At 59.8% G+C, this 225,323-nt stretch carries 223 protein-coding genes and 1 tRNA gene (2 of these 224 cut by a window edge); 120 read left to right on the top strand and 104 right to left on the bottom strand.

Annotated elements, in window-relative coordinates:
* From JZY08_RS11080 to JZY08_RS11070, 3 genes are all read left to right on the top strand, one after another.
* Positions 1–594: the 3' portion of an ABC transporter ATP-binding protein gene (locus JZY08_RS11080; protein WP_003491772.1), read on the top strand. The gene continues 135 nt to the left of window position 1, outside the view; the window shows 594 of its 729 coding nt (coding positions 136–729); its start codon lies beyond the left edge, outside the window; it ends in the stop codon at positions 592–594.
* Between the two features lie 168 nt (positions 595–762).
* Positions 763–1,116: a DUF6867 family protein gene (locus JZY08_RS11075; RefSeq protein ID WP_003491771.1), complete on the top strand. Its 354-nt coding sequence runs from the start codon at positions 763–765 to the stop codon at positions 1,114–1,116.
* Between the two features lie 119 nt (positions 1,117–1,235).
* Positions 1,236–2,354: a branched-chain amino acid ABC transporter substrate-binding protein gene (locus tag JZY08_RS11070; protein WP_003491769.1), complete on the top strand. Its 1,119-nt coding sequence runs from the start codon at positions 1,236–1,238 to the stop codon at positions 2,352–2,354.
* Positions 2,355–2,553: 199 nt separating this feature from the next.
* On the opposite strand, the gene JZY08_RS11065 is transcribed toward JZY08_RS11070, so the two are convergent.
* The 5 genes from JZY08_RS11065 to JZY08_RS11045 form a co-directional block, all read right to left on the bottom strand.
* A complete protein-coding gene (locus tag JZY08_RS11065) occupies positions 2,554–3,090 on the bottom strand; it encodes an AAA family ATPase (protein ID WP_216330153.1) in 537 nt (178 codons plus the stop codon).
* A 279-nt stretch (positions 3,091–3,369) separates the two neighbouring features.
* On the bottom strand, positions 3,370–4,299 hold the full coding sequence (locus JZY08_RS11060) for a response regulator (RefSeq protein ID WP_216330152.1): 930 nt from the start codon (positions 4,297–4,299) through the stop codon (positions 3,370–3,372).
* Complete coding sequence (locus JZY08_RS11055; RefSeq protein WP_216330151.1) at positions 4,296–7,691, bottom strand: ATP-binding protein; 3,396 nt, start codon at positions 7,689–7,691, stop codon at positions 4,296–4,298. Before JZY08_RS11055 ends, JZY08_RS11060 begins: the two co-directional genes overlap by 4 nt.
* A 31-nt stretch (positions 7,692–7,722) precedes the next feature.
* Positions 7,723–8,493, bottom strand: coding sequence for an SDR family oxidoreductase (locus JZY08_RS11050; protein WP_216330150.1), 771 nt, complete (start codon positions 8,491–8,493; stop codon positions 7,723–7,725).
* 217 nt (positions 8,494–8,710) lie between these two features.
* A complete protein-coding gene (locus tag JZY08_RS11045; protein WP_035260390.1) occupies positions 8,711–9,745 on the bottom strand; it encodes a glutamine synthetase beta-grasp domain-containing protein in 1,035 nt (344 codons plus the stop codon).
* Positions 9,746–10,226: 481 nt separating this feature from the next.
* On the opposite strand from JZY08_RS11045, the gene JZY08_RS11040 reads away from it, so the two are divergent.
* The 21 genes from JZY08_RS11040 to JZY08_RS10940 all read left to right on the top strand — a co-directional run bounded on the left by JZY08_RS11040 (position 10,227) and on the right by JZY08_RS10940 (position 27,845).
* On the top strand, positions 10,227–10,433 hold the full coding sequence (locus JZY08_RS11040; RefSeq protein ID WP_003520619.1) for a DUF2735 domain-containing protein: 207 nt from the start codon (positions 10,227–10,229) through the stop codon (positions 10,431–10,433).
* 367 nt (positions 10,434–10,800) lie between these two features.
* On the top strand, positions 10,801–12,090 hold the full coding sequence (gene urtA, locus JZY08_RS11035; RefSeq protein ID WP_003520618.1) for an urea ABC transporter substrate-binding protein: 1,290 nt from the start codon (positions 10,801–10,803) through the stop codon (positions 12,088–12,090).
* 286 nt (positions 12,091–12,376) lie between these two features.
* The gene (gene urtB / locus JZY08_RS11030; protein ID WP_216330149.1) at positions 12,377–13,990 is read left to right on the top strand and encodes an urea ABC transporter permease subunit UrtB; all 1,614 of its coding nucleotides are present in this window, start codon (positions 12,377–12,379) and stop codon (positions 13,988–13,990) included.
* A complete protein-coding gene (gene urtC, locus JZY08_RS11025; RefSeq protein WP_216330148.1) occupies positions 13,987–15,159 on the top strand; it encodes an urea ABC transporter permease subunit UrtC in 1,173 nt (390 codons plus the stop codon). The genes urtB and urtC overlap by 4 nt, the downstream gene beginning before the upstream one ends.
* Before the next feature lie 4 nt (positions 15,160–15,163).
* Positions 15,164–15,925: an urea ABC transporter ATP-binding protein UrtD gene (urtD, locus tag JZY08_RS11020; RefSeq protein ID WP_216330147.1), complete on the top strand. Its 762-nt coding sequence runs from the start codon at positions 15,164–15,166 to the stop codon at positions 15,923–15,925.
* A gap of 208 nt (positions 15,926–16,133) precedes the next feature.
* A complete protein-coding gene (urtE, locus tag JZY08_RS11015; protein WP_216330146.1) occupies positions 16,134–16,829 on the top strand; it encodes an urea ABC transporter ATP-binding subunit UrtE in 696 nt (231 codons plus the stop codon).
* Between the two features lie 254 nt (positions 16,830–17,083).
* Positions 17,084–18,337, top strand: a complete 1,254-nt coding sequence (locus JZY08_RS11010; protein WP_216330145.1) for a PHB depolymerase family esterase — start codon at positions 17,084–17,086, stop codon at positions 18,335–18,337.
* Positions 18,244–19,095 (top strand): urease accessory protein UreD, encoded by an 852-nt coding sequence (locus JZY08_RS11005; protein ID WP_216330144.1) that lies wholly within the window; start codon positions 18,244–18,246, stop codon positions 19,093–19,095. The genes JZY08_RS11010 and JZY08_RS11005 overlap by 94 nt, the downstream gene beginning before the upstream one ends.
* 112 nt (positions 19,096–19,207) lie before the next feature.
* Positions 19,208–19,510 (top strand): urease subunit gamma, encoded by a 303-nt coding sequence (locus JZY08_RS11000; protein WP_003491738.1) that lies wholly within the window; start codon positions 19,208–19,210, stop codon positions 19,508–19,510.
* Between the two features lie 10 nt (positions 19,511–19,520).
* Positions 19,521–19,778 (top strand): DUF1272 domain-containing protein, encoded by a 258-nt coding sequence (locus tag JZY08_RS10995; protein ID WP_216330143.1) that lies wholly within the window; start codon positions 19,521–19,523, stop codon positions 19,776–19,778.
* Between the two features lie 20 nt (positions 19,779–19,798).
* Positions 19,799–20,104 carry an urease subunit beta gene (locus JZY08_RS10990; RefSeq protein ID WP_003491734.1) on the top strand — a complete coding sequence of 102 codons (306 nt, stop codon included), beginning with the start codon at positions 19,799–19,801 and terminating at the stop codon, positions 20,102–20,104.
* A gap of 1 nt (position 20,105) precedes the next feature.
* Entirely contained in the window at positions 20,106–20,462 is a 357-nt protein-coding gene (locus JZY08_RS10985) for a GFA family protein (protein WP_216330142.1), read from the top strand.
* Between the two features lie 3 nt (positions 20,463–20,465).
* Positions 20,466–20,882: a lysozyme inhibitor LprI family protein gene (locus tag JZY08_RS10980; RefSeq protein ID WP_216331552.1), complete on the top strand. Its 417-nt coding sequence runs from the start codon at positions 20,466–20,468 to the stop codon at positions 20,880–20,882.
* 5 nt (positions 20,883–20,887) lie between these two features.
* Positions 20,888–21,532, top strand: a complete 645-nt coding sequence (locus JZY08_RS10975) for a Urease operon accessory protein (protein ID WP_216330141.1) — start codon at positions 20,888–20,890, stop codon at positions 21,530–21,532.
* A 4-nt stretch (positions 21,533–21,536) separates the two neighbouring features.
* Complete coding sequence (gene ureC, locus JZY08_RS10970) at positions 21,537–23,246, top strand: urease subunit alpha (protein WP_003491727.1); 1,710 nt, start codon at positions 21,537–21,539, stop codon at positions 23,244–23,246.
* A gap of 9 nt (positions 23,247–23,255) precedes the next feature.
* Positions 23,256–23,924 (top strand): TIGR02117 family protein, encoded by a 669-nt coding sequence (locus tag JZY08_RS10965; RefSeq protein ID WP_216330140.1) that lies wholly within the window; start codon positions 23,256–23,258, stop codon positions 23,922–23,924.
* 168 nt (positions 23,925–24,092) lie between these two features.
* A complete protein-coding gene (locus JZY08_RS10960) occupies positions 24,093–24,629 on the top strand; it encodes a peroxiredoxin (protein WP_216330139.1) in 537 nt (178 codons plus the stop codon).
* A gap of 354 nt (positions 24,630–24,983) precedes the next feature.
* Positions 24,984–25,475 (top strand): urease accessory protein UreE, encoded by a 492-nt coding sequence (gene ureE / locus JZY08_RS10955; RefSeq protein ID WP_216330138.1) that lies wholly within the window; start codon positions 24,984–24,986, stop codon positions 25,473–25,475.
* A 3-nt stretch (positions 25,476–25,478) separates the two neighbouring features.
* Entirely contained in the window at positions 25,479–26,150 is a 672-nt protein-coding gene (locus JZY08_RS10950; protein WP_216330137.1) for an urease accessory protein UreF, read from the top strand.
* A gap of 255 nt (positions 26,151–26,405) precedes the next feature.
* Positions 26,406–27,017, top strand: a complete 612-nt coding sequence (gene ureG / locus JZY08_RS10945) for an urease accessory protein UreG (protein ID WP_082182812.1) — start codon at positions 26,406–26,408, stop codon at positions 27,015–27,017.
* 3 nt (positions 27,018–27,020) lie between these two features.
* Entirely contained in the window at positions 27,021–27,845 is an 825-nt protein-coding gene (locus JZY08_RS10940) for an MBL fold metallo-hydrolase (protein ID WP_216330136.1), read from the top strand.
* A 72-nt stretch (positions 27,846–27,917) separates the two neighbouring features.
* On the opposite strand, the gene JZY08_RS10935 is transcribed toward JZY08_RS10940, so the two are convergent.
* The 11 genes from JZY08_RS10935 to JZY08_RS10885 all read right to left on the bottom strand — a co-directional run bounded on the left by JZY08_RS10935 (position 27,918) and on the right by JZY08_RS10885 (position 41,187).
* Entirely contained in the window at positions 27,918–28,607 is a 690-nt protein-coding gene (locus JZY08_RS10935) for a Crp/Fnr family transcriptional regulator (RefSeq protein ID WP_035240981.1), read from the bottom strand.
* A gap of 420 nt (positions 28,608–29,027) precedes the next feature.
* On the bottom strand, positions 29,028–32,348 hold the full coding sequence (locus JZY08_RS10930; protein WP_216330135.1) for an efflux RND transporter permease subunit: 3,321 nt from the start codon (positions 32,346–32,348) through the stop codon (positions 29,028–29,030).
* A gap of 13 nt (positions 32,349–32,361) precedes the next feature.
* The gene (locus tag JZY08_RS10925; protein ID WP_216330134.1) at positions 32,362–33,555 is read right to left on the bottom strand and encodes an efflux RND transporter periplasmic adaptor subunit; all 1,194 of its coding nucleotides are present in this window, start codon (positions 33,553–33,555) and stop codon (positions 32,362–32,364) included.
* A 362-nt stretch (positions 33,556–33,917) separates the two neighbouring features.
* Positions 33,918–34,910, bottom strand: a complete 993-nt coding sequence (locus JZY08_RS10920; protein ID WP_137038112.1) for an ABC transporter substrate-binding protein — start codon at positions 34,908–34,910, stop codon at positions 33,918–33,920.
* Between the two features lie 21 nt (positions 34,911–34,931).
* A complete protein-coding gene (locus JZY08_RS10915) occupies positions 34,932–35,804 on the bottom strand; it encodes an ABC transporter permease (RefSeq protein ID WP_216330133.1) in 873 nt (290 codons plus the stop codon).
* Positions 35,801–36,676 (bottom strand): ABC transporter permease, encoded by an 876-nt coding sequence (locus JZY08_RS10910; RefSeq protein ID WP_216330132.1) that lies wholly within the window; start codon positions 36,674–36,676, stop codon positions 35,801–35,803. Before JZY08_RS10910 ends, JZY08_RS10915 begins: the two co-directional genes overlap by 4 nt.
* Positions 36,677–36,898: 222 nt before the next feature.
* Positions 36,899–37,693 carry an ABC transporter ATP-binding protein gene (locus JZY08_RS10905; RefSeq protein WP_003491711.1) on the bottom strand — a complete coding sequence of 265 codons (795 nt, stop codon included), beginning with the start codon at positions 37,691–37,693 and terminating at the stop codon, positions 36,899–36,901.
* Positions 37,690–38,133: an NUDIX domain-containing protein gene (locus JZY08_RS10900; protein WP_003491709.1), complete on the bottom strand. Its 444-nt coding sequence runs from the start codon at positions 38,131–38,133 to the stop codon at positions 37,690–37,692. Before JZY08_RS10900 ends, JZY08_RS10905 begins: the two co-directional genes overlap by 4 nt.
* Complete coding sequence (gene hydA / locus JZY08_RS10895; RefSeq protein ID WP_003491707.1) at positions 38,130–39,584, bottom strand: dihydropyrimidinase; 1,455 nt, start codon at positions 39,582–39,584, stop codon at positions 38,130–38,132. The genes JZY08_RS10900 and hydA overlap by 4 nt, the downstream gene beginning before the upstream one ends.
* A gap of 20 nt (positions 39,585–39,604) precedes the next feature.
* Positions 39,605–39,943, bottom strand: coding sequence for a hypothetical protein (locus JZY08_RS10890; RefSeq protein ID WP_082182804.1), 339 nt, complete (start codon positions 39,941–39,943; stop codon positions 39,605–39,607).
* Positions 39,940–41,187 (bottom strand): Zn-dependent hydrolase, encoded by a 1,248-nt coding sequence (locus tag JZY08_RS10885; RefSeq protein ID WP_003491705.1) that lies wholly within the window; start codon positions 41,185–41,187, stop codon positions 39,940–39,942. Before JZY08_RS10885 ends, JZY08_RS10890 begins: the two co-directional genes overlap by 4 nt.
* 260 nt (positions 41,188–41,447) lie before the next feature.
* On the opposite strand from JZY08_RS10885, the gene rutR reads away from it, so the two are divergent.
* The 3 genes from rutR to JZY08_RS10870 all read left to right on the top strand — a co-directional run bounded on the left by rutR (position 41,448) and on the right by JZY08_RS10870 (position 42,935).
* Positions 41,448–42,089, top strand: coding sequence for an HTH-type transcriptional regulator RutR (rutR, locus tag JZY08_RS10880; RefSeq protein WP_216330131.1), 642 nt, complete (start codon positions 41,448–41,450; stop codon positions 42,087–42,089).
* A 152-nt stretch (positions 42,090–42,241) separates the two neighbouring features.
* Complete coding sequence (locus tag JZY08_RS10875) at positions 42,242–42,667, top strand: DUF2325 domain-containing protein (protein ID WP_003491702.1); 426 nt, start codon at positions 42,242–42,244, stop codon at positions 42,665–42,667.
* The gene (locus tag JZY08_RS10870) at positions 42,648–42,935 is read left to right on the top strand and encodes a hypothetical protein (protein WP_035240976.1); all 288 of its coding nucleotides are present in this window, start codon (positions 42,648–42,650) and stop codon (positions 42,933–42,935) included. Before JZY08_RS10875 ends, JZY08_RS10870 begins: the two co-directional genes overlap by 20 nt.
* Before the next feature lie 76 nt (positions 42,936–43,011).
* On the opposite strand, the gene JZY08_RS10865 is transcribed toward JZY08_RS10870, so the two are convergent.
* The 5 genes from JZY08_RS10865 to uppO form a co-directional block, all read right to left on the bottom strand.
* Positions 43,012–43,377: a DUF423 domain-containing protein gene (locus JZY08_RS10865; protein WP_003491691.1), complete on the bottom strand. Its 366-nt coding sequence runs from the start codon at positions 43,375–43,377 to the stop codon at positions 43,012–43,014.
* The gene (locus tag JZY08_RS10860) at positions 43,374–43,775 is read right to left on the bottom strand and encodes a group II truncated hemoglobin (protein ID WP_216330130.1); all 402 of its coding nucleotides are present in this window, start codon (positions 43,773–43,775) and stop codon (positions 43,374–43,376) included. Before JZY08_RS10860 ends, JZY08_RS10865 begins: the two co-directional genes overlap by 4 nt.
* A gap of 101 nt (positions 43,776–43,876) precedes the next feature.
* The gene (locus tag JZY08_RS10855; RefSeq protein ID WP_216330129.1) at positions 43,877–44,230 is read right to left on the bottom strand and encodes a HepT-like ribonuclease domain-containing protein; all 354 of its coding nucleotides are present in this window, start codon (positions 44,228–44,230) and stop codon (positions 43,877–43,879) included.
* Positions 44,230–44,526 (bottom strand): nucleotidyltransferase, encoded by a 297-nt coding sequence (locus tag JZY08_RS10850; RefSeq protein WP_035240971.1) that lies wholly within the window; start codon positions 44,524–44,526, stop codon positions 44,230–44,232. Before JZY08_RS10850 ends, JZY08_RS10855 begins: the two co-directional genes overlap by 1 nt.
* Positions 44,527–44,562: 36 nt before the next feature.
* Positions 44,563–45,978 carry a polysaccharide biosynthesis phosphomannomutase UppO gene (gene uppO / locus JZY08_RS10845; RefSeq protein WP_216330128.1) on the bottom strand — a complete coding sequence of 472 codons (1,416 nt, stop codon included), beginning with the start codon at positions 45,976–45,978 and terminating at the stop codon, positions 44,563–44,565.
* Positions 45,979–46,235: 257 nt separating this feature from the next.
* Here uppO and uppM point away from each other — a divergent pair, with 257 nt between their 5' ends.
* Positions 46,236–47,858, top strand: coding sequence for a polysaccharide biosynthesis protein UppM (gene uppM, locus JZY08_RS10840; protein WP_145980558.1), 1,623 nt, complete (start codon positions 46,236–46,238; stop codon positions 47,856–47,858).
* Between the two features lie 25 nt (positions 47,859–47,883).
* On the opposite strand, the gene JZY08_RS10835 is transcribed toward uppM, so the two are convergent.
* Positions 47,884–48,093, bottom strand: a complete 210-nt coding sequence (locus JZY08_RS10835) for a hypothetical protein (protein ID WP_003491679.1) — start codon at positions 48,091–48,093, stop codon at positions 47,884–47,886.
* A 258-nt stretch (positions 48,094–48,351) separates the two neighbouring features.
* On the opposite strand from JZY08_RS10835, the gene uppL reads away from it, so the two are divergent.
* Together uppL and JZY08_RS10825 are read left to right on the top strand one after the other, a co-directional pair.
* The gene (gene uppL, locus JZY08_RS10830; protein ID WP_216331551.1) at positions 48,352–49,152 is read left to right on the top strand and encodes a polysaccharide biosynthesis UDP-hexose transferase UppL; all 801 of its coding nucleotides are present in this window, start codon (positions 48,352–48,354) and stop codon (positions 49,150–49,152) included.
* Positions 49,153–49,328: 176 nt separating this feature from the next.
* Entirely contained in the window at positions 49,329–49,577 is a 249-nt protein-coding gene (locus JZY08_RS10825) for a hypothetical protein (protein ID WP_082182801.1), read from the top strand.
* Between the two features lie 34 nt (positions 49,578–49,611).
* Here JZY08_RS10825 and uppJ read toward each other — a convergent pair whose 3' ends face one another.
* Positions 49,612–50,556 (bottom strand): polysaccharide biosynthesis UDP-hexose transferase UppJ, encoded by a 945-nt coding sequence (gene uppJ, locus JZY08_RS10820; protein ID WP_003491674.1) that lies wholly within the window; start codon positions 50,554–50,556, stop codon positions 49,612–49,614.
* 8 nt (positions 50,557–50,564) lie between these two features.
* Complete coding sequence (uppH, locus tag JZY08_RS10815; protein ID WP_246231005.1) at positions 50,565–51,476, bottom strand: polysaccharide biosynthesis endo-1,4-beta-xylanase UppH; 912 nt, start codon at positions 51,474–51,476, stop codon at positions 50,565–50,567.
* 279 nt (positions 51,477–51,755) lie between these two features.
* On the opposite strand from uppH, the gene uppI reads away from it, so the two are divergent.
* Together uppI and uppG are read left to right on the top strand one after the other, a co-directional pair.
* Positions 51,756–52,823, top strand: coding sequence for a polysaccharide biosynthesis UDP-hexose transferase UppI (gene uppI / locus JZY08_RS10810; protein WP_216330127.1), 1,068 nt, complete (start codon positions 51,756–51,758; stop codon positions 52,821–52,823).
* A gap of 2 nt (positions 52,824–52,825) precedes the next feature.
* The gene (gene uppG / locus JZY08_RS10805) at positions 52,826–53,905 is read left to right on the top strand and encodes a polysaccharide biosynthesis glycosyltransferase UppG (protein ID WP_003491667.1); all 1,080 of its coding nucleotides are present in this window, start codon (positions 52,826–52,828) and stop codon (positions 53,903–53,905) included.
* Positions 53,906–54,175: 270 nt separating this feature from the next.
* Here the strand turns inward: uppG and JZY08_RS10800 are convergent, their stop codons facing one another.
* A complete protein-coding gene (locus JZY08_RS10800) occupies positions 54,176–55,246 on the bottom strand; it encodes a GNAT family N-acetyltransferase (RefSeq protein ID WP_216331550.1) in 1,071 nt (356 codons plus the stop codon).
* A gap of 527 nt (positions 55,247–55,773) precedes the next feature.
* Between JZY08_RS10800 and uppW the strand changes: the two genes are divergently transcribed.
* Positions 55,774–57,144: a Wzy-type polysaccharide biosynthesis protein UppW gene (gene uppW / locus JZY08_RS10795; RefSeq protein ID WP_216330126.1), complete on the top strand. Its 1,371-nt coding sequence runs from the start codon at positions 55,774–55,776 to the stop codon at positions 57,142–57,144.
* Between the two features lie 560 nt (positions 57,145–57,704).
* A complete protein-coding gene (locus JZY08_RS10790; RefSeq protein WP_082182797.1) occupies positions 57,705–59,654 on the top strand; it encodes a methyl-accepting chemotaxis protein in 1,950 nt (649 codons plus the stop codon).
* Between the two features lie 206 nt (positions 59,655–59,860).
* On the opposite strand, the gene JZY08_RS10785 is transcribed toward JZY08_RS10790, so the two are convergent.
* From JZY08_RS10785 to JZY08_RS10775, 3 genes are all read right to left on the bottom strand, one after another.
* Positions 59,861–60,163, bottom strand: a complete 303-nt coding sequence (locus tag JZY08_RS10785; protein ID WP_082182796.1) for a hypothetical protein — start codon at positions 60,161–60,163, stop codon at positions 59,861–59,863.
* 156 nt (positions 60,164–60,319) lie between these two features.
* Positions 60,320–60,943 (bottom strand): stage II sporulation protein M, encoded by a 624-nt coding sequence (locus JZY08_RS10780; protein ID WP_216330125.1) that lies wholly within the window; start codon positions 60,941–60,943, stop codon positions 60,320–60,322.
* 345 nt (positions 60,944–61,288) lie between these two features.
* Positions 61,289–61,846 (bottom strand): TetR/AcrR family transcriptional regulator, encoded by a 558-nt coding sequence (locus JZY08_RS10775; protein WP_216330124.1) that lies wholly within the window; start codon positions 61,844–61,846, stop codon positions 61,289–61,291.
* Positions 61,847–62,521: 675 nt separating this feature from the next.
* Between JZY08_RS10775 and JZY08_RS10770 the strand changes: the two genes are divergently transcribed.
* A complete protein-coding gene (locus tag JZY08_RS10770) occupies positions 62,522–63,448 on the top strand; it encodes an alpha/beta hydrolase-fold protein (RefSeq protein WP_216330123.1) in 927 nt (308 codons plus the stop codon).
* A gap of 425 nt (positions 63,449–63,873) precedes the next feature.
* Here the strand turns inward: JZY08_RS10770 and JZY08_RS10765 are convergent.
* A tRNA-Arg gene (locus tag JZY08_RS10765) sits at positions 63,874–63,950 on the bottom strand.
* A 521-nt stretch (positions 63,951–64,471) separates the two neighbouring features.
* Here JZY08_RS10765 and JZY08_RS10760 point away from each other — a divergent pair.
* Both JZY08_RS10760 and JZY08_RS10755 read left to right on the top strand, forming a co-directional pair.
* Positions 64,472–64,978 (top strand): MarR family winged helix-turn-helix transcriptional regulator, encoded by a 507-nt coding sequence (locus JZY08_RS10760; protein ID WP_003491655.1) that lies wholly within the window; start codon positions 64,472–64,474, stop codon positions 64,976–64,978.
* Between the two features lie 230 nt (positions 64,979–65,208).
* Complete coding sequence (locus JZY08_RS10755) at positions 65,209–65,484, top strand: hypothetical protein (RefSeq protein WP_082182793.1); 276 nt, start codon at positions 65,209–65,211, stop codon at positions 65,482–65,484.
* A gap of 51 nt (positions 65,485–65,535) precedes the next feature.
* On the opposite strand, the gene JZY08_RS10750 is transcribed toward JZY08_RS10755, so the two are convergent.
* Together JZY08_RS10750 and JZY08_RS10745 are read right to left on the bottom strand one after the other, a co-directional pair.
* Entirely contained in the window at positions 65,536–66,015 is a 480-nt protein-coding gene (locus tag JZY08_RS10750; protein ID WP_216330122.1) for a hypothetical protein, read from the bottom strand.
* Between the two features lie 72 nt (positions 66,016–66,087).
* A complete protein-coding gene (locus tag JZY08_RS10745) occupies positions 66,088–67,092 on the bottom strand; it encodes a LysR family transcriptional regulator (RefSeq protein WP_035240946.1) in 1,005 nt (334 codons plus the stop codon).
* Between the two features lie 254 nt (positions 67,093–67,346).
* Here JZY08_RS10745 and chvE point away from each other — a divergent pair, with 254 nt between their 5' ends.
* From chvE to araD1, 4 genes are all read left to right on the top strand, one after another.
* On the top strand, positions 67,347–68,411 hold the full coding sequence (chvE, locus tag JZY08_RS10740; protein ID WP_003491647.1) for a sugar ABC transporter substrate-binding protein ChvE: 1,065 nt from the start codon (positions 67,347–67,349) through the stop codon (positions 68,409–68,411).
* 91 nt (positions 68,412–68,502) lie between these two features.
* Positions 68,503–70,041, top strand: a complete 1,539-nt coding sequence (gguA, locus tag JZY08_RS10735; RefSeq protein WP_035240943.1) for a sugar ABC transporter ATP-binding protein GguA — start codon at positions 68,503–68,505, stop codon at positions 70,039–70,041.
* The gene (gguB, locus tag JZY08_RS10730; protein ID WP_003491643.1) at positions 70,038–71,234 is read left to right on the top strand and encodes a sugar ABC transporter permease GguB; all 1,197 of its coding nucleotides are present in this window, start codon (positions 70,038–70,040) and stop codon (positions 71,232–71,234) included. The genes gguA and gguB overlap by 4 nt, the downstream gene beginning before the upstream one ends.
* Before the next feature lie 114 nt (positions 71,235–71,348).
* The gene (araD1, locus tag JZY08_RS10725) at positions 71,349–72,344 is read left to right on the top strand and encodes a 2-keto-3-deoxy-L-arabinonate dehydratase AraD1 (RefSeq protein ID WP_216330121.1); all 996 of its coding nucleotides are present in this window, start codon (positions 71,349–71,351) and stop codon (positions 72,342–72,344) included.
* Positions 72,345–72,528: 184 nt separating this feature from the next.
* Here araD1 and JZY08_RS10720 read toward each other — a convergent pair whose 3' ends face one another.
* The 6 genes from JZY08_RS10720 to JZY08_RS10695 all read right to left on the bottom strand — a co-directional run bounded on the left by JZY08_RS10720 (position 72,529) and on the right by JZY08_RS10695 (position 77,367).
* Positions 72,529–72,936: a VOC family protein gene (locus tag JZY08_RS10720; RefSeq protein WP_216330120.1), complete on the bottom strand. Its 408-nt coding sequence runs from the start codon at positions 72,934–72,936 to the stop codon at positions 72,529–72,531.
* Between the two features lie 47 nt (positions 72,937–72,983).
* On the bottom strand, positions 72,984–73,448 hold the full coding sequence (locus tag JZY08_RS10715) for a GNAT family N-acetyltransferase (protein ID WP_216330119.1): 465 nt from the start codon (positions 73,446–73,448) through the stop codon (positions 72,984–72,986).
* 120 nt (positions 73,449–73,568) lie between these two features.
* Positions 73,569–74,165: a bifunctional 2-polyprenyl-6-hydroxyphenol methylase/3-demethylubiquinol 3-O-methyltransferase UbiG gene (locus JZY08_RS10710; protein ID WP_216330118.1), complete on the bottom strand. Its 597-nt coding sequence runs from the start codon at positions 74,163–74,165 to the stop codon at positions 73,569–73,571.
* Between the two features lie 4 nt (positions 74,166–74,169).
* On the bottom strand, positions 74,170–74,991 hold the full coding sequence (locus tag JZY08_RS10705) for a transglutaminase family protein (RefSeq protein ID WP_003491633.1): 822 nt from the start codon (positions 74,989–74,991) through the stop codon (positions 74,170–74,172).
* A 21-nt stretch (positions 74,992–75,012) separates the two neighbouring features.
* Positions 75,013–75,954, bottom strand: coding sequence for an alpha-E domain-containing protein (locus JZY08_RS10700; protein ID WP_003491631.1), 942 nt, complete (start codon positions 75,952–75,954; stop codon positions 75,013–75,015).
* 3 nt (positions 75,955–75,957) lie between these two features.
* Complete coding sequence (locus tag JZY08_RS10695) at positions 75,958–77,367, bottom strand: circularly permuted type 2 ATP-grasp protein (RefSeq protein ID WP_216330117.1); 1,410 nt, start codon at positions 77,365–77,367, stop codon at positions 75,958–75,960.
* A gap of 478 nt (positions 77,368–77,845) precedes the next feature.
* On the opposite strand from JZY08_RS10695, the gene JZY08_RS10690 reads away from it, so the two are divergent.
* From JZY08_RS10690 to JZY08_RS10675, 4 genes are all read left to right on the top strand, one after another.
* Positions 77,846–78,742, top strand: coding sequence for a DMT family transporter (locus JZY08_RS10690; RefSeq protein WP_216330116.1), 897 nt, complete (start codon positions 77,846–77,848; stop codon positions 78,740–78,742).
* 78 nt (positions 78,743–78,820) lie between these two features.
* Positions 78,821–79,438, top strand: coding sequence for a L,D-transpeptidase (locus JZY08_RS10685; protein WP_003491624.1), 618 nt, complete (start codon positions 78,821–78,823; stop codon positions 79,436–79,438).
* A 241-nt stretch (positions 79,439–79,679) separates the two neighbouring features.
* A complete protein-coding gene (locus tag JZY08_RS10680) occupies positions 79,680–80,069 on the top strand; it encodes a DoxX family protein (RefSeq protein WP_035220073.1) in 390 nt (129 codons plus the stop codon).
* 167 nt (positions 80,070–80,236) lie between these two features.
* Positions 80,237–81,145 (top strand): EamA family transporter, encoded by a 909-nt coding sequence (locus JZY08_RS10675; RefSeq protein WP_003491620.1) that lies wholly within the window; start codon positions 80,237–80,239, stop codon positions 81,143–81,145.
* Positions 81,146–81,529: 384 nt separating this feature from the next.
* On the opposite strand, the gene JZY08_RS10670 is transcribed toward JZY08_RS10675, so the two are convergent.
* The gene (locus JZY08_RS10670) at positions 81,530–83,005 is read right to left on the bottom strand and encodes a DEAD/DEAH box helicase (RefSeq protein ID WP_003491617.1); all 1,476 of its coding nucleotides are present in this window, start codon (positions 83,003–83,005) and stop codon (positions 81,530–81,532) included.
* A 462-nt stretch (positions 83,006–83,467) separates the two neighbouring features.
* On the opposite strand from JZY08_RS10670, the gene JZY08_RS10665 reads away from it, so the two are divergent.
* Entirely contained in the window at positions 83,468–87,166 is a 3,699-nt protein-coding gene (locus tag JZY08_RS10665; protein ID WP_216330115.1) for a response regulator, read from the top strand.
* Positions 87,167–87,193: 27 nt separating this feature from the next.
* On the opposite strand, the gene mnmD is transcribed toward JZY08_RS10665, so the two are convergent.
* The gene (gene mnmD / locus JZY08_RS10660) at positions 87,194–87,949 is read right to left on the bottom strand and encodes a tRNA (5-methylaminomethyl-2-thiouridine)(34)-methyltransferase MnmD (RefSeq protein ID WP_082182784.1); all 756 of its coding nucleotides are present in this window, start codon (positions 87,947–87,949) and stop codon (positions 87,194–87,196) included.
* On the opposite strand from mnmD, the gene JZY08_RS10655 reads away from it, so the two are divergent.
* The 11 genes from JZY08_RS10655 to JZY08_RS10605 all read left to right on the top strand — a co-directional run bounded on the left by JZY08_RS10655 (position 87,948) and on the right by JZY08_RS10605 (position 94,544).
* The gene (locus JZY08_RS10655; protein ID WP_216330114.1) at positions 87,948–89,156 is read left to right on the top strand and encodes an FAD-binding oxidoreductase; all 1,209 of its coding nucleotides are present in this window, start codon (positions 87,948–87,950) and stop codon (positions 89,154–89,156) included. The two genes, mnmD and JZY08_RS10655, sit on opposite strands and share 2 nt — an antisense overlap.
* Before the next feature lie 96 nt (positions 89,157–89,252).
* Positions 89,253–89,960 carry a DUF1045 domain-containing protein gene (locus JZY08_RS10650; RefSeq protein ID WP_003491610.1) on the top strand — a complete coding sequence of 236 codons (708 nt, stop codon included), beginning with the start codon at positions 89,253–89,255 and terminating at the stop codon, positions 89,958–89,960.
* 202 nt (positions 89,961–90,162) lie between these two features.
* Positions 90,163–91,086 carry an allantoinase PuuE gene (gene puuE / locus JZY08_RS10645; protein WP_216330113.1) on the top strand — a complete coding sequence of 308 codons (924 nt, stop codon included), beginning with the start codon at positions 90,163–90,165 and terminating at the stop codon, positions 91,084–91,086.
* Positions 91,086–91,583, top strand: a complete 498-nt coding sequence (gene uraD / locus JZY08_RS10640; protein WP_216330112.1) for a 2-oxo-4-hydroxy-4-carboxy-5-ureidoimidazoline decarboxylase — start codon at positions 91,086–91,088, stop codon at positions 91,581–91,583. Before puuE ends, uraD begins: the two co-directional genes overlap by 1 nt.
* A gap of 53 nt (positions 91,584–91,636) precedes the next feature.
* The gene (locus JZY08_RS10635) at positions 91,637–91,927 is read left to right on the top strand and encodes a nucleotidyltransferase family protein (RefSeq protein ID WP_216330111.1); all 291 of its coding nucleotides are present in this window, start codon (positions 91,637–91,639) and stop codon (positions 91,925–91,927) included.
* Positions 91,924–92,286 (top strand): DUF86 domain-containing protein, encoded by a 363-nt coding sequence (locus JZY08_RS10630; RefSeq protein ID WP_216330110.1) that lies wholly within the window; start codon positions 91,924–91,926, stop codon positions 92,284–92,286. Before JZY08_RS10635 ends, JZY08_RS10630 begins: the two co-directional genes overlap by 4 nt.
* A gap of 2 nt (positions 92,287–92,288) precedes the next feature.
* A complete protein-coding gene (locus JZY08_RS10625; RefSeq protein WP_035241797.1) occupies positions 92,289–92,789 on the top strand; it encodes an ureidoglycolate lyase in 501 nt (166 codons plus the stop codon).
* Positions 92,786–93,142, top strand: a complete 357-nt coding sequence (gene uraH, locus JZY08_RS10620; protein ID WP_082182777.1) for a hydroxyisourate hydrolase — start codon at positions 92,786–92,788, stop codon at positions 93,140–93,142. The genes JZY08_RS10625 and uraH overlap by 4 nt, the downstream gene beginning before the upstream one ends.
* 5 nt (positions 93,143–93,147) lie before the next feature.
* Positions 93,148–93,897: a metallophosphoesterase family protein gene (locus tag JZY08_RS10615; protein WP_216330109.1), complete on the top strand. Its 750-nt coding sequence runs from the start codon at positions 93,148–93,150 to the stop codon at positions 93,895–93,897.
* Between the two features lie 53 nt (positions 93,898–93,950).
* Positions 93,951–94,202, top strand: a complete 252-nt coding sequence (locus JZY08_RS10610; RefSeq protein WP_216330108.1) for a type II toxin-antitoxin system Phd/YefM family antitoxin — start codon at positions 93,951–93,953, stop codon at positions 94,200–94,202.
* A gap of 57 nt (positions 94,203–94,259) precedes the next feature.
* Positions 94,260–94,544 (top strand): Txe/YoeB family addiction module toxin, encoded by a 285-nt coding sequence (locus JZY08_RS10605; RefSeq protein WP_301183731.1) that lies wholly within the window; start codon positions 94,260–94,262, stop codon positions 94,542–94,544.
* Positions 94,545–94,547: 3 nt separating this feature from the next.
* On the opposite strand, the gene JZY08_RS10600 is transcribed toward JZY08_RS10605, so the two are convergent.
* Positions 94,548–95,819, bottom strand: a complete 1,272-nt coding sequence (locus JZY08_RS10600; protein WP_216331548.1) for a D-alanyl-D-alanine carboxypeptidase — start codon at positions 95,817–95,819, stop codon at positions 94,548–94,550.
* 202 nt (positions 95,820–96,021) lie between these two features.
* Here JZY08_RS10600 and JZY08_RS10595 point away from each other — a divergent pair, with 202 nt between their 5' ends.
* Both JZY08_RS10595 and JZY08_RS10590 read left to right on the top strand, forming a co-directional pair.
* On the top strand, positions 96,022–96,594 hold the full coding sequence (locus tag JZY08_RS10595; protein WP_216330107.1) for a TetR/AcrR family transcriptional regulator: 573 nt from the start codon (positions 96,022–96,024) through the stop codon (positions 96,592–96,594).
* Positions 96,591–96,935 (top strand): multidrug efflux SMR transporter, encoded by a 345-nt coding sequence (locus tag JZY08_RS10590; RefSeq protein WP_216330106.1) that lies wholly within the window; start codon positions 96,591–96,593, stop codon positions 96,933–96,935. The genes JZY08_RS10595 and JZY08_RS10590 overlap by 4 nt, the downstream gene beginning before the upstream one ends.
* A 212-nt stretch (positions 96,936–97,147) precedes the next feature.
* Here JZY08_RS10590 and JZY08_RS10585 read toward each other — a convergent pair whose 3' ends face one another.
* The 5 genes from JZY08_RS10585 to JZY08_RS10565 form a co-directional block, all read right to left on the bottom strand.
* Positions 97,148–98,281, bottom strand: a complete 1,134-nt coding sequence (locus JZY08_RS10585; protein ID WP_216330105.1) for an alpha-hydroxy acid oxidase — start codon at positions 98,279–98,281, stop codon at positions 97,148–97,150.
* Between the two features lie 77 nt (positions 98,282–98,358).
* Entirely contained in the window at positions 98,359–99,081 is a 723-nt protein-coding gene (locus JZY08_RS10580; RefSeq protein ID WP_216331547.1) for a sulfite exporter TauE/SafE family protein, read from the bottom strand.
* A gap of 283 nt (positions 99,082–99,364) precedes the next feature.
* Positions 99,365–100,675 carry a guanine deaminase gene (gene guaD, locus JZY08_RS10575; protein ID WP_216330104.1) on the bottom strand — a complete coding sequence of 437 codons (1,311 nt, stop codon included), beginning with the start codon at positions 100,673–100,675 and terminating at the stop codon, positions 99,365–99,367.
* Positions 100,672–101,934, bottom strand: coding sequence for a urate hydroxylase PuuD (gene puuD / locus JZY08_RS10570; protein WP_078051737.1), 1,263 nt, complete (start codon positions 101,932–101,934; stop codon positions 100,672–100,674). The genes guaD and puuD overlap by 4 nt, the downstream gene beginning before the upstream one ends.
* A gap of 314 nt (positions 101,935–102,248) precedes the next feature.
* On the bottom strand, positions 102,249–102,494 hold the full coding sequence (locus JZY08_RS10565) for a hypothetical protein (protein ID WP_216330103.1): 246 nt from the start codon (positions 102,492–102,494) through the stop codon (positions 102,249–102,251).
* Between the two features lie 4 nt (positions 102,495–102,498).
* On the opposite strand from JZY08_RS10565, the gene JZY08_RS10560 reads away from it, so the two are divergent.
* Positions 102,499–102,837: a hypothetical protein gene (locus JZY08_RS10560; RefSeq protein WP_216330102.1), complete on the top strand. Its 339-nt coding sequence runs from the start codon at positions 102,499–102,501 to the stop codon at positions 102,835–102,837.
* On the opposite strand, the gene JZY08_RS10555 is transcribed toward JZY08_RS10560, so the two are convergent.
* The 5 genes from JZY08_RS10555 to JZY08_RS10535 form a co-directional block, all read right to left on the bottom strand.
* Positions 102,813–103,739 carry a LysR substrate-binding domain-containing protein gene (locus JZY08_RS10555; RefSeq protein ID WP_216330101.1) on the bottom strand — a complete coding sequence of 309 codons (927 nt, stop codon included), beginning with the start codon at positions 103,737–103,739 and terminating at the stop codon, positions 102,813–102,815. The two genes, JZY08_RS10560 and JZY08_RS10555, sit on opposite strands and share 25 nt — an antisense overlap.
* 238 nt (positions 103,740–103,977) lie before the next feature.
* A complete protein-coding gene (gene xdhC, locus JZY08_RS10550) occupies positions 103,978–104,826 on the bottom strand; it encodes a xanthine dehydrogenase accessory protein XdhC (protein ID WP_216330100.1) in 849 nt (282 codons plus the stop codon).
* Positions 104,827–104,837: 11 nt separating this feature from the next.
* A complete protein-coding gene (gene xdhB, locus JZY08_RS10545) occupies positions 104,838–107,177 on the bottom strand; it encodes a xanthine dehydrogenase molybdopterin binding subunit (protein WP_216330099.1) in 2,340 nt (779 codons plus the stop codon).
* A 200-nt stretch (positions 107,178–107,377) separates the two neighbouring features.
* Positions 107,378–108,847 (bottom strand): xanthine dehydrogenase small subunit, encoded by a 1,470-nt coding sequence (gene xdhA / locus JZY08_RS10540; RefSeq protein ID WP_137038075.1) that lies wholly within the window; start codon positions 108,845–108,847, stop codon positions 107,378–107,380.
* 137 nt (positions 108,848–108,984) lie between these two features.
* Complete coding sequence (locus JZY08_RS10535) at positions 108,985–109,761, bottom strand: 3-hydroxybutyrate dehydrogenase (protein ID WP_082182771.1); 777 nt, start codon at positions 109,759–109,761, stop codon at positions 108,985–108,987.
* 28 nt (positions 109,762–109,789) lie between these two features.
* Between JZY08_RS10535 and JZY08_RS10530 the strand changes: the two genes are divergently transcribed.
* The 5 genes from JZY08_RS10530 (at position 109,790) to sbmA (ending at position 114,830) form a co-directional block, all read left to right on the top strand.
* Complete coding sequence (locus JZY08_RS10530; RefSeq protein ID WP_253204012.1) at positions 109,790–109,945, top strand: hypothetical protein; 156 nt, start codon at positions 109,790–109,792, stop codon at positions 109,943–109,945.
* 48 nt (positions 109,946–109,993) lie between these two features.
* On the top strand, positions 109,994–111,055 hold the full coding sequence (locus tag JZY08_RS10525; RefSeq protein WP_003494462.1) for an LLM class flavin-dependent oxidoreductase: 1,062 nt from the start codon (positions 109,994–109,996) through the stop codon (positions 111,053–111,055).
* 54 nt (positions 111,056–111,109) lie between these two features.
* Positions 111,110–111,862, top strand: a complete 753-nt coding sequence (map, locus tag JZY08_RS10520) for a type I methionyl aminopeptidase (protein WP_003494464.1) — start codon at positions 111,110–111,112, stop codon at positions 111,860–111,862.
* A 323-nt stretch (positions 111,863–112,185) separates the two neighbouring features.
* Positions 112,186–113,376: an MFS transporter gene (locus JZY08_RS10515; RefSeq protein ID WP_216330098.1), complete on the top strand. Its 1,191-nt coding sequence runs from the start codon at positions 112,186–112,188 to the stop codon at positions 113,374–113,376.
* Positions 113,377–113,552: 176 nt separating this feature from the next.
* Positions 113,553–114,830 (top strand): peptide antibiotic transporter SbmA, encoded by a 1,278-nt coding sequence (gene sbmA, locus JZY08_RS10510; protein ID WP_003494470.1) that lies wholly within the window; start codon positions 113,553–113,555, stop codon positions 114,828–114,830.
* A 208-nt stretch (positions 114,831–115,038) separates the two neighbouring features.
* Here the strand turns inward: sbmA and JZY08_RS10505 are convergent, their stop codons facing one another.
* Positions 115,039–116,022 (bottom strand): polysaccharide deacetylase family protein, encoded by a 984-nt coding sequence (locus tag JZY08_RS10505; RefSeq protein WP_137038072.1) that lies wholly within the window; start codon positions 116,020–116,022, stop codon positions 115,039–115,041.
* Between the two features lie 149 nt (positions 116,023–116,171).
* Between JZY08_RS10505 and JZY08_RS10500 the strand changes: the two genes are divergently transcribed.
* From JZY08_RS10500 to JZY08_RS10480, 5 genes are all read left to right on the top strand, one after another.
* Positions 116,172–116,756 (top strand): NnrU family protein, encoded by a 585-nt coding sequence (locus JZY08_RS10500; RefSeq protein ID WP_137038071.1) that lies wholly within the window; start codon positions 116,172–116,174, stop codon positions 116,754–116,756.
* A 155-nt stretch (positions 116,757–116,911) separates the two neighbouring features.
* Positions 116,912–117,583 carry a tetratricopeptide repeat protein gene (locus JZY08_RS10495; RefSeq protein ID WP_216330097.1) on the top strand — a complete coding sequence of 224 codons (672 nt, stop codon included), beginning with the start codon at positions 116,912–116,914 and terminating at the stop codon, positions 117,581–117,583.
* 133 nt (positions 117,584–117,716) lie between these two features.
* Positions 117,717–119,147, top strand: coding sequence for a ribosome biogenesis GTPase Der (gene der / locus JZY08_RS10490; RefSeq protein ID WP_003494480.1), 1,431 nt, complete (start codon positions 117,717–117,719; stop codon positions 119,145–119,147).
* Positions 119,148–119,343: 196 nt separating this feature from the next.
* Positions 119,344–119,952, top strand: a complete 609-nt coding sequence (locus JZY08_RS10485; protein ID WP_216330096.1) for a DUF2026 family protein — start codon at positions 119,344–119,346, stop codon at positions 119,950–119,952.
* Between the two features lie 121 nt (positions 119,953–120,073).
* Entirely contained in the window at positions 120,074–120,685 is a 612-nt protein-coding gene (locus tag JZY08_RS10480; RefSeq protein ID WP_164056479.1) for a hypothetical protein, read from the top strand.
* 202 nt (positions 120,686–120,887) lie between these two features.
* Here JZY08_RS10480 and JZY08_RS10475 read toward each other — a convergent pair whose 3' ends face one another.
* Both JZY08_RS10475 and JZY08_RS10470 read right to left on the bottom strand, forming a co-directional pair.
* On the bottom strand, positions 120,888–121,937 hold the full coding sequence (locus tag JZY08_RS10475) for a bifunctional monoglucosyl/glucuronosyl diacylglycerol synthase (RefSeq protein ID WP_216330095.1): 1,050 nt from the start codon (positions 121,935–121,937) through the stop codon (positions 120,888–120,890).
* Between the two features lie 386 nt (positions 121,938–122,323).
* The gene (locus JZY08_RS10470) at positions 122,324–123,244 is read right to left on the bottom strand and encodes a sugar kinase (RefSeq protein WP_216331546.1); all 921 of its coding nucleotides are present in this window, start codon (positions 123,242–123,244) and stop codon (positions 122,324–122,326) included.
* Between the two features lie 155 nt (positions 123,245–123,399).
* Between JZY08_RS10470 and JZY08_RS10465 the strand changes: the two genes are divergently transcribed.
* The gene (locus tag JZY08_RS10465; RefSeq protein WP_216330094.1) at positions 123,400–125,064 is read left to right on the top strand and encodes an alpha-glucosidase family protein; all 1,665 of its coding nucleotides are present in this window, start codon (positions 123,400–123,402) and stop codon (positions 125,062–125,064) included.
* Entirely contained in the window at positions 125,061–125,519 is a 459-nt protein-coding gene (gene aac(6') / locus JZY08_RS10460; protein ID WP_216330093.1) for an aminoglycoside 6'-N-acetyltransferase, read from the top strand. The genes JZY08_RS10465 and aac(6') overlap by 4 nt, the downstream gene beginning before the upstream one ends.
* 308 nt (positions 125,520–125,827) lie before the next feature.
* Here aac(6') and ade read toward each other — a convergent pair whose 3' ends face one another.
* The gene (gene ade / locus JZY08_RS10455) at positions 125,828–127,522 is read right to left on the bottom strand and encodes an adenine deaminase (RefSeq protein WP_216330092.1); all 1,695 of its coding nucleotides are present in this window, start codon (positions 127,520–127,522) and stop codon (positions 125,828–125,830) included.
* Positions 127,523–127,799: 277 nt separating this feature from the next.
* Between ade and JZY08_RS10450 the strand changes: the two genes are divergently transcribed.
* On the top strand, positions 127,800–128,747 hold the full coding sequence (locus tag JZY08_RS10450; protein ID WP_003494502.1) for an HD-GYP domain-containing protein: 948 nt from the start codon (positions 127,800–127,802) through the stop codon (positions 128,745–128,747).
* Here the strand turns inward: JZY08_RS10450 and JZY08_RS10445 are convergent.
* Positions 128,744–129,253: a GNAT family N-acetyltransferase gene (locus JZY08_RS10445; protein ID WP_216331545.1), complete on the bottom strand. Its 510-nt coding sequence runs from the start codon at positions 129,251–129,253 to the stop codon at positions 128,744–128,746. The genes JZY08_RS10450 and JZY08_RS10445 overlap by 4 nt on opposite strands.
* Positions 129,253–131,442 carry an anthranilate synthase gene (locus tag JZY08_RS10440; protein WP_216330091.1) on the bottom strand — a complete coding sequence of 730 codons (2,190 nt, stop codon included), beginning with the start codon at positions 131,440–131,442 and terminating at the stop codon, positions 129,253–129,255. The genes JZY08_RS10445 and JZY08_RS10440 overlap by 1 nt, the downstream gene beginning before the upstream one ends.
* Before the next feature lie 282 nt (positions 131,443–131,724).
* Between JZY08_RS10440 and JZY08_RS10435 the strand changes: the two genes are divergently transcribed.
* Positions 131,725–132,645 carry an extensin family protein gene (locus JZY08_RS10435; RefSeq protein WP_216330090.1) on the top strand — a complete coding sequence of 307 codons (921 nt, stop codon included), beginning with the start codon at positions 131,725–131,727 and terminating at the stop codon, positions 132,643–132,645.
* A gap of 54 nt (positions 132,646–132,699) precedes the next feature.
* Here JZY08_RS10435 and JZY08_RS10430 read toward each other — a convergent pair whose 3' ends face one another.
* On the bottom strand, positions 132,700–134,916 hold the full coding sequence (locus tag JZY08_RS10430; RefSeq protein WP_216330089.1) for a TonB-dependent hemoglobin/transferrin/lactoferrin family receptor: 2,217 nt from the start codon (positions 134,914–134,916) through the stop codon (positions 132,700–132,702).
* A 404-nt stretch (positions 134,917–135,320) separates the two neighbouring features.
* Between JZY08_RS10430 and JZY08_RS10425 the strand changes: the two genes are divergently transcribed.
* Both JZY08_RS10425 and JZY08_RS10420 read left to right on the top strand, forming a co-directional pair.
* The gene (locus JZY08_RS10425; RefSeq protein ID WP_003494509.1) at positions 135,321–135,842 is read left to right on the top strand and encodes a TIGR00645 family protein; all 522 of its coding nucleotides are present in this window, start codon (positions 135,321–135,323) and stop codon (positions 135,840–135,842) included.
* 100 nt (positions 135,843–135,942) lie between these two features.
* Complete coding sequence (locus JZY08_RS10420) at positions 135,943–136,659, top strand: LuxR family transcriptional regulator (protein WP_216330088.1); 717 nt, start codon at positions 135,943–135,945, stop codon at positions 136,657–136,659.
* Positions 136,660–136,685: 26 nt separating this feature from the next.
* Here the strand turns inward: JZY08_RS10420 and JZY08_RS10415 are convergent, their stop codons facing one another.
* From JZY08_RS10415 to JZY08_RS10405, 3 genes are all read right to left on the bottom strand, one after another.
* Positions 136,686–137,843: a DUF2333 family protein gene (locus JZY08_RS10415; protein ID WP_082182751.1), complete on the bottom strand. Its 1,158-nt coding sequence runs from the start codon at positions 137,841–137,843 to the stop codon at positions 136,686–136,688.
* Positions 137,844–138,079: 236 nt separating this feature from the next.
* Positions 138,080–138,532: a pseudoazurin gene (locus tag JZY08_RS10410; RefSeq protein WP_216330087.1), complete on the bottom strand. Its 453-nt coding sequence runs from the start codon at positions 138,530–138,532 to the stop codon at positions 138,080–138,082.
* 155 nt (positions 138,533–138,687) lie between these two features.
* The gene (locus tag JZY08_RS10405) at positions 138,688–139,269 is read right to left on the bottom strand and encodes a thymidine kinase (protein ID WP_216330086.1); all 582 of its coding nucleotides are present in this window, start codon (positions 139,267–139,269) and stop codon (positions 138,688–138,690) included.
* A 335-nt stretch (positions 139,270–139,604) separates the two neighbouring features.
* On the opposite strand from JZY08_RS10405, the gene JZY08_RS10400 reads away from it, so the two are divergent.
* The 4 genes from JZY08_RS10400 to JZY08_RS10385 all read left to right on the top strand — a co-directional run bounded on the left by JZY08_RS10400 (position 139,605) and on the right by JZY08_RS10385 (position 143,507).
* Positions 139,605–140,558, top strand: a complete 954-nt coding sequence (locus tag JZY08_RS10400; RefSeq protein ID WP_035242111.1) for a choline ABC transporter substrate-binding protein — start codon at positions 139,605–139,607, stop codon at positions 140,556–140,558.
* A 189-nt stretch (positions 140,559–140,747) separates the two neighbouring features.
* Positions 140,748–141,599 (top strand): choline ABC transporter permease subunit, encoded by an 852-nt coding sequence (gene choW / locus JZY08_RS10395; protein ID WP_216330085.1) that lies wholly within the window; start codon positions 140,748–140,750, stop codon positions 141,597–141,599.
* Positions 141,596–142,642: a choline ABC transporter ATP-binding protein gene (choV, locus tag JZY08_RS10390; protein ID WP_003494526.1), complete on the top strand. Its 1,047-nt coding sequence runs from the start codon at positions 141,596–141,598 to the stop codon at positions 142,640–142,642. The genes choW and choV overlap by 4 nt, the downstream gene beginning before the upstream one ends.
* Before the next feature lie 544 nt (positions 142,643–143,186).
* On the top strand, positions 143,187–143,507 hold the full coding sequence (locus JZY08_RS10385) for a helix-turn-helix transcriptional regulator (protein WP_003524068.1): 321 nt from the start codon (positions 143,187–143,189) through the stop codon (positions 143,505–143,507).
* A 154-nt stretch (positions 143,508–143,661) separates the two neighbouring features.
* Here JZY08_RS10385 and JZY08_RS10380 read toward each other — a convergent pair whose 3' ends face one another.
* The gene (locus JZY08_RS10380; protein WP_216330084.1) at positions 143,662–144,837 is read right to left on the bottom strand and encodes a DUF3095 domain-containing protein; all 1,176 of its coding nucleotides are present in this window, start codon (positions 144,835–144,837) and stop codon (positions 143,662–143,664) included.
* 285 nt (positions 144,838–145,122) lie between these two features.
* Here JZY08_RS10380 and JZY08_RS10375 point away from each other — a divergent pair, with 285 nt between their 5' ends.
* The 4 genes from JZY08_RS10375 to queF all read left to right on the top strand — a co-directional run bounded on the left by JZY08_RS10375 (position 145,123) and on the right by queF (position 148,266).
* A complete protein-coding gene (locus tag JZY08_RS10375; RefSeq protein WP_003494532.1) occupies positions 145,123–146,229 on the top strand; it encodes a branched-chain amino acid ABC transporter substrate-binding protein in 1,107 nt (368 codons plus the stop codon).
* Between the two features lie 68 nt (positions 146,230–146,297).
* Positions 146,298–146,726, top strand: coding sequence for a glyoxalase superfamily protein (locus tag JZY08_RS10370; RefSeq protein ID WP_216330083.1), 429 nt, complete (start codon positions 146,298–146,300; stop codon positions 146,724–146,726).
* Between the two features lie 155 nt (positions 146,727–146,881).
* Positions 146,882–147,784 (top strand): cation diffusion facilitator family transporter, encoded by a 903-nt coding sequence (locus JZY08_RS10365; protein WP_216330082.1) that lies wholly within the window; start codon positions 146,882–146,884, stop codon positions 147,782–147,784.
* Between the two features lie 17 nt (positions 147,785–147,801).
* Positions 147,802–148,266 (top strand): preQ(1) synthase, encoded by a 465-nt coding sequence (gene queF / locus JZY08_RS10360; RefSeq protein ID WP_065655680.1) that lies wholly within the window; start codon positions 147,802–147,804, stop codon positions 148,264–148,266.
* A gap of 25 nt (positions 148,267–148,291) precedes the next feature.
* Here queF and JZY08_RS10355 read toward each other — a convergent pair whose 3' ends face one another.
* Both JZY08_RS10355 and JZY08_RS10350 read right to left on the bottom strand, forming a co-directional pair.
* Complete coding sequence (locus JZY08_RS10355) at positions 148,292–149,041, bottom strand: DUF2076 domain-containing protein (RefSeq protein WP_137038058.1); 750 nt, start codon at positions 149,039–149,041, stop codon at positions 148,292–148,294.
* A gap of 100 nt (positions 149,042–149,141) precedes the next feature.
* Positions 149,142–149,732, bottom strand: a complete 591-nt coding sequence (locus tag JZY08_RS10350; protein WP_082182743.1) for a HupE/UreJ family protein — start codon at positions 149,730–149,732, stop codon at positions 149,142–149,144.
* 235 nt (positions 149,733–149,967) lie between these two features.
* On the opposite strand from JZY08_RS10350, the gene JZY08_RS10345 reads away from it, so the two are divergent.
* The gene (locus JZY08_RS10345) at positions 149,968–150,549 is read left to right on the top strand and encodes an ATP-dependent Clp protease proteolytic subunit (RefSeq protein ID WP_035242113.1); all 582 of its coding nucleotides are present in this window, start codon (positions 149,968–149,970) and stop codon (positions 150,547–150,549) included.
* Positions 150,550–150,648: 99 nt separating this feature from the next.
* Here JZY08_RS10345 and JZY08_RS10340 read toward each other — a convergent pair whose 3' ends face one another.
* Positions 150,649–150,906, bottom strand: a complete 258-nt coding sequence (locus JZY08_RS10340) for a pentapeptide MXKDX repeat protein (protein ID WP_003494546.1) — start codon at positions 150,904–150,906, stop codon at positions 150,649–150,651.
* 218 nt (positions 150,907–151,124) lie between these two features.
* Between JZY08_RS10340 and JZY08_RS10335 the strand changes: the two genes are divergently transcribed.
* The gene (locus JZY08_RS10335) at positions 151,125–151,640 is read left to right on the top strand and encodes a sigma-70 family RNA polymerase sigma factor (protein ID WP_035242750.1); all 516 of its coding nucleotides are present in this window, start codon (positions 151,125–151,127) and stop codon (positions 151,638–151,640) included.
* The gene (locus tag JZY08_RS10330; protein ID WP_137038056.1) at positions 151,637–152,281 is read left to right on the top strand and encodes an NrsF family protein; all 645 of its coding nucleotides are present in this window, start codon (positions 151,637–151,639) and stop codon (positions 152,279–152,281) included. The genes JZY08_RS10335 and JZY08_RS10330 overlap by 4 nt, the downstream gene beginning before the upstream one ends.
* A gap of 83 nt (positions 152,282–152,364) precedes the next feature.
* Here the strand turns inward: JZY08_RS10330 and JZY08_RS10325 are convergent, their stop codons facing one another.
* Both JZY08_RS10325 and JZY08_RS10320 read right to left on the bottom strand, forming a co-directional pair.
* On the bottom strand, positions 152,365–153,447 hold the full coding sequence (locus JZY08_RS10325; protein ID WP_216330081.1) for an esterase-like activity of phytase family protein: 1,083 nt from the start codon (positions 153,445–153,447) through the stop codon (positions 152,365–152,367).
* Between the two features lie 66 nt (positions 153,448–153,513).
* Complete coding sequence (locus tag JZY08_RS10320; protein WP_164055984.1) at positions 153,514–153,768, bottom strand: hypothetical protein; 255 nt, start codon at positions 153,766–153,768, stop codon at positions 153,514–153,516.
* Here JZY08_RS10320 and JZY08_RS10315 point away from each other — a divergent pair.
* The 4 genes from JZY08_RS10315 (at position 153,734) to leuA (ending at position 157,467) form a co-directional block, all read left to right on the top strand.
* Positions 153,734–154,912, top strand: a complete 1,179-nt coding sequence (locus tag JZY08_RS10315; protein WP_216330080.1) for a benzoate/H(+) symporter BenE family transporter — start codon at positions 153,734–153,736, stop codon at positions 154,910–154,912. The genes JZY08_RS10320 and JZY08_RS10315 overlap by 35 nt on opposite strands.
* Before the next feature lie 34 nt (positions 154,913–154,946).
* On the top strand, positions 154,947–155,216 hold the full coding sequence (locus JZY08_RS10310; RefSeq protein ID WP_003494557.1) for a BrnT family toxin: 270 nt from the start codon (positions 154,947–154,949) through the stop codon (positions 155,214–155,216).
* Positions 155,197–155,439, top strand: a complete 243-nt coding sequence (locus JZY08_RS10305) for a CopG family antitoxin (protein WP_216330079.1) — start codon at positions 155,197–155,199, stop codon at positions 155,437–155,439. Before JZY08_RS10310 ends, JZY08_RS10305 begins: the two co-directional genes overlap by 20 nt.
* A 318-nt stretch (positions 155,440–155,757) precedes the next feature.
* Positions 155,758–157,467 carry a 2-isopropylmalate synthase gene (leuA, locus tag JZY08_RS10300; RefSeq protein WP_216330078.1) on the top strand — a complete coding sequence of 570 codons (1,710 nt, stop codon included), beginning with the start codon at positions 155,758–155,760 and terminating at the stop codon, positions 157,465–157,467.
* Between the two features lie 212 nt (positions 157,468–157,679).
* Here the strand turns inward: leuA and JZY08_RS10295 are convergent, their stop codons facing one another.
* Positions 157,680–158,630: a metallophosphoesterase gene (locus tag JZY08_RS10295; RefSeq protein ID WP_003494563.1), complete on the bottom strand. Its 951-nt coding sequence runs from the start codon at positions 158,628–158,630 to the stop codon at positions 157,680–157,682.
* 66 nt (positions 158,631–158,696) lie between these two features.
* Between JZY08_RS10295 and JZY08_RS10290 the strand changes: the two genes are divergently transcribed.
* A complete protein-coding gene (locus tag JZY08_RS10290) occupies positions 158,697–159,188 on the top strand; it encodes an NUDIX domain-containing protein (protein ID WP_137038052.1) in 492 nt (163 codons plus the stop codon).
* Positions 159,189–159,203: 15 nt separating this feature from the next.
* Here JZY08_RS10290 and JZY08_RS10285 read toward each other — a convergent pair whose 3' ends face one another.
* Positions 159,204–160,196, bottom strand: a complete 993-nt coding sequence (locus tag JZY08_RS10285; protein WP_137038051.1) for a glutathione S-transferase family protein — start codon at positions 160,194–160,196, stop codon at positions 159,204–159,206.
* Between the two features lie 299 nt (positions 160,197–160,495).
* Between JZY08_RS10285 and JZY08_RS10280 the strand changes: the two genes are divergently transcribed.
* On the top strand, positions 160,496–161,065 hold the full coding sequence (locus JZY08_RS10280) for a GNAT family N-acetyltransferase (RefSeq protein ID WP_035242115.1): 570 nt from the start codon (positions 160,496–160,498) through the stop codon (positions 161,063–161,065).
* Positions 161,066–161,399: 334 nt separating this feature from the next.
* Positions 161,400–162,713: an MFS transporter gene (locus tag JZY08_RS10275; protein WP_216330077.1), complete on the top strand. Its 1,314-nt coding sequence runs from the start codon at positions 161,400–161,402 to the stop codon at positions 162,711–162,713.
* Positions 162,714–162,772: 59 nt separating this feature from the next.
* On the opposite strand, the gene JZY08_RS10270 is transcribed toward JZY08_RS10275, so the two are convergent.
* Complete coding sequence (locus JZY08_RS10270; protein WP_216330076.1) at positions 162,773–163,738, bottom strand: MBL fold metallo-hydrolase; 966 nt, start codon at positions 163,736–163,738, stop codon at positions 162,773–162,775.
* 87 nt (positions 163,739–163,825) lie between these two features.
* Between JZY08_RS10270 and JZY08_RS10265 the strand changes: the two genes are divergently transcribed.
* Positions 163,826–164,779 carry a LysR substrate-binding domain-containing protein gene (locus JZY08_RS10265; protein ID WP_216330075.1) on the top strand — a complete coding sequence of 318 codons (954 nt, stop codon included), beginning with the start codon at positions 163,826–163,828 and terminating at the stop codon, positions 164,777–164,779.
* Here the strand turns inward: JZY08_RS10265 and JZY08_RS10260 are convergent.
* The 5 genes from JZY08_RS10260 to JZY08_RS10240 form a co-directional block, all read right to left on the bottom strand.
* Positions 164,776–165,189 (bottom strand): GNAT family N-acetyltransferase, encoded by a 414-nt coding sequence (locus JZY08_RS10260; protein ID WP_082184486.1) that lies wholly within the window; start codon positions 165,187–165,189, stop codon positions 164,776–164,778. The genes JZY08_RS10265 and JZY08_RS10260 overlap by 4 nt on opposite strands.
* 87 nt (positions 165,190–165,276) lie before the next feature.
* Complete coding sequence (locus JZY08_RS10255; protein ID WP_216330074.1) at positions 165,277–167,361, bottom strand: hypothetical protein; 2,085 nt, start codon at positions 167,359–167,361, stop codon at positions 165,277–165,279.
* A gap of 1 nt (position 167,362) precedes the next feature.
* The gene (locus JZY08_RS10250) at positions 167,363–170,173 is read right to left on the bottom strand and encodes a DUF4159 domain-containing protein (protein WP_216330073.1); all 2,811 of its coding nucleotides are present in this window, start codon (positions 170,171–170,173) and stop codon (positions 167,363–167,365) included.
* On the bottom strand, positions 170,170–171,084 hold the full coding sequence (locus JZY08_RS10245) for a DUF58 domain-containing protein (protein WP_035242117.1): 915 nt from the start codon (positions 171,082–171,084) through the stop codon (positions 170,170–170,172). The genes JZY08_RS10250 and JZY08_RS10245 overlap by 4 nt, the downstream gene beginning before the upstream one ends.
* Positions 171,085–171,176: 92 nt before the next feature.
* Complete coding sequence (locus JZY08_RS10240) at positions 171,177–172,187, bottom strand: MoxR family ATPase (protein WP_082182728.1); 1,011 nt, start codon at positions 172,185–172,187, stop codon at positions 171,177–171,179.
* Positions 172,188–172,362: 175 nt separating this feature from the next.
* Between JZY08_RS10240 and JZY08_RS10235 the strand changes: the two genes are divergently transcribed.
* From JZY08_RS10235 to JZY08_RS10225, 3 genes are read left to right on the top strand one after another with little or no spacing between them, the layout of a single operon-like run.
* Positions 172,363–172,992, top strand: coding sequence for a DUF1285 domain-containing protein (locus JZY08_RS10235; RefSeq protein ID WP_216330072.1), 630 nt, complete (start codon positions 172,363–172,365; stop codon positions 172,990–172,992).
* On the top strand, positions 172,989–173,627 hold the full coding sequence (locus JZY08_RS10230; RefSeq protein WP_216330071.1) for a CoA pyrophosphatase: 639 nt from the start codon (positions 172,989–172,991) through the stop codon (positions 173,625–173,627). Before JZY08_RS10235 ends, JZY08_RS10230 begins: the two co-directional genes overlap by 4 nt.
* A complete protein-coding gene (locus tag JZY08_RS10225; RefSeq protein WP_216330070.1) occupies positions 173,624–174,880 on the top strand; it encodes a CCA tRNA nucleotidyltransferase in 1,257 nt (418 codons plus the stop codon). The genes JZY08_RS10230 and JZY08_RS10225 overlap by 4 nt, the downstream gene beginning before the upstream one ends.
* Positions 174,881–174,906: 26 nt before the next feature.
* Here the strand turns inward: JZY08_RS10225 and JZY08_RS10220 are convergent, their stop codons facing one another.
* The 3 genes from JZY08_RS10220 to hemF all read right to left on the bottom strand — a co-directional run bounded on the left by JZY08_RS10220 (position 174,907) and on the right by hemF (position 176,513).
* Entirely contained in the window at positions 174,907–175,092 is a 186-nt protein-coding gene (locus tag JZY08_RS10220) for a DUF1059 domain-containing protein (protein WP_003523091.1), read from the bottom strand.
* Positions 175,093–175,212: 120 nt separating this feature from the next.
* Positions 175,213–175,479, bottom strand: a complete 267-nt coding sequence (locus tag JZY08_RS10215) for a hypothetical protein (RefSeq protein ID WP_082182725.1) — start codon at positions 175,477–175,479, stop codon at positions 175,213–175,215.
* 122 nt (positions 175,480–175,601) lie between these two features.
* Entirely contained in the window at positions 175,602–176,513 is a 912-nt protein-coding gene (gene hemF, locus JZY08_RS10210; protein ID WP_216330069.1) for an oxygen-dependent coproporphyrinogen oxidase, read from the bottom strand.
* A gap of 129 nt (positions 176,514–176,642) precedes the next feature.
* Here hemF and JZY08_RS10205 point away from each other — a divergent pair, with 129 nt between their 5' ends.
* Positions 176,643–176,918, top strand: coding sequence for a hypothetical protein (locus tag JZY08_RS10205; RefSeq protein ID WP_035242123.1), 276 nt, complete (start codon positions 176,643–176,645; stop codon positions 176,916–176,918).
* Positions 176,919–177,019: 101 nt separating this feature from the next.
* On the opposite strand, the gene JZY08_RS10200 is transcribed toward JZY08_RS10205, so the two are convergent.
* From JZY08_RS10200 to JZY08_RS10190, 3 genes are all read right to left on the bottom strand, one after another.
* A complete protein-coding gene (locus JZY08_RS10200; RefSeq protein ID WP_216330068.1) occupies positions 177,020–178,672 on the bottom strand; it encodes a Na/Pi cotransporter family protein in 1,653 nt (550 codons plus the stop codon).
* A 172-nt stretch (positions 178,673–178,844) separates the two neighbouring features.
* The gene (locus tag JZY08_RS10195) at positions 178,845–179,318 is read right to left on the bottom strand and encodes a tRNA (cytidine(34)-2'-O)-methyltransferase (RefSeq protein WP_216330067.1); all 474 of its coding nucleotides are present in this window, start codon (positions 179,316–179,318) and stop codon (positions 178,845–178,847) included.
* A gap of 36 nt (positions 179,319–179,354) precedes the next feature.
* Entirely contained in the window at positions 179,355–179,579 is a 225-nt protein-coding gene (locus tag JZY08_RS10190) for a hypothetical protein (RefSeq protein WP_139009065.1), read from the bottom strand.
* On the opposite strand from JZY08_RS10190, the gene JZY08_RS10185 reads away from it, so the two are divergent.
* From JZY08_RS10185 to JZY08_RS10175, 3 genes are all read left to right on the top strand, one after another.
* Positions 179,553–180,428 carry a phosphodiesterase gene (locus JZY08_RS10185; RefSeq protein WP_035242753.1) on the top strand — a complete coding sequence of 292 codons (876 nt, stop codon included), beginning with the start codon at positions 179,553–179,555 and terminating at the stop codon, positions 180,426–180,428. The genes JZY08_RS10190 and JZY08_RS10185 overlap by 27 nt on opposite strands.
* Positions 180,429–180,811: 383 nt before the next feature.
* The gene (locus tag JZY08_RS10180; RefSeq protein WP_216330066.1) at positions 180,812–182,662 is read left to right on the top strand and encodes an ABC transporter ATP-binding protein; all 1,851 of its coding nucleotides are present in this window, start codon (positions 180,812–180,814) and stop codon (positions 182,660–182,662) included.
* Between the two features lie 311 nt (positions 182,663–182,973).
* The gene (locus tag JZY08_RS10175; RefSeq protein WP_216331544.1) at positions 182,974–184,842 is read left to right on the top strand and encodes an ABC transporter ATP-binding protein; all 1,869 of its coding nucleotides are present in this window, start codon (positions 182,974–182,976) and stop codon (positions 184,840–184,842) included.
* 9 nt (positions 184,843–184,851) lie between these two features.
* Here JZY08_RS10175 and JZY08_RS10170 read toward each other — a convergent pair whose 3' ends face one another.
* Complete coding sequence (locus JZY08_RS10170) at positions 184,852–185,784, bottom strand: endonuclease/exonuclease/phosphatase family protein (protein WP_216330065.1); 933 nt, start codon at positions 185,782–185,784, stop codon at positions 184,852–184,854.
* Between the two features lie 308 nt (positions 185,785–186,092).
* Between JZY08_RS10170 and petA the strand changes: the two genes are divergently transcribed.
* The 4 genes from petA to JZY08_RS10150 all read left to right on the top strand — a co-directional run bounded on the left by petA (position 186,093) and on the right by JZY08_RS10150 (position 189,679).
* On the top strand, positions 186,093–186,671 hold the full coding sequence (gene petA, locus JZY08_RS10165; protein ID WP_216330064.1) for a ubiquinol-cytochrome c reductase iron-sulfur subunit: 579 nt from the start codon (positions 186,093–186,095) through the stop codon (positions 186,669–186,671).
* A gap of 14 nt (positions 186,672–186,685) precedes the next feature.
* Positions 186,686–188,011, top strand: coding sequence for a cytochrome b N-terminal domain-containing protein (locus JZY08_RS10160; RefSeq protein WP_216330063.1), 1,326 nt, complete (start codon positions 186,686–186,688; stop codon positions 188,009–188,011).
* 22 nt (positions 188,012–188,033) lie between these two features.
* Positions 188,034–188,918: a cytochrome c1 gene (locus JZY08_RS10155; protein ID WP_035220199.1), complete on the top strand. Its 885-nt coding sequence runs from the start codon at positions 188,034–188,036 to the stop codon at positions 188,916–188,918.
* A 218-nt stretch (positions 188,919–189,136) separates the two neighbouring features.
* Positions 189,137–189,679 (top strand): adenine phosphoribosyltransferase, encoded by a 543-nt coding sequence (locus JZY08_RS10150; RefSeq protein WP_003494623.1) that lies wholly within the window; start codon positions 189,137–189,139, stop codon positions 189,677–189,679.
* Between the two features lie 276 nt (positions 189,680–189,955).
* Here the strand turns inward: JZY08_RS10150 and JZY08_RS10145 are convergent, their stop codons facing one another.
* From JZY08_RS10145 to ychF, 3 genes are all read right to left on the bottom strand, one after another.
* Positions 189,956–190,423 (bottom strand): MaoC family dehydratase, encoded by a 468-nt coding sequence (locus tag JZY08_RS10145; protein ID WP_216330062.1) that lies wholly within the window; start codon positions 190,421–190,423, stop codon positions 189,956–189,958.
* Positions 190,420–190,893, bottom strand: a complete 474-nt coding sequence (locus JZY08_RS10140) for a MaoC family dehydratase (RefSeq protein ID WP_216330061.1) — start codon at positions 190,891–190,893, stop codon at positions 190,420–190,422. Before JZY08_RS10140 ends, JZY08_RS10145 begins: the two co-directional genes overlap by 4 nt.
* 351 nt (positions 190,894–191,244) lie before the next feature.
* On the bottom strand, positions 191,245–192,348 hold the full coding sequence (gene ychF, locus JZY08_RS10135) for a redox-regulated ATPase YchF (protein WP_137038030.1): 1,104 nt from the start codon (positions 192,346–192,348) through the stop codon (positions 191,245–191,247).
* A gap of 252 nt (positions 192,349–192,600) precedes the next feature.
* On the opposite strand from ychF, the gene clpS reads away from it, so the two are divergent.
* Positions 192,601–192,912 (top strand): ATP-dependent Clp protease adapter ClpS, encoded by a 312-nt coding sequence (gene clpS / locus JZY08_RS10130; RefSeq protein WP_035242132.1) that lies wholly within the window; start codon positions 192,601–192,603, stop codon positions 192,910–192,912.
* Between the two features lie 3 nt (positions 192,913–192,915).
* On the opposite strand, the gene JZY08_RS10125 is transcribed toward clpS, so the two are convergent.
* The 5 genes from JZY08_RS10125 to JZY08_RS10105 all read right to left on the bottom strand — a co-directional run bounded on the left by JZY08_RS10125 (position 192,916) and on the right by JZY08_RS10105 (position 198,158).
* Positions 192,916–193,368 (bottom strand): GNAT family N-acetyltransferase, encoded by a 453-nt coding sequence (locus tag JZY08_RS10125; RefSeq protein ID WP_216330060.1) that lies wholly within the window; start codon positions 193,366–193,368, stop codon positions 192,916–192,918.
* Positions 193,369–193,375: 7 nt separating this feature from the next.
* A complete protein-coding gene (gene pth, locus JZY08_RS10120) occupies positions 193,376–194,092 on the bottom strand; it encodes an aminoacyl-tRNA hydrolase (protein WP_216330059.1) in 717 nt (238 codons plus the stop codon).
* A gap of 99 nt (positions 194,093–194,191) precedes the next feature.
* Positions 194,192–194,905 carry an ABC transporter substrate-binding protein gene (locus tag JZY08_RS10115; RefSeq protein ID WP_216331543.1) on the bottom strand — a complete coding sequence of 238 codons (714 nt, stop codon included), beginning with the start codon at positions 194,903–194,905 and terminating at the stop codon, positions 194,192–194,194.
* A gap of 16 nt (positions 194,906–194,921) precedes the next feature.
* Complete coding sequence (locus tag JZY08_RS10110) at positions 194,922–197,309, bottom strand: bifunctional diguanylate cyclase/phosphodiesterase (RefSeq protein WP_216330058.1); 2,388 nt, start codon at positions 197,307–197,309, stop codon at positions 194,922–194,924.
* A 240-nt stretch (positions 197,310–197,549) separates the two neighbouring features.
* Positions 197,550–198,158, bottom strand: a complete 609-nt coding sequence (locus tag JZY08_RS10105) for a 50S ribosomal protein L25/general stress protein Ctc (RefSeq protein ID WP_004430287.1) — start codon at positions 198,156–198,158, stop codon at positions 197,550–197,552.
* 305 nt (positions 198,159–198,463) lie between these two features.
* On the opposite strand from JZY08_RS10105, the gene JZY08_RS10100 reads away from it, so the two are divergent.
* The 3 genes from JZY08_RS10100 (at position 198,464) to adh (ending at position 203,357) form a co-directional block, all read left to right on the top strand.
* The gene (locus JZY08_RS10100) at positions 198,464–200,545 is read left to right on the top strand and encodes a bifunctional diguanylate cyclase/phosphodiesterase (protein WP_216331542.1); all 2,082 of its coding nucleotides are present in this window, start codon (positions 198,464–198,466) and stop codon (positions 200,543–200,545) included.
* 108 nt (positions 200,546–200,653) lie between these two features.
* Complete coding sequence (locus tag JZY08_RS10095) at positions 200,654–201,613, top strand: helix-turn-helix domain-containing protein (protein WP_216331541.1); 960 nt, start codon at positions 200,654–200,656, stop codon at positions 201,611–201,613.
* 226 nt (positions 201,614–201,839) lie between these two features.
* A complete protein-coding gene (adh, locus tag JZY08_RS10090) occupies positions 201,840–203,357 on the top strand; it encodes an aldehyde dehydrogenase (RefSeq protein WP_216330057.1) in 1,518 nt (505 codons plus the stop codon).
* 185 nt (positions 203,358–203,542) lie between these two features.
* On the opposite strand, the gene JZY08_RS10085 is transcribed toward adh, so the two are convergent.
* Entirely contained in the window at positions 203,543–205,804 is a 2,262-nt protein-coding gene (locus JZY08_RS10085; protein ID WP_216330056.1) for a methyl-accepting chemotaxis protein, read from the bottom strand.
* A 190-nt stretch (positions 205,805–205,994) separates the two neighbouring features.
* Here JZY08_RS10085 and JZY08_RS10080 point away from each other — a divergent pair, with 190 nt between their 5' ends.
* The 4 genes from JZY08_RS10080 to JZY08_RS10065 are packed head-to-tail and all read left to right on the top strand — an operon-like array spanning position 205,995 to position 209,463.
* Positions 205,995–206,834 (top strand): glycosyltransferase family 2 protein, encoded by an 840-nt coding sequence (locus JZY08_RS10080; RefSeq protein WP_216331540.1) that lies wholly within the window; start codon positions 205,995–205,997, stop codon positions 206,832–206,834.
* A 20-nt stretch (positions 206,835–206,854) separates the two neighbouring features.
* The gene (locus JZY08_RS10075; protein WP_003494659.1) at positions 206,855–207,142 is read left to right on the top strand and encodes a lipid-A-disaccharide synthase N-terminal domain-containing protein; all 288 of its coding nucleotides are present in this window, start codon (positions 206,855–206,857) and stop codon (positions 207,140–207,142) included.
* Complete coding sequence (locus JZY08_RS10070; protein ID WP_216330055.1) at positions 207,117–208,625, top strand: glycosyltransferase family 39 protein; 1,509 nt, start codon at positions 207,117–207,119, stop codon at positions 208,623–208,625. The genes JZY08_RS10075 and JZY08_RS10070 overlap by 26 nt, the downstream gene beginning before the upstream one ends.
* The gene (locus tag JZY08_RS10065; protein ID WP_003494663.1) at positions 208,615–209,463 is read left to right on the top strand and encodes a phosphatase PAP2 family protein; all 849 of its coding nucleotides are present in this window, start codon (positions 208,615–208,617) and stop codon (positions 209,461–209,463) included. Before JZY08_RS10070 ends, JZY08_RS10065 begins: the two co-directional genes overlap by 11 nt.
* Positions 209,464–209,691: 228 nt before the next feature.
* Here JZY08_RS10065 and JZY08_RS10060 read toward each other — a convergent pair whose 3' ends face one another.
* From JZY08_RS10060 to lgt, 6 genes are all read right to left on the bottom strand, one after another.
* The gene (locus JZY08_RS10060; protein WP_035220711.1) at positions 209,692–210,624 is read right to left on the bottom strand and encodes a ribose-phosphate pyrophosphokinase; all 933 of its coding nucleotides are present in this window, start codon (positions 210,622–210,624) and stop codon (positions 209,692–209,694) included.
* A 220-nt stretch (positions 210,625–210,844) separates the two neighbouring features.
* Positions 210,845–211,594, bottom strand: coding sequence for a hypothetical protein (locus JZY08_RS10055; RefSeq protein WP_082182710.1), 750 nt, complete (start codon positions 211,592–211,594; stop codon positions 210,845–210,847).
* 90 nt (positions 211,595–211,684) lie between these two features.
* Positions 211,685–212,836, bottom strand: a complete 1,152-nt coding sequence (locus JZY08_RS10050) for a Xaa-Pro peptidase family protein (RefSeq protein WP_216330054.1) — start codon at positions 212,834–212,836, stop codon at positions 211,685–211,687.
* Positions 212,837–213,631, bottom strand: coding sequence for a peptidoglycan editing factor PgeF (pgeF, locus tag JZY08_RS10045; RefSeq protein WP_216330053.1), 795 nt, complete (start codon positions 213,629–213,631; stop codon positions 212,837–212,839).
* Positions 213,632–213,781: 150 nt separating this feature from the next.
* Positions 213,782–214,882, bottom strand: a complete 1,101-nt coding sequence (locus JZY08_RS10040) for a class I SAM-dependent methyltransferase (RefSeq protein ID WP_216330052.1) — start codon at positions 214,880–214,882, stop codon at positions 213,782–213,784.
* Between the two features lie 15 nt (positions 214,883–214,897).
* The gene (gene lgt, locus JZY08_RS10035) at positions 214,898–215,710 is read right to left on the bottom strand and encodes a prolipoprotein diacylglyceryl transferase (protein ID WP_216331539.1); all 813 of its coding nucleotides are present in this window, start codon (positions 215,708–215,710) and stop codon (positions 214,898–214,900) included.
* Between the two features lie 130 nt (positions 215,711–215,840).
* Between lgt and JZY08_RS10030 the strand changes: the two genes are divergently transcribed.
* The 5 genes from JZY08_RS10030 (at position 215,841) to JZY08_RS10010 (ending at position 218,391) form a co-directional block, all read left to right on the top strand.
* Complete coding sequence (locus JZY08_RS10030; RefSeq protein ID WP_003494678.1) at positions 215,841–215,999, top strand: hypothetical protein; 159 nt, start codon at positions 215,841–215,843, stop codon at positions 215,997–215,999.
* Positions 216,000–216,019: 20 nt separating this feature from the next.
* Positions 216,020–216,283: an accessory factor UbiK family protein gene (locus JZY08_RS10025; protein WP_216330051.1), complete on the top strand. Its 264-nt coding sequence runs from the start codon at positions 216,020–216,022 to the stop codon at positions 216,281–216,283.
* A 433-nt stretch (positions 216,284–216,716) separates the two neighbouring features.
* Complete coding sequence (locus JZY08_RS10020; protein WP_003494682.1) at positions 216,717–217,217, top strand: YbjN domain-containing protein; 501 nt, start codon at positions 216,717–216,719, stop codon at positions 217,215–217,217.
* Positions 217,218–217,219: 2 nt separating this feature from the next.
* A complete protein-coding gene (gene proC / locus JZY08_RS10015; protein ID WP_137038017.1) occupies positions 217,220–218,038 on the top strand; it encodes a pyrroline-5-carboxylate reductase in 819 nt (272 codons plus the stop codon).
* Positions 218,039–218,049: 11 nt separating this feature from the next.
* Positions 218,050–218,391, top strand: coding sequence for a tRNA-binding protein (locus JZY08_RS10010; protein ID WP_035242149.1), 342 nt, complete (start codon positions 218,050–218,052; stop codon positions 218,389–218,391).
* Positions 218,392–218,518: 127 nt separating this feature from the next.
* On the opposite strand, the gene JZY08_RS10005 is transcribed toward JZY08_RS10010, so the two are convergent.
* The 4 genes from JZY08_RS10005 to JZY08_RS09990 form a co-directional block, all read right to left on the bottom strand.
* Positions 218,519–219,898 (bottom strand): ATP-binding protein, encoded by a 1,380-nt coding sequence (locus JZY08_RS10005; protein WP_216330050.1) that lies wholly within the window; start codon positions 219,896–219,898, stop codon positions 218,519–218,521.
* Positions 219,899–219,928: 30 nt separating this feature from the next.
* The gene (locus tag JZY08_RS10000; RefSeq protein ID WP_003494691.1) at positions 219,929–220,642 is read right to left on the bottom strand and encodes a response regulator; all 714 of its coding nucleotides are present in this window, start codon (positions 220,640–220,642) and stop codon (positions 219,929–219,931) included.
* 2 nt (positions 220,643–220,644) lie between these two features.
* Entirely contained in the window at positions 220,645–221,172 is a 528-nt protein-coding gene (locus tag JZY08_RS09995; protein ID WP_035242756.1) for a MarR family winged helix-turn-helix transcriptional regulator, read from the bottom strand.
* Between the two features lie 213 nt (positions 221,173–221,385).
* Positions 221,386–221,991 (bottom strand): DUF1236 domain-containing protein, encoded by a 606-nt coding sequence (locus JZY08_RS09990; RefSeq protein ID WP_003494694.1) that lies wholly within the window; start codon positions 221,989–221,991, stop codon positions 221,386–221,388.
* Between the two features lie 233 nt (positions 221,992–222,224).
* On the opposite strand from JZY08_RS09990, the gene JZY08_RS09985 reads away from it, so the two are divergent.
* Positions 222,225–222,869: an MBL fold metallo-hydrolase gene (locus JZY08_RS09985; RefSeq protein WP_035242151.1), complete on the top strand. Its 645-nt coding sequence runs from the start codon at positions 222,225–222,227 to the stop codon at positions 222,867–222,869.
* Between the two features lie 95 nt (positions 222,870–222,964).
* Here JZY08_RS09985 and JZY08_RS09980 read toward each other — a convergent pair whose 3' ends face one another.
* From JZY08_RS09980 to JZY08_RS09965, 4 genes are all read right to left on the bottom strand, one after another.
* A complete protein-coding gene (locus tag JZY08_RS09980; RefSeq protein WP_003494703.1) occupies positions 222,965–223,180 on the bottom strand; it encodes a cold-shock protein in 216 nt (71 codons plus the stop codon).
* Positions 223,181–223,624: 444 nt separating this feature from the next.
* The gene (locus JZY08_RS09975) at positions 223,625–224,527 is read right to left on the bottom strand and encodes a DMT family transporter (RefSeq protein WP_082182702.1); all 903 of its coding nucleotides are present in this window, start codon (positions 224,525–224,527) and stop codon (positions 223,625–223,627) included.
* 183 nt (positions 224,528–224,710) lie between these two features.
* Positions 224,711–225,022 carry a hypothetical protein gene (locus JZY08_RS09970; protein ID WP_253204010.1) on the bottom strand — a complete coding sequence of 104 codons (312 nt, stop codon included), beginning with the start codon at positions 225,020–225,022 and terminating at the stop codon, positions 224,711–224,713.
* Positions 225,023–225,168: 146 nt separating this feature from the next.
* On the bottom strand, positions 225,169–225,323 hold the 3' portion of the coding sequence (locus JZY08_RS09965) for an EAL domain-containing protein (protein ID WP_216330049.1). The gene runs 772 nt beyond the window's last position; only the last 155 of its 927 coding nucleotides appear in the window; its start codon lies beyond the right edge, outside the window; the stop codon is at positions 225,169–225,171.

Genomic DNA, 225,323 nt, shown 5'->3' with positions numbered 1-225,323 from the left:
TCGACGCTGATGATGACCATCTGCGGCAGCCCGCAGGCGCGTGTCGGCCAGGTGACTTTCGACGGCGAGGATATTACCCGTCTGCCGACCCATCTGATCGCCCGCAAACGCATTGCCCAGTCGCCTGAAGGCCGCCGGATTTTCCCGCGCATGACAGTGCTGGAAAACCTGCAGATGGGCGCCAATCTCGACAACCTCAAATATTTCAAAGAGGACGTCGAGAAAATCTTCGTGATGTTCCCGCGGCTGAAAGAGCGCCAGAGCCAGCGCGGCGGCACGCTTTCCGGCGGCGAGCAGCAGATGCTCTCCATCGGCCGCGCGCTGATGGCAAGGCCGAAGCTTCTGCTTCTCGACGAACCGTCGCTGGGTCTCGCACCGCTGATCGTGAAGGGCATCTTCGAAGCGATCAAAAAACTCAACCAGGAGGAGGGGCTGACGGTCTTCCTCGTGGAGCAGAACGCCTTTGCCGCGCTCAAGCTTTCCGACCGCGCCTATGTGATGGTCAACGGCAAGGTGACGATGAGCGGTTCCGGCAGGGAGCTGCTGGCCGATCCGCAGGTACGCGCCGCCTATCTGGAAGGCGGCCGGCACTGAAAGATTTTACTTGCGCCGAAAATTTTGCGGCGCAAGATTGCAAACAGCATCCCGCCGGGCCTTCGGGCAAACGGCGGGATGTAAACAATAAAATGCCCTCCGGGAAAACGGCGGGACGACAGACAAGGCAGGGCTGGCGCATCGCGCCCGGCACTGATGGGGAAAGAGATGCAGGGCCTTTTTTTCGAGACCGATAGCGGCGTGCGTTATATTCTGCGCGCATTGGTTGTTCTTCTGGGTTTCTGGACCGCCTGGCGCGCGGGAAAATCCGTCGCCGATGGCTGGGGTGGTTACCCGCGTGTGGTCATCTACACGCTGGCATTGGGGCTCGTCATGCGGTTTCTGCATCACGCGCTCTTCAACGGACCGTTCATAAACGGTTTTTACTATGTGTTTGACGTCGTTCTTCTTCTGGTCTTTTCCAGCATCGGTTTCCGCATGCGCCGGACGAACCAGATGGTCAATAACTACTATTGGCTTTACGATCGCACGTCGGCATTCTCCTATAAGAAGAAGGATTGACAGTCGGATTCGTCCGGCTGCACAATGCTCGTCAGAGTGGAACAGTTTCCTGTTCAGTGAAGGTGGGTACTGAACAGGCCCTAGTAACCAACCCATCCAAAGGAACTGGGAGTAAAGTAATGAAGAAGTCTCTTCTTTCCGCCGTTGCGCTGACCGCCATGGTCGCCTTCAGCGGTTCGGCCTGGGCCGATGTCCTGATCGCTGTCGGCGGCCCGCTGACCGGCCCGAACGCTGCTTTCGGTGCTCAGCTTCAGAAGGGTGCCGAGCAGGCTGCGAAAGACATCAACGCTGCCGGCGGTATCAACGGCGAACAGATCAAGATCGTGCTGGGCGATGACGTTTCCGACCCCAAGCAGGGTATCTCGGTTGCCAACAAATTCGTTGCTGATGGCGTGAAATTCGTCGTCGGTCACTTCAACTCCGGCGTTTCCATTCCGGCCTCCGAAGTTTATGCCGAAAACGGCATTCTCGAAGTAACGCCTGCCGCGACCAACCCTGTCTTCACCGAGCGCGGCCTGTGGAACACCTTCCGCACCTGCGGTCGTGATGACCAGCAGGGCGGCATCGCCGGCAAGTATCTGGCCGACCACTACAAGGACGCCAAGATCGCCATCATTCACGACAAGACCCCCTATGGTCAGGGCCTTGCCGATGAAACCAAGAAGGCAGCCAATGCGGCCGGCCTGACGGAAGCCATGTATGAAGGCGTCAATGTCGGCGACAAGGACTTCTCCGCGCTGATCTCCAAGATGAAGGAAGCCGGCGTCACGGTTATCTACTGGGGCGGCCTGCACACGGAAGCTGGTCTCATCATCCGCCAGGCGGCGGATCAGGGCCTGAAGGCGAAGCTCATCTCGGGTGACGGCATCGTCTCGAACGAACTTGCCTCCATCGCCGGCGACGCTGTCGAAGGCACGCTCAACACCTTCGGTCCCGATCCGACGCTGCGTCCTGAAAACAAGGAACTGGTAGAGAAGTTCAAGGCTGCCGGCTTCAACCCGGAAGCTTACACCCTCTACTCCTACGCCGCCCTGCAGGCGATTGCCGGTGCTGCCAAGGCTGCCGGTTCGGTTGAGCCGGAAAAGGTTGCCGAAGCTCTGAAGAAGGGCACCTTCCCGACCGCGCTCGGCGATATCTCCTTCGACGAGAAGGGCGACCCGAAGCTTCCCGGCTACGTCATGTACGAGTGGAAGAAGGGCCCGGACGGCAAGTTCAGCTACTTCCAGCAGGGGACGTGAGTCTTACTGGATAATTGCCTATCGAAGCCCGGCAGTGATGCCGGGCTTTTTTATGGTGAGCGGCTGAACTCTTCTGGTGTCATCCTCGGGCTTGACCCGAGGATCTATCGCTGCGCGAGGAATGGATCCTCGGGTCACGCCCGAGGATGACGTCGAGTGTGGGTTGTGTTGGCAGGCAAAATACACTCGGGATGCGCCTTCAGCCCGCTTTCGCCGCCAGCCTCGCCAGCACGATATCGGCGCGCTCCGAAACCGGGGCTTTCGGCAGGATGACCGTTTCATAATCCAGCCGGGCGTAATCACGCAGCAGGCGTTCATATTCCTCCACCGCCGCATCCAACCCGTGCTTGCGCTCGCTGTCTCCCCGGTAAATCTCCGGCCAGGGTGGGGTGAGGAAAACGAGCCGGTTATAGCGGTGCGTGTTTTGCAGCGTATCGATGAAGGCGTCACTGCTGACATGGCGAAGTGCCGAGGCGGCGTCGATCAGGCCGCGGTCGAAAAAGACGAGGCCTTCTCGTGGTGCCATTTGCCGGTCTTCGAGCGCCATGGCGATTGCCCGGCGGGCGAAGGCTTCGATGTCGACCCAGGGTAGGGCAGTGCCGTTATTTCTCGTTTCCTCAATGACGATGCGCCTTCCCGGTTCCTCGACGGTTGCGAAACCGCGCCGGGCAAGCTCGGCAAGAAGAGTGGACTTGCCGCCGCCGGAACAGCCGGAAAGGATGATGAAACGGTTCATGGAAAGCTCCGTTGTTTGGTTTGGGCTGTATAAGGTGATCTTGGGAGTTACGGCATCGCCGCTTGTTTCTTCTCCCCGCCGGGGAGAAGGTCGCGGCAGCGGGATGAGGGGGCGAGGGTCGAGATATGCGGAGAGCTAGCCCCCTCATCCGACCCTTCGGGCCACCTTCTCCCCGGCGGGAAGAAGAAACCTGCGGCCACCGCTCCGCGAAGAAGCCAATGCTTTGCGTTCAAGCGGAAAATATATGTTTTCTGAACCTTGCCACACTAAATGTGCTCGTCACCCCTGATGCAGAATATGCGCGGCCTTGACGGCCGCCGAAGCGCGGTTTTCCACCCCGAGCTTCACATAAATCTGTTCCAGATGCTTGTTCACGGTTCTGGCGGAAAGGCCGAGAATATCGCCAATATCGCGGTTGGATTTGCCCTTGGCGATCCACAGCAACACTTCCGATTCCCGTGTCGTGAGGGAAAAATGGCTTTTCAGCAGGTGGTCGTCCGATTTCTCGTTGGCGGCGGTCAGGCGGAAGAGATATTCGTCCGGTCCCATGGCGCCGAGGAAGGAGAGCTGCAGAGCGGGCCGCCCGGCCTCGGTGATCGTCAGCGGCGCATCACGGGCGGCATCCACCGTCGCCCTGTCCGAAAGCCAGCCGGAAATATGGGCAACGACGATCTCCAGCCCATCATCACGGCCGGTGGCGGCATTGACCAGCCGTGTCGCCTGCGGGGTGGACCAGTGGATGGCGCCATTGGCGCGCACGGCGAGCAGGTGGCGGCCGGCGGCATCGAGCGCGACGCGGGCGCTTTGCGCCGAGCGGGCATTGGAAAGGTGTACGCGGATGCGGGCGCGCAGCTCGTCGATGTTGATCGGCTTGGTCAGATAGTCGACACCGCCGGATTCGAGCGCCCGCACTACATGTTCTGTTTCCGTCAGTCCGGTCATGAAGATGACGGGCACCTGCGCCACCGCCGCATTGGCCTTCAGGCGGCGGCAGGTCTCGAAACCGTCCATGGCCGGCATGACGGCGTCGAGCAGGATGATATCGGGCGTGATGCGTTCGGCAATGTTGAGCGCGGCCTGGCCGGAGGTGGCGATGAGGGCGGAAAAGCCGGATTGTTCCAGCGCGTCGGTGAGGAACCCCAGTGCTTCCGGGCTGTCATCCACCAGCAATACGATGTCTCTCGGGGCTGCTGCCGCCTGACCGCTCATGCCTTGCCGTCTCCCGTGTCACTATCCGCAAACCGTTTGAGAAAATGCGCGTAACCGGCCAGATCGAAGGCCTGCACATAGGTGCCGAGCTCCTGCGTGAAGGGCAGGTTTTCCGTGTTGCGGGCAAGATCGGCGAGTTTCGCCTCGATGCCGCGTATGTAGCCTATTTCGCCGAGCCGCTGCAAATCCTGAATGTGAATTGCACCGGGATGGACGACTTGCGCCACGGGCGGCGGCGATGGCGGGGGCGGCATATCCGCCTCGTAGATCCATTTCAGGCCGAGATGCACGGCAAGCCTGTCGCAAAGCTGGCGGATATCGACAGGCTTGGCGATGGCGTCATTGTGGTTGTCTTCTCCAGCACCCGCCACTGTCCCGTCGCCGATATTGGCCGAGAGCATGATGAGCGGAGCGGTCTGGCCGGCTTCACGCAGTTTCGTCACAAGCTGCCAGCCGGTCATGCCGGGCATGGAAATATCGATGAGGAAGAGATCGGGCTTCACGCCTTCGATGAGCGTCAGGCATTCCGGCCCGCTTTGCGCCGTCAGCACCACGAAATCCAGCGGCGAGAGCACCTGCCGCATCAGCTCGCGGTGATCCTCATTGTCATCGACCACGACGATGGTGCGGCGCGGGCCGGAATAGGAACGGATGGTCTTTTCCGCCGCCGGCGCCGTGCTTGGCCGGTGCACGGCAGAGAGCATGAGGCGCACGCGGAAGGTGGAGCCTTCATCCTTTGCGCTGGAAACGGAAATTTCGCCGCCGAGCGTATTAGTGAGGAGCCTTGTGATGGTCAGGCCGAGGCCGAGGCCCGGCATGGGGCGCACGCTGTCTGCCTCGCCGCGCTGGAAGGGCTCGTAGATGCGGGCGAGGTCTTTTTCGGCAATGCCGCGGCCGGTATCGGAAACGGTGAAACTCGCCACCTGGCTGCGATAACCGACATCGAAGGTGACGGCACCCTCATCGGTGAATTTGATGGCGTTGGAGATGAGGTTGACGAGAATCTGTCGCAGCCGCTTTTCATCGGTGCGGACATATTGCGGCAGGGCCCGCGACCGGTCGTGGCGGAACTCCAGCCCCTTGGCCTGCGCCTGCGGGCGGAACATATCGACGATCTGGTCGAGGAAATCCTGAATATTGATTTCGTTGGAATAGACCTGCAGGCGGCCGGCCTCGATCTTGGAAATATCGAGAAGCCCGTCGATCAGGCCCGACAGGTGATCGGCCGAGCGGCGAATGACCTTGATCGCCGATTGCCGGGGCGGAGGGATGGTATCGTCGCGTTCAAGAATCTGGGCATAACCCAGAACGGCATTGAGCGGCGTGCGCAATTCATGGCTGAGGCCGACGACATAACGGCTCTTGGCGCGGTTGGCGGCCTCGGCCGTTTCCTTGGCGTCCTGAAGCGCGGCGTCGGTCTTCTTGTGGGCGGCGATTTCCTTCAGCAGCAATGTGTTCTGGCGGGAGGATTCCTCTTCCGCGACCACCCGGCTGTCATGGGCAAGCACGAGGAACCAGCAGACGATGCCGGCGATGACGGCGAAGACGAAAAACACGATGAGGATGGTGCGGTTCACCACATCGGCCGTTTCCGGCGAGGCGGTACCGACCTGATGGGCGATCATCGCCAATATGCCGCCGATGGCGGTGACGGCAATCGCCGCCGCCATGCCGTAGCGTCCGAGCCGGGTGGCAAGCTTCGCCACCAGCTGATCCGGCAGGAAGGATTTCGCGACGGTGGCGACCTGATAGTTCAGCTTGGCTTTCGGCTTGCACATGTCGTGGCAGCGGCTGTCCAGCGAGCAGCAGAGCGAACAGATCGGTGCGGCATAGGCCGGACACCAGGCCATGTCCTCCGGCTCGAAAGGGTGTTCGCAGATGGAACAGGTGATGCTGCTCTCTTCGCGCCATTTCTGACGCGGCTTGCGGGCGAGATAAAATTTGCCCTTCGTGCCCCAGGCAATCAGCGGCGAAGCGATGAAAGCGACGATCAGCGTCAGATAGGGCGCGAGCGATGCGGCGAGCGGCCCGAAGGCGCCGAAATGCGCCATCAGCGCAATGGTGGCCGAAAGCGCCATGGAGCCGACGCCGACGGGATTGATGTCGTAGAGATGGGCGCGCTTGAATTCGATGCCGGGCGGGGCAAGGCCGAGCGGCTTGTTGATGAAGAGATCGGCGGAAATGGTGCAGAGCCACGCCATGGCGATGATGGAGAAGATGCCGAGCGTTTCTTCCAGCAACCGGTAAATGCCGAGTTCCATCAGAAGCAGCGCGATCGCCACGTTGAAAACCAGCCAGACGACGCGGCCGGGGTGGCTGTGGGTGAGGCGCGAGAAGAAGTTCGACCAGGCGAGCGAACCCGCATAGGCATTCATGACGTTGATCTTCAGCTGCGAGACGACCACGAAGGCGACCATCAACAGCATGGCGGCGGTTTCGTTGGGGATCATGTAACCGAAGGCGGTGAGATACATCTGCGCCGGATCGGCGGCGCGGTCCACCGAGACGCCGGAGCTGAAGGTGAGCACCACGAGGAAGGAGCCGGCGAGCAGCTTCGGCACGCCGACGACGACCCAGCCCGAGCCCGCCAGGAACACCGCAATGCGGTGGCGCAGGCGGCTTTGCCCCTCGGCCGGCAGGAAGCGCAGGAAGTCCACCTGCTCGCCGATCTGCGACATCAGCGCCAGAATGACGGCGGAGGCCGCGCCGAATTCCACGAGATTGAAATCCGCGACCGTTCCCGGCGGGCCGGAGGCGTGGTGAATACCGGCAAAGGCCCGCCAGAGATCGTATTTTTCCCAGTCCGACAAAGCGATGAACACGAAAGGCAGGACGTTTAGGATGATCCAGAAGGGCTGGGTGATGATCTGGAAACGGCTGATGAGCCGCACGCCATGGGTGACCAGCGGAATGACCATGACGGCCGAGATGATGTAGCCGATCCACAAGGGTATGCCGAGCGCCAGTTCCAGCGCGCCGGACATGATCGACGCTTCAATGGCGAAGAGCATGAAGGTGAAGGCGGCATAGATCAGCGAGGTGATGGTGGAGCCGATGTAACCGAAGCTTGCGCCGCGCGTCAAAAGATCGATATCGACACCGTGACGGATGGCATAACGGCTGATCGGCAGGCCGACGGCGAGCATGGCGATGGCGGCGACGAGGATGGCGTAAAAGGCGTTGGTGGTGCCGTAGGAGAGCGTGATGGCGCCGCCGATGGCTTCCAGCGCCAGAAAGGAAATCGCGCCGATGGCGGTGTGGGAAATGCGGTTGGAGGAAAATTGCCGGGCGCTCTTGGCGGTGAAGCGCAGCGCATAATCTTCCAGCGTCTGGTTGGCGACCCAGCGGTTATATTCGCGCCTGACAGGGATGATGCGTTGCCGTGCGGCCATGCCTATCTAGCGCCTTTCCGCAACGGGCCTCTCACAGCCGCACCGACATGCCGCCATCCACCGTCAGCACATGGCCGTTGACGAAGGAGGCCGCGTCGCTGGCCAGAAACAGGGCAGCGCCGGCGATTTCATCCGGCCGGCCCCAGCGCTCCAGCGGCACCCGCAGCCTGGCGAAGGCCACCATCTCAGGATTTTCGGCAAGGGCGGCATTGGTTTCGGTGGCGAACATGCCAGGTGCGATGGCGTTGCTGGTGATGCCGCGCGCGCCATATTCCACGGCGATCGCCCGCATCAGCCCGGTCAGCCCCTGTTTGGCAACGGGATAGATCGCATCCCCCGGCCGAACGATATGGCCGAGAATGGAGGTGATGGTGATGATGCGGCCGTAACCATTGGCGTTCATGGCCTCCGCTGCATCCCGTGACAGCGAGATGGAGGAGGTGAGGTCGGTGCGGATCAGCTCCAGCACGTCCTCGTCGCTGAATTTCGCAAGCGGGCGGCGGTCGCGCGCGCCGACATTGTTGACGAGGATATCGAGGTGGCCGAACTCGTCCATGATACGGCGAACAAGGGCGCTGCCGGCGGCCGTATCGGCAATATCGAAGGCGGCGTAGTCGGCCTTGCCGCCAGCCTTGCGCAACGTGTCGACCGCCTGTTCCAGCGTTTCGGCATTGCGGCCGGTCAGCCACACATGCGCGCCCGCTTCGGCAAAGGCGCTGGCGATTTCAAAACCGAGGCCGCGGCCGCTGCCGGTGATGATGGCCGTGCGGTTTTCGAGAGAGAATTTCTGGAGAATGCCCATCGCTCACCTTCTTGCTTTAGAGCGTCGGACCGAAAACGACGGTGCGGTTTTCGGAAAATCCGAGGCTGTTGGTCAAAGCCACGCCGCTTGTTTGAGCTTGCGTATGGGAAGACTATGCCGTGTGCGGCGCTCGGCGAAAGGTCGCTGACCGGCCCGGCCGTTCGGTGGACAGAAAAATGGCGTCGCCCGGTTGCGGGCGACGCCATGTCTTGGCTTATCAGGCAGCAGCCGACTTTGCGAGCGGCACTTCTGCGATCGTCTTCAGAACGACGGAAGCGATCTGGTAAGGGCAGCCCTGCGAGTTCGGACGACGGTCTTCAAGGTAACCCTTGTAACCGTTGTTGACGAAGGAATGCGGAACGCGGATCGAGGCGCCACGGTCGGCAACGCCGTAGGAGAACTTGTTCCACGGAGCGGTTTCGTGCTTGCCGGTCAGGCGCAGGTGGTTGTCCGGACCGTAAACGTCGATGTGCTCTTTCCAGTTCTTGGCGAAAGCGGCCATCAGGGCTTCGAAATATTCCTTGCCGCCAACTTCGCGCATGAACTTGGTGGAGAAGTTGCAATGCATGCCCGAACCGTTCCAGTCGGTATCGCCGAGCGGCTTGCAATGGAATTCGACGTCGATGCCGTACTGTTCGCAGAGCCGCAGCAGCAGGTAACGGGCGATCCAGATCTGGTCGGCGGCGCGCTTGGAGCCCTTGCCGAATACCTGGAATTCCCACTGGCCCTTGGCCACTTCGGCGTTGATGCCTTCGTGGTTGATGCCGGCTTCGAGGCAGAGGTCGAGGTGTTCTTCAACGATTTCGCGGGCGACCGAACCGACATTCTTGAAGCCGACGCCGGTGTAATAAGGACCCTGCGGAGCCGGGTAACCCTGTTCCGGGAAGCCGAGCGGGCGGCCGTCCTGGTAGAAGAAATATTCCTGCTCGAAACCGAACCATGCGTCCTCGTCGTCGAGGATGGTCGCGCGGCTGTTCGAAGCATGCGGGGTGACGCCATCGGGCATCATGACTTCGCACATGACGAGCGCGCCGTTGGAGCGGGCCGGATCGGGATAGATCGCGACGGGCTTCAGCACGCAATCCGACGAGTGGCCTTCGGCCTGCTGGGTGGACGAGCCATCAAAGCCCCAAAGCGGCAGCTGCTCGAGTGTGGGGAATTCGTCGAATTCCTTGATCTGGGTCTTGCCGCGCAGGTTGGGGACCGGCTTGTATCCGTCCAGCCAGATGTACTCGAGTTTGAACTTAGTCATTACGAACCTCTCATAGGTAACAATGCGAAGCCTTGAGGCCTCCCGTGGCTTTCGCCACCGAAAGCGCATTCGCGTTCAAGGGCTGCCCCCTTAGATGCATGCCGCGTGCCAGATTGAGGGAGTTTCGCGACTTTTTCGAAAAATCTTTCAGGGGCCCTGTCACGCAGGGGCTGCGATATTGCCCCGGCTGGCTTCTGCTGCACTGCGGCAGGCAAATTCACCCCTCATGTTTCATCATTGAATCCTGATAGATAGCCAGCGTCTCCCGGTGGAATGCCCTGCTGCGGTGCAATGATTTCGGTTGCGCGCGAGGGATTTGCATTTGCCCCAAAAACCGGCGCTTTCGGAATGGTTTTTCTTGTAGACGAGACGATTAATGCCTATATTTTTCGCAAGGTGATTTTTTTTTAATCAAACGGAGCGAATCTGGCCTTTGCGGGTTAGCTCCAGACACAAAGTGCTTCGATGCAAACAAAGTGAGATGATCGAAATGGCAACTGGCATTCATCGCGAGACGGCAACGATCTATCAATTCCCGGTCGGCGGGCGCGCGGGTCTTTCCAAGTTCCGCAACAGCAGCCTCAGCGACCTCGAGCGTCAGGCGCAGGAGCCGCATATCGATTTCGGTTCGTGGTATCACGACGATGCGATCCGCGACGAAGAGCGGAACGATAAGCCGCATTCCTGATGTGGGATTTGTAAACTGCGGCCGATTGCCAGATAATCGGTCTATCTATCTGCGTGTCTCCAACACCAACTGCCCACTCTGCGTCATCCTCGGGCTTGACCCGAGGATCCACTATCTGGAGGGGCCATGGATCCTCGCCTCAAGGGCGAGGATGACGTCGAATAGGTGGTGACGGTCCGGCGTGGAACCGCTTTGTGTTTCAACAACTACCTTCCCTCCCCAAACACCCCCTGCATCTTTCGCCACCCCGCCTACGTCAATTGACGTATACGGTTTCGCTCTCACGAGATCGATAGTCCCTCCCAGCAGCGGCCGCAGATGCCGCTGAGCCTCCACGAGAGGCCAAACAAGGAGAGGGGTTCTTCCGATGATATTCCGCAAGACGCTTAGTGCCGCGCTGCTTGGCGCGATCCTGTCCACCACCGCCTTCCACGGCGCTTTTGCCGCTGACGACACCATCAAGGTCGGCGTGCTGCATTCGCTGTCCGGCACCATGGCCATTTCAGAAACGACGCTGAAGGACGCCATGCTGATGCTCATCGATGAGCAGAACAAGAAGGGCGGCGTGCTCGGCAAGAAACTCGAAGCCGTGGTGGTCGACCCGGCCTCCGACTGGCCGCTTTTCGCCGAAAAGGCCCGCCAGCTTATTTCGCAGGACAAGGTCGCCGCCGTTTTCGGCTGCTGGACGTCTTCCTCGCGCAAATCCGTTCTGCCGGTCTTCGAGGAACTGAATTCGATCCTGTTCTATCCGGTTCAGTATGAGGGTGAAGAATCCTCGCGCAACATTTTCTATACGGGTGCGGCGCCGAACCAGCAGGCCATTCCGGCCGTAGACTACCTCGCCAGCACCGAAGGTGTGGAGCGCTGGGTTCTGGCCGGCACGGACTATGTCTATCCGCAGACCACCAACAAGATCCTGAAGGCCTACCTGATGTCGAAGGGCGTCAAGGAAGAGGACATCATGATCAACTACACGCCGTTCGGTCATTCCGACTGGCAGACGATCGTGTCCGATATCAAGAAATTCGGCTCTGCCGGCAAGAAGACCGCCGTGGTCTCCACCATCAACGGCGACGCCAACGTGCCTTTCTACAAGGAACTGGCGAACCAGGGCATCAAGGCTGAAGACATTCCCGTCGTCGCCTTCTCGGTTGGTGAAGAAGAGCTTGCTGGTCTCGATACCGCACCGCTGGTCGGCCACCTTGCCGCCTGGAACTACTTCCAGTCCGTCGATGCGCCGGTCAATGCGGAATTCATCAAGACCTGGCATGCCTTTACCAAGAACGACAAGCGCGTGACCAACGACCCGATGGAAGCCGCCTATATCGGCTTCAACGCCTGGGTAAAGGCCGTCGAATCCGCCGGCACGACGGATACGGACAAGGTTCTCGACTCGATTATCGGCGTTTCCGTGCCGAACCTTTCGGGCGGTTACTCCACCGTCATGCCGAACCACCACATCACCAAGCCGGTGTTGATCGGTGAAATCCAGGCTGACGGCCAGTTCGAGATCGTGCAGCAGACGCCGCAGGTCGTGGGGGATGAATGGTCGGATTATCTGCCGGATTCGAAGGATCTGATCTCTGACTGGAGGAAGCCGATGTCCTGCGGCAACTTCAATGTGGCCAGTGGGAAGTGCGGCGGCAAGGGTAGCTGATAGGGAAGCGGTTGCCGCCCCCGTTGTTGGGGGCGGTTTTCTCATTGGAAACTGAACAAGAATTACCCCCCCTCTGCCCTGCCGGGCATCTCCCCCTCAAGGGGGGAGATCGGCAAGGTGCTTTCTCGCCGCTTCATTCTCAAACATCGAGATGGGCGAGACCTCGCCACAGGTCGATCTCCCCCCTTGAGGGGGAGATGCCCGGCAGGGCAGAGGGGGGTGGAGCCGCATATTCAGGTCGCGCCAAATTCAAACGCCCCGTCGCAAACCGCCCAAGGAACCCGACATGACGATCCGATCTTTTCTCGGAGCCATCTTCCTCTGGCTCACCCTGGGGATCGCAGCCCAATCCTTCGCGCAAAGCGAGCCGAAGGCGCTGATCGATGCGCTCGGCACGGCGGATTTCAAGCAGGCCGAAGTGCTGATCGGGCAGATCGCGGCCACGGGCGATGCGCGTGTCGTGCCGGCGCTCGAGGCTTTTGCGGCGGGCGATCTTTATGTGCGCAAGGCCGACAATCTGGTTTTCATGACGAAACCGGCAGGTTCCAATTTTACGCTGATCGACCCGCTGACGGGCGAAAGTGCGGGTGAAGCGCCGAAGGCGGCCGTTTCCAAGATCAGGGTCAACAATAATCTCCGCCGCGTCATCCGCGCCGCGATGGGCGGGCTGACGCTGCTCAGCCCGGAAAAATCCGTGCGGCTTTCGGCGGCGGATGCCGTCTTGAAAGCGCCGAGCGCGGAAAATCTCGAATTGCTGGAAGCCGCCATTGCCAAGGAAAGCGACAGTGAGGTGCGGACCCGGATGGAGGAGGCGCGGGCTGTCTCGCTGCTCTCCTCCGACCGGTCGCTCGCTGAGAAGAAGGACGCGATCGCGACCATCAAGAAGCTGGGCGGGCGCGACGCCATCGGCATTCTGATGGCGGCCTCATCGTCGGTGGATCAGAGCCTGAAACCGGATATCGACAGCGCCATATCGAGCATCGAAAGCGCGCTTGCCTTCTGGGACTACGCGCAGAATGTCTGGTACGGCCTGTCGCTGGGTTCCGTGCTTCTGCTCGCGGCCATCGGTCTTGCCATCACCTTCGGCGTCATGGGCATCATCAACATGGCCCATGGCGAGATGGTGATGATCGGCGCTTACTCCACCTTCATGGTGCAGGAGGTGATCCGTTCCAACTTCCCCGGCCTGTTCGACTGGTCGCTTGCAATTGCCCTGCCTGTCGCCTTTTTGGTCACGGCCTTCGTCGGCCTTGTCATGGAGCGCGGTGTTATCCGCTTTCTCTACGGGCGGCCGCTGGAAACGTTGCTCGCCACCTGGGGCATTTCGCTCATCCTGCAACAGGGGGTGCGCTCCATCTTCGGCCCGACCAACCGGGAAGTCGGCAGCCCCGGCTGGATGTCCGGCTCCTTCAGCGTCGGTTATCTCAATTTCACCTGGAACCGGGTGTGGATCGTCTGTTTCTCGCTGTCGGTATTCTTCGCGCTGCTGGTGCTTTTGAAGCGCTCTTCCTTCGGCCTGCAGATGCGCGCCGTGACCCAGAACCGCCGCATGGCCTCTTCCATGGGCATCCGCACGCCCTGGGTGGATGCCTTTACCTTCGCGCTCGGTTCCGGCGTTGCCGGTCTCGCCGGCGTGGCGCTGTCGCAGATCGACAATGTCTCGCCCAATCTCGGCCAGAGCTACATCATCGACAGTTTCATGGTGGTGGTGTTCGGCGGTGTCGGCAATCTCTGGGGAACGCTGGTTGGCGCGCTGTCGCTCGGCGTGCTCAACAAGTTCCTCGAGCCGACGGTGGGCGCCGTTCTCGGCAAGATCCTCGTGCTTGTCCTCATCATCCTGTTCATCCAGAAGCGGCCGCGCGGTCTCTTCGCACTCAAGGGAAGGGCGATCGAAGCATGATTACCGGCTTCCTCCTGCGCGCGCTCGATCGCCGCATCTCCATCGCCATCGGCATCATTCTGGCCATCGCCGTTCTGGTGCCCGCCTCCAACCTGCTCTTGCCGGCCGACAGCGCATTCCGCATCCCGACCTATATCATGTCGATGCTCGGCAAATATCTGGCCTATGCGCTGCTTGCACTGGCGCTCGATCTCGTCTGGGGTTATTGCGGAATTCTCTCGCTTGGCCACGCCGCCTTCTTTGCGCTCGGTGGTTATGCCATGGGCATGTATCTGATGCGGCAGATCGGCACGCGCGGCGTTTACGGCCATCCGGTGCTGCCCGATTTCATGGTGTTCCTCAACTGGAAGGAACTGCCGTGGTTCTGGCACGGCTTCGACATGTTCTGGTTTGCGGCGCTGATGGTACTGGTGGTGCCGGGGCTGCTCGCCTTCGTGTTCGGCTGGTTCGCCTTCCGCTCGCGCGTAAACGGCGTTTATCTCTCGATCATCACGCAGGCCATGACCTACGCCCTGCTGCTTGCCTTCTTCCGCAACGACATGGGTTTCGGCGGCAATAATGGGCTGACCGATTTCAAGGACATCCTCGGCTTTTCCGTGCAGGCGGATGGCACCCGCGCCGTGCTGTTTGCCGTAACCGCCGTGATGCTGGCGATCTCGCTGCTGATCGCATCCGGCATCGTCAATTCCAAATTTGGCAAGGTGCTGGTGGGCGTGCGCGATGCCGAAAGCCGGGTGCGTTTCCTCGGCTTCAGGGTGGAAAACATCAAGCTCTTCACCTTCGTCGTTTCGGCCATGATGGCGGGCATTGCCGGTGCTCTGTTCGTGCCGCAGGTGGGCATCATCAATCCCGGCGAATTCTCTCCCGCCAACTCCATCGAAGTGGTGGTGTGGACGGCGGTGGGCGGGCGCGGCACGCTGATCGGGCCGATCATCGGTGCGCTCTTGGTCAATGGCGGCAAGAGCTATTTCACCGGCGCTTTTCCGGAATTCTGGCTGTTTGCGCTGGGTGGCCTGTTCATCGCGGTGACGCTGTTCTTCCCGAAGGGCATCGTCGGCACCGTGCAGCATTATCTCGTCGGGCGTCGCGAAAAGCGGGGCGCGCGGGCGGCAGGCGCTGCCCAGCAACCCGGCAACGACAGCGCGGTTGCGCAACAGGCGGCGGAGTAAGCCCATGAACACGGTTTCCGAAAACAGAACCAAGAGCCTGCTTTATCTGGATGGTGTCTCCGTTTCCTTCGATGGTTTCAAGGCGCTCAATTCGCTCTCCTTCGTGGTCGAGCCGGGCGAGCTTCGCGCCATCATCGGCCCGAATGGCGCCGGCAAGACGACGATGATGGATATCATCACCGGCAAGACGCGGCCGGATACGGGCACGGTGCTGTTCGAAGACAGCATCGATCTCACGAAAAAGGACGAGGCCGATATCGCCCAGCTCGGCATCGGGCGGAAATTCCAGAAGCCGACCGTGTTTGAAAGCCATACGGTCTGGGACAATCTGGAACTGGCGCTGAACCGCAAACGCGGCGTCTTTGCCACGCTGTTCTACCGGCTGACGGAGGGGGACAAGGCGCGCATCGAGGAAATCCTCGCCACCGTGCGCCTCGGCCACCGCCGCGGCGATCTCGCCGCCAACCTCTCGCACGGCCAGAAACAATGGCTGGAAATCGGCATGCTGCTCGCGCAGGAGCCGAAGCTGCTGCTGGTGGATGAGCCGGTGGCCGGCATGACGGACGCGGAAACCGCCGAAACCGCCGTGCTTTTGAAGGAAATCGCCAAGACCCGGTCGGTGGTGGTGGTGGAGCACGATATGGGCTTCATCCGCGAGCTGGGGGTGAAGGTGACGTGTCTTGCCGAAGGCTCGGTGCTGGCGGAGGGATCGATCGATTTTGTGTCCAGCGATCCGAAGGTGATCGAGAATTATCTGGGGCGGTGATTGTGGTGTGTGCGGTTTTACCCCCCTCTGCCCTGCCGGGCATCTCCCCCTCAAGGGGGGAGATCGGCAAGCGGCCGACACCCTGTCCCACAACCCGCAGGCAATGGAACGAGTGCGTGCGACATCTGATCTCCCCCCTTGAGGGGGAGATGCCCGGCAGGGCAGAGGGGGGTAACGCCTCCCGCCAATGCGCCAATGGAGTTTCACCATGCTGAACGTCGACAACATCAACCTCCATTACGGCGCGGCGCAGGCCCTGCGCGGCGTGTCGCTGAAAGCGGAGATGGGCAAGATCACCTGCGTTCTCGGCCGCAACGGGGTGGGCAAAAGCTCGCTGCTGCGCGCGGTCACCGGCCAGCACGCCATCAGCGGCGGGACGATCAGTTTTGAAGGGGCGGCGCTGGATGGGCTGGCGCCTTACCACCGGGCCAAGCGCGGTGTCGGCTATGTGCCGCAGGGGCGGGAAATCTTTCCGCTGCTCAGCGTGCAGGAGAACCTTGAAAGCGGTTATGCGCCGCTCGCCCGCAGGGAGCGTTTCATTCCGGATGATATTTTCAGCCTGTTTCCGGTGCTGCAAACCATGCTGGGACGGCGTGGCGGCGATCTTTCCGGCGGACAGCAGCAGCAGCTCGCAATCGGCCGGGCGCTTGTGACGCGGCCGAAAATCCTGGTCCTTGATGAGCCGACCGAGGGTATCCAGCCGTCGATCATCAAGGATATCGGCCGGGCAATCAAATACCTGCGCGATTCGACCGGCATGGCGATCCTGCTGGTGGAGCAATATCTGGATTTCTGCCGCGAGCTTGCCGACCATGTCTACATCATGGACCGGGGCGAGATCGTGCATGAAGGGTTGGCCGAAACGCTGGATACGCCGGAAGCGCGGCGTCATCTGACAGTATAGATCGAGACTAAAAACGCCGCGCGCCGATCACGGCGTGCAAACGGTCGATTAATATTTTGAAAGCCTATGCGCCTGTGCATGGCTTTCATGCGCAATTTTAGCATTTCATTGAATAAAAGCCTGTGATATTGGCAGCGCAAATGCTGCATGCGAGACACAGGAAAAGTCTATCGCACGCCGCGACAGTTGATCCCTTACATTCCACGCGCGTCCGACGTATCGTCGGGGAAACCGTGCCCAATAAAGGCGTGTCAATGCATCAAGACTTTGCCCCTGGCCGGGCTGCCCGGCTGTTCCGCTCCGCCCGCACCCTTTTCCTGGGTCTTGCGATGTGCGCGAGCGCCGGTGTCGCAGCGTCGGCATCGACCTGCGGTCAGCTTCAGGGCGCCGGCATGGAGCCGGGCCGGCATGATTTTTCCATTCTCTCCAGTGGTGAGAAACGCGACGGCGTCTATTTTGTTCCATCAGCCTATGACGGAAAAAAGCCGCTGCCGGTGGTGTTCGATTTCCACGGCTCCAACAGCAATCCGCATGGCCAGCTGAACCGCAGCGGCTGGGACAAGCTTGCCGAGCGCGACGGCCTGATGGTTGTGGCGCTGGCGGGCAGCCTCAATGGCGAAATGCCCGGCACCCATGCCTGGAATGTTCCGGGTGTTACCACACGTCCCGGCGGGCTGGATGAGGTGAGCTTCATTCGCGATGCGATCGCCATGGTGAAGGGCAAGTTCTGCGTGGATGAAGAGCGCTTTTACGGCTCCGGTTATTCCGGCGGCGGGCGCATGCTGTCGCAATTCATCTGCAACGGCAGCGCGGATTTCACCGCTGCCGGCTTCGTCGCATCGCTGCGTGCCGGTTATCCGCTGGAGACCGAAGGCAAATGGGGGCCGGATGCGGCAAGCTGCAAGCCGGCGCGGCCGATGTCGATCATCGCCTTTGCGGGGCTGAAGGATCCGGCCAATCCCTATCAGGGCGGCGGCAAGTCCTACTGGCAATATGGCGGCGAAACGGCGCTGAAGCGCTGGGCCGAGATGGATGGCTGCAAGGGCGGCGCGAAAACCAAGCCGGGCGAGAGCTTCACCGTCAATTCCTACGACGTTTGCAAGGGCGGCGCACGCATCCAGTCCTATGTCATCGACAATTGGGACCATGCCTGGCCGCGCGCCACCATGAAGGCCGAAGTGCTGGCAGCGGCCGCGGTCGTCACCCGCAAGCCGGGCGGCGAGCAGACGCCGAAGGCGGAACCCGCCGTGGAGCGCAAGATGCCCACAGGCGAAGTGACGCGCACGGTTGATGCGGCGGAAAGAATGTGGGATTTCTTCCGCAACACGGAAGGACAGATGGTCGTTGACGCCGTCGTCAAAAAGGATTGCGGTGCCAAGGCCGGGTCCGCTTCCGCAACAGCTTCGGAGACCGCGTGCAGCCAGAACAGCAAGTCATCCGCCCTTCCGGTTGCGAAGACGGTCAACCTGCCCGGCAGCAGCGCGCCCGTGGCAGAGGACGCATTGTAACCAAGGCAGTTGAAGGGCGCAGCCGGCTGGAGCAACTGTTTCAGGAAGGCTGCGCCAAGATCCGCCTGCCGGATACTTTTTCCAATGAGATCGAGGCCATTCTCATCAATTCCTCCGGCGGTTTGACCGGCGGAGACGAGATGGAATGGCAGGCGGTTGCGGGTGCCGGCACCTCGCTGGTGGTGACGACGCAGGCCTGCGAAAAGGTCTACAAGGCGTCGTCCGGAACTGCCACTGTGACCGCCCGCGTTTCCGCCGGGCCGGGTGCGCGGCTGCACTGGCTGCCACAGGAAACCATTCTTTTCGACCGGGCGTCGCTGACCCGCAGGCTGGAAGCCGATCTCGACGCAACCTCGGAATTCATCGCCGTCGAGGCCGTGCTGCTCGGGCGTCAGGCCATGGGCGAGTCGATGGTGCAGGGCCTGTTCCGGGATCGCTGGCGCATTCGCCATGGCGGCAAGCTGGTGCATGCCGAAGAGCTGCTGCTTGCGGGCGAAGTGGCTGAACTGACCGCCAAACCGGCGGTGCTTGCCGGCCAGGTAGCCTTCGCCACCCTTATTTACATAGGGCCTCTGGCCGAGGCGCTTTTGCCTAAAATCCGGGCTATTGCCGGAGAAAGCGGCGGCGCCAGCGAATGGCAGGGCAAGCTGGTCGTGCGCGTTTCCGCAGCCGACGGTTTCTCCTTGAGAAAAATACTTTTTCCGGTGATTTCGCTCTTGCGAAATGGTGCATCAGTGCCGAAAGTCTGGAATCTGTAAATCTCCGGATCGCCCGCGACAGGCGACCTTCCGGGGTCTGTCAAACAAGTCGGATCTGGCTCCGTAAACGCTTTGATTTGCGGGGCTAAGGTGCGAAAGCTGCGGGACGACGATGAACCTTAGCCCAAGAGAAAAAGACAAGCTGCTGATTTCCATGGCCGCCATGGTGGCGCGCCGCCGGCTGGAGCGTGGCGTGAAGCTGAATTACCCGGAAGCGATTGCGCTGATTACCGATTTCGTGGTCGAGGGTGCGCGCGATGGCCGCGCCGTGGCCGACCTGATGGAAGCGGGAGCGCATGTCATTTCCCGCGATCAGGTGATGGAAGGCATCGCCGAAATGATCCATGATGTGCAGGTGGAAGCGACGTTTCCTGATGGCACCAAGCTGGTGACCGTTCACGAACCGATACGGTGAGGGAGCCAACATGGCGCTGGAACTTCGGCCCAATTGCGAATGCTGCGACCGCGATCTTGCCCCCGACAGCCGGGATGCGATGATCTGCTCGTTCGAATGCACCTTCTGCGTCGATTGTGCGACGGATGTGCTTCGCGGCGCCTGCCCGAATTGCGGCGGCGAGCTGGTTCGCAGGCCCATCCGCCCGGCGGCCAGGCTCGTCAACAACCCGGCATCAACGGCGCGGGTGCTAAAGGCCGAAGGCTGCGCGACAGTTACGGCCGCTTGAGAGAGATAAAGGGGAGCACCATGAAACCGGGCGAAATCATTGCCGCTGAGGGCACCATCGAGCTCAATGCCGGCCAGCCGACTGTGACGATCGAAGTTGCCAATACCGGTGACCGGCCGGTGCAGGTGGGCAGCCATTACCATTTCTTCGAGACCAATGCGGGTCTTGTTTTCGACCGCGACAAGGTGCGCGGCATGCGTCTCGACATTCCGGCCGGAACAGCGGTTCGTTTCGAACCCGGCCAGAAGCGGGAGGTGACGCTCGTGCCGCTTTCCGGCAAACGCGAGGTTTATGGTTTTCGTCAACAGATCATGGGGAGGTTGTGAAATGACGACGGAACATTATCACGGAAGTTGCCAGTGCGGCGACGTCAGCTTCGAGGTGGATGCCGATCTCGACCACACCGTCATCTGCAATTGCTCGCGCTGCAAGCGCCTCGGCTCGACCCTTGCCTTTGCGCCGCGAGACAAGTTCACGCTGCTTTCCGGCAAGGACAAGCTGACGGAATATCTGTTCAACAAGCACCACATTCATCATCTTTTCTGCTCCACCTGCGGCATTGAAAGTTTTGCCTATGCCGACGGACCGGACGGGACGCCGATGGTGGCGGTGAATGCCAATTGTCTGGATGGTGTCGATCCACGCGCGCTGAAGTCGCAGGCTTTCGATGGCGCGGCGGCCTGAATGATGGCGGTGACCCTGCAAAAACTCCGCTTCGCGGCGGCTGCACTGCTGTCTCTTACAGCTTTTCCCGCGCTGGCCCAGGACACGCCCGACTGCAAGGAACCGCAGACGCAGGCGGATATGACGATCTGTGCCGGACAGGATTATGAGAAGGCCGACAAGCAGCTGAACGCCGAGTATCAGAAGGTTCGCAAGCAGCTTGCGGAACGCGACAAGACGGCGGATGAGAGCGGCAAGGGCGCCTCCGAGGCACTGATTGCCGCCCAGCGCGCCTGGGTGGCGTTTCGCGATGCCAATTGCGATGCCTTCGGTTTTCAGGCACGCGGCGGCACGATGGAGCCGATGCTGGTTTCCTCCTGCCTTGCCGATATGAGCCGCAAGCGCGCCGACGAATTGCGTCAGCTTTCCGAGGGTTTCTGACCGGCATGGGGCGACGGATCATGATTGTCGGAAATGGGGAGTTGCCGCAGGGCATTGCGGACTTCATCGACCTCTCCGACACCGTCATCCGTTTTAACGATTGCCGTTCGCTGGGTTCGGGCGGCAGCCGCACCGATGTGGTGGCCGTCTGCAACACCGGACGGCCCGGCCGCGAGATGGCGGAAGAGACCGGGTGGCGCAATAGTGACGGCGTGCGGCGGGCCTCCGCCATCTGGTCGGTGCGCGATCCCGCGAAATTTTCCGAAATGGAGCCGGATATTCGCGCGCGCTGGCCGGAACTCACCGACTTCTGCGCCGATTATACTGCGGGTTTCGCCGCGATTGCCGAGCAGACCGGCAAGAGCCATACCGTTATTCCACGCGGCGTGCATGAGCGGCTGGATTGTGCCCTGCAGGCTTATTCGCCTGCGCCCTATGTGTGCCCGAGTACCGGTCTCTTCGCCATTGCCCATGTTCTCGAAAGCTTGAACGGCGATGATGACGAGGTGGCGATTACCGGTTTCGGCCATCAAGGCTGGAACGGGCATCCGTTTGCCGCCGAAAAACAACTGGTCGAAGCCCTGACACATCAGGGCCGACTGACACGAATTTCTCCCACATCGATTTTCTCCGCGTCCGAAGGAGCCTGAACCCATGCCTTACAAGATTTCCCGCGCCGCCTATGCCGGCATGTTCGGCCCGACCGTGGGCGACAAGGTTCGTCTTGCCGACACCGAACTCTTCATCGAGATCGAGAAGGACTACACGACCTATGGCGAGGAAGTGAAATTCGGCGGCGGCAAGGTCATTCGCGACGGCATGGGCCAGAGCCAGGCGACGCGGGCCGAGGGCGCTGTCGATACCGTCATTACCAATGTGGTGATCGTCGACCATAGCGGTATCTACAAGGCGGATGTTGGCCTGAAGAACGGGCGCATCCACGCCATCGGCAAGGCGGGCAATCCCGACACACAGCCCGGCGTGACGATCATCGTCGGCCCTTCGACGGAGGCGATTGCCGGCGAGGGCAGGATACTGACAGCCGGCGGCATGGATGCGCATATTCACTTCATCTGCCCGCAGCAGATCGAAGAAGCGCTGATGAGCGGCGTCACCTGCATGCTGGGCGGCGGCTCCGGCCCTGCGCATGGTACGCTCGCGACCACCTGCACCGGCGCATGGCACATCGAGCGCATGATCGAGAGTTTCGACGCCTTCCCGATGAATCTGGCGCTCGCCGGCAAGGGCAACGCCTCGCTGCCGGCGCCGCTGGAAGAGATGATCCTTGCCGGCGCTTCCTCGCTGAAGTTGCACGAGGACTGGGGCACGACACCGGCCGCCATCGACAATTGCCTGACGGTGGCCGATGAATATGACGTGCAGGTGATGATCCACACCGATACGCTGAACGAAAGCGGTTTTGTGGAAGACACGGTTGCCGCCATCAAGGGCCGCACCATCCATGCCTTCCACACCGAAGGGGCGGGCGGCGGCCATGCGCCAGATATCATCAAGGTCTGCGGCAATCCGAACGTCATTCCGTCTTCCACCAACCCGACGCGGCCCTATACCGTCAATACGCTGGCCGAACATCTGGATATGCTGATGGTGTGCCACCACCTGTCGCCGTCCATTCCCGAAGATATCGCCTTTGCCGAAAGCCGTATCCGCAAGGAAACCATTGCGGCGGAGGATATTCTCCACGATATCGGCGCGTTTTCGATCATTTCCTCCGACAGCCAGGCCATGGGCCGTGTCGGCGAGGTGGCGATCCGCACCTGGCAGACGGCCGACAAGATGAAGCGCCAGCGCGGCCGTCTGAAGGAAGAGGTGGGCGAGAACGACAATTTCCGCGTCCGCCGTTACATCGCCAAATATACCATCAACCCGGCCATCGCCCAGGGCGTCAGCCATGAGATCGGCTCCATCGAAGTCGGCAAGCGCGCCGATCTGGTGTTGTGGAACCCGGCCTTTTTCGGTGTGAAGCCCGAAATGGTGCTGCTCGGCGGCTCGATTGCGGCTGCGCCGATGGGCGATCCGAATGCCTCCATTCCCACGCCGCAGCCGATGCATTATCGGCCGATGTTCGCCGCCTATGGCAAGCTGCGCACCAATTCCTCGGTGACCTTCGTGTCTCAGGCGTCGCTCGATGCCGGCCTTGCAGGGCGTCTCGGCGTTGCCAAGAAGCTGATGGCGGTAAAGAACGTACGCGGCGGTATTTCCAAGGCCTCGATGATCCACAATTCGCTGACCCCGCATATCGAGGTCGATCCCGAAACCTACGAAGTGCGCGCCGATGGCGAGCTTCTGACCTGCGAACCGGCGACGGTGCTGCCGATGGCGCAGCGCTATTTCCTGTTTTAACGGCGTTTCGTGTTGAGATTTATCACAAGGTCGATCGGCGGTGGCCTGCTGCTGATCATCCTGCTTCTTGTGCTCGGTACCGTCGTGCCGCGCCCCTTTTTCGCTGACGATACGGCTGGCGTGAAGGATCGCGAAATTCTGCTGCTGTCCAATCCGATCCACACCGATATCGCCCTGCCGGTCGATGAGGATCTGCGGCGGGTCTTTTCCGAGTTGCAGGAGGACGGTATTGCGGTCAATCATCCGGCCGCTGTCTATCTAGTATTCGGCTGGGGCGGCCGGTCGTTTTATACTGAGACGCCCACCTGGGCGGATCTCAAACCCATGCCGGTCCTGCGCTCGCTGACGCTGGATCACTCGGTGATGCATGTGGATGTGACGGGAGACTTTCCCGCCGATCTCTCCGGGGTGAAACGACTTCGCATTTCTGAAGCGGGGTATCAGCGCCTTCTCGCCGGTGTCAGGGCGAGTTTTGTCCGGAAAGATGGCAAGGTTCAGCTTGTCCCCGGTGTCGCCTATGGTCTCAACGACGCGTTTTTCGAGGCGAATGGCTGGTTCAATGCGTTGGCCGGCTGCAACACATGGTCTGCCGCCATGTTGCGCGAGGCCGGCATTCGCACAGGCTGGTGGACACCATTGCCGCCACTGCTGCGCTGGTCGGTGGCGCTGCACAATTGATCTTCGGCCGGTGCGACGTTTCGTTCATTTGACGTCTGGTAATCCGATTTTTATGCTGCACCGCAATGCATCTTGCGCTATGGAACCCGCAAAAGAATTCCGCGCGGGGCGATCCCAGGCGATCCGCGCAAAACGCCAGAAAATTGAAGACAGATCAGGAGAAAAGACATGCTCGGCAAAAAAGTGCCCGCCGTTACCTTCCGCACGCGCGTTCGCGACGAGGCCGTTGGTGGCCCGAACCCTTTCCGTTGGCAGGACATGACCTCCGAAGATTATTTTGGGGGCAGACGAGTCGTTCTGTTTTCGCTGCCCGGCGCCTTCACGCCGACATGCTCGACCTACCAGCTTCCCGATTTCGAAAAGCTGGCTGGCGAATTCCGCGCGCTCGGCGTCGATGAAATCTATTGCCTGTCGGTCAATGACGCCTTCGTCATGAATGCCTGGGCAAAGGGCCAGAACCTCGAAAACGTCAAGGTTATTCCGGATGGTTCGGGCGAGTTCACCCGCAAGATGGGCATGCTGGTCGCCAAGGACAATCTCGGCTTCGGCATGCGCTCCTGGCGTTACGCCGCCGTCATCAACGACGGTCTGGTGGAGCAGTGGTTCGAGGAAGAGGGTTATTCGGACAATTGCGATACCGACCCTTACGGCGTTTCCTCGCCGCAGAACATTCTGGAAAACCTGAAGGCGCGCGCTGCGGCCTGATTTTGGTTTCAAGATTATTGCGAAGGCCCGGCGGCAATGCCGGGCTTTTTTCGTTTTCTGGGACGTGATTGTCGTTCGCGGTGCCGCCTCATCCGCACATCGTCACCCCGGACTAGATCCGGGGTCCAGCGCGATCAAGGACTTGATCGCGAAAGACTCCTCTCACGGCGCAGACGCGCCGTGGCTGGATGCCGGATCCAGTCCCGCATGACGGAGGAGAAGTTGCCGGACGCCTCAAGTCTTTACGCCTGCAATGCCGACCTTTTTCATGCCCTGCATTCATTCACCTTGAAATCACCCCGCCTATCCGGCAAAAATCAGACCCCCAAGACTGTTTCTGAAACGGATCATCCCATGCTGCGCGTCACTTCCTATTATCCCGCCGGAACCACAGCCGACGAACCTTCCGGTTATGTCACTCTGGCGCATGACCAGCGGCATCTGCGGCGCAAGCTGCTGCATCTGCAAAATGACGAGATGGTGATGCTGGACCTGAAGGAAGCCGTGCTGTTTGCCCATGGCGATCTTCTGGTGGTGGAGAACGGCGATCTCGTAGAGGTTCGCGCAGCGGCTGAAAAACTGTTCGAAATCAAGGCGAAGGACCGCCTTCACCTGATCGAGCTTGCCTGGCATCTGGGCAACCGCCACCTTTCGGCTCAGATCGAGGAGGAGCGTATTCTCATCCTGCGCGACCATGTCATTCGCGCCATGCTGGAAGGTCTGGGCGCCACCGTGCGCGAGGTGGAAGAGCCGTTTCAGCCGGCGCGCGGCGCCTATCACGCCCATGGCGGCCATTCCCATGGCCACGGGCATGATCACGGCCATCACCATCACGATCACGGTTGAGCCGTGAGCGAAGATCGCGGCGTCGCCGCGCTGCTGCGGCTCATGGCCTGGCTGTCGCCGGCCTTTCCCGTCGGTGGTTTTTCCTATTCCGGCGGGCTTGAAAAGGCGGTGGAGGACGGGCGCGTTCGCGATGCCGCCGGTCTTCTCGGCTGGGTGGAGGTGCTTCTGTGCCACGGCAGTCTCTGGAACGACGCGATATTTCTGGCGGAAGCCTGGCGCAACGGTGAGGACGCCGCTGTCTTAAACGAAACGGCCGATCTGGCGCGGGCGCTGGCCGGTTCGGCGGAGCGCTATCGCGAGACGGTGCTCCTGGGCGATGCCTTCGTTGCCGCCGCCGGGGCCTGGCCGCACGCGGTTCTCGAGTTGTTGCCGAAGGATGTTCCCTATCCCATCGCCGTCGGTGCGGTGGCTGCCGGCCATGCGGTGCCGCTCAGGGAAACGATTGCCGCCTTTTTGCATGCCGGCGTCTCACAGCTCGTCTCGGCGGGCATCCGCCTCGGGGTTGCGGGACAGAAGGATGGCGTCGCCATTCTGGCCGCAAGCGAGGCGGTGATTGCGGAGGTAGCGGCGCGGGCAGCGCGATCCACGCTCGACGATCTCGGCAGCGCGACGATCATCGCCGACACGGCAGCCATGCGCCACGAAACGCAGGGCACGCGGCTTTTCCGCTCCTGATCGCGCTGCATGACGATCGTATTGAACGAGCGTATGCCGCTTGTTTCTTCTCCCCGCCGGGGAGAAGGTCGCGGCAGCGGGATGAGAGGGCAAGGGTAGCAGTACTCGGAGAGGGTGCCCCCTCATCCGACCCTTCGGGCCACCTTCTCCCCGGCGAGGAGAAGAAACGCGCGGCACGATCCTTGCATATCTTGAAGCGTCCCGCTGAGGGACTATGGTGAAACAAGACCGAAGCATATCGAAGGGAACAGCGTGATGAAATCGGGTAATGGGCCGCTGCGCGTCGGCATTGGCGGGCCGGTCGGTTCTGGCAAGACGGCGTTGACGGAAAAGCTCTGCAAGGCGATGAGCGCCGATTATTCGGTCGCGGTCGTCACCAATGATATCTACACCAAGGAAGATGCCGAGGCGCTGGTGCGCATGCAGGCGCTGCCGTCCGACCGTATCGTCGGGGTCGAGACGGGCGGATGTCCACATACGGCCATTCGTGAGGATGCGACGATCAATCTGCAGGCGATTGCCGGGCTCAATGCGCGGTTTCCCGATCTCGATGTGGTCTTCATCGAATCGGGCGGCGACAATCTCGCCGCGACCTTTTCGCCCGATCTGGCCGATATCACCATCTATGTCATTTCCGTCTGCCAGGGCGAGGAAATTCCCCGCAAGGGCGGGCCGGGCATCACCCGCTCCGATCTGCTGGTCATCAACAAGAAGGATCTGGCTCCTTATGTCGGCGCTGATCTGACGGTGATGGACAGTGATGCGACCCGCATGCGCAACGCCATGCCCTTCGTCTTCACCGACATGAAACGCGGCGACGGTGTCGATCGCATCGTCGGTTTCCTGAAAGAGCAGGGCGGTCTCTGAGACATGGCGACATCTCTCCGTTTCGGTCCGTATGAGGTTTCCCGCTTCGTCGACGGTATCTACAAGGCGCCGGTTGGCCATCTCATCCACCGGCAGGGCGAGGCCGCCCTGGCAGCGGCTCTTGCGCGGCACGAGGGTGAAACGGTGGACATGGACGTCAACTGTTTTGCGCTCTCCGGACCTGACGGGATGACGCTGATCGATGCCGGCTGCGGCACGGCCTGGGGCGCTGCCTATGGCCATGCCCGCGCCGCGATGATTGCTGCCGGAATTCAGCCGGCGGCCGTCAGCCGCGTCATCCTCACCCATATTCACGGCGACCATGCGCTTGGCCTCATCGATGGCGACCGGCCTTATTTTCCCAATGCGGAGATATGGGTTCCCGAGGCCGATCTCGGCTTCTTCACCAGCGAGGCGGCGCGAAAGACCCTGCCGCCCGCCCGGCAGGGCGGTTTCGATCTTGCCGCGCGGCTGCTCGACATTTGCGGCGCCATGCTGCGGCCGATCCCGACGGGAAAGATAGCGGATGATGTGGAGGCCATCGCCATGCCGGGCCATACGCCGGGCCATACCGGCTATCTCATCGGCCATGGCGATCACCGGCTGTTATTGTGGGGCGATGCGCTGCATGTGAGTGCGTTGCAGGCCGACGATCCGGGCATTGGTTTCGTCTATGATATCGATCCCGAAACTGCCTATTCGACACGTTTGAAAGCGCTGGCCGAGGTTGCCGAGCAGGGCTGGCTGGTTTCCGGCGGTCATCTCGGCGGGTTTTTCCGTGTCGAGCGGGAGGGAGATAGCTTCCGCTTCGTGCCGCAGCCGGTCTAATATCGGGTGTACCAAAATTCGAGGACGGAATACCCGCAGGTGTCCCGTCCTCTTCCTCTCCCCGGTAATGTTTCAGATCTGCTTCAGTGCGGCGACATCATTGACCTGCACGATGCGTCCGCGCACGGTAACGCCTGCCTTTTTCAGCGCCGAGAAAGCGCGCGACAGGGCTTCCGGCGCAAGGCCGAGCTTGCCGGCAAGCAGGCTTTTCTGGAAGGGCAAGCGAAGTGAAAAGGATGTCGCGTCGCGCGGGCCCTGATTGATGAGATAATGGGCGACGCGCTGCGGCGCGGTCTGCAGCCGGTCGTTGGCGATGCAATCCATGGTGCCGAGCAGGCTATTGGAGAGGCAGCGCATGACAGCCTTGGCGATTGCCGGTTCCTGATCGATCAGGCTTCGGATTCTTGTGAGTTCGAAACGCGCCACGGTGCAGTTTTCCGCCGCCTGCGCGCTGTAACGATAGCTGTCGCTGCCGAAAATCAGGCATTCGTTGAAGGTTTCGCCCGGGCCGCTGACGCGCACATCCGCCTCGCGCCCGTGCCGGTCCAGCCTGTAGAGCCTGACATAACCCGACAGAACGCAGTAGAAATATTGCGCCGTCTCGCCTTCCTTGAAGAGTACGTGGCGGGCGTTCACATTGATGACGCTGGCCGCCTCCATCAGCTTCAATGCAGCCGCGTCATCCGCTATCCCGATCAGGGGTGCGCGCAGCAGAATGTTCCTGTCCCTGTTGCTCAGCTTCACGGTCTTGTTCACGTCCATCCGGCTCCCGCTCAAACCTTTTGCCGGGTTTTCCGAAGCGATACGAAACCGGGGATGTTCCTTTTCCCTCACGCCTATCTGAAAAGAGCTCATCGCATTATCCTTCGACCGGCAATTCCCGATGCGAGGGAGATTAGCAGTTCACCTGAAAAGCGAATTGATTTCGATCAAATGGGGTCTGGCCTTGTTAGGTCGGGCGAGAGATGCGGCCGGGTGGCAGTTGTGCCCCAGCTTCAGTCGTGGAAAATTTCCACTTGCTCAACGTCATCCTCGGGCTTGACCCGAGGATCTATCCCTCGATCGTAAACTGGCGGCGTCATGGATCCTCGGGTCAAGCCCGAGGATGACGGCAGCGGGATTTTGCCACAAAAAGAAACGCCGGGCACAGGACCCGGCATTTCAATCTCTAAGCCGCAGCTCTCACTCCGCAGCGAGCGGCGGCAGCCGCAATATATTGCTGCCCTTGTCGCCGGATTTTTCGCCGGTGCCCTTTTCCATGCCGGCGACCCGTGCCTCCAGCGAGGAGAGCGCGAGGCTGTTTTCGCGGGCGATCTCCGAGAGTTTCTCGTTGGAGAGAGCCTCTTCCTCCTCTTCCTTCTTGCCGACGAAGCGGCCGAAGAGGTGGGCGAGCAGGCGCGACACGTCGTCCATGATGAGGAAGAACGCCGGAACCACGATCAGGGACAATACCGTCGAGACGATGATGCCGCCGATCACCGCGATTGCCATTGGTGCACGGAAGGAGCCGCCTTCGCCGACGCCGAGTGCGGAGGGCAGCATGCCCGCCGACATGGCGATGGAGGTCATGATGATCGGGCGGGCGCGCTTGCGGCCGGCCTCGACCATGGCATGGACCCGTTCCATGCCATGACGGCGCATTTCGATGGCGAAGTCCACCAGCAGGATGGCGTTTTTCGTCACGATACCCATCAGCATCAGGATGCCGATGAGAACGGGCATGGACAGCGCGTTCTGCGTGATGATGAGCGCGACAGCCACGCCGCCAATGGCGAGCGGCAGCGAGAACAGGATGGTGAAGGGCTGGATGACATCCTTGAACAGGAGGATGAGCACCACCAGCACCAGCATCAGGCCGAGCAGCATGGCGTTGACGAAGCCCTGCTGCATTTCGCCCTGCACCTTGGCATCGCCGCTTTCGGCAAGGCGAACGCTTGCCGGCAGGTCGGTTTCCGCCACGATGCGCTTGAACTCCGCCGTCGAGGTGTCGAGCGCCGTGCCGAAGGGAACGTCGGAGCCGATGGAGACGACGCGGTTGCGGTCGTTGCGCTTGATCGAGCTTGGACCTTCCGAATAGTCGATATCGGCGACGCTATAGAGCGGCACCAGCGACCCGGAAGCGGTCTTGATCTTCAGCGCGCGGATGGTGGCGAGGTCGCGGCGGGTATCGAGCGATGCCTGCACGCGGATCGGGATCTGCCGGTCATCCAGCGAAATCTTCGTCAGCTGCGCGTCGATATCGCCGATGGTCGCGACACGCACCGTCTGCGAAATCTGCTGCGGGGTGATACCGAGGCGGGCGATTTCGTCCTTGCGCGGGCGGATCTGCAGTTCCGGCCGGGGCAGGGCGCCTTCCGAGCTGACATTGGCAAGGATGGGCGAAGCGCGCAGGCGGCTTTCAAGAACACCGACGGCGTCGTTCAGATCCTTTTCGTTTGACGAGAGGAAGTTGAAGCTCAGTTCGCGTTCCGCACGGTCGTTCAGCTTGATGATGCGCACATCCGGGATGGTGCGGACCTTGGCGAAAATATCCCGCTCCACATCCCATTGCGGACGTGTGCGGCCCTTTTCCTCCACCTTCGGCAGATACTCGCCGATAAGCGGAAGGGAGCCGAGACCCTTGTTGACCAGGGTTTTCAGCAGCGAGTGATCAATATGCTCGAGGATGACATTGACCGTGGCGCGGCGAAGCTCCAGATCGCCCTTGGGCGAAGCGCCGCCGAGGATGAAGACGCTTTCCACACCGTCGATATCGCGGATGGCGTGGTTGATCGCGGTCGTTGTCCGGTCGGTTTCGTCCAGCGTCGCATTGGGCGGCAGTTCCACCGAAAGCGTCACGCGCGAGGCGTCATCCGGCGGCAGGAAGCTGCCCGGCACCTGGCTCAGAAGATAGACGGATGCGACCAGAAAGCCGATGGCGCCGAGCAGCGTCAGGTAACGCGCCCACCACTTGCGGGTGGTGGCGGAAACCATGCGCGTATAGGATTTCATCAGCCAGCCGTCATTGTCGGCATGGTCGTCCATCGCGTCTTCGGCGCGCATCAGATAGGCCGCCATCAACGGTGTGATGAGGCGGGCCACCGCCAGCGAGAAGAACACCGAGAAGGCGACCGTCAGGCCGAACTGGATGAAGTACTGGCCGGGAATGCCGGGCATGAACGACACCGGCACGAAGACGGCGATGATGGTGAAGCTGGTGGCGATGACGGCGAGGCCGATTTCGTCCGCCGCTTCCAGTGCCGCACGATAGGGTGTCTTGCCCATCTTGATGTGGCGGGCAATGTTCTCGATTTCCACGATGGCGTCGTCCACGAGGATACCCGTGGCGAGCGTCAGGGCGAGGAAGCTGACGAGATTGAGCGAGAAGCCCATCAGGTCCATGATCCAGAAGGTCGGGATCGCGGAAAGCGGCAGGGCGACGGCGGCAATCAGGGTTGCGCGCCAGTTCCTGAGGAAGAGCAGGACCACGATGACGGCGAGGATCGCGCCTTCGATCAGCGTATCGAGCGCGGCCTTGTAGTTGCCATAGGTGAAATAAACGGCGTCGTCGACCATCTGGATCGAGACGTCGGGATGATCCTTGCGGACCTGGTCGAGGCTTTCCGCCACGGTTTCAGCAACCGAAACCTCGCTGGCGCCCTTGGAGCGGAACACGGCGAAGGTGACGGCGGGGTTGCCATTGAACCGCGAGAAGGATTTCTGCTCCTCATAGGTGTCACTGACCGTGCCGAGCTCGGAAAGCTTCACGAAGCGGCCGTTGGAGAGTGCGATGGTGGTATTGGCGAGCTGTGTGACGTCGCGTGTATCGCCGAGCGTGCGGATCGTCTGCTCGTTGCCGCCCACCTGGCCGCGGCCGGAGCCGAGATCGATGTTGGTGCCGCGCAGCTGGCTGTTCACCTCGGTGGCGGTGATACCGTAGGCGTCGAGCTTTTCGGGGCTGAGCGAAACGCGCACCTCGCGGTCCGCACCGCCGTAACGGTCGACCTTACCGATTCCGGACTTGCCCTGCAGCGCGCGCTTGATGGTGTCATCCACGAACCAGGACAGCTCTTCCAGCGTCATGTTCGGCGAAGAGACGGCGAAGGTCTGGATCGCCTGGCCTTCGACGTCGATCTTGCTGACAACAGGCACTTCGATATCGGCCGGCAGATCGCTGCGGATCTTGTCGATGGCGTCCTTGGTGTCCTGAACCGCCTCTTCCGTCGGCTTTTCGATGCGGAAGACGACGGTTGTCGTCGACTGGCCGTCAACGACGGTGGACTGGATTTCGTCGACGCCGCTGATGGCGGCGACGGCGTCTTCGATTTCCTTCGTCACCTGCATTTCGAGCTCGGAGGGCGAAGCGCCGCTCTGGGTCACGGTGACGGCGACGACGGGAACGTCGATATTCGGAAAACGGGTGATCGGCAGCGCATAAAACGCCTGTATGCCGAGGAACATCAAAAGCGCGAAGCCGAGCAGCGGCGCAATGGGGTTCCGGATTGACCATGCGGAGAAGTTCATTTCATTCCCTCAGTCAGTTGGACACAGCCGCAGGGGCTTCCACCGGTCTTATCCGGTCACCATCACGCACGAATGCTCCAGCTTTCTCGACAACCTTGTCTCCAGCGGCAAGGCCGCTGACAATCTCGATGAAACCGCTGTCTTCTATGCCGGTCTCGATCTTCACCTGCTTGACGACGTCGTCTTCCACCTTGCGGGTGGTCGAGCCTTCACGCCCGGAGGTGACGGCCGAAAGCGGCAGGGCAAGCGCGTTCGTTTCTTCAACGATGATCTCGGCGCTGGCATACATGCCGGACCGTGCCGGGCTGCCGACAGGCAGCACCACATGCACGGAACCGAGGCGCGTCGCCGGATCGACGGTGGGCGAAACGAGGCGCACCTTGCCCTCTATCTTCTTGGCTCCGCCGGCGACCGTCAAATAGGCTTTCTGGCCGACCTTGACCTTCAATATGTCGGTTTCCGAGAGATCGGCGACAAGTTCGATCGCGCCGTCCTTGATGACGGTGAAAAGCGGGTTGCCGGCGCCGCTGGCAATGGCCCCGACCTTGGCATTCTTGGCCGATACGATGCCGGCGACAGGGGTTTTCACACCTGTGCGCGTCAGCTTCAGATTGACATCGTCTATCTGCGCGTCGACGACCTTGCTGTCTGCCTCTCCGGCGGAAACGGCCTGTTTGGCCGCGTCGAGACGGGCCTGCGCAACCTGGGCGGCGGCCTCCGTCTTTTCCGTTTCGGAAACCGAACCCGAGCCGCTCTGGCCGAGCTTTGCGGCGCGGTCGCGCTGGCGAAGGGCGTCGGCCAGATTGGCCTGGGCTTCCAGCACCTGCGCCTTCGACTGGGTGACAGAGGCCTCGGCCTTGGCCTTGTTGGCCTCAAGCTGGCTCTTTTGCAGAAGAAGACTGTCGGAAGACAGCACGGCGAGAACCGCATTGGCCTCGACCCTGTCACCAATATCGACGTTCAGCTCATCGATCGACAGCCCATCGACCAGCGGCTGGACGTATATTTCGTCCACGGGGCGGATGGTGCCCGTGGCGATGATACGGTCGACGAGATCGCGTGTCTTGGCATGTGCGACGATGATGGAGGGGAGGTTCTGCTGTTTGACCGGTGCCTGTGCTTCGCCTTCGGCGGCTGCCGAAAGGGGCAGGGCCGTTGCGGAAAGAAGAAGGAAAACAAAGCGGTTAAACGTAAATCTATGCTGCATGTGTCTTGGCTCGCGCAATATTCGATCGCATGTCCTGCAGCCTTGCGGCGTATATTAGAAGGTCATGCTGAAACGAATGTGAAACAAGGGATCACAATACTTCCTTTTCGATCCTCCCGATTCGAACGCCCCTCAACGCGAATCTTCAGCACTTTGCCCTGTGCTTTTCTTACAAGATCAAATCTGGCAGTCTTGTGGGCGGGAGTCTAATTGTTGTTGTCGTACAAATCAATCCGCATAGCCGCGATGCTTGATATACATTTTTGTATAGGTTGGGATATTGTAATTCGTCAAATACGTCACCAGCGAAAAAAGAAACGCGCGGACGGGCCGCGCGTTCCATGCGTTCGGGTTCGATTTTACTATTTCAGCGCCGCATCGGTGATTTCGGTGGTGAAAGCGCCGGAGGGTTCCTTGGTGATGACCGGATCGGAACCGCCGCCCAGCAGGGTTTTCACCGTCCGTTCGTAGTCCGCCTTGTCGAGTGCGCCCTTCGAGCCGGCTGTCAGTTTTGCCACTTCGCCCATCATGCGCTTCTGGTGTTTTTCGGTCTGTGCGCCGGAGGCGTCGTTTTCCAGCACGATGTCGGCCGCATCGTCCGGGTTTTCTTCCGCCCATTTCCAGCCCTTCATGGAAGCGCGGACGAATTTGACCATGTCTTCCTTGAACTTGGCGTCCTTCAGCTTGTCTTCCAGAACGTAGAGACCGTCTTCCAGCGTCGCCACGCCTTCATCCTCATATTTGAAGGTGACGAGTTCCTCCGGCTTGATGCCGGCATCAATGACCTGCCAATATTCATTATAGGTCATGGTGGAAATGCAGGCGGCCTGCTTTTGCAGCAGCGGATCGACGTTGAAGCCCTGCTTCAAAACCGTGACACCATCCGCGCCGCCGGTGGTCGGGATTTTCAGATGCGCCATCCACGAGAGGAACGGATACTCATTGCCGAAGAACCAGACGCCGAGTGTCTTGCCCTTAAAGTCATCGGGCTTGGTGACGCCGGTTTCCTTGAGGCAGGTCAGCATCATGCCAGAGGTCTTGAAAGGCTGGGCGATGTTGACGAGCGGAACACCCTTTTCCCGGGTGGCGAGTGCCGAGGGCATCCAGTCGACGATGACATCCGCGCCGCCGCCGGCCAGAACCTGTGCAGGCGCGATATCCGGGCCGCCGGGCTTTATGTCGACGTCGAGGCCTTCCGCCTCGTAGAAGCCTTTATCCTTGGCGACGTAATAACCGGCGAACTGCGCCTGCGTCACCCATTTCAGCTGCAGGGTGATCTTGTCGGCGGCCTCGGCGCTCACCGCCGTCAGGATTGACGCGCCGGCAAGAAGCATGGATGCAAGTTTCATTTTCATCGCTGTTCCCTTTTTCGTTATTTACGTTCGTCCCCCACGGACGGACGGATGCCAGAAGGTGACGGTCCGCTCTGCGAGCGCCACCAGACCGTAAAAGCCTGAGCCCGCGAGCGCGGCGACCGCGATTTCGGCCCAGACCATATCGACATTGCTGCGGCCCATTTCCGCCGAGATGCGGAAACCCATGCCGACGATGGGCGTGCCGAAGAATTCGGCGACGATGGCGCCGATCAGCGCGAGCGTTGAGTTGATCTTCAGTGCATTGAAGATGAAGGGCCAGGCGGCGGGCAGACGCAGTTTTATCAGCGTCGGCCACCAGCCGGCGGCATAGGTGCGCATGAGATCGCGCTCCATGTGGCTGGAGGCGGCAAGCCCCTGAACCGTGTTCACCAGCATCGGGAAAAAGGTCATGATGACGACGACGGCCACTTTTGACTGCCAGTCGAAGCCGAACCACATGACCATGATCGGCGCGATGCCGACGACAGGCAGAGCGGAGACGAAATTGCCGATGGGCAGCAGTCCGCGCTGCAGGAAGGGCGAACGGTCGATGAGGATGGCGACGACAAAGCCAAGACCGCAGCCGAGCACATAACCCGTCAGCACCGATTTGAGGAAGGTCTGGCGGAAATCCGCCCAGAGGATCGGCAGGGACGTGAGAAGGCGTGCAAGGATGGCGCTCGGTGCCGGCAGCAGGATGGACGGCACGGAAAAACCGCGCACCACGCCTTCCCAGAGCGCGAGAATGGCCAGCCCGAAGAGGAGCGGCACGGCCATGCGGCTGATGCGCTTTATCGCTGGCGAGAAGAATTTGCGACGTACCAGCCATTCGTTGAAGGCCCAGGCGGCAAGCCAGAACAGGATCGCGCCGAAAAACCAGCCGGGATGGGTCATGGCCGGGCTCCCATTCTCTTGAGGACGGCCGCGTGGGCAATGCCGATGATCGACACCAGAATGGCGGCGACACCGGCGGCCATGAACAGCGCCGCCCATATCTGCACCGTCTGGCCGTAATAGGAACCGGAGAGCAGGCGCGCCCCGAGACCGGCGACGGCGCCTGTCGGCAATTCGCCGACGATGGCGCCGACCAGCGCAATGGCGATGGCGATCTTCAGCGAGGTGAAGAGATAGGGCAGGGCCGAGGGCCAGCGCAGCTTCCAGAAGATCTGGCTAGGTGAGGCATTATAGGTGTGCATCAGGTCCAGCTGGAGGGTTTCCGGGCTTCTGAGGCCCTTCACCATGCCGACGACGATGGGGAAGAAGGAGAGATAGGTGGAGATCAGCGCCTTCGGCAGCAGCCCGGAGATGCCGATGGAGTTCAGCACAACGATGATCATCGGCGCGACGGCAAGGATCGGGATCGTCTGGCTGGCGATGATCCACGGCATGACCGAACGATCCATGGCGCGGTTGTGGATGATGGCAACGGCCAAGAGGATGCCGAGTACCGCGCCGATGGCGAAACCGAGCAGCGTGGCCGAGAGCGTGACGCCGGCGTGATAGATGAGGCTGCGCTTCGAGGTGATCGCCTTGTTGGCGGTGGTGTCCCACAGTTCCGTGACGATCTGGTGCGGGGCGGGGAGGACAGGGCGTTCCTGGGCGAAGGTTTGCGGCAGGAGTTCGAAGAAGCCCGGCGTTTGACCGGCGCGGGTGGCCTGGTCGCGGGCGAATGGCATGTTGAGGTAGACGACCGCGAGGTGCCAGAGGATGAGGATGGCGAGGAGGACGGTGAGGATGGGGAGGATGCGGTGGCGGAGGAGGGTCATTGTGGCGCCCTCGGTGGGTGGGGCGTACGCTTACTCCGAGGGTGAGGTTTACCCCCCTCTGTCCTGCCGGACATCTCCCCCACAAGGGGGGAGATCGACTCGTGGTTGGGTTTCGCCCATCTCAACGTTTGCGAATGGAGCGGTGGTAGGGCTTCCTGCCGATCTCCCCCCTTGTGGGGGAGATGCCCGGCAGGGCAGAGGGGGGTAATGCTGGCGATGACCTCACCCCTCATAGCTATGCCCCGCCTTCAGCCCCTCACGCACGCGATGCGCAATCGCCAGAAACTCCGGCGTCTCCCTGATCTCAAGCGGCCTTTCCCGTGGCAGCGTGGACGTGATCACGTCCGTCACCCGGCCGGGGCGCGGCGACATGACGACGATCTTGGTCGAGAGATAAACCGCTTCCGGAATGGAATGGGTGACGAAGCAGATGGTCTTGCCGGTCGTATCCCAGAGTTTCAGCAGCTGCTCGTTGAGATGGTCGCGGACGATCTCGTCCAGCGCGCCGAAAGGTTCGTCCATCAGCAGCAGGTCGGCATCGAAGGCGAGCGCGCGGGCGATGGAGGCGCGCTGCTGCATGCCGCCGGAAAGCTGCCAGGGGTATTTCTTGCTGAAACCGCTGAGATTGACGAGATCGAGCGTGCGTTCGATGCGCTCCTTCTGTTCGGCCTTCGTGTAACCCATGATTTCGAGCGGCAGGGCGATGTTCTTTTCGATGCTGCGCCAGGGATAAAGGGCGGCGGCCTGAAAGACGTAACCGTAGGAGCGATCCCTACGGGCGTTTTCCGGCGTGGTGCCGTTGACGGTGATATCGCCGGATGTGTGTTTTTCCAGATCGGCGATGACCCGCAGAAAGGTGGTCTTGCCGCAGCCGGAAGGGCCGATGAAGGAGACGAAATCGCCCTTGCCGACCTCCAGGTCGACATTGGAGAGTGCATGCACCGGGCCATCGCCCGTTTCGAAGGTGAGGCCGAGATTTCTGGCGGAAACGACGGAATAGGACGAGGCCTGGTTCATCTTGGCTTGTTTCCACTTTCCGTCAGGGCCGCGCGCGCCAGCGGCAGCATGCGGGTTTCCGTGAGTTTGGCGATCGGCAGATCGGAGGCCGCATCGACATCGAGCCAGCGCACCTCCTCTATCTCCGCCTGCGGGACGACATCGGTATCCAGCTGGGCGACGAAGGCATGGGCGACGACGTCCGCGCCCGTTTCATTGGCGGCCTCCTCGCGAAAGACACCCTCATATCGCGCGGCATTTTCAGGAAGCGCCAGGCCGATTTCCTCGGCAAGTTCGCGGTGGAGCGCCTCCTCAGGCGTTTCGCCCGGATCGATCTTGCCGCCCGGCTGCATGAATTGTGTGGTGCCGCGTTTGCGCACCACCAGCATTTGTCGTCGTTCGTTCAGGAGAACGGCCGCGGCGATGACGATTTCGCGTTTTGGATCAGTGCTCACGGTCATACACCCGATGCCGGAATGCCTGTGCGCTCCACCTTGCGGGGTGCGACAAGTTCCTTCCATGTGGAAAGCGCCCGGCTTACCGCGGGGTTGGGCGCGCGGGCGACGAACCGGCCGTGGCCTTCCTGTGTTTCGATGGTGGCCTCCTCGATGCTGACGAGACCGCGCGACAGGGTGAAGCGCGGCAGGCCTTTGACCTTCTGCCCTTCGAACACGTTGTAATCGATGGCCGATTGCTGGCTCGTTGCGCTGATTGTCTTCGTCAGTTGCGGGTCCCAGACGACGATATCGGCATCGCTGCCAACGAGGATCGCGCCCTTTTTGGGATAGATGTTCAGGATCTTCGCAATATTGGTGGAGGTCACGGCGACGAATTCGTTCATCGTCAGGCGGCCGGTCGCCACGCCATGGGTCCAGAGCAGTGGCATGCGATCTTCCAGCCCACCGGTGCCATTGGGGATCTTGCGGAAATCACCGAGGCCGAAGCGTTTCTGCTCGGTGGTGAAGGCGCAATGGTCGGTCGCCACGCATTGCAGCGAGCCGGAGGCGAGACCTGCCCAGAGGCTGTCCTGATGCTGCCGGTTGCGGAAGGGTGGCGACATGACCCGACGGGCAGCATGATCCCAGTCGGCATTGGCATATTCGCTCTCGTCTAGGATCAGGTGCTGGATCAGCGGTTCGCCATAAACGCGCATGCCGTTCTGACGCGCGCGGCGGATCGCTTCATGCGCCTGTTCACACGACGTATGGACGACATAAAGCGGCGCACCCGCCATATCGGCGATGATGATGGCGCGGTTGGTGGCCTCGCCTTCGACGGAGGGGGGCCGGGAATAGGCATGCGCCTCGGGGCCGGCATTGCCTTCCGCCATCAGCTTTTCCTGCATCTGCGCGACAATATCGCCGTTTTCCGCATGCACGAAGGGGATAGCGCCAAGTTCGGCGCAGCGCGAGAAGGAGGCGAACATCTCGTCGTCATTCACCATCAGCGCGCCCTTATAGGCCATGAAGTGCTTGAACGAGTTGATGCCCTTTTCCTGAACGACCGTCTTCATCTCGTTGAAGACCTGCTCACCCCACCAGGTAACGGCCATATGGAAGGAATAATCGCAATTGGCGCGCGTCGCCTTGTTGTCCCATCTTTGCAGGGCATCGAGCAGTGACTGGCCGGGCTCGGGCAGGCAGAAATCCACCACCATGGTCGTGCCGCCAGCAAGGGCCGCCCGCGTGCCGCTTTCGAAATCATCGGCGGAATAGGTGCCCATGAAGGGCATTTCCAGATGCACATGCGGATCGATGCCGCCGGGCATGACGTAACATCCCGTCGCATCGAGCACGGTGCCGCCGGTCAGGTCGGGTCCGATCTCGGTGATCCTGCCGCCTTCGATCTTTACGTCGGCCTTGTAGGTGAGGTCAGCGGTGACGATGGTGCCGTTCTTGATGATGGTGGTCATAATTGACGTTCCATTTAGAGTTAAACCTTTGAACGACGCATCTTCACTGCGTATTGGTTGGCCTGTAGGCGGTCACGAGCTTTGTTAATTTCTTCGGGTAAAAACAGATCCAGCCATCTGACGTCCTCGACCACCAACGCCTCGACGGTCAAATCAAGACGCTTCGCGAGCATCAACGCGGTGTATCCTTGCGATTGCTGCTCAGCGTTGATGAGTGTTTTGGCTGTCGCTACGCCTCCACGATTGAGGAGCATGTTGTAGAAGATCGTCGCGTTATATTTTGCTTCAGATTTTGCGCGATGATAAATCTCAAACATCGCCATCTCGAATTTCTGCTCCAAGGGCGAGATTTTTTTCATTCCACGATCTCCGCAGTCTCAAGCACCGCATGCAGCAGCACGTCGCAGCCCGCGGCGGCCCATTCCGGCGAAATTTCCTCCGCTTCGTTGTGGGAAAGCCCGTCCACGCAGGGGCAGAAGATCATGGTGGAGGGGGCGACCCTTGCGGTCCAGCAGGCATCATGACCGGCGCCGGAGATGATGTCCATGTGGCTGTAGCCGAGTTTTTCCGCGGCAGAGCGCACGCGGCCGACCAGCACCGGATCGAAGGTGACGGGATCGAAATGGCCGATGGCCTCGATCGTGCAGCCGACGCCGAGTTCTTCGGCGATCTGCGGCACCTCGCGTTCGAAGATGGCGCGCATGCTGTCGAGTTTCGCCTGTGAGGGAGTTCTGAGGTCGATGGTGAAGACCACCTTGCCGGGCAGCACGTTGCGGGAATTGGGCGTGAAGATCATCTGGCCGACGCCGGCGACCGCGCCCGGTTGGTGGGCCATCGCCACTTCCTGCACCTTTTCGAGGATGCGGGCAGCAGCCAGGCCGGCATTGACGCGCATCGCCATCGGGGTGGAGCCGGTATGGGCTTCCTTACCGGTCAGCGTCACTTCCAGCCACCACAGGCCCTGGCAATGGGTGACGACGCCGATCTGTTTGCCTTCTGCCTCGAGGATCGGTCCCTGCTCGATGTGGTATTCGAAATAGGCGTGCATTTTGCGCGCGCCCACCTCTTCCTCGCCCAGCCAGCCAATGCGCTTCAGCTCCTCGCCATAGGTCTTGCCGTCCGTATCGGTGCGGCCATAGGCGTAATCGAGATCGTGAACGCCGGCGAAGACGCCGGAGGCCAGCATGGCAGGGGCAAAGCGTGCGCCTTCCTCGTTCGCCCAATTGGTGACGACGATCGGGTGTTTTGTCTTGATGTTCAGGTCGTTCAGGCTGCGCACCACTTCCAGCCCGGCCAGCACGCCGAGCACGCCGTCGAACTTGCCGCCGGTCGGCTGGGTGTCGAGGTGGCTGCCGATATAAACGGGAAGCGCGTCCGGATCCTCGCCGGGGCGGGTGGCGAACATGGTGCCCATGCGGTCGACGCCAAGCGTCAGGCCTGCCGCTTCACACCAGCGCTGGAAGAGACTGCGGCCCTGCGCGTCCTCATCCGTCAGGGTGCGGCGATTATTGCCGCCGGCGATGCCGGGGCCGATTTTCGCCATGTCCATCAGACTGTCCCACAGACGGTCGCCATTGACCGTCAAGTTCTTACCCGCCGCCATGAAGTGTCGTCCTCACCTGTTTTGTTTTTATCGAAGCAAAGCTTGTGCCGTTCCCTTTTTTGCCGGTTAAGATAACAGCCATTGCCTTGTGATGGCGATGGGGGATAAATTGACCGGCTGGTAAACATTGCAAATTCGCCATGATGTCAGCAAGGGATTTTCGTGACGAAACGCACTAATTTTGCCTAAACTGTACGCGGCGATTATTTTTTAAGCATACTGTAACGGCAATTGCATCGAAAAGAAACAGAGAGCTGAGAATGGCCATACCGCGAGCAGCGAAAACACAGAAGCGGACGCGTATTCAGGAAGAAAAGCAGGAAGCTATCCTTGAGGCGGCGCTCAGTGTGTTCTCCATCAACGGCTTTCGCGGTTCCACCATCGACCAGATTGCCGAGGCGGCCGGCATGTCGAAACCCAACGTACTTTATTATTTCCGCACCAAGGAGGCGATGCATCGCGCGCTGATCGAGCGGGTGCTGGACACATGGCTTGATCCGCTCAGGGCTTTCGATGCTGAGGGTAACCCCGAAAGCGAAATCCGCTCCTATATTCGCCGCAAGCTGGAGATGTCGCGGGACTTTCCGCGTGAGAGCCGCCTGTTCGCCAATGAAATCCTGCAGGGCGCGCCGCATATCGAGGACGAACTGAAGGGGCCGCTGAAGCAACTGGTGGATGAAAAAGCCGAGGTGATCCGCGCCTGGGTGAAGGCCGGGCGGATGGCCAAATGTGATCCCTACCACCTGATTTTCTCGATCTGGTCGACCACCCAGCACTATGCGGATTTCGATGTGCAGGTGCGTGCGGTGCTGGGCGACAAGAACGGTGGCGAGGGGCGTTTCGAGGATGCGGCCCGGCATCTGGAGCAGCTTTTCATGGGCGGATTGCGGATTAGCGGCTGAGCCGTGAGGTTCTCGCGATTATGTGATCGGTTCTTTGTGATAAAACATGAGGAAAATCATCACCTTTATACTTTACTCCAAAACTCATCTTTACTATGGTGCCGACATCCCGAACGTCCGGGGCATTGAAAAATCAACCGGCAGGTGAGGGAATGGCACGCAAGGAAAAGAAGAAGGCGGGACGCGGCGAAAAGCAGGGCAAGGGCGCGCAACAGACCGAAAGGGATGTGGCCGAACAGCAGCTTTCCGGCCCGAAGAGCTTTCTTTATGTCGGCGGCCGTGACTGTCAGGTTGCGCATCTTCGCCAGATTGCCAGCAATTTCGGTGCCGAGCTCATCCATCACGATGGCGGGTTGCGTGAGGCGGTCTCGCGCATCGATACCGTCCTTCCCTCCGTCGACTGCGTTTTCTGCCCGATCGACTGTATCAGCCACGATGCGTGTCTGCGGGTGAAGTCCGGTTGCAAGAAATTCGGCAAGACGTTCATTCCGCTGCGCAATGGCAGCAAATCCAGTCTGGAGCGGGCGCTGCAGACGATGAATGAACGGACCTCCAACGATGAGCGACGAGCACAATAATTTTAAGGATGCAGAGCCCGCGGCGGCTGAAGCCTGCCGCGTGGAACTGCACAAGATCGCCGAACAGGCTGCCGATCCGGCCCTGACGGACATATATGAAATCCTTGGCGAACGCGAGCGGCGCAACCGCGCCGCGGCCGGTGGCGGCAATGTGGTGAACTTTCCCCATCTGCGCACCCGCCAGCCCGGAGAAACGCCATCCTTCGATATCGGGGAGGCGGCTGAGAAGGGCCGCAACATCCTGTCGTTTCGCTGGACGCGGGGCTAGGGTTTAATCCTCTCGCCGAGTGTGAGGGAAGCTCCGCGCGCAATATGCGTCACGACGCAGATGCTCTAAAACACGATCAGCCCTTCGGCTTTAAAAACGCGCCGGCGCAGAGCACCAGCCATCCGGCAATCATGCCGAGGCCACCGAGAGGCGCTGCGTAGGGAAACAGGCTGTGGCCGGAAAAATGCCGCGTGACGAGATCGCCGACGAAGACCGCCGTGCCGAGGCCGAGGATCAGTCCAGCCGGAATGGCGGTTCTGATGCGATCCGCGCCGATATGCAGCGCCACCAGCACCGGCGCATGCGCGAGCGCCATAGCCGAGGCATTGCCCAGCATATAGGTTTCGCCGGTATGGGTGGCGGCGGCGGCCAGCATGACGCCGGCAGCACCCATAAGGCCGCCCAGCAACAGAATGAAAGCGCGCAGTCTTTCGTGGGTCATGATTTATCCGCTTCCTGATTCTGCATGTGAAAGGCCAGTCGCTCCACCGGTGCCCAGATGATGTCCCGGAGCTTCGGGTTTTCGATGGTCTCTTCCATCGCGCGGCGGAAGCAGAGCAGCCATTCATCCCGTTCGGCGGGCCCGATGGGCGCCACGAAGTGACGCCGGCGCAGCATCGGATGGCCGTGTTTTTCGACATAGACCGGCGGTCCGCCAAGATATCCGGTCAGATAATCGTAGAACTTGCTTTCGCTGCCGGAGAGATCGGCGGGATGGATGGCGCGGCAATGCGTCGCCTCGGGCAACGTGTCCATCAATTCATAGAAGCGCCGCGTCAAGGCTTTGACCGTCGCATCGCCGCCGATCGCTTCATAAAGGGTAATGGTCTCGCCGCTCACATCCCGCCTCCTTGAACCCTGCGGCCCTTATCGCTTTCCGGGGCGGGAAGAGCAACAGGTAAAGGCGGGATGCGACAATTGCGACAGTACGGTGGCAAATTTCACCTTTCGGATTCGATAGACCGTTGAATAGTCTGAACAGCGATTTTGAGCGGAGCTAAATGCTCGGTTACGACCGCCCAAACCACATCGTCGGCGATCTTATGATATTCGTGACGAAGAATATTTCCGATACCGCGAATCTGCTTCCACGGTACATCTGGTGCGAGGTTTAGCAATTCTTCCGGTATATGGCGGGATGCCTCCGAAACGATTTCCAATGCGCGCTGCACGGCAAGTTTCAGCAGCCAATTTTGCTGGAAATCAGCAAGTGACAGACCTGCGGTGTGGGTCTCTATGCCGTCTATGGCTTCCAGAATTTCTGTGAGAACGGGCCTGACTTTGCGCCGGATCATCAGAATATCCGCACTGCAGATTGCTCGATGTCAGTTCGAAGCATCGGGTGAAGACTGTTGCGTGTCGTCACGTCCACTTCCACTTCCAGTTCTTCTTCCAGAAACTGCTTGATACCGACGAGATCAATCAAGGAGAAACGGCGACCCGGATCATAGTCGATGAAGATGTCCAAGTCGCTTGAGGCCATGGCTTCATTGCGGGCGGTCGATCCAAAGAGATACAGCGAAGTCGCGCCCATGCTTTTCACTGCTTGGGCGTGCTGTTTGAGCTTTCTGATCGCGTCCGTTCTCTTCATGCGTTCAACTTACATCATCCCGCATGCGCCATCCACTCATCCGAAATTGCGGATGAGATCGAGCCCCTTGTTGAGAAGCGTTTCGGCTTCATCCTGATTGGCGGCCTCGACATAGCAGCGCATTTCGGGAGCGTTGCCGGAAGGGCGGAAATGGATGGTGCTGCCGTTCGTGAGTGACACGCGCAGGCCGTCAATGTCGCTCAGCGCCTTGACCTTGCCGACCGGCGCAAGGAAGGTTTCGAGATTATCCTTCGAGGCGCGCAGATGTGCCATGAGCGCGGCGCTCTTTTCCTGCGCGAAATTCTCCAGACGGTCAGCGGCGGCAACCGGCAGCCTGTAGGCGGCGGCAATCTGCGAAAGCGGTTTTTTCTGTTCGGCGGACAGGAGCAGTACGGCGAGGACGGGCAGGAAGCTGTCGCGCGTCGGCAACGGCGAAAGCGGCCTGCCGTTCAAGGTGAAGGCGGAGGCGGTCAGCAGGCCGCCATTGGCCTCGAAGCCCATGACGCCGTTCTTTCCCTCGGCAAGCGCCTGCGCCATGCCGGCGATCACGAAAGGTGAGCCGACCCTGGTGCGGACGACCTCGAACGAACCGCTCGCTTCAATGCCGGAATTGGAGGTGACGGGGGTGACAACCACGCCGGCGTCGAGAAAATTGGCGGTAATAAGCCCGATCAGGTCGCCGCGCAGAGGCACGCCGTTTTCATCGGCGAGCAGGGGGCGGTCGCCGTCGCCATCGGCGGAAACGATGGCGTCGAGACCGTGTTGCGGCGCCCACTCCTTAAGAAGTTCCAGCGTTTCCGGCGAAACTGCCTCGGTATCGACCGGAATGAAGGTCTCGGAACGGCCGAGCGGCACGACCTCTGCGCCATAATGGGCGAGAACGTCGACGAAGAGATCGCGCGCCACCGTGCTGTGCTGGTAGACGCCGATCTTCAGGCCCGACAGCGCCTTTTCCGGCAGCAGCGCGATATTGCGCTCGTAGAAAAGTTCGGCTGCGATTGCGGAATGATCCTCTGCCGTTGCCGCCTCGTCGCTGATGTCTTCAGCCTCGACCTCGGCTGCGATTGCGGCAATCGCCGTTTCGTCCCGCTTGTCGATTTCGCCGTCGGGACGATAGAACTTGATGCCGTTGCGGTCGGCTGGAATATGCGAGCCGGTGATCATCAGCGCTCCGGCCTTCAGGGAAAGTCCGTAAAGTGCGAGCGCCGGCGTCGGCACCGTGCCGCAATCAAGCGGCGTCAGGCCGGCCTTTTTCAGCGCGGCGATGCAGGTTGCGGAAACATCCGGGCTCGAATCGCGAAAATCACGGGCCACGAGAATGGGGTCTCCCGCCTTTGCCTGGCCCGATGCGAGAAGGTGCCTTGCAAATGCCGTGGCGTAGACGGCGGAGGCTTTTCCTTTCAGATCGACAGAGAGGCCGCGAAGGCCGCTCGTTCCAAATTTCAGGCTCATGCCAAACTCCGTTTCGATAAAATCTTTGAGGTTCAAATGGATAATACAAAAATATAACGCCTGAAAGAACCGTATCGATCCATCCAAGTCAATCGTCTCTTTCATGGCGGCCGGGAATAGGCAATGATGGCGGGAATGACGCAGGTAACCTAAAATTCACCCGTCATATTTAAACTTGCCCGCTAATGGCGGCCTTGGCGACGGTGAAAACCATCTGTTGCCGGCCTTTTTGTGGTTCGTTCGAGTTGGATTGGCTGATGTACAGGCTTCAAAAGGCGGGACATAAGCAGGCACGTCCGCTGGATGAAAAAGCGGCGCCCGCCGCCAGACCCCACGGTTCCCTGCTGGACGATCTGGTGGATGAGGACGAGGTTTTTGAGCGCACGGTGCTGAAGGAGCATCTTGAGCCGAAGCCGGCGGCCGCCGTTGCCGAGCCAGCCCCGACTGATAAACCTGTCAGGGCGGCATCGCCGACCGGGAGCCTCGCGAATGCGCTGCCGGGCCTGAAATATATCGACAGGATCGGCCTGGATGATGTGCTCACCTGGCTGCGCAACGGCATTGTCTGGATCGTGCTTGCGATCATTCTCTGCATCGCCGCCGCACTCTCCTATGCCTATGTGACACCGCCGCGTTACACCGCCTATACGGATATCGTCGTCAACCCCTCCAACCTCAACGTTGTCAGTGACGGGGTGTTTTCGCCGAACCAGCAGCGTGACACCCAGATTCTCGAGGTGGAGAGCAAGCTGCGCACCATCACGTCGCGCAATGTGCTGGCGCGGGTGGTGGACGAGCTGAAGCTCGATCAGGACCAGGAATTCATAACGCCGCCGCCGCTTGCGCGGCTGAAGGCGATTTTTTCATCGAAGCCGGAAGATGGCGATAACAAGGTCGGGGCGCTTCGTTCGCTTGGAGACCGGGTGGCCGCCGAGCGCGATCCGCGTTCCTTCGTGGTGACGCTTTCTGTCTGGACCAATGACGCCGAAAAATCCGTGCTGGTCTCCAAGGCCATCGTCAAGGCTTTCGAAAGCGAGCTGTTTCAGACGACCTCCGACAGCAGCCAGCGCATCGTCGACGATTTGAGGACGCGGCTTGAGGAAATGCGCGAGAACGTGACGGAGGCCGAAAAGCGCGTTGCGGATTTTCGCCGTGAAAACGGCCTGCAGGAGAATAACGGCCAGCTTGTCAGCAATCTTGCGTCCGGCGAGCTGAATGCGCAGGTTCTTGCGGCGCAGCAGCGGGTCATTCAGGAGGAATCGCGCCTCAAGCAGATGGAGGCGGCGATCGCCCAGAACCGCACGCAGAGCGACGCCATCTTCGACAGCCAGACCATGAACACCATCCGCGCGCAATACAGCACCCTGCAGCAGCAGATCGGTGCGATGACGCTGACCTACGGTGCGCGCCATCCGCGCCTCGCAACGGCGGGGGCGGAACGCGCCATGCTGGAACGCGGCATCGCGGACGAGGCGCAGCGCATTCTGCAGGCGGCCAAGACCAATGTCGCCGAAGCCCGCTCCTCGCTCGATGCCCTGAGGCTGAAGGCCGTGGCGGAGCGCGCCAACGTCTTCACCGATAACGAGTCGCAGGTGCGCCTGCGCGATCTGGAGCGCGACGCCAACTCGGCCGCGGCGATCTACGAGACCTATCTCAACCGTTCGCGCCAGATCGCCGAGCAGCAGACAATCGATGCCACCAATGTGCGGGTGATTTCGCAGCCGGTGGCGCCCAATTCCAGAAGCTGGCCGCCGGGCAAGCTGATCTTCCTGATCGCCGGCGGCGCGGGCGGACTGTTCCTTGGCCTTGGCATCGCCATAGCGCTTGGGCTTCTGTCTTATCTGCGCCGCAACGATCACGAGGAAATCGCGGCGCGCTAGCCCAAGAACGATGGCCGGGGTCCGCTTATTCCTCGGAAATCAGGCCGTCATAAACCTCAAGCAGGGCGGCGGCGATGGCGGCACCCAGCGCATTGCCTGCGTCGCGAATACCGGCCTCGTCGCCGTCGCGAACGGAGACGGCAAGATCGGACGCTTCGTTCGCGACGATTTCCTTCGCCCGCTCTATCGCCCAAAGGCCGAAGTCGCCGCGGTTGTCGATCGATATGGTTTCCATGGTCGGGACCTTCTGCGTGGTTTGGTTTCGTCGTCCCTTAACCCATCGGTAGCAAAACCGGAATAGGACGGAGAGGGCATGTGTGAGCGTGCACTCAACCTTCAGGCGTATAAATTGCTTGCCTCAAGCTACGGATTTATAAAAATATTAATGATAGTTCTTCGTAGTGTTTGAAGCCTTATGGCCTAGCATATGCGTGAATATAACAATGAAACGATGCCTATCTTGGACACCGGACAGAATATGACAGGGAGAGATATCCCGGATTTGGAAGGACCTGGCGCAGTCTGGCCGGTTATTCCGCTTGCGGCTTTACCCATCACTGACGCGACGATCGACGAGACGGCACAGGATTTCATTCTGCGCGCGGAAGGCGAGCGCGTGGCCGGCACGAGGCCGTTTTATTCGACATCGGCGAATGGCCAGGTCATCGCTCTCTGCCATCAGGACAAAGAATTCGACGCCATGCTGCGGCAGGCGGACCAGATTCACGCCGACGGCATGTCACTGGTGATCTTTTCCCGCAAGTTCTGCAGCAAGGCGCTCAGGGAACGCGTCGCGACCACGGATCTCGTTCATGCGGTGGCCCGCAGGGCCGAAGAGACGGGTGCGCGTTTTTATTTCCTCGGCGGCTCCGAAGAGGTGAACCGAGCTGCGGTTGAGGAAATGCAGAGGCTCTATCCGCGCCTGATCTTCTCGGGCAGGCGCAACGGCTATTTCAAACGGGATGAAGAGGACGCGATTCTTTCCGATATCGTCGCCTCACAGACCGATATTCTCTGGGTCGGCTTTGGCATACCGCTGGAGCAACGGTTCGTTTCGCGCAATCTCGACAGGCTTTCCGGCATTGCGGTCATTAAGACGTGCGGCGGGCTGTTCGATTTTCTCGCCGGCAAGAACAGCAGAGCACCGCAATGGATGCAGGATATGGGGCTCGAATGGCTCTACAGGGCCATGCTTGAACCGAAACGTCTCGGCAAGCGCTATCTGCTGACCAATCCGATCGCCATCTATTCGCTGCTGAAACATCGCTACATGGCTTCCGGTCAGAACCGGTAAGTCTTGCCACGGCAAGGTCCGGTATCCGCAGTCCGCTCCCCGCACATTACATAAGGCCATTCTAACGTATTGGATGAATGCGTCCCCGTGCCGAAATTCGTTGCAACTGCGCGCAACGGCGCTACATTAGGCGGATATTAGAAATTTATTCGAATCAGAGATATTTGAGGACAGCGATGGTTATTACGTCCGTTTCTCTTTTCATATATGGAATTGGTACCGTTACCTCTCTTGCCATGACCTATATCGAAGGCGCCCGCCGCGACAGGGACTGGGACCTTTATCGGGTGACAGGTATCATCCTTTGCTTTTTCTGGCCGGTTCTGGTGCCGCTTCTCATTCTCGCGGCTGTGTTTTCGTCATTCGGTTTCCAGAAACGACGCATGAGCCCGTATTCTCTGCGCAGGGAAAAAAGCCTGAGCTGAGAAGCCGGGACCTGCGGCTGGAACGGCTCTTTGTTCAGGCCTTTTTCGCCGGCGCCTTGTAAGGTGTGAGGGTGATGCCGAGGCTTGCCATGACGCGGCCGATGGACATCAGCGGCGGATGGGTGGCGGGCAGCAGCGATCCAGTTTTAAAGAATGCGGAGACGGCGCGGACCAGCGACAGGCAGAGGCTGACGGCGTTTTTGGCGGCAAGCGTCAGCCCGCCTTTCAGGCCGGGGCGACGGGCGCGGTCGATGCTGTAATTGATGATGCCGGTTCTGAGCGAGCGCTCCATGATCCAGCGCGGCGCCATGCGGTTTTCCGGCACATATTCGATGATGAGGGCTTGAGCGTTCCAGGCGAATTTGAAACCGGCCTTGCGGCAGCGGGTGAAGAAATCCATGTCGCCGCCGCCGAGGAAATTGAACTGCACGTCGAATTCCGGTTTTGCCAGCGTTTCGAAAACACGCCTTGAGATCAGGCAGTTACCCGATCCGTGAATTTGATCGACCGGGCCGGTCGGCGCCTCGATGGAGCCGAACAGCGGATGCGACAGCACCGCCTTCGATGCGGGCGCGTCGAATTCGCGGTTGACCGGACCGCCGACGATATCGGCGCCGAAGGACCGTGCAGCCGAGACCATCTCGGCAAGCCAGACGGGGGAGGCCGCCTCGTCGTCATCGATCATCAGGAACCACTCAGCGGAAGGGTAGCTCTGCCGCGCTGTGCGAAACGCCGTGTTGATGGCGTAACAATTGCCCTGCGTCGGCTCCACAAGCGCCTGGCCTGTCACTTCATTTTCGGCAAAGAAGGAGCGCGCAACGGCAAGGCCTGCCTGACCTGCGCCATCATTATCGACCACGACGATGGCGAAGGGAAAATCGACCTTCTGGGCCAAGAGCGATGCCAATGTCTTGCGCAGGCCTTCCGGCCTGCGAAAACTTGGAATGCACACCACCGCTTCCGGCATGATCTCGGACATGGAAACTCCTAAATACCGGCAAGCGCTGCGGCAGAAAAAACGACGGCGCGCAGGCTTTGGCGCGGGCGGTTGAGGAAAGTATCGGCAAGTGCCGAAACGGCCTCGCGATAGCGGCGGGCGCGAAAGGCCTGCGCCACCGTATAGGCGTTCATGTGATTTTCGGACCTGTGACGGAGCCGCCTCAGCTCCTGCGGTGCAATGGCGGCGACGATGGCGGGGTCCGAAAACACCGCCTCGATCGCCGGTTCACAATCCCGGAACGTCAAAAGCCGGTTCATCATCACGCTTGTCCTGTGCACCCGGTAATCCAGAATATGCTGGCCCGGCAGATAGACGAAGCGGCCGGCGGCGGCCAGTCTGCACCAGCCGTACCAGTCTTCCGCATAACGCAATGTTTCGTCAAAACCGCCGAAATCCTGAAAGATGCGGGTGCGGACCAGCATGATGCCGCCATTGACGATGAAGTTCCCACCCAGAAGCGGCTGCAGAATGAAACCACCGGGCTTTTCCCGCCGGCGGATGAGATTGCGCCGGCCAATCTTGGCGCCGTTCTCGTCAATGCGTTCGTAGTCGCCGTAGACGGCAACGACATCCGGCGCGGAGGCGCCGGCGCAAAGGGCCGCGATCGCGCCCGGTTTCAGGCGGTCGTCCGCATCGAGAAACATTGTCCATTCGCCGCGCGCCTGCGAAAGGCCGAAATTGCGCACGGCGGAAACGCCCTGCCGGCCCTGCGGCCGCGCAAGCAGTTTCACGCGTGGATCGGCAAAACTTTGCACCTTCTGCGCCGTGGCGTCGGTGGAGCCGTCATCGACGACCAGCACTTCGCAGACGGTTTCGCCCTGAAACAACACGCTTTCGATCGCTTCCACGATGTAACGCTCACCGTTGCGAACGGGAATGACAATCGAGACGGAAACCAAGACTTTAAACTCCATAAGGCGTGGGCCAAGAATTCGCACAGTGAAGTTACTACCCGATTAAGCGAGCTTGCGCCAATTGTGACGTGGTATAGCGTCAGTTAACCTTGCAAATCTTTAATATCCTTTTGGCATGATTGAGATGTTATGTTTTGAGAATTAGAGCGCCCTTCGTCCTTTCGGATGTATCAGGACGCTCTGAAACTTTTGATCTGCGTATCGTTCCTGTCGAGAATCCATTCCGATTTTCGACCGATGCGCCGGGGTTGCGGAGGCGGGTAAATGCGGATCGGGCGACGGAATTTTCTGGGTGGTGCGGCAAGTGCCGGCCTGTTGCATGGCATGGCCGGCCAGGGATTTGCCGCGCAGAAGAAAGCGCCGGTGAAGGTGGCTCCCTATGGCGCGGCCGTCTATCTGCCGGATATGACCGCCGACAACCGCCTTGGCGAGGCGGTCGTCAAATATTGCTCGCGCATCACGCCCGTGACCGAAATGAAATGGGAGGTCATGCGGCCTTCCGAAGATGTTTTCGATTTTGCCGCTGCCGATGCGCTCGCCAACTTTGCGCGCCAGCACAATCTCTCCATGCACGGCCACCCGCTCATCTGGTACGCCTCCAATGCGCCTTGGCTGTCCGGTATCCGTGGCGCGAAGGTTGAGAAGCTGATGGAAACCCACATCGTCAAGGTGATGGAGCGCTACAAGGATGTGGTCCATAGCTGGGATGTGGTCAATGAACCGATCCCCGACGTGCCCGGCAATGTCCGTTCGCGGCGCGATGCGTGGTATTACGGCGCGGGCCCGGACGCGATCAAAAAGGCATTCGAGATCGCGCATTCCGTCGATCCCAAGGCGCAGCTGGTTCTCAACGAATATGACGTGGAATTTTCGGTCGAAAAATCGCCGGCCAAGCGCGCGGCCTTCCGCAACCTCATTCTCGAACTGCTCGAAAAGGGCGCGCCGATCAATGCCGTCGGCCTGCAGGGGCATCTGCGCGGCGGCTGGCCCATCGCCAAGGACGAGCTTGCCGCCTTCACCAAGGAAATGCGCAGCTACGGTCTTGCCGTTCTGGTGACGGAACTGGATGTGATGGACCAGACGCTGCCCGCGCCGGAAGCCGAACGTGACATGCTGATAAACCGACAGGTCCGCGATTTTCTCGAAGCAGCCTGCGAAGGCGGTCCGCTTTCCTCCATCACTACATGGGGGATTTCAGACCAATATACCTGGATCCGCTGGGCCTATCCGCGCAGGGACGGCACCGTAAACCGGCCGCTGCCGCTGGACTGGAGCTTCAACGAAAAACCGATGATGGCGATCATCAACGAATTCCGGAGCCGTGGTGCGTGACTATGAGTGCTGAAATGCCGCTTCCTCCTGTACAAAAGGCGCTGCAAATCAATCTGCATCCTTTCGATGCGCCGCACGCGGCCCTGACGCTTCCGCATCAGCTGCGGGTCTGGGGCGGGCAGGTGGACCGCATTCTCCTGACCGTGGATACCGGGCAGGTCGGGGCAGGCCGCTACAAGGGCAACGGTTTTGAGGCGGCAAGCAAACGTCTTTTCGACATGCTGGAGGAAATGCAGGCCAACTATCCGCATCTCTATGTGGATGTGGTCGACTACAGCGATGCGGCGCGCCGCGCCGTGACGGAGACGTTCTTTTCACGCTCACCGACCCCCTATCCCGCCAAAGCCTTCGATGGCGGGCCCTTCCATGTCTATTTTCACGGGCTGAAACGCGCCAATGCCCGTTATGTGATGCATATGGACAGCGATATGATGTTCGGCGGCGGCAGCCAGAGCTGGTTCGGCGAAGCCATCGCGCTGCAGAAGGCCAACCCGGACGCGCTCTGCATCACACCCTTTTCCGGGCCGCCGACCGTGCGCGGCGATCTCGATGTTTCCCGCCATGTCGGCATGCCGGGAGTGCGGAACATCCCCGAGCCGCGCAAGCTGCCGTCGCGCATTCCCACATGGCGCTTCGCCACCGTTTCCACGCGCCTTTTCATGATCGACATGGATCGTTTCGCGAAACGTATCGGCTCGCTCGAATTGCTGAGGCCGGATGTCAAACGGCGCATCCGCTCCTATGCCTATAACCAGCAGCCGGTCTCGATGCCCGCTGAGGAGGTGCTGAGCAACAACATGATGCGGATCGGCGTTCACCGGCTGGATTTTCTCGGCACGGGCAAGGGCATGTATTCGCTGCATCCGCCCTATCGCTCGCCCGAATTTTACGCCGCGCTCGGCTCCATCGTCGAGCGTATTGAAAAGGGCGATATTCCCGAAGGCCAGCTTGGGGATTTCGACATCAACGGATCGATGGTGGACTGGACGAGCGCGCTTGCCGCCAAGACACGCTCAAAACGTTATGCGAAGGCGCTTCGCCACCTGTTCTCGGCGAATGTGCAGCGCTTTACCAAGGCTTAGAGGGGCTTGGTTTCCATTTTGAGCGTAACGCGATCTTTCACCTTAACGGTACGCTAGACAAATTTTCCAGGTGTCAGCCGGCCGCCCCCCTCATTCCTGTGCTTGTCACAGGAATCCAGCCGACGCGCGTCTGCGCGGCGAAAACGAGTCTTTTCAGCCCAAGGAATTGGGCTGGCAGGATCCCTGTGACAAGCACAGGGATGAGGGGAGAACGGCCAAAACCGGGGCCATTTTGAGGAGACATTCTTCAGCCGACGCGCCGATGCGGCCTCAATAGTCGGTGATGAGCTTGCTCCAGCTCTCCGAGCTCAGCCCGCCAATATAGATATCGCCGGCAAGCGCCCGGTCCCTCAGAGCTTCATCCCGGGTGGCCATGCAGAAATAACCGCGATGACGGAAGGTCATGTGGTTCTGGCGGTAAAGCGCGTTCATGAGAAAGGGCTGCGACATGCCCGTGACATGGGCATAGTTCTGATCATCGAAATGGCGGAACAGGGCGTTGAGCGCATCGTTTTCTCGGCCGGCGTCACAGACGAGATTCAGCACATAGGCAGTTCGTCCCGCCTGGCCAAAAAACAAGGCGGCGCCGATGACCTTGCCATCGTCATTTTCAATCGCGACGCTGCTCAATTCGCCGAGAGTGTCATTGGTTTTGCTCATTTCGATCAGCCAGTGGAATTCCTCGTGGGACCATTCCGGCCGAATGGAAAAGCGCTCGATCATCGCAAGCGCCGTGCAGCGGAATGTCTCGAAATCCACCGGTCTCACCTTGGTGCCGGCGACCTCGTGCGGCCTGATGCCTTTTTTCCAGGAGCGCAGGATACGGTCGGCAAAGCCGAGCACCATGAGGGCGGGCGTGGATTTGGCCAGCTGTGAACGGCGCGGCATGCCGAGGGCAATCGCGCAGAAGGGCTTGAGCGCCTTGTGCCATTGCAGGCTCTCCATCGGCAGCATGTTGCCGCCGATCGCAATCCAATGATCGGCGCTGACAGGGGAGGCCGTGTCCGAAAACAGCATATCGTGTTTCGTTGCGCGCATGCCGCGGGACAGGCGGGCTGCTCCAAGAGCGCCGAGTTTGCCTTTCGATGCGAAAGCGCACAGCAACCTTGCGGTTATGGTTTTCCCATTCGCGACAAATCGCATGGGCACGGCCAGAATAACGCTGGTGACCCCGTTCTCGCCGGCGTCGTAGACGACGCTGCCGTGATCGGGATGGAAAACGGGGCTGCCGAAAAACAATGTCTCGATGTAGGAGCGGAAGTTGAAGCTTCCCTCGCGACCGGTCTTCCTGAACGCGCTATCGAGCACAATCTCGACAGCCGGGACGTCCTCCCGGAGCATGGGGCGAACGCCCGTTGCACCCGATTGAACCGGGCGTTGTGTTGACTGATCGTTATTGCTATCGTCCATATTGGTGTGTATCGGAACGTCCACCTTAGGTTTCCAGCCTTTTTGCGTTTATGAGATCAACAAGCCAAAGATATATCCTGAGTTGTTAATATACGTTAAACAGAGTTTCGGATTATTACTTTAGTATATTCGCAATACATTGAAATGCCGCTGCGTGTACGCAGATGCAGGCGACCCTTTATATAGGCGCATTATTACCAAATAATAGAGAAATCAGCAACTTAAATTTGGAAAAAGAAGATCGGCCGCTTCGGAAATTCTATGTATTTCCATGCGTTTACCTTGAAGTATTTTCTTCGGCTTTTTTCCTTCATGATCGATACGGATTGCGGAAATACTATTCTTCCGTGTATTATGCATAACTAAAAAATAGGGATTTCGCGGGATATTCACATTATCGAAATGACGCATCGGAGACGATGCGGACGGGCATGGAAAAAGGAAGAGAAAAACCCCTTATGGATGCAGCGCACGAACAGCAGGGGCGTGGCTACTGGCGGGACGTCCTGTTTTATGTGACGTTCCTTTATTTCACGGTCGGTTTTTTGCCCTATGTCTCGCTCTCGTCGACCTATATGGGGTCCGCGATGGCGGCCGGATCCAACCTGCTCAACCAGCTCACTGCGATCATTCTGCTGTTCAGCTTTGCGGCGTTCATGGCGAAGGAACGTTCGTTCTCCATCATCTTCACGCCGCGTCTGCTGATGGCGGCGATTTTCGGCTGGTATGTCTTTACCTCGCTGGTGGGCGAAGCGCCGATGTTTTCGCTGCGGCGGCTTTTCATGTGCGCCATCATCTGCGTGCTTGCCGGCTGTTTTCTGCAATTGCCGCGCACGGAACGGCATTTCACCACGCTGCTTGCCGTCTGCACGATGATCATACTGTTCCTGTGTTATTTCGGCGTCATCGTTCTGCCGTCCCGATCCATTCATCAGGCGAGCGATGCGCTGGAACCGCTTCTGGCGGGCGACTGGCGCGGGGTTTTCCGCCACAAGAACGAGGCCGCCTCGGTCATGACGGTGTTGATCATCGTCGCGATTTATCTTTGCAAGCGCTGGTCCTTTGTCGGCGGTCTGGCGATGCTGCTGCTGTCGCTGGTCTTCCTTGTCAAGTCAGGCGGGAAAACGGCGCTCGGCCTGTTGCCGATCATTATCGCGACGGGATGGTTCATCCTGCGCTGGCCCCGATGGCGTTACGTGGTTGTGACCTCGCTTCTCGCCGTCTTCGCCGTGGTGACTGTCGGCACCACCGTCGATCCGGTTTTTTCGCAGATGCTGACCAAAATGAAGATCGATGCAACCTTTACCGGCAGAACCGATATCTGGACCGTGGCCATCGATTATATCCGGCAAAGCCCGTTGGTCGGTTACGGCTATCAGGCCTTCTGGCGAAGTGACGCCCTGATGACGAGCTTCACCGAGAACAATACCTGGGCGACGACGGCGCCGGATTCGCACAATGGTTATTTCGACCTTCTGCTTGCGGGCGGTGTGCCGGGTCTGGTGCTGGTGCTGCTGTGGCTTTATCTGCTGCCACTTGTCTATCTCGGCAAAATGGATGACGCCACGCGCAACAGCCCGTTGACGAGGCTTTATGTCAGCGTCTGGCTTTATGTGCTGCTCTTCGGCTTCCTTGAAACGATTTTCTTTCTCAGTACCGGCTTCGTCTGGTTTTTCCTTGCCGTTGCGGTGATGGGGCTACGTTTGCAGGCCAATGCAAGCCTTGTCGAGGATGAGGCGGAGCTTCAGCCCCCCCAAACTGACGGACATGCGGATATGTTGCCGAAAAATATTCAGCGACAGCCCTCCGAGGTCATTCACCCCGGGTGATATTCTGACGGGCGTGGATGCGTCCAAGCCACCGGCTCTCATTTTCTATAGTGGTATCTGGGCGGCCTGCGCACCCGGGGCAGCTTCGCCCGGCCTTTGCGCAACTCCATGCCGCAGAGATCCGCTATGCCCTCGGCTATGTCCGTCTCCCATGAAGGCAAGGTGCATGCGGCGGCGGCCGCGCCTTTCACTTTGCCGGATCATATTTTTTCAGCTCGCCCGGACATGAAGGAATTATAAAGTTTTTAATCATAATGATTTTGCAGGGAAATGAATTGAAGACATGAATGACGATTCATTGCAGCACTCTTTCTCTCACAAAACTCGGCTCGGCGTTTCCGCTTGCTGGCGGTGCCGCCGCACTGATGGGGAACTGTGACCCGCCATTATTTGAAGGGTGGGGGACGTTGTCTTCGGCGCATGTTTGATGCAGCCGCGACCAAGCCGATGAGCGGCTCACCGAAGCCTTGATGATCGAGGTGTTCCGACGTGCAATGTCAGTTTCGCCGAACACCTCCGGCACGGGGAAGGAGCGGTTTTTCATTGACGTGAGGTTTTCCGTGTCTTTTCTTCAAAACGCCAGCATCCGCACCAAAATCCTGTCGCTCATTCTGCCGCTTTGCATTGTCGGTCTGGGCGCTACCGCATTCATGTCCAGCCGTTTCAAGGAAGCGGACACGGCCTATTCGTTCTTCATCGCCAATGACAACGCCGCTCTGGTGGAACTTTCGCGCGCAAACCGAAACCTTGCAGCGGTGGGGTATGGCGCCTATCAGGTCGCGGCCTATGATGCGAACGGTTCGGATATCAAAACCGCCCGCGAATTTTACACCGAGAGCAAGAGGCTGCTGGTGATGCGCCTCAACAATGTAAAGGCGGCGTTTCCGGAGGAAGCGCAGACCATTGATGGTTTCCTGGCGAAATCCCAGGAGATCGTCGCAATCACCGACAAGGCCGTTGAATTCGGCCTTGCCGATCGCAACGCGGAAGCGGCAGCGGAGATGCTGAAGGCCGACGCCTCCATTCGCCCGACAGCCAATGACATGGCGGCCTTTCTGGACAAGCTGACCAAGGGTGTGGTCAAGGGAAGTGACGATCTGACGGACAAGACCAATTCGACGATCCTGACATCGCTGGCGATAATCGGTGTTGTCTTCTCAATCGGCATCATCCTTGCGCTGTTCGTCGCATCACGCGGCATCACGACGCCGATCGCCCGCCTGCGCGCGCGCATGGTGTCGCTCGCCAGTGGCGAGACGTCAGCGGAAATCGACGGCACCAGCCGCAAGGACGAGGTTGGCCAGATGGCAAATGCGGTTCAGGTGTTCCGCGAAAGCGCCATCGAGCGCATTCGTCTTGAACAGGAAACCGAAGCCAATCGCAGCCTGTCCGAGAAAGAGCGCATCGAGCGCGAGCAGCAAAAGGCAAGGGAATCGGCCGACGTCAAATTCGCCGTCGACAATCTGGCCGCCGGTCTCTCGAAGCTTTCGGAAGGCGATGTTTCCTATCGTATCGGCCAGCCGTTCACGGCGACACTCGATGCCGTTCGCAACGATTTCAACATGTCCGCTGAAAAGCTGCAGGCCGCATTGACGAAGGTTGCACAGAATGCCGGTGGCATTGGTGCCGGCGCAAATGAGATCAAGTCGGCCGCCGACGATCTTGCCAAGCGCACGGAACAGCAGGCCGCGGCCGTTGAGGAAACCGCTGCCGCTCTGGAGGAAATCACCACGACGGTCAGGGATTCCACCAAGCGCGCGCAGGAGGCCGGCCAGATCGTGAGCCGCGCCAAGGCCGGCGCAGAACAATCCGGCGAGGTGGTGCGCCGCGCCGTGGTGGCCATGGAGCAGATCTCCAAATCCGCCAACGAAATCAGCAACATCATCGGCGTGATCGACGAGATCGCCTTCCAGACCAACCTTCTCGCCCTGAATGCGGGTGTTGAAGCCGCCCGTGCCGGTGAGGCCGGCAAGGGTTTTGCCGTTGTCGCACAGGAAGTGCGCGAGCTTGCCCAGCGCTCCGCCAGTGCGGCGAAGGAAATCAAGGCGCTGATCAACACCTCGAACGACCAGGTGCAGCAGGGCGTCCAGCTGGTGGGCGACACCGGCAAGGCGCTGGCAACGATCGTGCTCGAAGTGCAGGAAATCAACCGCCACGTCGTCTCGATCGTGGAATCCGCACAGGAGCAATCCTCCGGCCTCCAGCAGATCAATACCGCCGTCAACCAGATGGATCAGGACACGCAGAAAAATGCGGCCATGGTGGAAGAAACCAATGCTGCAAGCCACAACCTTGCCAAGGAGGTTGCCTCGCTCAACCAGCTGCTCTCGCAGTTCAGGCTTGCCGACACCGCCTATCAGCAGAGGAGCCAGCCGGCCCCCGTTCGCAATGCCGGAAGCAACGACAAATATGTGGCATCGCCTGTGCGCGCACTCGGCCGCAAGATCGCCTCGGCATTCTCGGGCAATGCCGCGGTCGATACCTCAAAGGACGACTGGCAGGAATTCTAAGTCCGCCTGCCAGGGCCATGGGACCCCGGCGGGCCTGATATCCGGCCGATAACCGATAACATGCCGCGCAAGACCTGATTTCTTGCGCGGCATGTTGGCTTATTCAGGCCTTCCGGCTGAAGGATGAGGGTCGCTTACCTTGAAACACGGATATTGGCGGCCTATCGCTGCATGCAATTGCCTGTCGGCATGGCAGTCTTCTCAGGTCACCTCTTACCCTCCCGCAGCCTTCGCATCACTTCGAGGTTGTTGAGTGAGGTCTCCGACGTGGCGCGCATGGTTTCAACGGCGAGCAACTGTTCCTGGTCCCGGCGCTGCTGCTGCTGGAGCATGCATTGGGTATAAGACTGCGAACCATAATGCGAACCGAAATTGGCGCATGTGTTTCCATCCTGGTACAGATTTGCCCGGCGCTGCTCTTCAGGCGACATGCATCCGGTGAGCGTGAGGGTGAGGGCGAGCAGGCCGAGTGCCGTCCGGGAGAGCGTCTTCATTTCAAGATTGGCCATTTGGGTTTTGATCCTTGGTTGTGATTGTTGCTGAGGCCCCGCCACAGGTCGACGGCGGTGCGGAAGGCGCAGGTGATCGGCAGCGCACTGCGTGTGCGACTTCATTTTTCACCCGGTGGGATGGATGTGGATGTTGTGGCTGCGACGGCCGCCCGCTCAGATGATGCGGGGAATGATGTATATTGCTTCCAGTACCTCGTAGATCGCAGCTACGGCGAGGGCGAAGATGACAAGGCAATATATATTGGCGAGGGGCACAAGCCCGGCTTTCCAGGCCTCCCAGCGGGTACTTACCCGATATTCGCTTATCCGCAGAAATGTGCGTCCATGCACATAGGCGCCGAATGCGGCCAGCACGTAGGCTTGCCCCTCGATCAGGAGAGTTATGGAATGCGGCACGAGCATCGCTTTGTGAGCCCCGAGGGGTGCGAACATGATGCCCCACAGGATTCCCCGATGGAGTGTCGCCAATATGCCGATGAAGGGAATGATCAGTGACGGCAAAGTCGTCATGACAAAGGCAACCAGCAGGTTGATGATGAAGGTCATGCCCATGGCCTTGGGAAGGTTCTGGGAGCCATAGGCATCGGCGACCGTCTTCAAGACCCCTGGCCGCAGGTAAGCCTCATCAATACCGGTTTTTAAATAGGCCTGTATCTCGGGAAGCAGCATCGTGATCGCCATCGAGACGGCGAACAGGCCGTAAAAAGCCACGTTGAGAGTGAGAAAAGCTTTCCTGTGCTTTCGGATTACGGCGAAGGGGCCATGTAAGACGTCCATTGGAGGTTCCATTGACTTTCGAGCGAGAGACCGGATGGCCATTAGGCCGTATGATATGGTCCATTACAGACCGTCTTGATCTGTAATGGACCATATTGGTCTAGCGTGGTTTTTTGGAGCCGTCAAGCATGACGCGCGAACGCTTTTTCGCGGGATGGAAGTCGCAAATTTTCAATTACGTAGATATTTGTGGGAGGTCTTTTCCGTTGAGAAGCAGCGCCATTTCCTCCGCATAGGCGGTGTTGAACAGGCGCATGAGGCCGGCCGTGCAGGGCAGGGCTGCGCGGTTACGGGAGCGGGCAATATTACCGCAAAATCAGTTTTGTCAGGGGGGTACGCTTGGGCTTATGTGGCGCTGTGGCCCAATGCATCCATTGCCGCGGTGACGATCAGCCCGCGCCATTCTTGCGTCAGCTTTGTCCGGGTCGCCAAGCCGGCGCAGACGCCCAGGCCGGAAAACGCGCTGGTCACCCGGATCAACCGTTCCATATCGAGGTTGCCCATGTCGATGCCCAGCGCTTCGTACATCATGAAGCCGATTTCGTTCATCTCCGCATCTTCCGGGTTGGGATCCAGCGCTATGCGGTTGGAAAGTGCAGAGACTCCCGGTTGGCGAAAGGAAAAATCGACAGCCTCTTCCACGACTGCGAGGTCACGTGCCCGGCCGACCGGTAGAGATTTGACGTTGTCGCGAACTTCCCGGGCGTGTTCCCTGAGCGCTTTGACGACAGCGTCATATATCGCCTGTTTGCTTGGAAAATGATGCAACAGCCCGGTTTTCGAATAACCGACCGTATCCGCGATTTGTTGAACCGAGGTATGCGAAAAACCGTGCTTCGCAAACAGTCCGGCGGCACAGTCGATGATCTCGGCTTCAATCTGGGATTTTGTCGGTCGGAGCATGTCTTGAACGTTTTATTCGATGATTGAGTATGTGACGGATATACCTGTCCACAGGCCACCATACGAGAGAGGGCGGTGTTTGTCTTTCGATTATTCATCGACGGCAAACGACTGATCGCGCCACGATACGTTTATCTGATGAGGGATAGTCGGCTCATGTGGTGAAGAGCTGAAGTGGCGCACCGCGCCGGGTGATGATGAGAACTACGTCTACGCTATAGCCCTCCTTTAGGCCAGCTTGCATCACCTGCGACCCGCAAAGTCAGCCGCCTATCCTGAGGGCACAAGGAGATCCGGAAAGATATTACTTCTGAACGATTGCGCCACGACCAATGTCTGAAATTGGGCCGGTTGCAGACCGTCCGGTCTTGGTAGCGGGGTGACATAGCTGCTATAGAGCGCGGGCGACCTCTATGACTGCTTCCGACCCCATTGCGGGAGACGAAGACAGCTAAAGCGGACCGTATAAGTCCCTGTCATATTGCTGCAGGTTTCAGGATTTTTGCGACAAATTACGGACAGCCTTGCAGCTTGGCTGGCTGATAGCCGAAACCACCAATCTCAGCCGTCACGTTTTGTTAAGTACGAATCCATTCGATAAAATCTTAGTCTTAATGCCGCGCGTGTACGCCATTAGTGGTTGACACCATAGTAATCCAAGCGCGGAGACTTCACATGCGACGATGTTTTCTGAATACCTTACTGATAGCTGTCATCGCCGGCTTCAGCGTCCCGAGTGGTCCGACGCACACGTACGCTCAGTCGACTCCAAAAGCCCAGTTGGGAGAGGGGCGCGCATACGAGGTCATCGATAGCGAAGTCTGGGATGTGCCCGATCCGGTTTCCGGTCGCATTTACCAAGTCTTCGTCGCCTTACCACCGTCCTATGCGAAGGAACCTCAGCGGCGTTACCCCGTGCTTTACGTCACCGATGCTGATTACGCTTTCCCGATCATCCGGCAGATCGGCCGCCGTCTGAACGTCGAAGGGCCCCGGATCGAGGAGTTCATTCTTGTCGGTTTGTCTTATGGAAAGGGTGAGGATGGCAAGGTCAGCCGTCAGCGCGACTACACCCCCACGTCGAACGGTCCAAGGAGCGCACCTGCTGGTGCGATCCATGGGCAGGGACGGGCCTATCAGCGATATTTGGGTGATCAGGTGAAACCATCTATCGCCGCCCGCTATCGTACCGATCCCGCCAGATCGCTCTTCCTTGGCCACTCCTACGGTGCTTTGCTTGGCGCACAGATCCTGTTCACCGAACCTGGCTTGTTTAGCGGCTATATCCTCGGTAGCCCCTCTCTCTGGTACGACAAGCGCCACACCTTGAAGCTCGAAACGGATTACGCCACGCGGAACAAGGACCTGCCGGCGAAGGTCTATCTTTATGTCGGCGCCTTTGAGGCGCAGCGCAAAGGCGACCGGCGCTACAACCAGACGGTGGATATGGTCGCCGACAACCGGGCTTTAGAAGTAGCGTTGCAGAGCCGAAAGTATCCGAGCCTGCAATTGAAGTCGGCGGTCTTGGATGACGAGGATCACCTCACCGTCGCGCCGCGTGGCTTCACGCGGGGCTTAGAGTACCTTCTGAGTGTGCGCTGACAAATCGCATCGAAAACTGGAACGAAGCCGTCGCATGATTCCCACGTTTTGCGAGCATACCAGCCGCGCTGAATTTTCAGTGGAATATCCGTCACAAAGGTCAGGTGCAAAAGTCGGTCCTACGCGACCGACCTTTGCGATGCCGAATGGCCGCTTCATCCTCCTCAACTGGGCCATTCAGCCCAAACAGGCCGAGCGGTTGCTTTGGAGAAGTTTGCGGCCCGCGTGAAGGCCGGAGTGGAGGCGCATAGCTGCCATTCCAAGCCACATAGGCGACATTTCCGTAGAGCAATCAATCGACCGCAAACGATTCGAACTTTTCCACCGCCGCTTCTACGCTTTTTCTGCGTACCGGGCGCATTTACCAGATGCGAAAGCGTATGTTCGGCGGCTACAGCGTACTGTGGAGGGCAATCGGCGGTATTTGGCGCACCCGACAGGATTCGAACCTGTGACCTTTGGAATCGGAATCCAACACTCTATCCAGCTGAGCTACGGGTGCAGCGGTCACGCTTGAATCGCGTGCAGCGGTTGGTTCATACCCCAGCTTTCTTTCCGCATCAATGTGTAAAAATCAAAGATTTGCGAAACCTTGCCGGTTTTCCTGTCGTGGCAAGGGCGGGGCTTGTTGCGGGGTGTTGGCATCCGCTGTCGGGCAAAAGGGGCGGTGCGTCGTTTGACGTATTGTGTTTTTTGTGGAAAACGGTTTTCCCTTTTAAGTAGTATATTATTGCCCGATCCGGCGGCGATTTCGCCGCTGCCGTACACAGGTGGCTGGATTGGCGCAACGCCTTTGAAACAAGGAGCGGAAAGGGGATCGGGCCCCTCAAAATCGGCGGGTAATTAGTCGTACTTTTCTTGTCGCCAAGATGTTGATCTGGCTGTAAAGTTCGGCTATTCGGTTATTAACTGTCAAATTATTATACAATATTAGTATCATCTACATTTATTTGGGATACAGTTTCGGAACGTTGTCGGTTATGATTTCGGCAGGGTAAGGGAACGAATCAGGCGGGGGATCGGATGGCTTTGCGATTGGCACATAGCAACGGGCCGCGGGCGGAAAAAGCCGAAAGCGGCAGCATGGAGACGGCGCATCCTGCGACAATCGACTATGGGTTGCTGACGACGGCAATCGGTTATCATTTGCGGCACTCTCAACTTGCCGTGGCAAACGGGTTCTCCGATGTGCTGGCGGAACTGGGATTGCGGCCGGCCGATTTTTCCGTTCTCGTGATCGTCGGTGGCAATCCGGGCCTCAAGCAGAGCGATGTCGCCGAAGCGCTTGGCATTCAGCGCGCCAATTTCGTTGCGATCGTCGACAGCATGGAAGACAAGGGATTGCTTGTCCGCCGCAGATCGGAAGAGGACAGGCGCGTTCATTTTCTCGATATGACCGATGAAGGCAGCAGCCTTCTCGACCGTCTATCCGATGCATGGCGGGACCGTGAGGAAAAGCTGATCGACAGGATCGGCGGCAAAAAGGCCCGCGACCAGTTGCTGGCCCTGCTTGGACGTCTGCGGGACTGAAACATCGACAAGGCAGACGGGCGTGCGGCGCTGCGGGTTGTCCTTGCACGGCGCCGCCCTCAGTCCATTGAGGGCATGGCGACATTAAACCTTTCACGAGAGCCTGATCGGCCGCGGATCGATTTGCATTGCAATTTTCCTGTGAAACGGCCAAGACGCGTGAACGTGTTTGCGCCTTGGCGCGCCGCGATCGCAATCTGATGTAATGGAAAGGCCCGGACGGGGACGCCATGCTGAATATCGATACGAGCCATCCGCTTTATCGCCCGCTATGGGTCAGATTGCTTATCGTCGGTTTTTGCGCCGCATGGGCCGTTATCGAATTCGTCAATCGCGAGTTTTTCTGGGGAACCATCGTCGGTGGCATCGCGGCTTATGCGGCTTATGAGTTGCTGGTGAAGTTCAAACCTGCGAACAGCAGCGGCGTCAGCACAAATGATGCAGGCAAGGCCGCATCGAATGATGCCGCCGAAAGCGCGCCGGCCGACAAGAACGACGCCGGCTGAGACGCTCCTATCTCTGTTTTGCACATTTTCAGAGTATAAAACGCGGCATTTTTACCGGAAGTGCGCGCGGGTTCGCAGCATCCGGATCGCCTGGTCGATCAGGAGATTTGCTGCCGTCATGCGCAGTGTCGCATTGTGCCGGAACTCCGGCTTAACCCCATCGGGGTGATTGAGCCGGGCGAAGGCGCGACGTTTCTCCGCCAATGTTGTTGCCGTGTCGGTTTCATCGATTGCCAGTTCCGCCGAAACATCGGCGAGCGAGGTTTTTTCGAGATATGCCGGCATCGGCTCGGGCTGGGGGGGCGGCTCGGGCTCGGGGGGAGGAGCGGGATCCGGCAGAAAAGCGAGATAGGCGTCGAGGTGGCCGTTTGCCGGTGGCGGCGCTTCAGGATGTGTGCCAACGACGAAACCCGAACTGAAACCGGCGATGCGGTGACCGGCGGGCGGCGGCTGTTCTTCCGCGCTTTCCTCTTCTTTTTCCTGTTTCAGTCTTTCGACCACCGACTGGAAGACGGATTGTCCGAAGAGCATGCGGCTTTTCCCTGCATCAGCCTGAATAGATCCGGCCTTATATAGAATGAAGGTGGCGTCTGGCTTGCCGCGTCAGATGCCGGCGAGCTTGCGGCTTTCATCCAGAACCAGGTCGTAGAGCAGCCGGGCGCTGGGCGGCAAAACGCGGCCTTTGGTGGTGATGATGCTGTAGGGCTTCACCACGAGCTCGAAATCCGTCGGCAGGATGCGCGTGCGGCCGATATCGGCCTCCTGGCCCGTCACGAACTCGGCCATGTCCTGGGCGATCGGCGCAATCGCATCGGTGTTGCAGATCAGGGCGAGCGTCAGGAGCATGGAGGGTGTGTTAATGATGTTGCGCGGCATGGCGACGCCATGGGTGAGGAACACATCTTCCATAGTTCTGCGCAAAAGCGCGCCGGGCGGCTGGAACACCCAGTCATAGGCGGAAAGGTCATCAAGGGTCACGGGCTCGCCGCCCAGCAGTGGATGGCCTTCGCGCACCACAAGACAGGCACGCTCGATGCCGATTTCATGGATGGAGAAGAGGCCCGGATCAAAATCATCCGGGATGCGGCCGATGATGAAGTCATGCCGCGCGGCCAGCAGTTCGCGGGCCAGCACGTTGCTGCTTTCCACCTGCACGTTGATTTCGATGCCGGGATAGGTGTCCATCGCCCGTTTTATGGCGGGAACGACGAGGCTGACGGCAGGCGCAGTGACGGCGCCGATATAGACCGATCCGCCGCTGCCGGATTTCATCTGGTTCAGTTCGCGGCTTGCCTCGCGCAGTTCCAGCAATATGGTGCGGGCCCGGCGGGCCAGCGCCTCGCCGAATTTCGTCAGCACCACGCCGCGCGAGGCCCTTTGACAGAGCGGGCTTTTGACGATTGCTTCCATTTCCGAGAGCATGCGCGAGGCCGCCGGCTGCGTCATGTTCATGGTGGCGGCCGCCGCGCTGACCTGTCCGTGCTCCTCGATCATGACCAGCATGCGCAGATGGCTCATCTTCAGTCCGGCGCGCAGAAGCGGGTTGTCCTCAAAGACGAAAAGCGCATCTGTTGTTTGCGTCTGCTCATACACTTTCTGGTTGCTCATGCGCCGCCCCATACCCCTCAATGGTTATTGTATCGATTTAATATATCATAATTGATATATGTTGGGCGACATATTCTATTTGACAGTTATATGGATTCAGAACAGTTTGCGGAATGCCGGGGAGGAGCGGCATCTGTTTCATTTCGCACCTGCGAGATCGAAACGGGCTAAATGCGGCTTCTTCCTCTGACGGCATGAATTTCATGGTGCGCCGCAGCAAGCGGCACCAGAGAAGGGTTCAAGGGAGAGAGTTAATGAAGTCCATTATTTCGCTGATGGCGGCTTGTGCCATCGGTGCTGCTTCCTTCGCAGCGCCGGCTTTCGCGCAGGACAAGGGTTCCGTTGGCATTGCCATGCCGACAAAATCTTCCGCGCGCTGGATCGATGACGGCAACAACATCGTCAAGCAGCTCGAGGAAGCCGGTTACAAGACCGACCTGCAATATGCCGATGATGATATTCCGAACCAGCTTTCCCAGATCGAAAACATGGTCACCAAGGGCGTCAAGGTCCTCGTGATCGCATCGATCGACGGCACGACGCTGTCGGACGTTCTGAAGCAGGCCGGCGAGCAGGGCATCAAGGTCATCGCTTATGACCGTCTTATCCGCAACAGCGGCGATGTCAGCTACTACGCAACCTTCGACAACTTCCAGGTTGGCGTTCTGCAGGCAACTTCGATCACCGACAAGCTTGGCCTGAAGGACGGCAAGGGTCCGTTCAACATCGAGCTGTTCGGCGGTTCTCCTGATGATAACAACGCCTTCTTCTTCTATGACGGCGCTATGTCGGTTCTCCAGCCTTACATCGACAGCGGCAAGCTGGTCGTAAAGTCCGGCCAGACCGGCATGGACAAGGTCGGTACGCTGCGCTGGGACCCGGCAACGGCCCAGGCCCGTATGGATAACCTGCTGTCGGCCTACTACACCGACGCCAAGGTTGACGCCGTTCTGTCGCCTTACGACGGTCTGTCCATCGGCATCATCTCCTCGCTGAAGGGCGTCGGTTACGGCTCGAAGGATCAGCCGCTGCCGGTCGTTTCGGGTCAGGATGCCGAAGTTCCCTCCGTCAAGTCGATCATTGCCGGCGAACAGTACTCCACCATCTTCAAGGACACTCGCGAACTTGCGAAGGTGACCGTCAACATGGTGAACGCCGTTCTGCAGGGCAAGGAGCCTGAGGTAAACGACACCAAGACCTATGAAAATGGCGTCAAGGTCGTTCCGTCCTACCTCCTGAAGCCGGTTGCCGTGACCAAGGAGAACTACAAGCAGGTTCTCGTTGACGGCGGTTATTACAAAGAAGACCAGCTGAAATAAGCTTCACGACACATGCGGGGATGACTTGGCGTCATCCCCGTTTTTCCATAAAAATAAAAACGCCGAAATTAATCGGGCGCTGGATTGCGATATGGCCAATACCATTCTCGAAATGCGGAACATCACCAAGACGTTTCCGGGCGTGAAAGCGCTTGAGAACGTCAACCTCAAGGTTAAAGAGGGTGAGATCCACGCACTCGTCGGTGAGAACGGCGCGGGGAAGTCGACCTTGATGAAGGTCCTTTCCGGTGTTTATCCCGCCGGCACCTATGAGGGCGAAATCCATTATGAAGGCGCAGTGCGGAATTTTCGCGCCATCAACGACAGTGAAGATATTGGTATCATCATCATTCACCAGGAGCTTGCGCTTGTGCCGCTCCTGTCGATTGCGGAAAACATCTTCCTTGGCAACGAGGTCGCCTCGAACGGCGTCATCAGCTGGCAGCAGACCTTCAACCGCACCCGCGAACTTTTAAAGAAGGTGGGCCTGAAGGAATCGCCGGAGACGCTGATAACCGATATCGGCGTTGGCAAGCAGCAGCTGGTCGAAATCGCCAAGGCGCTGTCGAAGAGCGTGAAGCTGCTCATTCTCGATGAGCCGACCGCCTCGCTTAACGAAAGCGATTCCGAGGCGCTGCTCAACCTGTTGATGGAATTCCGCAAGCAGGGCATGACGTCGATCATCATCACCCACAAGCTCAACGAAGTGCGCAAGGTGGCCGACCAGATCACCGTGCTGCGCGACGGCATGACGGTGAAGACGCTCGACTGTCATCAGGAAGAAATCAGCGAGGATGTCATCATCCGCAACATGGTGGGACGCGATCTGGAAGATCGTTATCCGCCGCGCGATGTGCCGATCGGCGAGACCATTCTCGAAGTGAAAAACTGGAACGCCTATCACCAGCAGCACCGCGACAGGCAGGTCCTGCACGACATCAATGTCACGGTACGCAAGGGCGAAGTCGTCGGCATTGCCGGGCTGATGGGGGCAGGGCGCACCGAATTCGCGATGAGCGTCTTCGGCAAGTCCTATGGCCACAAGATCAGCGGTGAAGTGCGGATCCATGGCAAGCCGGTGGATGTCAGCACCGTGCGCAAGGCGATCGACGCCGGTCTTGCCTATGTGACCGAGGACCGCAAGCATCTCGGTCTCGTGCTCAACGACAACATTCTGCACAACACCACGCTTGCCAATCTGGCCGGCGTGTCGAAGGCCAGCGTCATCGACGACATCAAGGAAATGAAGGTGGCGAGCGATTTCCGCACACGCCTTCGCATCCGCTCTTCCGGCATCTTTCAGGAAACGGTCAATCTTTCGGGTGGCAACCAGCAGAAGGTTGTGCTCTCCAAGTGGCTGTTCTCAGATCCCGACGTGCTGATCCTCGACGAGCCGACACGCGGTATCGACGTCGGCGCGAAATATGAAATCTACACCATCATCAACCAGCTCGCTGCCGACGGCAAAGGCGTTCTGATGATATCATCGGAAATGCCCGAACTGCTCGGCAATTGCGACCGCATCTACGTCATGAACGAAGGCCGCATCGTCGCTGAACTGCCGAAGGGAGAGGCGAGCCAGGAAAGCATCATGCGCGCTATCATGCGCTCAGGGGAGAAGAACTCATGAGTTCGGCAAACACAACAAGCGAAGAAAGTAACGTCATCTCGGTCACCTCCTATATTCGCTCCAACATTCGCGAATATGGCATGCTGATCGCGCTCGTCGCCATCATGGTTTTCTTCCAGTTCTACACCGGCGGCATCCTGTTCCGTCCGGTCAACCTGACCAACCTCATCCTGCAGAACTCGTTCATCGTCATCATGGCGCTTGGCATGCTGCTCGTGATCGTTGCCGGGCATATCGACCTTTCGGTCGGCTCCATCGTCGCTTTCGTGGGCGCGATCGCGGCCATCCTGACCGTGCAATGGGGCATGAACCCGTTTCTGGCGGCACTGATTTGTCTCGTCATCGGCGGCATCATCGGTGCGGCCCAGGGTTACTGGATCGCTTACCACCGCATCCCGTCCTTCATCGTGACGCTGGCGGGCATGCTGGTGTTCCGCGGGCTCACCCTCTTCGTGCTCGGCGGCAAGAACATCGGCCCGTTCCCGACCGATTTCCAGATCATCAGCACCGGCTTCCTGCCTGACATCGGTGGTATCGAAGGTCTGAACACCACGTCGATGATCCTGACGCTGCTGATTACGGTCGTGCTGTTCTATCTGGCATGGCGCCGTCGCGTGGTGAACGTGAAGCACGGCATCGATGTCGAGCCGTTCGGTTTCTTCATTGTGCAGAATCTGCTGATCTCTGGTGCTATCCTCTTCCTGGGTTACCAGCTGTCCACCTATCGCGGTCTGCCGAACGTTCTGATCGTGATGTTGGTTCTGATTGCGCTCTACAGCTTCGTGACGCGCCGTACGACCATCGGCCGCCGCGTTTACGCCATGGGCGGCAACGAGAAGGCGACCAAGCTTTCCGGTATCAATACCGAACGCCTGAGCTTCCTCACCTTCGTCAACATGGGCGTGCTGGCCGGTCTTGCCGGCATGATCATCGCGACCCGCCTCAATTCGGCGACGCCGAAGGCTGGTGTGGGCTTCGAGCTTGACGTCATCGCGGCCTGCTTCATCGGCGGTGCTTCGGCGTCCGGCGGCGTGGGCAAGATCACCGGTGCGGTCATCGGCGCCTTCATCATGGGCGTCATGAACAACGGCATGTCGATCGTCGGCCTCGGCATCGACTTCCAGCAGATGGTCAAGGGTCTCGTGCTTCTCGCCGCCGTGTTCTTCGACGTCTACAACAAAAACAAGGGCTGATCGGCCCGCCCAAATCGCAAGTCAAAAAAGTGGCCGGTTTCCGGCCACTTTCATAAGATGCAGGCGCATGCGCCGATGAAGATAAGGCGCGTTGCGCCGGAGGAAGGAAATCCCGTGCTCATTTCACAGATCAAAGATGCCAGCGGCAAAATCACCGTAGCCGTTCGCGAGGAAGGCGGGCAAGCACGCGCCGTCAACAATGCAGAGTCGGTTTATGCGCTGGCCATGGAAGCCGCCAATGGCGGCAAGAGCCTTGCCGATGTCATTGCCGCCCATGGTCTGGGCGATGCCGTCGATCTCGAAAAGGCTTATGCCGAAGGTCGTTTCCTGCCGCCGATCACCCATCCCGATCCGGCGCATCTGCATCTGACCGGCACGGGCCTCACCCATCTGGGCTCCGCCGCGACCCGCGACAGCATGCATAAGAAGACCACGGAAGCCGCCGAAGAAAGCCTGACAGACTCCATGAAGATGTTCCGCATGGGTCTCGAAAACGGCAAGCCGAAGGCTGGCGAAAAGGGCGTTCAGCCCGAATGGTTCTACAAGGGCAACGGCCACGTGGCGGCAGCGCCCGGTGCCGCGCTCACCTCTCCGTCCTTTGCGCTCGATGGCGGCGAAGAGCCGGAAATGGCCGGCATCTACGTGATCTCCGACAAGGGTGAAGCGGTGCGTATCGGCTTTGCCGTCTCAAACGAATTTTCCGATCACGTCACCGAGCGGATCAACTATCTCTACCTCGCCCATTCCAAGCTGCGCCCCGCAAGCTTCGGCCCGGAAATCCGCGTCGGCGCACCGCCGTCCGATATTCGCGGCACCTCGCGCATCCGTCGCGGCGACAAGGTGATTTTCGAAAAGCCGTTCGTCTCGGGTGAGGACAACATGTCCCACACCTTCGCGAATCTCGAATATCACCATTTCAAATACGGCCTGTTCCGCGCACCTGGCGATGTTCATGTGCACATGTTCGGCACGGCGACGCTCTCCTTCGCAGACGGCATCAAGCCGGAAGCGGGCGATGTGTTCGAGATCGAAGCCGCCGGTTTCGGCCTGCCGCTGAGGAACCCGCTTGCGGTGCAGGCGGAAGAAGAGATTGCCGTTCGGCAGATCTGATCTGCGGACTGTGTGTGAAGAATGGTCGGGGGTGGGTCATCCCTCCCTCGACGTCATCCTCGGGCTTGTCCCGAGGATCCACAACCCGGGGTGACCATGGATCCTCGGGTCAAGCCCGAGGATGACGGAGGAGGGGTTTTCAAGCTCCTCCATAGTCCCGTTGCCGCCTGATGGCACGTAGGGATCAGACCCCCCACAGCTTTCCTTCGCCCACCTCCACCGAATTCCCCGCCGGGTCGCGGATGTAGACGGAATAGCTGTCATTCGGCCAGCGGTGATAATGTTCGATGGCAATGCCAAGCTCTTCGAAGCGTGCCCTCCAGCCGTCCACTTCCGCCTTGTCCTTCGCATAAAAACAGAAATGGCCCTGCCCGACGGCACCATGGCGCGGAATCGGGTTGTCCGGCGTGACCTTGCGTGATTGTTGCGGATCGAAGACCAGCAGCATCTGTTGGCCGCATTTGAAGAAGATGAATTGGCCGGGCAGCTTGCGGACGATCTCCAGCCCGAAAACGTCGCGGTAAAAAGCCTCGGCGTCGTCGAGATCATCGGCGTAGATCGCGATTTCCATAATGGCGGCTGGCGGGCGCATGGTTTCCTCCGGTAGTTCATGGGCAGTCCGGTGCGGGCCCGGACGCTTCAAGTTTTCGTGCTGTGGGTCAACACAGTGAGATCGTGTTTGCCGACATTGCGTTCCAGAACGGTCCAGCCGCAATTGATATAATAGGTTTCCAGATTTTGCTCACAGCACAGGTAGGTGGTGTGGTGACCGAGTTCGGCCGCCCTTTTCGTCGCGGCTTGCATCAGCGCCCTGGCGACGCCCGCCCCCCGGCGGTCTTCCTCCACCCACAGGGCGGCGACCCAGGGCAGATATTGCGGACGTTCTTCCAGATCGCAATGGATGAGGAAGGCTGAACCGACATAAACGTCGCCGTCATGGGCGACGAAGCCGGTTGGCAGGGCATGGGGATTGGTCATGTCCTTCAGATGTTCCGCAACATCGCCGACATGCAGGCCGCTGTCCTGCCACCATGCCGTCCAGACCCGTTCAGCGATGATGGGGCCATGGGACTGGCAGTCCCGATAGTCGGAAATCCTGTACAAAAGTCGTCTCCTCGCGGACTTCTTTGCCCGCAGGCTGAAGCCGGACCATGCCATGTCAATCGATGCCGCGATTTAAACGGTCGGGACGCGCTTTCGCAACCTGCAGGTTGCTGAAAAGGGTCAGGACTTCGTTGCCGTCACATGCAGCCAGTCGGTCGGCAGCTTGTCATATCCGCTGCCCATCCGGGCTTCTATCTCGAGGCTTGTCCAGCCAAGCTGGCCGTACAGGTCTTCCAGCCAGGCTTTCGAAGGATAGTTGTAATAACGGCCGAAGGTGTCGCGGCCTTCCGCCTCTCCCGCCTTGAAGCTGGCGTAGAAAACGCCGCCCCGCTTCAGCGCTGCATGGATGCGGCCGATGATGCCGGGAAGGGCGGGGCGGGGCACATGCAGCAGGCAGGCATTGGCCCAGACGCCGTCATAACGATCGCTGTCGCCGATATCCTCGAACAGCAATGTCTTGACGGGAATGCCAAGCCGGGCTTCCGCAGCCTTGGCGATGTCGGGCGTTCCATCGGTGGGGTGAACGTCGAAACCCGCAGCCAGCATGAATTCGCTGTCCTGCCCACCGCCGCATCCCAGCTCGAGGATACTTGCGCCAACCGGCAGGCGCGACAGAAACTGATCCAGATGAGGCCGGTCCGGCGCCTGTCTCCTTGATGTATAGGCTCCGGCGTTGTCGGTATAAAAGCCGATGGTGTCGTCGTCTCTGGCGGTCATTGTCTCAACTCTGCGACTGGCTCTGGCTTTGTGTTTCCTGCACCGTCACGGAGACACTTAGCGTTTCGCCGGCCGGGCCGATCCGCATGCCGGAGATCGGCGCACAATCACGGTAGCAGAGGCCGGAGGCGATGCGGACATAATGGTCATCCGGGCAGATGTTGTTGGCGGCGTCGAAACCGACCCAGCCAAGCCCCTGAAGATGCACCTCGGCCCAGGCATGGGTGGCCGTCTGCTGCGCCACTTCGTCCATCATCAGATAACCGGAGACATAACGGGCGGGCAGGCCGATCAGCCGTGCGGCCGAAATCAGGATATGGGCGTGGTCCTGGCAGACGCCCTTGCCGGCCTCCAGTGCCGTTTCCGCCGTGGTTTCAGTGTCGGTCGAGCCCGGCACATATTGAACCTTGCGGTGAATATTCTCCATGAGGTCATGCAGGCGGGCAAGCTCGCTGTCACCGTTGCTGGTCTTTGCCAGTTCACGCACCAGTTTTCCCGGCTTGGTCAGCGGAGTCTCGCGCATGAAGAGCCACAGCGGCGCATTGCCGGTATGGGTACCGAACACACCGGCCTTGTCCTCGGTGATGACGAGGCCGCTTGCCAGAACCTTGACCTTCCGTTGCGGGCCTTCCGTCTCCACCAGGGCAACCCGGTTGCCGAAATGGTCGTCATAGGTCACTTCGACGGTGGCGCCGTCGACCGATACATCCCAGTCTTCGACCGTCTGGCATGGGCCGGTCTGCGGTGTCAGGCGCAGCCGCTGCAATGCATAGGGCATCGGCTCGTCATAGACATATTCCGTCGTATGGGTGATTTTCAGACGCATAAGATGTCCCCGTCCACGCGCTTACTGATAAAAGCGGTAGCCTTCCACGATTTCCTGGCCCAGCTGACCGTTGCGGTTGACAAATCTCTCCAGAAATTCGTGCAGACCTTCATCCATGACACGGCCGATGGTCGTTTTGCGCAGACTGTCGCGAATGCTTTCGGCCGTCTCATGCGCCTTGTGCCTTTCACCGTAATCCTCGGCTATGTAATTGAGGTTGCTGGCGATCTTTTCGTAACAATAGGCGAGCGAGCGCGGCATGCGGCCGTTGAGAATGAGGAAGTCGGCAATATTGGCCGGCTTGTACTCCGCATCGTAGACCCAGCCATAGGAGCGGTGGGCCGAGACCGACCGCAGGATGGATTCCCACTGCGCATTGTCGAGCGAGGAGCCGACATGGGCGACGGCCGGCAGCAGCACGTAATATTTCACGTCCAGAATGCGGGCGGTATTGTCGGCACGCTCGATGAAGGTGCCGATGCGGGAGAAATTATAGAGATCGTTGCGCAGCATCGAACCATGGAAGGCGCCGCGCACCAGACCGGCGCGATGCTTGATGACATCGATGGTCTGCGGCAGCTCGGCATGGCTGAGCTTTCGGCCGAGGATATTCTTCAGCTCGATCCAGAATTCGTTGGTGGCTTCCCATGTCTCGCGCGTCAGCGCCGTGCGCACCATGCGGGCATTGTTGCGGCCCGCCTCGATGCAGGACATGACGCTGGAAGGGTTCGCCTTGTCCCGCAGCAGATAGTCGATCGCATTGGCCGCCGTCACCTTCTCGCGCGTTTCGAGAAAGGCTTCGTGCACGCCCGCACTTTGCAATACGCCATCCCAGTCCTCATCACCGCTGCCGCTGCGCGTCAGTGAAACGCGCAGGCCCGCATCGATCAGCCGGGCGATGTTTTCAGCGCGCTCGATATACCGGAACATCCAGTAGAGCCCGTTTGCCGTTCTGCCCAGCATGGCTTAGTCCTCCAGTACCCATGTATCCTTGGTGCCGCCGCCCTGGCTGGAATTGACCACCAGCGAGCCCTGCTTGAGGGCAACGCGGGTCAGTCCGCCGGGAATGATCTTCACCTTGTCTGAAACCAGCACATAAGGACGCAGATCGACATGGCGCGGCGCGATGCCGTTCTTCACCATGATCGGCACGGTGGAAAGCGACAGCGTCGGCTGCGCAATGTAATTGGAGGGGCGGGCTTTCAGCTTTTCGGCAAAAAGCGCCCGTTCCTTTTTCGACGCGGTGGGGCCGACCAGCATGCCGTAACCGCCCGAACCGTGGACTTCCTTGACGACCAGTTCGGCAAGGTTGTCGAGAACGTATCTTAGGCTGTCCGGCTCCGAACAGCGCCATGTCGGCACGTTTTCCAGCAGCGGCTTGCGGCCGGTATAGAATTCGACGATCTCAGGCATGTAGGAATAGATCGCCTTGTCATCGGAAATGCCGGTGCCGGGGGCATTGGCGATGGTGATGTTGCCGGCGCGATAGACATCCATGATGCCGGGCACGCCGAGCGCCGAATCCGGCCGGAATGTCAACGGATCAAGGAAATCGTCGTCGACGCGGCGGTAGAGCACGTCGATGGCTTCATAGCCCCGTGTGGTGCGCATCTTGACCTTGCCGTCCATGACGCGCAGGTCGGAGCCTTCCACCAGTTCCACGCCCATCATGTCGGCGAGGAAGGAATGTTCGTAATAGGCGGAATTATAGATGCCCGGGGTCAGCACCGCGACACGCGGCTTGCCGGTGCAGCCGGGAGGGGCGAGCGAGGCGAGGGACTGGCGCAGGAGGTAGGGATAGTCCTCCACCCGCCGGACCTTGTTTTCATGGAAGAGTTCCGGGAACATCTGCATCATCGTTTCACGGTTTTCCAGCATGTAGCTGACACCGGACGGTGTGCGGGCATTGTCTTCCAGAACATAGAACTGGTCTTCGCCGGTGCGGACGATATCCGTGCCGACAATATGGGTATAAACGCCGCCGGGCGGAGTGAAGCCGATCATTTCCGGCAGGAAGGCTTCGTTTTTTTCGATGATTTCGCGGGGAATGCGCCCGGCGCGGATGATTTCCTGTTTGTGGTAGATATCGTCGAGGAAAGCGTTGAGAGCGAGAACCCGCTGTTCGATACCCTGGGCCAGTTTGCGCCACTCACGGCCTGAAATGATGCGCGGGATGATATCGAAGGGGATCAGTTTTTCTGAACTGTCGGCGTGGCCATAGACTGCGAAAGTAATACCGGTTTTTCGAAAGATGTTTTCCGCGTCTTTTGACTTCTGGATCAGGTGCGCCCTGTCCTGCCGGCTGTACCACTCGTTATAGTTTTCATATGGGCTTCGCGGCGTTTCGTCCGCATTTATCATTTCGTCAAATGCCAACTTCGATGTCCCCTTTTTTACCATATGAATACAACGACAAATGCAATGCAAGAACTATGCGGGCGTCCCCGCGAAGATTTTTCAGCGCCCTAGAGTTTTAAAAAAGAAGCGTTTTTTCGGTTTCAGCCTATAAATGCGGCATCGGCAAAATGGTTGCGCGGCGAGGCAGGGCTGATGAGGGTGGTGGTGCTGTGTGCGCCTTGGGCGAATGCATAAATTTTGTTCGTTCGCTTTCGGTTGATGGCTTGCGCCGCCTGCATCAGAAAATCTGAAAGATGGCATCACGAAAAGGCTTTTGACCTTTTAAGGGGATGGCGATACCGCCTTGCCGAAACGGCTCCGGTTTTGCCGCGTATATTGGCCGTCATCCGGCCTGGTCATTCGCCGGTTGCCTGAAGCTGCAGAAATATCAATTCGCCGCATGCATTGATGTTGCCCATCTCCGGTGACAGCGCCTTGCGGCACAGGGGATGTTCCCATGTCGCTCGACCGTCTGGCTCCGGCCATCTTCGTCTTTCTGTGGTCGACCGGCTGGGTCACCGCCAAATATGCCGTTTATTATACGGGGCCGCTGACCTTCCTGTGTCTGCGGTACATATTGGCGGGTGCGCTGTTGTGGGGCATCTGCCGGCTCTCCTCCATTCCGTGGCCGGAGCGGCGCGCCGACGTCTTCCGGGCGATCCTGTCCGGCGTTTTCCTGCATGGTCTTTATCTCGGCATGATCTGGTGGGCGATAGGGCAGGGCGTGCCGGCGGCGATCGGCGGCATCATTGCCGGTTTGCAGCCCCTGATGACGGCGGTGGCGGCCCGCTACATGATCGGCGAAAAAATCTCGCCCTTGCAGAAGGCCGGCCTGCTCATCGGCTTTGTGGGCATCGCCATTGCGGTTCTCCCCAAGGTCATGGCGTCAGGCGCACTTGGCCTGTCCGTGCCGCTTTACGCCGTTGCGGTGAATGTCCTTGGCATGACGTCGGTGACCTATGGCACGCTCTACCAGAAGAAATACGTCCATGGCGGAAACATCATGGCGGTTGCCACGCTGCAATATGTCGGCGCTTTGCTGGTCACCATTCCCTTCGCGCTATTGCTGGAGGACGGGCATGTGGACTGGAGCCTCGGGCTTGCCGCCACGCTTGCCTGGTCTGTCGGGGCAATCTCCATCGGCGCCGTGGCGCTGCTTCTTTATCTGATCCGGCGCGGGCAGGTCTCGCGTGCGGCCTCGCTGATCTATCTCGTGCCGCCGCTTGCCGCCGTGGAAGCCGCCCTGCTTTTCGGGGAAACGCTGACGCCTGCCATGATCGCCGGCACGGTTCTGGCGGTGACGGGGGTTTACCTCGCCAATCGCAAGCCTGCCGCAGCGGTTGCGGTACGTTAATTACCACAACCTCATATTAGGGGTTTGTTAACCATAAAATTATACCTCTCGTTAATCTAGAGATTTGGCGGGGGTTACATGTCTATTTCACGTCGTGGTGTTCTGTTTGGATTGCCGCTGTTTCTGGCCGGCTGCGCCAATACCGGCATCGGCCAGCAGAGGCTTAATTATGCGGCGAAGCCGGAAGAGAAATTCCCGCTTCCCGCCATGCATCTGGACAAGGTCAAGCCGGAGCTTCGCCGGCAGGAAGTCGCCTATGATACCGCGCATCCGGCCGGAACGGTGGTTGTGGATACGCCGGCGCGGCGGCTCTATTATGTGATGGGTGACGGACGGGCGATGCGTTACGGCGTCGGTGTCGGGCGGCAGGGGCTTGCGCTCAAGGGCGACGCCTATATTGGCCGCAAGTCCGAATGGCCTTCCTGGACGCCGACCGCGAATATGATGCGCCGCGATCCGCGCAATCTGAAATTTGCCGGCGGCATGGCGGGCGGCCCGAACAATCCGCTCGGCGCGCGTGCCCTTTATCTTTATCGCGGCGGCAACGACACCATGTTCCGCCTGCACGGCACCAACCAGCCGCAATCCATCGGCCACGCCATGTCCAGCGGCTGCATCCGCATGCTCAACCATGACATTATCGATCTCTATAGCCGCGTGCCTGTCGGCTCCAAGGTCGTCGTGTTGCAGGCCTGACGGAAAGGCGGATTTTTCCGCCTTTGCCGCACGAAAAAATGTCTGAAGCCTTAAGTTGATTTTTCCGGACTAATGTGAGTTTTATACGGTGAAATCAACTATTTGTAGAAAATCGACTTTTGCTTATTTTAGGTAGTCCTGCAATATCGGAAACGTGATTTCCGCTCTTCGGGACGTGTATCCATAAACGTGCCAGCGCGCTTTAACCGGCGCTTCATCACTTCAACGGGGACACATCTACATGGCAGCTTTCGACAATCTCTCCCGCTACCGACCTTACGCCCTTGCGGCGTTGCGCATCATCGCGGCACTGCTTTTCATCGAGCACGGAACACAGAAGCTCTTCGGCTTCCCGGCATCGCAGATGCAGGGTTCGCTGCCGACAATGCTGTTGGTGGCGGCGCTTCTGGAACTCGTCGGCGGCATTCTCGTGCTGATCGGCCTGTTCACGCGTCCGGTCGCCTTCATCCTTTCCGGTCAGATGGCTGTCGCCTATTTCATGGCGCATGCGCCAAGCAGCTTCTTCCCGGCCCTGAACGGCGGTGACGCCGCCATCCTGTTCTGCTTCGTCTTCCTTTATCTGGTCTTTGCCGGTCCGGGCGCTTTCTCGGCGGATGAACGCCGGGCCTGATCTGCGAGACCATTGTTCACCGGTCTCTTTTACCAAAGCCCCGCATGGTGATGGCCATGCGGGGTTTCATGTTTTCAAAGGGTGAAAACTTCGGCCGCCGCCGAAGCATAGATGGTTGTTTTCGGAGTAGGAACGGTTCATCCTGAACGCTGTTGGAAAATCGATCCGTGACCTCTCAAAATCCCATTGCCCGCGAATTGCTGCTGCTCGCCCTCCTGTCCACGCTGTGGGCGGCATCCTATACATTCATCAAGATCGGGGTGGAGACGATACCGCCGATCACCTTCATCGCATCGCGAACGCTTATAGCCGGTCTGCTGCTGCTCGCGGTCATCCGGCTGCGCGGGCTGCGTTTGCCGAGGGATTTTGCGACCTGGCGGCTTTTCTTCATTCAGGCCTGCATCAACAGCGTGTTGCCCTTCACGCTGATCGCCTGGGCGGAGCAGAGCATCGATGCCGGTCTTGCCGTCATTCTCAATGCGACGACGCCGATCTTCACCTTTCTTCTCACGGCACTCGTTATCCGGCATGAACAGGTCAGCGGGCGAAAGCTGTTCGGCACCATTGCGGGCATGACGGGTGTGTGCCTCATCATCGGTCTCGATGCGCTTGGTGGTGCGGGGGAGGCGCTATGGGGCCAGCTTGCGATGCTGATAGCGGCCTTTTCCTATGCCTGCGCCGCCATTTTCAGCAAGAACTTCAGGGGGCTTGATCCGATCATGCCGGCTGCCGGCTCAATGATTTGCGGTGCAGTCCTGCTGTTGCCGCTGAGCCTGATCGTCGACCGGCCATGGACTCTGTCTCCGTCTGCGGCTTCCCTCACGGCGCTTGTGTGCCTGAGCGTATTTTCCACCGCCCTTGCCTTCATGATCTATTTCCGGCTGATGCAGACGCTCGGCTCGGTTGGCACCACGTCGCAGGCCTATCTCAGGGTCCCGATCGGTGTTGCCATCGGCATGGTGTTTCTGGGAGAAGTGCCGACATCAGCCATGTGGGTGGGGCTCGTCTGCGTGATCGCCGGTGTGCTGGCCATGACCTTGCCATCGCGGCGTCGTCCGGTGGCGCAGGGTGGGTGAGGGGAAAGCAAAGCCCCGTTAGCCGTGGTTTGCGGGGATTGATTTGCAAGGGGTGCTGCGTGTCGCCTTCTCCCCGAGGGGGAGAAGGTCGCGGCAGCGGGATGAGGGGGCAAGGGTGGAGATATATAAGGAGAGGGCGCCCCCTCATCCGACCCTTCGGGCCACCTTCCCCCCAGCGGGGAGAAGAAACGCGCGGCAACGCCGAGCCCGGAAGGACTTGTGCCCTTTGTCTTGCAGGGTGGTTTTGAAGGCAAAGAAAAACCCCGCTGGCGGTGGCCTGCGGGGTTCGATTGGTGAGTGAGCGATTGCGTCTTGTCGCCTTCTCCCCCACTGGGACAAGAAACGCTAGGCAATGCCGAGCGTCCTCAACCTATGCAGGGCAAATTAACGGTTGCGGCCGCGATTGCCGTTGCCGGAAGCGCGCTTTTCCTGGCCGTTGCCGCCAGCAGGCGCGTGACGGTTGGCGCCGCTGCCGCCGGGTTTGCGGGCGGGGCGGCGGTGCTTGCGGGGGCCGGCCGGACGACCTGCATCGCCTTCAGCCTGCTTCACGCGCTTGAAGTCTGACGTGACTTCCAGATCGTTGTCCGCATCGCGCGGTGCGTGGTTGCGGGACGGGCGGGATTCGCCGTTGTGACGTCCACCTTCACGCGGGCCGCGCTGCTGGCCGCCATTGTTGTTGTTGCGGCCGCCACGGTTGTTGTTCGGGCGCGTCGGGCTGGCGAGACCGGCCGGACGTTCGCCTGAGGCAACCGGGATATCGATCTTCATCAGCTTTTCGATATCGTGCAGCAGGCGGGTTTCGTCCGGCGCACAAAATGCGATGGCGATACCGTCGCGACCGGCGCGGGCGGTACGGCCGATGCGGTGAACGTAAGCATCAGGCACTTCCGGCAGGTCGTAGTTGAAGACGTGCGTCACGGCCGGAATGTCGATGCCGCGGGCGGCAACGTCGGTTGCGACCAGCACCTTGATGTCACCGTCCTTGAAGCCCTTCAGTGCCCGCTCGCGCTGGCCCTGGCTCTTGTTGCCGTGGATGGAGGCAACCTTGAAGCCGATATGTTCGAGATGCTTGTAAAGCTTTTCCGCGCCGTGCTTGGTGCGCAGGAAAACGATGGCGCGGCCATCCGGGTTCTCGTTCAGCGACTTCTTCAGGAGATCGGTCTTGTCGTTCTTGCCGGCGACGAAATGCACGTACTGCTCGACCTTGTCGGCAGCCTTGCCCGGAGGGGTCACTTCCACCTTGACCGGATCGGTCAGGTAGCTGTGCGAGAGATCGGCGATCGCCTTCGGCATGGTCGCAGAGAACAGAAGCGTCTGGCGCTTGGCCGGGACCATTCTGGAAATCTTGCGCAGGTCGTGGATGAAGCCGAGATCGAGCATCTGGTCAGCTTCGTCCAGCACCAGATAGGTCACCTTGGAGAGCGAGATGGCGTTACGGGCAATGAGGTCCAGCAGACGGCCGGGTGTCGCCACCAGAATGTCCGTGCCCTTTTCCAGCTGAAGCTGCTGCTTGTTGATCGACGCGCCGCCGACAACCTGGTTGATGCGCAGCGGCGTCTTCTTCACGAAGGAGCGCAGGTTGTCGCCAATCTGGTTCACCAGTTCGCGGGTCGGCGCAAGGATGAGGGTGCGGGTGGTGCGGTTTGCCGGACGGTCGGCTTGCTTCATTAGCATTTCGATGATGGGCAGGCCGAAGGCGGCCGTCTTGCCGGTGCCGGTCTGTGCGAGGCCGATCAGGTCACGGCCTTCAAGCAGCAGCGGAATGGCCTTTGCCTGAATGGGGGTAGGGGTGGTGTAGCCAAGTTGGGTAACGCTGGCCACGATCTTTTCGGAGAGGCCGAGTTCGCTAAAACTGGTCAATATCTTGCCTTTCGGGGCGCCAAAACAACCTCAACCGGAACAGGGCTGCTGTCCGGTGGTTTCGGCGTCAAGAACCCCGCGTGAATTGGGAACTTGTGGGTTGGAATAACTTTCTGCGCATCAGTGCGGCAAGTGCCGTCTTCTGTATTCGTTGCGCTTTTCCTTCATGCGGGCCAAGTCATCTTGATCATACGCTGCAGCTCACGCGGCTGCCGAAGGTGAAAGCTTGACCGGCATGTGGGCGTTTTGTGCGTTAAAGTCAAGCGATAGTTTTGTAACGCCCCTGTCCGGCGGCGCATGGCAGCCATGCGCAAGGTCGGTCGTTTAGGGTCGGAATGGTGCGGCCGGGGCGAATAATTATGGTTAAAAAAGGGTAGAGATACCCCGTCCTACATAGCAAAGAGCGATTTTCTCACATAACGTTTTTTGTGACGACGTCCGGAAATATTTGATTCGACAGGGATGGAACTGCACGGTGTGGAGTATCGATTGACCGAAGGCAGCGGGTTGCTGGAAAAAGCTTACAGGGCCGTTGCCGCCCTGGACCTGCCCGCGTGCATCAAGGACAGCGAGCTTCGCTACCTCATGGTCAATGTCGCCTATGCCCGGGTCATGGGGCGCCCGCCCGCGTCATTTCAGGGCCATACCAGCTTTTCCCTTTCCGCCGACATTCGCGATGCCGAGCGCGAGGACAGGGAGCGCCGCTCGCTGGTCTTTGCCACGGACGAGGTGATTGCCTGTCATGGCGCTGCGTCCTCTGCACCGCACACGCTTCGCTGCGAGCGCTTCATCGGCGATGACGGCAATCTGTTCCTGTTCGAGGTGTTCGAGGACATGCCGGCGGCGATCGTGGAAGGTTTTCCGGGCGGCAGCAGCGCGTTCGACCTGCTGTTCGGCAGCGGCGTGATCGACCTCATCGATGCCGGCATCGTGATTTATGACCGCGACAACCGCCTGGTCTATTGCAACACGCGCTTCGCCGAATTCTACAGCGCCTTCGGCGTCGAGCTGAAGCCGGGTGTGCGACTTGAGACGCTGATGGAGGCCGTTTATTTTTCGGGCGGCTACAGCGGCGCGAAAGAAGACGATCCTGCGTTTGAAGGTTGGATGCGGGAGCAGCTGCGGGATTTTTCACTGCCCTATCTGGAAAGGGTGGAGCAGTTCGCCGATGGCCGCTGGGTCCGCATGGTCAACAAGCGGCTGGAAAACGGCATGCTGGTCGGCCTGCGCGTCGATGTGACGGAGTTCAAGGCGCATGAGGCGCTTCTCAGCACGCAGATCCGCGAGACCTGGCTGCTGCGCGCCGCACTTGAGCAGTTGCCGGTGGCGGTCTTCCTGCGCGACGATGAGCGTCGCCTGACTTTTGCCAATACGGCTTACGAACAATTCCTCGGAGGCGATCTCAGCCGCTATATCGGGATGACCGAAAGCGAGATGTTTCCGGAGGACAGCGAGCGGTTCCGGATTGAAAACGAGCGGCTCCTTGCAACCGGCGAGGCGATAGAGAAAGCCGAGACCCTGCCGCTGCCGGATGGCGGTTCGGTTCCGGTGATAACGCGGGTCGGCCGGGTGGCGACACCCGATGACGAATATTATCTGGTCGGTTCCATCACCGATGTCAGCCTCCTGCACGAGCGGGAAAAGGCCCTGATCGCCGCGCAGGCAGAAGCCGAGGCGCTGCATCGCCAGCTGGAGGCGGTTCTTCACGCCCTGCCGGTCGGTGTGCTGCTGCTGAGCCCCGATCTCGTCATCGAATATGTCAATCCGTTCTTCCATGAAGTCTGGGGCGAGATAGGCGGCGAGAAGTCGCTTGTCGGCAAGAGCTATCGCGAATTCATGGAGATGAATTTCGAAAGCGGCCTTTATGATTATGGCGACATGCCCTTCGAGGAACTCTATAACCAGAGGGCGGAGCGGCTTCTCAGCGAAGAGGTTTTCGCACCCCGGGAGGTGCGCAGCAAGAGCGGCAAGGTCACCGTCATCTCGAAAACCCGCCTCGATGGCGGTAAGATTCTCAGCACCTATGCCGATGTGACGGATGTGCGCATGCGCGACGCCGAGATCAGCAAGGCGAAGGCCGAGCTGGAGCGTGTCGGCGAATATATGCAGGGCGCCACGCGCGCCATGGCGCAGGGGCTGGTGCTTGTCGAACAGGGCACGATCATCATGTCCAACGAGGCGATGGCGCGGATGTTCGACGTGCCGCCGCATCTCCTCGAAAAGGGCTGCAACTGGTCGGGTTTCTTTGCCCATTGCGCCGGTCGCGGAGATTTCGGCACCGACGAGGAGGCGGCCGGGACGCTCGCCGCCTGGAGAGAGAATATCGCCGCCAACAGGCCTTTCTCCTGGCTCATCCACGTCGCCGGCAAGACCTGGCTCAATCTGGAAGCCACCAACAGTTCCGGCAATTACTGGCTCATCATCGTTACCGACGTCACCGAGATGAAGATGCGCGAGGAGGAGTTGCAACGGCTGCTTTCGCGCGCGGAAGCGGCGGATCGGGCCAAATCGGAATTCCTGGCCAATATGAGCCATGAAATCCGCACGCCGATGAACGGCGTCCTCGGCATGGCGGAGCTTCTGGCCAAGTCCAAGCTGGATACGCGCCAGAAAACCTTCACCGATATCATCGTCAAATCCGGCAATGCGCTTCTGACGATCATCAACGACATTCTCGATTTCTCCAAGATCGAGGCCGGGCAGATGCGGCTGCGCAGCGTGCCGTTCGATCCAGCGGAGGCTGTGGAGGACGTGGTTTCGCTGCTGTCCTCGGCGGCGCTGGAAAAGGACATTGAGCTGGTCGTCCGGATCGATCCGTCCGCTTTCGGCAAGGTCATGGGTGACGCCGGACGGTTCCGCCAGATCGTCACCAATCTGGTCGGAAACGCCGTCAAGTTCACGGAAACGGGACATGTGCTGATCGAGCTTTCGGCGCAGTCGGCGGAAGCGTCCGAGGCGATCCTGTCGCTGCGTGTCGAAGACAGCGGCATCGGCATTCCGGCCGACAAGCTGGAAACGATTTTCGACAAGTTCAGCCAGGTCGACGGTTCCGCGACGCGCAGGCACGAGGGAACGGGGCTCGGGCTGGCGATCACCGTCGGCCTCATCGGTCTTTTCGACGGTGTGATCAATGTCGTGAGCGAGGTCGGCAAGGGATCGACCTTCGAGGTCAATATTCCGTTTCAGGTGACCGAGAGACGGCGCGACGTTCCGCTGCCGGCCATGGCGATCGACGATATCCGGGTGCTCGTGATTGACGACAACGACGTCAACCGCCGCATATTGACCGAGCAGCTGCGGACATGGGGTATCGACGGCCATGCGGTGGAGGACGGGCCGTCCGGCATTGCCGTGCTGCAGGAGGCAGCGTCTCTCGGCTTTGCCATCGATGCCATCATCCTCGATTATCATATGCCTGTTATGAACGGGCTGGATGTTGTCGAGAGGATAAGGGCGGATAGTCGTTTCGACGATATCGCCATTGTCTTCCTGACCTCGATGGATGTCGTCGGCGACGAGACCCTGTTTACCGATCTCAGCATTCAGGCGCATTTGATGAAACCCGCGCGGGCGCGTCTTTTGCGCTCAACCCTGTTCGATGTGGTGCGGGATGTGCGGTTGAAGCGCGCCCGGCAGCACCCGCCCAAAATGGGGGCGGAGGGTGGCAATGGGCCGGTCCGGACGGAAGGCGGTCCTGCCGAGAAGGCGCAGCGGCCTGCGCCGCCGGCGGCTCCAGACCGGCGCGGGCCCTGCCTTGTCGATGTGCTGGTCGCCGAAGACAACGACGTCAACCAGATCGTCTTCACCCAGATCTTGCAGCAGGCGGGTTTGCGGTTCCTGATCGTCGGCAATGGCAAGAAGGCCGTTCAGGCGTGGGAGGAGCACAATCCCGCGGTCATTCTCATGGACGTCTCCATGCCTGTCATGAACGGGCATCAGGCTACACTAGCGATCCGCGCCGCCGAACAGGCGGCTGCCGACGGCCGGCATGTTCCGATCATCGGCGTAACCGCCCATACGCAGGACGCGGACCGCGAGCAATGCCTGGCAGCCGGCATGGACGACTATCTGTCGAAACCGATCAGTCCTGAAATACTCGAGGACAAGATCGCGCAATGGCTGGGGGACAACCGGTCGCGCCGCGACGTGCCGACCGCCTGACGATGCCCGCCGGCTGTGCAGGATGTCTCAGCGGGCGGGCTTGGTGCCGCAGAGCATTTCGCGTTTTCCGGCAAAACCCTTGCGGCGCTCCAGATCGAAACCTGCGGCGATGAGGTTGCGGCGGACGAAACCGGCGGCGGCATAGGTGGCGAATGTGCCTCCCCGTGCCGTCTTGCCGAACAGCGTCTGCATGATTTCCAGCGACCACATGTCCGGATTGCGGGCAGGGGCGAAGCCATCCAGAAACCAGGCGTCGAAGCTTTCGGTGCGTCCGGCAATGCCCGCGAGCGCTTCGCCGCACACCACCGTCAATCGTGTCTGGTCGTCCAGTTCGATCTCGACTTCGCCTTTAGGCTCTTCCGGCCAGCGGGCGACGAGCGCCTTGCGTTCAGCATCCACTTCCGGCCAGCGGGACAGCGCCCGGTCGATCTCGTCCGCCTTCATCGGGTAAAGTTCGAATGACATGAAATGCAGCTTGGAGCGGCCGTTGCTGACCTGTCTCCGGGCCTCCTTCCATTGACGCCAGGTTTCGCAGAGATTGAGGCCGGTGCCGAAGCCGAGCTCGCCGATGCGGAAGACACCTTCCCGCTCAAGCCAGCGTTGCGGCAGGCCGTTTCCGGACAAAAACACATGGCCGCATTCCAGCCTGCCATCGGTCTGGCAATAAAAATGATCGTCAAAGGCCAGTGAATAGGGCATATCCCCCTCACGCCAGTCGAGCGCGGTGGGCGGGTTGTCGGCTGCCGAACCGACATCTGCGGTGTTTTCCTTGGAATGTGTCATGACCAATGCCGATAATCCCGCTTTTGAACCTGGTCAATCGCCAAGATTGCCGGTTTCCGTGCCTCTCATCATCGTCGGCGGCGGCATCATGGGGCTATGGGCCGCCGTCAAGGCGGAACGGCTCGGCATAAACGCCCTGCTGGTGGAGGCGGACCGGTTTGGCTGCGGGGCGAGCGGCGGGCTGTTGGGCGCGCTGATGCCGCATATGCCGGACCGCTGGTCGGACAAGAAACAGTTCCAGTTCGACGCGCTGGTGGCCCTCGAAAGAGAGATTGCCGAACTGGAGGCAGAGACCGGACTTTCCGCCGGTTACCGGCGGTGCGGCCGGATCATTCCCCTGCCGAAACCGCATCTGCGCACCATTGCCGAACGGCATGAGCGGGATGCCGGCGAAAACTGGGTCTCGGGTGAACGCCGGTTCCATTGGCATGTCGATGACAGCCCTTCCGTTGCCGGATGGGTGGATGATGCGGCGGGGGAGGCGGGCTTCGTGCTCGATACGCTGGCGGCAAGGGTTTCGCCGCGTGCGATGATCGCCCTTCTGTCAGCTTTCCTACAAAAGGCCCGGCATGTGCGGGTGGTGGAGCGGTGCCGCGTGCTTTCGCTTGATCCGAATGGTGGGCGAGCGATGCTGTCGTCGGGAGACGATGTTCACTTCGGCCATGCTGTCGTTGCCAACGGTCACGATTCCTTTCCCCTGATCCGCGATGCGCTCGGTCTCGACGCAGGTGTCGGGCTTGGTCAGGCGGTGAAGGGTCAGGCGGCCCTTCTCGACGCGGCGGCCGATCCGGCCATGCCGGTGGTGTTCCTGAACGGCCTCTATATCGTGCCGCATGAGGACGGCACCGTTGCCATCGGCAGTACCAGCGAAGATTGTTTTTCCGACCCATCCAGCACCGACGAAAAGCTGGAAAAACTGCTTGCCGAAGCCTGTCGGGTCGTGCCGGCGCTTGCCCGCGTGCCAGTACTGGAGCGCTGGGCGGGGCTGCGGCCGAAGGCGGTTGGAAGGGATCCGATGGTGGGGTCTGTCGCCGGCCATCCGAAGCTTGTCGCGCTGTCAGGCGGCTTCAAGGTCAGTTTCGGCCTTGCCCATTTTCTTGCCGATGCAGCCTTGCAAAGCGTGTGCGGTCACACGCCTGTCATCCCCCCTGGTTTTCGTCTTCAAGAACACGTGAGTATTGCCGTTACGGACTTTAGAAAGTTCTGATTGGGTGGCTTACGTCGTTAATCTGTCACGCAAATCACTTATCTGCTGGCCTGCAACGAGGCCGTTTTGGCCGCTTTTGCGTCGAGGTGACAGCGCATGCGATACGCCATTCATTTCACGCCTTCCCCCAATGACCCCCTGACGCTGGCAGCCGCCGCGTGGCTGGGGCGCGATGCCTATTCCGGTCAGGCGGTGGAGCCGCCGGGCATGATCGATCTCGGCATGCAGGAGATTTCATACCACACGGCGCTGCCGCGCCGGTATGGTTTCCACGGCACGATAAAGGCGCCTTTCCGGCTTGCCGAGGGCCATTCCGAAGCCGCGCTTTTGCGCGACCTGATGTATTTTTCCGGCAAGCAGGAGCCCTTCACGTTGCCACAACTGGTGGTAGCGCGTCACGAGAATGTTTTCAGTCTCGTTCCCGAGCGTCCCTGCGAAGTGCTGCATTTTTTTGCGGCCCGCGTCGTGCAGGAATTCGACCGTTACCGTGCGCCGCTCTCCGAAGCGGAAATAGAGCGGGCGGATCCCGACCGTCTCTCGGCTTCGCAGCTGACCAATCTGCATCGCTGGGGCAGCCCGCATGTGATGGATGAGTTCCGGTTCCAGATGTCGCTGACGGGCGGTGTCGAACCCTCCAGCAGCCAGAGGATCGAGCGCGCCGTGCGCAAGGTTTTCGAGCCGCTCCTGACGCGGCCGTTGCCGTTTTCGAGCCTTGCGCTTTTTATCGAGGATGAGCCTGGCGCACCTTTCCGTGTGCACTCGCTTCATCCCATGGGCCGCGTTTCCGCCCGCAAAATCGCCTGAGAAGCGTCGCTCGGGAATCGTACACAAAAATGCATCGGAATGTCGGCAAAAATCATCTCGACATTCCGGATGCGGATGCTACCGTCCGCGCATCGCATGTCTGAAGCGTGTGGAGTTCTCCCGTTCGGGATTGCGCGCTTCAGAGGCTTGTTTGCTTCCCAGGAGCGGTTTCCGTCTTGGGAGAGATGTTTTGGGTGGCTGAATGATTTCCGAAAATTACTCCCGCAATCTGGTGGGCTACGGCCGCAATGTGCCTGATCCGAAATGGCCGGGCGGTGCGCGCATCGCCGTGCAATTTGTCATCAATTACGAAGAGGGCGGCGAAAGCTGCATTCTCGACAATGACAAGGCGTCGGAATCGCTGCTGTCGGAAATCGTCGGCGCGCAGCCCTGGCCCGGGCAGCGTAACCTGAACATGGAATCGATCTACGAATATGGCTCGCGCGCCGGTTTCTGGCGGCTTTGGCGCATGTTCACCGGCCTCGGCGTCACCACCACCGTTTATGGCGTGACCGCCGCCATGGCCCGTAATCCCGAAGCCGTTGCGGCCATGAAGGAAGCGGGCTGGGAAATCGCCAGCCACGGTTATCGCTGGCTGGAATACAAGGATTTCTCCGAGGAGGAAGAGCGCAAGCATATTGCCGAAGCCGTGCGCCTCCATACTGAAGTGACGGGCGAACGTCCCTTTGGCATGTATCAGGGCAAGCCTTCGGACAATACCCTGCGCCTCGTCATGGAAGAGGGCGGGTTCCTTTATTCATCGGATTCCTATGCCGACGATCTGCCCTATTGGGTGAAGGGCGTGGGCGACGATCCGTTCCTCATCATTCCCTATACGCTTGAAACCAACGATATGCGTTTTGCCACGCCGCAGGGTTTCAATTCCGGCGACCAGTTCTTCACCTATCTGAAGGACGCCTTCGACGTTCTTTATCAGGAAGGGCTTGAAGGCGCGCCGAAGATGATGAGTGTCGGTCTGCATTGCCGCCTCGTTGGCCGTCCCGGCCGCGCCGCGGCCCTTCGCCGTTTCATCGAATATGTACTGGGTCACGACAAGGTATGGATCCCGCAGCGGATCGAGATTGCCCGTCACTGGCATGAAAACCATAAGCCGGTGGCTCCGTGATGGTGGCGCGGGACGAATTTGTCACCCGTTTCGGTGGCGTGTTCGAACATTCGCCTTTTATCGCCGAGCGCGCCTATGATGTCGGAGGCGCAGGTCTGGAGTTGACGGCGAAGGCGGTTCATGGCGCATTATGCGCGCAGTTTCGTGCCGCCTCCGAAGCGGAACGGCTTGGCGTTCTGCGGGCACATCCTGATCTTGCCGGCAAGCTCGCAATCGCGGGTGAGTTGACCGCGGATAGCCGCAATGAACAGGCGGGCGCCGGGCTCGACCGGCTGTCGCCGGAGGAGCATGCGCGCTTCACCGAGCTGAATTCCGCCTATACGCAAAAATTCGGCTTTCCCTTCATCATTGCCGTCAAGGGGCTGAACAGGCACGATATTCTTTCCGCCTTCGAGGCGCGTATCGACAATGATGCGGCGACAGAATTTGCGACCGCTACGGCGCAGGTAGAAAAGATTGCCTGGCTGCGCCTTTCCTCGATGCTGCCGGAGGGCTGAATTGGCGAGCGGCCGCCGTTCCGTTATACTCGCGCTGTCTGGAGATTGACCCCATGAGACCTTCCGAGGTGCTGGAAAAGAACAGGGAAGCGATCCGCGAAGCGACAAAGCGCTTCAATGCGGCAAACCCGCGCGTTTTCGGCTCCGTCGCCCGCGGCGAGGACCGGCCGGACAGCGATCTCGATATTCTGGTGGATGCGCTGCCGGGCACGACATTGTTCGATCTTGGCGGATTGCTGGAGGAACTTAAAGCCATACTCGGTGTCGAAGTCGATGTCGTCACCTCAGGCGGTCTGCGTTCGGATATCCGGGCGCGTGTTCTGGAGGAATCCAAAGCGGTATGAGTTCAGATCGGCTCCTGCTCTACCTGACGGAAATGGATATTGCCGCTTCGCGAATATCCGATTTCACTCACGACATGGACGAATCAACTTTTTCTTCCGATACGCGCACCCAGATGGCTGTGATGATGGGCCTTGCCCTGATTGGCGAGGCTGTCGCAAAGCTCGACAAACACTACCCCGCGTTTCTACAACAGCATCCGGAAATCCCTTGGCTGAAGATGAAGGGTATGCGCAATCTGATCGTGCACGACTATTTTCGGGCGGAACTTTCAGTCGTATGGAAAACGATCACTGAGAGTATTCCCGATTTACAGGCGCGCCTCTCTCTTCTCCGAAACTGGCATGCCCAAGGTGAATGACATTGACTGATTTTCTCGAGATCAAGCCGCTGACCAAAGAGGCCTTCGCATCCTTCGGCGATGTGATCGAAATCACCCCATCTTCCATGCGCCACATCAATGGCGGCCAGACCGAGCGACATCATGCGCTTGCCGCACCGGAGGCGGCGGGTGAGGGCGCGCGTATCATTCTCAATATCTTTCGCGGACAGGCGCGGGCGTTTCCGCATGAAATCGAGATGATGGAGCGGCATCCGCTTGGCAGCCAGAGCTTTTCGCCGCTTTCCGGCAGGCCTTTCCTCGTTGTCGTTGCGGAAGATGACGGCGGCCGGCCCGCGCGGCCGCAGGTGTTTCTGGCGCGTGGAGACCAGGGCGTGAATTACCGCCGCAATGTCTGGCACTATCCCCTGATGCCGTTGCAGGCGATTTCAGATTTTCTGGTTGCCGACCGCGAGGGGCCGGGCAACAATCTGGAAGAGTATTTTTTCGATGAACCCTTCATGATCGCGGAGCCCCAGCCATGACCGGTCTGACTACCCATGTTCTCGACGCCGCCCATGGCGTGCCCGCCGAGGGGCTGACGATCGAGCTTTACCGGCTTTCCGGTGATCGCCGCGAGAAGCTGAAGACGGTCAAGACCAATAACGACGGCCGTGTGGATGGCGGGCCGCTGCTTGTCGGCGACAGCTTCAAGGCGGGCGAATATGAGTTGATTTTTCATGCCGGCGATTACCTGCGGAGTAAGGGTGTGGAACTGGCGAAACCCGCCTTTCTCGACATCATACCCATCCGTTTCGGCATTGCCGACGAGAGCGGCCATTACCACGTGCCGCTTCTGCTTTCGCCCTATAGCTATTCCACCTATCGAGGAAGCTGACCGCCATGATCTTTGCCGCCATCGCCGATATTCATGGAAACTGTGCCGCGCTGGAGGCGGTGCTTGAGGATATCGCCCGGCTTGGCATCAAGGACATCGTCAATCTCGGCGATTGCTTCAGCGGCCCCCTGGAAGCGGGTTTTACCGGTGATGTGCTTGTTGGTAACTGGATACCCAGCATTCGCGGCAATCATGACCGGGAACTGATCGAGCGTGCGCCCGAAGAGATGGGTAGCTGGGAAAGGCCCGCTCATGCGCAGATGACCGCCGCACATCTGGATTGGCTGCAGACGCTGCCATTCAGCATGGTTTTCAAGGATGTCGCCTATTGCTGCCACGGTTCGCCACGCAGCGATCTGGAATATTGGCTTGAGACGCTTTCGCCGGAGCGGGTGCTGAAGTTGCGGCCGCTGGCCGAGATCGAGGCGATGGCTGATGGCATCACCCAGCCGCTGATGCTGTGCGGCCATGCGCATATTGCCCGCACCGTGCAGCTTTCCGATGGCCGGCTGATCGTCAATCCCGGCAGCGTCGGCTGCCCCGGCTGGAAGGACGACACGCCTTTCGACCATCACGTCGAGGCCGGGCATCCGCTTGCGAGCTATGCCGTGCTGGAAGAGACGACGCGCGGCTGGCAGGTCTATTTCCGGCAGATACGCTACGACAATCTTGCCATGGCAGAGATGGCGAGGGCCAACGGCATTCCCTATCTGGCCGATGCGCTGGCGAGCGGTTGGCTTCACAAGGATGCTTGAATTATGCGGGGAGTTGTACTATTTATTGTACAACTCCTATTGAGGTTACAATTATGCGCACGGTGATGTTTTCAAAAGCACGCGAATCCCTTGCATCGCTTCTGGATGAGGTGGCGCAGGATCGCGTGACTGTGGAAATCGTGCGGCGCGACAAGCCGTCAGCCGTTCTTATCGATAAGGACGAATACGAAGGCTTGATGGAAACCTTGCATCTCTGCTCGTCGCCGGAGAATTTTGCCAGACTTAGAAAATCGATGTCCGACGTGGACGCTGGGGTTTTCGAAAGCCACGATCTCATCGACTGATTTTTTTTTATAATCCATCGCGCATGAGTGCGAGCTTCCATCAGGAGAAACTCTCTCATGCAGCAAAAGGGTACGATTGCTCTCTGCTGGAGCCACCAAGGCTGGGAAGACTATCTTCACTGGCAGCAATATGATCGCAAGATGCTGGAACGCATCAATGAACTCATAAAGGATTGCCGGCGGCATCCGTTTGAAGGCATCGGAAAACCCGAGCCGCTGCGTTTTCAGTTGAAAGGTCTTTGGTCACGCCGGATTTCGCAGGAGCATCGGCTTGTCTATGAGCTACGCGGTGAAGGGGAAAAGACTGTCCTGATTATTCACCAATGCCGCTTTCACTACTGATCCTCACCCCTCGCTGGTCATCACCACACAGGCATAAGACTGCGCCTTCAGTTCCTTGCAGGCGGAGACCGCCGAAGACTGGTCTTCGAAACCGGTGAAGCGGGCGCGGTAGAGCGTTGCCGAGCCGCTTTGCACCGCTTCGGTATAGGGGGCGATTCCGGCGTAACTGCCCGCGATATTGGAGCGGGCATTGGCGAGCAGCGAGCGGGCCGCAGCTTCGCTGTCGGTGGCGGCGATCTGCACTTCCCAGCGGCTGCGCTGGCCCGTGGGCTGGCTGATGGCGGCAGCGGGTGCGGGTTTCGGAATGGCCGAGACCTGGATCATGTCCGCCATCTGGGTGTTGGCCGTGGCAATCTGCATGGCGACCGGATCCTGGCGGCGTTCGGCAAACATCGGCAAGGGTACCGCTTCAGGCGGCACATCGAAGGTGCGGCTGACATTGGCGCTGGCGACGAGCTGTTCGGTATTGCGGCTTCTCGATGCCTGCGGCACGGCCTTGTCCAGAAGGGCGGCCATCTGCGCATCTCGGCTGCGCGCGGTCTTGCCGCCGAGCACGACACCGACGACGCGGCGGCCATTGTGATTAATGGCGCTGACAAGGTTGAAGCCGGACGCATTGGTGTAGCCGGTCTTGATGCCGTCCATGCCCTGATAACGGTACATCAGATTGTTATGGCCGCGGATGCGCTTGCCCCGGAAGCTGAAGGATTCCATGGCAAAAAGGCCGTATTCCTTGGGAAAGTCGCGCTGCAGCGCAAGGCCGAGCTTCGCCATGTCGCGCGCGGTCGTCACCTGCGATTTGCTGGGCAGGCCGGAGGCGTTGCGGAACACCGTCTTCGTCATGCCGAGCTGGCGTGCCTTGCGGGTCATCATCTCGGCGAACCTTGCTTCAGAGCCGCCAAGGTGATCGCCCATGCCTTCCGCCATGTCGTTGGCGGATTTGACGATCATGCCATAAACGGCCTCACGCACGGTGAAGGTCTGACCCTGGCGCACATAAAGCTTCGAGGGGATGGTGGCTGCGCCGTTCTTAGACATGGTGATCTTCTGGTCCCAGCGGATCCGGCCGGCGTGCAGCGCCTCGAAGGTCATGTAGAGCGTCATCATCTTGGTCAGCGAGGCGGGGTGGTTCAGCACATCGGCATTGCGGGCGGCCAGAACCTTGCCGGTATTGGCATCCATGATGAAGTGGGCGTAACCGGCCCGGGCAGGCGATGCCTGCAATGAGAGGATCGCGCAAAAGAAGGTGAGTGCGAAGACCCATGCACCCGCCATTCCCCGTTTGACCGTTCCCGACATAATCCACCCCTTTTTGTTCGATCGCCGCAATGAGCGAAGTTTTACTGACACTTTCCGGCAACAAAACCGCTAAAACTTTAGAGATCGCTTTCATGCTTAATTAAGAATGAATTTCAACCCGCACGCGGCTTCCACAATTTCCTTGAAAAGAAACCAACCATCCGGTATGTTTTAAAATATGACAAATGCACATGAACGTAAAAAGCAGCCCGAGGTCGTGCGTCGCAATCTTCTGGATTGCGCGGCGAAACTTGCTGCTGATCAGGGTGTTGCCGCACTTTCGGTGCAGGCGGTGGCCAATGCGGCAGGGGTGACGAAGGGCGGGCTGTTCCACCATTTCGCCTCCAAGCAGGTTCTGCTGGAAGCAGTGATGGCGGACCTGATTTCGGCGCTGGATGCGGAAATCGATGCGCTCATCTCACAGGATTGTGAAGCTTACGGATGCTTCACGCGGGCCTATGTGAACGCGGTTTTTGCCGATCGCGGCCGGGATTCGGGCAGGCAATGGGCCGCGCTGTCGGTTTCCATGGTCGGTGAACCGTCGCTTCGGCGCATGTGGACCAGCTGGTTCGAGGGGCGCCTGAGCCGTCATAAAGAAACGGATGACCGGGTGGTACTGGAACTGGTGCGGCTTGCGGCTGACGGCATCTGGTTTGCCGATCTTCTGGCCGACGATGGCAGGGCAGGTGGTGACAGGGCGGCTCTCAAGACGCAGATGATCGCCCAGACGAAAAAGGAAATGGAACGATGAACGCGGCTGTCTTTACCTATGGAGCGCTGGTAGCGGCCATTGTCTGCGAGGTTATCGCGACCTCTTTCCTGCAGCAGTCGCAGCAATTTACCAAGCTCTTGCCGACGGTGCTGATGGCGCTGTTTTACGGTGCGGCCTTTTATCTGCTGTCGTTCACGCTGCGGGCGCTGCCGGTCGGCGTTGCCTATGCGATCTGGAGCGGGCTCGGCATCGTGCTGATTTCCGCCATCGGCTATTTCGTGTTCCGGCAGACGCTGGATATTGCTGCGGTGGTTGGTCTCGGTTTCATCATCACCGGCGTCGTGATCGTCAACGTGTTTTCGAAGACGGTGGGGCATTGAGACTGGCAGCTGAGGTCCTTCGCGAGGATAACATCCGCACACCGTCAACCCGGACCTGATCCGGGGTCCAGTGCGATCAAGGACTTGATCGCATAATTCGCTCTTCACGGCGCAGACGCGCCGTGGCTGGATGCCGGATCAAGTCCGGCATGACGGCAGAGAATGGAGCGGCCTCCGACGTATCTCTGGAGCGCCTTCTGTCTTGTCCAACATCACGCCAGAATGCTGCGGTCCACATCCGTAATCAGCCTTTTGCCACAAAGCGCCATGCTGACATCCATCTCCTTGCGGATGATCTCCAGCGCCGTGGTCACGCCCTGCTTGCCATCGGCACCGAGGCCATAAAGGAAGGGCCGGCCGATATAGGTGCCCCTGGCGCCGAGCGCCACGGCCTTCAGCACGTCCTGACCGGAGCGGATGCCGCCATCCATATGCACCTCGACTTTATCGCCGACGGCATCGACGATCTTCGGCAGCATGGCGATGGAGGAATGCGCACCGTCGAGCTGGCGGCCGCCATGGTTGGAGACGATGATGGCGTCCGCGCCGGTATCGAGCGAGGCGCGTGCATCTTCTTCGTCAAGGATGCCCTTGAGGATAAGCTTGCCGCCCCAGCGCTCCTTGATCCATTCGACATCTTTCCAGGACAGGCGCGGATCGAACTGCTCCGCCGTCCAGGAGGAGAGCGAAGAGAGGTCGGAGACATTTTTCGCGTGGCCGACGATGTTGCCGAAGCTGCGGCGCTTGGTGCGAGCCATGTCGAGGCACCATTTCGGGCGTGTCGCCATCTGCCAGATGTGTTTCGGGGTGAATTTCGGCGGCGCGGAGAGGCCGTTGCGCAAATCCTTGTGGCGCTGGCCGAGGATTTGCAGGTCGAGCGTCAGCACCAGCGCCGAGCATCCGGCGGCCTTCGCCCGGTCGATCAGGTTGTTGACGAAATCCCGGTCCTTCATCACGTAAAGCTGGAACCAGAAGGGTTTCGAGGTGACGGAAGCGACATCCTCGATGGAGCAGATGCTCATGGTGGAGAGCGTGAAGGGCACGCCGAATTCTTCGGCCGCTTTGGCGGCCAGCATTTCGCCATCGGCATGCTGCATGCCCGTCAGTCCGGTGGGGGAGAGGGCTACCGGCATGGATACCTTCTCGCCGACCATTTCGGTGGCCAGCGACCGGTCGGTCATATCCACCAGCACGCGCTGGCGCAGCTTTATCTTTGCAAAATCATCCTCATTGGCGCGGTAGGTGCCTTCCGTCCATGCGCCGCTATCGGCGTAGTCGAAAAACATTTTTGGCACACGGCGTCGTGCCTGATTTTTCAGGTCCGCTATGGTCAGGATTTTGCCCATGGATAAAGCCTTCACATTTGAATGATGGCTTCACATAACACGAATGTGGCGGCTGCGACATCAAAATCGACGGGGTATCAGCCCCAGAAAGCCCGCAAAAACAGCTCGGCTCCCAATAAAAGCAGGCAGATGAGGAACCAGCGCCGGAATGTGGCCGGGCTGACGATGTTACGGATCTTCTGGCCGAGCCACATGCCGAGAAGCGCGGGCAGCACGGCGAGTGCGGAAAGCGACAGGTGCTCGACGCGGAAGGCACCTTGCGAGGCTAGGCCCGCGGCAAGCGCAATGGTCGAAACGGTGAAGGAAAGGCCGAGCGCCTGCACGAGATCGTCGCGGTTGAAGCCGAGCGACTGGATATAGGGCACGGCGGGTACGACGAAAATTCCGGTGCCGCCGGTCAGCAGGCCGGTTGTCAGCCCGATGGCCGGCGAGAGGCTGGATTCCAGCCGTGCCGGAACGGAGAGGGGTTTGGCGAAGAGGCTGTAGGCCGCATAAGCCGCAAGGCACAGGCCGAGCGCTGAGGTGGTCCAGATGCCGGTGCCTGCCGTCATCAGCCGGATGCCGATGAGGGTGCCGACGGCGATGGCGATCATCATCGGCCATAGCCGCGCGACGATGGCCCTGAAATCCGGCCCGGCCAGCAATTGCCAGATATTGGTGACGAAGGAGGGCAGGATCAGCAGCCCGGCGGCAAGGACGGGCGGCATGAACAGGCCGAGCACGCCCATGGCGACGGTGGGCAGTCCCATGCCGGTCACGCCCTTGACGATGCCTGCGATGATGAAGGTCGCGAGAACCATGAGCAGGGTGGTTGTGTCTAGATTCGGCACGGGGCACTCCAAGGGTCATTCGCATTTCGGCCGACCGGCGGCGGCAATCGCATGAAGCTCGGCGTTGCGCCGGGTGGGGGAGAAGGTGGCCCGAAGGGTCGGATGAGGGGGCACGTCGCCGTAACTCCCCTTGCCCCCTCATCCCGCTGCCGCGGACTTCTCCCCGGCGGGGAGAAGAAACAAGTGGCATCCGCTCGCTCCATAGATATTGGTTTAAGCGAGATCGTGACCGGATGTTTCGGCCTCAGCCGAACTATGCAAGCGTGCTTTTCATCGCCTTGCCGGCCACGTAGGTTTCGACGACGGTGCGGTCGTCGCCCATGGTGAGCATCAGGAACAGTTCTTCGGTCAGGCTTTTCACCACTTCCATCTTCAGCGCCATGGCGGGGGTGGAGGAGGGGTTGAGCACGGTGATGTCGGCATCCGTGCCGGCATCGAGCGTGCCGATGCGGTCGACCATGGAAAGCGCTTCGGCATTGCCGCGCGTCATCAGATACCAGCTTTCCAGCGGGTTGAGGCGCTCGCCCAGCAATTGCTGGATCTTGTAGGCCTCATCCATGGTGCGCAGCATGGAATAGCTCGATCCGCCGCCGATATCGGTCGCAACCGCGATACGAACAGGCTTTTCGCGCCGTTGCAGTTTTTTCATCGGGAACAGGCCGGAGCCGATGAACAGGTTTGAGGTGGGGCAATGCACCGCCACCGCGCCGGTTTCCGACAGCACATCCGCTTCGCGCTCGGAGAGGTGGATGGCGTGGCCGAGCAGGGTCTTGTTGCCCATCAGGCCGTAGCGCACATAGATGTCGGTATAGTCGGTCGCTTCCGGGTAGAGCTCGCAGGTATATTTGATCTCGTCGAGATTTTCCGAGAGATGCGTCTGGATGAAGAGATCGGGAAATTCCTGCGCCAGCGCCTGCGCGGCTTCCATCTGCTTCGGCGTGGAGGTGATGGCGAAGCGGGGGGTGATGGCGACGTGGTTGCGGCCCTTGCCGTGCCAGTCGGCGATGACCTGACGCGTCTCGTCATGCGAGGTTTCCGGCGTATCCAGCAGGCCCTGCGGGGCGTTGCGGTCCATCATCACCTTGCCGCCGATCATCAGCATGTCGCGCTTCAGGGCTTCCGCGAAAAAGGCGTCGGCGGAGGTCTTGTGCACGGAGCAATAGGCGGCAGCCGTGGTGGTGCCGTGGCGCAGAAGCTCATCGTAAAAATGCGTGGCGATGCGCTGCGCGTGCGCGGTCTCAACGAAACGGCATTCTTCCGGAAAGGTATAGGTGTTCAGCCATTCAAGAAGATTGGCGGCATAGGAGCCGATGACCTGCATCTGCGGAAAATGCAGGTGCATGTCGATGAAGCCCGGCATGATGAGATGCGGCCGGTGATCCTTTTCCTCGATATCTTCGGGGGCCTGCTTGCGGATATCGGCGTAGTCGCCGATGGCAGCGATCTTGCCGTCTTCTATCAGCAGGCCACCGTCTTCGATGTAGAGATAGCTTTGCGTATCGTCGATTGCGAGCGGCGCGCGGCGGAAGCTCAGCAGGCGGCCACGCAGCAGAACCATGCTCATTCAGTCTTTCCTTCGGCTTTTCCGGCCCCGGAAACCGCGCTTTCATACCAGGCGGTCAGCAGCTTGCGCTCATCCGGGGTGATGGCGGTGATGTTGCCGGGAGGCATGGCATGGCTGCGGCCGGCTTGCAAATAGATTTCGCGCGCATGGGCGGCGATCTGTTCGTCGGTTTCGAGCTTCACCGATTTCGGTGTGAAGGGCACGCCTTCCCACACCGGCTCGGCCGCATGACACATGGAACAGCGGCCCTGAACCACATCGCGGGCCTTGGCGAAATGGGCGTCGGCGACGAATTGCTGCTGCATCGGCGAGAGTGTCGCGGCCTTCTGTTCTTCTTCGCCGGTCAGCACCTTCGGCACGGTGGAAAGCCACATGATGACGATGAAGATGAGGGCGGTCAGCAGCCAGGTCCAAGTCGGCTTGCCCTTGCGGGCATGGGTGGTGTTGAACCAGTGGCGGATGGTGACACCCATCAGGAAGACGAGTGCCGCGATGATCCAGTTAAACTGTGTGGCAAAGGCCAGCGGATAATGGTTCGACAGCATGAAGAAGATGACGGGCAGCGTCAGGTAGTTGTTGTGCAACGAGCGCTGCTTGGCGATGCGACCATATTTCGGGTCCGGCGTGCGCCCGGCGATGAGGTCTGCGACGACGATCTTCTGGTTCGGAATGATGATGAAGAACACATTCGCCGACATGATGGTGGCGGTAAATGCACCGAGATGCAGGAAGGCGGCGCGGCCGGTGAAGACCTGCGTATAACCCCATGCCATCGCCACCAGCGCGACGTAAAGCACGATCATCAGGCCCCAGGTATTGTTGCCGAGCGGCGATTTGCAAAGGAAATCGTAAAACAGCCAGCCGATGGCAAGCGAGGCGAGCGACAGACAGATGGCCTGGAACTGCGTAAGCGCCAGCACCGAATGGTCGATGAGGAAGAGATCCGCGCCGCCGTAATAAACGATGCAAAGCATGGCAAAGCCGGAAAGCCAGGTGACATAGCTTTCCCATTTGAACCAAGTCAGGTGCTCGGGCATCTGGGCAGGCGCGACCAGATATTTCTGGATGTGATAAAAGCCGCCGCCATGCACCTGCCATTCCTCGCCATAGGCTCCCGGCGGCAGATGCGGCCGTTTGACCAGCCCGAGATCGAGCGCGATGAAATAAAAGGATGAGCCGATCCAGGCGATGGCGGTGATGACGTGGAGCCAGCGGACGGCAAAGGCCATCCATTCCCACGCAATGGCATATTCGTACATGCGGTTCCCCTGATCCTTGTGCAGCGCACCTTGCGAGAAATTTGGCCTTTAGGAAAGGGAAAAGCAGAGGGCGGGAGGTGATTGTTCACAATCCGGTTCGCTTGTGTCCACAACATCAGCCGAAGTGGCTCGCCTCTGGTGGCAGGCCCGGTAAAGTTGCAGCGGAGGTTTGCTGTCGCATAGTTTGTGCTTAGCTGGCTAACGCGACTCAGCTATTATCCTTTGTGCAGCCTGCCAATGTGCTAAAATAAAAGGCTGCGGAGCTTTGGAGCGCCCTGCGTCCGAAAGGACGCGACAAAGGACGCTCTAACTTTTTAAGTGGCGCATCGTTCCTGTCGAAAATCGGTCTCGATTTTCAAGCCGATGCGCAGGGCTCCCATGACATGTTTCGCTGGCGGTTCATGCCGAAAGCGGGCGCTGCGAACCCCGGGGTGGGGCAGATCAGGGGCGGGCGTAGCAGTTCCCGGTGCCGTTGCGTCCGGGTCGCGTTGATGTTTTGATTTCGAATAAATGGACGCAATGACCTTCCGGCTGCCGCCGTTGTTTTCAACGGAGACCATGCCGATGCGCCTTGTTCTGACGGTCTTTTTCCTGCTCCTGGCGGTGAGCGCCACGGCGCTTGCCCATGAATCCCACAAGGGGTTCAAATATGAAAGCTACTGCTGCAACGGTGACGCCCAGACGGGAGATTGCCAGATGATCCCCACGCGAAGCGTTCGTGTCACGCCGGATGGTTATGAGGTCTCGCTGGCCCCCGGCGATCATCGCATGGTCACGCGGCGGCATGTCTTCAACTGGTCGCAGCGCGAGGCAAGACGGTCTGAAGATGGCGAATATCACCTCTGTCTCTTTCCGGATGAAGACACGCCGCGCTGTTTTTATGCGCCGGACATGGGATATTGAGATGTTTGCGGCCGGTTTTCCTCGATCCGCTGCAATATCCAGTCGCGAAACAGCCTTATCTTGCGAATGTTCCTGCGGTTTTCCGGATAGACCAGCCAATAGTTCTGTCCTTCGCTGCTAAGATGCTCGAAGGGTTGATACAGCCGGCCGAGTGCAATTTCGTCCGCATAGAGTTCAGGGGTGAGCATGGCCACGCCCTGGCTGGCGATGGCCGCCGCGGCTTCGAATGCCTGGACGTTAAGGCGGCTGCGCGGATAACGGTCGAGGCCCGGATTTTCGACACCTACTTCCTGAAACCATTGGCTCCACCAGATGTCGCCGGGATCGATGATGCGCAGGCGCAGAAGATCCTCCGGCTTTTTCAATCCACCGATGGTTTCGGCAAGGTCGGGATGCAGCATCGGCGTATAAACGCCCCTGACAAGCCGGTGATAAATCAACCCCTTGCCATCGTCGTTGCTCCAGCGGATGGCGACATCGCAATCGGACTGCGCAAAATCGATCAAGGCGTTGGAGGTTTCCAGCCTGACGGCGATCGAAGGATGTTCAAGCTGGAAAGCCCCCAGATGTCGTGAAAGCCAGCGTGATGCGAAAGTGGCGGTGGAATGAATGGTCAGCGTCGTGTCTGACGTGTCACGCACATTGTCGACGGCTTCCCGCAGGCTGTTAAAGGCCTCGGCCACTCTCGGCGCCAGCTTCTGCCCGGCCTCGGTCAACTGAACCTGTCTCGCCTTTCTGATGAAGAGCGGCTCGCCGATATTCTCCTCCAGCAGCTTCACCTGATAGCTGACCGCCGTCTGCGTCATGCCCAGTTCCTCGCCGGCCCTGGTGAAACTCAGATGCCTGGCGGCGGCTTCAAACACGCGCAGGGCATTCAGGGGGAACTGGCGAGACATTTTCATGGATAAGTTCTCTTTATGTCAAAGGCCAAAGGTTTCATTGGTTTTTATCCAGAAAACAGAGCATTTTTAGTCCAACTCATCAACTGAGCTTCTGACATTTTTTGAATGGAGACGAACATGCGCACAGCACTCTTGCGCGCGTGGTCCCGCCTGCGCGCGGGTCTGCGGAGAGCGGAACGGTTTACCCTTGAAAGCCTTGCACCGGATAATCTGGCGGATGAAAGCCTGCCCGACGGGCTCAGGCGTGATCTTGGCCTTGAGGATGGCCGCGTTGATTTTCGTTGCGACGGGTTTCGGCAGCGGAAAATGCTTGCAGCAACTCGGCTGCCACAAGGGCCGCTATGATGGCGGGACGCTTGTCCCTGACGCTGTTGCCGCCGATGGGCAAAGTGAGTTTCGCAAGGCGGGAAGGGGGCTCTCCCTCCCGTTCCAGCCAATGGGCGAAGGTGGCGCGTTTGGTCTTCGAGCCGATCATGCCGACATAAGCAAGATCGTCGCGGGCAAGCGCTTCCCTGGCAATCAGGAAATCAAGTGCGTGGTCGTGGGTGACGATGATCGCAGCGCCGTTTGCGGGAATTTTCGCGACGACTGCCTCCGGCATGGGTGTCAACACGGATGCCACACCCGCAGAAAGATCGCGCAACTCGTTTTCACGGGTTTCCACCACGGTCAGTGTCAGAGGCAGAAGCGACAGGGCATCGGTCAGTGCCTTGCCGACATGGCCCGCCCCGAAAATGAAGACGGCGGGCTGTTGCTCTGTTTCAACCTTAAGCCTTGCCTCGAGTGCTGCCGCGATGTCCGCCGTTACCAGCCGGAACCGCAGAAGGGTGCGCCCGCCGCAGCATTGGCCGATTTCCGGACCGAGCGGAATATCCATCCCGTCTTCGGTCGCACCGTTCCTCAACATGGCGCGGGCATGGTCTATCGCCATATATTCGAACTGCCCGCCGCCGATGGTTTCCCATAGCGCTTCTTGCGAGATCAGCATGAAGGTTCCCGCCTCGCGCGGGGACGAGCCTTTTACGGATTCGATTTCCACGAGGATCGCAGCGGGGTATTGCGCTAGGAAGCTTGAGAGGGAGGTCATATGTCTCCCCCTCACACCTTCTTCAGCCGTTCCACCGCCATCAGAACCCGTTCGGGCGTTGCCGGCGCATCGAGGCGCGGGCAGACCTTGTAGTCGGCGACGGAGGCGACGGCCATGGAGAGGGCTTCGAGAACCGAGATCGCCAGCATGAAGGGCGGTTCGCCCACGGCCTTGGAGCGGCCGATGGTAGGTTCGGCATTTTCCGCCCATTCCGCCAGCTTGACGTTGAAACTTTTCGGCCGGTCGGAGGCGAGCGGTATCTTGTAGGTGGAGGGAGCATGGGTGCGCAGCCGTCCCTTGCCATCCCACCACAATTCTTCCGTCGTCAGCCAGCCCATGCCCTGCACGAAGGCGCCTTCCACCTGGCCGATATCGATGGCCGGGTTCAGCGACTTGCCGACATCGTGGAGAATATCGGTGCGTTCCATCAGGTATTCGCCGGTGAGCGTATCGATGGACACTTCCGAGCAGGCCGCGCCATAGGCGAAATAATAAAACGGCGTGCCACGGCCGGCGGCGCGGTCCCAGTGGATTTTCGGCGTCTTGTAAAAACCGGCGGCGGAAAGCTGCACGCGGGCGAAATAAGCCTTTTTGATGAAGTCGTTGAAGGCGATTTCCTCAAGGCCGATGCGCACCCGGTTTGGCAGGAAGACAACCTCTTCTTCCGGCACATTCCAGTTCTCGGCGGCGAATTTGACCAGCCGCTCGCGGATCTGGCGGGCGGCGTCATAGGCCGCCATGCCGTTCAGGTCCGTACCGGATGAGGCGGCCGTGGCCGAGGTGTTCGGCACCTTGCCGGTGGTCGTTGCGGTGATTTTCACCCGGCCGATATCCACCTGGAAGGCATCGGCCACCACCTGCGCCACCTTGGTATAAAGGCCCTGGCCCATTTCGGTGCCGCCATGGTTCAGGTGGATGGAGCCGTCATTGTAGATATGCACCAGCGCACCCGCCTGATTGAAGGCGGTCATGGTGAAGGAGATGCCGAATTTGACGGGAGTGAGCGCGATGCCCTTGCGGATGATCGGGCTCGTTTTGTTGAACTCGATGATCGCCTCGCGTCGCGCGCGATAGTCGCTGGAGGTTTCCAGCTCCTCGACGATGCGGGCGATGATATTGTCCTCGACCTCCTGATGATAGGGCGTCGTGGTGCGGCCCGAGCCGGTCTCGCCGTAGAAATTCAGCTTGCGGATATCGAGCGGATCCTTGCCCACCGCATAGGCGATTTCCTCGACGAAACGTTCCGCGCCCAGCATGCCCTGCGGGCCACCGAAACCGCGAAAGGCGGTGTTGGAGACGGTGTGGGTTTTCAGCGGCCGCGAGGTGAGGTGCACATGCGGATAGAAATAGCTGGAATCGGCGTGGAAAAGCGCGCGATCCGTGACCGGGCCGGACAGATCGGAGGAAAAGCCGCAGCGTGCCGCATAGGTGGCGTCGACGGCGTGAATGCGGCCTTCCTCATCGAAGCCAAGCTCGTAATCGACGCGGAAATCGTGGCGCTTGCCGGTGGCGGTCATGTCCTCGTCGCGGTCGGGGCGGATTTTCACGGCCCGGTTCAGCTTCTTGGCGGCGATGGCGCAGAGGGCGGCGAACTGGTTGCCCTGCGTTTCCTTGCCGCCGAAACCGCCGCCCATGCGGCGCACCTGCACCGTGACGGCATTGGACGGCACCTGAAGGATGTGGCTGACAATGTGCTGGATTTCGCTCGGATGCTGGGTGGAACTCCACAGCGTCACCTCGTCATCCTCGCCCGGCACGGCCATGGCGATGTGGCTTTCGAGATAAAAATGCTCCTGCCCGCCGATCCGCATGGTGCCGGTGAGACGGCGGGGTGCGACATCCATTTCGATCTTGGCATCGCCACGCTTAAGCGTCATCGGATCGATGACGAGCGCGCCGCCATTTTCAATCGCCGTGTCGATATCGGTGAAATGCGGCAGGTCCTTGTAGGTGATCTTCGCCTTGCGGGCCGCCTTTCTGGCTATATCGCGGGTTTCGGCGAAGACCGCGAAGATCGGCTGGCCGTGGAATTCGACCTTTGTCTCGGCCAGCAAAGGTTCGTCGTGACGTCCGCCTGACGAGACATCGTTTTCGCCAGGCACATCCTTGCCAGCCATGACCCACAGGACGCCCGGTGTAGCCTCGACTTCGGACAGGTCCACGGAGACGATTTCCGCATGCGCCCGGTCGGAAAGGCCAAGCGCGCCGTGAACGAGGCCGGCGGGTTCGGGAATATCGTCGATATATTCGGCGCTGCCCGTCACATGTTTATGGGCGGAATCGTGCCGGAGCGAGGCGTGTACAGGGCCGTCGATTTCGGTTTTGGTCTTGTCGAAGCTTGTCGTGTCCATGGTTCAAGCCTCCCCTTCATCAATTGCGGCATATGACAGCGACAATAAACCCTCATTCCTATGCTTGTCACAGGAATCCAGCCAGCCCAAGTCTTTGGGCTGAAAGGGTTGTCTCGTCGCGCAGACGCGCGCCGGCTGGATTCCTGTGACAAGCACAGGAATGAGGGAGGTTGTGGGTGTCGCCAACGTCATCGTCATCGTCACGCCTCCGCCAATGCGAAACGGCTGAGTTCCTGCTTTTCGCCCGAAGTCTCGAGGAAGAACCGCGTCAGCAGGTTCTTGGCCGTCAGTTGCCGGTATTCGGCGGTGGCGCGCCAGTCGGTGAGCGGGGTGAAATCCTCGTCCAGCGCATCGCGCGCCGCATCGATCGTTTCCTGTGACCACTCTTTGCCGAGAAGTGCCGCCTCAAGATGCGCGGCGCGTTTCGGCGTGCCGGCCATGCCGCCAAAGGCGATGCGGATATCTTCGACGGTGCCGTCGGCATCGAGCGTCAGGTTGAAGGCGGCGCAGAGCGCGGAAATATCCTCGTCGCGCCGCTTGGAGATTTTGTAGACCGCGTAGTGGCTTTCGGCTTTCTGGAACGGGATGAAGAGTTTTTCGACGAATTCGCCGCTCAGCCGGTCCTGTTTGCCATAATCGATGAAGTAGCTGTCCAGCGGCACGGTGCGGCTGCCGGAGGAGGAGCGCAAGGTGAGCGTTGCTCCAAGTGCGATCAGCGCCGGCGGCGTATCGCCGATGGGCGAACCGTTGGCAATATTGCCACCGATGGTTCCCATGTTGCGCACCTGCTCGCCGCCGAGACGATCGAACAGCCGGGCAAGCGGCGGGAAATGTTCCGTCACGGTCTTGAAGGCCTGGCTGTAGGTGACACCGGCACCGAGCGTGACGCCATTCTCATCCACGACAATGCCCTGCAGGTCCCCGAGATTGTTGATGAAGATGACGGGGTTCAGTGACCGCATCTGCTTCGTTACCCAGAGGCCGACATCGGTGGAGCCGGCGACGATGGTTGCCTTCGGCTCGGCGGCATAGATATCGGTGAGGTCAGACAGTGTCGCCGGAATGATGGTCCGATCCTCGCCGCGCGTCACCACGATCGTCTCGTTGGCGCGGATTGCCCAGAGCCTTGCCATGATATCGGTGCGGTCCCGTTGCAGCGGGTCGAACAGCGCGCTCGGGCGGGCGGCGGCTATCTTTTCGGCGGCCCGCACGATCGGCTCGTAACCCGTGCATCGACAGAGATTGCCTTGCAGCGCCTTTTCGATATCGGCGCGGGCAGGGTTTTCGCTGGAAAGCCAGAGGCCGTAAAGCGACATGATGAAGCCCGGCGTGCAGAAACCGCATTGCGAACCGTGGAAATCCACCATCGCCTGCTGCACCGGGTGAAGCGTGCCATCGCGGGCGGCGAGATGCTCCACGGTCACGATGTGGGTGCCGTGCAGCGAGCCCAAAAAGCGGATGCAGGCATTGACGCTTTCGTAGCGCAGCGAACCATCCAGCAGCCGCCCGACCAGCACCGTGCAGGCGCCGCAGTCGCCTTCGGCGCAGCCTTCCTTCGTCCCGGTCAACCGTCTTTGAAGGCGGAGATAGTCGAGAAGCGTGTCTGTCGGTCCGAAATCCTTCAGCGAGATGGTTTCGCTGTTGAGGATGAAGCTGATCGCGTCGTTCATGCAATGCCCTGCTTTTTGTCCGGCTGCCGAGCCGGTTTCTTGTCATTATCCCTGCGCATCATATGCACGCCCGCAGGCGTATATCGATTTCCGTTTTGGCAATTCATTGTTTCCATAACGGAAAGAAAATCCGGCAATTATTGCGCCGTCCAGCCGCCATCCACGGAAATATGCGTTCCCGTGATGTTGCTTGCGGCATCGCTTGCCAGAAACAGCGCGGCGGCGGCCACGTCATCGACGGTGACGAATTGCTTGGTCGCCTGCAATTCCAGCATCACATCGTTCTTCACCGCTTCTTCGCTGATGCCGCGCACTTTCGCCATTTCCGGTATCTGTTTTTCAACGAGCGGCGTCAGCACATAACCGGGACAGATGGCGTTGACGGTGACGCCCGTCTGCGCAAGTTCAAGCGCTGCCGTCTTCGTCAGGCCCATGATGCCGTGCTTGGCCGCCACATAGGCCGATTTGAACGGTGAGGCGACGAGACCGTGGGCGGATGCGATGTTGATGATACGGCCTTTTCCGGCCTTCTTCATCAGCGGTATCGCAGCCCGCATGGTATGGAAGGAACTGGTCAGATTGATGGCGATGATCCAGTCCCATTTCTCCGGGGGAAATTCCTCGATGGGTGCGATATGCTGGATGCCGGCATTGTTGACGAGCACATCCACCGAACCGAGTTTTTCGTTGGCGGAATTGATGAGGTCGGCGATCTCGTCCGGTTTCGTCATATCCGCCGGGTGGTAAAGCACACGCCCGCCGCTTTCGGCTTCCAGCAAAAGGCGGAGTTTTTCAATTTCGTCCTCGTCGCCAAAGCCGTTCAGCACGACATTGGCGCCCTCCCTCGCAAATCGCTGTGCGATGCCAAGGCCGATACCGCTTGTGGAGCCTGTCACGATAACTGTCCGATGCATGCTTTCCCCTTTTTGCATTACTTCGCACATGTTTAAGCAGGTTATGCCCAAAGGGGGCGGGCTGGCAATCGTCATTTCGGGCGCGATTTCGGGGGATGCCCGCAAGGGGCATAAAGCGGCCGCGCCCATCCATTTTTTCGAAGCTAAGCATCCAGATTTTGCGCCAGATTTTGCATTTGTCTGAAGGGCCGTCCGTCCCTATCTCTCAGACAATCAAACAGAGGTATCATCTATGGAACTCGGTCTTTACACATTTGCGGATGTCAATCCCAACCCCGCCGATGGCCGTGGGCCGGAAGGTGCGCGCCGGCTGCGGGAACTCATTGAGGAAATCGAGCTTGCCGATCAGGTCGGGCTCGATGTTTTCGGCCTCGGCGAGCATCACCGCCCGGATTATGTCGCGTCCTCACCCTCCACTGTGCTTGCGGCGGCGGCGGTGAAGACGAAAAACATCCGCCTCACAAGCGCCGTCTCGGTTCTGAGTTCGGATGATCCGGTCCGGGTCTTCCAGCAGTTCTCCACCGTCGATCTGCTGTCGAACGGCCGCGCCGAGATCATGGCCGGGCGCGGTTCCTTCATCGAATCCTACCCGCTGTTCGGTTACGACCTCGAAGATTATGACGTGCTGTTTTCCGAAAAGCTCGATCTGCTCTTGGCGCTGCGCGAAAACGAGATCGTCACTTGGTCCGGCACCAAACACCCGGCCATCAATGGGCGCGGGGTCTATCCGCGTCCCCTTCAGGAGCGTATGCCGGTCTGGATCGCGGTTGGCGGCACGCCGCAATCGGTGGCGCGGGCAGGGGCCATGGGGCTGCCGGTGGCGCTCGCCATCATCGGCGGCGAATATCGCCGTTTCGCGCCGCTGTTCGATCTCTATCATGAAGCGGCGCGCCGCGCGGGGCAGGAAAAGACGAAGCTGCGCACCAGCATCAACGTACACGGCTTCATTGCCGACACCACCGACAAGGCGGCGGACCAGTTTTACGGGCCGCAGGCGGAGGTGATGAACCGGATCGGTCGCGAGCGCGGCTGGGGCCCGACGAACCGCGCACATTTCGATGCGTCGCGCGGGCCGGAAGGCAATCTCTTCCTCGGCGAACCGGAACTGGTGGCGGAAAAGATAATCAAGGCGCACGGCGTTTTCAGGAATGACCGTTTCCTGTTGCAGATGGCCATCGGCCTGATGCCGCATGACCAGATCATGCGCGGTATCGAGCTTTATGGTACGAAAGTCGCCCCGATTGTCAGAAAAGAATTGACGGGGAGCGCCGATCCGGTGAAAGCCACGGCCTGATTATTACCAAGGCGGGTATCTCGATACCCGCCATTCGGAACGACGGACAGAAACATGGTCATCTCCACCGACGAAGAACTGGTTTTGCTGAAGGATATCGGCCGCATTTGCGCCGTGGCCATGCAGACCATGGCGGATGCGCTGGAACCCGGCATCACCACCGCCGAGCTGGATGCTATCGGCCGCAAGGTGCTGGAGGACAATGGCGCGCAATCGGCGCCGGAGTTCTGCTACCAGTTTCCCGGCGCGACCTGCATCAGCGTCAACGAGGAAGTGGCGCACGGCATTCCCGGCCCCCGCATCATCAAGGCGGGCGATCTCGTCAATATCGATGTCTCGGCGGTGAAGAACGGTTTCTTCGGCGATACGGGCTCGTCTTTCGCCGTGCCGCCGGTGAAGAAAGAGATCGAGCGCTTGTGCCGCGACGGCAAGCGCGCCATGTGGACGGGCCTGCAGCAGGTGAAAACCGGGCGGCCCTTTGCTGACATAGGCAATGCCATCGGCTCCTTCGCGAAAAAGAACCGCTACACGCTGATCACCAATCTGGCGAGCCACGGCATCGGCCGTTCCCTGCACGAGGAGCCGAAGGAACTGGCAACCTGGCCGGACAAGGACGAACGGCGCATCATGAAAGAGGGCATGGTGTTCACCGTCGAGCCTTTCCTGTCGACAGGCGCCTACTGGGCCGAAGACGGCGACGACGATCCGTGGACGCTCTACAGCGACCCGAGTGCGCCGACCGTGCAATACGAACATACCGTCGTGGCGACGAAAAACGGGCCGCTGGTTCTGACGCTTGCGGAGTGAGGGGTGAAGGCGCCATTGTGTGCGGCGTAATGCCGTGGCCTGGTGCGTCAGTCACGAGGCTTGCGCTCTATTAATCGACGTTTCTTCACCCTCATTCCTGTGCTTGTCACAGGAATCTAGCCAGCCCAAGTCCTTGGGCTGAAAAGACCCCTCTCGCCGCGCAGACGCGCGTCGGCGGGATTCCTGTGACGGGCACAGGAATGAGGGTGGATGAGGATGCGCAGGCGACAGGGTTCTTGCATCTCGTCCCAATAAAGACCGCTTATAACGCCGATCAAAATAACTCGCTTGTCGCTTATCCGCCCGGTTGCGATAAGCCAAGCATGAGCATCGACAAGCCACTTTCCCCGAAACATCTGACTGCGCTCGGTTTCGCCGGCGCCTTGATGATGGCGTCCGCCATGGGCTTCGGCCGCTTTTCCTTTACCCCCATTCTTCCCGGCATGATGGCGGATGTTCCGCTTTCCGCGGGCGATGCGGGTATCGTCGCGGCGGGGAATTTCGCCGGTTATCTGGCGGGTGCGGTTCTCGCCGCCTATTCGTGGGGCTCGGGACGGGAAAGGCTGGTCGCGCTTTGCGGCCTGTTTTCCACGGCCACGCTGCTGCTTGCCATGGCCGCCTTCAACTCCGTTGCGGCCTTTACCGTCATCCGGTTCCTGGCCGGTGTCGCCAGTGCGCTGACCATGATCTTCACGTCGCAGATCGTCATCGGCCATGCCATGAAGGCGGGCAAGGACCATATTCAGGCGCTGCACTATGGCGGTGTCGGTGCCGGCATCGCAATTTCCTCGCTCGTGGTCTATCTCATCGGCGTCGTTTTTGATGGCGGCGGCGCTTCCTGGCGACAGGAGTGGATCGCAGGCGCCGTCTTTTCCTTCGCGACATTCCTTCTTGTCTGGCGGGTGCTGCCCGCAGGGCCTCCCCGGCATGCCTCTTCGCTGGCGGAGCCGCCGCTCAAATGGACGAAGCCGCTCTTTCTGACGACGCTTGCCTATGGGCTGTTCGGCTTCGGTTATGTCATCACCGCCACCTTCATCGTCGCGATTGCCCGCATGGCCGCCGCCGGTGCTTTCGTGGAGTTTCTGGCCTGGTTCGTCACGGGCTGCGCCGCCGCCGTCTCGCTTTTCCTCTGGAAGCCGGTTTTGAAGTCGCAGGGGCTGAAGCGTGCCTTCGTGATCGTTCTTGCCCTGGAGGCCGCAGGCGTTTTTGCGTCCGTCATGTTGCCGCCGGTGCCGGGTGTGCTGGCGGGCGGCTTGCTTCTGGGGCTGACCTTCATGGTCATTACCGCCTATGGCCTGCAGCTCGGCCGGGAATTTGCAGGGCCAAGCCCGCGCCGCGCCTTCGCGCTGATGACGGCGGCCTTCGGTACGGGGCAGATCGTCGGGCCACTCGCCGCCGGCTGGATTGCCGAAGTGACGGGAAGTTTTACCGCGCCAAGCATTCTCGCATCCGCCGTGCTTGTCGCCAGCATTCTTTTGATGCTGCCGGTTCTCGCCACGGAGCGGCAACGCTAAGCATCCTCGCCGGGGCCTGATTCACGGTATTTTGCGGGGATTGCGGCGCCATCTGCGCCTTACATCTTGTTAAGGTCGTCGCTTCTCCGTTGCTGTGCACAAATTTCTGCCCTAGGTTCGGGCCAACAAGTGCTTCGCCAATAATGGCTGACTTCAAACGCGCGTGAGTTCAAAACGTGTTTCATTCCTTTTTCCCAAAACCGAAATTGTTTTTTACCTCGGCTGCGCTGTGGACAGTCGTCTGTATCGCGGTGTGGTACAGCGTTGGACCGCAAATGGGTGCTGCTCTCGGAATGCCACCTCTGGCGCCCGGGGAAACCGCGCCGCTTGGCATCGCATATTTCTTCTCCCGCGATAACGTCTGGTTCTACCTCTATTTTACGGTCTTCGTGGCGATATTCGGCGTCACCTGGCAAATCATTGCCAGAGATCATCCGTGGAAAAACTGGTCGATCTGGGGTTCGGCGTTCATCATTTTCATCGCCTATTTCGCCGTTCAGGTTTCTGTTGCGATAAATAACTGGCGTGGTCCTTTCTTCGACCTGTTCCAGCGTGCGCTGGAGAGCCAGCCCGGCATCACAGCGTCGCAGTTCTATTCACTTCAGTTGCGTTTTCTCGAAATCGGTATGGTTGGCGTGGCGATGAACGTCATCACCGCCTTTTTCACCAGCCACTATGTGTTCCGGTGGCGCACCGCGATGAATGATTTCTACCTGTCGAAGTGGGAGAAGCTGCGTCATATTGAAGGTGCCTCGCAGCGTGTGCAGGAAGATACGATGCGATTTGCCTCGATTGTCGAGGGGCTCGGTGTCGTCCTGATCAACTCGGTCATGACGCTGGTCGTGTTCTTGCCTCTTCTGTTTCAGATGTCAGCGCATGTCACGGAGCTACCCCTCCTCGGCGCAATTCCGCATTCGCTTTTCTGGCTTGCGCTGTTGTGGTCTGTTTTCGGCACGGTGCTGCTCGCCGTGGTCGGCATGAAGCTGCCGGGGCTGCAATTCCGCAACCAGCGTGTCGAGGCGGCTTTTCGTAAGGAACTGGTCTATGGTGAGGACCATGAAGACCGTGCTCAGCCACCGACCATGCGGGAACTCTTTGCGAATGTGCGCAAAAATTACTTCCGCATGTATTTCCACTATCTCTATTTCAACGTTGCCCGCTACACGTTCGGCCAACTTGATGCCCTTATTCTGACATTCATGCTCATCCCCACCATCGTGGCAGCCAAGATCACGATGGGCATCTGGCAGCAGATTGCCACCGCCTTTGGACAGGTCAGCGACAGCTTCCAGTATCTGGTAAGTTCCTGGTCTACGATCATCGAGCTTCTTTCGATCCGCAAACGTCTGGTTGCGTTCGAATCCGCGATCGAAGATCAGCCCCTGCCGGATATCGACGAGCGCTATCTGCAGCGGGAAGCGGAAGCCGGAGAGATGGCGGCCAACAAACCCTGACGAAAAAAGGCGGCCGATTGGCCGCCTTTTTAATTCTAGTTAATATGCAAAATTTCCTGCGTCATCCTCGCCTTGAGACGAGGATCCGCAGTCGATTGAAAGCATGGATCCTCGGGTGGAGCCCGAGGATGACGTCCAGTTTGGAGAGGGGATTGTCATCAAACTCATGGCGGCCGACCGGTCGCCATTTTTTGTATGACGAGAGCTTTCAGCCCTCAGTTTTCTGTTTCCTGCGCGCCTCGATCATCGGCATGGCCTGCGCATAACTCACGCAGGCGACATCGTCTTTCCGGCAGACTTCGCGCAGCAGCCTTTCATAGGCGTTCCAGTATGCGCCGCCGTTCATTTTCACGAAATGGAAGCCCATCTGCAAGGGGATGCGTTCGCCATTATATTGCCTGTCGAAAGCGTTGCGGAAGGCCGTATAGGCGCGTTCCTCGAATTCCTGCGCCCGGTCCGGCGTCTCGACGCCGATGGAGTGGCGGATGAAGAGATTATAGTCCATGGCGATGATCGGGCGGTTGCCGGGACCTTCGGGTATGAGCGGCAGGCCGAAATGCTGGATGCCGTCGCGCTCCACCGGCCATTCCGGCCCCTTGGTGACGCTCGTGGCGTCATAAACGAAACCGTGCTTTTTCTGCGCGGCGGTCAGCGCCGGCCCCTGTGAGAGATAGGGCGCGCGAAAACCGTGGATCTTTTTCACCATGTCGCGCCAGCCCTCAGGTTCCTCACCCTTCTTGCCGATCATCTGCCAGGCGTTTTCCAGCGTGCTGGTGAAGGTGGTGAATTCGCCGTCCCATTGCTCGGCGCTCCATTGGCCGCCATCGAAATGGCCGCAGGTGTGGTTGCCGATTTCGTGGCCTTCGCGATAGGCCGCCCAGATGTTTCTGAGCCGGGCTTCCACCTCCTCCTGCGACTGGCCGAAGCCGACATTGGAGCGGCCGGCCTTCTGGCCGGGGCCCTGATAGGTCTTGGCGCTGGTCTTGCGGTCCATCACCAGCGTGCAGGCGAGGAAATAGGTGAAATGCGCGCCGACCTCCTTCGCCGTCGCGCGGCTTCTTTCCCACAGCGTATTATCGCCCGCGCCGTCGAAGGAGACGATGACGAGCTGCTTCGGCTTCTCCGCATTTTCGGCAAAAGCGGGAAGGGCAAGGCAGAGCGACAGGGAAAAGGCGGCAAAGGGGCGATACATCAGTCATCCGTCATATGAAACACCATGGCCTTTTGCGGGTGGAATAAGGCGAAGCTTTGAATAAACTGGCTTTTTTACGTCTTTCAGCCTAATTCGTTTCTGCGTCGCGGTGACAGCGCCGCTTTCGTTCCATCGGGGGACCACGTTCCATGCTCTTTCTCGTAATCTGTCTTGCCCTGTTTTTCCTGACGCATCTTCTGAAGGTGTTTGCGCCGCAATTTCGCGCGCGGATGATCGCAAAGTTGGGAGAGGGGCCTTTCAAGGGCCTGTATTCTCTTGCGAGCCTCGTTACGCTCGGTCTCGTCATCTATGCCTTTGGCGAGGCGCGGCAGGAGACCGGCATGCTCTGGTCGCCGCCGGTCTGGACGAGCCATCTCGCCGTGACCCTGATGCTGCCCGCGATGATCTGTCTTATCGCCAGCCTCATACCGGCTGGCCACATTGCCACTAAAACCAAGCATCCGCTCATTCTTGCGGTCAAGATCTGGGCGCTCGCCCATCTCCTGGCCAATGGCGAGACCTCTTCGATCCTCCTCTTTGCGTCGTTCCTCGCCTGGGGCGTTGTGATGCGGATTTCGCTGAAGCGTCGGGAAAGGGCGGGAGAAAAAGTGGTGCGGGACTTCGTTTCGAGCCGGTATGATCTGGTGGCCGTTGTCGGCGGCATCGTTCTCTGGGGGGCTTTCATCCTGAAACTGCACGAATGGTTGATCGGCGTTCAGCCGATCGCCATGTAGGAAATCGACGTTTCCCCCTTACATATCAGGCAAAATAGGCTAGAAGGCCGACCATGACCCGGTCGACTTCGCTTTTGCTTGCCCGGGTAAGCGGCTTGGTATGTCCGCGGACGGATAGATCGGTGACGATCTCCGCGCGGGTAACGGAGAATTTGATGGCAAACGAGAATGATACCTTTATCCGCGAAGTGAACGAGCAGATCCGTTCCGAGCAGCTGTCGCGCTTCTGGGGCCGTTACGGTATCGTGGTCGTTGGCGCCGCCATTCTCGTGGTTGTGGGCGCTGCCTGCGCCGGCATCTACGAATACTGGAACACCAGCCGCGCTTCCAATTCCGGCGACCAATTCCTTGCGGCGCTGAAGCTCGCTTCGGAAAACAAGACGGACGATGCGCTGAAGGCCTTTGCCGATCTCGAAACGTCCGGCCACGGCAATTATCCTGTTCTGGCGAAGTTCCGTTCCGCCACGCTGCTGTCGCAGAAGGGTGATGCGGCCGGCGCCATCGCCGCCTTCACCGCCATCGGCAATGATACCTCCGCACCCCAGGTCTTCCGCGATACTGCCAAGGTGCGTGCGGCGTGGCTCCTGGTCGACAACGGCACCTATGATCAGGTCGTCGCCTTGGCCGAACCGCTCAGCGCCGAAGGCCAGACCATGCGTGCGTCCGCCCGCGAGGCGCTCGGTCTTGCCGCTTACAAGGCCGGCGATTTCGTCAAGGCCAAACAATGGTTCGAGCAGATCGTCGGCGATGCGCAGGCACCGCGCAACGTGACGAACCGCGCGCAGATCATGCTCGACAACATCACCGCTTCAGGCAAAGCTGCTTAACGCCGCTTCGCCACGTGAGATCGCCCCGGCATTTCTCCGCATTGCCAAAGCGATCTAACTCTTTATTTTACGCATGTCTTTTGCCCAAAACAGGTAACGTTTTGGGCAGACTTGCTTCAAGGAACAAAGATCAATGAGCTTCACCGTCGCCATAGTCGGGCGCCCCAATGTCGGCAAGTCCACGCTTTTCAACCGTCTGGTCGGAAAGAAGCTCGCCTTGGTGGACGACACGCCGGGCGTGACCCGTGACCGCCGCCCCGGCGAGGCGAAACTTGTCGATCTTCGCTTCACCATCATCGATACCGCCGGTCTGGAGCAATCCGGGCCGGAAACGCTTCAGGGCCGCATGTGGGCGCAGACGGAAGCGGCGATTGACGAAGCCGATGTCACGCTTTTCGTCGTTGACGCCAAGGCAGGCCTGACGCCGGCCGATGAAACGCTGGCGGAAATGCTGCGCCGTCGCGGCCGGCCGGTGGTTCTGGTGGCCAACAAGTCAGAGGCGCGCGGTTCGGATGCGGGCTTCTACGACGCCTTCACGCTGGGTCTCGGCGACCCCTGCGCCATCTCTGCCGAACACGGCCAGGGCATGATCGACCTGCGCGACGCCATCGTCGAGGCGATCGGTGAAGATGTCGCTTTCCCGCCTGAGGTGGACGAGGCGGAAACCGATATCGTTCTTCCGCGCCCTGAGCCCGGCAGCGAGGAAGAGGAAGACGAAGAGCCCGTCTATGACGAGACCAAGCCGCTGCGCGTCGCCATCATCGGCCGGCCGAATGCGGGCAAGTCCACGCTCATCAACCGTTTCCTTGGCGAAGACCGCCTGCTGACCGGCCCGGAAGCCGGCATTACCCGCGACAGTATCTCCGTCGAGTGGGACTGGCGTGGCCGCACCATCAAGATGTTCGATACGGCCGGCATGCGCCGCAAGGCCAGGGTGACAGAGAAGCTGGAAAAGCTTTCGGTGGCGGATTCGCTGCGCTCCATCCGCTTTGCGGAAACGGTGGTGATCGTGTTCGACAGCACCATCCCCTTCGAAAAGCAGGATCTGCAGCTGGTCGACCTCGTGATCCGCGAAGGCCGCGCCGCCGTGCTCGCCTTCAACAAATGGGATCTGGTTGAAGACCCGCAGGCATTTCTTGCCGATCTGCGCGAAAAAACCGAGCGGCTTCTGCCGCAGGCGCGCGGCATCCGTGCCGTTCCGATTTCCGGTCAGACGGGCTACGGCCTAGACCGGCTGATGCAGAACATCATCGATACGGACAAGATCTGGAACCGCCGTATCTCGACTGCCAAGCTGAACCGCTGGCTGGATTCGCAGACGACGCAGCATCCGCCGCCGGCCGTCTCCGGCCGCCGTCTCAAGCTGAAGTACATGACGCAGGTAAAGGCCCGCCCGCCGGCCTTCATGATTTCCTGCACAAGGCCGGAAGCCATTCCGGAAAGCTATACGCGTTACCTGGTCAACGGACTGCGCAAGGATTTCGACATGCCGGGCGTGCCGATCCGCGTGCATTATCGTGGCTCGGATAATCCGTTCGAGAGCAAGGCGAAGAAGAGGCGTTGATTTTGACGTGAAGGGTCGCTGCGTATTTCTTCTCCCCATCGGGGAGAAGGTGGCCCGAAGGGTCGGATGATGGGGCAAGCTCTCCGCATATCGCTGGCCTCGCCCCCTCATACCGCTGCCGCGGACTTCTCCCCCTCGGGGAGAAGAAACAAGCGGCGGGCGCTCATCCAACGCCTTGTTTTGAAGAGTTAAAACCATGCTGATCAAGCAGACGGACTATCACCGGATTTACCGGGTCATCAACAGCCTGCTCGTCAGCCAGAATGCCGATCCCGCTTCGGCCTCCATGTATTTCAGCACCTTTGGCGCGTTCATCCTGCAGCAGCATTACAAGGTCAAGGCCGTGCCGAAGGGCGGGCTCGCCGCCTATAATCTGGGCGGTACGGTCCTGCTTTTCGCCGATCACCGCGAAGACGGTTATGTGACGGGTGCGGGCGAGAATTTCCATTGCTGGGTGGAGGCGGATGGATGGGCGATCGACTTCATGGCGCCCGCTTTTTCACAAGGGTCCGATGCCCTTTCGGTGCCGGCGAAAATGTTTCAGCGTCCTCTGTCGGCAATGTCGGCATCCATCAACGATCTCGGGCAATCCGGCGATTTCTTCTACCGCTCCGAGCCTGAAGCCACGGCCAAGCGCTTCGCCGACTGGCACAGACAGGCGATGATCGGCGATATGGCAAGCGTTGCCGCCAACTGGTTCCGCAAATCGCCAAAACAGATGGCCGCATCGCTTTCGGTGAAGGATCGGGACGGCAAGGCGCGGACGGTGCCGCTTTCCGGCCAAATGCTCACCGGAGCATGGTGAACGCAAGCTACGCCGCGCGAGCTCGACCCAGAAGGTTTTGGCAGCAAAAGGCTTTTTGATTTATAAGGGCAATCGTTGCTACAAGACTGAGCTTCAACAGCGACGGGATTGATGTGCTCCTATGGCCGATGACACCATTTCAATTAGCTTCACGCCCGACCCGAAACATGTCCCCGCCTATGTCTACGGCTACCAAAATCAGGCCTATGAAAATTACAGCATGATTTTCGACAAGGCCTGGGCTCGCCACTTTGCCTCGGCAAGGGTCAAGCTGTCATTGTTTGCGGGACTGGCCGCCGGATTTATCTATTCCATGAGCCTGCCGTGGTTCCCGGGCGTCTGGCCGGTTGTCGGTTATTGGGTCTTCGCACCCGCGCCGTTTGTGGCTCTTGTCATCTGGTACATCATCTGGCAGGGCGCAAAAAGGGAAGCGAAATCCTATTACGAGGTTCTGGCGCACTGGAATATCGCAAATGAGCGAATGTATTCGCCTCACTCGCAGATCGAGATCGGACCTGACGGCTACAAGCAGGTCACACGACTGGATACCGTGCAGCTGAGCTGGGCACGCTATCATCTCGCAATCACGCCGCCGGACAGTCTGGTGCTGGTTTTCCACGGAACGGTGGTTGTCATACCCAACAGTGCCTTGCCGATGGCTGCCAAGGACATTGTCGAGAAGATTAATCATTGGAGCGCAGCCCAACAAAAAGAGCTTCTTCCCTTGCCCTGAAGCGGCGTTTCGAAGGGTATGGCTAGGTATCATCAGGAAACAGGACGGCCAGCGTGTCCTCGCGGCAGCCGCCTGACGTCAATCAGCAGCCCGACCCCGTTCTATAGATAACGGCGGTCGCGTCCTGACCGTCTTGTGACACCGCCGCTCCGTTTCGTCTACCGTCCGCCGATAAAATGTCGGGGATCGACGCGTATTCGTGTCAGGCAAGCTGCGAACGCGACAGGAGCGGCAGCGATTTTCCGGCGGCGTGGATGACATTGTCGAGGAATTGCCGTGACGCCTTCTCCCAGCTGTAGCTTCTGGAAAGCGCCAGTGCCTCCTCCGGCGAGCAATTGAGTGCTGCAAGACAGGCATCGCGAAGATTATTGTCCAGCGCGCCGGCGGCAGGGTTGCCGCCGAGAATATCGATCGGGCCGGTCACCGGAAAGGCGGCCACCGGCACGCCGCTCGCCAGCGCTTCGAGAATGGTGTTGCCGAATGTATCGGTCTTTGAGGGGAAAACGAAAACATCGGCCTGCGCATAGGCATCGGCCAGCTCTTCGCCGGTCTTGACGCCGGTAAACAGCACGCTGGGATATTTTTCCTGCAATTCGTGGCGGGCAGGGCCATCGCCGATGACGACCTTCGATCCGGGCAGGTCGAGCTCGAGGAAATCCGGCAGGTTCTTTTCCACAGCCACGCGTCCGACCGTCATGAAGATCGGTCTCGGCAGATCAAAAGGCAGCGTGGATTTCGGGCGGGGATGAAACAGTTCGGCATCGATGCCGCGGCTCCAGCGCTTCAGGTTCTTGACGCCACGGGCTTCCAGCTCTGTCTCAAGGCTCGGGGTGGCCACCATGCAGGTGTTGCCGCCATTGTGGAACCAGCGCACGAAAGCATAAAGCCAGCTTTCCGGGACGGGGAAGCGCGCCGCCACATATTCGGGAAAGCGGGTGTGATAGCTGGTGGAAAAACGCATGTGGTTCTTCACGCACCAGCGCCGCGCCATGAAACCCAGCGGCCCTTCGGTGGCGATATGCACGAAGGAGGGCTGGCTCTTTTCAATCTCCGCCGCGACACGGCGATAGCCTGCGACCGACAGGCGGATTTCCGGATAGGTCGGGCAGGGGATGCTGTAAAAGCTCTGCGGCGTGACCATGCGCACATCCACGCCCAGCCGCGCAAGTTCGGTATTGGTGTTTTCTATCGAGCGAACCACGCCGTTGACCTGCGGGTGCCAGGCATCTGTGACAATCGTGATTCTCGTCATGAAACACTGATCCTGCTCATCTGCGCACGGGCGATTCCCCACCACCCGGCTTCCGCCCGTATATGCGGCGTGCGTGTTACAGGATCATGTCAGGGTGAATGAGGGTAGAGAAGCGGCCTCTGTGTGTAGTTTCAAGGCACACGGCGGGTGACGTAGTTATTGGCTTCAGCGCGGTATATTTGAAGCTTGCGGTTGTCCGCAATGTTCTCTTTTGTCCTCATCCCTGTGCCTGTCACAGAGATCCAGCCGGGCCAAGTCCTTGGGCTGAAAACACTCCTCTCGCCGCGCAGACGCGCGTCGGCTGGATTCCTGTGACAAGCACAGGAATGAGGGAGCGCGGGGTAGCCCACCCCCGAAAATCGGCGTTCGCTCAGTTTGGCTGAACGTTATCCCACCAGCGGAAGAAGCTCGGGGCTGATCAGCGCGCCGTGGTGGCCGATGACGGTTGCGGCCGCTCTTGCGGCAAAGACGGCCGCCTCTTGCGGTGAGCTGCCCGTCACATAACGGGCGAGGAACGCGCCGTTGAAGCTGTCACCCGCGCTCGTCGTGTCCACCACTTCCACGGCCTCCACGGCCGGCGCATGGCTGCGGCTGCCGCCGAAATCGAGCGTCGCGCCCTTTGCGCCGTCCTTGACGACGACATTGGCGACGCCGAGCGCGCGGTAGCGGTCGATGGTCACTTCCACGGCGCCGTCGCCGAAGTGGCTGGCTTCATCGTCAAAGCTCGGCATGACCAGCGTTGCGGCGCGCGCGCCGTTGGTGATCGTCTCCAGCATCGCATCCTTGTCGGACCAGAGGCGCGGGCGGATGTTCGGGTCGAAGACCACGGGTTTGCCGGCGGCTTTCGCCCGGCGCAGTTCGGCCAGGAAGGTATCGACATCGTGGGGCGAGGAGAGAATGGCAAGCGTGATGCCGGAGAAATAGATGACGTCGGCGCTTTCCACCGTCCTGCGCAGGTGATCCGCATCGGCGGCAAGCTGTCTTGCGGCAGCGGCGTTGCGCCAGTAGCTGAAGGTGCGCTCACCATCTTTGAGGTTGATCAGGTAGAGACCGGGGGTGCCACCCTTGATGCGGCGGATTTTTTCCGTGCCGATGCCGGCGTCCGCGATGAAGGCCAGCATGTCTTCCGAAAGAGGATCGTCGCCGAGCGCTGTGAAATAATCCACGGACCAGTCTTCCGGCAGGCAGGCACGCGCATACCAGGCCGTATTGAAGGTATCGCCAGCAAAACCCTTGCGCAGAAGCCCGTTTCCGGCCTGCGACAGTTCCACCATGCATTCGCCAATCGACAGAAACCGTCCGCCCACGCCATCGTCCTCCTCTTGCTGCATCTTCGGGATTACGACGACAGGCGGTGCCTGACAAGCCCGCTTCGAGGTGATTTTGGGCATTTGCGAAGTTCCGGTTTACGCAAGGGCAGCTGCTTTATATTCTCGCGCCAACCCTCACCAGGAGATCGCTCATGCCGAAAACCCATGCCCCGGTCCACAAATCCCAAGCGCAATCGGACTGGTGGAGGGGAGCGGTGATCTATCAGGTCTATCCACGATCCTTTCAGGACACCACGGGCGACGGATACGGTGATCTTGCCGGGGTGACGAAGCGGCTGTCCTATATTGCCTCGCTCGGCGTAGACGCCATCTGGCTCTCGCCTTTCTTCACCTCGCCCATGGCCGACATGGGTTATGACGTTTCAGATTATTGCAATGTCGATCCGATGTTCGGCACGCTTTCGGATTTCGATGCGCTGATGGCCGAGGCGCATCGGCTGGGGTTGAAGGTCATCATCGACCAGGTGATCTCGCACACATCCGACCAGCATCCCTGGTTCGTGGACAGCCGTGCAAGCCGCAGCAACAGCAAGGCCGACTGGTATGTCTGGGCCAACCCCAAGCCGGATGGGACCGCACCCACCAACTGGCTTTCCGTGTTCGGTGGGCCGGCCTGGGAATGGGATGGCGTGCGCAAGCAATATTACATGCACAGCTTTCTCGCCTCGCAGCCGGACCTCAATTTCCACAATCCGGATGTTCAGGATGCCCTTCTGGAAACCGTACGGTTCTGGCTTGATCGCGGCGTAGACGGTTTTCGTCTCGATACCGTCAATCACTATTTCCACGACAGGCTTTTGCGCGACAACCCGCCGCTTTTCGACGAAGAGAGTTTTGGTCTCGACGCATCCGACGTCAATCCCTATGGCATGCAGGATCATCTCTACGACAAGACGCGGCCGGAAAACGTGGCGTTTCTCCAGCGCTTCCGCGCGCTTCTCGATGAATATGAGGGCCGCGCCACCGTGGGCGAGGTGGGAGACGGCGCGCGATCGCTGAAGACGGTTGCGGCCTATACGTCCGGCAACGACAAGCTCAACATGTGCTATACTTTCGATCTCCTGGGGCCGGATTTCAACGCAAAACACCTGCGCGGCTCGGTCGAGACTTTCGGCAAGGTGGTGACGGATGGATGGGTGTGCTGGGCCTTTTCCAACCACGATGTGGTGCGCCACCTCAGCCGTTTTTCTGAAGGCACGGAGGAGCAGACCCGGGTTGGGAAGCTCGCCATCTGCGTTCTTGTCAGCCTGCGCGGCTCCATATGTCTTTATCAGGGGGAGGAGCTGGGTCTGACGGAGGCTGAACTCGCCTTCGAGGATTTGCGCGACCCCTACGGCATTCGTTTCTGGCCCGCCTTCAAAGGCCGCGACGGGTGCCGCACGCCGATGGTGTGGGAGACCGGTAAACCGAATGCCGGTTTTTCGAGCGCTGAAAAGCCGTGGTTGCCGGTGCCCTATGCCCACGCCATGCAGGCGGCGGATGCACAGGAGCGGAAGTCCGACTCGGTTCTGAACCACTACCGCGCGGTCTTGTCCTTCCGCAAAACCCATGGTGCCCTGCGCGACGGCGATATGAATTTCATCAAGACCAACCTCGACGTGCTGGCCTTCACGCGCCACAAGGGTGATGAAAAACTGCTCTTCGTCTTCAACCTGACCCGCGAGGCGATAGAGTTTCCGGTGCCGAAGGGCATGCGGGTCACCGATATCCTGCCGATGCCGGGCTTCGAGCCGTTGTTCGACGCCGGTATCGTGAAGCTTGAGGCGCTGGATGTGTTTTGCGGGGTCGTCGCATGAGCGGGCAATTCGTCATCAAGGCAGCCGACGCGGCATCGTTGGACGATTGGTCCCTCCTGCGGCACCGCTTATGGCCCGATGCCTCGCCTGCCGAACACAGCGAAGAATTGCAGGACCTCTCCGACAACGAGGCCGGATTTATTGCCTATAATCTGGCCGGAGTGGCCATCGGTTTTGCCGACGTCAGCCTGCGACAGGATTATGTCAACGGATGCGACACCTCGCCCGTGGCCTTTCTTGAAGGCGTCTATGTGGAGGGGGCCTTTCGCGGCCAGGGCGTCGCCGCCGCGTTGATCGCCGAGGTGACCCGCTGGGCGGTCGGCAAGGGTGTAAGCGAGCTTGCCTCCGATGCCGATATCGCCAATGTCGATTCACACCGCATGCATGCGGCGCTGGGGTTTGAGGAGACCGAACGGGTGGTTTACTTCCGCAAGCTGCTGCCATCGGGGTCATAACTTGTCGATGCTTTTAAGCCAGCCATTTTAGCAATCTTTCCGCTTCGCGTTGCCTGAACGGGTGTTTTCACGCCAACGTTGTCCGTGAGGTCACTCCGGCTCTTTTATGCTCATTCCGGGAATTTGCATCGGACGGAAGTGGCAGCTATGTCGACAAGGCAACGGGAAATCACGCCTATTTTGGCAGGGTCGCGGGCAAATATTATTACGTGACCTGGCCCGTAGAAACGAAAACCTAAGTCTGCTCTCGCCGCCTTAGATACCTAGATCAGGCGTATTCCGCTGCTTCCGGCCGATAAGCTTCATCGTCAGATCAGCGCAAACCGATCCACATCCACCATGCCCATGTCTGAAATCTTGAGATGCGGGATGACCGGCAGGGGCAGGAAGGCAACCTGCAGGAAGGGTTCCTCCAGCGTCGTGCCGAGCGCATAGGCGGCCTTGCGCAGGGTGTGAAGCGTATCGCGCACCGTTTCGTAAGGTTCGAGGCTCATCAGGCCGGCGACGGGAAGCGGGATTTCGCCGGTTACCTCGCCGTCTTCGACCACCACAAAACCGCCCTTGATTTCACCGAGCCGGTTGGCGGCCAGCGCCATGTCGTCCTCGTTCACGCCGACAACGCAGATATTGTGGCTGTCATGGCCGACGGTGGAGGCGATGGCGCCTTTTTTCAGGCCGAAGCCCTGCACGAAGCCGTTGGCGTGGTTGCCATTCTTGCCGTGGCGCTCGATGACGGCGACCTTGATGATATCGTTCTCGAGATCGACGGTCGTCTGGTTGCCGTCCGTCGGTAGAACATAGCGGCGATGTTCGGTGATGATCTTGCCGGGAAGCACACCCATGACCGGGGTCTGGCCTTCTGTAACCGGTACGCCGAAATGGGAGGCCAGCACCGGTCTTGCCTTGACGCTGTCGAGGCCAACGGGCGCGACCGGCTTGCGGGTGGCAAACAGGGCGTCATCGACGATACGGCCGCCGGAAAGCACCATGCCGGCCTTGCAGTTCTGCAGGCTGTCGATCACCACGAGGTCGGCGCGCCAGCCGGGAGCGATGAGACCACGATCGCGCAGGCCGAAGGCCTTCGCGGCGGAAATCGAGGCGGCACGGTAGATGGCGAGCGGTTCCACGCCACTGGCGATGGCCGTTCGGATCATATAATCGAGATGGCCCTGTTCGGCGATATCGAGCGGGTTGCGGTCATCCGTGCAGAGCGCAAGATAAGGGGAAAGGCGCTCGGTGATGATTGGCATCAGGGCATGAAGGTCTTTCGAGACCGAGCCTTCGCGCACCAGAATATGCATGCCCTTGCGGATTTTCTCCAGCGCCTCGGCAGCGCTCGTGCATTCATGTTCGGTGCGGATGCCGGCGGCAAGATAGCCGTTCAGCGCCGTTCCGGACAGAAGCGGCGCATGCCCGTCTATATGCTGGCCCTGAAAGGCTTCCAGCTTCGCCATGCATACCGGGTCCTTGTGGATGACGCCGGGAAAATTCATGAATTCGGCAAGCCCGATGACCTTCGGATGATTGCGAAACGGCAGCAGTTTTTCGATCGGCAGATCGGCGCCGGAGGTTTCCAGATGCGTTGCGGGCACGCAGGAGGAGAGCTGCACCCGGATGTCCATGATGGTTTCCATGGCGCTGTCGAGGAAGAACTGAAGCCCTTCCTCGCCGAGTACGTTGGCGATCTCATGCGGGTCGCAGATGGCCGTGGTGACGCCATAGGGCAAGACGCAGCGGTCGAATTCGTGCGGGGTGACGAGCGATGATTCGATATGAAGATGCGTATCGATGAAGCCCGGAACGACGATTTTTCCGGAAATATCGATTTCCCGGCGGCCATTATAGCTTTCGCTGGTTCCAACGATGGTATCGCCGCAGATGGCGATATCAGAGGCAACTAGTTCTCCCGTCACGAGATCGAAGAATCGTCCGCCTTTTAGGACCATATCTGCCGGTTCACGGCCTGTACCTTGATCGATGCGCGTTTCAAGTTTCGAATTCATGCGGGTTTTCTTCGGCTCCTGGTTTACGTCGTATGCGAGAATTTACAGTATTTACATTCTTGGGTTGTTTCTTGAGTTATTCATGTTAATTCTTTGTGTTTTAAATATAACGGGAGTAAAAAATTTTCATATTTGTGTTATCTTATATTTAAAGTTCAGCATTTGAATAATTTTGGGAAAGTGTAACTTCATCTTTAAGGGCGGGCCGGTCCTGTGCTGGCGTTTCCAAGATAGCGGTTGAGGTTACCATCCCCGGGAAGGAAAATAAAAGCGTCTGATGCTCAAACGAATTTCCACCCAGCAATTGACTGTTGGCATGTTTATCGAAGCGGTCGAAGGAGCGTTTTCGAACAATGATTTTTTACGGCGGCACCGTTTCCTTTTGCGGCATGAGGAATTGATGCGTCAATTAAAACTGAGCGGCGCTGAGAGCATCATCATCAACACCGCCAAGGGTAGCGACATTGATGGCAGGCCGCGTTCGGCCGGAGCCGGTGCGCCAAAACCGGATAATTGCCCCGAAACGATCGCTGCCGTCACCCATGCCGTGCGCTCTGCCGCCGATGCAGTCGCAGAGACATTCGCGGTTGCCGAAGCCGGCGGCTGTGTGTCGTTGAAGGGCATGGCTTCAGCCGCGGGCAAGATTTCCGACGCGGTCCAGTCGAACCCGGCGATTTTCATCGGTGTCACCCGATTGAAATCGAAGGACGAAACGACTTTCGTGCATTCGGTTTCCGTCAGTGGATTGATGATCCATTTCGGTCATTATCTCGGACTGGACAGGGGAACGGTCGATCTGCTCGGCATCAGCGGGTTGCTGCACGATATCGGCAAGGTGGAAATTCCCTCGTCGATCCTCAACAAGGCAGAAGGGCTGAGCGCCAGCGAGCGGGAAATCATCAATCTTCACCCGGCTTTCGGCCGGGATATATTGTCACGCAATGAACAGATGCCGGCCATGGTTCTCGACGTCTGCTTCAATCATCACGAACGGATAGATGGCGGCGGTTATCCAAGCGGGCGCGTCGGAAACGAAATCAGCCTTTACGCGCGGATCGCGGCAATCTGCGATGTCTATGACGCGGTCACCTCGGTGCGTCCCTACAAGAAGCCGTGGACAGCAAATGACGCCCTGACCTGGATGCTGCGCCGGGAAGGTCATTTTGACACGCAGCTTCTGAAGAAGTTCGCACTGTGCATTTCGGCTTCGCTGCCGAGGGGTTAATCGCCGAGGATGACCGCCATCTGCAGGCTGTCGGTGTAGTGCCCGTCGATCAGAACGGCGTCGCGTGCCCGGCCTTCATGCACGAAGCCGATCTTTTCATAGAGCGCAATCGCCCTTACATTGTCGGCATGCACGCAGAGTTCGACGCGGTGCAGGCCGAGTTCGCGGGCCGCATCGAGTGCGCGCCCCATAAGCCGTGCGCCAAGCCCCCTGTCACGGTGCGGCGGCAGAATGCCGATGCCCAGCGCGCCGCGATGAGCATGGGTCGGTCTACTTTCACGGCGAATATCGCACCAGCCGATCACTTCGCCATCCGCAATCGCCACGAATTGCGGATGGTCGTTTTCGATCATGTCGAGAACGAAAGCGCGCACCGCTTCAAGCGGCGAAGCCTCCAGAAAGCTCAGATATTTGCGTTCGCGCGACACCGTGTCGAGAGCACGGTGAAAGCTTTCAACGTGCTCCGCGCGGATCGGCTCGATTGTGACGACGCCATCGCCCGTCATCACGCCGCTTTCGTTTTCGCCTTGCGGGTCAGATGCACCACGACATTTTCGATCATCCGCATGCCGGCGTCCTGGCCAAGCGTCATGATCGATTCGGGGTGGAACTGAACGGCGGCCACCGGTTCCTTGGCATGTTCGATGCCCATGATCGTGCCATCCTCGCTTTCCGCCGTGATGATGAAATCACGCGGAAGGGTGGCGGGGTCGGCGAAGATCGAGTGGTAGCGACCGACAGTCACTTCCTTGCCGAGACCGGAGAAGACGAGGCCCGGTTCCAGCACGCGGATGCGTGAGGGCTTGCCGTGCATCGGCACCGCAAGCTGGCGAAGCTCGCCGCCATAGGCTTCCGCCAAAGCCTGAAGGCCGAGGCAGACGCCGAAGATCGGCAGGTCCCGGGCGCGGGCGGCCTTGATCGTCGCCTTGCAGTCGAAATCCGTCGGGCTGCCGGGTCCGGGCGAAAGCACGACAAGATCGGGCTGGAAGCGATCGAAGACCTCTGCCGCAACCGGCGTTCTGACTGTCGACACCGTTGCGCCGGTCTGGCGGAAATAATTCGCCAGCGTGTGCACGAAACTGTCCTCGTGGTCGACGAGCAGGATCGTGACGCCGGTGCCCACCTTGGCGGCATCACGTTTGGTGGCGGCGGCGTTGGTGCCTTTGGCATCGCGAATGGCGGCGATCATGGCGGATGCCTTCAGCTCGGTTTCGGCTTCTTCTTCCTGCGGGTTGGAATCGTTGAGCAGCGTCGCACCGGCGCGGACTTCCGCGATACCGTCCTTGATGCGGATGGTGCGCAGCGTCAGCCCCGTATTCATGTCACCGTTGAAACCGACCATGCCGATCGCGCCGCCATACCAGGCGCGCGGGCTCTTCTCGTGGCCTTCGATGAAGCGCATGGCCCAGAGTTTCGGCGCACCGGTGACAGTGACGGCCCAGGCGTGGCTGAGGAAACCGTCAAAGGCGTCCATGTCATCGCGCAGGCGGCCTTCGATGTGGTCCACCGTGTGGATGAGGCGCGAATACATCTCGATCTGGCGGCGGCCGATGACCTTCACCGAACCCGGCTCGCAGACGCGGCTCTTGTCGTTCCGATCCACATCCGAACACATGGTGAGTTCGGACTCGTCCTTCTTCGAATTCAGCAGTTTCAGGATCTGCTCGCTGTCGGCAATCGGGTCGTCACCGCGCTTGATGGTGCCTGATATCGGGCAGGTCTCGATGCGGCGGCCGGAGACGCGCACGAACATTTCCGGCGAGGCGCCGACCAGATACTCCTGATGGCCGAGATTGATGAAGAAGGAATAGGGCGAGGGATTGATCGCCTTCAGGCGGCGGGAGATGGCCGACGGATTGCTCTCGCAACGCTCCATGAATTTCTGGCCGGGGACGACTTCGAACAGATCGCCGCGGCGGAAGCTTTCCTTGGCCTTCACCACCAGTTCGGAATATTCGCCGGGACGATGATCGCCCTTGGGCGGGATCGTATCGGTGGTTTTGAACGGGTCGGGTGTGATCTCCGAAGACTTGCCGTCTGTCGTCACGCCGGCCTTTTCGAAATCGTAACGGTCGATCCAGGCCTTGGCGGAATAGTGGTCAACGACGAGGATTTCGTCGGGCAGGAACAGAACCATGTCGCGCTGGTCTTCCGGGCGCGCCAGCGACAGCTTGATCGCATCGAACTGGAAGGCAAGGTCGTAACCGAAGGCGCCGAACAGGCCGATGGCCGAATCCGCATTCGAATAGAAGAGGTCGACGATAGCGCGCAGCGCCGTGAAGACGGTCGGGATTTTCGAGCGTTCTTCTTCGGTGAAGACACGGTCCGGTTCGTTGACGGTGAGATCGAGACGGCGCGTGGTGGAAGCACCGAGGGTAAGATCGGGCGTCGCCTTCAGCTTCTCGGTGATGAAGGAAAGCAGCACTTCACCGCGGCCATTATAGGCCTCGATCCACATCTTGCGGCCGAAACAGGAGATGCCGAGCGGCGGATCGACAATGGCTGTATCCCAGCGCGTGTAGCGGCCCGGATATTCGTAGTTGGATGAAAAAACCGCGCCGCGATGGGAATCGAGCTTCTCGATGTAATTGTCGATGGCGCTGGCGTAATCGGCAGGCCTGCGCTTTCGGCTGACCTTGATGCCGCCTTTCGTCTCGTAGGTTTCCGCTCCGTCATCCTGAATAATCGTTACCATTTCTTTCGCACTTCCCGTTTTTCAGGCCCGATGACAGGCGGCAGAATAACAAAAAAGCCGCCTGAAAATTCGGGCGGCTTGGACTTTGTCTGAAGACATGACTGGTCAAGGCCGCGTAAAGCTGCTCCACCACCAGTTAGCAATGTTCATAGACACGATGTTCATAGGAAAATTGTTAGCGTGCACAATTGGCCTTGGCAAGGGGATTCCGAAGGCGGAATGAACCTTACCAGCCGCCGCCGCGTTCCTGCCCTGCCGAAACGGTCAGGAGTGCCCCGCAAAATGCTTCATCGTCTGTGTCTTCTGGTGATCAGCCTCGTATTGATTTCCGCTTCCGAACCGCCGCAGCAGGTGCCTGTGCCGCAACCGAAACCGGTTGAGGGGCAAGCCCCCGCCGGGGCAGAAAAGCCGGCGGACAAGGATATGCAAAAGCCGGGCGAAACGCCAAAGCCCACTCCCAAACCCGAGGTGCCGAAAGAGCCGCAACCCGATGGCAAGGAGCTGCCAGCCGGTAAAGGCGGCGATGGCGCAACGAAAGAGGGAGAGCGCAAGGAAGGCGAAAGCAGGGAGGGAGAGCAACCGAAACCGGCTGACGAGGCCGCAAAGCCTGAAGAGAAACAGGTGGAGCCGGTGAAGCCGGAAGACCCGGCCGCTTTGCAGGCTTGCCTCGGCGCCTTGAAAGAAATCGGTGCGGAATTCAAGCAGCTTGAACCGATCCGGGATGAGGAGCAGGGCTGCGGCATTGAAGCGCCGATCGAGCTTTCCGTTGTCCTGCCGGGCATCAAGCTTGAACCATCCGGCACCATGCGCTGCGAGACCGCGCTTGCGCTATCGCGCTGGACCAGGGAGATGATGCTGCCTGCGGCGGCGCTTGCCCTGCCAGAGAAAAAGGTCACGGCGATCGCCAATGCCTCGACCTATATCTGCCGCAACCGCAACAGTGCGGAAAACGGCAAGATTTCCGAACACGCCAAGGGCAATGCCGTGGATATTTCCACCATCGCCTTCGACAAGGGAGAGCCGCTGGTGATGAAGCCGCGCGGCGAGGATGGAACGCCGGAGGGTGCCTTCCAGCGTGCGATTACAGCCGCCGCCTGCCTGTTCTTCCGCACCGTTCTGTCCCCCGGCAGCGACGCCACCCATCAGGATCACCTGCATCTCGACGTGCTGGAACGAAAGGGTGACTATCTCTACTGCCGCTGACAAAAAAGGGCGACCCGAAGGCCGCCCCGACTGGAGTTGTTGTTTGAGACCTTGTTAGAACCTCTGGGTCAGAGAGATTTTGAAGGTGCGGCCCGGTTCGGAATAATATTCATTCGCTTGCGAACCGGCGGTGCGTGCAGTGGCATAGTCGTAATACGTCTTGTCAAAGACGTTGTAGATGCCTGCGTTGATGCGGAGACCCTTGACCTGTTCGGGTTCGTACCATGCCGTCAGGTCTACGATGCCGTAACCCGGCGTTGCAAAATATGTTCTTTGACCGTTGGTGAGGATGTCCTTGCCGCGTCCGCCGTTAGCCGCGATCCAATCGATGCCGACACCCCAGGTTTCGGTGTCGTAAGCAGCGCTGATGACACCCTTCAGCGGTGAGACCGACTGGAGGAAGGTGTCATTGTCGAGGTTCTTGCCATTGGCATAGGCGAGGCCCCCGCGCAGGCTGAAGCCATTGTCGAAACGCACATGCGCCGAGAGTTCGGCACCGTAAATACGGGCACGGTCCAAATTGACGCCGCGCGTAATGCCGCCTTGACGGTAGTTGTTCAGATCATAACCGAGCGCTGCCGCCTGGCTTGCGGTGAGGCTGGTGGTTTCGATGAAGTTCTTGTAGCGGTTGTAGAAGAGATTGATGCGACCGCCGAGGTCCTCATCACCCAGGTTGGCGCCAATTTCGAAACCGTTGCTGGTTTCCGATTCAAGATTGGGATTGCCGAGCCGCAGGTAGGTGCCGGGGCCGCCGAAAACGCTATACAATTCGCCGGCGTTCGGTGCGCGGAAACCCATTGCCCATTGCGCGTAGAGTTCCACCTTGTCGGAAACGTCATAACCTGCACGCAGCTTCGGGGAGACGGCCACATCGTCGAACTCGCCCGGGAGTGCAGGGCGGTTGGTGTTGCGGGCATATTCCGATGTCATTTTGGGTGTGTGCTCCACCCAGTCGAAACGCAGGCCGGGGGTCAGCGTGAAGCCGCTTTGGCCGAAGCCGATCTCGTCATCGATATAAAAACCGATCCGGCTGCTATCCACCTTCGGCGTATCGGCCTGGTTGGTGTGGAGGTTCGCGCATGCCGCAAAGGCGCCGGTATAAGGCAGTCGGCAATTGTCGACGCCGGAGGAATATTGTTCAGAGGTGCTTCTCGAAAGGTCGAAGCCAAACGTCACGTCGTGATTAAGCTGGCCGGTCTCGAATTTCTTCTGCAGAGCGCCGACAAGGCCGAAGCTGTTTTCGTCGTAGTCGTTGAGGCGGCTGATATTGCCGACGACGGTTGTCGAGCGGTAGCCATTGTAGCCAGTTTCGCGGGACTGTTTCTGCCAGTAAAGCGACGCCCAGGCGCTGTCGAACAGACCATCCGTGCCGGTCGCATCATAGGAATAGTCAAGCGAGATGCGGTCGCGGGCCGTTGCGTTGTTGGTGAAATAAGCACCGGGCAGGTAGTTGTCGCGGGGACCCAGCACGGCAACCTGGTTGATTTTCGAGTTGGTGTCCCGGTCGCGGCGGAAACTTTCGGCCGTCAGGCCGATGCGATGGCCGCCTTCCAGATCCTGCCGCAGCTTGAACAGAAGGTTGTGCTGATCGTAATCCGAGGGATCGGCTTTCGTGCGCGTCGGACCGTAGGAATCCACACTGCCGTTGGTTTTACGCTCCTTGCCCTTCTTGTAGCCGCCCTGGAACATGATCGAGGTATTCTCGATTTTCTTTGCTACTGCGACGGATGGCTCATAGCTGGTGTCGGCGCTGTCGAATGTGAATTTGGCTACGCCGCCCCAATCGCGGCCTTCCTGAATAAGGTCTTCGGGCTCCAGTGTCTGCAAGCCGAGAACGCCACCGAGAGCGCCGGAACCGGCGCGGCTTGAATCTGCACCGCGCAGAACGTCGACTGCGGACAGCGACGAGAAGTTGAAGGAGTCCAAGCCGCCGGTCGCGCCGCGCGTGGCGTCGGACAGATACCGCACGGGAATTCCGTCAATGGTGGTCAGAACACGGTCGCCTTCAAGGCCGCGAATGTTGACAGCACCCGTGCTGCGGTTGAACGAGACGCCGGGCTGTGCGACGCGGCCCAGATCTTCGATGCTCGTGATCTGTTTCTTCTCGATCGTCGCGGCCGTCGTTTCCGTTGCAAGGGGGGTGTCGGCTACAGCGCTGCCACCCTTCACACGCTTGCCCTTGACCACGATCTTCTCGAGCGTGGTGGTGCCGTTCGCCTGCGACGCGGCGTCCTGCGCCCGCGCTGGCCCGGCAAGGGGCAGAAAAGACATGGCAGTGCACAAGAGCAGCGCGGAATGTGTGCGCGAGATGGACATAAAGTACCCCCGGGTAGGCGCGCGCATAAACCACGGCGCGCAAAAACGCGCCGCGCTTGCTGTCGCGGCTGAAACTGTTTTGAATTGTTACGGGCGAGCCGATAAGGGAGGACTAAAAAACATGATGATAACTGTCAACATATTATATATGACTTTTTACATCATGTTTTAAAGCATAACAGTCCGTTGCAAAAATGTGACGCTTCATCATGCCGCATGCAAAGCGCTGGATAGGGGGCGAAAACGCCGCCATGCGGCCAAAGTCCCGACATTGCCGCTTGCTAGGATATTCGCAGCCAGTTTACATGGCGAAAGAAAGAATGCCCCAACAATAAACAGATCATTAATCGGATACGGAAATGAAGTCTCTTGAACTGCTCGTCGAGCGGATCATTCTCTCCAGCCGCTGGCTGCTCGTTGTATTTTATCTCGGGCTCGTGGCGGCGCTGGCGGTTTACGCCTTCTCCTTCACGCTCAAGTTCCTGAAGGTTGCGAAAAACGTTTTCACTTACGATGAAGCGGACATGATCCTTGCCATGCTCGGGCTGATCGATGCTGCGCTGGTTGCGAGCCTCATAGTGATGGTGATGATCTCCGGCTACGAGAATTTCGTCAGCCGCTTCGATCAGGCGGATGACGAGGTTTCGTTTCTGGGCAAGCTTGACTCGGGCAGTCTGAAAATCAAGGTCGCGTCGTCGATCGTGGCGATTTCGTCGATCCACCTGCTGCAGATCTTCCTCAACGCCAGCCAGTATACGGACAGCCAGCTGATGTGGTTCACCATCATTCATCTGGCCTTTGTCGTTTCGGCGGTCATGCTCGGTTTTCTGGAAAAACTGATGGCGAAGCCAAAGGAAAAGTCTGAAAAGCCTGTGCTTTGATGAAGGTGGTCCGCTTGTTATGAAGGTCGAAACCGTGTCTGCCGAAGCCGTATGTTCCCTCCTCCGGGGTATCTCGCCCCCACTCGGTGGCGGCGCCTGAATGCTGAAGACGGAGCGCCAGGACAGCCTTTGCCGTGATCTGTCGGCTGCCGCCGACAGGCAGCAATGGCTGGTGGCGCTGCAGGCGGTCATGCAGGCTTTCGGCTATTCCCACGTGACCCTTCTGAGGTTGCCGGGTTTCGGCAACGCCCATGCCCTGCCGACGGTTGTGGAAAGCAGCCTGCCGGTCTGGGTCGTGAACGCGATGACCAAGAACGGTGCGCTCGGCGACTGTCCGGTCATCAAGCGCGGCGCCTCATCGATGATGCCGCAATATTGGTCGCTCGACGATGCGGAGCTTGCCTGCGAAACGCTGATGGAGGCGGGGGCATCGCTCAGCAGCATCGGCATTACCTCCGGTCTCATGGTGCCGGTAAACGGCATGAACGGGTACCGCCATCTGATGAATTTCGCAGGTGATCGCGATGCCCTGTCACAGGCGTCGCTGAACGAACTGGGCATGATCGCGCTGCATGCGCTGGAGGCCTATGACCGCCTTTGCCGCACAGGCTCCAAAGGCCCGTCGCCCCTGACGAAACGCGAACTCGAGGTGGTGCGCTGGACGGCGCAGGGAAAGACGTCGGTGGAGATCGCCGAGCTTCTGTCCATCTCTGAGCACACCGTCAACGCCTACATGAACAACGCCATGCGCAAGCTCGATTGCGTCAACCGAACGCAACTGGTGGCCAAGGCCATACGCCAGCGCCTGATAGACTGAGCCGGCGGCAAGGCCGGCTCCGTTACCTATCGGTCGAGTACGGAGCGGAGTTCGACGAGGTTCGAGCGCACCCGCAGAACGTAAAACCCCATGGTGGCAAGGTGCGACGGCATGATCCAGCCGCTTTCCTCGCCGTTGGAAATGATCGCCGGCTGGATGCGCAGGGCAGCGCGGGTCTGAAGCAGCGTGTCGTTCCACAGATTGGTCAGGTTACGTTCGCGGATGACCTGCGCGAAGTCCGATCCTGCGGCGGAAAGCACGCCGTAATAGCCATAGAGCTGGCCATAGGCGAACCAGAAACGGTCGTCAGCACGGGTATCGAACCAGCCGCCATTATAGTTTTCCGAACGCTCGCGCAGGATGGCGGATGTCGAACCGATATCGCCGGCAATGCGGTCGATGAACTGGATGAGGTTGTCGGCACGGGTATCGAAGACGGCCTTGCAGGCGACAAGTTCGCCGTTGAAGGCCTGGAGGCTGCGAATGGCGGCGCGATAATAGCTGGGTGTCGGCGTCTTCGGGCCGAAGGGATCAAGGCCGAAATACCAGGAATATTCGCTGAACTGCATGTTGCCACGCGCTTCCTGGAGATTGTTGTTGATGCCGGAGGTTCCGCGAACACGGCCGAGCGTATCCACCAGTTCCACCGAGGTACGGCGCACCGCCTGGTTCACGCCGCGCTGGAAGGACGCCTTGTTGTCGAGAAACGGCGTGCTGTCCCAGTCCATGCCGAAGAGGCCGAGACGATAGAGCAGCATGGAGGAAATCCACGCGTTCTGATTGACGTTGAAATCGGTAAGATCGGCAGCGGCATCAACGATGGCAGAGCGCTGGCACACCGGCGCGGAGGTGTTTGCGGCAGCACCGGTTGCCCCGGCGGCGGCAGCCGGGGTCGCGGCCGGCAATTCCTGTCCGGGCGGCACGGTGCGTTCGGCAAGCTTGTACCGGGAAATGTAATCCGGGTCGAAATTGCTCCAGACCTGCGTCTGCCAGACGAAATATCCGTAGAAGCCGGCAAGGAGAATGAGCACCAGAGCGATCGGGCCCTTGATGATCCAGTTGCGGCCGCTGTACCAGCCGTGGGCGGCCATGAAAGGCCACAAAAGCCAGGCGACGACGAGACCGGCGGCCCTGCCGATGGCGCTGAAGGCTGCCTGAATCAAAGCGGTGATCCGGTCGATCATGTCGTCATGGTCTCCTCTGCCCGTGGGGCTGGATGCCGGAAGGAACCCGTGGCTGCGCCACTCGTCCCCGGCACTTCATCAATCCGCGGTCATCTACTGTCCTGCAGATATGTCCCGCTTACCCGGGATACAACATGATTGCGAAACTTTTCTCAACCTGTGGTCCGCGCCAGGCGTTCCGGTATTTGCAGCAGGCTTAACCGAACATCACCGGTCGCGGACACTTCAGGATGTTGCTAGAGGCCGAGCTTGGCGATCTCTGCGTTCAGCCGGTCCCGGGCCTTTTTCGGCAGCTTGCCGTTCCTGACGGCGTCCAGATTGGCCGGCGCGGCATCGCCGACAACGACGAGCGCGACCATGCCCATGCCGAGATGCGGCGTGCATTTGATGACGTAGGCGCCTTCCTTGTCGACGGTCACCTTCACCGTCTCGTTCATCTTGCCCTTGAAGTCGGCGGCACCCTCCGGGATCATTTCCTTGACGGCTGCCGCATCATGGCCCTTGTCCACCGGGACGAAGGTGATGACATCGCCGATGGCTGCCCTGACGGTTGCCGGTTCAAAGACCATCGCCTGGCCGTCGCTGCCCTTGTTGAGCATCTTCACCTCGATTTCGGCCGACAAGGCGGGAAAGGCAAAGAGGCCGGCTGCTATGGCGAGGCTGGCAATTCTGGCAGTTTTGTTGTGCATATCTTTTGCTCCTGGGAGAAAGCACATCCACGCGAATGTGTCTTCGCGGTCTTAGCGCAGGAGCCAGGAGACCATCCTTGCGAAAAATCAAATGCGGCAACCGGACGCAGGGTTAGAGTGTTTCCGGACGGAACCGGGGGCTTCCTGGAAATACTCTATTCGCCCTTGACGGTTTCCACCCAGTGGCGGCGGCAGAAGGACACATATTTTTCATTGCCGCCGACATCGATCTGCGCGCCTTCCCTGACGACATTGCCCTGGTTGTCGAAACGGGCGACCATCGTCGCCTTGCGGCCGCAATGGCAGATGGTGCGGATTTCGCGAAGCTCGTCGGCAATGGCGAGCAGTTCCTTGGAGGCCGGAAAGAGCTTGCCCTGAAAATCCGTTCGCAGGCCGTAGGTCATGACCGGAATGTTCAACCGGTCGGCAATTCCGGCAAGCTGCCAGACATGGTGTTCGGACAGGAAGTTGGCTTCATCGACAAAAACACAGGCGACCGGCGCTTCGGCGTGCAGGGCCGATACTTCGGCGAAAATATCGGTGGTGTCATCGAAGGTTCGCGCGTCGGAAGACAGGCCGATGCGCGAGGCGACCCGGCCAACGCCAGCCCGGTCATCGAAGGCGGCCGTGAAAATCAGCGTGCGCATGCCGCGCTCCTGATAATTGTAGGAAGCCTGCAGCAGCATGGTCGATTTGCCGGCGTTCATCGCCGCATAATTGAAATAGAGTTTTGCCATTATCCACTCCCGGAGCGCTTTCGCGTCTTTTCGACGCCTTGCAGCAATGCTCCAACCTATTGAATCGGCACATCGCGCCTCACGGAATCGATTCCGGTCTATGAGCGGATGCTGCATTGTGCGTCTTTTGACGGCGAAGAAGCGGGTTGAAAAGTGCCGGAGCAGGAAAAACACAGATTTCCGCAACCCATCATTTCCGGCGCTGCACGGCTGAAACCGCCTATTTTCACCGTTGTGTCGCAAACGGTGCGCCAAAGCACGCAAATGCACGCGAGTTGATTGTGTCCGGCAGATATTGATAATGGCAAGGGAACGAAAAAACAGGGAGCAAGCGAATGTTTGCAAATAGAAGTCGCTGTCTGGCCTTGGCCGCAGCAATCTCCTCCATGACGTTCAGCGCGGCCGGTGCCGCGGAGCCGGCAAGTTGCGGCACGGTGCGTTTCTCCGATGTGGGCTGGACCGACATCACCGCCACGACGGCAACCGCCACGGTGCTCCTGAAAAGCCTGGGCTATGAAACCGACGTCAAACTTCTCTCGGTGCCCGTTACCTACACATCGCTGAAGAACAAGGATATCGACGTTTTCCTCGGCAACTGGATGCCGACCATGGAAGGCGATATCGCGCCTTATCGTGCGGACAAGTCGGTCGAGACGCTGCGTGAAAACCTGACGGGTGCGAAATATACGCTTGCGACCAATGCCAAGGGCGCCGAACTCGGCATCAAGGATTTCAAGGACATCGCAGCCCATAGCGGCGATCTCGGCGGCAAGATCTATGGCATCGAGCCCGGCAATGACGGCAACCGCCTGATCCTCGACATGGTGGCCAAGGACACGTTCGGGCTGAAGGCCTTCGAAGTGGTCGAATCGTCCGAGCAGGGCATGCTGTCGCAGGTTGCGCGGGCGGAAAAATCCGGGGAGCCGATCGTCTTCCTCGGCTGGGAGCCGCATCCCATGAATGCGAATTTCAAGCTGACCTATCTGACCGGCGGCGACGAAGTCTTCGGTCCCAATCTCGGCGGCGCGACGATCTACACCAATGTCCGCAAGGGTTACGTCGAGGAATGCCCGAATGTCGGCGTTCTTCTCAAAAACCTGCAATTTTCCCTGCCCATGGAAAACGAAATCATGGGCAAGATCCTGAATGACGGTCTGGAAGGCGAAGCTGCCGCAACCGCCTGGCTGAAGGCAAATCCGGCCGCGATCGAGCCTTGGCTCGCCAATGTCAAGACCAAGGACGGCAGCGCTGATGCCTTGCCCGCCGTGAAGAAGGCCCTGGGCCTTTAAGCCGCAAGACTATGCATGACTGCGTCTGGCCTGTGCGACAGGCCGGACTGCAGCTGGAAATAACGATGCCCATGCGTGATCTCAGCCGGCGAATTTGTCGCATCGCAGGTCACGTGCCAGCACCGCGCCCGGCAGCCCCGCTGCCGGCCGTCGTTTCTGCATTTGTTTGACGAAAGGTATTTTCCTACCGTGGAATGGCTCAGCGCTCCTGAAAACCGCCTGCCCGTCGGCCGATATGCCAAGGAGGCCATTGACTGGCTGACCGGCAATCTCGCTTTTTTCTTCGATTGGCTTTCTTTCATTTTCCAAAGCGTCATCAATGCCCTGCTTTTTGTTTTGCAGGCGCCGCATCCGCTCGTCATCGTCGCGATCCTGACGGCTCTTTCGGCCTGGACGCGCCGCTCGGTCGGCATGCCTGTCTTCACGGCGCTCGGCCTTCTGCTCATCATCAATCTCGGCTACTGGAAAGCGACGACGGAAACGCGGGCGCTGGTTATTGCCGCGAGCGCCGTGTGCATGATCATCGGCATACCGCTCGGCATATTGGCGGCGCGGCGCAAGTGGATTTATGCCGGCATGCGCCCGGTACTGGACCTGATGCAAACCATTCCGACCTTCGTCTATCTCATCCCGGCGCTGGTGCTTTTCGGTCTCGGCATGGTTCCGGGGCTGATCGCCACCGTCATCTTCGCCATACCGGCACCCGTGCGCCTTACCCGTCTTGGCATCGTCTCGACGCCGCCGGCACTGGTGGAAGCGGCCGTTGCCTTTGGCGCGACACCATCACAGGTGCTGCGTAAAGTGGAGCTTCCCTTCGCCGCGCCACAGATCATGGCGGGTCTTACCCAGACGATCATGCTGTCGTTGTCGATGGTGGTCATTTCCGCCCTCGTCGGCGCCAATGGCCTTGGCGTGCCGGTGGTGCGTGCATTGAACACCGTCAACATTGCCATGGGCTTCGAAGCCGGGTTGTGCATCGTCATACTGGCGATCGTTCTCGACCGGCTGTTCCGCCTGCCCGGCGCGGAGGATGACCTATGAGCGACGCCATCATCTTCGGAAATGTCGATATCGTCTTTGGTGACCGGCCCGATGCGGCGCTGCCCATGATAGACCGGGGCAGCACGCGTGACGAGATCAACACCGAGACCGGGCTGGTTCTCGGCGTTGCCAATGCCTCGCTCTCTGTGAAGGAGGGCGAAATCCTCGTGCTCATGGGGCTTTCCGGTTCCGGCAAATCGACGCTGCTCAGGGCCGTCAACGGTCTTGCACCCGTGGTGCGCGGCAATGTCGGCGTGAAGACCAAGTCCGGCTATGTTGACCCCTATCGCTCGACCGCAAAAGCGCTGCGCGACCTGCGCATGCACACGGTCTCCATGGTGTTCCAGCAATTCGGCCTTCTGCCCTGGCGCAACGTTGCCGACAATGTCGGTTTCGGGCTTGAGCTTTCCGGCGTGCCGGAAGCCGAGCGCAAGCGCATGGTGGCCGAGCAGCTGGAACTGGTAAACCTGTCCGCCTGGGCCGACCGGAAGGTGGGGGAGCTTTCGGGCGGCATGCAGCAGCGCGTGGGGCTGGCGCGGGCCTTTGCCACCGGCGCGCCCATTCTCCTGATGGACGAACCGTTCTCGGCGCTCGACCCGCTCATCCGAAGCCGCCTGCAGGACGAGCTTCTGGAATTTCAAAGCCGGTTGAAGAAGACCATCCTCTTCGTCAGCCACGATCTGGACGAGGCCTTCCGCATCGGCAACCGCATCGCCATGATGGAAGGCGGGCACATCATCCAGTGCGGCACACCGCAGCAGATCGTCAAGCAGCCGGCCACGCAATATGTCGCGGATTTCGTGCAGAACATGAACCCGATCTCCATGCTGACCGCCGCCGACGTGATGAAGCCGGGTGTGGATGAGCGGAACGGCCGCCTGAATGTGGCCGCCACCGCCCGCCCGTCGTCACCGCTGATCGACATCCTCGATGCGCTGGCTAAACATTCCGGTGCGATCGGCGTTGTCGACAATGGCGCGATCGTCGGCACGATTTCAGCGGATGAAGTTGTAGCCGGCCTGACGCGCCACCGTAAAAAATAATATTGTATCCGTCTGGGAATGAGAAAGGGCCTTCCGGCATGGAGGGCCCTTTTTGTGTTTCAGGTGTTTCTTGCCGTAAAAAGCTATACCTTCCTACGGTAGCAAAGAATATTTTTGATATCATAAGTTATGCATGAAAATAATTACTAATAAAAATCATATTGCAAACTTAGAGAAAATTGCGCAAAGTTAATCTAGATTCTGTTGCTCGCTGCTAAATTTAAGGTGGTAAAAGATTGCGGCCCTAAAATCCGGCATTGGGAATCAAGATTTCGACGCTCAACTTTTGATCGTTTGTTGCTTATAAATACTGCCGCTAATACATATCTTTATTTCTGGATTGACAAAAAACAGGCAAAAAGCTGATAATTTGGTCACAGTGTCTTAAGTAAATAACCAGTGAAGAATAGTCTTTGAAAGGGACACGATATAAGCAAGATTTAGGTATATACAACGTATCCACCGAATTATAAAAACACCTTTTGGAACACCTATAATAGCCACCATGACCGTCTTTTTGACTGTCATCAGGAGACTTGAGCGTATGGATAACCAATCTCTGTCGGAACATAGCATCGCCGCTGCAGACTTGCTCTCAGCGATGGCGAATCCCAAGCGCCTGATGATCTTATGTACGCTGGTGGATACGGAAGTGCCGGTCGGTGTTCTCGCCTCACAGGTTGGTCTCAGCCAGTCCGCTCTATCGCAGCATCTTTCGAAATTGCGTGCGCAGCGGCTGGTGAAGACACGACGGGATGCGCAGACCATCTATTATTCCAGCAATTCCGAATCCGTCAAAAAGATCCTCGCTTCCCTCGAGGAAATTTATTGCCAGGCGCAGAAGAGCAGCAAGACCGCCGCCTGATCCCACGGCCATATTTCAAGGCCCGGCGGCCTCAATCCGTTGAAACCGGCGCACGACGCCGGTTTTTCGTTTTCTGGCCCATCGTCCGCATTGGGCCGGGAAAGATGATCCGACAAACGACAAAGAGAGATGGGGCCTCCGGCCGGCGCTGTCTTCAGGGTTGTGAGGCGGCCAGCATCTGCTGCTTGAGCCGGCTCGCCGCTGCGGCATAACCGCCGTCCGCGCCGTCCACGAAATGCATGTGGTCCTTCGATAGCGGGGAGGGCACGATGCATGTCATCAATGCGGCGTCCTGCTCGTGCAAGCCAAAATAACAGGTTCCGGAGAGGCGGCCCAATTCCAGCCGCGCGCGGATTTTTTCGAGCCGGGTGACGTCTATATCCACCGTCATCTTCAGGCCGTCATCGAATTTCCTGAAATCGGTGTTGCTGGCGACCGAGCGCCTGTAGCGATCCGCGTTGAAACGCCCGAGCGACAATCCCGTCAAGCCGAGGAGATTGACGAGGAAGCTTTCGCCGAGAATGCGAAGCGAGCGGCGCATCTTGCCCCAGCTATCGTGATAATCCGCACCTGCCCGGGCTTCGAGACCGAGCCCTTCCCGCACGAAGCCGAGTTTCGGCCCATCCTCCGGCACGGGATGGCCATGTCTTGCATCCTGTTCAGCCAGATCGACAAGATCGATGACGAGCTGGCGGAATGCAGGCATATCCCGTGAGGGGCCCGGCACGGCAATGACCGACACCACCTTGCCATGGGTCGCCGGAATAGGGTTCCAACGGCAGGAAAGGCCGGTCAGGTCCGGCCGCCCGCCCGCGGCAGCGGCGGGCAGGGTGTATTGCTCTTCCTTCATCCGCGCTTCCGCCCAGCTGTTGCCGCCGCCCGAAAACATCGCATAGGAGACGTCCTCGCTTGCCTGGAAGCGGGCGACGCGAATATCGAAGCCGTTCTTGCGGATGTCCTCTATCGGAACCAGCGCTACCCGCATTGCAAGGCTGAGGTCATCCTTCACCCAGCGCTGCACATTGGAAAGCGCGGCGCCTGCGACCGGGAGCCCATCTGGCGGCACCGCAACGGCGGCGCCATCGCCGCCGAAGACGAAGGGCAGGTCATGGCGCCCAAGGCTGTTGGAGATGCTTGAAATGACGGCGGCGCCCGCCATGTTGACGGCCTTGTATCTGCCGGTGCCGATCGCCGAAGTCGAATCGATGATGTCGGCAATCGCCAGCGCCCATCCCGGCGGCAGGGCGCGATAATGCGCCGGGTCGGCCACATCTTCAAAATGCCGGAAGACGGGCAGGCCCGTCAGAAATTCGTCGTCTGCTGCGATCATGGCGTATTATCTCCCAGCGGCGGCCAAACGCAACGCATTTACGCTATGGCGATCCGCCGTTCAAACGACGCGATCATGGCCGGCTTCGCGATTGATTTACCGGGAATAGACCTTATCCAGCAAAGGTGACTTGCATAAATCATCAAACCTTCCGTATGAGTTGAGTTGAAGGCTCGGAATTCAAACATGGAACGGGTTTTCGCCGGGAGGCGTCCGATAGTTTCACTCGGTCGACGCCCAAGGCGCTCATCGGGGCTGAGACCCCCTATCCAAGGAGACACCAGGATGAAACTGAAGACATTGACCAGCGTGACGCTCGCAGCGTCCTTCGCATTCGCACCACTTGCCCATGCCGAAATCGTCATCGGCCTGATTGCGCCTCTTACCGGTCCTGTCGCTGCCTATGGCGACCAGGTTAAGAACGGCGCTCAGACGGCAGTCAATGAAATCAACAAGAAGGGCGGCATTCTCGGAGAACAGGTCGTCCTGAAGCTTGCCGATGACGGCGGTGAGCCGAAGCAGGGCGTTTCCGCTGCCAACCAGCTCGTCGCCGAAGGCATTCATTTCGTCGTCGGTCCGGTGACGTCAGGCGTTGCCATTCCGGCATCGGATGTCTTTGCTGAAAACGGCGTCCTGATGATCACGCCGACGGCGACCGCGCCGGGCCTGACGAGCCGTGGCCTTGCCAACGTCTTCCGCACCTGCGGCCGTGACGACCAGCAGGCAGAAGTTGCAGCAAAATACGTTCTTGGCAACCTCAAGGACAAGAAGATCGCCATCATTCACGACAAGGGCGCTTACGGCAAGGGCCTGGCGGATGCTTTCAAGACGACGCTGAATGCCGGTGGCGTTACCGAAGTTCTCTACGATGCCCTGACGCCTGGTGAAAAGGATCTCGGCGCGTTGACGGCCCGTCTGAAATCCGAAAATGTCGACATCGTCTATTTCGGCGGCTACCACCCGGAAGCCGGTCTTCTGGTGCGCCAGCTGAACGATATCGGCGCCAAGGCTGCCGTTATCGGCGGTGACGGCCTCTCGAACAGCGAGTTCTGGAACATCGGTTCGAAGGCTGGCGAAGGCACGATCTTCACCAATGCTTCCGACGCTTTGAAGAACGACGATTCCAAGGCTGCTGCCGAGGCGCTGAAGGCTGCCAACATTCCGGCCGAAGCCTTCACCCTTAACGCTTACGCCGCCGTCGAAGTGCTGAAGGCCGGCATCGAAAAGGCTGGAAGCGCCAAGGACTCTGAAGCGGTCGCCACGGCTCTGAAGAGCGGCGATGCTTTTGCAACGGCAATCGGCAAGGTCACCTATGGCGAGAATGGCGACCTGTCGTCGCAGGCCTTCTCGCTCTACAAGTGGCAGGATGGCAAGATCGTCGCAGCCGAATAAGGCGATAAGTACCGGCCGCACCTGTTGCGGCCGGTACCGTTTCTACTGCCTGGAAAGGGATATGCAGAATGGGCAACGACCACAACGCCCCGGATGCGCGCGCAACGGGCACCGAAGACCGCCCGGAAATCGGATTTGCGCAGATATTCCCGATCCTCAGGATTTTCGACGAGGCCAAGGCACGGGAATTCTACGTCGATTTTCTCGGTTTCAAGGTGGACTGGGAACATCGTTTCGGTGAGAACTTTCCGCTCTATATGCAGGTTTCCCGGGCTGAAATGGGGCTCCACCTCAGCGGCCATCACGGCGACGCGACGCCCGGTTCCAACATCTTCGCCACCATGCAGGGCGTTCACGCCTTTCAGAAGGAACTGGCTGGAAAAGACTATCGCTTCCTGAAGCCGGGGGTGGAAGAACTGCCATGGGGTGATGTGATGGAAGTCATCGACCCATTCGGCAACCGCATCCGTTTCTGCGAACAGAAAAGCGAGAAGTGACGTCTTGGGACGTGACCTTCTGGGTCTTGACCTTGGCGGCGGTTTGAACGATAGAAAACGCAAATAACGAACCGCGTGCACGGAAACCCGTGCGCGCGGTTCGTGCGTTTTGGCAGTCGGTTCTGCAATTCGTTCGCATCCGCACGGGGGCAAAAATGAACAGTGAAGGCAATGCACTGGTAAGGAGGCTCGCATTCTGGGGCATTCCACTTTCTTTCGGCGTGCTGGGTCTCAAGCTCGTGGCCTGGTGGGTCACGGGGTCGGTGGCGCTGCTGTCCGATGGTCTGGAATCGACCGTCAATGTGGTCGCGGCCTTCATTGCCTATTTCGTCATTCGCTACGCGCAGAAGCCTGCTGACGACGATCACCAGTTTGGCCACCATAAGGCGGAATATATCTCCGCCGTCGTGGAAGGCGTGCTGATCGTTGTTGCCGCACTTCTGATCGTACAGGAAGCCTGGGGCGGTCTCTTCAATCCAAGACTGCCGGAAGCGCCGGTTCTCGGTCTCGCCATCAACGCGACGGCGGGCATCATCAACGCCGTCTGGGCCACGACCCTGATCCGCGTCGGCAGAAAATATGCTTCGCCGGCGCTTGCGGCCGACGGTCATCACATCATGTCGGATGTCGTGACGTCTGCGGGCGTTCTTGTCGGCCTCGTTCTTGCCCTTCTGACGGGTTATGCCATTCTCGACCCGCTGCTCGCCATTCTCGTGGCCATCAACATTCTGTTTCAGGGTTCCAAGGTCATTCTGCATTCGCTTGGCGGGCTGATGGACCGGGCCGTGGAGCCGGAGGAGGACGAGGCGATCAAGAAGGCGATCGCCGAGAATTCGGGTGGCGTCATCGGCGTGCATGATCTCAGGACGCGCCGTGCAGGTTCAGCCGCCTTCATCGATTTTCACGTTGTTGTTCCCGCAACGATGACGGTGCGGGCGGCGCACGATATTTGCGACCGCCTTGAAGATGCCATAAGGGACGTCATACCGGGCGCAAGCCTTGCCATTCACGTCGAGCCGGAAGGCGAAAAGGCGCATGGCGTCAAAGTGATTGTTTGAATAAGCAGGAGTTTTCCATGTCCGTGACGGATGTTTCCGGCCTGTCGCAGCTGGGCACGAAGGTCGATACGCCCGAGAGCCCGGAAAAGGCCGTTCTCGAGAAGGTGCCGAACGGCAATGCCGGCACCGATTACGTGGTGCGTTTCACCGCGCCCGAATTCACCTCGCTTTGCCCGATGACCGGCCAGCCGGATTTCGCCCATATCGTCATCGACTATATTGCCGGCGATTTTCTGGTGGAATCGAAGTCGCTGAAGCTTTTCCTGCAATCCTTCCGCAATCACGGCGCATTCCACGAGGATTGCTCGGTCTATATTGCGAGGCGGCTGGTGGAGCTGTTGCAGCCGAAATGGCTGCGGATCGGCGCCTACTGGTATCCGCGCGGCGGCATTCCGATCGACGTCTTCTGGCAGACCGGTCCGGTGCCCGAGGGCGTGTGGCTGCCGGATCAGGGTGTCCCGACCTATCGCGGCCGTGGCTGATCCGGCTTTTCAGAAAGCTTAACGTTCAGGCGAACGAACCGTCGTCGCCTGAATCGAAATCCGCATCGTCGGCGCTGTCGTCGGCATCGGCCTGCTGGATATCGTCATCATTGTTGTTCTGCGGGCTCGCGCCGTCGCCATAATAATTATTGATGACGGTTTCCTCGACCGGGGCATTGCCCGCAGCATTGCTCCCGCCAAAGGGAGAGCCGAGCCCAAGCGACGACATGTGGCTGCCGAAAATTCCGCTCAGCGAGTTGGCAAGCAGCATGCCGCCGGCAACGCCGGCTGCGGTGCCGAGCGCGCCCTGCAGAAAGCCGCCACCGGACGACCGTCCGAATGCTGCCGGCTGCTGGCTCCAGGGGCCGGCCGGTTGCTGACCGGCGGGTGAGCCCCAGGGACCAGCCGTCTGGCCGGCGGTGTCGTTACGCCAGGAAGTTTGCGTGGTCGGCGCGGCAGGCGTCGGTGCAGGTGGTTGTGGCTGGCCGGTGCCGAAGATCGAACTTAGAAAACCGCCCTGTGCGGCCGCCTGCGGGGCGGCATTGCCGCTTTCCAGCGCGTGGATACGGTCTTCGAGCTGCTTGATGTGAGCTGCCGCCGCCTCCAGACCCTTTTCCTGAACGATGACCGCCTGGGCAAGATAATAGGGGGCTGCGGGCTGATCGCGCACGGCGTCTGCGATCAATGTTTCCGCCTCGCGGTCACGCGGGGTGGCGGATGCGGTTCTGGTCCTGTCGAACAGGGCCTTGAGAAGCTGGCTTTCTTCCGGTGACATATGCTGCCTCCTTACCGTGAAGCGAAAATCCACGATAAGGAGGTAGGCCTCAATTCCGGCTTTTCAAAGCGGCCTGAATTTTAAATTTCGGTAATGATCGTCAGCCGCCGAAGGCGAGCGACAGGCCCGCAATCGCCGTCAGAGCGCCGACGGTGCGGCTTGCCACCGAACCGAAACGGGCAATGCCGAGGCCGAGTGCGATGCCAGCCAGATGCAGGAGGGCTGTGGCGATCATGAAGCCGATGCCGAATTGCCATGCACCGGCGCTGCCGAGCTCACCACCATGGGCGTGGCCATGGAAAAGTGCGAAGGCACCAACGACGGCGGCTGCTGCAGCTGTCGGAAGCCTTGCCGCCATGGCAACCAGCAGGCCAAGGCCGATGACGGAGGCCAGAATTGCGGGTTCGACAAAGGGAAGGCCTACCCCATAAACCGCCATCAGGAAGCCCACGGCCATGGTGCCGACGAAGGCGGATGGCACGATCCACAGCGCCTTGCGGTCGCCCTGTGCCACGGCGATCTGCGAGGCCCAGATGCCGACGGCGACCATCGCCAGAATGTGGTCCGCGCCGAAAAAGGGGTGGGACACGCCGGCCATGAAGGAACCGTGTTCTTCCGGGTTCAAATGGGCGAAGGCGGGCAGGGCGGTAACGCCGAGTGCGGCGGCAGTGAGGCTTAGTCTTTTCAGCATGGTTCCCTCTTTAGATTGTCGCCGCCGGCATGGGAATCTTGGGGTTCCCGCAACGGGCGGCACTGCAATGCGGCGGTGACGATATCGCGAAGGCGAAGAGGCTGTCCATGCGTCATCTGCCGGGGGTGCTGTTTATTGTTCAGGCGCGAACCTTGTCTTTTTTGCTCATTGCCTTACGTAACAAGTCGCACTATGTCCGAAGGGCATGCACGAATTACGCTGGAGAGAGCCGTTGATGAACGAAGACGAAGACGACAAGAGCAAGGAACTGCCGATCGGCAAGGAAACGGAAGCGAATCTTTTCAAGTCGCGTTCGATCTTCATCTATGGTGGCATCACGCAGGAACTGGCGCAGAAGGTCTGCACGCAGCTCGTGGCACTTGCCGCCGCCAGCGACGATGACATTCGCGTTTACGTCAATTCGCCGGGCGGCCATGTCGAATCGGGTGATTCCATCCATGACATGATCAAGTTCATCAAGCCGAAGGTCTATATCATCGGTACGGGCTGGGTCGCTTCCGCCGGTGCGCTGATCTACGTATCGGTGCCGAAAGAACGCCGTCTTTGCCTGCCGAACACCCGCTTCCTGCTGCACCAACCCTCCGGCGGTACGCGCGGCATGGCGTCCGACATCGAAATCCAGGCGCGCGAAATCATCAAGATGAACCAGCGCCTGATCAAGATCTTCTCCAAGGCCACCGGCCAGAGCGAAGAAAAGATCGCCAAGGATATCGATCGCGATTACTGGCTGGGCGCGGAAGAGGCCAAGGATTACGGCCTCGTCGGCAAGATTGTCGAGAGCCAGTCGGAAGTTTGAGCTTTCGAGTTTTAAATTGAGAAAGCCCGCATCGGTGGAAACCGGTGCGGGCTTTTTCCATTCTGGCCTGTAAATATGCTCAATGCAGGCCAGTATGCGTCATTTCATCATGTCGCAGGCCTTCATCATGTCGGCCTTTTTCATCTTGTCCATTTCCATGCCGGCCTTGTGCATGCAGTCCTTTTTGCTTGCCATGGACATGCCGTCCTTCTTCATCGGCTCCATCTTCATGGTGTCGCTGTGCATCGTGTCTTTCTTCATCGCATCGGGTTTCATGCTGTCGGCGTGGGCGATGCCTGCGAAAGACAGTGCGGACAGCATGGAAGCGGTGGCGATGGCGGCAAAAATGCGGGTCATGAAGGGTCTCCTCTGGACGTCGTTGTATGTCCGCCGGCATTGTGCCGGGGCTCACGATTGTCCATTCGGTCGGGAACGGCCCATTGTTACGACTTCACGCGCTTGTGACGTGATATTTGGGCGAGATTTTTTTCAAGCCATTATGTAACAATATCCTGCGGACTGCGAATAACCCGATAGTGACGATGACAGGCAGCCTTTCGGAAGAAACATTGAAAATGCTGATGCTGCGTTCCCTCGACGGGGACGAAAGCGCTTACAGGCATTTGCTTCATGCCTTGCGCAGGCTGCTGATCGCCTATTACGGCCATCGCATGTCGTCGGCATCCAGAGGCGATGTGGAGGATCTTGTCCAGGAAACTCTGCTGTCGCTTCACGCCAAAAGGGAGACCTATGATCGTGCGAGGCCGTTTACGGCCTGGTTCTTTTCGATAGCGCGCTACAAGCTCATCGACCACTATCGAGGCAGGGGCGCGCGTGCGCTGACCGAAGTCGAGCTTGATGACACGCTTGAGGCGGAATCGTCCGTCGATGCGGTTACGGCGCGCATGGATGTCGAGCGGTTGCTCGATGATCTGCCGGAGCGGCAACGCGACCTCATTCGCAGGGTGAAGCTCGAGGGGCAGTCGATCGCCGAAGCGGCGGAAAAATCCGGCCAGACCGAGCTTGCGGCAAGGGTCGGCATTCACAGGACACTGAAAATCCTGGCGGCAAAGTTGCGGGGAGACACGTGAGAAAGACGGATGACATCATTGACCAGCTGGCGGGGGATCTGAAGCCCGTACCGGCTTTTGCGCTTGAGCGCAGGCTGGCGCTTGCCGCCGTGCCGGCGATCTTCGTTTCGCTGCTGCTGATGCTCTTCATTCTCGGGCTGCGTGGCGATATGGATGCTGCCCTGACCGAAGTGGGGTTCTGGATCAAGTCCGCCTACAACGCCTTGCTGGCTATAATTGCTTTCGTCGCTGTCAGACGCCTTGCCCGTCCTGACGGTGAAAGCGGCTGGCTATTCGCGTGGCTTGCGGTGATTTTCGTTGCGATGGCGGCGATAGCGCTGGTCCAGCTGGGATTTGCACTGCCGGGCAATTATGGTGCGCTTATTATGGGGTCATCCGCGCTGCATTGCCCGTTTCTGATCGTCGCTTTCGGGCTTCCCATCTTCCTGGCGAATTTTTCGGTTCTCAAGCGCTCCGCTCCTGCTGATCCTGCGCTTGCGGGTTTTGTCGCGGGTATTGCGGCGGGTGCGGCCGGAGCCTGGGTCTATTCGTGGTTCTGCACCGAAAACGGCATGGCCTTCGTGCTGATCTGGTATTCGCTGGGCATTCTTCTGACCGGATCTATCGGCGCCTTTGCCGGTTCACGCCTTCTGCGCTGGTGAAGGGCGCGTCCTTTGCCACATCGCCTCGTTTGCCGATGCCGGCCCGGACGTCGTCCCGAGCCGGCATTGTCTTTTCATGGGCTTCACTGACCCAGGTTGGCGGGGATTGCGAATGCAGCAAACTGGGTGAACTGCTTGCCCGGGTTGAAATTGTCGTCAGAGGCAATGACGAAAAGCTGTTTGCCGTCCACCACCGGTCCGAATGCGAGGCTCTCGATATTGTCCACATCGAGACCGAAATCGCCTTCGTTGATTTCGAACCATGGTGTTTTCGATACGGGGCGCATATTTGCGGCGTCGATCTTGTCCTTGCCGAGGATGTTTTCGGCGCCGGACAGATCGACTATGAAAAAGCGGATATGGTTGCCGACGCCGGAAGCGAAATTGCGCTCCACGGCGACGAACCGGCCATCCGGCAGGGCCGCAAGGGCGGAGAGGCCGTTATCGTTATATTTCGGCTCGGCGGCCGTCGGTGTCTTGGAGATCGCTTCGGTGACGTAGACGTGTTCGGCGACCGGTTTCAGCGTCGCCGTATCGATCACGAGGATACGCGCGGGGCTGCCGGCCTGCGGCGTCGCCTTCTGGCCGTCCTGGGTCAGCGCATTTTCCGTGGCGGCGATGAGCTTGCCGGATGCGAGGCTCAGCCCTTCGAAGCCGAGATTGTTCTGAACGCCTTTGGTCTTCGCGTCGTTGACGAGATAGGCATCCGGCAACTCCAGCCGCTTGACGTTGCCGCCATCGAGGTCCGAGACATAAATTGCCGGCTGGTTTTTCAGGTCGCGTTCCGAGGACCAGTAAAGCTTGCCGCCCTTGGGGTCGAGCGCGATGCCTTCCGCATCGATACCCTTCGGTGCGAAGGCCGCCCCGGTCTCGTCCTTCAACTCGCGCGTGGCGGCGATGTTCAGCGTGACGACGCCTTCCGTCACGGCCAGTTCCAGCTCGTAATAGCGGGCAAGGCCTTTTTCGACGCGATCATCGGAGATGGCGAGATAGCGACCGGTTTCGCTGTCGAAGGTCAGATCGGAAATGCCGCCAAAGGTGACGCCATTGATGGAAAGGCCGGAAGGCACGACGATCTGCCCCAAAAAGCTTGGTGCCGGCGGGGTTTGCGCTGCTACCGGAAGGGCAGCGAAACAGAAAGTGGCGATTGTGATGATGCGAAACATGGAGACGACCCCTGTTGTGGCGGATGCCCTGTCGTGACGACTGCCCAGAGGATTAGCGTGCTGCCGCTAAACTTTGATGACGTTTTCCATGCCGCCGTACCTGAAGTCCGGCACCTCATCTTGCCAAGCCGCTTCTTTTTTGATCCTGAATGATATCAATGCTTCATCCAAAACGTGCCGCCATCTTCGGATTCGTGCTCCACGTTTTGAGTTTCGTTTTCTGCCTGTCGCCAGTGCATAGCGCTTTATGTCTTCCGCGACAGCCAGCAGGCCGTAGAGTGCTTTTATGCTGAGAGATTTTTCCGTCCAGAGCCTGTTCATGGGATGCCTGACCGCCTTTGTCGGCTTCGCCAGTTCCTTCGCTGTCGTGTTGCAGGGCCTGAAGGCTGTCGGCGCGACGGATTTCGAAGCGGCCTCCGGGCTGATGGCGCTTTCGGTGGCGATGGGGGTTTGCGCCATCGCACTTTCCGTCGCCACCCGGCTTCCCATCAGCATTGCATGGTCGACGCCCGGAGCAGCGCTTCTGGCAACCACCGGCGTGATCGAGGGCGGCTTTCCAGCCGCCGTGGGCGGGTTCATCATCTGCGCGATATTGATCATCATTGCCGGCCTGTTCAGGCCGCTCGGAAGGGCGGTTGCCTCCATTCCCGCGCCACTTGCCAATGCCATGCTGTCAGGGGTCATCATCGGCCTGTGTTTCGCGCCGATCAAGGCGATCGGGTTCAACCCGATGCTTGGGCTGCCGATCATTCTCGCGTGGATCGTGGTGGGAGCCTTCCGGCGGCTTTTCGCGGTGCCCGCCGCCCTTGCCGCCTTCGTGCTGGTGATGATCTTCGGCGTCGATATTCCGGCGGGCGCGCTGGACAGCGTGGCGCAATCGCTGACACCGCCGATGGAATGGGTCACGCCCGTCTTCAGTCTCCACGCGGTTGTTTCCATCGCGCTGCCGCTCTTCATCGTCACCATGGCCTCGCAGAATATTCCCGGCATCGCCGTGCTGAAGGTCAATCATTACGATCCCCAGCCCGGACCGCTTTTCGCTGCCACCGGCTTTTTTTCTCTGCTTTCCGCGCCCTTCGGCGGCCATGGGGTCAATCTTGCGGCCATCACGGCGGCGATGTGCGCTGGCGAGGACGCCCATCCTGATCCAAAGCGACGTTACTGGGCGGCGATCATCGGCGGTGTCGGTTACATCATCTTCGGCCTCCTGGCGGGCGTGGTGACCGCCTTCGTGGCGCTGGCGCCGCCCATCCTCATTCAGGCGGTGGCCGGGCTTGCGCTGGTCGGCGCCTTTTCCGGCTCAGCCGTTGCGGCCTTCAGGGAGCCGGAAACGCGTGAGGCAGCGGCGATCACCTTCCTCATCACCGCATCCGGCCTTTCCTTCGCCGGTGTTTCCGGGGCCTTCTGGGGCTTGATCGGTGGTGGACTGATGATGGCGTTGCAGCGGGTGGTGAAGCGTGGTTAGATAGGGAGCTTATTGTTTTAAAGAAATATTATTTATGGATTTCGAATTCGATCCTGCCAAAAGTGAAAGTAACAAAGACAAACATGGGATAGATTTCGTCGAGGCAAGAGCGCTTTGGCTGGACGAGAAAAGACTTGTCGTTCCTCTCGAAACCACGTCGGAAGAACGGTATATTATGATCGCTCAGTTGCGAGGAAAGTGCTGGAGCGCCGTCTATACCTACAGAAATGACCGGTTGCGGATCATTTCCGTCAGGCGTTCCAGAGACAAGGAGAAGCATCGTTATGAAGACGATAAGCGTTGAAGATTTCGACAAAAAATTCGATGATGGCGAAGATTTGGATGACTATGTCGACTGGTCCAAGGCCACCCGTCCGGGGCTGGAATTGGTGCATGTCGATGTTGATCTTCCCGAAGAGGTTTTGCGGAGAGTGGATGCGGAAGCGGCGCGCCTCGGCACGACGCGTCAATCCCTGATGGCTGAATGGATCGCCGAAAGGCTGGAGAGCGTTAGGCAGGTAAAATAAAGCGAGCGATCACAAGGTGACTTGTCAGACCGCCAGACGCTGTTTATACACATCGCCATGAGCAACAGCATCGCAACCATTTCCGGCATGAGCGCGCAGATTTCTGCGAAGGTCTCGCCGTGCGGTGCACTCTCGCTTCTTAGCCTCGACCTTACACGCGGTTGCCGGGTCCAGTGAGGAGCGCCCGGCGGCCGAAAGCCCGCTGGCGCTAACGCTCCTCATCTCGAAATCTCATTTTATACTGGATTTAGGCCCTAAAGGGCCGCGCATCCGCCGATGGCTTGAAGAAGCCCGCGGACTGCGCAAGGAGGAAGCGAAATGGACGCCAAGATCAGCAATATTTCCAAGGGTATGACCGACGCGAGCGTGAAGTATCGCCCATACCCGACCATCAATATTCCTGACCGCACATGGCCGGGCAAGACCATCGACAAGGCGCCAATCTGGTGTTCGGTGGACCTGCGCGACGGCAACCAGTCGCTGGTCAACCCCATGGGCCACGACCGCAAGGCCCGCATGTTCAAGCTGCTGCTCGAAATGGGCTTCAAGGAAATCGAAATCGGTTTCCCTTCCGCCTCGCAGACGGACTTCGATTTTGCCCGCTGGTGCGTGGAAGAAGGCAATGTGCCTGACGATGTTTCCCTGCAGGTGCTGGTGCAGTGCCGCCCGGAGCTGATCACCCGCACCTTCGAGGCGCTGGAAGGCGCCAACAAGCCGATCATCCACTTCTACAATTCCACCTCGGAATTGCAGCGTCGTGTCGTGTTCGGCAAGGATGTGCACGGCATCAAGCAGATCGCCGTCGATGCGGCCAAGATGATCACCGACATGGCGGCGAAGGCCGGCGGCGGCTATCGCTTCGAATATTCGCCTGAGAGCTTTACCGGCACCGAGCTGGAAGTGGCGCTGGAAATCTGCAACGCCGTGGTTGAGGTGGTGAAGCCGACGGCGGACAACAAGCTGATCCTGAACCTGCCGTCGACGGTGGAAATGGCGACGCCAAACATCTATGCCGACCAGATCGAATGGATGTGCCGCAATATCGACAATCGCGAAAACGTCATCATTTCGCTGCATCCGCATAATGACCGCGGCACGGGCATCGCTGCGACGGAACTGGGCCTGATGGCCGGTGCCGACCGCGTCGAAGGCACGCTGTTCGGCAATGGTGAACGCACCGGTAATGTCGACGTCGTAACGCTGGCGCTGAACATGTATACGCAGGGTGTCGACCCCGAGCTGGATTGCCGCGATATCGAGCGTATCAAGGCGGTCTACGAATATTCCAACGAAATGACGATCCCCGAGCGCCATCCCTATGTCGGCGAACTGGTCTATACGGCCTTTTCCGGCTCGCATCAGGATGCGATCAACAAGGGCATGAAGGCGATCAAGGTCGCCAATCATCCCGTCTGGGAAGTGCCTTATCTGCCGATCGATCCGAAGGATGTCGGCCGTTCCTACGAGGCGATCATCCGCATCAATTCGCAGTCCGGCAAGGGCGGCATCGCCTATATTCTCCAGCAGGATTACGGCATCAACCTGCCGCGCAACCTGCAGGTGGAGTTCCGCGAGGAGATCCAGCGCATTACCGATGAAGAGGGCGTGGAACTGCCGGCCAAGCGCATCTATGAGCGCTTTATCGAGCGCTACGTGACGCAGCCCAATGCGCGCATCAAGTTCGTCGATCACCACACTTATCCGGCAGGCGATTTCAAGGGCGTGCGCATCGTGGCTGCCGAAATCACCGATAATGGCGAGGTGAAGCGCATCGAGGGCAAGGGAACGGGTCCGATCGACGGGTTCATTAACGCGCTGTCGGTCTATCTCGGGATCGACCTGTCGGTAAATGACTATTCCGAACATTCGCTGCAGCATGGCTCGAATGCTTCGGCCATCGCTTATGTCGAGATGGAGCATCCGGGCGGCAAGCTGTTCGGCGCCGGGGTGAATACGAATATCGTGGCGGCGTCGCTGGAGGCGATTGTTTCGGCGGCCAATCGGGTGCTGGAAGAGCGGGCTAGGTAAGCGGGGTTTGAAGGGTGGGGCTTACCCCCCTCTGCCCTGCCGGGCATCTCCCCCTCAAGGGGGGAGATCGACCTGAGGCGAGGTTTCGCCCATCTCGACGTTTGAGAGTGAAGCGGGGGTAGTGCATCTTGCTGATCTCCCCCCTTGAGGGGGAGATGCCCGGCAGGGCAGAGGGGGGTGAACTACACCCACTGACACAAGCGCTCCGGACTCTATTCCTTCGGCAAAGAAAACCCCAGCGGCCTGCCATTTTCATAAAACACCCGCACATCCTCAAGTGCGATACCCGTTCCTGTCTCATTGAGGCTATGGCGTTCACACGCGACATTCCAGGTGCCGGGTCCACCGGAAATGTGGAAGAGATTATAGGCCGCGCGCGGTTTTTCGCCGCCCGGTCCCTGGCTGGCAGAGGAAATGCCGACAACCGGGATGTGATCTTCCCCGTGATGGGTGTTCAGCCAGTAGACGGTGTTGAGATGGGTGTGGCCATGCAGCACGAGTTCCGCGCCGCCGACGCCGAGAGCGGCGGCAAAGCGGCGAACGCCGAACATGCGTTTATGGGCGGCAGTGGCGCCCCGGATCGGTGGATGATGGATCATCACGACGCGGAACAGGCCCTGTTCACCGGCTTTTTTCAAAAGCTCCGCCGTTGCGCGCGCCTGCCGGTTGCCGAAATAGCCGGTGGCCGAAAAGGGCGGCGTTGCAATCGAGGTTGAGCAGCCGATCAGCGCGACGGGACCGCGCACCCGCATATAGGGAAAGATCTTGCGGTCGTCGTCCCATTCCGCCGGTTCGCCATCGCCGCGCACATAAGGGTACCAGGCCCGCATGGCCTTGTCGTGCGCGCCGGAAACATAGGCGTCGTGGTTACCGGGAACAACGGAGGTTCTTTCCGGATCGCCCACTTCTTCCAGCCAGTCGGCGGCGGCGCGAATTTCAATGCCGGTCGCAAGATTGACGAGATCGCCGGTAATAGCCAGATGATCCGGCGACTTTGTCTCCAGATCGTCGAGCAGCTTTTCCAGCGTGTCTGTGAACAGGTGCTTGCGGCGGTTGCGGTGCCAGTTGACGAAACCGGTGATACGCTTGGATGCAAGTTCCCGGAAAGTGAGTTTCGGCAAAGGTCCGAGGTGGACGTCTGAAATATGCGCAAGTTTGAACATGGCGGCAGAGATAACCTATGATATGCGGCACGTCCAATAAAAGCCTGCCGAAGGGGAGATACCAGGGTGAATGACGAGACAACCGAGCGGCGGGCCCGTCCGTTCCACACACGCGTCCTCATCCGTCTGCTTCATTTCGTTTTTCTGTTCACCCGGGGTGCAACGCTTGGCGTGCGTGCGGCCTGTTTTGATGACAGGGGCAGGATTTTTCTGGTGCGACACACATATCTGCCGGGCTGGTATCTGCCGGGCGGCGGGGTGGAGCGTGGTGAAACCCTGCTGATGGCGCTCCGCAAGGAAATCCGCGAGGAAGGCAATCTCGCGGCGGCCTCAAAGCCCGAGCTTTTCCATGTCTACCTCAATCTGGAAGGCAGCAACCGCGATCATGTGGCGCTCTACCGGCTGGAGGTTACCCAGACCACGCCGAAAAAGCCGGATCACGAAATTTCCGAAAGCGGCTTTTTCGATCTCTCGGACCTGCCGGACAATGTGACGCCCGCCACCCGCCGCCGCCTTGCCGAACTTTCCGGCGAAGCGGCCATTGTCGATTACTGGTAGCGGCGGCGTCTTCCGTCAGGCGAGCACCTCGCGGTCGTGTGCCATGGTCAGGTCCAGTTCCGGGCCGATGGGCACGATGCCGGTCGGGTTGATGGTGAGGTGGCTGCGGTAATAATGTTCCTTGATGTGGCGCATGTCGACCGTCTCCGGCACGCCCGATGTCTGGTAGAGATCGCGAAGATAACCCGTCAGATGCGGGTAATCGTGAATGCGGCGGATGTTGCATTTGAAATGGCCGACATAAACCGGGTCGAACCGCACCAGCGTGGTGAACAGACGCCAATCGGTCTCCGTCTGCTCTGAGCCGAACAGGAAACGTTGCTCCTTCAGCCGGCCCTCCAGCATATCAAGCGTTTCGAACACCTTCACGGCATTCTGCTGATAGGCATCCTGGGTGGTGGCGAAACCGGCCTTGTAGACGCCGTTATTGACGGTATCGTAGATGATGTCGTTCAACGCGTCGATCTCTGCGCGCAGCGGCTCGGGATAATAGTCCGCTTCCGATCCGGTGAGATCGTTGAAGGCCACGTTGAACATGCGGATGATTTCGGCGGATTCATTGGAAACGATGGTGCCGCGCTGCTTGTCCCACAAGACCGGAACGGTGACCCGGCCGGAATAATTGGCGTCTGCCTTGGTATAAACCTGCCACAGCGTGGAGAGGCCGAAGAGGTGATCCTCGGTCGCCCCCGGCGTTCGCTCGTCTTCCGGTCTGAATTCCCAGCCGTTTTCCAGCATCAGCGGATCGACGACGGAGACGGAGATCAGGTCTTCCAGCTTTTTCAACCTGCGGAAAATGAGAGTGCGATGCGCCCAGGGGCAGGCAAAGGAGACATAGAGATGGTAGCGATCCTTCTCGGCCTTGAAGCCGCCCGTTCCGGAAGGACCGGGCTCGCCGTCCGATGTTATCCAGTTGCGGAATTGCGAGGCGCTGCGCTTGAAGTGCCCCCTGGTTTCCTTGGTGTCGTACCAGACGTCTTTCCATACGCCTTCCACCAGCATGCCCATGACGATCTCCTTGGTTGTTTCCCTGTTGGCGCCGATCCTAACCGTTCCGCATCGTTCCGCGAACCCGCGACGCGTTGAACAATGCGTTTCCGGTCTTGCATCAGCTGAATGGGACAAGGTCGAGATTTGTTCTGGACGGGTGCGGATTTTCCTGATAATTGCGATTTTCACAAATCTGAGGAAATTGTCGATTATGATCGAAACACGGATGCTCCGACGACGCTGACGCTCCTGAACGCCCTTACCGGCGCAGCCGTCATCTATTGTCGCATCCGCATTCTGGAAGTTTCGGTCTCTTCATGTCCAAGCACGATCTTGTCTACCTCACCGAGGACGCGTCGCACGACGCCATCATCGAAGTCATCAACGAAGAAGCATTCGGTCCCGGCCGTCACACAAGGGCAGCCGCGCGCATCCGCGAGCAGGGCCCGCATGACCGGTCGCTCTCCTTCGTCTGCGCCGACGATGGCGAGACGATTGCTTCGGTGCGCATGACGCCGGTTCTGGCGGGCGGCGTGCAGGGCCATATGCTCGGCCCGCTTGCGGTTAGGCCTTCGCACAAGAATATGGGCATCGGCCGGGAGCTCGTCCGGATTGCGATTGCCGCCGCCAGGCGGAAAGGCTCCGAGGCCGTGATCCTGATCGGCGATCCGCCCTATTACATGCCGCTCGGTTTCGAGAAGGTCGCTTACGCGGCGCTCGATTTTCCCGGCCCGGTGGATATGAACCGGGTGCTGGTCGTGCCTCTTGGTGACGACGTGCACCAGCGGCTGAAGGGCAAGATCGGCTGGCACAAATGCGAGGCCAGCGTGCCTGCTGCCACAGCGGAAGAGGATGGCTTCGAGGAGCCTCTTCGGGTTTACGCCTGACGGATTTCATTTGCGGCGGATTTGCCGTTTCTTGCCAGTGCGCTCTATTTCCCTCATTCCTATGCTTGTCACAGGCCAGCCAGCCCAAGTCCTTGGGCTGAAAGGACTCCTCTCGCCGCGCGAGAGCCGCGTCGGCTAGATTCCTGTGACAAGCACAGGAATGAGGGCGTTGGGCGTGGAGTCGCCCCATATCAGCACGGGCCGGTTATGTCGCTAAGACGAGGCGATGGTATTCTGTCTTGAAACCATGCATCGCACTCCGCAAAATTCAATTCCGTTTCTCTCCCCCATGCGATAGCACTCGAAAGTCGATTTCGACGAAGGGGGCAGGCATATGACGGCAATTACCATGAACGATGCGCTGGAGCGCGCGGGCGCAGGCGCCTATCAGCGACGGCTGATGGGTATTTTCGGCCTCGTCTGGGCTGCGGACGCGATGCAGGTTCTGGCGGTCGGCTTCACTGCCGCTTCGATTGCCGCGAGTTTTGGCCTGACGGTGCCGCAGGCCCTGCAGACCGGGACGGCTTTCTTTTTTGGTATGCTTCTGGGCGCTGCCGGTTTCGGGCGTCTGGCGGATCGTTATGGCCGTCGACGTGTGCTGATCATCACCGTTGCCTGCGACGCTGTGTTCGGTGTGCTTTCCGTCTTTGCGCCTAATTTCGCCATTCTCCTTGTCCTGCGCTTTCTGACCGGGGCGGCCGTGGGCGGTACTCTGCCGGTGGACTACGCGATGATGGCCGAATTCCTGCCGGCGAAAAATCGCGGGCGCTGGCTGGTCTTTCTGGAAGGTTTCTGGGCGATCGGCACCCTGATCGTGGCGCTCGCCGCCTGGGGCGCGAGCCTTGCCGGCGTTGCCGATGCCTGGCGCTACATCTTTGCGGTCACGGCCTTTCCTGCCGTTCTCGGCCTCGGCCTACGGTTCCTTGTGCCGGAATCGCCGCTTTTCCTGATGCGCTCGGGTCGGTCGGAGGAAGCAAAGGCGGTCGTCAACCGCATGCTGGTGGTGAATGGTCGCGCGCCGCTCGATGCCGGAACCGGGCTTTTCCAGCCCGATGTCACCAAGGGACAGGGGATATTTTCACCGGCGCTCAGACAGCGCAGCATCATGATCCTAGCCATCTGGTTCCTCGTTTCCGTCTCCTATTACGGCGTCTTCACCTGGATGCCGGCGAAACTGGCGGGTGACGGTTTCGGCTTCGTGCGCGGTTACGGTTTCCTCGTGCTGGTGGCTCTGGCGCAGATCCCCGGTTATGCGCTTGCCGCCTATGGCGTTGAAAAATGGGGCCGCAAGCCGACGCTGATCGGTTTCTGCCTGCTGTCGGCACTCGGTTGCCTTCTCTTCACGCTTGCCATCGGCGGCGCGATGATCGCCGCCTCGCTTCTCATCATGAGTTTTGCGCTGCTTGGCACCTGGGGCGCGCTTTATGCCTTTACGCCGGAGCTTTACCCGACGGAGTCGCGGGCGACCGGCATGGGGGCGGCAGGCGCCATGGCAAGACTCGGTGGCCTGCTGGCGCCATCATTGCTGGGCTATGCGATCGCGCAGGGCTTCGGCGTCGCAATCGGCATTTTTGCCGGGCTTTTGGTACTGGCCGCCGTTGCAGCAACCATGATCAATGCCGAAACACGGCAGGTGGCACTGACATAGGCTGCGGTAATGTGGAGGACGGCCTGACCCTTTCAGTTCAGACCGTCCTGCTTTTTGCTCTATAGGGTCGTGTAGTTGACAGGCAGCCAATCGTAATTGGTGCTGTCGGTGCGCACATGGCCTATGCCGGGGAAGGCGATATGGGCGCCGGCCACCAGATATCTGCCTTCGACCGCCTGCCGGAATGCCAGATCGCGCGCAATGATGGCGGCCTTCTGGTCGACATCGAACTCGATGGCGACATCCGGCTCATCGAACTGGAGGATGTCGCCATGGGTGATATCGCCCCAGAAGACGATTTTTTCCCCTTCGCTTTCAACCACGATACCGCTATGGCCCGGCGTATGGCCGGCATAGAGGATTGAGCCAAGGCCGGGAACGGGTGTGGCATTATCCGCAAATGTCTGGAACTTCCCGGCGTCGATATAGGGCTGGACGCTTTCCTTAGCCTCGACATAACCCTTCTTCAGCGCTTCGGGTGCTGCTTTGGCCTTTGCCTCGTCAAGCCAGAAGGCGGCCTCGCGCTCGTTGACGTGTAGCGTCGCATTGGCAAATACACGTTTGCCCTCCGCTGACAGCCCACCGGAATGGTCAGTATGGATGTGGGTGAGAATAACGTCGTCTATATCGCCGGCCTTGTAGCCGGATGCCTCTATGTTGGCGACGAGCTTGCCGAGGGACGGGCCGAGATAGGCGCCCGTTCCGGCATCGATGAGCACCAGCCTGTCTTCTGTGTTGACGAGATAGGCATTGACGGAGGTGGGCGTCTGTTCTGGCAGGAAGGCATCCTGCAGGGCTTTACCCGCATGTTCCGGTGTTGTGTTGGTGTAGATTTTGGCAAGCGGCAGGGCGATGACGCCGTCCGACAGGGCCGTAACCTCCACCTTGCCGACCATCAGGCGATAAAAGCCGGGTGCCTGAGTGGCGGCGAGCGGTGCCCTGGCAAATGCGAGGGAGGGTGCAACGAAGGGGGCGGCGAAGATGGCGCTGGCGGCACCTTTGAGAAGCGAGCGACGTGATGGCATTTTGAGCTCCTGAGTTTTGGGGAAGCCTTGAAAGTTTCCTAACTCCAGCTAAGTGTAGTGAGGCCAGCAATCAAATCGATGTGACTTATGCAAACTATCGATCATTTCAATCTTCGTTCCTTCGACCTCAATCTTCTCATCGCTTTCGATGCGATGATGGAGGAGATGAGCGTCACGCGGGCTGCACGCCGGCTCAAAATCCAGCAGCCGGCCATGAGCCACAATATTTCGACATTGCGGACCCTGTTTCAGGATGAGCTTTTCATTCGAGTGGGGCAGGAGATGAAACCGACGGCACGGGCCATCAATCTGGCCGGTCCCGTGAGGCTGGCATTGCGGCAGGCGCAGGCAGCGGTTTTGACGGCGGATGTGTTCGATCCGGCGACGGAGCGCCGCACATTCCGGCTCGGAATGTCGAGCGAGGTGGAGCTGTTGCTGCTGCCGGATCTGACCGCGAGGCTGCGCGAGATTGCGCCCGGTATCCGCATCTTGGCGCGCAGCGGGCAGGAGCAGGAAATTACGGCGATGCTGGATACCGGCGTGATAGACATGGCTGTGGGGTGCGCCTATTCGAAAGAGCAGCGCCACCATTGCGAATCGCTCTATTCCTCCAGCGTTCTTTGCTGCTTCAACCCGGCTTTGCTCGATCTGCCCAATCCCGTCGGACTGGACGCCTATATGGCGGCCAAACATGCGGTCATATCGCAGACGGACAGCCTGCATGGCTGCATCAAGGATGCGCTGGAACTGACCGGCGTCGAGATCGACGTCGTCGCGGCTGCGCCGGATTTTCTCTCGGTTCTGGCAACGGCGCGATCCTCCGCGGTGCTGGCGACCGTGTCCTCACGCATCGCGCTGCGTTATGCGCCGATGCTCGGACTTGAGATAAGCCCGGTGCCGGTGACGTTGAAGTTCCCGCCCGTCGCCATGGTCTGGACATTGCAGACCGATGCGGATGCCGGAGCCGTGTGGCTTCGCCAGCAAATCCGCGACGCTATGGGCCGGACCGTTGATTGTGGCCTATCCGGGATCGCGGCCTAGAAGCGTTTCTCGAGCCATGTGATCGACTGGCCTGTGGAAAGCGGCGCAAGCGAGCCGATCTTCGTGAAACCGCAGCGTTCATAAAGCCGCAGGGCATCCGGGTTCATCGTGTCGATATAAGCGCCCATGCAGCCGCGTTTTTTGGCTTCCTCCTCCGCCATTGCCAGCAGCTTCGGGCCGGTGCCCTGGCCGCGCATCGCTTCCGGCACGAAAAGTAGCTGCACGTAAAGCCAGCCGCGAGCTGTATAGCCTACGAGGCCGCCGGTCACGGCGTTCTCGTCATCGCGGATGGTGATGGTGAGGTCGCGTTTGTCGCTTTGGCCGAAACGGGCGAGATTATAGGCCACCAGCGGATCGCGGATGGCCTTTTCAGCGTCTGCATCCGCGATATCGCTCAGAACGAAATTCATGATCATCTTTCCCGGGCCGCCAACGGCGGCCGTTTCTCGTTTTCCAATCCGAGACGTGAAAGCGCGTTACGCCCTCACCGGAAATTCTTACCGTCCCTCGCGCCACCACAGCGCGGAGAAGGCAAGCAGCAGGGCGGCCAGCCCGGCGAAACCGGCAAACAGCGGCAGGGTGTTGACACCTTTCAGCACCGTCTCGTCGGTCATGCGTATCAGCATGCGATCCTCATCGGCAACCCTGATATCGCCTCTGACAGGCAGGATATCGGGCAGCGCCACGCGGCCGGAATTATCGGCGACACGGTGGACGCTGCCACGGGTGGCGTCGGAAAGCGGCTTCAGCGTTTCGGTTGTCGAAATCATCGCCTTGAATTCCGGCGCATCCACCGCGCCGACATGGACGAGCGTGGTGAAATCGCCGTTCCTGATTTCGAAGAGGCCGGTTTCATCCATGCGGCGCTCGATCCTGTAAAGACCCGGCTCCGTGGTGGTGAAGGCCATGTTTTCGGTTTTGCCCGAGGGGAAACGCACGGTCGCCTGACCGGGATCGTCGCCGATGGTCTGGCGGGTGATCTGCAATGTGCGGCCGTTCGCCCGCGCCGTCAGCGCCTCTTCCTCAAGCTCCGGTTCCTTCATCAGCCAGTGGGCGATGCGGCGGTAAAGCGCCACATGCGGGCCACCGCCCTCGAATCCGCGTGCCCACAGCCAGCCCTGATCGGAAAGCAGCATGGCGACGCGGCCTTCGCCCTGACGGTTCAGCACCAGCAGAGGGTCCTGCCCGTCGCCGAGCATCACGGTCTGGCCCTGCGGCGGGTCGACGCTGATGGTGCGGAACCAGCGGCCCCATTGCGGCGGCTCGACGCCAGATCCATCCAGCCCGCGGGTGACGGGGTGTTTCTTGCCCGCTTCCGAAAGGCGCGGATAAAAGGCGGCCTGATGCACCTGACCCGTCGGCTGCGCCGGCAGAACGGAGGCGAGCGGCGTCATGGCTATCGAATCCTGACCGGCATGTTCCGGCCCGGCGGCGATCAACAGCGCGCCGCCCTTTTCGACATATTGAGCGATGTAATCGTAATAGAGGATCGGCAGTACGCCGCGATGCTGGTAGCGGTCGAAGATGATGAGGTCGAAATCCTCGATCTTTTCGACGAACAATTCACGGGTTGGGAAGGCTATCAGCGAGAGTTCGTTGATCGGCGTGCCATCCTGTTTTTCCGGCGGCCGCAGAATGGTGAAATGCACCAGATCGACCGAGGCGTCGGATTTCAGGAGGTTACGCCACGCCCGTTCGCCGGCATGGGGTTCACCGGAGACGAGCAGCACGCGGAGATTCTGGCGGATGCCTTCGATCAGGTGAACGGCGCGGTTATTGGCAGCGGTCACTTCGCCCGGAAGTTCGGCGACGGAAAATTCCATGACGTTGTTGCCGCCACGCGGAACCTTGAAATTGAACGGCGTCGGCTGGCCGGGTGTCGCCTGCAGCGTGGCGATTTCCTGCCCGTTCATCTTCACTGTCACTTCCGCCGAACCGCCACCGGCGGGGCGGCCGTCATCGAAGACACGCAGTGTCAGCTGCTGTTCCTCATTGACGATGCCGAAGCGCGGGGCGCGGACGATTTCGATACGGCGGTCGAATTCATCGGCCTTGCCGGTGATCAGGCCATGCACGGGCGCGCGGAAGCCCAGCGCCTGTTCGGCATTGGGCAACGCATTCGGGATATCGTGAATCTGGCCGTCGCTGAGGAAAATCGCGCCACCGACACGAGAGGGTGAAACATCCGAGACGGCGGAGGAAAGGGCCGAGAACAACTGCGTCGAGGGTGAATCGCTCTCGCCATTGTCGCGCACTTCCACGATGCGCGGCTCGATGCGCGGGAAGCGGGAGAGACGGTCTTTCAACGTCTCCAGCGCCGTATCGGTCATTTGCGGCCGGTCCTGCACGTCCTGGCTCTGCGAGCGGTCGATGATGACGGGGACGATGGTGGAGAGCGGTTCGCGTTCCTCCTGCGTGAGCAGAGGATTGGCAATGGCTGCGAGCAGGGCGGCAAGCGCCAGTCCACGCAGCCAGGCGCCGCGCACGCCGCGCCACAGGCCGATGAAGGAGAGGAGAAGGGCGGCGACGGCCAGAACGGCGATAACGATCCACGGCAGGAATGGGGAGAAGGTTAATGTCATGTCACTGCCCCAGCCGTTCGAGAAGTGCGGGGACGTGAACCTGATCGGCCTTGTAGTTGCCGGTCAGCATATACATCATGATGTTGACGCCAGAGCGGAAGGCATGCTCGCGCTGCATCTCGTCCGGCGGCACCGTTGGCAGAACCGGCGCGCCCTGCGGGTCAACGGCCCATGCGCCGGCGAAATCATTGCCTGTTATCATGATCGGCGTCACGCCATCGCCGGAGGAGGAGAGGCCGGATGTGGTCTTGGCCGCCCCCTGGCGCGATTCCACCCAGAGCGGCGAGCCGTTGTAACGGCCGGGAAAATTGGTGAGCAGGTAGAAGGACCGCGTCAGGACGTGGTCTTCCGGCACGGGCTCCAGCGGTGGTATATCGATATTGGCGAGGATCGCCTGCAGGCGTTCGCCGTTAGGGCTGGTCGCACCGGTATCGAGCGAAGAGAACTGGTCGCGCGTATCGAACAGCACGGTGCCGCCGGCGCGCATATAGGCGTCGATGCGCGAGATGGCGGCGCTCGACGGCATGGGGGCTGAGGCCGACACAGGCCAGTAGATGATCGGGTAAAAGGACAATTCGTCCTTGGAAATATCGAGGCCGACCGGCTGGCCGGGCTCCAGCGTCGTGCGCCAGGTCAGGAATTCGCTGAGGCCCTGCAGACCCTGCTCTGAAATGCGGTCGACATCGTCTTCGCCGGTGCGGACATAGGCGAGATGGGTCGTGTCCAGCCGCTCGAAAATCTGCTCGTCGCCGGGTTTCGGATCGTCGGCGCGCGCATCCGTTGGGGACATCGCGGCAAAGGCGCCAAGCGCCAACAGCACGGTGGCAGCGGTGGCGCTGCGGGCTTTCGGCAGGCGGGCGAAGGCGCCGTTCATGAAGAGCACGATGAGGCTGTCTGCGATCAGCATCAGGAAAGCGGCGATGAAGAGGGCCGGGCGCAGCGATTTCGCCGTTTCGCCGATCAGGGCTTCGCTGGTGGTGCTCACACCGGCGGCGGAGGTGTCGAGCGGGCGCAGCGTCGCGCCTGCCGGCAGGAGGTTGAGAGCCACGAAACCATCCTCTGTGCCATAGAGGCCGGGGGGATTGTCGAAACCGGTGCGGGGCGGCTGACCGGCGCGCATTTCCAGCGGGCGGGCAGAACCGATTTCGGCCGACAGGGCGCCTTCAGCCGTCAGCAGCCGGAAGGGCGGCAGGGCGGCGGCCGGAGCATTCGCGGCGGCGGAAGCGCCGCCCGCCTTCGACAATTGCACGATACGGCGCAGCATATCGACAAAATGGCCTGATATCGGCAGATCGGACCAGCTTGCCTCGGCGCTGACATGGAAGAGCACGATGCGGCCGGCCTCGACATTGCGGGTGGTGACGAGCGGTGTGCCGTCGGCAAGGCTTGCCCAGGTGCGCTCGGCAAGGTCGGGTGTCGGCTCGGCGAGAACCTGCCGTTTTACGAGTACGCCATCGGCTTTCGGCATGCCTGCGAAAGCGCCGAAATTCGGGAAATCGGCAAGCGGCTGCGGTTCGGCCCAGGAGAGCGCGCCGCCAAGCGCGCGTTCGCCCTGCCTGAGCGTCACCGGCACCAGCGGATCGTCTGCGGGGGCTGCGGCAAGGCGCGGTCCGGCAAAACGGATCAGCGTGCCGCCACCGGCGAGCCAACGCTGCATCGGCTCATAGGTTTCCTGCGGCAGACGGCCGATATCGGCCATGACGATGACCGACGGGTTGGATTGCAGGATTTCCGGGATCGCCTGCGCCAGATCGGCCTGCCGCTGCGGGATGAGATCGGCAAACGGCTGAAGCGCGCGGCTGATATAATAAAGCGGCTGCAGCAGCGGCTGGAAATCATTGCCGGTTTCACCGGCGAGCAGGGCCACGCGGCGGCGGCGGAAACCGTCATCCAGAAGATGCACCGCACCCGCCGTCGACACTCCGTCGAGGGAGAGGCGGGCGAAATCATTGCGCAGTTCGAAAGGTGCTTCCACCGTCGCCGTGGTTTCCGCTTCGCCGGGGGCGAAGCTGGCGGCGCCATTGGCGAGGATGCGGCCCTGGCTGTCCTGCGCATTGACGGTCAGCCGGGCGGCTTCCGTTGTGTCGAGCCGCGAAAGCGTGACGCTCATCGCATCGGCATTGTTGCTGGCGCCGGTAATGGCGGCAATGGATTTTCCGTCGCCCTTGACGATGCGGAATTCGGCAGGGGAGAGGCTGGCGAGCGTTCTCATCGCGTTTTCATCCTGCGCGGTGGCAACGCCGTCGGCAATATAGGCGAGCGTGCCGGGGGCCGCGCCGTTCAGCGCCTCGGTGATCGCTTCAGCCGTGCGCACGCGGTCGGGCACAAGCGGCTTCGGCTTGGCGGCGGCAAGCTTGTCCAGGGCCACTGCGGTCGTTGCCGGCACGGCGTCATGTTCGACATCGGCGGTGAAGCTGATGGAGACGGGGCGGTCGGCCCTTTCCGCATCGCCGATCAGGGCCTGCGCCGTTGCCACGCGTCGCTCCCAATCGGTTGCGGAAGCCCAGCTATTATCGACCACGAGCACCAGCGGGCCGGTGCCGGCAATGCTGTTGTTGCGCGGGTTCACCACGGGGTCAGCAAGCGCAAAAATGACGGCAGCGGCCAGCGCCATGCGCAGCAATGTCAGCCACCACGGGCTTTTGGAGGGCGTTTCCTCGCGCTTCAGCACCGTCGCCAGAATTTTCAGCGGCGGAAACACTTCCGCCTTGGGGCGCGGCGGGGTGAGCCGCAGCAGCCACCAGATGGCAGGCAGCGCCAGAAGGCCGAAGAGAATATAGGGGCTGGTGAAAACGAAGGGCAATGCGCTCATCGACGGCCACCGCCTTGCGCGGGCGCGCCGGACAAATACATGTGAACGGCGACGAGCGCCTCGGAGGCGAGATGATCGGTGCGGTGGAACACGAAGTTCCAGCCGAGACGGCGCAGGGACGAAGACAGCGCCTCGCGCCGGGCGAGATAGGCGCGGGTATAATCCTCGCGAATGGTTTCGGCGCGTCCGGAGACGAGCTTTTCGCCGGTTTCCGGATCGGTGAATTCGGTGCGGCCGGAATAGGGGAAGGTTTCCTCGGCCGGGTCGGCGATTTCCACCACATGGCCGCGTAAGCCCCGCCGCGCGAGCGGCGAAATCCGCTCCATCACATTTTTCGCATCATCGAGAAAATCGCCGATGAGGACGATATCGCTTGCACCGCGGATCATGCCCGTTTCCGGCATGCCTGTCGTGAGCGGCGCGTGCATGATGGCGGCGGCCAGACGTTCGGCGGCGTTTCTGGCCGAGACCGGCTCCATGATGCCCGGACAACCGATGCGCTCGCCAGAGCGCGCCAGGATTTCGGCCAGCGCCAGCATCAGCACCAATGCGCGGCTTTCCTTTGAGACCGAGCCAAGCGTGGACTTGAACATCATCGACGGCGACATGTCGGCCCAGAGCCAGATGGTGTGGGCGGCTTCCCATTCGCGGTCACGCACGTAGGTATGGTCGTCGCGGGCCGAGCGCCGCCAGTCGATGCGTGAGAGGCTCTCGCCTTCGGCATAGGGGCGGAACTGCCAGAAATTCTCGCCGATGCCGCGCTTGCGGCGGCCGTGCCAGCCGGCGGTAACGGTATTGGCGATGCGCTTTGCCTCGACCATGCAGTCCGGCACCAGGGCGGCACGCTGGCGCGCGCGCGCCAGAACTTCGCTACCGGGCGTCTTGTCTACGATCTGGCCGATGGATGCCACATGCACTCCTTTCGCGACGCTCTTCTGGTTTTACGCATGTCCTTGTCCCAAAACTGCTCACATTTTTGGAAGACATGCTCCGGGCCGTCTTTTTAGTTCTTCGCCTGCTCCACGAGGGCTGCGATGACATCGCGCACCGACATGCCTTCGGCGCGGGCCGCGAATGTCAGCGCCATGCGGTGTTCCAGCACGGGCTCCGCCAGCGCGTAGACATCGTCGAGCGAGGGCGCGAGCCTGCCTTCGTAAAGCGCACGGGCACGTGCCGTCAGCATCAGCGACTGGCCGGCGCGGGGACCCGGTCCCCAGACAACGTGTTTGTCGGTCAATTTGTTGCCATGGCCGGGGCGGGCGGAGCGCACGAGTGACAGAATGGCGTCCACAACCTTGTCGCTGACCGGCATCTGGCGGATGAGCGCCTGGATTTCCATCATGCGCTCCGCGTCGATCACCTTGCGTGCCTCACCGGATGCGATGCCGGTGGTGTCGAGCAGGATCTGGCGTTCGGCGGCAAGCTCGGGATAGTCGACATCCACCTGCAGCAGGAAGCGGTCGAGCTGGGCTTCGGGCAGCGGATAGGTGCCTTCCTGCTCCAGCGGGTTCTGGGTAGCAAGGACGTGGAAGGGTTTCGGCAGCTCATAATGCTGGCCGGCCATGGTGATGTGGTATTCCTGCATGGCCTGCAAGAGCGCGGACTGCGTGCGCGGGCTGGCGCGGTTGATTTCGTCGGCCATCAGCAATTGCGCGAAAACCGGACCCTTGATGAAGCGGAACGAGCGACGCCCGTTTTCATCCTGATCCATGACTTCGGAGCCAAGAATATCGGACGGCATGAGGTCCGGCGTGAACTGGATACGGTTGGCATCGAGGCCGAGAACCGTTCCAAGCGTGGTAACCAGCTTGGTCTTGGCAAGGCCGGGAACGCCGACGAGCAGCGCATGGCCGCCTGACAGGATGGCGAGAAGCGTGTTCTGCACCACTTTTTCCTGGCCGAAAATGACCTTGGACACCTCCGCGCGGATGGCTGCAATATCCGAAAGCGCCTTTTCGGCCGAGGCGACGATGGCTTTTTCGTCGAGGGTTTCGCCGGTATTCATCACGCCCATGTCGCTCTCCTCATACCTTCGCCGCTCTCTGATCCCCACCCGGGTGCTGCTGGTTATCAGCCCGGACGGATTTTGTGCTGCATATAGCTTATTGCTCTCTTAGCCGCTGACAAGCGCCATTCGAATGACTATGTCGTGACTTAGTATTTCCTTATCGGCAAAGCGAGACTCGAATATGGCAGCGGAGACGATAAATTCGGCAGGCGATGCGGCGGGGCTGGCGGCGATGATTTCCCGCGCTGCCGAACAGACCGGCGACGCCAAGCGCGGACCGGCTCCGGTGGATCGCTGGAATCCGCCCTTTTGCGGCGATCTAGACATGGAAATCCGCGCCGACGGCACCTGGTTTTACCTCGGTACGCCCATCGGTCGGGCACCGCTGGTGCGGCTGTTTTCGACGGTTCTGCGCAAGGACGAAGACGGCAGGACCTATCTCGTAACTCCTGTGGAAAAAGTCGGCATCCGGGTGGTCGATGCACCTTTCGTGGCCGTCGAGATGAAGGTAACCGCTGGCGAAAAGGATGGCGAGCCGCTGCTCACCTTCCGCACCAATGTCGGCGATGTTGTGGAGGCGGGGCCCGAGCACCCGCTGCGGTTCGAAATTTTCGGTGAGAACCGCGAATTGAAACCCTATCTTCTGGTGCGCGGCAGGCTGGAAGCGCTCGTTTCGCGGGCGGTGATGTATGATCTCGCAGCACTCGGCGAAGTGATCGAAGTGGACGGCGTCGATATGTTCGCCCTGCGCTCTGGCGGGATTGTCTTTCCCGTGATGCCCGCCAATGAACTGGAACGTCTTTCGCAATGACCATGACGACAACAGATTTCAAGGCTTTCACCGCTGCCGATTTCCGCCGCCGGGTACTGCAGGATGGCGAGGGCGTGGCAGAGCGGGAGAATGGCGACCATGTGCTCAATCCGGGCGTGGTTCTCTCGGGAAACGGCATAAGGCTGAAGGATGCCGCCGTATTGGTGCCTGTCATCGATGACGGTAACGAAGCGCGGGTGATCTTCACCCAGCGCACCGCAACCCTGCGCAAACATTCCGGCCAGATTTCCTTTCCGGGCGGCGGCATCGATGCCGAAGACCGCACACCGGAAGAGGCGGCGCTGCGCGAGACTGAAGAGGAGATCGGCCTCTCGCGATCTTTCGTCGAAACGGTCGGGCGTCTGCCGGATTATATTTCCGGGACGGGCTTTCGCATAAAGCCGGTGCTGTCGGTCGTTCGCCCCGGTTTCGATCTGACGCTCAATCCAACGGAAGTGGATGAGGTTTTCGAGGTGCCGCTGTCTTTCCTGATGGACCCGGCCAATCACGGGCGCGGCAGCCGCATCTTTCAGGGGAAGGAGCGGTTTTTCTACGAAATGCCCTATGGCGAGCGATACATTTGGGGCATTACGGCGGGCATCGTCAGGACGATTTACGAGAGGTTTTATTCATGAGCAGCCTTGCCGGGCGGGACTGGTTCGAAAAACCGGCGCTGAAGCGCATATTCGCGCTGTTGAACGCTGATGGCGGCGAGGTGCGGATCGTCGGCGGCGCCGTGCGCAACGCGCTGATGGAACAGCCGGTCGTCGATGTCGACATGGCGACGACGCTCACACCCGATGTGGTGGTGGAGCGGGCGAAGGCGGCGGGCATCAAGTCGGTGCCAACAGGCATCGAACACGGCACGGTGACGCTGGTGATCGATGGCGAAGGTTTCGAGGTGACGACGCTGCGCCGTGATGTCGAAACCAATGGCCGCCACGCGCAGGTCGCCTTCGGCACCGACTGGCAAACCGATGCGGAGCGGCGGGATCTCACCATCAACGCGCTTTACGCCGACGAGAAGGGCGAGATCATCGACCTTATCGATGGTTTGCCAGACATTGAAACCGGCACGGTGCGCTTCATCGGCGATGCGGCGATGCGGATTTCGGAAGATTATTTGCGAATCCTTCGGTTTTTCCGGTTTTTTGCCCATTATGGTTCAGGCCGCCCTGATGCAGACGGCTTGCGCGCCAGTGCACGGGCGAAGGACAAACTTGCGACGCTTTCGGCCGAGCGGGTCTGGAGCGAACTGAAAAAGCTGCTTGCCGCCCGCGACCCCTCCCGCGCGCTTCTATGGATGCGGCAATCGGGCGTTCTGACGGAAATTCTTCCCGAGACGGAAAAATGGGGCATCGATGCCATTCACGGGCTGGTGGCGACGGAACAGTCTCTCGGCTGGGCGGTGGACCCAATGTTGCGGCTTGCAGCCATCGTGCCGCCGGACAGGGACAGGCTCGCGGCCCTTGCCGTGCGGCTGCGGCTGTCCAAGGCCGAAGCTGCATATCTGGCGCAATGGGCTTCCGCCCCCGTGATCGATCCCGAAATGAAGGAGACGGCGCTCGACCGGCTGCTTTACCGGCAGGGCGTTGAAGGTGTGAAGACGCGGCTTAGACTGGCACTTGCTTCGGCCCGCGCCGACATTTCCGCTGGTGACGCGGCGATGCAGAAGGTGGCGCGGCTTTCGACGCTGCTGACGAGAGCGGAAAAATTCCACAAGCCCGGTTTTCCGCTGAGCGGCGCGGATGTAATGGCCGCCGGTGTCGAGGCGGGTCCCAAAGTGGGCGAGGTGCTGAAAAGCCTTGAAGAAAAGTGGATCGACGTCAATTTCTCACTTGACCGGGCAGCGCTGACCGCCCGGCTGAAGGATATGCTGGAGAATTGAGATCGCAGCGATGAAGGCATTGCGGCTCAGGCCGCATTTGCCTCGTCGCGGATGCGGGATTTGATGTTTTCGATCATGTTCTCGCGGATGACGGTTTCGCCGTGGGCCGATCGCATATGCTCCACCGTGCGCCGCACGACTTCCGCGTCGTCGTCCGCGCGGGTGTGCCAGGCGCAGCCGGGCACAAGCGTTCCACATTCAAACAGTCTCATGGTCTTGCCTCCCTGTTTTAGACAGAGGGACAGCGTGCAAATGCCTGCTGTCCCTCTGACAAGAAACGAACGTTCGCCGCTTATGTTCCAGAGCGGCGTCCGCCGACCCTATTACGGGCCCTATTCGGGCATAGCCCAGCACTGGAAAACAGAGGATGTGCCGGCTGCCGGGATTTTTGTACGAGGCATTTCGTCATTGTCGGCGCGCTTCACCGTTTTTCCGGCAAGCGTGCGTTTTACCTGTTCGACATAAAAGGAATGCGGCAGTTCGCGATCACCCGTGGCACGCATTTCCGCGGCCAGGCGGTCGATCAGATCAGGGGTATCGATGGAATGCGGAGCCTCCTCGGCGGAAGCAGATATAGGCATGCTGTTCGAAGTAATCATGACGATAGCTCCTCCAGTACGTCTGCGGGAGGAGACTACCATTGCCTTGATTTTTCCATAAGTCCTAATTTGCGCTATTTGCGACGAAATGGCTGACGAGCGTCAAATTTGCGTGAGGTTTTTTAAGGCCAGCGCACCACGGGCGGCAGGGAGGACAGGATCGATTCGACGTTGCCGCCGGTCTTGAGGCCGAAGATCGTGCCGCGATCGTAAAGCAGGTTGAATTCCACGTAACGGCCGCGGCGGATGAGCTGCTCGTCGCGATCCTCTTCCGTCCAGGGCTGGTTGAAATTGGCGCGGACGATTTTCGGGTAGACCAGATTGAAGGCGCGGCCGACATCCTGAACGAAGGCGAAATTGGCGTCCCAGCCGCCTTTCTCTTCCTCCGGATGCAGCCAGTCGAAAAAGATGCCGCCGGTGCCGCGCGGTTCGTTACGGTGCTTCAGGAAGAAATAATCGTCGCACCACGCCTTGTAGCGCGGATAATCGGCGACCGGATGGCGGTTGCAGGTGATCTGGAAGGCGCGGTGGAAAAGCTGGGTGTCCGGGTCCTGTTCGTCACGTCTGCGCCCCAGCACCGGCGTCAGATCCGCGCCGCCGCCGAACCAGTGGCTGGTGGTGACGACCATGCGGGTATTCATATGGACGGTCGGCACATTGGGATTGACTGGATGGGCAATCAGCGAAAGGCCCGAGGCCCAGAAACGCGGGTCTTCTTCCGCACCCGGTATCTGCTTGCGGAATTCCGGTGAAAATTCGCCATAGACGGTGGAAGTGTGCACGCCGACCTTTTCGAAGACACGGCCTTCCATCATCGACATCTTGCCGCCGCCGCCCTCGCCATTGTCGCGCAGCCAGTCCTTCTGCACGAATCGTCCGGGCTCCTGATCGGACAGAGGGCCGGTCAGATCGTTTTCGAGGGTTTCGAAGGAGGTGACGATGGTGTCGCGCAGATGCTGGAACCAGGCTTGGGCAACGGCCTTCTTGTCTTCGATGTCCTCGGGCAAGCCCTTCGGCAAGATTGGCCGTTCCATGCATAGTCTCCCTGGGTGAAGTCGATTCCCTGTCGCGTCTAGCAGGTGCCGGCTTCATGCACAAATTCGACTCGCCAAGTTCACATGCGGACACTATCTTTAGCGATGTAGGTGCCAGAGGTGAATATCATGACGAAATTTGCCGGACCGCCGCCCCTTGACGGGCTGAAGCGCAGGATCGCCAATCACCGCAAGGCGCGTGAAGGCTCAGGCGGCGACCAGACGCGCAATGGCATGTTCGTGCGGCAGACCTTCTGTCTTGGCCGTGAAGAGGCCCGCGCCAAGGCGCGCGAATGGTTCGACAGCTTCCCGAAAGCCGCCTACTGGACGGAAGTGGAAAGCTGGCGGCAGCTGGAAGGCGACCGCATCGAATTCACCATGCGGCGGCTTCCTTCCGCCGATTGAGTTTTAGAGCGTCTTCGCTGTTCTTCGAATGGCGAAAACGCTCCAACTCTTTGTTTGTCGTATTTCCGGACGGAAAACGGACCACTTTTCCTGGAAATGCTCTAGGCGCGCGGTTCTGCGTAACGCAGGCGGCTTTCGATCAGCACGCCGCTTTCATCCAGAATGGGGTGGGCGACTGAGACGATATGGGCGTTGATGCGCTTCAGATCCCTGAGCATGTCGAGATGCAGCGAACTGGTCTGCATGCTTTCCGTCAGGCCGTCGCGCAGCCGCTCCAGGTGGCGGTTGGAGGACTGTTTTTCGAGGCGGCGTATATCCACCTTGCTTTCCATCAGCCGGCGGGCAAGATCGAAATCGCCGGTCACCAGAATGCTCTGGGCGGCCCGCAGGTTTTCGATTGTCATGTCGAACAGCGTCTTCAGCTCCTCATAACCGTCGTCGGAAAATTTGAAGCTGTTCAGCACCTTCTTGCGGATCTGCTCGCAAATGCCTTTTTCGATGATGTCGCCGATGTGCTCGAGATTGATCGCGTAATCGATGATGGCGATCGAACGGCGCGCTTCTTCGTCGGCAAGCCCCTTTCGCCCCAGTTGCGAAAGATAGACCTTCACCTCCTGCTGGCGGCGATCGACCTTCTTTTCGAGCAGGGAAACTTCCTGAAGGGGCGCCAGATCATTGTGCTTGAAGGCGTTTTCGGCGCGGATCAGCATGCGTTCGATGCTGTCGCCGACGCTCAAGACCTCACGGGTGGCATTGGCAAGCGCTACGACCGGCATATCGAGCGCCTGCTGGTCGAGGAAATTCGGGCCGTCTTCGGTTTTCGGATCGCCCGGTACCAGCTTGGCCATCAGATCGGATATGAGGCCGGAGAAGGGCCAGGCCAGCGCCGCCAGAATGACGTTGAAGATGAGATGCGCATCAACAGGCAATTTGGCCGGCGAAAGCGGCAATTGCTGCAGCATCGCCGCGCCGTAGGAGGCGAGGGGCATGGCGATAAGGCAGCCGATGGTGCGCACGACAAGGTTGCCGATGGTGATGCGCCGCGCCGAGGCGGGGCCGGAGAGCGTGGCGATGACGGGCGGAATGGCGCCGCCGAGATTGGCGCCCAGAATGAGAACGATGATGAGGCCGGCGGACAGCGTGCCGGTTGCGGCCAGCGACAGGATAAGCACCACGACGGCGAGGCTGGAGGAAGACACGAAGGCCAGCACGGCGGAGAAGATCAACGCGACGGGCCACGCGCCATCAAGCAGGCCGATGAAGACGGCGAGAGCGGGCGAGGCGCGCATCGGTTCGGTCGCGCCGCTCAAGAGATGCAGCGACAGAAGCATCAGGCCGATGCCGATGACCGCGGTTCCACCGCCCTGTCTCGCATTGGAACTGCCTTTTTTGAGCACGATGCCCGACAGGATCAGAAGCGGCGACAGCCATTCCACACCGGCGGCGACAATCCAAGCCGTGACGGCAGTGCCGACATTGGCGCCAAGCAGCACGACCTGCGCCATGCGCGGCCTGATGAGATCGCGTTCGGCGAAGGAGGCGACGGTGAGTGCCGTCGCCGTCGAGCTTTGCAGCGCGACGGTGGCGAAGAAGCCGGAAAAGAAGGAACGCGGCCCGTTCTGGGTGCCGGTCGCCAGTACACTTCGCAGTTTCATGCCGAAGGCGCGGGTCACCCCGTCCTTGACCTGGGCAAGGCCGAAGAGCAGCAGCGCGACTGCGCCGAGAAGGTTGACAATGACAATGGTGGATTGCATGCGACGTCTCCTCACACCCGCCGGCAGATGGTTCCGGCGAGGGCGATTTTTGTTGTCCGGCTAATAAGTATAGGAGCCTGAACGCCTTCGGTACAGGCCGGGTTGCGACAGTTTTGAAGCAAAAACGGTCAATTTTTGTATTTGCACGAAAAAATGGCGTTAAAAAAGGCGCTCACGACCATATGGTCTGGCGCAGGGCCTCGCCGGTGATCATTGCCGCCGACATGGCGACGTTGATGGAACGCTGCCCTGTCATCATCGGGATGATGATTCGCTCCTGCGCTTTCTCATGCACATGGTCGGGCACACCCGCACTTTCACGACCGAAAAGCAGGATATCATCGCCGCGATAGGTGATCTGCGTATAGGGCAGGGCGGCCTTGGTGGAGGCGAGAACGAGGCGGCGGCCGGTGGTTGCGCGCCATTCCTCGAAACGGTCCCAGCTGACGTGGCGCGTCAGCGCCGCCGCCGCAATGTAGTCCATGCCCGCCCGTTTCAGGTTGCGGTCGGAAATATCGAAGCCGGCCGGTTCGATGATATCGACGCCGAGACCGAGACAGGCCGCCAGCCGCAGGATGGTGCCGGTATTGCCGGGAATATCGGGCTGATAAAGGGCGATCCTGATGTTGGGCCTGGTCTCTTGCATGGTTTTCTCGTCACAATTGGAATGTCGGACCGATTATCACGGGCAGGCGGTGCGCGACAGATGCAGCATGAAAACGCCGGTTCGACGCGCTTGGCACAACGGATATTCATTCGCGTGACACACAGGCAGGCTACCCATTAACCAATGTGTCATCAGGCTGATCGGAACGTTCGCTTGGGCCGTGATGGCGTTATCGAGCCGGATTTCTGCGCGCCGCAAAAACAGGAAGATATCATGTCCGAACGGGTGAATTTCGTCCATCTGACCGATCTGCATATTGGCAATCCGCAGGTGCAGGATGATGATCTTTATTCCGATACGTCGGCCACGCTGTCTGCGACACTTGCGCAAATCAAGGCGCTTGTGCCGCCGCCCGAATTCATCGTCGTCAGCGGCGACCTGACCAATCGGGGCGATGCCGGCAGCTATGAGGAGCTGAAGCGGTTGATGGCCGAGGCGGAACTGGATGTCCCGGTGCTTTTTGCGCTCGGCAATCATGACCGCCGCGACGGATTTTATCCCGTGATGCTCGGCCGTCATGAGGATCTGGATGAACCTTACGACCATGCGGAGGTTGTCGCCGGCATTCATATCATCGTCATGGATACCAGCGTTCCCGGTAAAGTCGGCGGGGCTTTCGAACCCGGGCAGATCGAGTGGCTTGAGGAGGAACTCGAAAACCATCCCGACCTGCCGAAGCTTCTGGTGATGCACCATGCGCCGGCGCTCGATTTTGATCGTGCCGACGCAGAGTGGGAATCTCTTTCCTTCGTCGACACCGAGGCTCTGGACGAGGTGCTGTTCGAATACGATGTCATGGGCATCCTGGCGGGTCACATCCACTATGACCGCATGGCTCACTGGCAGGGCATCCCCGTCGTCGTCGGCATCGGCCAGCATTTCGCCACCGATCCGCTGTGGCTGCATGAGGGTGTGCGCATGTTGTCCGGCGCGTCTTTCGTCATCGGCACGCTGCGGGATACGGGGCTGAGCGTCACTTTCGCACCGCAGCCCAGCGATCGGCGGGAACTGAAGCGCCACACGCAGGATGCCATGGCCGAACTGATCGCCGAATATGAAGACGGGCAGGCGCAGGACGCTGCCGAGTAGGTCCAACCACCCGCATATTTGGGCCGGCGGGGACCTTGCATGGCAATCTCCGCCCGTCGAGCTTCGTCGGTCGCATTCTGGCGTTTTTCTGGCGCATCTGGTATCTTTCCGGCTGGTCAACGATTAATTTTTACGCTACAAGGCCACATCTTCAACACCAGCTAGGGAGGTTCTCATGCAAAATGACATTCGTATTCACCTCCCGGCCCCAGTAGTGCTGCTGCTGGCCTAGGTGTTACTCCGCGGTTCGACCGCGTTTCCCATACTTCGATTCGTCATGTGGCTGTCACGGCCATATCCAAAGACTTTTCCGTTCCGTCGTGAGCCATATTTGTGTTTGCTCACCTTTCACGATGGGGCGATTGATTGCCGGAGCTTGGCCTATGTTTGGCTGGTTTGAAAAACGCCTTGATCCTTTTCCCTCTTCGACGCCGTCCGTGCCGCCGAAGACGCTTTTGCCGTTCCTGTGGCACTATGTGAAGCCTGCATGGCCATGGCTGCTGCTGCTCGGCCTGATGTCCATGGGTATCGCGGTTGCGGAAGCCATGCTCTACAAATTCCTCGGCAGCATCGTCGACTGGCTTTCCACCGCCAATCGCGAGACGTTTTTTGCCGATGAGGGCTGGCATCTGATCGTCATGGCCGGACTGGTGCTGATCGTGTTGCCATTGATGGGTGCGGTCCATACCATGACCATGCACCAGACGCTTGCCGGCAATTTCGGCATGATCGCACGCTGGAAGATGCATCGCTTCCTGCTGCGCCACTCCATGAACTTTTTCGCCAACGAGTTTGCGGGCCGGGTTTCGACCAAGGTGATGCAGACGGCGCTGGCGATCCGCGAAGTGGCGCTGAAGGTGATCGACGTCTTCGTCTACGCCATCAGCTTCGTCGTCTCGATGCTGTTCATGGTTGCGGCGGCCGACTGGCGGCTGGTCATTCCGCTCCTGGCGTGGCTCGGCATCTATATGTGCATTCTCGCCTATTTCGTACCGAAACTCGGCCGGCTGGCGCAGGAGCAGGCCGATGCGCGCTCGATGATGACGGGGCGTATCGTCGACAGCTACACCAACATCTCGACGATCAAGCTGTTTTCGCATGCGGGGCGTGAGGAAAGATATGCGCGTGAGGGCATGAACGTGTTTCTCGGAACCGTTCACCGCCAGATGCGCAAGATTTCCGGCTTCAACATCCTGATCGACCTCAACAATGCCGTGGTTCTGTTTTCCACGGCAGCACTTGGTCTCTATTTCTGGATGCAGGGTTCGGTCACGGCCGGCTCGGTTGCCATCGCCATCAGCCTTGCCATGCGCGTCAACGGCATGTCGCAGTGGATCATGTGGGAAGTCACCTCGCTGTTTGAAAACATCGGCACGGTCTATGACGGCATGTCGATGATGACGAAGCCGCACGATATCGTCGATGTCGCGAAAGCTCCGGAGCTTGCGGCATCCCAGGGCGCCATCCGCTATGACAACGTCCGCTTCCACTACGGCAAGAACAAGGGTGTGATCGACGGGCTGACGCTCGACATCAAGCCGGGCGAGAAGGTTGGCCTCGTCGGGCGTTCGGGTGCGGGCAAAACGACGCTGATGAACCTGCTTCTGCGCTTCTACGATCTGGAGGCGGGCAGGATCACCATCGACGGGCAGGACATCTCCAAGGTGTCGCAGGACAGCCTGCGTGAGCTGATCGGCGTGGTGACGCAGGATACTTCGCTGCTGCACCGTTCGATCCGCGACAACATCGCCTATGGTCATCCCGAGGCTACGGACGAGCAGGTGATCGCGGCGGCGAAGCGGGCGAATGCCTGGGACTTCATCGAAACGCTTGTCGACATGCATGGTCGGCAGGGCCTCGATGCACAGGTGGGCGAACGCGGCGTGAAGCTTTCCGGCGGTCAGCGTCAGCGCATCGCGATTGCGCGTGTGTTCCTCAAGAATGCGCCGATTCTGGTGCTGGACGAGGCGACCTCGGCGCTTGACAGTGAAGTCGAGGCGGCGATCCAGGAGAACCTGTTCTCGCTGATGGAAGGCAAGACGGTGATTGCGATCGCCCACCGCCTGTCGACGCTGACCGAAATGGACCGGCTCATCATCCTCGACAAGGGCCAGATCGTGGAATCGGGCAGCCATGCGGAACTGGCGGCGATGGGCGGCATCTATGCCGATCTCTGGCGTCGCCAGTCCGGCGGCTTCATCGCCGACCATGAGGCGGAAGTGGCCGCGGAGTAAGGAAAGCGTGAGGGCGGGAGTGATCCCGCCCTCACGGCAAACTCAACGTCATCCTCGGGCTCGACCCGAGGACCCATGTCTTTGACTGCGGGTGGATCCTCGCCTCAAGGGCGAGGATGACGGCGGAGCGAGCTGGGACGCGCCGGAGCGAGCTGGGCTGACGCCGGAGAGAGGGCGCATGTTTGTTTGCGATCCAGAGCCCGGTGGAACGTTTCTCGCCCTTTTTCATTTCCCGAATGTTACCGAAATATAATCTCTTCCCCAAGGCTCAGCGGCTGTTCCCCCAACGGGAATCCGCCTATATCCGGATCATGGTCATTACGCGCATCTTCGAGTTCTTCGAGAACTGGATCAAGCCCTTCGCCCGAAAGGACGATCTGCGGCCGCCCGAAAACACATTCGCCTTCATCTGGTTCTATATTTCTCAGGCCAAGGCGCCGTTTTTCGCGATGCTGGTGCTGGGCGGGCTGACGGCGGCCATTGAGGCGGCGCTGTTCTGGTTCGTCGGGCGGCTGGTGGATATTCTCTCGACCGTGAAACCGGATGAAGGCTGGGCCGGCCTGCTTGCCGCCCATGGCGGCGAGCTGGTCGGCATGCTGGTATTGATCGGCGTCGTGCGCTTCATCGTCACGATGATCACGGCACTGGTGGATCAGCAGATCATCACGCCCGGCTTTTACAATCTGGTGCGCTGGCAATCCTACATGCATGTGGCGCGGCAATCGCTGACCTTTTTCCAGAATGATTTTTCCGGCCGCATCGTCACCAAGGTCTGGTCGGGCGGGCAGGCGGCAGGCGATCTCGTCACCTCGCTGATGGAAAGCGTCTGGTTCGTCGGCATCTACTCCGTCTCGATGCTGTTTCTGATCGGCGGTCTGGACTGGCGACTGGCGGTCGTCGTGCTTGTCTGGGTGCTGATCTTTTCGGCGCTGGCGCGTTATTTCGTGCCGCGCATCCGCTACCATTCGAAAGAGACGGCCGAAGCCGCCTCCATGCTCTCCGGCCGCATGGTGGACGCCTACAGCAATATCCAGACGCTCAGGCTGTTCGGCCGCGACGATGCCAACGACCGCTACATGCGGCAGGGCTTCGATATCTTCCAGAACGCGACGATGACGTTCACGCGCTTCATCACCGGCGTGCGCGCCTCCATGGCGCTGCTATCGGGCGTAATGATCACGTCGATGGCGGCGCTGTGCATCGATCTTTGGCTGTCGGGCAAGATCAGTTCCGGCGCGGTCGCCTTCACGCTGGCGCTGGTCCTGCGCCTCAATTTTCTGCTCGGACGGTTGATGACGCAGTTTAACGGCATCATGCGCAATTTCGGCACGGTGCAGAATGCGGCGGAGCTGATTTCGCAGCCGATCGGCCTCGTCGATGCGCCGGATGCGACGGCGCTTGTCGTGAAGAGGCCGAGCATCCGCTTTGAAAACGTCAGCTTCCATTACGGGCGGGCGAACGGCGTCATCGATCATCTCAACCTCGATATCAAGGCCGGAGAGAAGGTCGGCATCGTCGGGCGCTCCGGCGCGGGCAAATCCACGCTCGTCAATCTGCTCCTGCGTTTTTACGATGTCGAAAAAGGCCGTATCCTGATCGACGGGCAGGATATTGCCAGGGTGACCCAGGAATCGCTGCGCGCTCATATCGGCATGGTCACGCAGGATACGTCGCTGCTGCATCGTTCTATCCGCGACAACATCATGTTCGGCCGCACGGATGCCACCGAAGCGCAATTGCTGGAGGCGACGCGCCGGGCCAAGGCGGATGATTTCATCACAAGGCTGGTGGACCAGCGCGGCCGCTTAGGCTTCGACGCGCATGTCGGCGAACGCGGTGTGAAACTGTCCGGGGGCCAGCGGCAGCGCATTGCCATCGCCCGCGTGATGCTGAAGGACGCCCCGATCCTCGTGCTCGACGAGGCGACTTCTGCGCTCGATTCGGAGGTAGAAGCCGCGATCCAGAGCAATCTGGATGAATTGATGCAGGGCAAGACGGTGCTGGCCATCGCCCACCGGCTCTCGACCATCGCTGCTCTCGACCGGCTGATCGTCATGGATCAGGGCCGCATCGTCGAACAGGGCAACCATTCCGATCTGGTCTCGAAGGGCGGTCTATATTCGGAGCTGTGGGCACGACAGTCGGGCGGTTTTCTTGCCGCCGATGAGGCCGCCCAATAGGACCGGTGATTATTTTCCGATCATGAAATCGGCCAGCAGCCCATAGTGATTGGAGCCGAGGCGGTTGGGCAGGCGGGTGGTTTTCATCAGCGTCGCCGGTTCGCGGGCGAAGATGTGGTCGATGGCGATGCCGAAGTGGCCTGCTCTGGTCGGCCATGTGGCAGGTTCCCAGGGGGCTTTCTTCAGATCGTTGGCGGCGAGGAAATCGCGCATGTCGGGAGCGATGCTTGCCGAATTGAAGTCTCCGGCCAGAATGAGCGGCCCGGTGACGCGAAACAGAATCTCGCTGATTTCGTCCAGCTCGTCGCGGTGATAATCGTCGAAATAGGGTTTGGTGATATGTCCGGCGGCGAGCGTCAGTTCCGTGCCGTCGAAATCGATGCTGGCGATGGCGAAGCGGTCGCGGCGCAGATCGCTGAGGCTGTGGAAACGGCCTTCCAGCAAAGGCCGCTTTGACAGGATCAGCAGATCGCAGGTCGGCGTGCCGGAAAAGCAGCCGAGCCTGTATGGGTAGGTTTGCTGCAGGCGCGGCAGAACCGATTGCAGCGCCGTCGCCTCGAACAGATAGACTGCATCCGCGCCCGATTCGAGAACCGTATCGGCAATCGCATCCGCATTGGCGGCATTGTCCATCAGCACGTTGAAGGACAATAGCCGGAAAGGCCTGGCCCCGGGTGCAGCGGTGGCGGAGGTGGAAAATTCCATGAGCATGGCGACGGCATGGATGGCGAGCGCAAGCGACCAGACGACCAGAACAGCGGAAATCGCGTCGCGCGTGAGCCAGAATATCAGGCATGACAGCAGGATACAGGCAATGGCGATGTGAAGCTGAAAACTTGTGACGAAGGCCAAAAGCCAGAAATCGGTCACATAACGCAGGCTGGCAATGAAAAGAACGGCAGCCACCACGGTGGAGACCATGCAAGCGAGCTTCGCCGTCATCCGAATCCCTGCTTTCCAAGCTCTCCCTGCGCGTCTCCTAACATGGTGCAAGGGTGCGCACAATGTTGCCCGCCTGCCAAGGCCCGCGAAAAATGAGAAACAAATCCGGCTCTCCAGACAGAATTACGGCAGCTTTGTGTGCTTTGCTCTTGCCAAGTCAGTCAATATTTTGCGATCAAACAGAATGACGCGGTTTCTTTATGCCGCAGTTGTGTCCAGGACGATGGGACGGAGTTTGTCCTGGATCAAATCATAGCGGGAGGACTCATGCGATTTACGGCAAAAACAGCGCAGAGGATGGTGTAGCGGTGAGCGAGCACGTAACCAATCACGACGCCTCGGGTGAACCGACCCGTCGCGATTTTCTATATCTAGTAACCGGAATGGCGGGCGCCGTTGGTGCCGCTGCAGTCGCATGGCCTTTCATCGACCAGATGCGCCCAGACGCATCGACGCTGGCGCTTGCCTCCATCGAGGTAGATGTCGCGGCGGTCGAGCCGGGCATGTCGCTCACCGTCAAGTGGCGCGGCAAGCCGATTTTCATCCGCAACCGCACGGAAAAGGAAATCGAGGAAGCCAAGGCCGTCGCTCTTGGCGATCTCAAGGATCCGGTGGCACGCAATGCCAATATCGCTGCCGACGCGCAGGCGACGGATATCGACCGCTCCGCCGGTCAGGGCAAGGAGAACTGGATCGTCATGATCGGTTCCTGCACCCATCTCGGTTGCGTTCCGCTCGGCCAGGCCGGCGATTTCGGCGGGTGGTTCTGTCCCTGCCATGGCTCGCACTACGATACGGCGGGCCGCATACGTAAGGGTCCGGCGCCGCAGAACCTCGCCATCCCGACATTTGCATTCACATCCGATACCGTGATCAAGATCGGATAAGGGGACAGATATTCATGAGTGGCCATTCCAGTTATCAGCCGTCCACCGGCATCGAGAGGTGGATCGATTCGCGGCTTCCCTTGCCCCGTTTGATCTATGACAGCTTCGTTGCCTATCCTGTCCCGCGTAACCTGAACTACGCCTATACCTTCGGTGCGATGCTTTCGGTGATGCTGATCGTGCAGATCCTCACCGGCGTCGTGCTTGCCATGCACTATGCTGCTGAAACGACGGTTGCCTTCAATTCCGTCGAAAAGATCATGCGTGACGTCAACCACGGCTGGCTGCTGCGCTACATGCATGCCAACGGTGCGTCCTTCTTCTTCATCGCGGTTTACCTGCACATCGCCCGTGGCCTCTATTACGGCTCCTACAAGGCGCCGCGCGAAATCCTCTGGATTCTCGGCTGTGTGATCTATCTGCTGATGATGGCGACGGGTTTCATGGGCTACGTTCTGCCCTGGGGTCAGATGTCCTTCTGGGGCGCGACCGTCATCACCGGCTTCTTCACGGCTTTCCCGCTTGTGGGTGAATGGATCCAGCAGTTCCTGCTCGGTGGCTTCGCGGTGGACAATCCGACGCTCAACCGCTTCTTTGCGCTGCATTACCTGCTGCCGTTCATGATCGCGGGTGTCGTCATCCTGCACATCTGGGCGCTGCATGTGACCGGCCAGACGAACCCGACCGGTGTGGAAGTGAAGAGCAAGACCGACACGGTTCCCTTCACGCCCTATGCGACGCTGAAGGATGCGCTCGGCGTTTCGGTGTTCCTGATCGCCTATGCGTGGTTCATCTTCTACATGCCAAACTTCCTCGGCCACCCTGATAACTACATCATGGCGGACCCGCTGAAGACGCCAGCGCATATCGTGCCGGAATGGTATTACCTGCCGTTCTACGCGATGCTGCGCGCCGTTACCGTCAACATCGGGCCGATCGATTCCAAGCTCGGTGGCGTTCTCGTGATGTTCGGGGCGATCATCGTGCTGTTCTTCCTGCCCTGGCTCGATACGTCGAAGGTTCGCTCCGCCGTCTATCGCCCCTGGTACAAGATGTTCTTCTGGCTGTTCGTGGTTAACGCCATCGTGCTCGGCTGGCTGGGTTCACGCCCTGCGGAGGGCAGCGGCTTGATCGGGCTGATCTTCTTCGGCGATATAAAAGGCAACTATGTTGGCTTTTCCCAGCTCGGTACGTTCTATTATTTCGGGTTCTTCCTCGTCATCATGCCGATCCTCGGTCTGGTCGAAACGCCGCGGCGTATTCCGAATTCGATTACCGAGGCCGTTCTTGAAAAGAACGCCGCCAAGAAGGGTGCCGCGCCAGCGGCCGCCCAGATCTGAGCGCGAAGGAAGGATGACGACAATGAAGACGCTTCTCACGAGCATCGCGCTCATCGCCGCCATTGGCTGTTCCGCCGCCGCTTTTGCGGCGGAGGAGAGCCATGATCTTGCCACCAAGACGGAACACGCGATCGCCGGCGGTCACTTCCCGGTCATCAAGCCCGAGGAGCAGAGCTGGTCTTTCGCCGGACCATTCGGCAAATATGACAAGGGCCAGCTGCAGCGCGGCCTCAAGGTCTACAAGGAAGTCTGCTCCGCCTGCCATTCGATGAGCCTTGTTTCCTTCCGCACGCTCGGGGATCTCGGTTATTCGGAAGAGCAGGTGAAGGCTTTCGCCGCTGAATATGAAGTGCAGGACGGGCCGAATGCTGAAGGCGAAATGTATAATCGCAAGGCCGTGCCTTCCGATCATTTCCCCTCGCCGTTCCCGAACCATGAGGCGGCAGCCGCCGCCAATGGCGGAGCCGCCCCGCCCGACATGTCGCTGCTTGCCAAGGCACGCGGTGTTGAACGCGGGTTCCCGCAATTCATCATCGACATGATCCCCATCATCGGCGGTTATCAGGAAGGCGGCCCGGATTACATCCATGCGCTGCTGACCGGATATCAGGATGCACCTGCCGGCGTTGAAGTGTCGGAAGGCACGCATTTCAACCCGTATTTCGTCAGCGCCGTGGCGCTGAAGATGGCGCCGCCGATCAGTGCCGATCAGGTCACCTATGATGACGGTGCGCCGCAGACGGTGGACCAATATTCTAAGGACGTGTCGGCATTCCTGATGTGGGCCGCAGAGCCGCATCTGGAACAGCGCAAGCGCACCGGCTTCATGGTCATGGTGTTCCTGTTCATCTTCACGGCGCTGATCTATCTCACCAAGAAATCGGTCTACGCCCGCAAGGAACATTGAGCCGGTTTTAAATGGCTGCAATCACTGGCCCCCATGGTCTTGCCCTGGGGGCCTTTTCATGTGTTGAGGGATGTCATGACGGCGATCCGCATCCCGATATCTGCCAGTGGCTTCGCCCGCTGACGGTTTCGCCGGTCCTTTTTAGTTGGTCCGCAGCCGTCAAGTTGATAGGGTGCCCCGAACCTTCTGATCCATTTCCCATTGTAACTGGAAATACCATGACCGTTATCGCTTCGGAGCTTTCCGCTGCCATCCGCTCCATTCCCGACTATCCGAAGCCGGGCATCATCTTCCGGGACATCACGACGCTGCTCGGCAATCCGCGCGCTTTCCGCCGGGCGGTGGACGAGCTTGTGCAGCCCTATGCGGGCACGAAGATCGACAAGATTGCCGGCATGGAAGCACGCGGCTTCATTCTGGGCGGAGCGGTGGCGCATCAGCTGTCGGCCGGTTTCGTGCCGATCCGCAAGAAGGGCAAGCTGCCACATACCACCGTGCGCGTGGCCTATAGCCTTGAATACGGCGTGGATGAGATGGAAATGCATGTGGACGCCGTGCAGCCCGGCGAGAAGGTCATTCTTGTCGATGATCTGATCGCGACCGGCGGCACTGCCGAAGGCGCGGTGAAGCTGTTGCGGCAGATGGGTGCGGAAATCGTCTCCGCCTGCTTCGTCATCGATCTGCCCGATCTTGGTGGGCGCAAGAAGCTGGAAGACCTCGGTGTCGAGGTACGGACGCTGGTGGAATTTTCGGGGCATTGAGGCGTGTGGGCGCGCTACCCCCCTCTGCCCTGCCGGGCATCTCCCCCTCAAGGGGGGAGATCGGCAAGACGCTCTTCCACCACTTCATTCGCAAAGGCTGAGATGGGCGAAACTTCGCCGCATATCGATCTCCCCCCTTGAGGGGGAGATGCCCGGCAGGGCAGAGGGGGGTAACGCCCCCGCACGCCTCAGAGCGCTCTCGCTTTTTTTCGGATCGGGAAAACGCTCTGGGGTCGGTCCGGGGCAATCGGCAGCAGCCATTTTGCCCCGGTGGGTTTATTCGAACTCCAGAACTCCGCTCTGGAAGGTCATCACGGTTTGGCCCGACTGGTTTACGCCTTCATTGAAGGTGGTGTTCAGCCAGATGCCGGCCCTTGATTCCAGCGGGCGGGCATCGAGCAGGGTGACGAAATAGGTCACGTTGTCACCGGCAAAGACCGGTTTTTTCCACTTCAACTCGCGAAAGCCGGGAGAGGGGCCGAGTTTCGGCGGTTCGAGGCCCTGCTGTCTCAGCCTCTTCACCTCTTTTGCCCAGTGGGAGAGGAAACATTTCATCCAGCCCGCACCGGTATGCCAGCCGGACGCGCAGAGCGCGCCGAAAACGCTGTTCTTTGCAGCTTCCGCATCGAGGTGGAAGGGCTGCGGATCGAAATCGCGGGCGAAACGGATAATGTCTTCGGCGGAAAAATGCAGCGTGTCGAGGGTGACGCGTTCGCCGATGGGGGAGAGTTCTGCCAGTCTCATGCTGTAACGCCTCCATCCGCGCGCATGCGGAACATCACGGTATTTTCGCCGTGTGACACGAGAACGCCGCGCTGGTTATAAAGCTCGTGGCGGAATTTTACGAGGCCGATGCCGGGCCGTGAGCCCGAAGGCCGCTGCTCCAGCACGATGGATTTTCCAGAAAGCGTGTCGCCCGCCAGAACGGGCTTCTTCCAATCGACATAATCGATACCGGGGCTGCCCTGCGAGGTGGAATCGGAGATGTAGCTGTCCGCCATCATCCGCATCAGCAGGCTGCAGGTGTGCCAGCCGGAAGCCGCCAGTCCGCCGAGAATGCTCTGCCGGCCCGCCTCTTCTGAAAGATGCATGGGCTGGGGGTCAAACTCACTGGCAAAAGCGATGATTTGTTCCGCGGAAATCGATTGCGGTCCAAGTGGAAATTCCCGCCCGGCGGAAAAATCCTCATAGGCATATGTCGCGACCGGCGCCATGGTTTCCTCCCTTCGCACAGTCAATATCGCCGGCATCTAAGATGATTTTTCCCTTTACGTAAAGGTCAAATCTAGGGTGAGGATATTCTGATGAGGGCAGATGCCGCGTTGTATGGGACTGTGTGGCGCAGGGCCTATACCCCTCCGCCGTCATCCTCGCCCTTGAGCCGAGGATCCATGGCATACCCGCTACAAGAGTATGGGTCCTCGGGTCAAGCCCGAGGAGGACGCCGGATTTGGGGATAGTTTTTCATCTTAAACGCCACTCTCCAGCGGCGATCCAGACTTTCTCCGCTCCGCCGAATGGCAAGATGCAATTCGGCGGAGCAAAGCAAATGGTTCCAGAACAGATCAGGTATTGAAGCGGAAATGGATGACGTCGCCGTCCTGAACGACATATTCCTTGCCTTCGTCGCGCCCCTTGCCGGCTTCCTTGGCGCCGACTTCGCCCTTGTAGGCGATGTAGTCGTCAAAGCCGATGGTGAAGGCGCGGATGAAGCCGCGTTCGAAATCGGTATGGATGACGCCGGCGGCGGCGGGAGCCTTGGTGCCGCGGACGATCGTCCAGGCGCGGGTTTCCTTCGGGCCGACGGTGAAATAGGTGATGAGGTCAAGCAGGTGATAGCCGGCGCGGATCAGCCGGTCGAGACCTGCTTCGGTAAGCCCCAGCGCCGAGAGGAATTCTTCGGCTTCATCGGCAGGAAGCTGCGCGACTTCGGCCTCGATCGCCGCCGAGATGATCACGCATTCCGCGCCCTGTTCCTTTGCCATCGCCGCGACGGCTGCCGTGTGCTCGTTGCCGGACGATGCATCGGCTTCCGAGACGTTGCAGACATAAAGCACGGGGTGCGACGTCAGAAGGTTGAGGCCCTTGAGGATTTCGATCTCCTCGGCCGCCAGCGTCTTCAAAAGCAGGCGTGCCGGCTTTCCGTCGTTGAGCAGCGCGATGACGGCTTCCATGACAGGCAGCTGGGCGAGGGATTCCTTGTCCTTGCTGCTGGCGCGCTTGCGGGTCTGCTCGACGCGGCGTTCCAGGCTTTCGAGGTCGGCGAGCATCAGCTCCGTCTCGATCGTGTCGGCATCGCCAACCGGATTGATGCGGCCTTCCACGTGGGTGATATCGTCGTCTTCGAAGCAGCGCAGCACGTGCACGACAGCATCGACTTCGCGGATATTGGCCAGGAACTTGTTGCCGAGACCTTCACCCTTCGATGCGCCGCGCACCAGGCCGGCAATGTCCACGAAGGAAATGCGGGTCGGGATGATCTCCTTCGAGCCGGCGATGGCTGCAAGCTGCTGCATGCGCGGGTCCGGCACGGCCACTTCGCCGGTGTTGGGCTCGATGGTGCAGAAGGGATAGTTGGCGGCCTGCGCGGCGGCCGTTTTCGTCAGCGCGTTGAAGAGGGTGGACTTGCCGACATTTGGCAATCCAACGATACCGCATTTGAAGCCCATGGCTTGAAACCTGTCCGTTTGAAAGAATTCGTTGAGGAGCCTTTTGAGGAAAGGGCAGGGCAAGGTCAAGCCCGTGGGCCGATTTGGGCGGGCAAAGCCCTGCGAATGGTGCGGAATTTCGCGCGGGCGACATGCCGGGCTTGTCGATGCTGCGGTTGCGGCGCAATATGCGCCGGTCGAGCGACCGATCTTTCGTCATCAATGGGGGTTTCCCCATGCGCAATATCTGAGTGACAATTACGGGCGACAATGATGAGTGACAGTCCTGTCGATCTCAAACCGAAACCGAAAGTCAAACCGAAGCTGGAACGGCCGAAACTTTACAAGGTCATCCTGCTGAATGACGATTATACGCCACGCGAATTCGTAACCGTGGTGCTGAAAGCCGTGTTCCGCATGAGCGAGGACACCGGCCACCGCGTCATGATGACGGCGCATCGCTTCGGCAGCGCGGTCGTGGTCGTCTGCGAGCGCGACATTGCCGAGACAAAGGCCAAGGAGGCGACCGATCTTGGCAAGGAGGCTGGTTTTCCGCTGATGTTCACCACCGAACCGGAGGAGTGAGCGTCAATCCTGCCGGATCTGGAAACCGGTCTTGTTCTGGACAAAGCCGCAGCTTTCGTAAAAGGCGTGAACCTCGGGACGCTGTCGGCCGGTCAGCAGCATCACCTTGTAGCAATTTGCGGCAAAAGCGGCCTCGATGGCATGGCGTACCACCGCGCGGCCATAGCCGCGGCCGCGATGGGTTTCCAGCGTTACCACGTTTTCGATGAGGGCATAGGGGCGGGCGGCGCGTGTCAGGTTCGGAACGACCAGAAGCGTGGCGGTCGCGACGGGTTCTCCGGCCTCCATTGCCAGAAACACGGCAAGGCCGGGTTGGCCGAGCATTGCGGTGAAAGCGGCTCTTGCCTCTTGTGCCGTCAGTTGCGGGTCGGATGGATTGAGCGCCCGATAAAGCTCAAGCAGGCCGGGCAGATCGGCGGAGCCGGCTTCGCGCAGGACGAGGGTTGCTGAAGACATGCGAAACCTAGTCCTTCTTGCCGAACATCCGCTTCAGCATTTCGGCCATGGGGCCGGTTTCCGGCAGTTTTTTCGGCTGGGCGTTGTTGCGTGCCTGATGGATGTGGGATTGCGCGGCGGGCTTGGCAGCCTTCGCCGGTTTTTCCGCTTCCGGCTTGCCGCCGGTGGCAAGCGCCAGCTTGTTCATTAGCTGCGAATCCTCCGCCTTCACCAGCATGGCGGCATTGTCGGCAATGGCGTCCAGCAGCGGCTCCAGCCAGACCCGGTCGGACTTGGCAAAATCGCCGAGCACATGGCCATGCACGCGCTCCTTGTCGCCGGGATGGCCGATGCCGAGACGCAGGCGGCGATATTCCTTGCCACAATGGGCATCGAGCGACTTCAGGCCGTTATGGCCGCCATGGCCACCGCCGGTCTTGATGCGTGCGCGGCCGGCGGGGAGATCGAGTTCGTCATGGATGGCGATGATGTCCACCGGCGTGAGCTTGAAGAAGCGCATCGCCTCGCCGACGGATTCGCCGGAAAGGTTCATATAGGTGAGCGGCTTCATCAGCAGGACCTTTTCGCCGCCAATCTCGCCTTCGGAAATCTCCGCCTTGAATTTTCTCGCCCAGGGCGAGAAGGAGGGCAGGCGCTGCAGCGCATCGACGGCCATGAAACCGATATTGTGGCGGTTTCCCGCATATTGCGAGCCGGGATTACCGAGTCCTGCGATGATCTTCATGGAGCATGTCCGCGTTTTGCCTGACGATGCTGTTGTCACCACCCCGAAATCGGTCGGCTGTCAATCATTTTATGAGTTTATGGAGACACTGAAAGGTGTTCAGGGGCTGACGAGTTTGTAGCGGTCGAATATGCGCTGTTGTGTTCCATCGGCGATCAGCCTGTCCAGCCGGGCCTGCAATTTCGCAATGACCGCGTCGGGCACGCTTTTGTTGCAGGCAAGACCCAGCTGCTGGCGCGTGAAGGTTATCACTTCCTTGAATGTGTCGGCGGGCAGGCTTTTGAAGGTGCTCTCCGACATGGGCATCAGGTCGATTCTTCCCGCCCTCAGCTTGTGAAGCGTGATCTGGAAGTCCGCACCGACATCCACCTGCGGGAAACCGAGCCTTTCCAGAAGGGCTTCGGTATAGTCGCCGCGCTGGGTGCCGATCCGGTATTTCTTGGCGTCCTCAAGGCTTGAAACATCGATATCCGCCTCGCGACGCGCCACGAGGATGTTGCGGTCGCTGTGGATCGGCGAGACCCATTTGAAGAGCTTTTCGCGTTCGGCGGTTCTTGCCGTGGCGAAGACGCAATGCATGGGCTGCATCGTCGCCATGGCGATTGCCCGCGCCCAGGGCATGACGGTGACCTCGTAATCGGTGCCGGTTTCCTCAAGCACGATCTTGAGCTGTTCTATATAGACGCCACGTACGCTGCCGTCGCTCGCCTGCAGATTGTAGGGCGGGTAGACCTCGGTCGTCAGGAAAAGCTTGGCCGCACAGGCAGGATTGGCGAAAGCAAGAAAGACCAGACAAAAGCGGATCAATCCCATCATCGCTCCCACCGGCTCACGCTTGCCGCGCCACGGGGCGGCTTGCTTCCGAAGCCGCGTCCAATGCGTCCATCAGTCTTTCGATGGGTTGCGGGCGTGCAAAGAGATAGCCCTGTCCGTAATCCGCACCGATCTCCGTCAGAAGTTCCTTCTGCTCTGCCGTCTCGACGCCCTCGGCGATAACGGCGCAGTTCATCTTGTGGGAAATGGCGGCAATGCCCTCGACCAGCATGCGGTTGCGCTGCCTTATCTCAATCGCGTCGTCGCAGATGGAGCGGGTGAAGGACTGGTCGATCTTGACTATATCGACCGGAAAACGGCTGAGATAGCTGAGCGAGGAATAACCCGTGCCGAAATCGTCCAGCGCGATGCGGCAGCCTAGCTGATGAATGGCGTTGAGGATCGCCCGGATTTGCGGGTCGTCCTTCATGATGACGGCTTCGGTTATCTCGATGACCAGCCGTTTGGGAAGAATGCCGTGTCGATGCAGCACGCCGGCGATCCGCGTCGGCAATCCCGGTTCGAACTGCAGCGGCGAAAAATTCACCGCCACATAGGTGTGCTCCATGCCGGGCAGGAGCGACAGCCTGGCAAGATTGGCAATCGACTGATCAAGGATGACATTGCCGATGCGATTGATGGTGCCGTTTTCTTCCGCAAGGCTGATGATGGCGGCGGGGGAGAGCAGACCTTTTTCCGGATGGTTGAGACGCAAAAGCGCCTCGAAACCGGCCGTCCTGCCGCTTGCAAGATCCTGAATAGGCTGGAAATACGCCTCGAACCAGTTTTCGGAAAGCGCCTGCGCGATATCCCGTTCCAGCTCCGCATGTTCGCGCGCCCGGTCCATGATCGAACTGTCGAAAATCTGCGAGCCGTTCCTGCCCGTTCTTTTGCGGTTATACATGGCCATGTCGGCATTCTGCAGCAGCTCGGAGGCACTGGAGGCGTGCAGAGGGTAAATCGCCATGCCGATGCTGGCGCTGAGACGGATGCTGTTGTTTTCGATCTCGAAGGGCGTGTCCAGCATGGTGCAGATGCGCTCGCAGAATTGCAGGGCGCGCTCTTCCACCTTGTCACCGGCAAGCAGAATGGCGAATTCATCGCCGCCCAGACGTGACGCGCTGTCCAGCGGCGTCAGCAGGGGTTCGAGTTTCATCGTGAATTCGCGGAGTACCGCATCGCCCGCCGCATGGCCGAGATTGTCGTTGATGGCCTTGAACCGGTCGAGGTCGATGAACAGGCACGCCAGTTCGCTGTCGTTTTTGTCCGCGTCGCGGATCTGCAGGTCGAGGATTGCCTCGAAGCCCTGGCGATTGAAAAGACCGGTCAGATGATCGGAAATGGCCTGCTGACGGTTACGTTTTTCCGACTGGCGCAGTTCGGTCACATCCGTCATGACGCAGAGGCAGGTGCTCTGCTGCGTGGCATCGCCGGAATCGAGGGCTTTTTCGAGGATGAGGGCGTCCATGGCATCGCCATCCATGCAATGGAAGCGAACGGTGATGCCCGTATGCGGCGCGTCCGGCGACTGCTGGGCTGCCTTACGCCTCTGGAACAGGGGGCGATCATCCGGGTGGATGAGATCGACGAAATTCAGGCCGAGTATTTTCGCCCGGTCGTAACCGGTCGCCTGCACCCAGTAGTCGCTGACGGCGGCAATCCGGTCGTGCCTGTCGAGCGAGAACAGCATGGCGGGCGTGCGGTTGTAGATTTCGGTCTTCCGCTCATGGGCGTTCTTGATCTCCAGCTCTTCCTTTTCGAGCTGGGTCTGCATCTCGTTGAAGCTTTTGGCCAGCCGACCGATCTCGTCCTTGGACCGCCAGTCGACATGGTGGCGCGAGCCTAGACGTCGTGTCGCCTCTATGGCGGCCGTGAGCCGCATCAGCGGGCGGATGACCATGAAACGGTTGCCGGCGATGGCCGCAAGAACCATGGTGACAATGGCGAGGATGAAAATCGTGATGAAGGACAATTCGGTGCGGCTGAGGGATGTCAGCAGGCTGACGTCGTCATAATAGATCGTCAGTTGCCCGACCGTAACGGACCCCTTCGTGGTCTTGTAGGTCACTTCGCGTATCGTCGAAGAGGCATCCTGAATGATGTCGCTGCCGGCTGTCTGGACGATATCGAGCTGGCCGGAGGTATCCTTGACCTCGACCATCTTGATCATGGGGTCGGAAACGAGGGTTCCGGTAATCTGGTTTATCGTGTCGTCGTCGAGATCCCATAGGGGACGGGCAAGCGCCTGAGAATTTGTCGACAGCAGGATTTCAAGATGATTACGCTGGCTGCGAACTGCCTCATGATAGGAGAGCGTCAGCAAAAGCGTGAATAGCGGAGCGACCACTGTAAGAAGTGCGCCGGAAACAATCGCGATGAAGCGGCTTTCGACGGAATGAGCCATGTTCGACTGCAGTTACCCTTTGCCCCTGAATTGCTGCGTCCCGTTTTGCCACCCGTCCGGTGGTTTTACGAAAACGCAGGGGCATCGTTTCATGGAATTGTTAATCGACGCTGAAACAGGCCCGGCATCATGTGCGGGGCAGAAGGGTTTCTGTCTTTAAAGTTCATAAAAACTAAAAAGCCCGTTCCGAAAACGGAACGGGCTTCAATATTCAAAGCTGTCGGGCCTTGCGGCCGCCGATTATTCCTCGGAAGCTTCTTCGGTCGTTTCTTCTGCAACGCCGCCAGCCGGAGCGACGATCGTTGCGATCGTGAAGTCACGGTCAGCGATGACAGGCGTGATGTTCTTCGGCAGCTTCACATTCGAAATGTGAACGTTGTCGCCGATCTTCAGACCAGCGAGATCAACCGTGATGAACTCCGGAATGTCGTTGGCCGGGCAGTGGAATTCCACCGTGTGGCGAACGATGTTCAGAACGCCGCCGATCTTGATGTCCGACTTTTCTTCGTTGACGAAGTGAACCGGAACTTCAACGTTGACGAGCGTGTTGCCCGAAACGCGCAGGAAGTCGACATGCATGGTGAAGTCGCGGACCGGATCAAGCTGGTAGTCCTTCGGGAGAACCTTGATCTTCTTGCCGTCGACGTCGATGATCGCAACCGTCGTCATGAAACCGCCGGCGTGGATACGCTTGGTGACTTCGTTGGTCGACAGGGCGATGGAAATGGGGGCCTGCTTGTCACCATAGATGACAGCGGGAATCAAACCGTTGCGGCGAAGTTCACGAGAGGACCCCTTACCAACTCGTTCGCGCGCCTCGGCCTTGAGCTCATACGATTCTTTGCTCATGGCAATTCCTTTCGAGGTTATATGGAGAGTTCACGCCAAACAGAGCGGCCTGAACTGGAGAGGCTTGAAAGCCATCCCGCCCGCGTTGCCTCCAAGGGTGTCTACACGGGTGCGGGCGCTATAATACAAACGGGACATAAAGACAAGGGCCGCGTCTTCACCGGAATATCATGCTTTGATTTAATTAGATTATTCTAATTCAAGCAGGCGGTGAAAGTTTTAATCTATGCTTATCCATGCATATAAACCGGCTGCAAACTTGGCAAATGATAAAGCGTTCCGGAATTCCAATTGTGTAGATGACAATGCTCAAAGTTCTGCAATGCCTCGCCGTCGATCACGACTATCGATATACCGCCGCAGCGGTCTTCGTCTGCATGCTCGGAAGCTTCGTTACGATGCGCCTTTTTTCGAGGGCGCGTCTGGCAACGGGGGTACAGAAGATCAACTGGCTGTTTCTGGCGGGTGTGAATGGCGGCGCGGCGATATGGACGACCCATTTCGTGGCGATGCTGGGTTATGTCGCTGCCGGTGATGTGGGTTACGACCCCTATCTGACGGGACTGTCGCTGCTCATCGCCATTGTGACCACGACCGCCGGTTTCGGCATTTCCGCCTATGGCGGACGTAGCGTGCTGGTGGAAGCGGGCGGGATGATACTCGGCCTCGGCATTGCCGCCATGCATTATACCGGCATGGCTGCCTACAATGTTCAGGGCATGATTTTCTGGAACCAGGCCTATGTCATCGCCTCGCTGGTGCTGGGTGCGGTGCTGGGCGCTGTTGCGATCAATCGTGTCGCACGCCCGGTCAACTGGTTCTGCCAGTACAGCGCGGTCACCTTCCTCATCCTCGCCATCGCCTCGATGCATTATACCGGCATGGCCTCGATGTCGTTCGCGTTTGATCCGCGCATCGTCATTTCGGAAAATCTTCTGCCGCCGGCCGTCATGGGTGGGGGGGCCATTGCAGTCACGCTGCTGTTGCTGGCGCTCGGACTTTCCACCTATGTCATCGATGCCCAGTCCACCCAGCAGGCTGTTGCTCGCTATCGCCACCTTTCGCTGCATGATCCGCTGACGGGCATTCCCAACCGGGCGGCCTTTATCGAGCATCTCAATCGCCGCACGCGTCATGTTTCCATGGGTGCGCATACCGCACTTCTGTCGATCGATCTCGACCGTTTCAAGGAGATCAACGACGTGCATGGTCATGCGGCGGGCGATGCCGTGCTGCGCGCCATTGCCGACCGGGCGAGTTCCGTACTGAAAGCCGGAGAATTTCTGGCGCGCATGGGCGGCGACGAGTTCGTGGCGATGACCCATTCCTATTATACCCGCGCCGACGGTGCGGAATTTGCCCAACGTCTGATCGAGCAGATCAGCAGGCCGGTCGAATGGAGCGGGCAGACATTCTGCGTGGGGGCGAGCGTTGGCATATCGGTGCGCAACACCAGCGCCATTGACGCCGATACGCTGATGGCGCAGGCCGACGTCGCCATGTACCGCGCAAAAAGCGGGACGTCGGATACGATCTGCTTTTACGACAAATCCATGGATGAGGCCGCCCGCGAGCGCAACGTCCTTGCGATCGCCATGCGCAGCGGCCTCGCCAATAACGAATTCGAGCTTTATTATCAGCAGCAGAACGACACCAGAAGCGGCAGCATTGTCGGTTTCGAGGCGCTTTTGCGCTGGAACCGACCGGAGCGCGGCATGGTATCACCTGCCGAATTCATTCCGATCGCCGAACAGACCGGATTCATCGTTGACCTGGGCGAGTGGGTTCTGCGGGAAGCCTGCGCGCAGGCGGCTCTCTGGAAGAAATCGCTTTCCATCGCCGTCAATGTCGCGCCGCAGCAGCTTGCGGACAATGATTTCCCCGAAAAGGTCGAGAGAATTCTCGCTGATACGGGGCTTGCGCCGGAAAGGCTCGAACTGGAAATCACGGAAGGCAGCATTATCGCCGACCATCGCCACGCGCTCGTCACCATCCGCAAACTCAAGGCGCTCGGCGTCAAGATCGCCATGGATGACTACGGCACAGGCTATTCTTCCCTGTCCACCCTGCAAAGCTTCCCTTTCGACAAGATCAAGATCGACCGTGCCTTCATCGATGGCCTGTCGACCAACGTGCAGTCGGAGGCAATTGTCCGCTCGACGCTCATTCTCGCGCACAGCCTCAATATCCCGGTGCTGGCGGAAGGGGTGGAGACCAAGGCCCATATCGAATTCCTGCGTCGCGAAGGTTGCCTGCAAGTGCAGGGCTTCTTCTTTGGCCGGCCGGGGCCCTTGACCTCTATCGCCAATCTCGTTGACGACACCTTCCTGACGGTGGATGACGAGCCGGAAATCGCAGCCGGCCGGCGTTACTTCAAGGCTGTCTGATCGTCCGGCGCAGCCCGCGGTTGCGCCGGGGAGTAATGGTCGCGAAGTTTTTAGTTGAAACGTGAACGCTTCCAGCGCACCATCGCCGAAAAGCTTTGGGAGGAGCGAATGCCGACAGACATCGCCCATGCAGAACGCGTGTATGAAACAGCACGCCAGCGTTCCGCAGCCGCAAGTTCCCCGATCATCGCCTCATGGCGCCGCTGCATGGTCAAGCATCGCCTTGCGCCCGAAGAAAATCGCAAGCCCATCTTCTTGAGCGAGTTCGAATTTCGCCGCGCCCGCGAAAGTGCGGCCGGCCTGATCGCCGAAAGCACTGATGAACTCGACCGTATTTTTCACAGCGTCGGCAAGTCCGGCTGCTGCCTGCTTTTGACCGATGCGCAGGGCGTTGCGCTGGAACGCCGGGGTGCCGCCGGCGACGACCGTGATTTTCGCGCGCTCGGACTCTGGTCCGGCGCTGTCTGGAGCGAGGCGAGCGTCGGCACCAACGGTATCGGCACGGCGCTCGTCGACGAGCGCTCGGTGGTGGTCTATCGCGATCAGCACTTCTTCACATCGAATACCGAGCTTTGCTGCACCACCGCACCTATCCGCGACCATACCGGCAGAGTGACGGGCGCGCTCGATATTTCCACGTGCCGTGACGACATCAACGAGATGACCTTCTCCTTCGTCACCCAGGCGGTGAGGGATGCGGCGCAACGCATTGAGGGCAATCTTTTCCGTCGTGCCTTTCCCGGTGCGCGCATCGTCGTGGTGCCGACGAACTTTGGTGCTGCCCTTTCGCTGCTTGCCGTGGATCAGGACGATCTCGTTCTGGGGGCAACACGTGCGGCACGTCTTGCGCTGAAGCTCGATGACCATGCCATCGCGCAGGGGGTGCCTGCCGCCGATATTCTGCAGGAACAGCGCCACGACGGCGGTTCCGACCTTGCGGAAGCGGAGCGTTCGGCGTTGCGCCGCGTTCTTTCGCGCACGAATGGCAATGTCACGCAGGCCGCATCCCTGCTCGGCATCAGCCGGGCCACACTTCACCGCAAGATGAAGAAGCTTGCCGTGCATTGAGAGTGCAGAACCCTTGAAATAGAGGGCTCTGGCCGAATTCGAGCATCATTTCAGGCGAAAAACGGCTCGATTGGCTGCCAGACCAATCTGTCGCGCGGGTTTGTCGCAGATGTGAGACAATGTGCGATGCGGAACCACGCCGCCCCACTACCCGCCGTTGCCATCTAGGCCCACCTTCCTCCCATGCGGTCCGTCGCGGACCGTTTTCATCAGGGAGGATGAAATCATGAATATTCAGGTTCAGCAGAAAGCCGGCGAAGCGCCCTTCAAGCTGAAATACGGCAACTATATCGGCGGCAAGTGGGTGGAACCGAAATCCGGCCGCTACATGGACAATCTTTCACCGGTGACGGGTCACAAGATCTGCGAGGTTCCGCGTTCCGATGCGGTCGATATCGAGCTAGCACTGGATGCGGCCCACAAGGCACGCGAAAAATGGGGCAAGACGAGTGTAACGGAACGCTCCAACATCCTGCTCAGGATCGCCCAGCGCATCGAGGATAATCTCGACCTCATCGCGCGGGCCGAAACCTGGGATAACGGCAAGCCGCTGCGTGAAACCACCAATGCGGATATTCCGCTGACGATCGATCATTTCCGTTATTTCGCGGGCTGCATCCGCGCACAGGAAGGCACGATCGGCGAAATCGACAACGACACGGTTGCCTATCATTTCCATGAACCGCTCGGCGTTGTCGGCCAGATCATACCGTGGAACTTCCCGATCCTGATGGCCGCCTGGAAACTCGCGCCCGCTCTTGCCGCCGGCAATTGCGTCGTGCTGAAGCCGGCCGAACAGACGCCTGCCTCCATTCTGGTTGTCATGGAGCTTATCGAAGATCTCCTGCCGCCCGGCGTTCTCAACATCGTCAATGGTACCGGTCTTGAAGCCGGCAAGCCGCTGGCGCAGAGCAATCGCATCGCCAAGATCGCCTTCACCGGCTCTACCTCGGTCGGCAAGGAAATCATGCGTTATGCGGCTGACAACGTCACCAACATCACGCTGGAGCTGGGCGGCAAATCGCCAAACATCTTCTTTGCCGATGTGATGAACGAAGACGACGCCTTCCTCGACAAGGCGCTCGAAGGTTTCGCCTTCTTCGCGCTCAACCAGGGCGAGGTCTGCACATGCCCGTCACGTGCGCTGGTGCATGAATCGATCTACGACCGCTTCATGGAAAAGGCCATCAAGCGCGTTCAGGCCATCAGCCAGGACGACCCGCTCAATCCGTCGACCATGCTTGGCGCACAGGCTTCGCAGGAACAGTTCGACAAGATCATGAGCTATCTCGATATCGGCAAGAAGGAAGGTGCCAAGGTTCTGACCGGCGGTGACCGCAAGACGCTCACGGGCGACCTGAAGGATGGCTATTACATCCAGCCGACTGTGTTCGAAGGCAACAACAAGATGCGGATTTTCCAGGAGGAAATCTTCGGCCCGGTTGTTTCCGTCACCACCTTCAAGACGGTTGAGGAAGCGCTCGAAATCGCCAATGACACGGTTTACGGTCTGGGTGCAGGCGTGTGGAGCCGCGATACCAATGTCGCCTATCGGGCGGGCAGGGGCATCGAGGCGGGCCGCGTGTGGACCAATTGCTATCACGTCTATCCGGCGGGTGCCGCTTTCGGCGGTTACAAGCAGTCGGGCATCGGTCGTGAGACCCACAAGATGATGCTCGATCACTACCAGCAGACCAAGAACCTGCTCGTGTCCTACAGCCCGAACAAGGTCGGCTTCTTCTGAGTTCCTCCCCGGAAGCCGGCGACGGATTATCATGATCAAGCCGGCGTGTTCCCAGGGGCTTCGGCCCCTGGGAGCCCGGATCGGGTTTTCAGGCAAAATAAAAGGCCGGAGGTTTTGCCTCCGGCCTTTTTGATGACGGGGAGCGGAAAACTTCTCCTCCGTCATCCTCGCTCTTTTTGTGCCGATCAGGCCGCGTAGCGCTGGTCCCGCTGTCGGGCTTCACCCACCGAGAATTGTCCCACCTGCTCGGTCAGGCCATCCGCCTCGTTCGCCAGCGAGAAGGCCGCCGCCGTCGTTTCCTCGACCATCGCCGCATTCTGCTGGGTGACATGGTCGAGTTCGTTGACGGAGGCATTGATTTCGCTGAGGCGGCCGGACTGTTCGCGCGACGCGGTGGCGATTTCGCCGATCTGGTCGTTGACCGACTGGATGCGCTTCTGGATCTGCTCGAGGCTTTCGCCGGTCTTCAGCACCAGCGCCACGCCGCTTTCCACGTCGCCTGCGGACGTGGCGATCAGCGTCGTGATGTCACGCGCAGCGGCCGCCGATTTCTGGGCGAGTTCGCGCACTTCCTGCGCCACCACCGCAAAGCCCTTTCCGGCTTCGCCGGCGCGGGCGGCTTCCACACCGGCATTCAGCGCCAAAAGATTGGTCTGGAAGGCGATCTGGTCGATGACGTCGATGATCTGGCGGATCTTCGCCGACGACGTTTCGATGCGCTCCATGGCGACGATCGCTTCTTTCACGACGGCCGTGGATTTATGGGCGTCCTGCATCGTGCCCGCCGTTGCCTCGACGGCGACGTTGCAGCGTGACAGGGAGACATTGACGGCCTGCGTCATGTCTCCGAGTGCGGCAGCCGCTTCTTCAAGTGCCGCAGCCTGGCGTTCCGTGCGCCGCGACAGATCTTCCGATGCGCTTTTCAGCTCACCGGAGCCGGAGCGGATGGCATTGGCGCTCTCGCCGATGCTGGAGATCGTTGCATCCAGCCCCGCGATGGAGTTGTTGAAGTCGATGCGCAGATGGTCGAGCGACGGCACGAAGGACTTTTCGATGCGCAGATCGAGCCTGCCGGCCGCAAGATTGGCTAGACCGGTTGCAAGGGCGTCGACGGCCTCTTCCAGCTCCTGAGCGCTTCTGGCCTTTTCCATTTCACGCTGGGCGCGTTCTTCGTCCAGTTCCTCGCTCTTGCGATGGGACTCGGCTTCCATGTGCTGCTTGTCGAGAATGCCCTGGCGGAAGGATTCCAGCGCGCGCGCCATGGTGCCGATCTCGTCGCCGCGGGAAACCGCCTTGATCTCGATATCGTTTTCACCGCCGTTCAGACGTTCCATCAGCCCGGCAAGGCCGGTCAGCGGCTTGGTCAGGCTGGCGGAAACGAAAATACCGATGAGCGTCATGATGGCAAGGACCGCCAGTGTCGCAAGCGTTGCCCAGAAGGCCAGATCGTTGGCGGCGGCGAGAACCTTGCTCTCCTGCTGGCCGATCGCGAGAAGATGCTTCTGTCCGAAGACGGAGACCGGGCGATAGGCGTAAAAGATGTTGCCGGCAGGCGTCTGCGCCATAACCGTTCCGGCTTCGCTGGTGTTCGAAAGGGCCACGAGGCTTTCGGAAACGGCGGCATCCGTCCCGCCCGAGAGCACGCCCGCCCTGAGTTTGCCCTCGGCGCTCAGAAGAACGGCGTCGTCGATGGACTTGCCTGTCTCCTCGGGCGTCACCACCGCGCCAATGCGGTCGGGCGAAATGCGCATGATGACAGCGCCCTTGCGCTGCAGCTGGCCCCAGTTCGAGACCGCGAGCGGCATGCCGATCATGGCCGAATCATTGCCACTGCTGAACCCGGTGTTGCTGACGACGCCGTCCTTGCCGGCTTCGATGCGATCGAACAATTCCTTGATCGCGCTGTTTTGCGGTTCCGTCACATTGGTCAGGAAGTTTTTGCCCTTGGTCACGGAATAGATAATGAGACCGGTCTTGTCGATCACATAGATGTCGCTGACCCGGGTGTTGCGCCAGACGCTGGCAATGGCCGCGTTGATCGTCGCGTGGCGGATGGCGTAGAGCAGCCGCAATCCTTCGCCGTTGAAGGAGGCGCGCTCTTCCTCGGATACGCCTTCGCGGCGGAAAGCCTGGATGATCGCATCCTTTTCCGTCGGCACGACGTTGGTCATGGTTTCCAGCGCCTGTGCGATCGCGGCATTTTGCGACAGTTCTGAAATGCTTTGTTCTACGCGCAGCGTATAGGCATCAAGCTGCTTGGACTGGTTTCCCGCAACCGTTTCGAGCCTGATTTCGCTTGCGTCGATCAGGCCAGACTTGCCCATCTCATAGGACAACAGCCCCACGGCCAGGCATGAAACCAGCGTTGCGCCCGTGACGAGCGCTGCAAATTTGGCCTTGATTGACAATGATTTAGCTTTGACAGCAGTCGGATTTACACCCGGCATCCTGTTTCCTCCCCCCAAAAAAACGTGGCCGCAGGGTCGCAACAATTGTTTACGGTCGCGTTAAAGCGCTCGAGAATTGTATGATTATTTCCCGCATACCGCGAGAAAATCGCCCCTCGCTGCCGCACAGTAAACCGTAATAAAACTGCAATAGAACGGGCGCATACCGTGCGAAGTTCAACGGCTGTTCATATTCATGCAAGCTTTTCGCGCTCCTTCTCCTGCCACTATCGACGATGTTTGCGGCACACGCGCAGACGGATATGACGGAGCCCCTGTGAGATCGACCCCGGATTTCGCCGTTGTCGTGCCCATGCACAATGAAGAAGCGAGCGTCGAAACGCTTGTCGCGGAGATCGTTGCGGCCTGTCAGCCCGTTGGCCGGTTTGAGATCATCGTGGTGGACGACGCCTCCTCCGACCGTACGGCGGATGTCGCACTTTCACTTGGCGGGCGTTATCCCATGCTGCGGCTGGTCAGGCACGACCGTCAGGGCGGGCAATCGGCGGCAATCCATAGCGGTGTGCAGGCGGCGCGGGCGCCGATCATCTGCATGCTGGATGGCGACGGCCAGAACCCGCCGGACAATCTGCCGGCGCTTCTCGCGCCCCTTCTGGCCGCTGGTGCCTCGGGCCGCCTCGGACTGGTGGCCGGCCAGCGCGTCGGCCGGCGCGATACGCTTGGAAAACGTCTTTCCTCCCGCTTCGCCAATGGTTTGAGGGCGCGGATATTGAAGGACGGCACGCGGGACACCGGCTGCGGCCTCAAGGCCTTCCGTCGCGACGCCTATCTTGCCTTACCTTATTTCGATCATCACCACCGCTATTTCCCGGCGCTGTTCAACCGCGACGGCTGGCAGGTGGCCCATGTCGACGTCACGCATCGGGCGCGCCTGCATGGCAATTCCCATTACACCAATATCGGCCGCGCGCTTGTCGGCATCCACGATCTGATCGGCGTTGCCTGGCTGTTGCGCCGGCGCAAGCGGGCAAGCTGGGCTGAAACCTTCAAAACGGAGACATCGCCGTGAATACACCGGCCTTATGGTCCATGCTGCATGTGGACAGCTGGAAGGAATTTCTCTGGGTCTGCATCGGCTTCATGGGTCAGATGCTGTTCACCATGCGTTTTCTGGTTCAATGGATTTCGTCGGAACGGGCGAACCGTTCGGTCATACCAGTGGCCTTCTGGTATTTCTCCGTTCTCGGCGGTCTGGTGCTCTTGTCCTATGCCATCTGGCGCCGTGACCCGGTTTTCGTCATGGGGCAGGCGTCCGGCCTCTTCATCTATGCCCGTAATCTCTGGTTGATCCATGCAGAACGCCGCCAGCATGCGTGATGCGGCGGCGTTGCCCCATGTGCAGGTAAGCGAGCAGCGCCAGTGGATGACACTTGCGCTTGCGGCAATCGTGCTTGTGACGCTGCTGCGCATCCTTGGGCTTGCCTTCAACCGAACCGATCTTTTCGTCGATGAGGCGCAATATTGGCTATGGGGCCGGGAGATGGCCTTCGGCGCCTATTCCAAACCGCCGCTGATCGGCTGGCTCATTCGCGCCGCCAGCATTCTGGGCGGCGGCGAGGGCACCTTTCAGGTGCGGCTGGCAGCACCCGTGGTGCATGGCGCAGCAGCGGTGGCAATCCTTGCTCTCGGGCGCATGATCTATGATAGCAGGCTCGCCGCACTGGCCGCCGTCATCTATCTGACGTTGCCGGCCGTGACGCTTGGGAGCCTGCTGATCTCCACCGATACGCCGATGATGATGTTCATCGCGCTCTCGATGATCTCAGTGCGCAAGCTGGCGCTTGCACGCGCCGAAGGCAAGGCGGCGGTGCTATGGAGCGTTGCGCTCGGTCTCTGTTTCGGCCTCGGGCTGATGTCGAAATATGCGATGATCTATTTTCTGCCCTGCTTCATCGCCGCCGGCTGGCTTTGCGTGGGCTGGCGCATACGCCTGCGTGACGCCGCGATCGCCCTCGTGGTCTGTGCCGCCGTCATTGCTCCCAATCTGTGGTGGAACGCGGCGCACGATTTCATGACGGCCCGGCACACGGCCGATAATGCGAATTGGCATGGTATCCAACTGAAAATCGGTCCGGCGCTCGAGTTCTTCTTCTCGCAGGCGGGCGTTGTCGGCCCCTTCGTTTTTGTCGCCATGATCATCGCGACGTTCCGTGCGAAAACCGCCGAAGCCCGGGCGCTGGTCGCGCTGTCGGTGCCGATCGTGCTGCTGATCACGGCGCAGGGGCTGATGTCGCGGGCACTCGCCAATTGGGCGGTGGGAGCCTATGCGGCGGGCGTGCTTCTGGCGGTGCCGGTGCTGGCATCCCGGCGCTGGCTCACCGTTTCCACCCTTGTGCTCGGCGGCATCGTTGCCATCGCCCTGCCCATGATGACGATTGCCGGAACGGAACTGCGTCTGCCGAGCGGCGAGTTGGCGATGAAGCGTTATCTTGGCCGCTCGGAGCTGGTGTCGACAGGCTTTGCGCGGGCGCAGGAAGCCGGTGCAGATGCCATTGTCGCTTCCGATCGTTCCATTCTGGCCGAGCTTTTTTATCAGTTGCGGGACGAGAAGCAGGTCTTGCTTCGGGCGCTGCCGGAAACCGGCGTTCCTTCCAGCCACTATGCGCTTCTTTATCCGCTCAAATCAGGCGAGGCGAAAAACCCGGTGTATCTGGCAATTGCGGATGCCCTGCCGTCCTGCCTTGCCGGCGAAACGCCGCTTTCCCGCTGGGTCGCCGGGCCGGGCTTTCTGGAGGGCAGGGAAATCGGGATCTGGCGCCTGCCGCCGCAATGCATTCCGGGGGTCGCCAATGGACAATGATCTTGCGCATATGCGGATCACGATCTGGGTGACATTCGCCACATTGGCGCTCGTCATCCTGTTTGCGACCTTCCCCTCCGTCGATCTCTGGGTTTCCTCGCTGTTCTTTTCCCCCGAGGGGCGTTTGTGGTCGGGCCGGGAGCCGCTTCCCGAATGGCTGCGCGACACATTGCGCGAGTTGACGGAACTGGCCACTCTGCTTGCCTTCATCGTCTTTATCGGCAACATCCGGCTGGGCTCCTTGCAGCGCACGGGCTGGCGCGTCTGGGCGTTCCTCTGCGGGCCTGTGGTTCTCTGCGCCGGACTGCTGGTGAACGGGGTGTTGAAAGCCAATATCGGCCGCGCGAGGCCATTCAGCGTCAGCGATTTCGGCGGGCAGCAGCTTTTCACGCCGCCTTTCCAGTTCAGCACGCAGTGTTATTCGAACTGTTCGTTTTCTTCAGGCGAAACCGCGCTCATCGCGAGTTTTTTCCTGCCGCTCTGCGTGCTTCTCTGGCACCGCCTGCAATGGCGCGGGCGTGTCGTCATGGGCGGTAGCGCTGCTGGCGCCATCATCCTCATGTCCGGCTTGCGTATCGCGGCCGGCGGGCATTTCCTCAGCGATGTGGTAATGTCGGTTCTGTTTTCCGCCCTGACGACGCTGTTTCTTTACAAGGCGCTGGCGATCTCCCGTCACCGCCAGGTGTTTACCGGCGATGCGGTCACGGCCGATGCGATCAGCTTGTGGCGCAATGGCAGCCATGCCGTGCGTGCCCGCGCCCGGCGCTGGTGGCCGAAAATCAAGGCTGCCGCCACACGCCTGCAACGGCCACCGGATGCGGGTACGGCATCGTCCTGAGCGGTGCGGAATGAATTGTGCGATCTCTGCGGGGGCCGAGATTGCTGGTAAAGTGGTAGGCTCTCTTCTCGTCACGCCGGTCTTGAACCGGCATTCAGCCATGGCGTGTCTGAGCCGCGAGAAACCAGTCTTTTGCGATCAAGGACTTGATCGCGCTGAACCCCGGATTAAATCCGGGGTGACGGTGCGGATGCAGTGATTTTGCAGATGCGCGAGAGAAACGCTGCTTCAGTCGAACAGGCCGGAAACGGACTGTTCCTGCGCGGTACGGTTGATCGCTTCGCCGAGCAGACCTGCGGTGCTGACCACGCGGATATTATGCGCGGACTGGACGGCAGTGGTGGGCTGGATGCTGTCGGTGATGACGAGTTCGCGCAGCTTCGAGGAGGCCACGCGCGCAACTGCGCCGCCGGAAAGCACGCCGTGGGTGATGTAGGCGGTGACGCTGGTGGCGCCCTTCTTGAGAAGTGCTTCCGCCGCATTGCAGAGCGTACCGCCGGAATCGACGATATCGTCGATGAGGATGCAATCCTTGCCGGAAACGTCGCCGATGACGTTCATGACTTCGGATTCGCCCGGACGGTCACGACGCTTGTCGACGATCGCCAGCAGACAGTCGAGGCGCTTGGCCAGTGCACGGGCGCGGACAACGCCGCCGACATCGGGTGAAACGACCATGACGTTGTTGGTGTCGTAGTGGTCCTTCACGTCGCGGGCCAGGATGGGCGCTGCGAAGAGGTTGTCGGTGGGGATATCGAAGAAACCCTGAATCTGGCCGGCATGGAGATCAAGGGTGAGAACGCGGTCGGCGCCGGCTTCGGTAATCAGATTGGCAACGAGTTTGGCGGAAATCGGTGTGCGGGGGCCGGCCTTGCGATCCTGGCGGGCGTAACCGAAATAGGGAAGCACCGCCGTGATGCGCTTTGCCGAGGAGCGGCGCATGGCATCGATCATGATGAGCAGTTCCATCAGATGATCGTTTGCCGGAAACGATGTGGACTGGACGAGAAAAACGTCCTCGCCGCGCACGTTTTCACTGATTTCTACGAAAATTTCCTGGTCAGCAAACCGCTTTACGGTGGCATTTCCCAAGGGAACGTTGAGATACTTGCAGATCGCTTCGGCAAGGTGCCGGTTCGAATTGCCTGCGAAAACCTTCATTGCGGCCGCCTGTTTCCATGCCATCGCCTTGCGCCACGGAAAAGTGTTTGCCGTAACCAAGCGTCGTTCAAGGGGAGGAACATCCGGCCGAAAAGCCTTTGCCGGATACGCCTTGTTGCCATGCGCGCCTTAATAGCGCTGTTGCTTCCGATTGCAAGAGGACTCCGCGCTTTCGCAATGATTTTCGTGAAATCTCTGTGACTTCTCCCGTCGTTTCACCTCATCCGCGTTGAGACTGCTTCCATGACGTATAGTCGTTGAGTGTTTTTGCCGCGATATCCTGCATGACCCTGTCGGTCACGGCGGCCCATGGATCGCTGCCTTTGGCTGCTACCGTTTCCTGCCCCTGCAGGCGGTGAAGCCTGACACCATTGGCATCCAGCACATCCCAGACATAGATGACATTGACCTTGCTGCCATCGGCGAAGGCGGAGAAATATCCCTTCAGAATGTTTTCAGCCGAATTGTCGTTGGAAGCGCGGATGGTCAGCCCCTTTGCCCGTGCCTCGGCGCCCAGCTGGCGCGAAAGCGGCGTGACGGCCTGAACGGGCGCGCCGATGATCGGCAGGAAGCGGATGGTGTTGCCGGAAGTGGCGGGGGCAAGAGCCGCCGTCTGCTGTGCCGGCTGTGGCTGGCTGGCAGGCAGGGATTGGGCGGGTGGCTGGCCTTGGCCGAGAGGCTCGCCATATTGGTTGCCGTTGGAAAGCGCCTGTGCCTGCGCCTGCAGGGAGTTCTGCGGCGCATAAGCAGGCACGGACGAGGCTGTTGCCGGAGCGCCCACAGGCGCGCGGTCGGCGGCGGCGGCCATCTGGTCGAGATCGCCCTGCGTCACCGGGCTCGATTGTGAGCCATTGTGGCCGACATCCACCTGCGGCGTCAGCGCTTCAGTCGTGTTACAGGCCGACAGGGCCAGCACCAGCGCCGGAACGACGAGGGCTGGAAAAAAGGGGGTGAGCCCTGTCCGGCTCATGCGACGTTCCCTCTCATGTTCCGCTCCTTCTTGCCCAAGGTGGCGGCAATGTAGGGCCGGCTTTCCCGCTCTGTCAAACCCGGTGGCGATTTAAGCTGTGAGAAGATCGAGACTATGGCGTGAGAGCGGCTCGGGAGCGCCGTCCGTTGTAAGATAGGTCTGGCCGAGCGTCATGGCGGTGCCTGAATCGGAATCCATCACGATCATGTGCACGAACAGCGTCATGTCGCTGGTTATCTCCTGCGGATTACCGGCGTGGAACATCTGGTGCTCCATCCAGGACGGGGAAAAACGTGCGCCAAGCGAATAACCGCAGGAATTCAGCCGGTGGCGGGTCAGCCCGCGTTCATCCATGACACGGGCATGCACATCGAAGACGTCGCCGAAGGTCTTGCCCGGCTGCAATACGTCCTCGATGGCGGTGAGGTTTTGCAGGCAGGCGCTGTAAAGCTCCTTCTGCCGGAAATCCTGTTCGCCGATCACCACGGTGCGCATCATGGCGGCATGGTAATGGGCGCTGACACCCGCCCATTCCAGCGTCAGCTGATCCTTGTCGTCGAGCCTGCGTCGTCCGGCCTTGTAACGGCACAGCAGCGCGTCGGCCCCGGAGCCGATGATGAATTCATTGGCGGGATAATCGCCGCCGCCCGCCAGAACCGCGCCCTGCATCGCTGCAAGGATAGCGGCCTCATCCGCACCCGGCTTGATGAGTTCCAGCGCCGCATCCAGTGCCTCATCGGCCAATTGGCCGGCTCTCCTGGCATGGGCGATCTCGGCGGGGCTTTTGACCAGCCGAAGCGTGCTGACCAGATAGGAGGCGTCGATCATCTGGCAGAAGCTGGCAAGCTGGTTGTCCAGCAGGCGGGCGACGCGCCCGGTCATGCCGTGGGTGTCGTATTCCACGCCGATCTTGGCGCCGAGCAGGTCGAGATCGCTCAGGAGGTTTTTGAGATCGAGCGTGGGATCGGCATTGGGCCGGTCGACCCAGACGAGAATATTTTCGATGGTAGATGTATTGCGCGCCTGGCGCAGATCCGCCGAACGGGTCAGAAGCGTCATCGAACCGTCCGACTTGACCACCAGCGTCTGGAAGAAGCAGTAGCCGAAAGTGTCGTAACCCGTCAGCCAGTACATGCTTTCCTGTGCAAAAAGCAGCATGGCGTCCAGCTTCTCCTCCGCCATCTTCGCAATCAGCCGTTCGCGGCGGGCATCGAATTCCGAGAGCTCGAAGTGCAGGGCCATTTAGTCCTCCAGAATTGCGATTGCGGAAATTTGCCGCCCGTAATCGGGCTCGGCCCGGTGGGTCGTGCGGCGGTAGGAATAGAAACGGTCTTCATCTGGGTAGGTGCAGAGGCCGAGATTTTCCGCCCGCACACCCGTCTTGACCAGACGGTCAATTGTAAACTGCTTGAGGTCGAACAGTGCGTGGCCGTCTTTTTCCGAGGCGGTGAAGTAGGCCGCATAGGCGGGATCGAAATCGGTGAAGCGGGCCATATATTCCGGTCCGACCTCGTAATTGGCTTGGCTGATGGAAGGACCGAGCGAGGCGGCGATGCGGTCGCGGTTGGCGCCCAGCTTTACCATGGTCTCGATGGTGTTTTCGAGCACGCCGAACAGGGCGCCCTTCCAGCCGGCATGGGCAGCGCCCACGACGCCGGCTTCCGCATCGGCAAAAAGGATCGGGCCGCAATCGGCGCTCAGCACGCCGAGTACGAAGCCCGGCGTCGACGTCACCATCGCATCGGCCTGCGGGCGGCTGCCGTCATAGTTTTCATCGACCACGAGGACATCAGGGGAATGGACCTGATGTACGGTGGCGAGGCGTTCCGGGGACAGGCCGAACCATTGCGTGACGCGCCGGCGGTTTTCCTGCACCAGCTCCGGCTCGTCATGGGAGCCGAGGCCGACATTGAGACCCTGATAAAGACCTTCCGAGACGCCGCCCTGCCGGGTGAAAAAACCGTGACGGACGCGGTTTTCACTGAAGGCGGCGAGCAGGGGGCTCTGGATCGGGAGCGGCAAGGTGTCGTTCTGCATGGTGCGGGAGTTCCTTGGAGAATATCGCCTTTGGCCAGTGGGATGGGTCAAGCGAGATGTTTCCTGTTGCCGCTTCGTTGCTCGGCGCGTGTGATGCAGTGTGCCTGCTTCGTGTGTCGCGGCGATGTTGGCCCAGAGGTTATTGCGCTGTCAATCCACCGCGCGAAACGGCAGGAGATGGAGCGCGGGACTTGAAACGGCGATGACCTTGAAAAGTTCCCCCATCTTGCCCGCGCCTTCGCCGGCGAGACGGTTCACGGCTTCGGCGATTTCAAGCGTCTGGTCGGGCGTCGCCTTTGCGGCCAGGGCAGCTGCCCGCTCCTTGAGGCCGAGACCATAGAGAAAGTCGCCCTGTCTCAAGGTGCCATTGACATGCACACCGGTTGCCTCGGCAGTCCTGACGAGGCTTTCGAAGTCGACATGGCTGGTGAGATCCGCTTGCCCCGGATGGGCAAGTGGCGGATCAAAGGCATGGTCGCGCATGGCCTGCAATGTGTCACCAAATCCGGCGACCAGGTGGCCGTAATCGATGGCAAGCGCCGTGCCGCCATGGATCGACAGACGCTGGCAGATCGCCGTCATGACGGCTTCGCGGGCGGGAGAGATTTCGAATATGGTGCCGACCGGCTGCCGTTCGGGCAGAGGCGGTAGCAGCGTCGGATCGATGCCGGCAAGGCCTGTGGAGAAGACGAGTTCGTCGTTAACATCGAGACTGACGACGCGTTCGCGAAAACCCTGCGGCGTCCTGACGAATTGCCGGATCGGGATGGCATCGAAAAGCTCGTTTGCGACGACGAGCAGGAAGCCTTCCGGCACATCGTCGAAGCTTTCATACCATGTCAGCCGGTCAGCATGGGCGGTAAGCGTTTCCTTCTGGATGGCGGAAAGGCGAGGGCTGGTCTCCACCAGATGGACCCGAATCGTCTCGTAGAGCGGCGGGGCGATGCGGCGGATGACGCGCAGCATGTCCGCCATCATCGTACCGCGGCCGGGGCCTATTTCCACCAGCCGGGTCTGCGCGGGCGCGCCATGGCGCTGCCAGGCATGGACCACGAAAACGCCGAGCATTTCGCCGAAAAGCTGGCTGACTTCCGGCGCGGTGATGAAGTCGCCCGAGCGGCCGAAGGGCTCGCGGCTCTTGTAATAACCGTGTTCGGGATCAGCGAGGCAAAGCGAGAAGTAATCGGTGACGCTGAGCGGACCGTTGAGCCGGATAAGGGATTTGATGCGTTGCGCAAGCGGTGTCGTCATGGCAGGCCATACCGCTTAGGCGCTTATTTTCGCGCTGCGTGCGCGCAGGACTGCCCAGAGGCCCAGAAGGAACATCGGCGTGGAAAGCACCATGCCCATGGTCAGCCAGTTACCGGCGAGATAACCGATCTGGGCATCCGGCTCGCGGAAGAATTCCACGAAGATGCGCGACAGCGCGTAACCGCAGACGAAGATGCCGGTGACGATGCCGGGTGTCTTCAGCGCCCTGAAGGCGTAGATGGCGATTGCCAGAATGACGACAAGCACGAGGCCTTCGAGGCCCGCTTCATAAAGCTGGCTCGGGTGCCGCGCAAACGGGCCGCCGGTGGGGAACACGACCGCCCAGGGAACATCGGCGATACGGCCCCACAATTCGCCATTGATGAAATTGGCGATGCGCCCGAACAGCAGGCCGATGGGCGCGACGGCGGCGACGACGTCGAACATGCTCCAGACCGGGATGCCGTTCCTGCGGGCAAAGAGGATCATGGCGATGGTCGTGCCGATGAGGCCGCCATGGAACGACATGCCGCCGTTCCATATCTCCAGCGCCCTTATGGGATTGGCGGCGACCGCTCCGAGATCGTAAAACAGGATATAGCCGATGCGCCCGCCGAGCACGATGCCGCCGGCCGCCCACAGGATGAAGTCGTCAAGATGCTGTGCGGAGATGGGCGAGGTATCGTTGGGCCAGAGGCGATCCGTACGGGCGAGGCGGCGGGCATAAAACCAGCCGAGCATGATGCCGGCGACATAGGCAATGCCATACCAATGGATCGCCAGAGGCCCGATGGAGAGGGCGACCGGGTCGATATTGGGAAATGGCATGATGGCTAGTTGGGTGGGAGCGGCTATCAATCCGTATATTCCGTCATCGTTGCTGGGCGGACAACAGAATGATCCATTGCCTCAAGGGGCCGGGCGATGATGCTCACCGGTCTCCCTGACGCCAAGGAAAATGGCGATTGCCGAGGCGGTGGTCAAGGCTAATCTTCGTGAGCGGATTGCAATGCCCGAGCCCCTGCCGAAAGGCCGTCATTTTTCGATTTCGCTTGCAAGGCGGCTGTCGAGTGCCTACCTGAAAGGCATCAACAGCGGGGAGCGGAATGCTCCCTGAACCGACGAAGGAACAGCGCCATGAGCACGACAGGCACCAATCGTTTTCTGGATGAATTCGCAAAGCTGATGACCGATGCGGCAGGCGCGGCGCAGGGCGTGCGCAAGGAAGCGGAGGCCGCCTTCCATGCGCAGGCAGACCGCTGGCTGAACAGTCTGGATGTGGTGCGGCGCGAGGAATTCGACGCGGTGCGCGAAATGGCCATCAAGGCGCGTGACGAAAACGACGCGCTGCGTGCGCGCATCGAGGCTCTGGAAGCAAAGCTTTCTGCCACTAACAACTGATTTTTTAAGCGCTTTTTCCTAATGGGTCCCGGATCGCCTGCGATTCCGGGACTTTCTGTTTGTGGAGTGATGCAACCCGGAATGGTTCCCGGTTGTCCAAATATGCCTGCGCCCGCGAATTTTTTGAGGCCTGTGGACACTTCCAAAAAACGCAATTGCCAGAGTCGCTTATGTATCTCGCCTGAGGTGATGGGGGAGAAGATATCCACTGCTCAAAAAGCAAAAATGGCGACCGAGGGGTGGCAGCAGGACTCGGCCATTATACACTGATTTTAAATGATGATTCGAAACGAACCTGGTAAGCTCCAGACAGGGTGAATGTGTAACTCTTATGGTGTCGGGCAATCGTCTCAAGTGTTGAATCCGGTTTGTGTGTGCGTTTTGTGCCCGGCGTTCAAAACAGAACATTCAGTACTGGCTGAGAAGGTGCCGCATGAGCCTGATGGAATTTGAAATTGAGCGTCAGTCCAATCCCGTGGACATGATCGAGATTGTCGCCGCCTCGAACGACTGGTCGTTCGAGCGTTCCGGCGAAGACGAGATCGCCATGACGGTGGCTGGTCACTGGGCCGATTACCACGTTTCCTTCTCCTGGATGGAGGAATTCGAGGCGCTGCATCTTGCCTGCGCCTTCGACATCAAGGTACCCGATCAGCGCGTCAACGAAGTCATTCGCCTGCTGTCGCAGGTCAATGGTCAGGTTTTGATGGGTCATTTCGATCTGTGGCGGCAGGAAGACGTCGTGATCTTCCGCCAGTCCCTGCTTCTGGCAGGCGGCGCCGAACCGAACAATCAACAGGTTGAAGTGTTGCTTTCCAGCGCGCTGGAGGCTTGCGAACAATATTACCAGGCATTCCAGTTCGTCGTCTGGTCGGGGCTGGATGCGAAAAGTGCAATCGAAGCGGTCATGTTCGAGACCGTCGGAGAAGCTTGAAGATGGTGTACAAGGCTTCCGGTCCGCTTGTCCTCGTAGGCGCCGGCAACATGGGCGGTGCTCTGCTTTCGGGCTGGCTGAAAAAGGGCGTGCCAGGATCCCAGGTCATTGTCATCGATCCGCGCCCTTCCGACGCCATGCGGACGACGATTGCTGAAGCCGGTGCCACCCATAAGGAAAGCGTGCCTGAGGGCGTCAGGGCCGGCATCCTGTTCGTGGCCGTAAAGCCGCAGATGATGGACGCCGTGCTGCCGTCTCTGAAACCTCTGCTGGGGCCGGATACGGTCGTCGTGTCGATCGCAGCCGGTACCACAATCGGTACTTTCGTCGCGCATTTCGGCCCGGTTGCCGCCGTGCGGGCGATGCCCAACACGCCGGCCATGGTCGGTCGCGGTGTGACCGGGGCCTATGCGAACGAACTGGTGACGCCGGAGCTTAAAATCGTGGTGGATGGATTGCTGAAGGTCAGCGGTCCGGTCGAATGGGTGGAAACCGAAGGCGATATCGACGCGGTGACCGCTGTTTCAGGAAGCGGCCCTGCCTATGTATTCTATCTGGTGGAATGCATGGCGGAAGCCGGTCGCAAGGCTGGTCTGCCGGCGGATGTGGCCATGCGACTCGCCCGCGAAACCGTGGCCGGTGCGGGCGAACTGCTGCACCAGTCTTCCGATGAGGCCGCGCGGCTGCGCCAGAACGTGACATCACCGGGCGGCACCACGGCGGCGGCGCTTTCCGTGCTGATGGCCGAAGACGGCATGCAGCCCTTGTTCGACAAGGCTGTTGCTGCCGCAAAAACACGCGCTGAAGAACTGGCGGGTTGAAGGGGCAGGGCATGAGCGGTGAAATTTCCTATGCCGATTTCGAGAAGGTCGATATTCGTGTCGGCACAATCGTCGAGGCAGAGCCTTTTCCCGAAGCGCGCAAGCCGGCGATCAAGGTGAAGATCGATTTCGGGCCGGAAATCGGCATCAAGAAATCTTCCGCTCAGATCACGGTGCATTATACGCCGGAAAGCCTGATTGGCCGGCAGGTGCTGGGCGTGGTGAATTTTCCGCCACGCCAGATCGGCCCGTTCCGCTCAGAGGTTTTGACGCTGGGTTTTGCCGATGGCAATGGCGACATCGTTCTTGCCGCCGTCGAGCAGCCGGTGCCGAACGGCGAGAAAATGTGCTGAGACAGTACAATAGCACGCAACACAGACATTACGCAGACGGGATGTTTTCTTCGGCCATTCCGGCCTTGAACCGGAGTGACGAAAATGGGCGAAGAGGTAAACCGCGTGAGCGTTTTGCTTCGCTTCTCTACGCCGGAATTTTGACGATTACCCGCAATCCGCCCATCGGGCTTTCATCCAGCGACACGTCGCCGCCATGGCCGCGGGCGATGTCGCGCACGATGGAGAGGCCAAGTCCCGTTCCCGAGGCATTGAGGTTACGCGCTTCATCCAGCCGGAAGAACGGCTTGAACACATCCTCCCGTGACGCTTCGGGAATGCCAGGCCCATCATCATCGAAGGTCATGATGATCGAGCGCGGCGCCCTACGTATGTCGATATGGAGATTGCTGGCGTAACGGCGTGCATTCTCCGCCAGATTGGCGACAAGGCGGGAGAGAGCATTCGGCCGCGCGATGATGTTTTCGACGTTGTAAAGCTCGTAGCTGAATTTCTTGTCGTGAAGCTCGAAATCATGGCCGATCTTTTCCAGAAGCGCCGGAAGTTCGAGCGTGCCGACATCCTCCTCGACATCTGTACGGGCAAAGGTGAGATAGGCCTCCAGCATCGACTGCATGTCCTCGACATCCTTGTCGAGGCCCTCGAGGTCGGGATTGTCGCCTGCCAAAGCCAGTTGCAGCTTGAAACGGGTGAGGATGGTGCGCAGGTCATGGCTGACGCCGTTCAGCATCGCCGTTCGCTGTTCCATCTGCCGCTCGATGCGTTCACGCATCAATATGAAGGCAAGGCCCGCCCGCCGGACCTCGTCTGCGCCGCGCGGTGAATAGGCGCTGACCTTCTGGCCCCTGCCGAAATTCTCGGCCGCCTTGGCCAGCGCTTCGATGGGCTTGATCTGCCCGCGCAGGAACAGGATGGAAATGGCGATCAGGACCAGCGATGCGCCGACCATCCAGACGAGGAAGATATGGGTGTTGGAGGCATAGGCAGCACTGCGGCTGGTAAAGACGCGCAGGGTCTTGTCTTCCAGCTGGACGCGGATCTCGACCAGCGAACCGTTGCCATAGGTATCGATCCAGAACGGTCTACCGATCTGCTGGGTCAGTTGATTGGCGAGGATCGTATCCAGGATGGAAAACAGCGGCTCGGGTCTCGGAGCCGGCAGATCCGCCTTCGGTTCGATATAGACGCTGAGATCCAGTCTTTCGCGCGCGATGCGGATGACGCGCTGATAATCGTCTTCTTCCGGATCGGTTTGCAGAAGCTCGATGATCGCGGCGATATCGCGCGTCACCGCGGCGGAGAGGCGTTCTGTCACAAGCTGCCAGTGACGCTCCATGAAGACGGCCGCGACTACGGCCTGAAGCAGGATCATCGGCAGGATGATGATCAGCAGCGAACGCGTGTAAAGCCCGGTCGGCAGCCAATGACGCAGCCATCTGCCGGACAGGCGCCACGCTTTCGCTATGCCGCTTTTCCTGACCGTGCTGAGAAAATCGAGGCTCGCCATGCCGTCAGCCCGCCTTTCGTTTGGTGCTCGTCAGTCCACGCTCAGGCGGTAGCCGATGCCGCGCACAGTTTGCAGATAGACCGGGTTTGCAGGGTCGTCCTCGATCTTGCGGCGAAGACGGTTGATCTGCACGTCGATGGTTCTTTCACCCACTTCCGACTCCGCCTCGACCAGTTCGTGCCGTGGAATGGTGTCACCGGCGCGGAGCGCAAAAAGCAGCATGATCTCCTGTTCGCGGTCCGTCAGGCGGATGGTTTCCGGGCCACGCCGCAATTCCTTTTTGGGAATGGAGAAGCTGTAGGGGCCGAACATGATCTGTTCGATCTTGGGCGTATCGGGCGAAGTGTTGCGCCGCAGGATGTTGTTGATGCGCAGGACCAGTTCACGGGGATCGAAGGGCTTGGCGAGATAATCATCCGCGCCTGCCTCCAGTCCCGCGATGCGGGAATCCGCTTCCGAGCGGGCTGTCAGGAGGATGACCGGTACGGATTTGTTTTCGTTCAGCGAGCGGGTCAGTGACAGCCCGTTTTCCCCCGGCATCATCACATCTAAGATGAGCAGGTCAAAACGGATGCCCATCATCTTGCGCCGGGCTTCGGCGGCATCAGCTGCAACGGAGATGCGGTATCCCTTGTCGCCGAGAAAGCGCTGCAGGAGATCGCGGATGCGGGCGTCGTCATCGACAATCAGGAGGTGAGCGGCGTCGTCATCAGCCGGCGGGCGTTTTGTCTGTGCTGTCGCCATTGTCAATCGCCTTCCCCTGGTACCGGGCTTCGCATCTGCGCCAGGAACTTGCGCACGCAGGCGCGGGCCTCGGGTCCAAGCCCTTCCAGCGCCCGGTCGATGCGGCGCGATTGCGGCTCGCTCAGCGCCAGAGCCAGTTCGCGGCCCGTCAGCGTCGGATAGAGCCTGCGCTGGCGACGGTCTTCCGGGCCTGCCATCTGGCGGATGTAACCGTCGTCGATCAGTTGTTTCAGCACGCGGGCAAGGCTTTGCTTGGTGATCTGCAGTGTGTCGAGCAAATCCGCCACCGTCATGCCGGGCTGTCTGCTGACGAAATAGACCACCCGGTGATGCGCCCGGCCATATTCCAGTTTTGACAGAATGACGTCGGGATCGGAGACGAAATCGCGATAGGCGAAGAACAGCGCCTCGATCGTGTCGAAGTCAATCTTGCCGTCGTCAACCTTCGGGAGTGCCGGTGTCTGCCTGGTGGCTGCGGTTTTGAGCGATTGCGGTGGCACTGCGGTTCCTTCATATTCTGCGGCTGACATGCGTCGATGCGCCAATATTCTGTAAACATAGCCGAAAATGCGTCCGCTCGGGAGAATGCCGCCGATCATTTTCTGTTGCGGTGGATAATATGCTGCGGGTGCAGGTGCAACTGGAATCCTGAGCGGCCTACCGGAAATAGAAAAGAGCGCGGAAAGCCCGCGCTCTTCATTGGTTGGATGCCATCTATCCGGCTTCGTGAGGGCCGGCCGGTTCTACTGATAGACGTAGACGATCCGGTGCGTTGATGGTTCGACCAGAACCGGCACGTCGTTCACCCGGACATAACGATACTGGTAGTCGGGGACTTCGACCAGCCGGGTGTCGGAGGGCAGGGTCGTGCCGACGACGACGTCGCCATCGAAGGTGACGGTGTCCGCAGGGTGCTCGTCCATATAGGTGATGACGGCTTCGGGCGGGGTAATGTCCACATCGCCAACACGGCCGAGGTTCGGGTCGCCGGGATTGGGTTCCGCCTGCACGCTCGAGGTTTTCTCATATGTCACGACCGGCACGCTGAGTTCCGAGCGGCGCTGTTCGAGAACGACGGGCGAGCCCTCATACATGACATTCAGATAATCGGCATGGGCCCAGCCGCGCAGGCCGTTGACTTCGATGCGGCACCAGCTGCTGCCTTCCATGCAGCCGTCCAGAACCGCATTGCTGCCACGGGTGGCAAGGCCGAGTTCGGGATAGTCTTCACCCGGGCCTGAGCGTACGGAAATATCCGATGCGGTGGTGGCGACCATGGCGGCGTTTGCATAACCGGCCATGAGGGCGAAAGCGCCGCCAGCCATGAGCATTTTAAGCGTCTTGTCCATGTGTCTCACTCCTTTTAAGACTGGAGCTACAACGTCGAAGCCACTCGCGCGTTCCACATTTTTCGTCGAAAACTCATCAAAGCATCCTGGGAATTTCCGGTATATAGTTGAATTATATAGATATTTTCAGAGAGATAAAGGCTGCTGGAAAGCAATGGGTTTCCGTCGCCATTGTGCCGAAACCAGCCGCAGGCTATAGGAAGCAGGATTTGTCAGACAAGGAGATGCGAGAAATGGGAAAGTTGCAGGCGGGCATTATTCCGGTCACCCCGTTCGAACAGAACTGCACCATTCTCTTCGATCAGGATACCAAGGAAGGCGTCGTGGTTGATCCCGGCGGGGACGTGGACGTCATCCTTCAGGTGGTCTCCGAAAACGGCATCACCCTCAAGGAAATCTGGCTGACGCACGGGCATCTCGACCATGCCGGCGGCGCCGATGAATTGCGTGAAAAGCTCTCCTTGCCAGTGATCGGTCCGCATGAGGACGATCGGCCGCTGCTGGAGAGGGTCGAGGCGCAGGCCGAAAAATACGGCATCAGCGGCCTTCGCAATGTTTTGCCGGACCAATGGCTGAAAGAGGGCGACAAGGTTTCCTTCGGCGATCATGTCTTCGAGGTCTATCATTGCCCGGGCCACGCTCCCGGCCATGTCATCTATTATAATCGCGACCAGCAGTTCGCCCATGTCGGCGATGTGCTGTTTGCGGGGTCGGTCGGCCGCACGGATCTGCCCGGTGGAAACCATGAACAATTGATGGCGTCCATTCGCGACAAGCTGCTGCCGCTCGGAGATGATGTCGGTTTCATCTGCGGCCACGGTCCCGGCGGCCGGCTCGGAGAGGAGCGGCGGACCAATCCTTATCTCAAGGGTATCTGAGTTTCCCGTGTTGTGACGCCTGCCCGCGTCGGGCAGGCACAAAAAAACCCGGCATTCCTGCCGGGCTTCAACTAGAAAAGAAAGCCGTTTTAGGGTCAGCCAGCAATCTGCAGATTGACTGCCTTCGGGCCCTTGCCGCGACGATCCGGTTCCGTGTCGAAGCTCACTTTCTGATTTTCTGAAAGTCCGGACAGGCCAGAAGCCTGTACAGCAGAGATGTGAACAAAGATATCAGCGCCACCATTGTCTGGCTTGATGAAGCCGAAGCCTTTGTCTGTATTGAAGAATTTTACGGTGCCAGTTTCGGCCATGCATCAGGTCCTTTTCGCTCTGCCCGCGTTCAGCTACAGGCAGCATTACAGTTTTGCCCCGCGAGGGCGTTGGCAGGCAGTTCTTGACTATTGAGAAAAAGGACCTTCACAGCGGGAAGTAATGGCGTTCTCATCCAACGTTTTTCGTCCCACCGCCCGAGGTTTATAGCGTCCCCAGTGCGCAAATTTATAGGCCTTCCCATGCTCGCAAATTGCCCGAACCGCGGTAGAGTGATGCGTTTATTTAAAATTGGCAAGCAAAAGTTTTCACGGGCTTTTTGTCAGATAAAAAACCTGCGGTAGAATTACTGCGTGGAATCGCATATTTTTTTCGCATAATCGATTGTTGATGAAATAATTGCCGTTCACCTTTGGTTTTCCCGGCAAAATTTGAATATCCAACCTCGATTTTTCAGCGAATGAGAAAAATACGTTCTTTTGGCGTCACGCTGTTCCAGCCATGGATTTTTGCCGCTTTCGCGTCAGCTCCGGCACCAGTTCGACGATCAATATGGCGACGAAAATGATCAGGCAGCCGACATAACCTGCGTTGGAAATGGTTTCCTTCAGGAAAACCGAGGCCAGCAAAGCGCCGAAAAGCGCCTCCGAGGACAGGAATATCGCCGCCTGCGGCGCCGTCGTGTAACGCTGGCCGATGACCTGCAACACAAAGGCGAGGCCGGAGGAAACGAGGCCGACATAGAGAATTTCCGCCAGCGATGCCTCGATGGATGCCATGCTGATGGGTTCGAAGACCACCCCGATCATGCAACTCAAAAGGGAGCAAACCGCAAACTGGGTGCAGGAAAGCGCCAGAGGCCGCTCGCTTTCGGAGACGAAACGGCCCGCGAGCGTGATCTGGATCGCCCAGAAGAAGGCGCAGATGATGCTGAGAATATCGCCGCGCGTCAGCGTTTCGAACGCGCCGCCGGAGAGCAGGAAAATGCCACCCAGCATCATCAGGGCGCAGGGCCAGACGATCCAGTGGGGGTGGCGCCGGTAAAGGACGACGGCGATGACCGGAACGAAGATGACGTAGAGCCCGGTCAGGAAGCTGGAATTGGTGACGGTCGTGGTCAAAAGCCCGACCTGCTGGGTGGTGGCGCCGCCGAACAGGGCCAGTCCCACGAGAATGAAGCTGCCAATCTCCCTGCGGCGCGGCGGCGATTTTTTCGAACGGGTTTCCATCATCGCAAATGGCAAAACGGCGATGGCGGCAATGGCGAAACGCAGGCCGACGAACCAGAACGGGCCGATCGAGGCCATGGCGGAGGATTGGGCGACGAAACCACCTCCCCAGATCGCTGCGGCGAGCAGAAGCAGCATATTGGCCTGAATACGCGTCATGATTGGCACCAGCACAGCAGGGGCCGGAAGATCATTCAGTCACGGCCTTGGAAATTCGGGGATTTTTTGAAATGTCGATCCGACGGTTTCGCTGGTGCTTTAGCAGTAAGCTACCGATGCCGCAAGTGAGGGGAGATGGCCATAGCGGGTGCGGGAGCTGATGCCGCCCTTTATGGTGGCGGCCTATTTGAAGCGGCGGGCTTCATCCTTCAGGCTTCGCCGGGTGAGTGTCAGGCCGCCTATGCCGAGGCCGATGAAGGCTGCGGCCGACAGGATGATAAGCAGGATGTGAGGACCGGCCTGCGATGTTGTCGCCACCTGCGGGATAGCGGATGTGTGCAGGGTATCGACCGCCTGAGCCGCTGCATTTGCCGAGGTTGCAATGCCGGCTGCCATGGTGACAATGACAAGAAACGCCGCGACCGCCATCCAGAGCGAGAACAGCGTTCTCTGCGCCCTCAACCTTTCAACGGAAGTCCGATCGTTGGTAAACATGGCGATTGCCTCTTGTCCCTGTTCCTGAAGGATAAAAGAGGCTTCGAAATGGACGGCTTGGAGACCGAATTCTGGCGTTCCAGAGTATTTATTGTGGCGATATTGCGGCAAGGCCGATTATGGGACCTGTTGTACCGAAAATGGGGTCAGAGCCCGCGTTTTCCGAAGGTCCGGTTCTGGCGCAGCGGATGCGGCTCAATGGAGCGTTCTTCGCGGGAAAACGCCGGTGCCGCATTCCTGTCGGACCTTGTCGGCGCGGAAAAATACTCGCTGCCGAGTTCAGGGAAACGTGCGTCGAATG

Origin of the sequence: Rhizobium sp. X9, assembly GCF_018873185.1 — a bacterium.
Classification (GTDB): Bacteria; Pseudomonadota; Alphaproteobacteria; order Rhizobiales; family Rhizobiaceae; genus Agrobacterium; species Agrobacterium oryzihabitans.
The sequence above is the reverse complement of the archived record's forward strand: the minus strand, read 5'-3'. Positions and strand labels throughout refer to the sequence as shown.

Coding starts and splice junctions, on each gene's coding strand:
- JZY08_RS11075 (WP_003491771.1), top strand. CDS start 763: ATGCAGGGCCTTTTTTTCGAGACCGATAGCGGCGTGCGTTATATTCTG.
- JZY08_RS11070 (WP_003491769.1), top strand. CDS start 1,236: ATGAAGAAGTCTCTTCTTTCCGCCGTTGCGCTGACCGCCATGGTCGCC.
- JZY08_RS11065 (WP_216330153.1), bottom strand. CDS start 3,090: ATGAACCGTTTCATCATCCTTTCCGGCTGTTCCGGCGGCGGCAAGTCC.
- JZY08_RS11060 (WP_216330152.1), bottom strand. CDS start 4,299: ATGAGCGGTCAGGCGGCAGCAGCCCCGAGAGACATCGTATTGCTGGTG.
- JZY08_RS11055 (WP_216330151.1), bottom strand. CDS start 7,691: ATGGCCGCACGGCAACGCATCATCCCTGTCAGGCGCGAATATAACCGC.
- JZY08_RS11050 (WP_216330150.1), bottom strand. CDS start 8,493: ATGGGCATTCTCCAGAAATTCTCTCTCGAAAACCGCACGGCCATCATC.
- JZY08_RS11045 (WP_035260390.1), bottom strand. CDS start 9,745: ATGACTAAGTTCAAACTCGAGTACATCTGGCTGGACGGATACAAGCCG.
- JZY08_RS11040 (WP_003520619.1), top strand. CDS start 10,227: ATGATCGAAATGGCAACTGGCATTCATCGCGAGACGGCAACGATCTAT.
- urtA (WP_003520618.1), top strand. CDS start 10,801: ATGATATTCCGCAAGACGCTTAGTGCCGCGCTGCTTGGCGCGATCCTG.
- urtB (WP_216330149.1), top strand. CDS start 12,377: ATGACGATCCGATCTTTTCTCGGAGCCATCTTCCTCTGGCTCACCCTG.
- urtC (WP_216330148.1), top strand. CDS start 13,987: ATGATTACCGGCTTCCTCCTGCGCGCGCTCGATCGCCGCATCTCCATC.
- urtD (WP_216330147.1), top strand. CDS start 15,164: ATGAACACGGTTTCCGAAAACAGAACCAAGAGCCTGCTTTATCTGGAT.
- urtE (WP_216330146.1), top strand. CDS start 16,134: ATGCTGAACGTCGACAACATCAACCTCCATTACGGCGCGGCGCAGGCC.
- JZY08_RS11010 (WP_216330145.1), top strand. CDS start 17,084: ATGCATCAAGACTTTGCCCCTGGCCGGGCTGCCCGGCTGTTCCGCTCC.
- JZY08_RS11000 (WP_003491738.1), top strand. CDS start 19,208: ATGAACCTTAGCCCAAGAGAAAAAGACAAGCTGCTGATTTCCATGGCC.
- JZY08_RS10995 (WP_216330143.1), top strand. CDS start 19,521: ATGGCGCTGGAACTTCGGCCCAATTGCGAATGCTGCGACCGCGATCTT.
- JZY08_RS10990 (WP_003491734.1), top strand. CDS start 19,799: ATGAAACCGGGCGAAATCATTGCCGCTGAGGGCACCATCGAGCTCAAT.
- JZY08_RS10985 (WP_216330142.1), top strand. CDS start 20,106: ATGACGACGGAACATTATCACGGAAGTTGCCAGTGCGGCGACGTCAGC.
- JZY08_RS10980 (WP_216331552.1), top strand. CDS start 20,466: ATGGCGGTGACCCTGCAAAAACTCCGCTTCGCGGCGGCTGCACTGCTG.
- JZY08_RS10975 (WP_216330141.1), top strand. CDS start 20,888: ATGGGGCGACGGATCATGATTGTCGGAAATGGGGAGTTGCCGCAGGGC.
- ureC (WP_003491727.1), top strand. CDS start 21,537: ATGCCTTACAAGATTTCCCGCGCCGCCTATGCCGGCATGTTCGGCCCG.
- JZY08_RS10960 (WP_216330139.1), top strand. CDS start 24,093: ATGCTCGGCAAAAAAGTGCCCGCCGTTACCTTCCGCACGCGCGTTCGC.
- ureE (WP_216330138.1), top strand. CDS start 24,984: ATGCTGCGCGTCACTTCCTATTATCCCGCCGGAACCACAGCCGACGAA.
- ureG (WP_082182812.1), top strand. CDS start 26,406: ATGAAATCGGGTAATGGGCCGCTGCGCGTCGGCATTGGCGGGCCGGTC.
- JZY08_RS10940 (WP_216330136.1), top strand. CDS start 27,021: ATGGCGACATCTCTCCGTTTCGGTCCGTATGAGGTTTCCCGCTTCGTC.
- JZY08_RS10935 (WP_035240981.1), bottom strand. CDS start 28,607: ATGGACGTGAACAAGACCGTGAAGCTGAGCAACAGGGACAGGAACATT.
- JZY08_RS10930 (WP_216330135.1), bottom strand. CDS start 32,348: ATGAACTTCTCCGCATGGTCAATCCGGAACCCCATTGCGCCGCTGCTC.
- JZY08_RS10925 (WP_216330134.1), bottom strand. CDS start 33,555: ATGCAGCATAGATTTACGTTTAACCGCTTTGTTTTCCTTCTTCTTTCC.
- JZY08_RS10920 (WP_137038112.1), bottom strand. CDS start 34,910: ATGAAAATGAAACTTGCATCCATGCTTCTTGCCGGCGCGTCAATCCTG.
- JZY08_RS10915 (WP_216330133.1), bottom strand. CDS start 35,804: ATGACCCATCCCGGCTGGTTTTTCGGCGCGATCCTGTTCTGGCTTGCC.
- JZY08_RS10910 (WP_216330132.1), bottom strand. CDS start 36,676: ATGACCCTCCTCCGCCACCGCATCCTCCCCATCCTCACCGTCCTCCTC.
- JZY08_RS10905 (WP_003491711.1), bottom strand. CDS start 37,693: ATGAACCAGGCCTCGTCCTATTCCGTCGTTTCCGCCAGAAATCTCGGC.
- JZY08_RS10900 (WP_003491709.1), bottom strand. CDS start 38,133: ATGACCGTGAGCACTGATCCAAAACGCGAAATCGTCATCGCCGCGGCC.
- hydA (WP_003491707.1), bottom strand. CDS start 39,584: ATGACCACCATCATCAAGAACGGCACCATCGTCACCGCTGACCTCACC.
- JZY08_RS10890 (WP_082182804.1), bottom strand. CDS start 39,943: ATGAAAAAAATCTCGCCCTTGGAGCAGAAATTCGAGATGGCGATGTTT.
- JZY08_RS10885 (WP_003491705.1), bottom strand. CDS start 41,187: ATGGCGGCGGGTAAGAACTTGACGGTCAATGGCGACCGTCTGTGGGAC.
- rutR (WP_216330131.1), top strand. CDS start 41,448: ATGGCCATACCGCGAGCAGCGAAAACACAGAAGCGGACGCGTATTCAG.
- JZY08_RS10875 (WP_003491702.1), top strand. CDS start 42,242: ATGGCACGCAAGGAAAAGAAGAAGGCGGGACGCGGCGAAAAGCAGGGC.
- JZY08_RS10870 (WP_035240976.1), top strand. CDS start 42,648: ATGAGCGACGAGCACAATAATTTTAAGGATGCAGAGCCCGCGGCGGCT.
- JZY08_RS10865 (WP_003491691.1), bottom strand. CDS start 43,377: ATGACCCACGAAAGACTGCGCGCTTTCATTCTGTTGCTGGGCGGCCTT.
- JZY08_RS10855 (WP_216330129.1), bottom strand. CDS start 44,230: ATGATCCGGCGCAAAGTCAGGCCCGTTCTCACAGAAATTCTGGAAGCC.
- JZY08_RS10850 (WP_035240971.1), bottom strand. CDS start 44,526: ATGAAGAGAACGGACGCGATCAGAAAGCTCAAACAGCACGCCCAAGCA.
- uppO (WP_216330128.1), bottom strand. CDS start 45,978: ATGAGCCTGAAATTTGGAACGAGCGGCCTTCGCGGCCTCTCTGTCGAT.
- uppM (WP_145980558.1), top strand. CDS start 46,236: ATGTACAGGCTTCAAAAGGCGGGACATAAGCAGGCACGTCCGCTGGAT.
- JZY08_RS10835 (WP_003491679.1), bottom strand. CDS start 48,093: ATGGAAACCATATCGATCGACAACCGCGGCGACTTCGGCCTTTGGGCG.
- JZY08_RS10825 (WP_082182801.1), top strand. CDS start 49,329: ATGGTTATTACGTCCGTTTCTCTTTTCATATATGGAATTGGTACCGTT.
- uppJ (WP_003491674.1), bottom strand. CDS start 50,556: ATGTCCGAGATCATGCCGGAAGCGGTGGTGTGCATTCCAAGTTTTCGC.
- uppI (WP_216330127.1), top strand. CDS start 51,756: ATGCGGATCGGGCGACGGAATTTTCTGGGTGGTGCGGCAAGTGCCGGC.
- uppG (WP_003491667.1), top strand. CDS start 52,826: ATGAGTGCTGAAATGCCGCTTCCTCCTGTACAAAAGGCGCTGCAAATC.
- JZY08_RS10800 (WP_216331550.1), bottom strand. CDS start 55,246: ATGCTCCGGGAGGACGTCCCGGCTGTCGAGATTGTGCTCGATAGCGCG.
- uppW (WP_216330126.1), top strand. CDS start 55,774: ATGGATGCAGCGCACGAACAGCAGGGGCGTGGCTACTGGCGGGACGTC.
- JZY08_RS10785 (WP_082182796.1), bottom strand. CDS start 60,163: ATGGCCAATCTTGAAATGAAGACGCTCTCCCGGACGGCACTCGGCCTG.
- JZY08_RS10780 (WP_216330125.1), bottom strand. CDS start 60,943: ATGGACGTCTTACATGGCCCCTTCGCCGTAATCCGAAAGCACAGGAAA.
- JZY08_RS10775 (WP_216330124.1), bottom strand. CDS start 61,846: ATGCTCCGACCGACAAAATCCCAGATTGAAGCCGAGATCATCGACTGT.
- JZY08_RS10770 (WP_216330123.1), top strand. CDS start 62,522: ATGCGACGATGTTTTCTGAATACCTTACTGATAGCTGTCATCGCCGGC.
- JZY08_RS10760 (WP_003491655.1), top strand. CDS start 64,472: ATGGCTTTGCGATTGGCACATAGCAACGGGCCGCGGGCGGAAAAAGCC.
- JZY08_RS10755 (WP_082182793.1), top strand. CDS start 65,209: ATGCTGAATATCGATACGAGCCATCCGCTTTATCGCCCGCTATGGGTC.
- JZY08_RS10750 (WP_216330122.1), bottom strand. CDS start 66,015: ATGCTCTTCGGACAATCCGTCTTCCAGTCGGTGGTCGAAAGACTGAAA.
- JZY08_RS10745 (WP_035240946.1), bottom strand. CDS start 67,092: ATGAGCAACCAGAAAGTGTATGAGCAGACGCAAACAACAGATGCGCTT.
- chvE (WP_003491647.1), top strand. CDS start 67,347: ATGAAGTCCATTATTTCGCTGATGGCGGCTTGTGCCATCGGTGCTGCT.
- gguA (WP_035240943.1), top strand. CDS start 68,503: ATGGCCAATACCATTCTCGAAATGCGGAACATCACCAAGACGTTTCCG.
- gguB (WP_003491643.1), top strand. CDS start 70,038: ATGAGTTCGGCAAACACAACAAGCGAAGAAAGTAACGTCATCTCGGTC.
- JZY08_RS10720 (WP_216330120.1), bottom strand. CDS start 72,936: ATGCGCCCGCCAGCCGCCATTATGGAAATCGCGATCTACGCCGATGAT.
- JZY08_RS10710 (WP_216330118.1), bottom strand. CDS start 74,165: ATGACCGCCAGAGACGACGACACCATCGGCTTTTATACCGACAACGCC.
- JZY08_RS10705 (WP_003491633.1), bottom strand. CDS start 74,991: ATGCGTCTGAAAATCACCCATACGACGGAATATGTCTATGACGAGCCG.
- JZY08_RS10700 (WP_003491631.1), bottom strand. CDS start 75,954: ATGCTGGGCAGAACGGCAAACGGGCTCTACTGGATGTTCCGGTATATC.
- JZY08_RS10690 (WP_216330116.1), top strand. CDS start 77,846: ATGTCGCTCGACCGTCTGGCTCCGGCCATCTTCGTCTTTCTGTGGTCG.
- JZY08_RS10685 (WP_003491624.1), top strand. CDS start 78,821: ATGTCTATTTCACGTCGTGGTGTTCTGTTTGGATTGCCGCTGTTTCTG.
- JZY08_RS10680 (WP_035220073.1), top strand. CDS start 79,680: ATGGCAGCTTTCGACAATCTCTCCCGCTACCGACCTTACGCCCTTGCG.
- JZY08_RS10665 (WP_216330115.1), top strand. CDS start 83,468: ATGGAACTGCACGGTGTGGAGTATCGATTGACCGAAGGCAGCGGGTTG.
- JZY08_RS10655 (WP_216330114.1), top strand. CDS start 87,948: ATGACCAATGCCGATAATCCCGCTTTTGAACCTGGTCAATCGCCAAGA.
- mnmD (WP_082182784.1), bottom strand. CDS start 87,949: ATGACACATTCCAAGGAAAACACCGCAGATGTCGGTTCGGCAGCCGAC.
- JZY08_RS10650 (WP_003491610.1), top strand. CDS start 89,253: ATGCGATACGCCATTCATTTCACGCCTTCCCCCAATGACCCCCTGACG.
- puuE (WP_216330113.1), top strand. CDS start 90,163: ATGATTTCCGAAAATTACTCCCGCAATCTGGTGGGCTACGGCCGCAAT.
- uraD (WP_216330112.1), top strand. CDS start 91,086: ATGGTGGCGCGGGACGAATTTGTCACCCGTTTCGGTGGCGTGTTCGAA.
- JZY08_RS10635 (WP_216330111.1), top strand. CDS start 91,637: ATGAGACCTTCCGAGGTGCTGGAAAAGAACAGGGAAGCGATCCGCGAA.
- JZY08_RS10630 (WP_216330110.1), top strand. CDS start 91,924: ATGAGTTCAGATCGGCTCCTGCTCTACCTGACGGAAATGGATATTGCC.
- uraH (WP_082182777.1), top strand. CDS start 92,786: ATGACCGGTCTGACTACCCATGTTCTCGACGCCGCCCATGGCGTGCCC.
- JZY08_RS10615 (WP_216330109.1), top strand. CDS start 93,148: ATGATCTTTGCCGCCATCGCCGATATTCATGGAAACTGTGCCGCGCTG.
- JZY08_RS10610 (WP_216330108.1), top strand. CDS start 93,951: ATGCGCACGGTGATGTTTTCAAAAGCACGCGAATCCCTTGCATCGCTT.
- JZY08_RS10605 (WP_301183731.1), top strand. CDS start 94,260: ATGCAGCAAAAGGGTACGATTGCTCTCTGCTGGAGCCACCAAGGCTGG.
- JZY08_RS10600 (WP_216331548.1), bottom strand. CDS start 95,819: ATGGCGGGTGCATGGGTCTTCGCACTCACCTTCTTTTGCGCGATCCTC.
- JZY08_RS10595 (WP_216330107.1), top strand. CDS start 96,022: ATGACAAATGCACATGAACGTAAAAAGCAGCCCGAGGTCGTGCGTCGC.
- JZY08_RS10590 (WP_216330106.1), top strand. CDS start 96,591: ATGAACGCGGCTGTCTTTACCTATGGAGCGCTGGTAGCGGCCATTGTC.
- JZY08_RS10585 (WP_216330105.1), bottom strand. CDS start 98,281: ATGGGCAAAATCCTGACCATAGCGGACCTGAAAAATCAGGCACGACGC.
- JZY08_RS10580 (WP_216331547.1), bottom strand. CDS start 99,081: ATGGTTCTCGCGACCTTCATCATCGCAGGCATCGTCAAGGGCGTGACC.
- guaD (WP_216330104.1), bottom strand. CDS start 100,675: ATGAGCATGGTTCTGCTGCGTGGCCGCCTGCTGAGCTTCCGCCGCGCG.
- puuD (WP_078051737.1), bottom strand. CDS start 101,934: ATGTACGAATATGCCATTGCGTGGGAATGGATGGCCTTTGCCGTCCGC.
- JZY08_RS10565 (WP_216330103.1), bottom strand. CDS start 102,494: ATGGTCTCCGTTGAAAACAACGGCGGCAGCCGGAAGGTCATTGCGTCC.
- JZY08_RS10560 (WP_216330102.1), top strand. CDS start 102,499: ATGCGCCTTGTTCTGACGGTCTTTTTCCTGCTCCTGGCGGTGAGCGCC.
- JZY08_RS10555 (WP_216330101.1), bottom strand. CDS start 103,739: ATGAAAATGTCTCGCCAGTTCCCCCTGAATGCCCTGCGCGTGTTTGAA.
- xdhC (WP_216330100.1), bottom strand. CDS start 104,826: ATGACCTCCCTCTCAAGCTTCCTAGCGCAATACCCCGCTGCGATCCTC.
- xdhB (WP_216330099.1), bottom strand. CDS start 107,177: ATGGACACGACAAGCTTCGACAAGACCAAAACCGAAATCGACGGCCCT.
- xdhA (WP_137038075.1), bottom strand. CDS start 108,847: ATGAACGACGCGATCAGCTTCATCCTCAACAGCGAAACCATCTCGCTG.
- JZY08_RS10535 (WP_082182771.1), bottom strand. CDS start 109,761: ATGCATCGGACAGTTATCGTGACAGGCTCCACAAGCGGTATCGGCCTT.
- JZY08_RS10530 (WP_253204012.1), top strand. CDS start 109,790: ATGTTTAAGCAGGTTATGCCCAAAGGGGGCGGGCTGGCAATCGTCATT.
- JZY08_RS10525 (WP_003494462.1), top strand. CDS start 109,994: ATGGAACTCGGTCTTTACACATTTGCGGATGTCAATCCCAACCCCGCC.
- map (WP_003494464.1), top strand. CDS start 111,110: ATGGTCATCTCCACCGACGAAGAACTGGTTTTGCTGAAGGATATCGGC.
- JZY08_RS10515 (WP_216330098.1), top strand. CDS start 112,186: ATGAGCATCGACAAGCCACTTTCCCCGAAACATCTGACTGCGCTCGGT.
- JZY08_RS10505 (WP_137038072.1), bottom strand. CDS start 116,022: ATGTATCGCCCCTTTGCCGCCTTTTCCCTGTCGCTCTGCCTTGCCCTT.
- JZY08_RS10500 (WP_137038071.1), top strand. CDS start 116,172: ATGCTCTTTCTCGTAATCTGTCTTGCCCTGTTTTTCCTGACGCATCTT.
- JZY08_RS10495 (WP_216330097.1), top strand. CDS start 116,912: ATGGCAAACGAGAATGATACCTTTATCCGCGAAGTGAACGAGCAGATC.
- der (WP_003494480.1), top strand. CDS start 117,717: ATGAGCTTCACCGTCGCCATAGTCGGGCGCCCCAATGTCGGCAAGTCC.
- JZY08_RS10485 (WP_216330096.1), top strand. CDS start 119,344: ATGCTGATCAAGCAGACGGACTATCACCGGATTTACCGGGTCATCAAC.
- JZY08_RS10480 (WP_164056479.1), top strand. CDS start 120,074: ATGGCCGATGACACCATTTCAATTAGCTTCACGCCCGACCCGAAACAT.
- JZY08_RS10475 (WP_216330095.1), bottom strand. CDS start 121,937: ATGACGAGAATCACGATTGTCACAGATGCCTGGCACCCGCAGGTCAAC.
- JZY08_RS10465 (WP_216330094.1), top strand. CDS start 123,400: ATGCCGAAAACCCATGCCCCGGTCCACAAATCCCAAGCGCAATCGGAC.
- ade (WP_216330092.1), bottom strand. CDS start 127,522: ATGAATTCGAAACTTGAAACGCGCATCGATCAAGGTACAGGCCGTGAA.
- JZY08_RS10450 (WP_003494502.1), top strand. CDS start 127,800: ATGCTCAAACGAATTTCCACCCAGCAATTGACTGTTGGCATGTTTATC.
- JZY08_RS10445 (WP_216331545.1), bottom strand. CDS start 129,253: ATGACGGGCGATGGCGTCGTCACAATCGAGCCGATCCGCGCGGAGCAC.
- JZY08_RS10440 (WP_216330091.1), bottom strand. CDS start 131,442: ATGGTAACGATTATTCAGGATGACGGAGCGGAAACCTACGAGACGAAA.
- JZY08_RS10435 (WP_216330090.1), top strand. CDS start 131,725: ATGCTTCATCGTCTGTGTCTTCTGGTGATCAGCCTCGTATTGATTTCC.
- JZY08_RS10430 (WP_216330089.1), bottom strand. CDS start 134,916: ATGTCTTTTCTGCCCCTTGCCGGGCCAGCGCGGGCGCAGGACGCCGCG.
- JZY08_RS10425 (WP_003494509.1), top strand. CDS start 135,321: ATGAAGTCTCTTGAACTGCTCGTCGAGCGGATCATTCTCTCCAGCCGC.
- JZY08_RS10420 (WP_216330088.1), top strand. CDS start 135,943: ATGCTGAAGACGGAGCGCCAGGACAGCCTTTGCCGTGATCTGTCGGCT.
- JZY08_RS10415 (WP_082182751.1), bottom strand. CDS start 137,843: ATGATCGACCGGATCACCGCTTTGATTCAGGCAGCCTTCAGCGCCATC.
- JZY08_RS10410 (WP_216330087.1), bottom strand. CDS start 138,532: ATGCACAACAAAACTGCCAGAATTGCCAGCCTCGCCATAGCAGCCGGC.
- JZY08_RS10405 (WP_216330086.1), bottom strand. CDS start 139,269: ATGGCAAAACTCTATTTCAATTATGCGGCGATGAACGCCGGCAAATCG.
- JZY08_RS10400 (WP_035242111.1), top strand. CDS start 139,605: ATGTTTGCAAATAGAAGTCGCTGTCTGGCCTTGGCCGCAGCAATCTCC.
- choV (WP_003494526.1), top strand. CDS start 141,596: ATGAGCGACGCCATCATCTTCGGAAATGTCGATATCGTCTTTGGTGAC.
- JZY08_RS10385 (WP_003524068.1), top strand. CDS start 143,187: ATGGATAACCAATCTCTGTCGGAACATAGCATCGCCGCTGCAGACTTG.
- JZY08_RS10380 (WP_216330084.1), bottom strand. CDS start 144,837: ATGATCGCAGCAGACGACGAATTTCTGACGGGCCTGCCCGTCTTCCGG.
- JZY08_RS10375 (WP_003494532.1), top strand. CDS start 145,123: ATGAAACTGAAGACATTGACCAGCGTGACGCTCGCAGCGTCCTTCGCA.
- JZY08_RS10370 (WP_216330083.1), top strand. CDS start 146,298: ATGGGCAACGACCACAACGCCCCGGATGCGCGCGCAACGGGCACCGAA.
- JZY08_RS10365 (WP_216330082.1), top strand. CDS start 146,882: ATGAACAGTGAAGGCAATGCACTGGTAAGGAGGCTCGCATTCTGGGGC.
- queF (WP_065655680.1), top strand. CDS start 147,802: ATGTCCGTGACGGATGTTTCCGGCCTGTCGCAGCTGGGCACGAAGGTC.
- JZY08_RS10355 (WP_137038058.1), bottom strand. CDS start 149,041: ATGTCACCGGAAGAAAGCCAGCTTCTCAAGGCCCTGTTCGACAGGACC.
- JZY08_RS10350 (WP_082182743.1), bottom strand. CDS start 149,732: ATGCTGAAAAGACTAAGCCTCACTGCCGCCGCACTCGGCGTTACCGCC.
- JZY08_RS10345 (WP_035242113.1), top strand. CDS start 149,968: ATGAACGAAGACGAAGACGACAAGAGCAAGGAACTGCCGATCGGCAAG.
- JZY08_RS10340 (WP_003494546.1), bottom strand. CDS start 150,906: ATGACCCGCATTTTTGCCGCCATCGCCACCGCTTCCATGCTGTCCGCA.
- JZY08_RS10335 (WP_035242750.1), top strand. CDS start 151,125: ATGCTGATGCTGCGTTCCCTCGACGGGGACGAAAGCGCTTACAGGCAT.
- JZY08_RS10325 (WP_216330081.1), bottom strand. CDS start 153,447: ATGTTTCGCATCATCACAATCGCCACTTTCTGTTTCGCTGCCCTTCCG.
- JZY08_RS10315 (WP_216330080.1), top strand. CDS start 153,734: ATGCTGAGAGATTTTTCCGTCCAGAGCCTGTTCATGGGATGCCTGACC.
- JZY08_RS10320 (WP_164055984.1), bottom strand. CDS start 153,768: ATGAACAGGCTCTGGACGGAAAAATCTCTCAGCATAAAAGCACTCTAC.
- JZY08_RS10310 (WP_003494557.1), top strand. CDS start 154,947: ATGGATTTCGAATTCGATCCTGCCAAAAGTGAAAGTAACAAAGACAAA.
- JZY08_RS10305 (WP_216330079.1), top strand. CDS start 155,197: ATGAAGACGATAAGCGTTGAAGATTTCGACAAAAAATTCGATGATGGC.
- leuA (WP_216330078.1), top strand. CDS start 155,758: ATGGACGCCAAGATCAGCAATATTTCCAAGGGTATGACCGACGCGAGC.
- JZY08_RS10295 (WP_003494563.1), bottom strand. CDS start 158,630: ATGTTCAAACTTGCGCATATTTCAGACGTCCACCTCGGACCTTTGCCG.
- JZY08_RS10285 (WP_137038051.1), bottom strand. CDS start 160,196: ATGGGCATGCTGGTGGAAGGCGTATGGAAAGACGTCTGGTACGACACC.
- JZY08_RS10280 (WP_035242115.1), top strand. CDS start 160,496: ATGTCCAAGCACGATCTTGTCTACCTCACCGAGGACGCGTCGCACGAC.
- JZY08_RS10275 (WP_216330077.1), top strand. CDS start 161,400: ATGACGGCAATTACCATGAACGATGCGCTGGAGCGCGCGGGCGCAGGC.
- JZY08_RS10270 (WP_216330076.1), bottom strand. CDS start 163,738: ATGCCATCACGTCGCTCGCTTCTCAAAGGTGCCGCCAGCGCCATCTTC.
- JZY08_RS10265 (WP_216330075.1), top strand. CDS start 163,826: ATGCAAACTATCGATCATTTCAATCTTCGTTCCTTCGACCTCAATCTT.
- JZY08_RS10260 (WP_082184486.1), bottom strand. CDS start 165,189: ATGAATTTCGTTCTGAGCGATATCGCGGATGCAGACGCTGAAAAGGCC.
- JZY08_RS10255 (WP_216330074.1), bottom strand. CDS start 167,361: ATGACATTAACCTTCTCCCCATTCCTGCCGTGGATCGTTATCGCCGTT.
- JZY08_RS10250 (WP_216330073.1), bottom strand. CDS start 170,173: ATGAGCGCATTGCCCTTCGTTTTCACCAGCCCCTATATTCTCTTCGGC.
- JZY08_RS10240 (WP_082182728.1), bottom strand. CDS start 172,187: ATGGGCGTGATGAATACCGGCGAAACCCTCGACGAAAAAGCCATCGTC.
- JZY08_RS10235 (WP_216330072.1), top strand. CDS start 172,363: ATGGCAGCGGAGACGATAAATTCGGCAGGCGATGCGGCGGGGCTGGCG.
- JZY08_RS10230 (WP_216330071.1), top strand. CDS start 172,989: ATGACCATGACGACAACAGATTTCAAGGCTTTCACCGCTGCCGATTTC.
- JZY08_RS10225 (WP_216330070.1), top strand. CDS start 173,624: ATGAGCAGCCTTGCCGGGCGGGACTGGTTCGAAAAACCGGCGCTGAAG.
- JZY08_RS10220 (WP_003523091.1), bottom strand. CDS start 175,092: ATGAGACTGTTTGAATGTGGAACGCTTGTGCCCGGCTGCGCCTGGCAC.
- JZY08_RS10215 (WP_082182725.1), bottom strand. CDS start 175,479: ATGATTACTTCGAACAGCATGCCTATATCTGCTTCCGCCGAGGAGGCT.
- hemF (WP_216330069.1), bottom strand. CDS start 176,513: ATGGAACGGCCAATCTTGCCGAAGGGCTTGCCCGAGGACATCGAAGAC.
- JZY08_RS10205 (WP_035242123.1), top strand. CDS start 176,643: ATGACGAAATTTGCCGGACCGCCGCCCCTTGACGGGCTGAAGCGCAGG.
- JZY08_RS10200 (WP_216330068.1), bottom strand. CDS start 178,672: ATGCAATCCACCATTGTCATTGTCAACCTTCTCGGCGCAGTCGCGCTG.
- JZY08_RS10195 (WP_216330067.1), bottom strand. CDS start 179,318: ATGCAAGAGACCAGGCCCAACATCAGGATCGCCCTTTATCAGCCCGAT.
- JZY08_RS10185 (WP_035242753.1), top strand. CDS start 179,553: ATGTCCGAACGGGTGAATTTCGTCCATCTGACCGATCTGCATATTGGC.
- JZY08_RS10190 (WP_139009065.1), bottom strand. CDS start 179,579: ATGGACGAAATTCACCCGTTCGGACATGATATCTTCCTGTTTTTGCGG.
- JZY08_RS10180 (WP_216330066.1), top strand. CDS start 180,812: ATGTTTGGCTGGTTTGAAAAACGCCTTGATCCTTTTCCCTCTTCGACG.
- JZY08_RS10175 (WP_216331544.1), top strand. CDS start 182,974: ATGGTCATTACGCGCATCTTCGAGTTCTTCGAGAACTGGATCAAGCCC.
- JZY08_RS10170 (WP_216330065.1), bottom strand. CDS start 185,784: ATGACGGCGAAGCTCGCTTGCATGGTCTCCACCGTGGTGGCTGCCGTT.
- JZY08_RS10160 (WP_216330063.1), top strand. CDS start 186,686: ATGAGTGGCCATTCCAGTTATCAGCCGTCCACCGGCATCGAGAGGTGG.
- JZY08_RS10155 (WP_035220199.1), top strand. CDS start 188,034: ATGAAGACGCTTCTCACGAGCATCGCGCTCATCGCCGCCATTGGCTGT.
- JZY08_RS10150 (WP_003494623.1), top strand. CDS start 189,137: ATGACCGTTATCGCTTCGGAGCTTTCCGCTGCCATCCGCTCCATTCCC.
- JZY08_RS10145 (WP_216330062.1), bottom strand. CDS start 190,423: ATGAGACTGGCAGAACTCTCCCCCATCGGCGAACGCGTCACCCTCGAC.
- JZY08_RS10140 (WP_216330061.1), bottom strand. CDS start 190,893: ATGGCGCCGGTCGCGACATATGCCTATGAGGATTTTTCCGCCGGGCGG.
- ychF (WP_137038030.1), bottom strand. CDS start 192,348: ATGGGCTTCAAATGCGGTATCGTTGGATTGCCAAATGTCGGCAAGTCC.
- clpS (WP_035242132.1), top strand. CDS start 192,601: ATGAGTGACAGTCCTGTCGATCTCAAACCGAAACCGAAAGTCAAACCG.
- JZY08_RS10125 (WP_216330060.1), bottom strand. CDS start 193,368: ATGTCTTCAGCAACCCTCGTCCTGCGCGAAGCCGGCTCCGCCGATCTG.
- pth (WP_216330059.1), bottom strand. CDS start 194,092: ATGAAGATCATCGCAGGACTCGGTAATCCCGGCTCGCAATATGCGGGA.
- JZY08_RS10115 (WP_216331543.1), bottom strand. CDS start 194,905: ATGGGATTGATCCGCTTTTGTCTGGTCTTTCTTGCTTTCGCCAATCCT.
- JZY08_RS10110 (WP_216330058.1), bottom strand. CDS start 197,309: ATGGCTCATTCCGTCGAAAGCCGCTTCATCGCGATTGTTTCCGGCGCA.
- JZY08_RS10105 (WP_004430287.1), bottom strand. CDS start 198,158: ATGAGCAAAGAATCGTATGAGCTCAAGGCCGAGGCGCGCGAACGAGTT.
- JZY08_RS10100 (WP_216331542.1), top strand. CDS start 198,464: ATGCTCAAAGTTCTGCAATGCCTCGCCGTCGATCACGACTATCGATAT.
- JZY08_RS10095 (WP_216331541.1), top strand. CDS start 200,654: ATGCCGACAGACATCGCCCATGCAGAACGCGTGTATGAAACAGCACGC.
- adh (WP_216330057.1), top strand. CDS start 201,840: ATGAATATTCAGGTTCAGCAGAAAGCCGGCGAAGCGCCCTTCAAGCTG.
- JZY08_RS10085 (WP_216330056.1), bottom strand. CDS start 205,804: ATGCCGGGTGTAAATCCGACTGCTGTCAAAGCTAAATCATTGTCAATC.
- JZY08_RS10075 (WP_003494659.1), top strand. CDS start 206,855: ATGCTGCATGTGGACAGCTGGAAGGAATTTCTCTGGGTCTGCATCGGC.
- JZY08_RS10070 (WP_216330055.1), top strand. CDS start 207,117: ATGCAGAACGCCGCCAGCATGCGTGATGCGGCGGCGTTGCCCCATGTG.
- JZY08_RS10065 (WP_003494663.1), top strand. CDS start 208,615: ATGGACAATGATCTTGCGCATATGCGGATCACGATCTGGGTGACATTC.
- JZY08_RS10060 (WP_035220711.1), bottom strand. CDS start 210,624: ATGAAGGTTTTCGCAGGCAATTCGAACCGGCACCTTGCCGAAGCGATC.
- JZY08_RS10055 (WP_082182710.1), bottom strand. CDS start 211,594: ATGAGCCGGACAGGGCTCACCCCCTTTTTTCCAGCCCTCGTCGTTCCG.
- JZY08_RS10050 (WP_216330054.1), bottom strand. CDS start 212,836: ATGGCCCTGCACTTCGAGCTCTCGGAATTCGATGCCCGCCGCGAACGG.
- pgeF (WP_216330053.1), bottom strand. CDS start 213,631: ATGCAGAACGACACCTTGCCGCTCCCGATCCAGAGCCCCCTGCTCGCC.
- JZY08_RS10040 (WP_216330052.1), bottom strand. CDS start 214,882: ATGACGACACCGCTTGCGCAACGCATCAAATCCCTTATCCGGCTCAAC.
- lgt (WP_216331539.1), bottom strand. CDS start 215,710: ATGCCATTTCCCAATATCGACCCGGTCGCCCTCTCCATCGGGCCTCTG.
- JZY08_RS10030 (WP_003494678.1), top strand. CDS start 215,841: ATGGCGATTGCCGAGGCGGTGGTCAAGGCTAATCTTCGTGAGCGGATT.
- JZY08_RS10025 (WP_216330051.1), top strand. CDS start 216,020: ATGAGCACGACAGGCACCAATCGTTTTCTGGATGAATTCGCAAAGCTG.
- JZY08_RS10020 (WP_003494682.1), top strand. CDS start 216,717: ATGAGCCTGATGGAATTTGAAATTGAGCGTCAGTCCAATCCCGTGGAC.
- proC (WP_137038017.1), top strand. CDS start 217,220: ATGGTGTACAAGGCTTCCGGTCCGCTTGTCCTCGTAGGCGCCGGCAAC.
- JZY08_RS10010 (WP_035242149.1), top strand. CDS start 218,050: ATGAGCGGTGAAATTTCCTATGCCGATTTCGAGAAGGTCGATATTCGT.
- JZY08_RS10005 (WP_216330050.1), bottom strand. CDS start 219,898: ATGGCGAGCCTCGATTTTCTCAGCACGGTCAGGAAAAGCGGCATAGCG.
- JZY08_RS10000 (WP_003494691.1), bottom strand. CDS start 220,642: ATGGCGACAGCACAGACAAAACGCCCGCCGGCTGATGACGACGCCGCT.
- JZY08_RS09995 (WP_035242756.1), bottom strand. CDS start 221,172: ATGTCAGCCGCAGAATATGAAGGAACCGCAGTGCCACCGCAATCGCTC.
- JZY08_RS09990 (WP_003494694.1), bottom strand. CDS start 221,991: ATGGACAAGACGCTTAAAATGCTCATGGCTGGCGGCGCTTTCGCCCTC.
- JZY08_RS09985 (WP_035242151.1), top strand. CDS start 222,225: ATGGGAAAGTTGCAGGCGGGCATTATTCCGGTCACCCCGTTCGAACAG.
- JZY08_RS09980 (WP_003494703.1), bottom strand. CDS start 223,180: ATGGCCGAAACTGGCACCGTAAAATTCTTCAATACAGACAAAGGCTTC.
- JZY08_RS09975 (WP_082182702.1), bottom strand. CDS start 224,527: ATGACGCGTATTCAGGCCAATATGCTGCTTCTGCTCGCCGCAGCGATC.
- JZY08_RS09970 (WP_253204010.1), bottom strand. CDS start 225,022: ATGTTTACCAACGATCGGACTTCCGTTGAAAGGTTGAGGGCGCAGAGA.